The organism is Burkholderia pyrrocinia, assembly GCF_003330765.1.
In the GTDB taxonomy this organism is placed as follows: Bacteria; Pseudomonadota; Gammaproteobacteria; order Burkholderiales; family Burkholderiaceae; genus Burkholderia; species Burkholderia pyrrocinia_B.
On sequence record NZ_CP024902.1, the window covers coordinates 1,246,895 to 1,475,182 of the forward strand.

At 66.7% G+C, this 228,288-nt stretch carries 196 protein-coding genes, 2 tRNA genes, 5 pseudogenes and 1 riboswitch (2 of these 204 only partly in view); of the genes and pseudogenes, 118 read left to right on the forward strand and 85 right to left on the reverse strand.

Features of this window, described 5'->3' with window-relative positions; genetic code table 11:
* Positions 1-472, reverse strand: partial view of an IS256 family transposase gene (locus tag CUJ89_RS06055; RefSeq protein WP_114176554.1) — the 5' portion only. 779 nt of this gene lie to the left of the window's left edge; 472 of the gene's 1,251 nt are visible here — the first part of the coding sequence; it begins with the start codon at positions 470-472; its stop codon lies off the left edge, out of view.
* A gap of 307 nt (positions 473-779) precedes the next feature.
* Between CUJ89_RS06055 and CUJ89_RS06065 the strand changes: the two genes are divergently transcribed.
* The 7 genes from CUJ89_RS06065 to CUJ89_RS06100 all read left to right on the forward strand — a co-directional run bounded on the left by CUJ89_RS06065 (position 780) and on the right by CUJ89_RS06100 (position 9,059).
* Positions 780-2,012 carry an aspartate aminotransferase family protein gene (locus tag CUJ89_RS06065; RefSeq protein ID WP_114176555.1) on the forward strand — a complete coding sequence of 411 codons (1,233 nt, stop codon included), beginning with the start codon at positions 780-782 and terminating at the stop codon, positions 2,010-2,012.
* Between the two features lie 31 nt (positions 2,013-2,043).
* The gene (gene aruF / locus CUJ89_RS06070) at positions 2,044-3,096 is read left to right on the forward strand and encodes an arginine/ornithine succinyltransferase subunit alpha (protein ID WP_114176556.1); all 1,053 of its coding nucleotides are present in this window, start codon (positions 2,044-2,046) and stop codon (positions 3,094-3,096) included.
* Entirely contained in the window at positions 3,093-4,124 is a 1,032-nt protein-coding gene (gene astA, locus CUJ89_RS06075; RefSeq protein WP_114176557.1) for an arginine N-succinyltransferase, read from the forward strand. Before aruF ends, astA begins: the two co-directional genes overlap by 4 nt.
* Positions 4,125-4,131: 7 nt before the next feature.
* Positions 4,132-5,595 (forward strand): succinylglutamate-semialdehyde dehydrogenase, encoded by a 1,464-nt coding sequence (astD, locus tag CUJ89_RS06080; RefSeq protein ID WP_114176558.1) that lies wholly within the window; start codon positions 4,132-4,134, stop codon positions 5,593-5,595.
* A gap of 14 nt (positions 5,596-5,609) precedes the next feature.
* Positions 5,610-6,950: an N-succinylarginine dihydrolase gene (gene astB / locus CUJ89_RS06085; RefSeq protein WP_114176559.1), complete on the forward strand. Its 1,341-nt coding sequence runs from the start codon at positions 5,610-5,612 to the stop codon at positions 6,948-6,950.
* Between the two features lie 7 nt (positions 6,951-6,957).
* A complete protein-coding gene (gene astE, locus CUJ89_RS06090) occupies positions 6,958-7,986 on the forward strand; it encodes a succinylglutamate desuccinylase (protein ID WP_201752295.1) in 1,029 nt (342 codons plus the stop codon).
* 278 nt (positions 7,987-8,264) lie between these two features.
* A complete protein-coding gene (locus CUJ89_RS06100; protein ID WP_114176561.1) occupies positions 8,265-9,059 on the forward strand; it encodes an ABC transporter substrate-binding protein in 795 nt (264 codons plus the stop codon).
* Positions 9,060-9,151: 92 nt separating this feature from the next.
* Here the strand turns inward: CUJ89_RS06100 and CUJ89_RS06105 are convergent, their stop codons facing one another.
* Both CUJ89_RS06105 and cdpA read right to left on the reverse strand, forming a co-directional pair.
* On the reverse strand, positions 9,152-10,654 hold the full coding sequence (locus tag CUJ89_RS06105) for an HDOD domain-containing protein (RefSeq protein WP_114176562.1): 1,503 nt from the start codon (positions 10,652-10,654) through the stop codon (positions 9,152-9,154).
* 27 nt (positions 10,655-10,681) lie between these two features.
* Positions 10,682-12,424, reverse strand: a complete 1,743-nt coding sequence (cdpA, locus tag CUJ89_RS06110; RefSeq protein ID WP_201752297.1) for a cyclic di-GMP phosphodiesterase CdpA — start codon at positions 12,422-12,424, stop codon at positions 10,682-10,684.
* Between the two features lie 278 nt (positions 12,425-12,702).
* Between cdpA and CUJ89_RS06115 the strand changes: the two genes are divergently transcribed.
* Complete coding sequence (locus CUJ89_RS06115; RefSeq protein ID WP_114176564.1) at positions 12,703-13,254, forward strand: peroxiredoxin; 552 nt, start codon at positions 12,703-12,705, stop codon at positions 13,252-13,254.
* A 77-nt stretch (positions 13,255-13,331) separates the two neighbouring features.
* Here CUJ89_RS06115 and CUJ89_RS06120 read toward each other — a convergent pair whose 3' ends face one another.
* On the reverse strand, positions 13,332-13,961 hold the full coding sequence (locus CUJ89_RS06120) for an SDR family oxidoreductase (protein ID WP_114176565.1): 630 nt from the start codon (positions 13,959-13,961) through the stop codon (positions 13,332-13,334).
* Positions 13,962-14,238: 277 nt separating this feature from the next.
* Here CUJ89_RS06120 and CUJ89_RS06125 point away from each other — a divergent pair, with 277 nt between their 5' ends.
* Positions 14,239-15,702, forward strand: coding sequence for an NYN domain-containing protein (locus tag CUJ89_RS06125; RefSeq protein ID WP_114176566.1), 1,464 nt, complete (start codon positions 14,239-14,241; stop codon positions 15,700-15,702).
* A gap of 85 nt (positions 15,703-15,787) precedes the next feature.
* On the opposite strand, the gene CUJ89_RS06130 is transcribed toward CUJ89_RS06125, so the two are convergent.
* Positions 15,788-16,171, reverse strand: coding sequence for a VOC family protein (locus CUJ89_RS06130; protein WP_114176567.1), 384 nt, complete (start codon positions 16,169-16,171; stop codon positions 15,788-15,790).
* A 306-nt stretch (positions 16,172-16,477) separates the two neighbouring features.
* Here CUJ89_RS06130 and CUJ89_RS06135 point away from each other — a divergent pair, with 306 nt between their 5' ends.
* The 4 genes from CUJ89_RS06135 (at position 16,478) to CUJ89_RS06150 (ending at position 21,312) form a co-directional block, all read left to right on the forward strand.
* Entirely contained in the window at positions 16,478-16,918 is a 441-nt protein-coding gene (locus CUJ89_RS06135) for a (2Fe-2S)-binding protein (RefSeq protein WP_114176568.1), read from the forward strand.
* On the forward strand, positions 16,902-19,106 hold the full coding sequence (locus tag CUJ89_RS06140; RefSeq protein WP_114176569.1) for a xanthine dehydrogenase family protein molybdopterin-binding subunit: 2,205 nt from the start codon (positions 16,902-16,904) through the stop codon (positions 19,104-19,106). Before CUJ89_RS06135 ends, CUJ89_RS06140 begins: the two co-directional genes overlap by 17 nt.
* A 120-nt stretch (positions 19,107-19,226) precedes the next feature.
* Positions 19,227-20,318 carry a porin gene (locus CUJ89_RS06145; RefSeq protein WP_114176570.1) on the forward strand — a complete coding sequence of 364 codons (1,092 nt, stop codon included), beginning with the start codon at positions 19,227-19,229 and terminating at the stop codon, positions 20,316-20,318.
* Positions 20,319-20,349: 31 nt separating this feature from the next.
* Entirely contained in the window at positions 20,350-21,312 is a 963-nt protein-coding gene (locus CUJ89_RS06150; protein ID WP_114176571.1) for an AraC family transcriptional regulator, read from the forward strand.
* 163 nt (positions 21,313-21,475) lie between these two features.
* On the opposite strand, the gene CUJ89_RS06155 is transcribed toward CUJ89_RS06150, so the two are convergent.
* From CUJ89_RS06155 to CUJ89_RS06185, 7 genes are all read right to left on the reverse strand, one after another.
* Entirely contained in the window at positions 21,476-24,784 is a 3,309-nt protein-coding gene (locus tag CUJ89_RS06155) for an efflux RND transporter permease subunit (protein WP_114176572.1), read from the reverse strand.
* Positions 24,785-24,787: 3 nt separating this feature from the next.
* Positions 24,788-27,901 (reverse strand): MdtB/MuxB family multidrug efflux RND transporter permease subunit, encoded by a 3,114-nt coding sequence (locus CUJ89_RS06160; protein ID WP_114176573.1) that lies wholly within the window; start codon positions 27,899-27,901, stop codon positions 24,788-24,790.
* 15 nt (positions 27,902-27,916) lie between these two features.
* Positions 27,917-29,275: an MdtA/MuxA family multidrug efflux RND transporter periplasmic adaptor subunit gene (locus CUJ89_RS06165; protein ID WP_114176574.1), complete on the reverse strand. Its 1,359-nt coding sequence runs from the start codon at positions 29,273-29,275 to the stop codon at positions 27,917-27,919.
* A gap of 255 nt (positions 29,276-29,530) precedes the next feature.
* Complete coding sequence (locus tag CUJ89_RS06170; protein ID WP_114176575.1) at positions 29,531-30,355, reverse strand: IclR family transcriptional regulator; 825 nt, start codon at positions 30,353-30,355, stop codon at positions 29,531-29,533.
* Between the two features lie 607 nt (positions 30,356-30,962).
* On the reverse strand, positions 30,963-32,927 hold the full coding sequence (locus CUJ89_RS06175) for a PhoX family protein (protein ID WP_114176576.1): 1,965 nt from the start codon (positions 32,925-32,927) through the stop codon (positions 30,963-30,965).
* A gap of 159 nt (positions 32,928-33,086) precedes the next feature.
* Positions 33,087-34,280 (reverse strand): ammonium transporter, encoded by a 1,194-nt coding sequence (locus CUJ89_RS06180; protein WP_114176577.1) that lies wholly within the window; start codon positions 34,278-34,280, stop codon positions 33,087-33,089.
* A 264-nt stretch (positions 34,281-34,544) separates the two neighbouring features.
* The gene (locus CUJ89_RS06185; RefSeq protein ID WP_114176578.1) at positions 34,545-34,880 is read right to left on the reverse strand and encodes a hypothetical protein; all 336 of its coding nucleotides are present in this window, start codon (positions 34,878-34,880) and stop codon (positions 34,545-34,547) included.
* A 194-nt stretch (positions 34,881-35,074) separates the two neighbouring features.
* Between CUJ89_RS06185 and CUJ89_RS06190 the strand changes: the two genes are divergently transcribed.
* From CUJ89_RS06190 to CUJ89_RS06200, 3 genes are all read left to right on the forward strand, one after another.
* The gene (locus tag CUJ89_RS06190; RefSeq protein ID WP_114176579.1) at positions 35,075-35,503 is read left to right on the forward strand and encodes a hypothetical protein; all 429 of its coding nucleotides are present in this window, start codon (positions 35,075-35,077) and stop codon (positions 35,501-35,503) included.
* A 90-nt stretch (positions 35,504-35,593) separates the two neighbouring features.
* Positions 35,594-36,049, forward strand: a complete 456-nt coding sequence (locus CUJ89_RS06195) for an Rrf2 family transcriptional regulator (protein ID WP_114176580.1) — start codon at positions 35,594-35,596, stop codon at positions 36,047-36,049.
* A 134-nt stretch (positions 36,050-36,183) separates the two neighbouring features.
* The gene (locus CUJ89_RS06200; protein WP_114176581.1) at positions 36,184-36,825 is read left to right on the forward strand and encodes an NAD(P)-dependent oxidoreductase; all 642 of its coding nucleotides are present in this window, start codon (positions 36,184-36,186) and stop codon (positions 36,823-36,825) included.
* Positions 36,826-36,952: 127 nt separating this feature from the next.
* Here the strand turns inward: CUJ89_RS06200 and CUJ89_RS06205 are convergent.
* A pseudogene (locus tag CUJ89_RS06205) lies at positions 36,953-37,147 on the reverse strand (cysteine dioxygenase); the annotation flags it as partial.
* 172 nt (positions 37,148-37,319) lie between these two features.
* Between CUJ89_RS06205 and CUJ89_RS06210 the strand changes: the two are divergent.
* Positions 37,320-37,790 (forward strand): Lrp/AsnC family transcriptional regulator, encoded by a 471-nt coding sequence (locus CUJ89_RS06210; RefSeq protein ID WP_114176583.1) that lies wholly within the window; start codon positions 37,320-37,322, stop codon positions 37,788-37,790.
* Between the two features lie 34 nt (positions 37,791-37,824).
* Here CUJ89_RS06210 and CUJ89_RS06215 read toward each other — a convergent pair whose 3' ends face one another.
* The 3 genes from CUJ89_RS06215 to CUJ89_RS06225 are packed head-to-tail and all read right to left on the reverse strand — an operon-like array spanning position 37,825 to position 41,324.
* Positions 37,825-38,598, reverse strand: coding sequence for an ABC transporter ATP-binding protein (locus tag CUJ89_RS06215; RefSeq protein ID WP_114176584.1), 774 nt, complete (start codon positions 38,596-38,598; stop codon positions 37,825-37,827).
* Between the two features lie 4 nt (positions 38,599-38,602).
* Entirely contained in the window at positions 38,603-40,291 is a 1,689-nt protein-coding gene (locus tag CUJ89_RS06220) for an ABC transporter permease (protein ID WP_114176585.1), read from the reverse strand.
* On the reverse strand, positions 40,281-41,324 hold the full coding sequence (locus CUJ89_RS06225) for a Fe(3+) ABC transporter substrate-binding protein (protein WP_114178504.1): 1,044 nt from the start codon (positions 41,322-41,324) through the stop codon (positions 40,281-40,283). Before CUJ89_RS06225 ends, CUJ89_RS06220 begins: the two co-directional genes overlap by 11 nt.
* A gap of 242 nt (positions 41,325-41,566) precedes the next feature.
* Between CUJ89_RS06225 and CUJ89_RS06230 the strand changes: the two genes are divergently transcribed.
* Entirely contained in the window at positions 41,567-41,728 is a 162-nt protein-coding gene (locus tag CUJ89_RS06230; RefSeq protein WP_009688068.1) for a hypothetical protein, read from the forward strand.
* Between the two features lie 147 nt (positions 41,729-41,875).
* Here the strand turns inward: CUJ89_RS06230 and CUJ89_RS06235 are convergent, their stop codons facing one another.
* Positions 41,876-43,243 carry an amino acid permease gene (locus tag CUJ89_RS06235; protein ID WP_114176586.1) on the reverse strand — a complete coding sequence of 456 codons (1,368 nt, stop codon included), beginning with the start codon at positions 43,241-43,243 and terminating at the stop codon, positions 41,876-41,878.
* Between the two features lie 291 nt (positions 43,244-43,534).
* The gene (locus CUJ89_RS06240) at positions 43,535-45,826 is read right to left on the reverse strand and encodes an FUSC family protein (RefSeq protein WP_114176587.1); all 2,292 of its coding nucleotides are present in this window, start codon (positions 45,824-45,826) and stop codon (positions 43,535-43,537) included.
* Between the two features lie 182 nt (positions 45,827-46,008).
* Here CUJ89_RS06240 and recC point away from each other — a divergent pair, with 182 nt between their 5' ends.
* The 4 genes from recC to arfB are packed head-to-tail and all read left to right on the forward strand — an operon-like array spanning position 46,009 to position 55,728.
* Positions 46,009-49,347: an exodeoxyribonuclease V subunit gamma gene (recC, locus tag CUJ89_RS06245; RefSeq protein ID WP_114176588.1), complete on the forward strand. Its 3,339-nt coding sequence runs from the start codon at positions 46,009-46,011 to the stop codon at positions 49,345-49,347.
* Positions 49,344-53,054, forward strand: coding sequence for an exodeoxyribonuclease V subunit beta (gene recB, locus CUJ89_RS06250; RefSeq protein WP_114176589.1), 3,711 nt, complete (start codon positions 49,344-49,346; stop codon positions 53,052-53,054). Before recC ends, recB begins: the two co-directional genes overlap by 4 nt.
* Positions 53,051-55,327 carry an AAA family ATPase gene (locus CUJ89_RS06255; RefSeq protein ID WP_114176590.1) on the forward strand — a complete coding sequence of 759 codons (2,277 nt, stop codon included), beginning with the start codon at positions 53,051-53,053 and terminating at the stop codon, positions 55,325-55,327. Before recB ends, CUJ89_RS06255 begins: the two co-directional genes overlap by 4 nt.
* Positions 55,324-55,728: an alternative ribosome rescue aminoacyl-tRNA hydrolase ArfB gene (arfB, locus tag CUJ89_RS06260; protein ID WP_114176591.1), complete on the forward strand. Its 405-nt coding sequence runs from the start codon at positions 55,324-55,326 to the stop codon at positions 55,726-55,728. The genes CUJ89_RS06255 and arfB overlap by 4 nt, the downstream gene beginning before the upstream one ends.
* A 66-nt stretch (positions 55,729-55,794) precedes the next feature.
* On the opposite strand, the gene CUJ89_RS06265 is transcribed toward arfB, so the two are convergent.
* The 5 genes from CUJ89_RS06265 to thiC form a co-directional block, all read right to left on the reverse strand.
* A complete protein-coding gene (locus tag CUJ89_RS06265; RefSeq protein ID WP_114176592.1) occupies positions 55,795-57,075 on the reverse strand; it encodes an EAL domain-containing protein in 1,281 nt (426 codons plus the stop codon).
* Positions 57,076-57,439: 364 nt separating this feature from the next.
* On the reverse strand, positions 57,440-58,366 hold the full coding sequence (locus CUJ89_RS06275; RefSeq protein WP_114176593.1) for a DMT family transporter: 927 nt from the start codon (positions 58,364-58,366) through the stop codon (positions 57,440-57,442).
* Positions 58,367-58,506: 140 nt separating this feature from the next.
* On the reverse strand, positions 58,507-58,755 hold the full coding sequence (locus tag CUJ89_RS06280) for a hypothetical protein (RefSeq protein WP_114176594.1): 249 nt from the start codon (positions 58,753-58,755) through the stop codon (positions 58,507-58,509).
* Positions 58,756-58,946: 191 nt separating this feature from the next.
* Entirely contained in the window at positions 58,947-59,159 is a 213-nt protein-coding gene (locus CUJ89_RS06285; protein ID WP_114176595.1) for a glycine zipper 2TM domain-containing protein, read from the reverse strand.
* A gap of 245 nt (positions 59,160-59,404) precedes the next feature.
* Positions 59,405-61,336, reverse strand: a complete 1,932-nt coding sequence (thiC, locus tag CUJ89_RS06290; protein ID WP_114176596.1) for a phosphomethylpyrimidine synthase ThiC — start codon at positions 61,334-61,336, stop codon at positions 59,405-59,407.
* A 125-nt stretch (positions 61,337-61,461) separates the two neighbouring features.
* A riboswitch (TPP riboswitch) is annotated at positions 61,462-61,578 on the reverse strand.
* Positions 61,579-61,849: 271 nt separating this feature from the next.
* Between thiC and CUJ89_RS06295 the strand changes: the two genes are divergently transcribed.
* The 3 genes from CUJ89_RS06295 to CUJ89_RS06305 all read left to right on the forward strand — a co-directional run bounded on the left by CUJ89_RS06295 (position 61,850) and on the right by CUJ89_RS06305 (position 63,655).
* The gene (locus CUJ89_RS06295; protein WP_114176597.1) at positions 61,850-62,113 is read left to right on the forward strand and encodes a pentapeptide MXKDX repeat protein; all 264 of its coding nucleotides are present in this window, start codon (positions 61,850-61,852) and stop codon (positions 62,111-62,113) included.
* Positions 62,114-62,204: 91 nt separating this feature from the next.
* Entirely contained in the window at positions 62,205-62,837 is a 633-nt protein-coding gene (locus CUJ89_RS06300) for a cytochrome b/b6 domain-containing protein (RefSeq protein WP_114176598.1), read from the forward strand.
* 29 nt (positions 62,838-62,866) lie between these two features.
* Positions 62,867-63,655: a molybdopterin-dependent oxidoreductase gene (locus CUJ89_RS06305; RefSeq protein ID WP_114176599.1), complete on the forward strand. Its 789-nt coding sequence runs from the start codon at positions 62,867-62,869 to the stop codon at positions 63,653-63,655.
* Between the two features lie 37 nt (positions 63,656-63,692).
* Here the strand turns inward: CUJ89_RS06305 and CUJ89_RS06310 are convergent, their stop codons facing one another.
* Both CUJ89_RS06310 and CUJ89_RS06315 read right to left on the reverse strand, forming a co-directional pair.
* Positions 63,693-63,974, reverse strand: coding sequence for a helix-turn-helix domain-containing protein (locus tag CUJ89_RS06310; protein WP_114176600.1), 282 nt, complete (start codon positions 63,972-63,974; stop codon positions 63,693-63,695).
* Entirely contained in the window at positions 63,971-64,324 is a 354-nt protein-coding gene (locus tag CUJ89_RS06315) for a type II toxin-antitoxin system RelE/ParE family toxin (protein ID WP_114176601.1), read from the reverse strand. Before CUJ89_RS06315 ends, CUJ89_RS06310 begins: the two co-directional genes overlap by 4 nt.
* A gap of 483 nt (positions 64,325-64,807) precedes the next feature.
* Between CUJ89_RS06315 and CUJ89_RS06325 the strand changes: the two genes are divergently transcribed.
* On the forward strand, positions 64,808-65,980 hold the full coding sequence (locus tag CUJ89_RS06325) for an EamA family transporter (RefSeq protein WP_114178505.1): 1,173 nt from the start codon (positions 64,808-64,810) through the stop codon (positions 65,978-65,980).
* Positions 65,981-66,001: 21 nt separating this feature from the next.
* On the opposite strand, the gene CUJ89_RS06330 is transcribed toward CUJ89_RS06325, so the two are convergent.
* The 8 genes from CUJ89_RS06330 to CUJ89_RS06365 form a co-directional block, all read right to left on the reverse strand.
* Positions 66,002-67,201 (reverse strand): MFS transporter, encoded by a 1,200-nt coding sequence (locus CUJ89_RS06330; RefSeq protein WP_114176602.1) that lies wholly within the window; start codon positions 67,199-67,201, stop codon positions 66,002-66,004.
* 154 nt (positions 67,202-67,355) lie between these two features.
* Positions 67,356-68,180, reverse strand: coding sequence for a phosphodiesterase (locus CUJ89_RS06335; protein ID WP_114176603.1), 825 nt, complete (start codon positions 68,178-68,180; stop codon positions 67,356-67,358).
* A gap of 40 nt (positions 68,181-68,220) precedes the next feature.
* Positions 68,221-69,252 (reverse strand): ABC transporter ATP-binding protein, encoded by a 1,032-nt coding sequence (locus tag CUJ89_RS06340; RefSeq protein WP_114176604.1) that lies wholly within the window; start codon positions 69,250-69,252, stop codon positions 68,221-68,223.
* A 13-nt stretch (positions 69,253-69,265) separates the two neighbouring features.
* Entirely contained in the window at positions 69,266-70,162 is an 897-nt protein-coding gene (locus tag CUJ89_RS06345) for an ABC transporter permease (RefSeq protein WP_114176605.1), read from the reverse strand.
* A gap of 10 nt (positions 70,163-70,172) precedes the next feature.
* Complete coding sequence (locus tag CUJ89_RS06350) at positions 70,173-70,997, reverse strand: ABC transporter permease (protein WP_114176606.1); 825 nt, start codon at positions 70,995-70,997, stop codon at positions 70,173-70,175.
* A gap of 17 nt (positions 70,998-71,014) precedes the next feature.
* Entirely contained in the window at positions 71,015-72,043 is a 1,029-nt protein-coding gene (locus CUJ89_RS06355) for an ABC transporter substrate-binding protein (RefSeq protein WP_114176607.1), read from the reverse strand.
* A 74-nt stretch (positions 72,044-72,117) separates the two neighbouring features.
* Positions 72,118-73,143: a substrate-binding domain-containing protein gene (locus CUJ89_RS06360; protein WP_114176608.1), complete on the reverse strand. Its 1,026-nt coding sequence runs from the start codon at positions 73,141-73,143 to the stop codon at positions 72,118-72,120.
* Positions 73,144-73,548: 405 nt separating this feature from the next.
* A complete protein-coding gene (locus CUJ89_RS06365) occupies positions 73,549-74,664 on the reverse strand; it encodes a hypothetical protein (protein WP_114176609.1) in 1,116 nt (371 codons plus the stop codon).
* Between the two features lie 1,202 nt (positions 74,665-75,866).
* Here CUJ89_RS06365 and CUJ89_RS06380 point away from each other — a divergent pair.
* From CUJ89_RS06380 to CUJ89_RS06400, 5 genes are all read left to right on the forward strand, one after another.
* Positions 75,867-77,099, forward strand: a complete 1,233-nt coding sequence (locus CUJ89_RS06380) for a 3-methyl-2-oxobutanoate dehydrogenase (2-methylpropanoyl-transferring) subunit alpha (protein WP_114176611.1) — start codon at positions 75,867-75,869, stop codon at positions 77,097-77,099.
* A 2-nt stretch (positions 77,100-77,101) separates the two neighbouring features.
* On the forward strand, positions 77,102-78,142 hold the full coding sequence (locus tag CUJ89_RS06385) for an alpha-ketoacid dehydrogenase subunit beta (protein ID WP_114176612.1): 1,041 nt from the start codon (positions 77,102-77,104) through the stop codon (positions 78,140-78,142).
* Position 78,143: 1 nt separating this feature from the next.
* Positions 78,144-79,469, forward strand: coding sequence for a dihydrolipoamide acetyltransferase family protein (locus tag CUJ89_RS06390; protein ID WP_114176613.1), 1,326 nt, complete (start codon positions 78,144-78,146; stop codon positions 79,467-79,469).
* A gap of 5 nt (positions 79,470-79,474) precedes the next feature.
* A complete protein-coding gene (gene lpdA / locus CUJ89_RS06395; protein WP_114176614.1) occupies positions 79,475-80,866 on the forward strand; it encodes a dihydrolipoyl dehydrogenase in 1,392 nt (463 codons plus the stop codon).
* Between the two features lie 330 nt (positions 80,867-81,196).
* Complete coding sequence (locus CUJ89_RS06400; RefSeq protein WP_114176615.1) at positions 81,197-81,826, forward strand: NAD(P)H-binding protein; 630 nt, start codon at positions 81,197-81,199, stop codon at positions 81,824-81,826.
* Between the two features lie 57 nt (positions 81,827-81,883).
* On the opposite strand, the gene CUJ89_RS06405 is transcribed toward CUJ89_RS06400, so the two are convergent.
* Positions 81,884-82,801: a LysR family transcriptional regulator gene (locus CUJ89_RS06405; protein WP_114176616.1), complete on the reverse strand. Its 918-nt coding sequence runs from the start codon at positions 82,799-82,801 to the stop codon at positions 81,884-81,886.
* A 129-nt stretch (positions 82,802-82,930) separates the two neighbouring features.
* Here CUJ89_RS06405 and speB point away from each other — a divergent pair, with 129 nt between their 5' ends.
* From speB to CUJ89_RS06435, 4 genes are all read left to right on the forward strand, one after another.
* Positions 82,931-83,899, forward strand: coding sequence for an agmatinase (gene speB, locus CUJ89_RS06410; RefSeq protein WP_114176617.1), 969 nt, complete (start codon positions 82,931-82,933; stop codon positions 83,897-83,899).
* Positions 83,892-84,356, forward strand: a complete 465-nt coding sequence (locus CUJ89_RS06415) for a GNAT family N-acetyltransferase (RefSeq protein WP_114176618.1) — start codon at positions 83,892-83,894, stop codon at positions 84,354-84,356. Before speB ends, CUJ89_RS06415 begins: the two co-directional genes overlap by 8 nt.
* A 465-nt stretch (positions 84,357-84,821) precedes the next feature.
* Positions 84,822-86,252 carry a purine-cytosine permease family protein gene (locus tag CUJ89_RS06430; RefSeq protein ID WP_114176619.1) on the forward strand — a complete coding sequence of 477 codons (1,431 nt, stop codon included), beginning with the start codon at positions 84,822-84,824 and terminating at the stop codon, positions 86,250-86,252.
* 159 nt (positions 86,253-86,411) lie between these two features.
* Positions 86,412-87,482, forward strand: a complete 1,071-nt coding sequence (locus tag CUJ89_RS06435) for a porin (protein WP_114176620.1) — start codon at positions 86,412-86,414, stop codon at positions 87,480-87,482.
* Between the two features lie 58 nt (positions 87,483-87,540).
* Here the strand turns inward: CUJ89_RS06435 and CUJ89_RS06440 are convergent, their stop codons facing one another.
* Positions 87,541-88,497, reverse strand: coding sequence for a LysR family transcriptional regulator (locus CUJ89_RS06440; RefSeq protein ID WP_114176621.1), 957 nt, complete (start codon positions 88,495-88,497; stop codon positions 87,541-87,543).
* A gap of 192 nt (positions 88,498-88,689) precedes the next feature.
* Here CUJ89_RS06440 and CUJ89_RS06445 point away from each other — a divergent pair, with 192 nt between their 5' ends.
* The 4 genes from CUJ89_RS06445 (at position 88,690) to CUJ89_RS06460 (ending at position 92,743) form a co-directional block, all read left to right on the forward strand.
* Positions 88,690-90,000 (forward strand): MFS transporter, encoded by a 1,311-nt coding sequence (locus CUJ89_RS06445; RefSeq protein WP_114176622.1) that lies wholly within the window; start codon positions 88,690-88,692, stop codon positions 89,998-90,000.
* Between the two features lie 31 nt (positions 90,001-90,031).
* Positions 90,032-91,303, forward strand: coding sequence for a Zn-dependent hydrolase (locus tag CUJ89_RS06450; protein WP_114176623.1), 1,272 nt, complete (start codon positions 90,032-90,034; stop codon positions 91,301-91,303).
* 25 nt (positions 91,304-91,328) lie between these two features.
* The gene (locus CUJ89_RS06455) at positions 91,329-92,351 is read left to right on the forward strand and encodes a histone deacetylase family protein (protein ID WP_114176624.1); all 1,023 of its coding nucleotides are present in this window, start codon (positions 91,329-91,331) and stop codon (positions 92,349-92,351) included.
* A gap of 104 nt (positions 92,352-92,455) precedes the next feature.
* Positions 92,456-92,743 carry a hypothetical protein gene (locus CUJ89_RS06460; protein ID WP_114176625.1) on the forward strand — a complete coding sequence of 96 codons (288 nt, stop codon included), beginning with the start codon at positions 92,456-92,458 and terminating at the stop codon, positions 92,741-92,743.
* A 34-nt stretch (positions 92,744-92,777) separates the two neighbouring features.
* Here CUJ89_RS06460 and CUJ89_RS06465 read toward each other — a convergent pair whose 3' ends face one another.
* The 6 genes from CUJ89_RS06465 to CUJ89_RS06490 all read right to left on the reverse strand — a co-directional run bounded on the left by CUJ89_RS06465 (position 92,778) and on the right by CUJ89_RS06490 (position 100,513).
* Positions 92,778-93,740 carry a spore coat protein U domain-containing protein gene (locus tag CUJ89_RS06465; RefSeq protein WP_114176626.1) on the reverse strand — a complete coding sequence of 321 codons (963 nt, stop codon included), beginning with the start codon at positions 93,738-93,740 and terminating at the stop codon, positions 92,778-92,780.
* Positions 93,737-96,121 (reverse strand): fimbria/pilus outer membrane usher protein, encoded by a 2,385-nt coding sequence (locus tag CUJ89_RS06470; protein WP_114176627.1) that lies wholly within the window; start codon positions 96,119-96,121, stop codon positions 93,737-93,739. Before CUJ89_RS06470 ends, CUJ89_RS06465 begins: the two co-directional genes overlap by 4 nt.
* A 7-nt stretch (positions 96,122-96,128) precedes the next feature.
* A complete protein-coding gene (locus CUJ89_RS06475) occupies positions 96,129-96,848 on the reverse strand; it encodes a molecular chaperone (RefSeq protein WP_114176628.1) in 720 nt (239 codons plus the stop codon).
* 15 nt (positions 96,849-96,863) lie between these two features.
* Entirely contained in the window at positions 96,864-97,349 is a 486-nt protein-coding gene (locus CUJ89_RS06480) for a spore coat U domain-containing protein (RefSeq protein ID WP_415859043.1), read from the reverse strand.
* A gap of 554 nt (positions 97,350-97,903) precedes the next feature.
* On the reverse strand, positions 97,904-99,109 hold the full coding sequence (locus CUJ89_RS06485; RefSeq protein WP_114176630.1) for an MFS transporter: 1,206 nt from the start codon (positions 99,107-99,109) through the stop codon (positions 97,904-97,906).
* A 492-nt stretch (positions 99,110-99,601) separates the two neighbouring features.
* On the reverse strand, positions 99,602-100,513 hold the full coding sequence (locus tag CUJ89_RS06490) for a LysR family transcriptional regulator (RefSeq protein ID WP_114176631.1): 912 nt from the start codon (positions 100,511-100,513) through the stop codon (positions 99,602-99,604).
* 157 nt (positions 100,514-100,670) lie between these two features.
* On the opposite strand from CUJ89_RS06490, the gene CUJ89_RS06495 reads away from it, so the two are divergent.
* Positions 100,671-101,591, forward strand: a complete 921-nt coding sequence (locus CUJ89_RS06495) for a pyridoxal-phosphate dependent enzyme (protein ID WP_114176632.1) — start codon at positions 100,671-100,673, stop codon at positions 101,589-101,591.
* Positions 101,592-101,836: 245 nt separating this feature from the next.
* Here CUJ89_RS06495 and CUJ89_RS06500 read toward each other — a convergent pair whose 3' ends face one another.
* Both CUJ89_RS06500 and CUJ89_RS06505 read right to left on the reverse strand, forming a co-directional pair.
* Positions 101,837-102,916, reverse strand: a complete 1,080-nt coding sequence (locus tag CUJ89_RS06500) for a DUF2242 domain-containing protein (RefSeq protein ID WP_114176633.1) — start codon at positions 102,914-102,916, stop codon at positions 101,837-101,839.
* Between the two features lie 115 nt (positions 102,917-103,031).
* Entirely contained in the window at positions 103,032-103,925 is an 894-nt protein-coding gene (locus tag CUJ89_RS06505) for a LysR family transcriptional regulator (protein WP_114176634.1), read from the reverse strand.
* A gap of 108 nt (positions 103,926-104,033) precedes the next feature.
* On the opposite strand from CUJ89_RS06505, the gene CUJ89_RS06510 reads away from it, so the two are divergent.
* Both CUJ89_RS06510 and CUJ89_RS06515 read left to right on the forward strand, forming a co-directional pair.
* A complete protein-coding gene (locus CUJ89_RS06510; RefSeq protein ID WP_114176635.1) occupies positions 104,034-104,789 on the forward strand; it encodes a TerC family protein in 756 nt (251 codons plus the stop codon).
* A 92-nt stretch (positions 104,790-104,881) separates the two neighbouring features.
* The gene (locus CUJ89_RS06515; RefSeq protein WP_114176636.1) at positions 104,882-105,181 is read left to right on the forward strand and encodes a zf-TFIIB domain-containing protein; all 300 of its coding nucleotides are present in this window, start codon (positions 104,882-104,884) and stop codon (positions 105,179-105,181) included.
* A gap of 119 nt (positions 105,182-105,300) precedes the next feature.
* On the opposite strand, the gene CUJ89_RS06520 is transcribed toward CUJ89_RS06515, so the two are convergent.
* Complete coding sequence (locus CUJ89_RS06520; protein ID WP_114176637.1) at positions 105,301-105,711, reverse strand: Hsp20/alpha crystallin family protein; 411 nt, start codon at positions 105,709-105,711, stop codon at positions 105,301-105,303.
* Between the two features lie 16 nt (positions 105,712-105,727).
* The gene (locus CUJ89_RS06525) at positions 105,728-106,168 is read right to left on the reverse strand and encodes an Hsp20/alpha crystallin family protein (RefSeq protein ID WP_114176638.1); all 441 of its coding nucleotides are present in this window, start codon (positions 106,166-106,168) and stop codon (positions 105,728-105,730) included.
* Positions 106,169-106,412: 244 nt separating this feature from the next.
* On the opposite strand from CUJ89_RS06525, the gene CUJ89_RS06530 reads away from it, so the two are divergent.
* The gene (locus CUJ89_RS06530) at positions 106,413-107,330 is read left to right on the forward strand and encodes a 3-hydroxyacyl-CoA dehydrogenase NAD-binding domain-containing protein (protein WP_114176639.1); all 918 of its coding nucleotides are present in this window, start codon (positions 106,413-106,415) and stop codon (positions 107,328-107,330) included.
* Positions 107,331-107,379: 49 nt separating this feature from the next.
* On the opposite strand, the gene CUJ89_RS06535 is transcribed toward CUJ89_RS06530, so the two are convergent.
* Both CUJ89_RS06535 and CUJ89_RS06540 read right to left on the reverse strand, forming a co-directional pair.
* Positions 107,380-107,658, reverse strand: a complete 279-nt coding sequence (locus CUJ89_RS06535) for a DUF4148 domain-containing protein (RefSeq protein WP_114176640.1) — start codon at positions 107,656-107,658, stop codon at positions 107,380-107,382.
* Between the two features lie 176 nt (positions 107,659-107,834).
* Complete coding sequence (locus CUJ89_RS06540) at positions 107,835-108,683, reverse strand: LysR substrate-binding domain-containing protein (RefSeq protein ID WP_114176641.1); 849 nt, start codon at positions 108,681-108,683, stop codon at positions 107,835-107,837.
* A gap of 321 nt (positions 108,684-109,004) precedes the next feature.
* Here CUJ89_RS06540 and madL point away from each other — a divergent pair, with 321 nt between their 5' ends.
* The 11 genes from madL (at position 109,005) to CUJ89_RS06595 (ending at position 117,882) form a co-directional block, all read left to right on the forward strand.
* The gene (gene madL, locus CUJ89_RS06545) at positions 109,005-109,400 is read left to right on the forward strand and encodes a malonate transporter subunit MadL (protein WP_114176642.1); all 396 of its coding nucleotides are present in this window, start codon (positions 109,005-109,007) and stop codon (positions 109,398-109,400) included.
* Positions 109,401-109,411: 11 nt separating this feature from the next.
* On the forward strand, positions 109,412-110,179 hold the full coding sequence (gene madM / locus CUJ89_RS06550) for a malonate transporter subunit MadM (RefSeq protein WP_114176643.1): 768 nt from the start codon (positions 109,412-109,414) through the stop codon (positions 110,177-110,179).
* A 132-nt stretch (positions 110,180-110,311) separates the two neighbouring features.
* Positions 110,312-111,958, forward strand: coding sequence for a malonate decarboxylase subunit alpha (gene mdcA, locus CUJ89_RS06555; RefSeq protein WP_114176644.1), 1,647 nt, complete (start codon positions 110,312-110,314; stop codon positions 111,956-111,958).
* A 10-nt stretch (positions 111,959-111,968) separates the two neighbouring features.
* Positions 111,969-112,283, forward strand: coding sequence for a malonate decarboxylase acyl carrier protein (gene mdcC / locus CUJ89_RS06560; protein WP_006485317.1), 315 nt, complete (start codon positions 111,969-111,971; stop codon positions 112,281-112,283).
* On the forward strand, positions 112,280-113,203 hold the full coding sequence (locus CUJ89_RS06565) for a biotin-independent malonate decarboxylase subunit beta (RefSeq protein ID WP_114176645.1): 924 nt from the start codon (positions 112,280-112,282) through the stop codon (positions 113,201-113,203). Before mdcC ends, CUJ89_RS06565 begins: the two co-directional genes overlap by 4 nt.
* Before the next feature lie 127 nt (positions 113,204-113,330).
* Entirely contained in the window at positions 113,331-114,038 is a 708-nt protein-coding gene (gene mdcE / locus CUJ89_RS06570; protein WP_114176646.1) for a biotin-independent malonate decarboxylase subunit gamma, read from the forward strand.
* The gene (gene mdcG / locus CUJ89_RS06575; RefSeq protein ID WP_114178507.1) at positions 114,025-114,693 is read left to right on the forward strand and encodes a malonate decarboxylase holo-[acyl-carrier-protein] synthase; all 669 of its coding nucleotides are present in this window, start codon (positions 114,025-114,027) and stop codon (positions 114,691-114,693) included. Before mdcE ends, mdcG begins: the two co-directional genes overlap by 14 nt.
* The gene (gene mdcB / locus CUJ89_RS06580) at positions 114,690-115,556 is read left to right on the forward strand and encodes a triphosphoribosyl-dephospho-CoA synthase MdcB (protein ID WP_114176647.1); all 867 of its coding nucleotides are present in this window, start codon (positions 114,690-114,692) and stop codon (positions 115,554-115,556) included. The genes mdcG and mdcB overlap by 4 nt, the downstream gene beginning before the upstream one ends.
* Positions 115,553-116,485, forward strand: coding sequence for a malonate decarboxylase subunit epsilon (gene mdcH, locus CUJ89_RS06585; protein WP_114176648.1), 933 nt, complete (start codon positions 115,553-115,555; stop codon positions 116,483-116,485). The genes mdcB and mdcH overlap by 4 nt, the downstream gene beginning before the upstream one ends.
* Positions 116,486-116,590: 105 nt before the next feature.
* Positions 116,591-117,112: a phospholipase D-like domain-containing protein gene (locus tag CUJ89_RS06590; protein WP_114176649.1), complete on the forward strand. Its 522-nt coding sequence runs from the start codon at positions 116,591-116,593 to the stop codon at positions 117,110-117,112.
* 125 nt (positions 117,113-117,237) lie between these two features.
* Positions 117,238-117,882 carry a phosphoribosyltransferase gene (locus CUJ89_RS06595; protein ID WP_114176650.1) on the forward strand — a complete coding sequence of 215 codons (645 nt, stop codon included), beginning with the start codon at positions 117,238-117,240 and terminating at the stop codon, positions 117,880-117,882.
* Between the two features lie 7 nt (positions 117,883-117,889).
* Here the strand turns inward: CUJ89_RS06595 and CUJ89_RS06600 are convergent, their stop codons facing one another.
* Positions 117,890-119,107, reverse strand: coding sequence for a polyhydroxyalkanoate depolymerase (locus CUJ89_RS06600; RefSeq protein ID WP_114176651.1), 1,218 nt, complete (start codon positions 119,105-119,107; stop codon positions 117,890-117,892).
* A gap of 180 nt (positions 119,108-119,287) precedes the next feature.
* On the opposite strand from CUJ89_RS06600, the gene CUJ89_RS06605 reads away from it, so the two are divergent.
* Entirely contained in the window at positions 119,288-119,917 is a 630-nt protein-coding gene (locus tag CUJ89_RS06605; protein ID WP_114176652.1) for a glutathione S-transferase family protein, read from the forward strand.
* Between the two features lie 182 nt (positions 119,918-120,099).
* Positions 120,100-120,297 (forward strand): hypothetical protein, encoded by a 198-nt coding sequence (locus CUJ89_RS06610; RefSeq protein ID WP_114178508.1) that lies wholly within the window; start codon positions 120,100-120,102, stop codon positions 120,295-120,297.
* Positions 120,298-120,410: 113 nt separating this feature from the next.
* Here CUJ89_RS06610 and proP read toward each other — a convergent pair whose 3' ends face one another.
* Positions 120,411-121,898 carry a glycine betaine/L-proline transporter ProP gene (gene proP, locus CUJ89_RS06615; protein ID WP_114176653.1) on the reverse strand — a complete coding sequence of 496 codons (1,488 nt, stop codon included), beginning with the start codon at positions 121,896-121,898 and terminating at the stop codon, positions 120,411-120,413.
* Between the two features lie 542 nt (positions 121,899-122,440).
* On the opposite strand from proP, the gene CUJ89_RS06625 reads away from it, so the two are divergent.
* Complete coding sequence (locus tag CUJ89_RS06625) at positions 122,441-122,773, forward strand: YnfA family protein (RefSeq protein ID WP_114176654.1); 333 nt, start codon at positions 122,441-122,443, stop codon at positions 122,771-122,773.
* A gap of 27 nt (positions 122,774-122,800) precedes the next feature.
* On the opposite strand, the gene dnaQ is transcribed toward CUJ89_RS06625, so the two are convergent.
* From dnaQ to CUJ89_RS06640, 3 genes are read right to left on the reverse strand one after another with little or no spacing between them, the layout of a single operon-like run.
* Positions 122,801-123,535 (reverse strand): DNA polymerase III subunit epsilon, encoded by a 735-nt coding sequence (dnaQ, locus tag CUJ89_RS06630; protein WP_114176655.1) that lies wholly within the window; start codon positions 123,533-123,535, stop codon positions 122,801-122,803.
* Between the two features lie 38 nt (positions 123,536-123,573).
* Positions 123,574-124,017 (reverse strand): ribonuclease HI, encoded by a 444-nt coding sequence (gene rnhA / locus CUJ89_RS06635; protein ID WP_114176656.1) that lies wholly within the window; start codon positions 124,015-124,017, stop codon positions 123,574-123,576.
* Positions 124,014-124,826, reverse strand: coding sequence for a class I SAM-dependent methyltransferase (locus tag CUJ89_RS06640; protein ID WP_114176657.1), 813 nt, complete (start codon positions 124,824-124,826; stop codon positions 124,014-124,016). Before CUJ89_RS06640 ends, rnhA begins: the two co-directional genes overlap by 4 nt.
* Positions 124,827-124,844: 18 nt before the next feature.
* On the opposite strand from CUJ89_RS06640, the gene gloB reads away from it, so the two are divergent.
* The 8 genes from gloB to CUJ89_RS06685 all read left to right on the forward strand — a co-directional run bounded on the left by gloB (position 124,845) and on the right by CUJ89_RS06685 (position 135,327).
* Entirely contained in the window at positions 124,845-125,651 is an 807-nt protein-coding gene (gene gloB / locus CUJ89_RS06645) for a hydroxyacylglutathione hydrolase (RefSeq protein ID WP_114176658.1), read from the forward strand.
* A 151-nt stretch (positions 125,652-125,802) separates the two neighbouring features.
* Positions 125,803-127,362: a transglycosylase SLT domain-containing protein gene (locus CUJ89_RS06650; protein WP_114178509.1), complete on the forward strand. Its 1,560-nt coding sequence runs from the start codon at positions 125,803-125,805 to the stop codon at positions 127,360-127,362.
* A 168-nt stretch (positions 127,363-127,530) separates the two neighbouring features.
* Positions 127,531-128,748 (forward strand): MFS transporter, encoded by a 1,218-nt coding sequence (locus tag CUJ89_RS06655; protein ID WP_114176659.1) that lies wholly within the window; start codon positions 127,531-127,533, stop codon positions 128,746-128,748.
* A 365-nt stretch (positions 128,749-129,113) separates the two neighbouring features.
* A complete protein-coding gene (gene carA, locus CUJ89_RS06665) occupies positions 129,114-130,259 on the forward strand; it encodes a glutamine-hydrolyzing carbamoyl-phosphate synthase small subunit (RefSeq protein WP_114176660.1) in 1,146 nt (381 codons plus the stop codon).
* 36 nt (positions 130,260-130,295) lie between these two features.
* Positions 130,296-130,955, forward strand: a complete 660-nt coding sequence (leuE, locus tag CUJ89_RS06670; RefSeq protein WP_114176661.1) for a leucine efflux protein LeuE — start codon at positions 130,296-130,298, stop codon at positions 130,953-130,955.
* A 49-nt stretch (positions 130,956-131,004) separates the two neighbouring features.
* Positions 131,005-134,259: a carbamoyl-phosphate synthase large subunit gene (carB, locus tag CUJ89_RS06675; protein WP_114176662.1), complete on the forward strand. Its 3,255-nt coding sequence runs from the start codon at positions 131,005-131,007 to the stop codon at positions 134,257-134,259.
* A 118-nt stretch (positions 134,260-134,377) separates the two neighbouring features.
* Complete coding sequence (gene greA, locus CUJ89_RS06680; RefSeq protein WP_114176663.1) at positions 134,378-134,854, forward strand: transcription elongation factor GreA; 477 nt, start codon at positions 134,378-134,380, stop codon at positions 134,852-134,854.
* Between the two features lie 14 nt (positions 134,855-134,868).
* Complete coding sequence (locus CUJ89_RS06685) at positions 134,869-135,327, forward strand: DUF4149 domain-containing protein (protein WP_006497614.1); 459 nt, start codon at positions 134,869-134,871, stop codon at positions 135,325-135,327.
* A 48-nt stretch (positions 135,328-135,375) separates the two neighbouring features.
* On the opposite strand, the gene CUJ89_RS06690 is transcribed toward CUJ89_RS06685, so the two are convergent.
* Positions 135,376-135,903 carry a YhbY family RNA-binding protein gene (locus tag CUJ89_RS06690; RefSeq protein WP_114176664.1) on the reverse strand — a complete coding sequence of 176 codons (528 nt, stop codon included), beginning with the start codon at positions 135,901-135,903 and terminating at the stop codon, positions 135,376-135,378.
* A 193-nt stretch (positions 135,904-136,096) separates the two neighbouring features.
* On the opposite strand from CUJ89_RS06690, the gene CUJ89_RS06695 reads away from it, so the two are divergent.
* From CUJ89_RS06695 to phoR, 11 genes are all read left to right on the forward strand, one after another.
* Positions 136,097-136,759 carry an RlmE family RNA methyltransferase gene (locus CUJ89_RS06695; RefSeq protein WP_114176665.1) on the forward strand — a complete coding sequence of 221 codons (663 nt, stop codon included), beginning with the start codon at positions 136,097-136,099 and terminating at the stop codon, positions 136,757-136,759.
* A 166-nt stretch (positions 136,760-136,925) separates the two neighbouring features.
* Complete coding sequence (gene ftsH, locus CUJ89_RS06700; RefSeq protein ID WP_114176666.1) at positions 136,926-138,821, forward strand: ATP-dependent zinc metalloprotease FtsH; 1,896 nt, start codon at positions 136,926-136,928, stop codon at positions 138,819-138,821.
* A 28-nt stretch (positions 138,822-138,849) separates the two neighbouring features.
* Complete coding sequence (gene folP, locus CUJ89_RS06705; RefSeq protein WP_114176667.1) at positions 138,850-139,791, forward strand: dihydropteroate synthase; 942 nt, start codon at positions 138,850-138,852, stop codon at positions 139,789-139,791.
* Positions 139,792-139,818: 27 nt separating this feature from the next.
* Positions 139,819-141,174, forward strand: a complete 1,356-nt coding sequence (gene glmM / locus CUJ89_RS06710) for a phosphoglucosamine mutase (protein ID WP_114176668.1) — start codon at positions 139,819-139,821, stop codon at positions 141,172-141,174.
* 443 nt (positions 141,175-141,617) lie between these two features.
* Positions 141,618-142,652, forward strand: coding sequence for a phosphate ABC transporter substrate-binding protein PstS (gene pstS / locus CUJ89_RS06720; RefSeq protein ID WP_114176669.1), 1,035 nt, complete (start codon positions 141,618-141,620; stop codon positions 142,650-142,652).
* A gap of 94 nt (positions 142,653-142,746) precedes the next feature.
* Positions 142,747-143,733, forward strand: coding sequence for a phosphate ABC transporter permease PstC (pstC, locus tag CUJ89_RS06725; RefSeq protein WP_114176670.1), 987 nt, complete (start codon positions 142,747-142,749; stop codon positions 143,731-143,733).
* Entirely contained in the window at positions 143,730-144,623 is an 894-nt protein-coding gene (gene pstA / locus CUJ89_RS06730; protein WP_114176671.1) for a phosphate ABC transporter permease PstA, read from the forward strand. Before pstC ends, pstA begins: the two co-directional genes overlap by 4 nt.
* A 15-nt stretch (positions 144,624-144,638) precedes the next feature.
* Positions 144,639-145,487: a phosphate ABC transporter ATP-binding protein PstB gene (gene pstB / locus CUJ89_RS06735; protein ID WP_114176672.1), complete on the forward strand. Its 849-nt coding sequence runs from the start codon at positions 144,639-144,641 to the stop codon at positions 145,485-145,487.
* Positions 145,488-145,504: 17 nt separating this feature from the next.
* Positions 145,505-146,209 carry a phosphate signaling complex protein PhoU gene (gene phoU, locus CUJ89_RS06740; protein ID WP_114176673.1) on the forward strand — a complete coding sequence of 235 codons (705 nt, stop codon included), beginning with the start codon at positions 145,505-145,507 and terminating at the stop codon, positions 146,207-146,209.
* Positions 146,210-146,241: 32 nt separating this feature from the next.
* Positions 146,242-146,943 carry a phosphate regulon transcriptional regulator PhoB gene (gene phoB / locus CUJ89_RS06745; protein WP_027787869.1) on the forward strand — a complete coding sequence of 234 codons (702 nt, stop codon included), beginning with the start codon at positions 146,242-146,244 and terminating at the stop codon, positions 146,941-146,943.
* A 57-nt stretch (positions 146,944-147,000) separates the two neighbouring features.
* Positions 147,001-148,320 (forward strand): phosphate regulon sensor histidine kinase PhoR, encoded by a 1,320-nt coding sequence (phoR, locus tag CUJ89_RS06750; RefSeq protein WP_114176674.1) that lies wholly within the window; start codon positions 147,001-147,003, stop codon positions 148,318-148,320.
* Between the two features lie 119 nt (positions 148,321-148,439).
* On the opposite strand, the gene ppk1 is transcribed toward phoR, so the two are convergent.
* Entirely contained in the window at positions 148,440-150,503 is a 2,064-nt protein-coding gene (ppk1, locus tag CUJ89_RS06755) for a polyphosphate kinase 1 (RefSeq protein ID WP_114176675.1), read from the reverse strand.
* Between the two features lie 279 nt (positions 150,504-150,782).
* On the opposite strand from ppk1, the gene ppx reads away from it, so the two are divergent.
* Positions 150,783-152,297, forward strand: a complete 1,515-nt coding sequence (ppx, locus tag CUJ89_RS06760) for an exopolyphosphatase (RefSeq protein WP_114176676.1) — start codon at positions 150,783-150,785, stop codon at positions 152,295-152,297.
* A 74-nt stretch (positions 152,298-152,371) separates the two neighbouring features.
* On the opposite strand, the gene CUJ89_RS06765 is transcribed toward ppx, so the two are convergent.
* Both CUJ89_RS06765 and CUJ89_RS06770 read right to left on the reverse strand, forming a co-directional pair.
* Positions 152,372-152,806, reverse strand: a complete 435-nt coding sequence (locus tag CUJ89_RS06765) for a hypothetical protein (RefSeq protein WP_114178511.1) — start codon at positions 152,804-152,806, stop codon at positions 152,372-152,374.
* Between the two features lie 141 nt (positions 152,807-152,947).
* Positions 152,948-153,024 (reverse strand) — tRNA-Pro (locus tag CUJ89_RS06770).
* A gap of 161 nt (positions 153,025-153,185) precedes the next feature.
* Here CUJ89_RS06770 and sixA point away from each other — a divergent pair.
* Both sixA and CUJ89_RS06780 read left to right on the forward strand, forming a co-directional pair.
* Positions 153,186-153,647, forward strand: a complete 462-nt coding sequence (sixA, locus tag CUJ89_RS06775; protein WP_114176677.1) for a phosphohistidine phosphatase SixA — start codon at positions 153,186-153,188, stop codon at positions 153,645-153,647.
* A 170-nt stretch (positions 153,648-153,817) separates the two neighbouring features.
* Complete coding sequence (locus tag CUJ89_RS06780) at positions 153,818-154,624, forward strand: GNAT family N-acetyltransferase (protein WP_114176678.1); 807 nt, start codon at positions 153,818-153,820, stop codon at positions 154,622-154,624.
* 209 nt (positions 154,625-154,833) lie between these two features.
* Here the strand turns inward: CUJ89_RS06780 and CUJ89_RS38195 are convergent, their stop codons facing one another.
* A complete protein-coding gene (locus CUJ89_RS38195; protein WP_201752277.1) occupies positions 154,834-155,004 on the reverse strand; it encodes a hypothetical protein in 171 nt (56 codons plus the stop codon).
* A gap of 136 nt (positions 155,005-155,140) precedes the next feature.
* Between CUJ89_RS38195 and CUJ89_RS38200 the strand changes: the two genes are divergently transcribed.
* Positions 155,141-155,317 carry a hypothetical protein gene (locus tag CUJ89_RS38200; RefSeq protein WP_201752278.1) on the forward strand — a complete coding sequence of 59 codons (177 nt, stop codon included), beginning with the start codon at positions 155,141-155,143 and terminating at the stop codon, positions 155,315-155,317.
* Positions 155,318-155,334: 17 nt separating this feature from the next.
* Here the strand turns inward: CUJ89_RS38200 and CUJ89_RS06790 are convergent, their stop codons facing one another.
* The 5 genes from CUJ89_RS06790 to CUJ89_RS06810 form a co-directional block, all read right to left on the reverse strand.
* Positions 155,335-156,714 carry an MATE family efflux transporter gene (locus CUJ89_RS06790; protein WP_114176680.1) on the reverse strand — a complete coding sequence of 460 codons (1,380 nt, stop codon included), beginning with the start codon at positions 156,712-156,714 and terminating at the stop codon, positions 155,335-155,337.
* Between the two features lie 10 nt (positions 156,715-156,724).
* Positions 156,725-157,048, reverse strand: coding sequence for a DUF2288 domain-containing protein (locus CUJ89_RS06795; protein ID WP_114176681.1), 324 nt, complete (start codon positions 157,046-157,048; stop codon positions 156,725-156,727).
* Positions 157,049-157,121: 73 nt separating this feature from the next.
* Positions 157,122-158,741 (reverse strand): acyl-CoA synthetase, encoded by a 1,620-nt coding sequence (locus tag CUJ89_RS06800; protein ID WP_114176682.1) that lies wholly within the window; start codon positions 158,739-158,741, stop codon positions 157,122-157,124.
* A gap of 368 nt (positions 158,742-159,109) precedes the next feature.
* Positions 159,110-159,802 (reverse strand): peptidoglycan DD-metalloendopeptidase family protein, encoded by a 693-nt coding sequence (locus CUJ89_RS06805; protein ID WP_114176683.1) that lies wholly within the window; start codon positions 159,800-159,802, stop codon positions 159,110-159,112.
* A gap of 132 nt (positions 159,803-159,934) precedes the next feature.
* Complete coding sequence (locus CUJ89_RS06810) at positions 159,935-160,846, reverse strand: aldose epimerase (protein ID WP_114176684.1); 912 nt, start codon at positions 160,844-160,846, stop codon at positions 159,935-159,937.
* 480 nt (positions 160,847-161,326) lie between these two features.
* Between CUJ89_RS06810 and CUJ89_RS06815 the strand changes: the two genes are divergently transcribed.
* From CUJ89_RS06815 to CUJ89_RS39035, 4 genes are all read left to right on the forward strand, one after another.
* The gene (locus tag CUJ89_RS06815; protein ID WP_006490581.1) at positions 161,327-162,157 is read left to right on the forward strand and encodes an undecaprenyl-diphosphate phosphatase; all 831 of its coding nucleotides are present in this window, start codon (positions 161,327-161,329) and stop codon (positions 162,155-162,157) included.
* A 176-nt stretch (positions 162,158-162,333) separates the two neighbouring features.
* Positions 162,334-162,410 (forward strand) — tRNA-Arg (locus CUJ89_RS06820).
* 341 nt (positions 162,411-162,751) lie between these two features.
* Complete coding sequence (locus CUJ89_RS37620; protein ID WP_152036590.1) at positions 162,752-163,222, forward strand: surface-adhesin E family protein; 471 nt, start codon at positions 162,752-162,754, stop codon at positions 163,220-163,222.
* A 204-nt stretch (positions 163,223-163,426) separates the two neighbouring features.
* A complete protein-coding gene (locus CUJ89_RS39035; RefSeq protein WP_114176685.1) occupies positions 163,427-163,738 on the forward strand; it encodes a S49 family peptidase in 312 nt (103 codons plus the stop codon).
* On the opposite strand, the gene CUJ89_RS06830 is transcribed toward CUJ89_RS39035, so the two are convergent.
* The 10 genes from CUJ89_RS06830 to CUJ89_RS06870 form a co-directional block, all read right to left on the reverse strand.
* Entirely contained in the window at positions 163,735-164,028 is a 294-nt protein-coding gene (locus tag CUJ89_RS06830) for a hypothetical protein (protein WP_114176686.1), read from the reverse strand. The two genes, CUJ89_RS39035 and CUJ89_RS06830, sit on opposite strands and share 4 nt — an antisense overlap.
* Positions 164,029-164,137: 109 nt before the next feature.
* A complete protein-coding gene (locus tag CUJ89_RS06835) occupies positions 164,138-164,416 on the reverse strand; it encodes a superinfection immunity protein (protein WP_236654926.1) in 279 nt (92 codons plus the stop codon).
* 75 nt (positions 164,417-164,491) lie between these two features.
* Positions 164,492-165,067 carry a hypothetical protein gene (locus tag CUJ89_RS06840; protein ID WP_114176687.1) on the reverse strand — a complete coding sequence of 192 codons (576 nt, stop codon included), beginning with the start codon at positions 165,065-165,067 and terminating at the stop codon, positions 164,492-164,494.
* Between the two features lie 475 nt (positions 165,068-165,542).
* Positions 165,543-165,779, reverse strand: coding sequence for a hypothetical protein (locus tag CUJ89_RS06845; protein ID WP_198356924.1), 237 nt, complete (start codon positions 165,777-165,779; stop codon positions 165,543-165,545).
* Complete coding sequence (locus CUJ89_RS37625; protein ID WP_152036591.1) at positions 165,776-166,009, reverse strand: hypothetical protein; 234 nt, start codon at positions 166,007-166,009, stop codon at positions 165,776-165,778. The genes CUJ89_RS06845 and CUJ89_RS37625 overlap by 4 nt, the downstream gene beginning before the upstream one ends.
* Entirely contained in the window at positions 166,006-166,452 is a 447-nt protein-coding gene (locus CUJ89_RS37630; RefSeq protein ID WP_152036592.1) for a hypothetical protein, read from the reverse strand. The genes CUJ89_RS37625 and CUJ89_RS37630 overlap by 4 nt, the downstream gene beginning before the upstream one ends.
* Positions 166,449-168,026, reverse strand: a complete 1,578-nt coding sequence (locus CUJ89_RS06855) for a YfjI family protein (protein WP_114176688.1) — start codon at positions 168,024-168,026, stop codon at positions 166,449-166,451. The genes CUJ89_RS37630 and CUJ89_RS06855 overlap by 4 nt, the downstream gene beginning before the upstream one ends.
* Positions 168,019-168,450 carry a DNA primase gene (locus CUJ89_RS06860; protein WP_114178513.1) on the reverse strand — a complete coding sequence of 144 codons (432 nt, stop codon included), beginning with the start codon at positions 168,448-168,450 and terminating at the stop codon, positions 168,019-168,021. The genes CUJ89_RS06855 and CUJ89_RS06860 overlap by 8 nt, the downstream gene beginning before the upstream one ends.
* Positions 168,440-168,694, reverse strand: a complete 255-nt coding sequence (locus CUJ89_RS06865) for a DNA-binding protein (RefSeq protein ID WP_114176689.1) — start codon at positions 168,692-168,694, stop codon at positions 168,440-168,442. The genes CUJ89_RS06860 and CUJ89_RS06865 overlap by 11 nt, the downstream gene beginning before the upstream one ends.
* Before the next feature lie 310 nt (positions 168,695-169,004).
* A complete protein-coding gene (locus CUJ89_RS06870; RefSeq protein WP_114178514.1) occupies positions 169,005-170,372 on the reverse strand; it encodes a tyrosine-type recombinase/integrase in 1,368 nt (455 codons plus the stop codon).
* 287 nt (positions 170,373-170,659) lie between these two features.
* On the opposite strand from CUJ89_RS06870, the pseudogene CUJ89_RS38470 reads away from it, so the two are divergent.
* The 9 genes and pseudogenes from CUJ89_RS38470 to CUJ89_RS06910 form a co-directional block, all read left to right on the forward strand.
* Positions 170,660-170,833 (forward strand): annotated as a pseudogene (locus tag CUJ89_RS38470) (integrase); the annotation flags it as partial.
* A 55-nt stretch (positions 170,834-170,888) separates the two neighbouring features.
* A complete protein-coding gene (locus CUJ89_RS06880) occupies positions 170,889-171,197 on the forward strand; it encodes a type II toxin-antitoxin system RelE/ParE family toxin (RefSeq protein ID WP_114178515.1) in 309 nt (102 codons plus the stop codon).
* Positions 171,194-171,499, forward strand: a complete 306-nt coding sequence (locus CUJ89_RS06885) for an addiction module antidote protein (protein ID WP_114176690.1) — start codon at positions 171,194-171,196, stop codon at positions 171,497-171,499. Before CUJ89_RS06880 ends, CUJ89_RS06885 begins: the two co-directional genes overlap by 4 nt.
* A gap of 372 nt (positions 171,500-171,871) precedes the next feature.
* Complete coding sequence (locus CUJ89_RS06890; RefSeq protein WP_152036593.1) at positions 171,872-172,870, forward strand: hypothetical protein; 999 nt, start codon at positions 171,872-171,874, stop codon at positions 172,868-172,870.
* A 230-nt stretch (positions 172,871-173,100) separates the two neighbouring features.
* Positions 173,101-173,574 (forward strand): hypothetical protein, encoded by a 474-nt coding sequence (locus CUJ89_RS06895; RefSeq protein WP_152036594.1) that lies wholly within the window; start codon positions 173,101-173,103, stop codon positions 173,572-173,574.
* A 67-nt stretch (positions 173,575-173,641) separates the two neighbouring features.
* A complete protein-coding gene (locus CUJ89_RS06900) occupies positions 173,642-174,247 on the forward strand; it encodes a hypothetical protein (RefSeq protein ID WP_152036595.1) in 606 nt (201 codons plus the stop codon).
* Positions 174,248-174,529: 282 nt separating this feature from the next.
* The gene (locus CUJ89_RS38205) at positions 174,530-174,703 is read left to right on the forward strand and encodes a hypothetical protein (protein ID WP_201752280.1); all 174 of its coding nucleotides are present in this window, start codon (positions 174,530-174,532) and stop codon (positions 174,701-174,703) included.
* Positions 174,696-175,022 carry a hypothetical protein gene (locus CUJ89_RS06905; RefSeq protein WP_152036596.1) on the forward strand — a complete coding sequence of 109 codons (327 nt, stop codon included), beginning with the start codon at positions 174,696-174,698 and terminating at the stop codon, positions 175,020-175,022. Before CUJ89_RS38205 ends, CUJ89_RS06905 begins: the two co-directional genes overlap by 8 nt.
* On the forward strand, positions 175,015-175,218 hold the full coding sequence (locus CUJ89_RS06910; protein ID WP_114176695.1) for a hypothetical protein: 204 nt from the start codon (positions 175,015-175,017) through the stop codon (positions 175,216-175,218). The genes CUJ89_RS06905 and CUJ89_RS06910 overlap by 8 nt, the downstream gene beginning before the upstream one ends.
* Before the next feature lie 89 nt (positions 175,219-175,307).
* Here CUJ89_RS06910 and CUJ89_RS38475 read toward each other — a convergent pair whose 3' ends face one another.
* Positions 175,308-175,793: an AAA family ATPase gene (locus CUJ89_RS38475; protein WP_321970384.1), complete on the reverse strand. Its 486-nt coding sequence runs from the start codon at positions 175,791-175,793 to the stop codon at positions 175,308-175,310.
* Between the two features lie 446 nt (positions 175,794-176,239).
* Positions 176,240-176,749 (reverse strand): annotated as a pseudogene (locus CUJ89_RS06920) (YqaJ viral recombinase family protein); the annotation flags it as partial.
* A gap of 464 nt (positions 176,750-177,213) precedes the next feature.
* Between CUJ89_RS06920 and CUJ89_RS06925 the strand changes: the two are divergent.
* From CUJ89_RS06925 to CUJ89_RS06945, 4 genes and pseudogenes are all read left to right on the forward strand, one after another.
* Positions 177,214-186,237, forward strand: a complete 9,024-nt coding sequence (locus CUJ89_RS06925) for a hemagglutinin repeat-containing protein (RefSeq protein WP_114176697.1) — start codon at positions 177,214-177,216, stop codon at positions 186,235-186,237.
* 5 nt (positions 186,238-186,242) lie between these two features.
* Entirely contained in the window at positions 186,243-186,629 is a 387-nt protein-coding gene (locus CUJ89_RS06930) for a barstar family protein (RefSeq protein ID WP_082729036.1), read from the forward strand.
* A 213-nt stretch (positions 186,630-186,842) separates the two neighbouring features.
* Positions 186,843-188,594, forward strand: coding sequence for a ShlB/FhaC/HecB family hemolysin secretion/activation protein (locus CUJ89_RS06935; protein WP_114176698.1), 1,752 nt, complete (start codon positions 186,843-186,845; stop codon positions 188,592-188,594).
* 1,214 nt (positions 188,595-189,808) lie between these two features.
* Positions 189,809-190,033, forward strand: a pseudogene (locus CUJ89_RS06945) (IS3 family transposase); the annotation flags it as partial.
* Between the two features lie 105 nt (positions 190,034-190,138).
* Here the strand turns inward: CUJ89_RS06945 and CUJ89_RS06950 are convergent.
* Positions 190,139-192,244 (reverse strand): TonB-dependent siderophore receptor, encoded by a 2,106-nt coding sequence (locus CUJ89_RS06950; RefSeq protein ID WP_114176699.1) that lies wholly within the window; start codon positions 192,242-192,244, stop codon positions 190,139-190,141.
* 134 nt (positions 192,245-192,378) lie between these two features.
* Here CUJ89_RS06950 and CUJ89_RS38485 point away from each other — a divergent pair, with 134 nt between their 5' ends.
* A complete protein-coding gene (locus CUJ89_RS38485) occupies positions 192,379-192,663 on the forward strand; it encodes a UxaA family hydrolase (protein WP_236654927.1) in 285 nt (94 codons plus the stop codon).
* Between the two features lie 312 nt (positions 192,664-192,975).
* Here CUJ89_RS38485 and CUJ89_RS39040 read toward each other — a convergent pair.
* The 3 genes and pseudogenes from CUJ89_RS39040 to CUJ89_RS06970 form a co-directional block, all read right to left on the reverse strand.
* Positions 192,976-193,246, reverse strand: a pseudogene (locus tag CUJ89_RS39040) (integrase core domain-containing protein); the annotation flags it as partial.
* A gap of 79 nt (positions 193,247-193,325) precedes the next feature.
* Positions 193,326-195,143: a glutamine--fructose-6-phosphate transaminase (isomerizing) gene (glmS, locus tag CUJ89_RS06965; RefSeq protein ID WP_114176700.1), complete on the reverse strand. Its 1,818-nt coding sequence runs from the start codon at positions 195,141-195,143 to the stop codon at positions 193,326-193,328.
* 49 nt (positions 195,144-195,192) lie between these two features.
* Positions 195,193-196,281 carry a hypothetical protein gene (locus CUJ89_RS06970; RefSeq protein ID WP_114176701.1) on the reverse strand — a complete coding sequence of 363 codons (1,089 nt, stop codon included), beginning with the start codon at positions 196,279-196,281 and terminating at the stop codon, positions 195,193-195,195.
* Between the two features lie 1,326 nt (positions 196,282-197,607).
* On the opposite strand from CUJ89_RS06970, the gene wecB reads away from it, so the two are divergent.
* The 6 genes from wecB (at position 197,608) to CUJ89_RS07000 (ending at position 206,018) form a co-directional block, all read left to right on the forward strand.
* Positions 197,608-198,825 (forward strand): non-hydrolyzing UDP-N-acetylglucosamine 2-epimerase, encoded by a 1,218-nt coding sequence (wecB, locus tag CUJ89_RS06975; protein WP_114176702.1) that lies wholly within the window; start codon positions 197,608-197,610, stop codon positions 198,823-198,825.
* Positions 198,826-199,325: 500 nt separating this feature from the next.
* Positions 199,326-199,787, forward strand: coding sequence for a (2Fe-2S)-binding protein (locus CUJ89_RS06980; protein ID WP_114176703.1), 462 nt, complete (start codon positions 199,326-199,328; stop codon positions 199,785-199,787).
* Complete coding sequence (locus tag CUJ89_RS06985; RefSeq protein ID WP_114176704.1) at positions 199,784-202,108, forward strand: xanthine dehydrogenase family protein molybdopterin-binding subunit; 2,325 nt, start codon at positions 199,784-199,786, stop codon at positions 202,106-202,108. Before CUJ89_RS06980 ends, CUJ89_RS06985 begins: the two co-directional genes overlap by 4 nt.
* Before the next feature lie 70 nt (positions 202,109-202,178).
* Complete coding sequence (locus tag CUJ89_RS06990; protein ID WP_114176705.1) at positions 202,179-202,946, forward strand: class II aldolase/adducin family protein; 768 nt, start codon at positions 202,179-202,181, stop codon at positions 202,944-202,946.
* Positions 202,947-203,055: 109 nt separating this feature from the next.
* Positions 203,056-204,885, forward strand: a complete 1,830-nt coding sequence (locus tag CUJ89_RS06995) for an acyl-CoA dehydrogenase (protein ID WP_114176706.1) — start codon at positions 203,056-203,058, stop codon at positions 204,883-204,885.
* A gap of 152 nt (positions 204,886-205,037) precedes the next feature.
* The gene (locus CUJ89_RS07000; protein ID WP_114176707.1) at positions 205,038-206,018 is read left to right on the forward strand and encodes an NADPH:quinone oxidoreductase family protein; all 981 of its coding nucleotides are present in this window, start codon (positions 205,038-205,040) and stop codon (positions 206,016-206,018) included.
* A gap of 143 nt (positions 206,019-206,161) precedes the next feature.
* On the opposite strand, the gene CUJ89_RS07005 is transcribed toward CUJ89_RS07000, so the two are convergent.
* Positions 206,162-206,698 (reverse strand): PadR family transcriptional regulator, encoded by a 537-nt coding sequence (locus CUJ89_RS07005; RefSeq protein WP_201752282.1) that lies wholly within the window; start codon positions 206,696-206,698, stop codon positions 206,162-206,164.
* A 149-nt stretch (positions 206,699-206,847) separates the two neighbouring features.
* Here CUJ89_RS07005 and CUJ89_RS07010 point away from each other — a divergent pair, with 149 nt between their 5' ends.
* Both CUJ89_RS07010 and CUJ89_RS07015 read left to right on the forward strand, forming a co-directional pair.
* Positions 206,848-208,869 carry an FAD-dependent oxidoreductase gene (locus CUJ89_RS07010; RefSeq protein ID WP_114176709.1) on the forward strand — a complete coding sequence of 674 codons (2,022 nt, stop codon included), beginning with the start codon at positions 206,848-206,850 and terminating at the stop codon, positions 208,867-208,869.
* A 43-nt stretch (positions 208,870-208,912) separates the two neighbouring features.
* Complete coding sequence (locus CUJ89_RS07015; RefSeq protein WP_114176710.1) at positions 208,913-209,353, forward strand: nuclear transport factor 2 family protein; 441 nt, start codon at positions 208,913-208,915, stop codon at positions 209,351-209,353.
* Positions 209,354-209,387: 34 nt separating this feature from the next.
* On the opposite strand, the gene CUJ89_RS07020 is transcribed toward CUJ89_RS07015, so the two are convergent.
* Complete coding sequence (locus CUJ89_RS07020) at positions 209,388-210,821, reverse strand: PLP-dependent aminotransferase family protein (RefSeq protein WP_114176711.1); 1,434 nt, start codon at positions 210,819-210,821, stop codon at positions 209,388-209,390.
* A 167-nt stretch (positions 210,822-210,988) separates the two neighbouring features.
* On the opposite strand from CUJ89_RS07020, the gene CUJ89_RS07025 reads away from it, so the two are divergent.
* The 6 genes from CUJ89_RS07025 (at position 210,989) to CUJ89_RS07050 (ending at position 218,286) form a co-directional block, all read left to right on the forward strand.
* Positions 210,989-212,149 carry a pyridoxal phosphate-dependent aminotransferase gene (locus CUJ89_RS07025; RefSeq protein ID WP_114178518.1) on the forward strand — a complete coding sequence of 387 codons (1,161 nt, stop codon included), beginning with the start codon at positions 210,989-210,991 and terminating at the stop codon, positions 212,147-212,149.
* 57 nt (positions 212,150-212,206) lie between these two features.
* Positions 212,207-212,938: a transporter substrate-binding domain-containing protein gene (locus CUJ89_RS07030; protein ID WP_114176712.1), complete on the forward strand. Its 732-nt coding sequence runs from the start codon at positions 212,207-212,209 to the stop codon at positions 212,936-212,938.
* Positions 212,939-213,372: 434 nt separating this feature from the next.
* The gene (locus tag CUJ89_RS07035; protein WP_114176713.1) at positions 213,373-215,463 is read left to right on the forward strand and encodes a TonB-dependent receptor; all 2,091 of its coding nucleotides are present in this window, start codon (positions 213,373-213,375) and stop codon (positions 215,461-215,463) included.
* Between the two features lie 29 nt (positions 215,464-215,492).
* Positions 215,493-216,260: an ABC transporter ATP-binding protein gene (locus tag CUJ89_RS07040; RefSeq protein WP_114176714.1), complete on the forward strand. Its 768-nt coding sequence runs from the start codon at positions 215,493-215,495 to the stop codon at positions 216,258-216,260.
* Entirely contained in the window at positions 216,257-217,249 is a 993-nt protein-coding gene (locus CUJ89_RS07045; protein ID WP_114176715.1) for an ABC transporter substrate-binding protein, read from the forward strand. The genes CUJ89_RS07040 and CUJ89_RS07045 overlap by 4 nt, the downstream gene beginning before the upstream one ends.
* Positions 217,246-218,286 carry a FecCD family ABC transporter permease gene (locus tag CUJ89_RS07050; RefSeq protein WP_201752283.1) on the forward strand — a complete coding sequence of 347 codons (1,041 nt, stop codon included), beginning with the start codon at positions 217,246-217,248 and terminating at the stop codon, positions 218,284-218,286. Before CUJ89_RS07045 ends, CUJ89_RS07050 begins: the two co-directional genes overlap by 4 nt.
* A gap of 64 nt (positions 218,287-218,350) precedes the next feature.
* Here the strand turns inward: CUJ89_RS07050 and CUJ89_RS07055 are convergent, their stop codons facing one another.
* Positions 218,351-219,727, reverse strand: coding sequence for an ATP-binding protein (locus CUJ89_RS07055; protein WP_236654928.1), 1,377 nt, complete (start codon positions 219,725-219,727; stop codon positions 218,351-218,353).
* On the reverse strand, positions 219,728-220,453 hold the full coding sequence (locus CUJ89_RS07060) for a response regulator (RefSeq protein WP_114176716.1): 726 nt from the start codon (positions 220,451-220,453) through the stop codon (positions 219,728-219,730). It lies immediately after the preceding gene.
* A 113-nt stretch (positions 220,454-220,566) separates the two neighbouring features.
* Between CUJ89_RS07060 and CUJ89_RS07065 the strand changes: the two genes are divergently transcribed.
* From CUJ89_RS07065 to CUJ89_RS07080, 3 genes are all read left to right on the forward strand, one after another.
* Positions 220,567-221,352: an RNA-guided endonuclease TnpB family protein gene (locus CUJ89_RS07065; protein WP_114176717.1), complete on the forward strand. Its 786-nt coding sequence runs from the start codon at positions 220,567-220,569 to the stop codon at positions 221,350-221,352.
* A gap of 308 nt (positions 221,353-221,660) precedes the next feature.
* Positions 221,661-222,407 (forward strand): MipA/OmpV family protein, encoded by a 747-nt coding sequence (locus tag CUJ89_RS07070; RefSeq protein ID WP_114176718.1) that lies wholly within the window; start codon positions 221,661-221,663, stop codon positions 222,405-222,407.
* A gap of 388 nt (positions 222,408-222,795) precedes the next feature.
* Complete coding sequence (locus CUJ89_RS07080) at positions 222,796-223,125, forward strand: hypothetical protein (protein WP_114176719.1); 330 nt, start codon at positions 222,796-222,798, stop codon at positions 223,123-223,125.
* A 27-nt stretch (positions 223,126-223,152) separates the two neighbouring features.
* On the opposite strand, the gene CUJ89_RS07085 is transcribed toward CUJ89_RS07080, so the two are convergent.
* The 3 genes from CUJ89_RS07085 to CUJ89_RS07090 all read right to left on the reverse strand — a co-directional run bounded on the left by CUJ89_RS07085 (position 223,153) and on the right by CUJ89_RS07090 (position 225,926).
* Positions 223,153-224,367, reverse strand: a complete 1,215-nt coding sequence (locus tag CUJ89_RS07085) for a transglycosylase SLT domain-containing protein (protein WP_114176720.1) — start codon at positions 224,365-224,367, stop codon at positions 223,153-223,155.
* A 129-nt stretch (positions 224,368-224,496) separates the two neighbouring features.
* Positions 224,497-224,718, reverse strand: a complete 222-nt coding sequence (locus CUJ89_RS37635) for a hypothetical protein (protein ID WP_152036597.1) — start codon at positions 224,716-224,718, stop codon at positions 224,497-224,499.
* A gap of 47 nt (positions 224,719-224,765) precedes the next feature.
* A complete protein-coding gene (locus CUJ89_RS07090) occupies positions 224,766-225,926 on the reverse strand; it encodes a porin (RefSeq protein WP_114176721.1) in 1,161 nt (386 codons plus the stop codon).
* A gap of 577 nt (positions 225,927-226,503) precedes the next feature.
* On the opposite strand from CUJ89_RS07090, the gene CUJ89_RS07095 reads away from it, so the two are divergent.
* The 3 genes in view from CUJ89_RS07095 to CUJ89_RS07105 are tightly spaced (at most 53 nt apart) and all read left to right on the forward strand, a layout consistent with a single transcriptional unit that may run on beyond the window.
* Entirely contained in the window at positions 226,504-227,013 is a 510-nt protein-coding gene (locus CUJ89_RS07095) for a sigma-70 family RNA polymerase sigma factor (RefSeq protein WP_114176722.1), read from the forward strand.
* A gap of 3 nt (positions 227,014-227,016) precedes the next feature.
* The gene (locus CUJ89_RS07100) at positions 227,017-228,003 is read left to right on the forward strand and encodes a FecR domain-containing protein (protein WP_114176723.1); all 987 of its coding nucleotides are present in this window, start codon (positions 227,017-227,019) and stop codon (positions 228,001-228,003) included.
* A 53-nt stretch (positions 228,004-228,056) separates the two neighbouring features.
* Positions 228,057-228,288, forward strand: the start of a protein-coding gene (locus tag CUJ89_RS07105; RefSeq protein WP_114176724.1) for a TonB-dependent siderophore receptor. The gene runs 2,345 nt beyond the window's last position; 232 of the gene's 2,577 nt are visible here — the first part of the coding sequence; it begins with the start codon at positions 228,057-228,059; its stop codon lies beyond the right edge, outside the window.

Here is a 228,288-nt window from a genome sequence, read left to right on the forward strand (position 1 = left end):
CCATGACTTCGTCGGTGACCGAGCTGATGAAGTCGGGCGAGACCTCCGTACCGTACTGTTCCAGCAGGAAGCCCTGGATCTCGCGTACGGTCATGCCTCGGGCATACATGGCGACGATCTTGTCGTCGAAGCCGGTGAAGCGCCTTTCGTGCTTGGGAATCAGGACGGGTTCGAAGCTGCCGTCGCGGTCACGCGGCACCTCGATGCGGATCGGACCGTCTTCGGTCAGAACCGTCTTGGCGCCTTTGCCGTTGCGCTGATTCGTGGCGTTGGCCGGCTTGGCAGCACCGAGAGGGTAGCCGAGATGATGGTTCATCTCGCCGCCCAGCGCACGCTCGATCAGCGCCTTCTTGAGCGCCAGCGTCGCGGCATTGATGGCTTCAGCCGTCATCGGGCCGTTGCCGAACTGCTCAAGCAGCTCGGCCGGAATCGCCGGCAGCGCCGCCGGCTGGGCTTTCGGTTTGCGAGGCATAAACTCTCCTTGAGAGCATGTTATGCCTTAAACACAAAATTCCTGACAGGCCCTTCTTTTGGTTACTTTTCTTTGGCAAGACAAAGAAAAGTAACCGCCGCCCCGCGCAGGGGCGACGCTAATAGACCGACAACATCACAGGTGCTTCACGACAACAGCAAGCGAACCACCCAAACCCCCCGGGACGGCAAAATAAAGCGCACTATCCGCTTCCGATAGAACCCGTCGCAATTCCGCAAGACGCTTGCGTCGCCCTTACCTAAACTTGATCCTGTTGAACCCTCTTACGAAACCGAAAGGAACGACCATGACGACCTCGACCGTGAACCGCCAGACATTCGACGAAGTGATGGTGCCGGTATTTTCCCCCGCCCCGTTCGTGCCGGATCGCGCAGAGGGCTCCCGCGTGTGGGACACGGCCGGCCGCGAGTACATCGATTTCGCCTGCGGCATCGCCGTGACGTCGCTCGGCCACGGCCACCCGGAACTGCTGAAGGTCCTGGACGAGCAAGGCCGCAAGCTCTGGCACATCGGCAACGGTTACACGAACGAGCCGGTGCTGCGCCTCGCGAAGCGCCTCGAATCGCTGACCTTTGCCGACCGCGCCTTCTTCGCGAACTCAGGCGCGGAAGCGAACGAAGCCGCACTGAAGCTCGCACGCCGCGTCGCGTTCGATCGCCACGGCGCCGATAAAACCGAAATCATCTCGTTCGTGCAGTCGTTCCACGGCCGCACGTTCTTCACGGTCAGCGTCGGCGGCCAGCCGAAGTACTCGGAAGGCTTCGGCCCCGTGCCGGCGGGCATCACGCACCTGCCGTACAACGACATCGAAGCCGCAAAGGCAGCGATCGGCCCGCAAACCTGCGCGGTGATCGTCGAGCCCGTACAGGGCGAAGGCGGCGTGATCCCGGCCGATCCGGCGTTCCTGAAGGCGCTGCGCGAAGCCTGCGATGCCAACAACGCACTGCTGATCTTCGACGAAGTGCAAACGGGCGTCGGCCGCACGGGCCAGTTCTACGCCTACATGGACACGGGCGTCACGCCGGACATCCTGACGACCGCCAAGGCGCTCGGCAACGGCTTCCCGATCGGCGCGATGCTGACGACGAACGAACTGGCGGCGCACTTCAAGGTCGGCGTGCACGGCACGACGTACGGCGGCAACCCGCTCGCGTCGGCGATCGCGGACAAGGTCGTCGAACTGATCGGCGACCCGGCACTGCTCGAAGGCGTGCGCGAACGCAGCGTGCGCCTGAAGGGCGCGCTCGAACGCGTCAACGCGCGCTTCGGCATCTTCAAGGACATCCGCGGCAAGGGCCTGCTCGTCGGCGCCGAACTCACCGCCGCCTTCGACGGCCGCGCGAAGGACTTCGTCAATGCGGCAGCCGAGAACGGCCTGATCATGCTGATCGCCGGCCCGAACGTGCTGCGCTTCGTCCCGTCGCTGGTGATCCCGTTCGACCTGCTCGACGAAGGCGTCAAGCGCTTCGAGAAGGCAGTCGAACAGGTGCTCGCCGCACAGGAAGCCACCGCGCGCTGATCGGCGCACCCCATCGCAGACAGGAACGACGATGCTATTTGTTCGCCCCGGCAAACTCACGGATCTCGATGCGCTCGCGCACATGGCGCGCACCGCGCAGCCGGTCCTGCACTCGCTGCCGCACGACCGCGCGGCGCTCGAAGCGCGCGTGGCGCTCTCCGAGGATTCGTTTCGCGCGGACGTCGACTTCGCCGGCGAGGAGTTCTACCTCTTCGTGCTCGAGGAATCGTCGACGGGCAAGCTGCTCGGCACGGCGAGCATCGTGGCCGCGGCCGGCTACTCGGAACCGTTCTACGCGTTCCGCAACGACGCACTGATCCACGCGTCGCGCGAGCTGCACGTGAACCGCAAGATCCACGCGCTCACGATGTCGCACGAACTGACCGGCAAGAGCCGGCTCGCCGGCTTCTATGTCGATCCGTCGCTGCGCGGCGATGCGGCCGCGCACCTGATCTCGCGCGCACGGATGATGTACATCGCTGCGAACCGCCGCCGCTTCACGCCCGAAGTGTTCACGCTGCTGCTCGGCGTGAGCGACGGCAACGGCGCATCGCCGTTCTGGGAAGCCGTGGGCCGCAAATTCTTCGGCCGCGACTTCACCGACGTCGACATCGCGTCGGGCGGCCGCAGCCGCACCTTCATCGCGGAAGTGATGCCGGCCTATCCGCTCTACGTGCCGCTGTTGCCGGAAGCCGCGCAGCGCGTGCTCGGCGAGCCGAACGAAACGGCACTGCTCGCGTACGACATCCATCTCGAGGAAGGCTTCGAGCCCGACCGCTTCGTCGACATCTTCGATGCGGGCCCGGTGCTGACCGCGCAGGTCGACCGCACCGCGTGCGTGAAGCACGGCGCCGAGCGCATCGTGCGCGAAGCCGCACGCGAGCAGGGCGACGTCGCGTACATGGTGTCGACGGGCAGCGGCGAATCGTTCCGCTGCGTGCTGGCCGACCTGCCGGGCGATACGGCCCATGCGCCGCTGGCCGGCGACGTGCGCGCGGCGCTCGATGTGAAGGATGGCGATATCGTGCGCTGCGTGCCGCTGCACCGCCGCGACGATGAAGATTTGACGGGAGACGCAGCATGATCGTCGTTCGGGTCGTACAAACGGGCGACGTCGACGCGCTCGTGTCGCTCGCGCAGGAAACCGGGCCGGGCCTGACCACGTTCAAGCCCGACCGCGACGCGCTCGCCGCGCGCATCGAGCGCGCGCGCCGCACGCTCGATGGCCAAGCCGCGCCGGGCGAGGCCGGCTACTTCTTCGTGATGGAAGAATCGAAGACGGGCGACATCGCGGGCGTGTGCGGGATCGAGACGCAGGTCGGCCTCGAACAGCCGTTCTACAACTATCGCGTGAGCACGGTGGTGCACGCGAGCCAGGAGCTCGGCGTATGGACGAAAATGTCCGCGCTGAACATCTCGCACGACCTGACGGGCTACGCGGAAGCGTGCTCGCTGTTCCTGAGCCCGCGCTATCGCACGGGTGGCGTCGGCGGCCTGCTGTCACGCTCGCGCTTCATGTTCATCGCGCAGTTCCGCGACCGTTTCCCGGAACGCATCTGCGCGGAACTGCGCGGCCACTTCGACGAAGACGGCACGTCGCCGTTCTGGCGCGCGGTCGGTTCGCACTTCTACCAGATCGATTTCAACGCGGCCGACTACCTCAGCTCGCACGGCCGCAAGGCGTTCCTCGCGGAACTGATGCCGCGCTACCCGGTGTACGTCGACCTGCTGCCGCAGGACGCCCAGGACGCGGTCGGCCTCACGCACCGCGACACGCTGCCGGCCCGCAAGATGCTCGAAGCGGAAGGGCTGCGTTACCAGAATCACGTCGACATCTTCGACGCGGGCCCCGTGCTCGAATGCCACGTCAACGACCTGCGCACGGTGCGCGAGAGCGTCGTCGTGCCGGTCGCGATCGGCGTGCCCGACGTGCGTGAAGGCGCACAGAGGTCGCTCGTGTCGAACACATCGCTTGCCGACTTCCGCGTCGGCGTCGCGCCGGGCGTGGTCGCGAACGGCGCGTTCGTGCTGTCAGCCGACGATGCCGTCGCGCTCGACGTGAAGGCCGGCGATCCGGTTCGCGTGCTGCCGCTCAAAGTCAAACAGGGATAAACGAATCATGACGGAACTCTTCATCGACGGCGCCTGGGTCGCAGGCTCGGGCCCCGTCTTCGCTTCGCGTAACCCGGGCACGGACGAGATCGCCTGGCAGGGCGACAGCGCGTCGGCGGCCGACGTCGACCGTGCGGTCGCGAGCGCGCGCCGCGCGTTCGCCGGCTGGTCGGCGCTCGACTTCGAATCGCGCTGCGCGATCGTCAAGCGCTTCGCGGCACTGCTCAACGAACGCAAGGAAGCGATCGCGACCGCAATCGGCCGCGAGACGGGCAAGCCGCTGTGGGAAGCGCGCACCGAAGTCGCATCGATGGCCGCGAAGGTCGGCATTTCGATCCAGGCATACCAGGAGCGCACGGGCGAGAAGCGCCTGGACATGGCCGACGGCGTCGCGGTGCTGCGTCATCGCCCGCACGGCGTCGTCGCGGTGTTCGGTCCGTACAACTTCCCCGGCCACTTGCCGAACGGTCACATCGTGCCCGCGCTGATCGCCGGCAATGCGGTCGTGTTCAAGCCGTCGGAGCTCGCACCGGGCGTCGCGCGCGCGACAGTCGAAGTGTGGAAAGACGCGGGGCTGCCGCCCGGCGTATTGAATCTCGTGCAGGGCGAGAAGGACACGGGCATCGCGCTCGCGAACCATCGGCAGATCGACGGGCTGTTCTTCACGGGCAGCTCGGATACCGGCACGCTGCTGCACCGGCAGTTCGGCGGCCGTCCGGAAATCGTGCTCGCGCTCGAGATGGGCGGCAACAACCCGCTCGTGATCGGCGAAGTCGAGGACCTCGACGCGGCCGTGCATCACACGATCCAGTCGGCGTTCCTGTCGGCCGGCCAGCGCTGCACGTGCGCGCGCCGCATCTTCGTGCCGCAGGGCGCGTTCGGCGACCGCTTCCTCGCGCGCTTCGCCGACGTCACGTCGAAGATCACGGCCGACGTGTTCGACGCCGATCCGCAACCGTTCATGGGCGCGGTGATCTCGGCACGCGCGGCCGCGAAGCTCGTCGACGCGCAGTCGCGGCTGATCGAGCAAGGCGCGAAGCCGATCGTCGCGATGACGCAGCGCGATCCGCGCCTCGGTTTCGTGAACGCGGCGATCGTCGACGTGACGGGCGTGGCCAACCTGCCCGATGAAGAACATTTCGGCCCGCTCGCGCAGATTGTCCGCTACGCGACGTTCGACGAAGCGATCGAACGCGCGAACGACACGGCATTCGGCCTGTCCGCCGGCCTGCTCGCCGACGACGCGCACGCATGGGAGCACTTCCGCCGCACGATCCGCGCCGGGATCGTCAACTGGAACCGGCCGACCAACGGCGCATCGTCGGCCGCGCCGTTCGGCGGCACCGGCCGCTCGGGCAACCATCGCCCGAGCGCGTATTACGCAGCCGACTATTGCGCGTATCCGATGGCGTCGGTGGAAAGCACGCAACTGACCTTGCCCGCGAGCCTGTCGCCGGGCCTGCATTTCTGATCGAGGGAGCGACGATGAACGCACAAGAAGCCAATTTCGACGGGCTCGTCGGCCCGACCCACAACTACGCCGGGCTGTCGTTCGGCAACGTGGCGTCGCTCAACAACGAGAAGTCGGCCGCGAATCCGAAGGCCGCCGCGAAGCAGGGGCTGCGCAAGATGAAGCAGCTCGCGGATCTCGGTTTCGCGCAGGGCGTGCTGCCGCCGCAGGAGCGGCCGTCGCTGCGCCTGCTGCGGGAGCTCGGCTTCTCCGGCAAGGACGCGGACGTGATCGCGAAGGCCGCGAAGCAGGCGCCCGAACTGCTCGCCGCGGCGAGTTCGGCATCGGCGATGTGGACCGCGAACGCGGCCACCGTCAGCCCGTCGGCCGACACGAGCGACGGCCGCGTGCACTTCACGCCGGCGAACCTGTGCAGCAAGCTGCATCGCGCGATCGAGCACGAAGCGACGCGCCGCACGCTGTCGACGCTGTTCGCCGATCCCGCACATTTCGCGGTGCACGACGCGCTGACAGGCACGCCGGCGCTCGGCGACGAAGGCGCGGCGAACCATACGCGCTTCTGCGCCGAATACGGCAAGCCGGGCATCGAGTTCTTCGTGTACGGCCGCGCGGAATACCGCCGCGGCCCCGAGCCGAAGCGCTTCCCGGCGCGCCAGACCTTCGAGGCGAGCCGCGCGGTCGCGCATCGCCACGGGCTCGCCGAAGAAGCGACGGTCTACGCGCAGCAGGATCCGGACGTGATCGACGCCGGTGTGTTCCACAACGACGTGATCTCGGTCGGCAACCGCGACACGCTGTTCACGCACGAGCGCGCGTTCGTCAACAGGCAGGCGATCTACGACACGTTGACCGCCGCGCTCGACGCACGCGGCGCACGCCTGAACGTGATCGAGGTGCCCGACGCGGCCGTGAGCGTGAACGACGCGGTGACGTCGTATCTGTTCAACAGCCAGCTGCTGTCGCGCGCGGACGGCTCGCAGGTGCTCGTGGTGCCGCAGGAATGCCGCGAGAACGCGAACGTCGCGGCCTATCTCGACCGTCTCGCGGCCGGCAACGGCCCGATTCACGACGTGCTCGTGTTCGACCTGCGCGAAAGCATGAAGAACGGCGGCGGCCCCGCCTGCCTGCGCTTGCGGGTGGTGCTGAACGAAGCGGAGCGCGCGGCCGTCACGTCGAACGTGTGGATCAACGACACGCTGTTCGCGTCGCTCGACGCATGGATCGACAAGCACTATCGCGATCGCCTTGCACCGGACGACCTCGCCGATCCGGTGCTGCTCGACGAATCGCGCACGGCGCTGGACGAGCTCACGCAGATCCTGCGCGTCGGTTCGCTGTATGACTTCCAGCGCTGACGCACCGATGGCCGCCGCCGCGTCGCTCGACGACTTTCTCGCGTTCACGCTGGCCGGCGGCGCGCCGGCCGTGACGGACGGCGCCTGCGCGGGAGGTGCAGTGCGCTGGCAATGGCTCGGCGACGGGCTGCTCGCGCTCGAACCGGCCGCGGCGGCCGACACGGCGCGGGCGAGCGTGCTCGTATCGGCCGGCGTACACGGCGACGAGACGGCGCCGATCGAGCTGCTGTCGATGCTCGTGCGCGATCTCGCGTCGGGCGCGCTGCCGCTCGCGTGCCGGCTGCTCGTCGTGCTCGGCAACGTGCCGGCGATGCGTGCCGGCGAGCGTTATCTCGACGACGACCTGAACCGCCTGTTCAGCGGCCGTCACGCGCAGGTGCCCGCGAGCCGCGAAGCGCCGCGCGCCGCGCAGCTCGAAGCGGCCGCTGCCGCGTTCTTTGCGGCTGCGCCGGCGGGCAGTGCGCGCTGGCACATCGACATGCACACGGCGATCCGTGCATCGGTGTTCGAGCAGTTCGCGCTGCTGCCGCATACGGGCACGCCGCCGACGCGCACGATGGTCGAATGGCTCGGCGACGCGCGCATCGCGGCCGTGCTGCTGCATACCGCGAAGGGCAACACGTATTCGCATTTCACGGCCGAGCACTGCGGCGCGCTGGCATGCACGCTGGAACTCGGGAAGGTGCGGCCGTTCGGCCAGAACGACCTGACGCGCTTCGCGCCGGCCGACCGCGCGGTGCGCAAGCTCGTGTCGGGTGCCTCGCGCGATGCCGATGCCACGCTGCCGCGCGTATTCACGGTGATCGACCAGATCACGAAGCAGAGCGACGCGCTCGAATTGTTCGTCGCGGCCGACGTCGCGAACTTCACCGCGTTTGCGCGCGGCACGGTGCTCGCGCAGGACGGCGACTACCGCTACACGGTGACGCACGACGAAGAACGGATCGTGTTTCCGAACCCGGCCGTGAAGCCGGGCCTGCGCGCGGGCCTGCTGGTCGTCGACACGACGCGCGAGACGATCGCGGCGCTCGTCTGACCCCTCGGCGCGGCCGCGGCGCAGTGCGGCCGGCCTTGCGTATTTGCGACATCGTCTTGCAAGTTCGGCGGCCGGCCCGGCTGGCGTCGTGAGCGCACCGCAGCATCGCGCGCCGACGGCCGCTTTGCCGTACCGGGCCGCGCGGATTGGTACAATCGCGGCCTTGCGGCTGTTGCGCCGCATCAAGGCGCGGCAGCGGCATTGGCGTGGTTATCTGGCCCTGCAATGATGCATGCGCCCGTAGTTCCGGAACATTCGAGTATCGAGGAGAGCACCTGATGAAGTTGGATTGGCGTAAAGTGGCCGCGCATGCGGTGGTGGCGGCATCGGCCGTGGCGGCAGGCAGCGCGTTTGCCGCGGATCTGAAAGAGATCCGGTTCGGCGTCGAGGCCTCGTACGCACCGTTCGAATACAAGACGCCCGACGGCAAGCTGACCGGCTTCGACATCGATATCGGCAACGCGGTGTGCGCGAAGCTGAAGACCAAGTGCGTGTGGGTCGAGAACGACTTCGACGGCCTGATCCCCGCGCTGCAGGCGCGCAAGTTCGACGCGATCAACTCGGACATGACGATCACCGACCAGCGCAAGCACGCGATCGCGTTTACCGATCCGATCTACACGATTCCGAACCAGCTGATCGCGAAGCAGGGCAGCGGCCTGCTGCCGACCCCGCAAGCGCTGAAGGGCAAGCGCGTCGGCGTGCTGCAGGGCACGATCCAGGAAGCGTACGCGAAGAAGAAGTGGGCGCCGGCAGGCGTCGAAGTCGTGCCGTACCAGACGCAGGATCTGGCCTATGCCGACCTGAAGTCGAGCCGTCTCGACGCGACGTTCCAGGATTCGGAAGCCGGTTCGAAGGGCTTCCTGACGAAGCCGCAGGGCCAGGGCTTCGCGTTCGCGGGCGGCACGGTCAGCGACACCGAGATCCTCGGCTCGGGCGTCGGCTTCGGCCTGCGCAAGAACGACGCGGCGCTGAAGACCGCGCTCGATCAGGCGCTGAAGGAACTGAAGGCCGACGGCACGATCGACAACCTCGCGAAGAAGTACTTCAGCGTGCCCGTGACGCTCAAGTAAGCGTTTCGTTCGATCGCACGATGCAGCCGGCCGCTTATGCGGCCGGTTTGCTTTGGGCGGCTGGAAACGGCGTGGTGTGGCCGTCGGCCGCGCTAGGCGGGGAAGAACCGGCCCAGTTCGCGCGCGAGCTCGTTGAGCACGCCCATCTCCTGCTGCGTGATCTTGCGCGCGGGTTGCGCGCCAGCCCAGTCGCCGTATAGCAGCGCGACGGTGGTCGCGCCGACGCGCACGGGCAGCAGCACGAACGCGCGCGTGTCGTCGAACGCGTCGAGATACCACGCGGGCAGGCGCTTGAGCATCTTCGGTTCCTGCGCCTGCTCGATGAAGATGCCGACCGAGTTCGAGATCGCGAGGTGAAACACGTCCGGCTCGAAGCGCTCGTCGAAGCGCAGCCGGTAGAGCGCTTCATCGACGCCGGGGCCGAAGCCGAGGCGCGCGGCGAACATGCCGTCGTCGTGACGCACGAACATCACGGTGCGCGTAAACGCAAGGCCGGCAAGCAGGCTTTCCGACGCGAGCGCGAGCACCGGCGTCAGCACGTGCTCGGACGGTAGCGCGCGCAGGTCCGCGAGGCCGGCTTCGAGGCATGCCTCGGGCTCGGCCTGCGCGCGTGCGATCGCATCGGCGTTCGCGCGCAGCTCGACGATCTCGCGCATCACGGTGTCGCTCGCTTCCTCGCGTGCGAGCCGATCGGCGATCTCGACGAGCGCGTCGGCCTCCATGTCGAGTTCCGCGCCGTAGTGCTGCGCGAGCGCCGCGATGCGCGTGTCGCGCTGCAGGCTCGCGGGCATCACGAGCGCGCTCGCGACGTCGGTCGAGCAGCGACTCACCGCGCGCAGCCAGCGGATGCGGTCGGCCGGGCCGTCATCGGTCGCATGGCCCGCGTTGGGTTCGTCGTCGTAGTCGTCGTCGAACGCGTCGGCGCGGGCCGCGTGGTCGTCGTTGGCTATCCCCGCGCGGATCACGTCGGGCAGCCGCCAGCGTGCGGCCGCCTCGAGCCCGATCTCGTCGAAGCCGACGCCGAGCACGTCGGCGCACGCAGCCGATTCGTCGCCGTTCAGCTCGGCCGCGCGGCGGCGGATCCGGTCCCATTCGCTGTCGAGATAGCAGACCACGAGCAGCTTGCCGACCTGGCGCATCAGCGTGCAGACGACGGCTTCCTCGCCCGCGCGCAGTTCGACGTGCTCGGTGAGCTTGCGCGCGACGCAGCCGGACAGCAGCGCACGGTTCAGTTCGAGCTTCGCGTCGATGCGTCGCGGCGTGCTGTGGTGGAAATGGTCGACGAGCTTCAGCCCGACGACCAGATGGCCGACGGCGTCCATGCCGAGCACCATCAGTGCGCGGGTGACGGTCGTGATGTTGCCGCCGAATGCCATGTACATCGCGGAGTTCGCGAGCCGCAGCACTTTCTGCGTGAGCGCGAAGTCCGACAGCACGACGCGCACGAGTGCGGTGAAGTCGAGGTCGTCGTTCTTCATCGCGGCCATCGTCGCGCGCAGCGATTCCGACAGCAGCGGGAAATCGCCCCGTTCGTTCATCCGGGCCCACAGCTTGTCGAGCAGTGCGGTGCGGGGCAGGTGTTCGGTGATTGACATACGGATCTGTCCGGTTCGCCGCGCGCGTCAGGCGGCGGCGTGCAGGTGCAGCTGCTGCGCCTCGAAGCGCCGTGCGAGTTCCTCGGACGGCAGCGCCTGGCAGACGAGCCAGCCCTGGATATGATTGCAGCCCATCTCCGTCAGCAGCGCGCGCTGTGCCTCGGTCTCGACGCCTTCGGCGACGAGCTCGAGATCGAGCGTTTGCGCGAGGCCGACCACGGCCGACACGATCGCGCGGTCATTGCGCGAGGTCAGCAGGTTCTCGACGAAACTGCGGTCGATCTTCAGCTTCGCGAGCGGGAAGCGCTGCAGATACGCGAGGCTCGAATAGCCGGTGCCGAAATCGTCGATCGCGAAGCGGATGCCGAGATCGGTCAGCTCCTCGAGCAGCCCCTTCGCATGCGCGGGATCGTGCATCAGCAGGCTTTCGGTGATTTCGAGCACGATGCGGCGCGGGTCGATGCCCGTCAGCGCGATCGCCTCGCGCACGCTCTGCGTGAAGCGCGGGTCGCGGAACTGCTGCGGCGACACGTTGACCGCCACGTACTGCAGCGCGAGCCTCTGGCGATCCCACGCGACGAGCTGCATGCACGCGGCCTTGAGCACCCAGTTGCCGAGATAGTTGATCAGGCCGATCGATTCGGCGAGCGGAATGAAGGTCGCCGGCGGCACGAGGCCGTGCACCGGATGGCGCCAGCGGATCAGCGCCTCGACGCCGACCACCGCGCCCGATTGGCTGCGCGTGATCGGCTGGAAATGGAGCGAAAACTCGCCGTTGCGCACGCCGTCGTACAGGTCGGCTTCGAGCTTCAGCCGCTCGGCGTCGGCCGGATCGTCGACGGGCGCATGGAACGCGAGCGCGTTGCCGCCCGATGCCTTCGCCTGCGCGAGCGCGTGGTCGGCGCGGCGCAGCAGCGGGCTGTGGTGCTGCGCGCGATGGGGCAGCGCACGTTCGTCCGGGTAGAGCGCGATGCCGATGCTCGCGGACAGGTGCACGGTCTGCCCCTGGTACACATAGGGCTCGCGCACCGCGGCCTGCAGCCGGCGCGCGAGCGCATCGGCGGCGGCGCTCGCCCGCGTGCGGTCCGACGCGCCGAGCACGACCGCGAACTTGTCGCTCGCGACGCGCGCGAGCCGTTCGTTCGGCGTGACGAGCGCCTTCAGCCGCTGCGCGGTCTCGCGCAGCAGCGTGTCGCCCGCGTCGTAGCCGAGCGCGCGGTTGATCCGCTGGTAGTCGTCGAGGTCGAGCAGCAGCAGCGCCGCGCAGGTGCCGTCCTCGTCGGCGGCCTGCTGCGCGCGCATCAGCGCGGGCACGAGCGCGGACAGGTTGTCGAGCCCCGTCATCGGATCGTGGTGCATTTCGTACGTCAGGCGCGCCTCGAGCGCGCGCCACGACGACACGTCGAACGCCGCGATCGCGAAGCCGTCGACCCCGTGGTGGCGGCTCTTGAACGCGCGGACCTCGACGTCCAGCGGGTAGGTGAGCGACTTGACGATGCACATCGTCGCCTTCTCGACCTGGCCGGACCGCGCGGCGCGCGCAAGCAGGCCTTCGAGCGCCGAGGTATCCTGTTCGGCGATCAGGTCGCGCAGCGTCAGCGTGTGCAGGTAGTCGCGGTGGTAGCCGATGAAGCGCAGGCTCGCGTCGGACACGTACAGAAAGCGCAGCTCGTGGTCGACATGGGCGAGGAAATCCACCGTGCCGACCGTCTGTTCCAGCCAGTTGCGCACGGAGTCGTCGCGGCGCGGCGCGCCGGCGCGCGCGGGCATCAGCGCGCCGCCCGACCAGGCGAAGCGGCGCAGCGTATGCAAGGCACTGCGCCAGGAGCCCTTGCGTGACGTCTGTTTCCTGTTGGCTTCCATGTTTCTCGCTGACGTGAAGGGCTGGAACCGGTTGTCCGGAAGGAATAACGGCAGACTGTGCGGAATCTTTAACGGGCCGGCCGCGGATGGCGCTGCCGCTGACCCGGATCGTACGCGGGGCGTTCGACAGGCGAACGCCGACGTGGCCTACATCGAGGCTGACTTTATAAGAAATGAGGACGCAGATGAAGCGAAAACTGTTGCTGGGCGCCGCCGTGGCGGCGCTGGTGGCCGGCCATGCGCTGATGGCGCAGGCGGAGCTGAAGCCGGGCGCCGCGGCGCCCGACTTTACGACGCAGGCGTCGCTGGGCGGCAAGACTTACACGTACTCGCTCGCGGACGCGCTGAAGCAGGGGCCGGTGGTGCTGTATTTCTACCCGGCTGCGTTCACGAAGGGCTGCACGATCGAGGCGCACGCGTTCGCCGATGCGGTCGACCGTTACAAGGCTTACGGCGCGACGGTGATCGGCGTGTCGGCAGACAATATCGACACGCTGACGAAATTCTCGGTGAGCGAGTGCCGGAGCAAGTTCCCGGTCGCGGCCGATCCGGACGCGAAGATCATCCGTGAATACGACGCGAAGCTGCCGGCGCTCGACCGCGCGAACCGCGTGTCCTACGTGATTTCGCCGGAAGGGAAGATTCTCTACGAATACACGAGCATGTCGCCCGATAAGCACGTCGAGAACACGCTCGCCGCCGTGAAGGCGTGGGCCGACGCGCATCCGAAGCAGTAAACGGGCGCCCGACGCGTCAAAGCGGCCCGTCGTGCGGGCCGCGGGCACAGGACAACGCGCCGCCGCGCGGCGGGCCGCTACGCGCGCAACGCCTGTTCGATCGGCACGCTGCCGCCGACGAAGCCGACGATCTTGCGTGTGATGCCGAGCTTGATCGCCTCGATCGCGGCCCATGCGACATCCTGGCGCGACACGGGCGGCGCGGGGTCGAGCCACGCGTCGGTCAGCGCGATCTTGCCGACGCCCGGATCGTCCGTGAGCGGGCCGGGGCGCAGGATTACGTAGTCGACACCCGACGCGATCACGCGCTCGTCGCCTTCGCGCTTCATCTGCGAATAGTGGCGCAGCGCGTCCGGGCTGTGCTCGGGCCGGTACGCGGACAGCGAACTGATCACCACGAGCTTCTGCGCGTTGTAGGCAAGCGCATATTCGGCCGCGCGCGCGACCGCGTCGCGGTCGACCTGTTCCTCTTCGGCTGCGCCATCCGTTTCGGCCGAGCCGGCCGCGTAGATCACATTCGTGATGCCCTGGAATGCGTGCGAGAAATCGTTCGTCAGATCGGCCTCGACGACCCGTGCGCCCGCCAGCGCATAGCCGTGCCGGCGCACGAGCGCCGTGACCTCGAACTCCGGCTGCTTGAGCAGCAGATCCGCGCAGGCCTGGCCCGTGCGGCCGGTCGCGCCAATCAGCAGTACCTTCGTCGTCATGACACCGCTCCTTGCTCGATGCGTCGTCCTTCCAGATAGGGACGGACGACCGATACTCAAGTGTAATGTCGATTTGGCCCGGCGGCGGGTGTGTAATAAGGGGCATACCGGCGCGGGCGTACCGGCGAGGGTACGCGATCTCCGGCGGTGCGGCGGGCCTTCAGGCCGTCATTCAATCACACGGATTCGGGAATGACGCGCCGACCGGCTATCATGTGCGCGATGCTTTTTTCGCCGCTACGCCATACAACGCGTCGGCCAACCGGTTGGAGTACACATGGCATTACCCCTGGACAACGTCAGCATGGCCGTGTTCTGCGACTTCGAGAACGTCGCGCTCGGCGTGCGCGACGCGAAGTACGAGAAATTCGACATCCAGCCCGTGCTGGAGCGGTTGCTGCTGAAGGGCAGCATCGTCGTGAAGAAGGCCTATTGCGACTGGGATCGCTACAAGGGCTTCAAGGCGTCGATGCACGAGGCGAGCTTCGAGCTGATCGAGATTCCGCACGTGCGCCAGTCGGGCAAGAATTCGGCCGACATCCGGCTCGTCGTGGACGCGCTCGACCTGTGCTACACGAAGTCGCACGTCGATACGTTCGTGATCATCAGCGGCGACTCGGATTTTTCACCGCTCGTGTCGAAGTTGCGCGAGAACGCGAAGAAGGTGATCGGCGTCGGCGTGAAGAAATCGACGTCGGACCTGCTGGTCGCGAACTGCGACGAATTCATTTTCTACGACGATCTCGTGCGCGAGCAGCAGCGTGCGCTGGCGAAGCGCGAACAGCAGCGCACGGGCACCAGCGCCGCGAAGCGGCCGGACGAACCGTCGCGCAAGCACGAGATGGACGCGCGCAAGGCCGAGGCGATCGCGCTGGCGGTCGAGACATTCGACGCGCTCGCGTCGGAGCGGGACGACGTCGGCAAGATCTGGGCGTCGGTGCTCAAGAGCGCGATCAAGCGCCGCAAGCCGGATTTCAACGAGTCGTACTACGGGTTCCGCGCGTTCGGCAACCTGCTCGACGAGGCGCAGGCGCGCGGCCTGCTCGAAGTGGGGCGCGACGACAAGTCGGGTGCGTTCGTGTCGCGGGCACGCCAGCAGGCGGCCGCGGAGCACGTCGCGACGGCCGGTGACGGCGGCGCCGCGCACCACGGCACGCGCGCGGCGGAGCCGGCGCAGGCCGGGCGCGAGCCGCGCCGCCGCCGCGGGCAGCGGGCGGAAGCGGTCGTGCACGAAAGCGTGCAGGTCGAAGCGGAAGAGGCGGCCGTTGCCGAACTCGCCGACGCAGCGGCGGTCGTGCCGGCTGAAACGACCGAAGCGGCCGACGCGCACGGCGACGCGAAGGATGGCCGCAAGCGGGCCCGCAAGAGCGCGGCGAAGAAGACCGGCGCGAAGAAGGGCGCCGCCGCGAAGAGCGCCGGCCGTCACGCGGCCGCGAATCCGGACGACACCGCGCATGGCGCGGCGAAGCACGGTGGCGACAAGCATGCGCACGGCAAGCATGCCGACGACACGCATCGCGATGCGGAGCAGGGCGACGAGCGGCACGCCGCGGTGAAGCACGCCGAGCCGCCGACGGCCGGCGATTTTGGCGGCGAGGTTGCTGCCGCGCAGCCGTCGCATGACGCCGTGCCGGCCGAAGCGGCTGTCGAAGCACCGGCCGACGCCAAGCCGAAGAAGCCGGCCCGCAAGGCGGCGCCGCGTGCGCGGCGCCCGCGCAAGACGGCGGCGGCCACCGAGTGACGGCAGCCGGCCGGGTGTCGTCCGAAACAGGTCGGCACCCGCGCTGCGCAATACCGGCCGGCGCAACGCCGGCCTGCCTGCCCGGCTAGCCGTTCAGCACATACGGCCGCGTCATCACTTCGAGGAAGTGGCCGTCCGGATCGTCGAAATACACGCCGCGGCCGCCGTTGTGGCGATAGATGTCATCGGGTTGCCGCTTTGCCGGATCGGCCCAGTGCGGCAGCCCGCGCTCGCGAATGCGCGCGTACACGCGATCGAAACCGGCTTCGTCGGTCAGGAACGCGTAATGCTGCGCCGTGATCTCCCCCGCCTTTTCGTAAAAATCGAGCGATACGCCGTTGTCGAGCGGAACGACCAGCATCGCGCCGAACGGCGTCGGCGGCGGCAGTTCCAGAAGTTCGGTGAGGAAGCGGCTCGATGCGCGCTTGTCGCGGCACCAGACGATCGTGTGGTTGAGCTGGACGTTCATGGCGTGTCCCCGTGAAGGGCACCGCAGTGGGCATGGACTCACGATAGCCGATTGCCGCCGGTGTTCAAGACGGGATCGTTCGCCGCACTGCCGCCACCGCGCCTGCCATTCCCCTGCACCGCGGACACGCCCTTGCCGGCAAGGCACCCGCGGCGAATCGTCAGCGGAAACGATCTGGACGATCGGTGCCTTTTTCGGGAACAAAGGTCATTGGCGTGGCTTTTTGCGCCGCGAAGAATCTCCCTCAATCCATCGCCGCCATCCGCCGGGTGGCGAACAGGCGATGCGGAACATGGGAGACCGACAATGCGCTTCACGCTGAATGGGCAGCCGTTCGATTTCGACGGCGATCCCGATACGCCGCTTCTGTGGGTTATTCGCGACGCCGCGAAACTGACCGGCACCAAATACGGCTGCGGGATCGGCGCATGTGGCGCCTGCACCGTGCACCTCGACGGAGACGCAACGCGTGCGTGCGTGCTGCCGGCCGCGAGCGTCGCGGGCCGGTCGATCACGACGATCGAGGGGCTGTCGCACGACCGCTCGCATCCGGTGCAGCGTGCGTGGATCGAAAAAGACGTACCGCAGTGCGGCTACTGCCAGTCGGGCATGGTGATGGCGGCCGCCGCGCTGCTCGCGCAGCACCGCAAGCCGACCGACGCGCAGATCGACCAGGCCGTCACGAACCTGTGCCGCTGCGCGACCTATCAACGCATTCGCGAGGCGATCCATGTCGCGGCGGGCTGACGCGGTGCGGGCCGAACGCGTGCCGAATGCGTCGCGGCGGGTGTTCCTGAAGGGTGGCGCCGCGCTGGCGGGCAGCCTGCTGCTGCCGCTGGCGATCAGCGACGTCGTGCAGGCGGCCGGCGACGGCGCGCGCTTTCGCGAGATCAACGACTGGGTGCGCGTCGACACCGACGGCCGGACGATCATCGGCCTGTCGCAGGCGGAGGTCGGGCAGGGCGTGTACACCGGGCTGCCGCAGGTGCTGGCCGACGAGATGGACGCGGACTGGCGCAGCGTGACGGTCGAGTTCGTCACCGGGCGCGACGCGTACCGGATCCACGCGGCGAACGAGCCGCCGCAGCAGTTCGTCGGCGCGTCGATGTCGGCAACGATGTTCTACACCCGGCTGCGGATCGCCGGCGCGCAGGCGCGCGCGGCGTTCCTGAAGGCGGGCGCCGCGCGGCTCGGCGTGCGGGTGACGCAATGCATGACGCGCGACGGCCACGTGATTCACCCGCAGAGCGGCCGCTCGCTGCCGTACGGCGCACTCGTCGACGATGCGGCGAAGTTGCCGCCCGAACCGAATCCCCGTCTGAAGCCCGCATCCGCGCATACGCTGATCGGCCAGTCGCTGCACAAGCTCGACGTGCCGGCGAAGGTCGACGGCAGCGCGATCTACGGCATCGACGTGCAGGTACCCGACATGCTGATCGGCGCACTGACGATGGCGCCGACACTGAACGGCAAGCCCGCGGCCGTGAAGAACCGCGACGCGGTGCGCGCGATGCCGGGCGTTGTCGACATCGTGCTCGCGAAGGACGCGGTGATCGTCGTCGCGCAGAGCTACTGGCAAGCGAAGAAGGCATGCGACGCGGCCGACATCGCATGGGACGCAGGCCCGACGGCGGCATTCGACAGCGCGACGATCCTCGCGCAGCGCAAAGGTGCGCTGCAGGCGGCGCACGCGGTCGTCGCGACGACGATCGGCGAGCCCGAGCGCCGTCTCGCCGAGGCCGGCACGGTCGTCGAAGCCGACTACCACACGCCGTACATCGTCCACGCGACGATGGAGCCGGTGAACGCGACCGTGCACGTGCGGGCGAGCGACATCGAGGTGTGGGGGCCGATCCAGGGGCAGGACAAGGTGCGCTGGACGCTGTCGTCGCTGTTCGGCGTGCCGGCGGACCGGGTCGTCGTCAACACGACGTTTCTCGGCGGCAGCTTCGGCCGCAAGTACGTGCCCGACTTCGTCGTGCATGCGGCGGTCGCGTCGAAGGCGGTCGGGCGGCCCGTGAAGGTGATCCGCTCGCGCGAGGACGACATCCGGCACGGCTTCTACCGGCCGTGCGCGTCCGCACGCCTGCGTGCCGCGCTCGGCGGCGACGGGCTGCCGGTCGCGCTGCATGCGCGCGTCGCCGGGCATTCGCTATACGCGGCGATCAAGCGCGACATGTACGAGAAGGCCGGCGGCTGGGACGAGACGATGCTCGACGGTCTCTACGACCTTTGCTACGACGTGCCGAACCTGCTCGTCGATTCGGTCACGGTGATGCAGCCGATTCCGGTCAGCTTCATGCGCAGTGTCGGGAGTACGTCGAGCGTGTTCTTCCTCGAAAGCTTCGTGAACGAACTCGCGCACACGGCGCGGGCTGATCCGGTGCGATACCGGCGCGCGCTGCTGAGGCACGACCCGCTCGCGCTGCGCGTGCTCGATGCGACGGCCGCGCACGCGAACTGGTTCGGCCGCGCGCCGGCGGGCATCTCGCGCGGCGTCGCGTATTCGCTGTACACGGGGCGCGGCGGTGCGTTTGCCACGCACGTCGCGACCGTCGCGGACGTGCGCGTGACGGGCGGCAAGGTGAAGCTCGAGCGGATCGTATGCGGGATCGACTGCGGTCGCGCGATCAATCCGTTGCTGATCCGCGAGATGGTCGAAGGCGGGATCGGCTTCGCGCTGACCAATACGTTCCGGAGCGAGATCACGTTCGCGAACGGTGCGGTCGTGCAGGGCAATTTTGCCGACTACCCGCTGTTGGGCCTGGCCGACATGCCGAAGGTCGAGGTCGTGATCGTCGATAGCGACCGCGAACCGCAAGGCTGCGGCGAAGTTGCGCTGCCGCCCGTCGCGCCGGCAGTCGCCGACGCGATCTGGCGCGCGACGGGCGAGCGCCCGCGTTCGATGCCGTTCACTGTGCCGCTCGCATCCTGAGGACACCCGGATGCTCGCCGACTGGATCCTGGTCGGCGCAAACCGGGCAGCACGGCTGCCCGACGCAGCGGGCAGCCGATCAATATCAAGCATAACTACACGACAGGTCTGGAGAGTCCCATGAAACAGTTCCGCACGGCCGCAACGGCCGTTTCGCTCGCGGCAGCCGCCGTCGCATCGCCGCACGCACACGCGCAGAGCAGCGTGACGCTGTACGGCATCGTCGACACCGGCGTTCAGTACTACAACCACGCGGCAGGCGGCGGATCGGTCGCCGGCATGCCGGCGCTGACGGGCGAGGTGCCGTCGCGCTTCGGTCTGCGCGGCGTCGAGGATCTCGGCGGTGGCTACCGTGCGTTCTTCGTGCTCGAGAGCGGTTTCGCGATGAATTCCGGCGCGCTGAACTACGGGGGCCGGATGTTCGGCCGCCAGGCGAACGCAGGCATCGATTCGCCGTATGGGGCCGTCACGCTCGGGCGCCAGATGAACATGTCGATGCTCGTGCTGCTCAACGCGGACGTGATCGGTCCGTCGATCCACTCGATGGCGAGCTTCGACAGCTATCTGCCGAACGCGCGCAGCGACAGCGCGGTCGGCTATCTCGGCCGCTTCGGCGGGGTGACGGTCGGCGGCACTTACAGCACGGGCCGCGACGGCGCGGGCCCGGCCGGCCCGTCGGCGACGAATTGCGCGGGCAACGTGCCGGGCGATCCCGTCGCGTGTCGGCAATACACGATGATGGTTGCGTACGACGCGCCGCAGTTCGGCGCGGCCGCCTCCTACGACGTCATGCACGGCGGCACGGGTGCGTCGGCGCCGCTGTCGAGTCCCGGGTACACGGACACGCGCACGATCGTCGACGCGTACGTGAAATTCGGCGCCGCCAAGCTCGGTGCGGGCTGGATCCGCCGCAATACGGCAGCCGCGGTCCACAGCCAGTCCGACATCTTCTTTGCCGGCGGCACGTACGCCGCGACGCCAGCGTTATCATTCGACGCACAGGCGCTGCGTTACCTGCTGCGCGGCCGCTACGATTCGAACCTGTTCGTGGCGCGCGCGAACTACCTGCTGTCCAAGCGCACGATGGTGTACACGTCGGTCGGCTACATGACGAACAGCGCGCTCGGCACGTCGGCAGTCGCTGCCGGCGGCACCGTCGGCGCGGGGCAGAACCAGGTCGGCGTGATGGCCGGCATCCAGCAGCGCTTCTGACGCGGCGGCGCGAACCCCGGAGACACCGACGATGGCGACCGATCTTCTCAGCGACGTCCTGACGGATCTGCGGGCCGACGCGGTCGTCACGGGGCGCTTCACGTTGAGCGCGCCGTGGGCGATCCGCAAGCCGGCTGTCGCGGGCGCGCCGTTTCGCACGTGCGCGGGCAGCCCGTTCTTCCTGTCGGTCGACGGCGCGGCGCCCGTGCACATCGAACCGGGCGACTTCGTGCTGCTGCCGCATGGCGACGAGCACGTGATGGCCTCGTCGCTTGACGAGCCGCCCGTGCCATTCGATGTGCTGATGGCCGACAAGGGCATCAGCCCGCGCTTCGATACGCCGCTCGAATTCGTCGCGGGCGGCGGCGGTGCGACGAGCGAGCTTTACACCGGCATCGTCGTCTATCGCGACATCGTGCGCAGCCCGCTGTTCTCCGTGCTGCCGCCGCTGATCCACGTGCGCGCGAACGATACGGCCGTCGCGCCATGGCTCGCGAGCACGCTGCAGAGCTTCATCGAGGAATCGATGGCGTGCCAGCCTGGCTGGGCGGTCGCCGCGACGCGTCTCGCGGACGTGCTGTTCGTGCAGTTGCTGCGCGCGCATCTGCAATCGTCGGCGAATCACACGGGCTGGCTGCGCGGCCTGACCGACCCGCAGATCGGTCGGGTGATGGCACTGATGCATCGCGACCCGCGCCGCGACTGGCACCTGGCGAGCCTCGCCGCGGAGGCCGGCATGTCGCGCTCGCGTTTTTGCGCGCGTTTCGCCGAACTGGTCGGCGAAACGCCGATTGTCCACCTGACCGCCTACCGGATGTATCTCGCCAGCGGCGACCTTGCGCAGGGCAAGCGCCGGCTGATCGAGATCGCCGAGCGGGTCGGCTATACGTCCGAGAAGGCGTTCGCGCGTGCGTTCCACCGCTGGTCGGGCATGGCCCCGCGCCGCTATGCGCGCAATGCGCAGGATCTGTACGACCTCGCGAAACATGGATGACGGTGCGGCGCGCTGGCCGGGCCTGCCGACAAGGTCTGATCGTGCGTGCGCCGATGCGCGCCGCTGGCGCGTGCCGTGGTTTCGCCGTGGCGTCAGCCGGCAAGCGGGGCAGGGTAGCCCACCCCGTTCGCCCCGCGCCGGTCCGGCGGTCGACGCCGCACCATCACTCCCCGGCGACGGCCGGCCCGCCGGAATTCCCGCGGCGGTTGCGCCGCTTCTCGGCCCAGACGCGCAGCCGGTCCATGTACAGGTACACGACCGGCGTCGTATAGAGCGTCAGCACTTGCGACACGATCAGGCCGCCGGCGATCGCGATCCCGAGCGGCGCGCGCAGCTCGGCGCCGTCACCGTTGCCGAACGCGAGCGGCAGCGCGCCGAGCAGCGCCGCCATCGTCGTCATCATGATCGGGCGGAAGCGCAGCAGGCACGCCTCGTGGATCGCGTCGAACGACGACTTGTGGTTGTTGCGCGTCTGGTCGATCGCGAAGTCGACCATCATGATCGCGTTCTTCTTCACGATGCCGATCAGCAGGATCACGCCGATCAGCGCGATGATGCTGAACTCGGTCTTGAACAGCAGCAGCGCGAGCAGCGCGCCGACGCCGGCCGACGGCAGCGTCGACAGGATCGTGATCGGGTGGATGTAGCTCTCGTACAGGATCCCGAGCACGATATAGACGGCCAGCAGCGCGGTGAGGATCAGGATCGGCTGGTCGTTCAGCGATTGCTGGAACGCCTGCGCGGTGCCCTGGAAGCTGCCGACGATCGTCGGCGGGACGCCGATCTGCGCCATCGTCTGGTAGATCACCTGCGTCGCCTGCGACAGCGACACGCCAGGCGGCAGGTTGAACGAGATCGTCGTCGCGACGAACAGCCCCTGGTGGTTGACCGATAGCGGCGTCGTGCTCGGCCCGAACGTTGCGATTGCAGACAACGGGATCATCGTCGACTTCGACGTCGACACCGACGCGCCCGACGATGCGCTCGACTTGCCGCTGGCCGCGATCGCGTTGAGCGCCTGGTTGCGCGCGGAATCGGACGCGATTGCCGCGGCGCTCTGCGTGGCCGTGCCGGCACTCGACGTGCCGGCCGACGTCGCGACGTAGGTGCCGGCGGCCGCGTTGGTGGTCTGCGCGCCGTTCGCGCTGCCGCCCGACGTGCTGACCCACACCTGGCTCAGTATCTCGGGGCTTTGCCAGTATTTCGGCGCGACTTCCATCACGACGTGGTACTGGTTCAGCGGGTTGTAGATCGTCGAGACCTGGCGCTGGCCGAACGCGTCGTACAGCGTGTTGTCGATCTGCGCGGGCTTGATGCCGAACCGCGCGGCCGTCGCGCGGTCGATCGTCACCATCGCCTCCATGCCGCCTTGCTGCTGGTCGGAGTTCACGTCGGTCAGCTCGGGGCGCTTCTGCAGCGCCTCGGTCAGGATCGGCCCCCACTTGTACAGGTCGGCGCTCGAATCGCCGAGCAGCGTGAACTGGTACTGCGCGTTGCTCTGCCGACCGCCCACGCGAATGTCCTGCGCGGCCTGCAGGAACGTGGTCGCGCCTGCCACGTCCGCCAGCCGCGGGCGCAGCTGCTGGATCACCTGGTCGGCCGACAGCTTGCGTTCGGTGCGGTCCTTCAGCGTGACGAACATGAAGCCGGAGTTGGTCTGCGTGCCGCCGGTGAAGCCCGCGACGCTCTTCACGTTGGGGTTGGCCTGCACGATCCGCATCATCTCGGAGAACTTCAGCTTCATCGCCTGGAACGACGTGGACTGGTCGGCCCGAATGCCGCCGATCATCAGTCCGGTGTCTTGCTGCGGGAAGAAGCCCTTCGGCACGACGATGTACAGGTAGACGTTCAGCCCGATCGTGGCGAACAGGGTCAGCAGGATCAGCAGCGGCCGGCGCAGCGCCCACGACAGCGAGCGCTCGTAGCCGCGCTGCATGCGCGTGAAGCAGCGCTCGAGGAAGCGCCCGAAGCGGCCTTCGCTTTGCGGTTCGTGCGACTCGGGCAGCAGGCGCGCGCACATCATCGGCGTGACGGTGAGCGACACCGCGAGCGACACGGCGATCGCGAGCGACAGCGTCAGCGCGAATTCGCGGAACAGGCGCCCGACGATGCCGCCCATCAGCAGGATCGGCAGGAACACCGCGACGAGCGAGAGGCTCATCGACAGCACCGTGAAGCCGACCTCGCGCGCGCCGTCGAACGCGGCCTGCATGCGCGATTTGCCGTTCTCGATGTGCCGCGAGATGTTCTCGAGCACGACGATCGCATCGTCGACGACGAAGCCGGTCGCGACGATCAGCGCCATCAGCGACAGGTTGTCGATCGAGAAGCCGAGCAGGTACATCGCGCCGAACGTGCCGATGATCGAGATCGGCACCGCGACGCTCGGGATCAGCGTCGCGCGCCAGTTGCGCAGGAACAGGAACACGACCATCACGACGAGGCTGACCGCGATCAGCAGCGTGCGCTCGGTATCCTTCAGCGACGCGCGGATCGTCGTCGAGCGGTCGAGCACGGGCGTGACCGTGATGTCGGCCGGCAGCGACGCGGTGAGTTGCGGCAGCGCCGTGCGCACGCGGTCGATCGTCTCGATGATGTTCGCGCCGGGCGAGCGGTAGAGGATCACGAGCACCGCGCGCTTGCCGTTCGACAGGCCGAGGTTGCGCAGGTCTTCGACGCCGTCGACGACGTCGGACAGGTCGGACAGCCGTACGGCCGCGCCGTTGCGGTACGCAACGACGAGATCGCGGTATTGCGACGCCTGCGATGCCTGGTCGTTCGTATAGAGCTGGTAGTGCTGCGGGCCGAATTCGATCGCGCCCTTCGGCGCGTTGGCGTTCGCGGACGCGAGTGCGGCGCGCACGTCCTCGAGGCCGATCCCGTAGTGGAACAGCGCCTGCGGTTCGAGCTCGACGCGCACGGCCGGGTTCGCGGAGCCGCTGACCGTCACCTGGCCGATCCCGTCGATCTGCGACAGCGACTGCTGCAGCACCGTCGACGCGGAGTCGTACAGCTTCGCGGGCGACGAGGTCTCCGACGTCAGCGACACGATCATGATCGGCGAGTCGGCCGGGTTGACCTTTTTGTAGGTCGGGTTGCTCTTCAGCGACGCGGGCAGGTCGGCGCGCGCCGCGTTGATCGCCGCCTGCACGTCGCGCGCAGCGCCGTCGATGTCGCGGTTCAGGCCGAACTGCAGGATGATCCGCGCATTGCCGACCGTGCTCGTCGACGTCATCTCGGAGACGTCCGCGATCGAGCCGAGGTGCCGCTCGAGCGGGCTCGTCACGCTGGTCGCGACGGTCTCCGGGCTTGCGCCCGGCAGCGACGCCTGCACCGAGATGGTCGGGAAGTCGACTTGCGGCAGCGGCGACACCGGCAGCTTGATGAACGCGAACAGGCCCGCGAGCGCGACGCCGAGCGCGAGCAGCGTCGTCGCGACGGGGCGGGTGATGAAGGGGCGCGACAGGTTCATGGATTACGCATCCGTGCGCGTGCCGGCATCGGGGCCGCGGCGTTCGAACCAGCCGCGCACGCGGCGCGCGAGCGAGTCGAAGCCGAGGTAGATCACGGGCGTCGTGAACAGCGTCAGCACCTGCGACACGATCAGGCCGCCGGCGATCGCGATCCCGAGCGGCTGGCGCAGCTCGGAGCCCGCGCCGGAGCCGACGATCAGCGGCACCGCGGCGAGCAGCGCGGCCAGCGTCGTCATCAGGATCGGCCGGAAGCGCAGCAGGCACGCCTGGTAGATCGCCTCGCGCGGCGGCTTGCCTTCGACGCGTTCGGCCTCGAGCGCGAAGTCGATCATCATGATCGCGTTCTTCTTCACGATGCCGATCAGCAGCACGATGCCGATGATCCCGATGATGTCGAGGTCGTGCCCGGTGATCATCAGCGCGAGCAGTGCGCCGACGCCGGCCGACGGCAGCGTCGACAGGATCGTGATCGGGTGGATGTAGCTCTCGTACAGCACGCCGAGCACGATGTACATCGTGATGACCGCCGCGAGGATCAGGAACAGCTGGTTCGACAGCGATGCCTGGAACGCGAGCGCCGCGCCCTGGAAGCGCGTCTGGAACGACGCGGGCAGGCCGATGTCCTTCTCGGCGGCCTCGATCGCCTTGACGGCCTCGCCGAGCGACGCGCCGGGCGCGAGGTTGAACGAGATCGTCGTCGACGGGAACTGCGACAGGTGCGCGACCAGCAGCGGCGACGGCCGCTCGTGGAACGACGCGATCGACGACAGCGGCACCTGGCCGCCGCCGGCCGACGGCAGGTAGATGTCGTTCAGCGATAGCGCGTAGTGCTGCTCCTTCGGCTCGGACTCGAGAATCACACGGTACTGGTTCGACTGCGTGAAGATGGTCGACACGATGCGCTGGCCGAACGCGTCGTACAGCGCGTTGTCGACGGTCGCCGGCGTGATGCCGAAGCGCGCGGCGCTCGCGCGGTCGATCTCGATGTAGACGGACTGGCCGCCGTTCTGCAGGTCGGTCGCGACGTCGGCGAGCGACGGCTCCTGCTGCAGCCGCGCGACGAGCTTCGGCACCCAGGTCGTGAACTCGCCGGGATTCGGGCTCGTCAGCATGAACTGGTACTGCGTCGGGCTGACGGTCGAGTCGATCGTCAGATCCTGCACCGACTGCATGAACAGCGAGATGCCCGTGATGTTCGCGACGCGGTGCTGCAGGTCGCGGATGATCTCGCTCGCGGTTTCCTTGCGGTCGTCGCGCGCCTTCAGGTTGATCAGCATCCGGCCGCTGTTCAGCGTGATGTTGCTGCCGTCGACGCCGATGAACGACGTGAGGCTCTCGACGTTCGGATCCTTCAGGATCTCGGCCGCGAGCGCCTGCTGGCGCTCGGCCATCGCGCCGTACGAGATCGACTGCGGCGCCTGCGTGATCGCCTGGATCACGCCCGTGTCCTGCGCGGGGAAGAAGCCCTTCGGCACGTACACGTACAGCAGGCCCGTCAGAAAGAGCGTGAGCAGCGCGACGACGAGCGTCGAGCGCTGGCGGTTCAGCACCCATTCGAGCGCGACCGCGTAGCGCGCGATCACCCAGTCGATCGCCCGGTGCACGCGCGCCTCGAAGCGGTGGCTCTCGGGCGGCGGCGAATGGCGCAGCAGCTTCGCGCACATCATCGGCACGAGCGTGAGCGACACGATCGCGGAGATCACGATCGTCACCGCGAGCGTGATCGCGAATTCATGGAACAGGCGCCCGACCACATCGCCCATGAACAGCAGCGGAATCAGCACCGCGATCAGCGATACCGTCAGCGAGATGATCGTGAAACCGATCTGCCGCGAGCCTTTCAGCGCGGCCTCGAGCGGCGCCTCACCTTCCTCGACGTAGCGCGCGATGTTCTCGATCATCACGATCGCGTCGTCGACGACGAAGCCGGTCGCGATGGTGAGCGCCATCAGCGACAGGTTGTTCAGCGAGAAGCCGGCCATGTACATCACCGCGAGCGTGCCGATCAGCGACAGCGGCACCGACAGGCTCGGGATGATCGTCGCGTAGATGTTCGCGAGGAACAGGTACATCACCAGCACGACGAGCCCGACCGAGAGCAGCAGCTCGAACTGCACGTCGCGCACGGCGGCGCGGATCATCGTCGTGCGGTCGGTGACGATCTGCACGTCGAGCGCGGCCGGCAGCGTTTCCTGGAGCTTCGGCAACTGCGCCTTGATCGCGTCCACCGTCTGGATCACGTTCGCGCCGGGCTGGCGCTGCACGTTCAGGATGATCGCGGGCTCCGAATTCACCCACGCGCCGAGCTTGGTGTTCTCCGAGCCGGCGACGACCGTCGCGACGTCGGTCAGCATCACCGGGCGGCCGCCCTTGTACGCGACGACGGCGCTGTTGTACTGGTCGGCGCTCGTGAGCTGGTCGTTCGCGTTGATCGTGTACGCGCGCGTCGGGCCGTCGAAGTTGCCCTTCGGCGTGTTCACGTTCAGGTTCGAGATCGTCGTGCGCAGGTCGTCGAGGTTCATCCCGTACTGCGCGAGCGCGGTCGGGTTGGCCTGGATGCGTACGGCCGGGCGGTTGCCGCCCGACAGGCTGACGAGGCCGACGCCCGCGATCTGCGAGATCTTCATCGCGAGGCGCGTGTCGGCCAGGTCCTGCACCTGCGTGAGCGGCAGCGTCTTCGACTTGACGGCGAGCGTCAGCACCGGCGCGTCGGCCGGGTTGACCTTCGCGTAGATCGGCGGGGCAGGGAGGTCGGACGGCAGCAGGTTGCCGGCCGCGTTGATCGCGGCCTGCACTTCCTGTTCGGCGATGTCGAGCGGCAGGTCGAGCGAGAACTGCAGCGTGATCACCGACGCGCCGGCCGAGCTTTGCGACGACATCTGGTTCAGCGACGGCATCTGCCCGAACTGCCGTTCGAGCGGTGCGGTGACCGACGAGGTCATCACCTCCGGGCTCGCGCCCGGGTAGAAGGTCTGGACCTGGATCGTCGGATAGTCGACTTCGGGCAGCGCGGCGAGCGGCAGGAAGCGCAGCGCGACGAGACCGGCCAGCATGATCGCCGCCATCAGGAGGGCGGTACCGACCGGCCGGAGAATGAAGAGGCGGGATGGGTTCATCGAGCGGCCCGCGCGTTATTGGGCCGCTGCTTGCGACGCGCCGTGCTGGTGCCCGCCGCGATGGCCGGCGGTGCCCGATGCACCCGACGCGGCGCCGGCGCCGTGCGCGCCCGATGCGCCTTTCGGCTTGTCGGCCGGAATCGAGATCTTCGCGCCTTCGCGCAGGCGGTCGGAGCCGTCGGTCACCACGCGCTCGCCGAGCGCAATGCCGCTGACGATGCTCGTGCGTTCGCCGTCGACCGGGCCGGGCGTGACCTTGCGTACCGTCACCGTGTTGTCGGGTTTCACGACGTAGACGAACTGGCCGATCGAGCCCGTCAGCACGGCGGAGGTCGGCACGATCGTCGCATTGCGCATCACGTCGACGAGCAGCCGCGTGTTGACGAACTGATTCGGGAACAGCAGGCCGTCCTTGTTATCGAAGCTCGCGCGCAGCTTGACCGTGCCCGTGCTCGTGTCGATCTGGTTGTCGAGCGTCGCGAGCGAGCCCGTCTCGAGCGGCACCGTGTTGTTGCGGTTGTACGCGGTGACCGACAGCTTCTGGCCCGCGTTCACCTGCTTGAGGATCTGCGACAGGTTGTCTTCCGACGTCGTGAAGATCACGCTCATCGGCTGCAACTGCGTGATCACGACGATGCCGTTGGTATCGCCCGGCGTCACGTAGTTGCCGGGGTCGACCTGGCGCAGGCCGACGCGGCCCGATACCGGCGCCGTGATGCGCGCATACGTGAGGTTCAGCTTCGCGGAATCGATCGCGGCCTGGTCGGTCTTCACCGCCCCTTCGTATTGCTTGACGAGCGACGCCTGCGTATCGACGGTTTGCGACGCGATCGAGTCCTGCGACAGCAGCGTCTGGTAGCGCTTCAGGTCGAGGCGGGCCGTCGCGAGCAACGCCGAGTCGCGCGCGTGCGTGCCTTCTGCGTTCTCGAGCGACACCTGGTACGGGCGCGGGTCGATCTGCGCGAGCACGTCGCCTTTCTTGACGATCTGGCCTTCCTGGAACGAGACCGACTGCAGGTAGCCCGACAGTTGCGTCTTGACCGTCACGTTCGCGAGCGGTGTCACGGTGCCGAGCGCAGACAGCACGATCGGCATTTCGCCCTGCGTCGCGGCCGCGACCTGCACGGGCTGCGGAACGTTCGCCATCGCGGCGGGGCCGCCGCGGCCGCGATGGCCGCCGGTGCCGCCGCTGGCACCACCGACGGCGCTTGCGCCGGTCGCAGCGCTGCCTGCCGCCGGCGTGCGGTTCCACGGGTGCCACCACAGCAGGCCGCCAATGACGACGACCGCGAGCGTCCCGACCAGCAGCGTGCGACGCGGGCGCCGTGCGGCAGGGTCCTTCGAAGGGGGCGTGGGCTTTTGTTGGTTGTCCATCGTGTTTTGTCTGGAAGGCGGCGCGGCGGGCCGTTAAACAACGGGCTGCGGGGCTGCGCGTGGGCATGCGTGTCGGGCCGGCCGGGCCGGCTCGGCCCGGCGGCCTCCCGACACGCGCGGGAAAAGAGCGGTGCGCACCGCGAATGCGGCGCGACGATGGGCATGATCCTACGTCCCGTCCCCGTTACAGTCCAGTGCTCTATCTTTCAACGAGTTACGGTCGTTACAGAACGCGGCAGGACGATGACGGAACGATTACATGCTGACGCGCCGGGCCGGTGCGCCGCCGATCTCGCGGGTGATTTTCGCGATGCATTCGTGCAGCGCGGGCACGACGTGTTCCTGCAGCCATTCGGGCGGGCACTGGTGCGACGCGCCGCCGCAATTCACCGAATAGCGCTGGCCCGACGGGCCGACGAAACCGGCCGCGACCGCATTCAGGCCCTCGCGCCATTCGCCGATCGCGATCGCGTGGCCTTCGCGCATCGCGTCATCCAGCGCGGGGTTCAGGCGCGCGGACACATGCGGCCAGTCGTCGCCCGCCGTGGTGCGCAGCGATTCGAGCAGCAGGCGGCGCTCGTCGTCCTCGAGTGCGGCGAGATAGGCGCGGCCGACGGCCGTGCGCGCGATATCCATCCGCGAGCCGATTTCGAGGCGCGTCACCAGCACGGCCGAGCGTGGCCGGATCACGTCGATCGCGACCATGTCGAGCCGGTCGCGCACCGCGAGGTGCACGGACAGCGACGTGCGTTCGGCCAGCTCGATCATGAATGGCCGCGAACGCGCGCGGATGTCGAAGTTGCGCAGGAAGCCGTGGCTCAGTTCGAGCACCGATGCGGTGAGCACGAAACGCTCGCTGTCGGGCAACTGGAACAGGAAGCCGGCGCTGACGAGCGTCGCGGTGATGCGCGAGACGGTCGGCTTCGGGATGCCGGTCAATTCGGTCAGCTCGCGGTTGCTGACAGGCGCGTCGGCAGCTGCGATGCGGCGCAGCACAGCGAGGCCGCGGGCGAGCGCGGTGATCTCGTCGGGCGATGATTCGCGTTCCCGCGGCACGGGAGGAGTTACAGTGGTCGACACGAAGGATTCTCTCTATTTCCGAAACTCGATTTCAGTTTTGTTGGTATTGTAGGACTATTGTCAAAAGATGCATGTTCCGCGGGAGAACCGGTCATTCGATGAGATTTTGCGGGTTCACCCTTGGTTTATTAGGAAAACCCTCAAATGAGCGTTGCCAGAAAGTGCATGGGCCGGTGCAAATACCGCTTGACTTGTCGGGCGGAAACGGAAAGAATGTCTCACGTTTTCGAAACATCGTTTCAGGAGTTTAACCGGCAACGATGTTTCGCGCAGTCTCTCAGGTTCTAGCACGGCCCTCGGAATGGCTAGAACTTTTTTAGCGCCACGGTCTCCGTGGCGCTTTTTTTTTTGCCCGCCTTTTGCCCGTCCGCCCGGACGTGTCAGTCCCGTATTATCACCCGACCGTTGAAAACGCCCGTCCGACCCTCGGCGGAGTATGCATCGCGCGCGATACGCGAGATTCGTACGCGCAAAAAAAGGCGCGACGCCCGCACTGGGCATCGCGCATAAACCGGCGTGGAGCGCCGACGAATGAACGGTGATGAAGACAGGGGCGCCCGGCTAGGGACGCCCGGCCAGGGGCGCGAGCCCCCCTCGCGTGACCCGGTCAGGCCTTCGCGAGCTTGATGCTGGTCTGCTCGGCCGTCAGGTAGCCGACGCTTGCGCCGAAGCGGTCCTTGAAGTTCGCGCGCACGAGCGGATCGAGCGTCGGCTTGACCTTGTCGTGCAGCGGCGATTCCCAGTCGCCCGCATGCTGGAAGTTGCTCATGATGTACGTCCAGCCGTTGATCTCGTCGACCGCGTGCAGGCCCGTCGATTCGGCGCCGGCCGGGCACGACAGCACGCGCACGAGCGACTTCGTGTCGACGTTGTAGGCCCACAGGAAGTTGTTCACGTGCATGCCCGAGTCCTCGCCGATGAACAGCGTGCGCAGCTTCTCGGAGAACTTCAGGTTGTCGGGGTTCGCGATCTTGTCCGGGTTCGCGAGGTTGCCGAGCCCGTCGGCCGCGGCGAGATCCTCGCCGACGAGCGCGGCCGGCGCACCCATGTCGACCGGCACCCATTCGCTGTCGATCGCGCCGCCCGTCGTGTCGCGCTGGCTGCCCTTCAGGTTCAGCGCGTAGACGGCGCCCGCGGCGATCTTCTTGTCGACCGCGACGTCGCGCGACACCGCGTTGCCCTTGACCATCGACGTCTCGATCCGCGACATCGCCGTGTAGACGATCTTGTCCTTCGCGTTCACGGTCGTGCCTTCGAGCTTCGTGAAGCCCATGCTGCCGCCGAGCAGCGCCGCGTAGCGGTGCGTCTCGAGGAACGCGGCCGCTTTTTCCATCCCCGGCTTCACGCGCATCCAGTTGAACTTGCCGCCGAAGTGGATCTTCGCGTAGCTCGCATCGTTCGGGTCGGTGGTCGTCAGGTCCATGATGTCCGACGCCTTCAGCGTGTTCGCGAGCGCTTCGATCTCGCTGCTCGTCGCGTGGCCGATCCTGATCCACGTGAGCGTCGCGGTGCCCGCACCGGCCGACGACGTCTGGGCCCACTTCGCGACGTACAGCGTGCCGGCCGACAGGTCGGCTGCCTTGTCGGCGACGAACATGAACAGGCCGCCGTTGGTTGCGTCGTCACCCATCATCACGGTGCGCTGGTCCGGCATCACCTGGATCAGCTCGTGCGAGATGCGGCCGAGGCAGTAGTGCTTCTTCACGGTGCCGGTGCCGTCCGCGTTCACGGTGATCTCGGGCAGGTGGCCGTAGTGGTAGGGGTTCGCCTTCGTCTCGTCGCCGAACGTGTTCTTGCTGAACGCCTTGAACTGCGCGTCGGTCGCGACCTTCGTCGCGTCCGGCTCGTACTCCTCGCTCGACAGGTGCGTGCCCCACGGCGACAGGCTCGCGCCACAGGTGATCCACAGACCGTGTGCCTTCGACGTATCGACGTTGTGGTACTTGACGACCTTCAACGCGCCGTTGGCCGGATCCTGGTCGAGCGTGAGCACCGCGATCGGCGACGGCAGCTGGCCGTACTGCGATGCGCTGGCCTGGTCGCGCGTCGTGTATTCGAACTGCACGACCGCGAACACCGTGTTGCCCTTCACGCCGGGCACGTTCGCGTTCTTCAGCGTGAGCAGCGAGCTGCCGTCCGGGCAGTCGGAATAGAACTGGCGTTCCTTGCCGGCTACCGAACGGTCGATGATCGGCTGGTTGTTGATGTCGTAGTAGCCGCCCGCGAGCGTCGTGCCGCCCTTGCCGTCCGGCACCATGTCGCCCGTCACGAAGAACGGCCGGTACGCCAGCTTGAAGTTGCGCGCCGAGCCGTCCGAGAACGACACCGACAGCGTCGAGCCAACCGTCGTCGTGGCCATCGCGGCCGCATTGTCGAGCGTGGGCGCGGCCATCGCCGAGAACGTCGCCGACGTATACGCGGCGGCAACCGGGGCCGGCGTCGATGCCGGACTGTCGTCGCCGCCGCAACCCGTCAGCAGGGCCGGCAGCGCGAGGCCGGAAAGGGGAAGCATCGGCGCACCGGCGAGGAACTTCAGGGCCTGACGACGGGAAGCATTGGGCAACGCGGGCATGTGGAGTCCAGTTTCAGTTGTTGGAAGAATGGCCTTCGCGAAGCAGGCGGTCGGCAAGCTTCACGAAGGCAAATTGAAAACTGAACGGAAGTGTAAGGACGCCAGATGAAAGTTTTTTGAATCGAAAACGTAATGTCAGGTCGGATGTCCGTCAGGTGCTCAATCGCGTTCGGGCGTCGCCGAGATGCGATGGATCGACAGGTCGGCGCCGTCGAATTCGGCTTCGCGGTCGAGGCGCAACCCGACGGTCGCTTTCAGCGCGCCGTAGACGAGCGTGCCGCCAGCGGTGGCGATCGCGATGCCGCCGAGCGTGCCGACGAGCTGCGACATGAACGACACGCCACCGAGACCGCCCAGCGCGGGCAAGCCGAATACGCCGGCCGCGAGGCCGCCGAGCGCGCCGCACATCCCGTGCAGCGGCCACACGCCGAGCACGTCGTCGATGCGCCACCTGTTCTGCACACAGGTGAACATCGCGACGAACAGCGCGCCGGCCGCCGCGCCCGTGACGAGCGCGCCGATCGGGTGCATCACGTCGGAGCCCGCGCACACCGCGACGAGGCCTGCGAGCGGCCCGTTGTACGTGAAGCCCGGGTCGTTGCGGCCCGCCATCCACGCGGCGAGCGTGCCGCCGACCATCGCCATCAGCGAGTTCACGGCGACCAGGCCGCTGATCTTGTCGAGCGTCTGCGCGCTCATCACGTTGAAGCCGAACCAGCCGACCGCGAGCACCCACGCGCCGAGCGCGAGGAACGGGATGTTCGACGGCGGGTGCGCGGCGATCCGGCCGTCCTTCGCATAGCGACCGTGGCGCGCGCCGAGCAGCAGCACGGCCGGCAGCGCGACCCAGCCGCCGAACGCATGCACGACGACCGAGCCCGCGAAATCGTGGAACGGCGCACCGAACGCGTGCGTGAGCCACGCCTGCACGCCGAAGCGTTCGTTCCACGCGATCCCTTCGAAGAACGGATAGATGAAGCCGACGATGATCAGCGTCGCGACGAGCTGCGGGTTGAACTTCGCGCGCTCGGCGATGCCGCCGGACACGATCGCCGGGATCGCCGCCGCGAAGGTCAGCAGGAAGAAGAAACGCACGAGCGCGTAGCCGTTGTGCTGCGACAGCGTGCCGATGTCGTCGAAGAACTCGACGCCGTACGCGATCGTGTAGCCGATGAAGAAATACGCGAGCGTCGACACCGAGAAGTCGACCAGGATCTTCACCAGCGCGTTGACCTGGTTCTTCTTGCGGACCGTGCCGAGTTCGAGAAATGCGAAGCCCGCGTGCATCGCGAGCACCATGACGGCGCCGATCAACAGGAACAGTGTGTCGACGCCAGATTTCAGACCAACCATGCCGTGGCTTCCTTGCGCAAAAAACGGGCAAGGAACGCAAATATCGAGCCAACGTGGTGAACGATTGCGTGAAATTGGTGCTCAGGCACCGCGCGGTGCGGCATTCCGGTGAATCGTGCACGGTATGGGGGCGCCGTCGGCAGGGGGCGGCGGTCGTATTGGATGCACGCGCGTGGTGCGGTGCGTGCGGAACTGGTGCGTACGACGGGCGGTGCGGTGCGATGTGGTGCGCAATGGTGCGTCTCCACGCACCGAACCGGCGCGTCAGTGCCGCGCGAACAGCGCGCGCGGCCGGCGCAGCCGCAGCGCGCACGCCGACCAGTACGCGGCGACGGTCGCCAGCCCGAGCGCGGCGAACGCGAGCGCCGCGAAGCCCGCGAGCGACTGGCCGTCGCCGTCGGGGCCGAGGATGCCTTGCGCGACGATCAGCGCAGCCGTCCAGAAGCCGATCACGGCCTGCGTGAGCAGGCGCGCGGACGCGACGCGGCGCGTGCGTCCGGCCTCGGCCAGGCGGCGCGCCGATGGCCGGCGCAGGCACAGGAACAGGGTGGCGGCGAGCAGTGCGGCCAGGGTGATGAACCAGTCGACGAGGAAAGCCATGAGGAAAAAAGGGACACGTACGAAACGGATTGAAGCGTGCTCACTTTAGTGGTGTGGCGCCTGCGATTGAATCAGACGAATCCGAAATTGAAAGGCATTTTTAATGACGGGTGGTTATTGGGCCTGTTCCACAGGCGGTATCATCGACGTCGGTCCAACCACGAGGCCGTGCGACGCACGGCCGGAGATTGCTGATGAACATGAAGACATCGCGGGCGCGTCGCGTGCCCGGGTCCGTGCTGGCGGCTGTGGCCGTCGGTGCGCTGCTGTTGCTCGCCGGCTGCGAGAAGTCCGGCGCGCCGGCCACGCAACCCGATACGGCCGCGAGCGCGGCCGCCGATGCCGCGAACAATGCGGCCAAGGCGCTCGACCAGGTGGCGAGCACCGTCAACCAGCAGCTCAACGCCGCGAAGGCCGGCATCGCGTCTGCGGCGTCGGCCGTGCCGCCGCTGTCCGCAAGCGGCCTCGCATCTGCCGCGCAGGCGCAGTTCGACGCGGCGGCTTCCGCGGTCGTCGCGCATGCGGCTTCCGAGGCGGGCGCGAAGATCGCGGAAGCCGGCAAGAAGCTGCAGCAGTGGAGCCAGCAGAACGCGTCGGGCGCCAAGCCAGCCAGCGGAGAATGACGCGGGCTTGCACGATCCTCAAAATGTAAGTATTATGGTTACACATGTCGCCGGCCGCGGTCCGGGCCGGCGTCGCCGAGTGAGTGAGGAATGAATACCAGCAGCCGGTTCGCGTTTGCCGTTCACGTGCTCGCCTTGCTGTCGATGCAGGAAGGCGTGCCGCTGTCGTCCGACATCATCGCGGGCAGCGTGAACACGAATCCGGCATTGATCCGCCGGTTGCTGTCGATGCTGGCGGCCGCGGGGCTGACCACGTCGCAACTCGGCGCGGGCGGCGGTGCGCTGCTGGCGCGCGAGCCCGGCGAGATCACGCTGCTCGACGTGTATCGCGCGGTCGACGATGCGCAACTGTTCGCGCTGCACCGCGAGGCGCCGAATCCCGCGTGTCTCGTCGGGCGGCACATCCAGGGCGTGCTGACCGACTACATCGGCGATGCGCAGCGCGCGATGGAGGCATCGCTCGCCACGCGCACGCTGGTCGACGTAACGGCCGACATGCTGGACCTGGAGCAGCGCACGCAACACGCAGGGCGCGCCGGCGGGTGACCGGCGGCAGGCAGGGCAGGAAGCCGGGCGGCGCGCAGGTGCGCGCGATCGGCGCAACGGAGCGTTCACTCCGTTTTTTTTCGGTCTTATATGTAATTAAATAAGTTACATATTTTTCTTTCTGGAGAATCGATATGACGCAACGAACCTTGAATATCGCGCTGTTCGGCGCCACCGGCATGATCGGCTCGCGCATCGCCGCGGAAGCCGCGCGACGCGGCCATCGCGTGACCGCGCTGTCGCGCAATCCCGGCGCGGCCGGCGAGGGCATCACCGCGAAGGCGGCCGACCTGTTCGACGCGGCCAGCATCGCGGCCGCGCTGCCGGGTCATGACGTCGTCGCGAGCGCGTACGGTCCGAAGCAGGAAGATGCGGCGAAGGTCGTCGCAGTCGCGAAGGCGCTGGTCGCCGGCACGCGTCAGGCGGGCCTGAAGCGGCTCGTCGTGGTGGGCGGCGCCGGTTCGCTCGAAGTCGCGCCCGGCAAGCAGCTCGTCGACAGCGAAGGCTTCCCGGACGCGTACAAGGCGGTCGCGCTCGCGCACCGCGACGCGCTCGACTACCTGAAGACGGTCGGCGACCTCGACTGGACGTTCTTCGCGCCGGCCGCGGTGATCGCACCGGGCGAGCGGACGGGCACGTTCCGCACGGGTGTCGGCAAGCTGATCGCGGACGCGCAAGGCAACAGCAAGATCTCGGCGGAAGACTACGCGGTCGCGTTCGTCGACGCGCTCGAGCAAGACAGCTTCGTGCACGAGATCGCGACGGTCGCGTATTGAGCGCAGTGCCCGACGGCGCGAGCCGCGACGGGCAGGGCTTCAGGCGATTCCACCTTGACGGGCGGAGTCGCCTTTTTCGTTTGGCCGGTCGCTGCCGACGGAACCCGCCGCGGGCGTCGCCCGTCGTTCAGGCCGACGCGGGCGCCGCGACGCGAACGAGATCGTTGATGTGCGTCGCGATCTGCTCGCCAGCCACGCCGTAGACGTGCAGCGAGATCGCGGGCGCCGCGCCTGGCTCGCCGTCGTGGCCGAGCCGATGGATACCGTGCGGGCCGGCTCGCACGAACGACACGGCACCGGTGTCGCGCGGATGGCGGCGCGACACCGGTCGCGTGGCCGGCGACGGGATCCTGGTCGTACAGCGTTTCGGTGAGCGTGCCGTCGCCTGTGCCTGATTGGTATTTATACCGGTCGACGCGGAGAAGCGGTTTTCATATTGTTCCCCGTCGTGCAGGATGCATAGAATAAATTTCTATCTACGAGGGACTGGGGAAATGGACGCCATCGATCGCAAGCTGCTGGAGCTGTTGCAGGCGGATGCCACGTTGCCGATCGCGGAGCTGGCACAGCGCGTGAACCTGTCGCAAACGCCGTGCTGGAAGCGCGTGCAGCGGCTCAAGGAAACCGGCGCGATTCGCGCGCAGGTCGCGCTGTGCGATCCGCGCAAGCTCGGGGTCGGCACGACCGTGTTCGTCGCGATCCGCACGAACCAGCACACCGAAGAATGGGCGCAGCGTTTCACGCAGGCCGTGCGCGACATGCCGGAAGTGGTCGAGGTCTACCGGATGAGCGGCGAGACCGATTACCTGCTGCGTGTCGTGGTGGCCGGCATCGACGATTACGACCGTGTCTACAAGCAACTGATTCGCACGGTGCCGCTGTTCGACGTCAGCTCGTCGTTCGCGATGGAGCAGATCAAGTACTCGACCGCGCTGCCCGTGCGCGATCTTTCCGTGCCGGCTTGACGCGGCACGGAAAGATCGCGCCGGCAGCACGGGTTCAGCGGCCGCGCGCCAGTGCGCGTGCGCGTTCGTCGGCCAGCGCGTCGCGGCGCACGAAATCCGCGACGAACGGGCTGGCCGGATGATGGTGCAGCGCGTACGGCGTGTCCCATTGCGCGAGTTGGCCGTCCTTCATCACGCCGATCCGGTCGGCAATCGCGAACGCTTCGGCCTGGTTGTGCGTGACGAGGATCGCGGTGTGGCCCGTGCGTTTCAGGATGTCGCGCAGCTCGAACGCGAGCCGCTCGCGCGTATCGACGTCGAGATTCGAGAACGGTTCGTCGAGCAGCAGCAGTTCCGGCGACGGCGCGAGCGCGCGCGCGAGTGCGACACGCTGCTGCTGGCCGCCCGACAGTTCGTGCGGATAGGCGCCGCCGGAATCGGCGAGGCCGACGAGTTCGAGCATCTCCGCGACGCGCGTGCGCCGTTCGGCCTTCGGCATGCGCCGCAGGCCGAACGCGACATTGTCGGCCGTGCTCAGGTGCGGGAACAGCGCATAGTCCTGGAACATCATGCCGATGCGCCGCCGCTCGGGCGGCACGTCGAGCGACGGTGCCGCGACCGGCGTGCCGTCCAGCACGATGCGCCCCATGCGCACGGGTTCGAAGCCGGCGATCGCGCGCAGCACGGTGGTTTTTCCGCAGCCCGACGCGCCGAGCAGGCAGCCGATGTCGCCGCGCGGCAGCGCGAGGCTCAGCCCGTCGACCACCGTGCGGCGGCCTTGCGGCGTGTCGTAGGCGACGCAGAGGTCATCGAGTTCGAGCAGGTTCACGGTGTCAGGCTCCGATCTTGTGGCGGGTGCGGGCGAGCAGGATCACGGGCACGAGCCCGGCCAGCACGATCGCGAGCGCGGCGACCGCGCCTTCCTCGTAGGTGCCGCGCGCGGCTTCCGCATACAGCCAGGTCGCGAGCGTGTCGAAGTTCAGCGGACGCAGCAGCAGCGTCGCCGGCAATTCCTTCATCGCGTCGACGAACACCAGCAGCGCGCTGGTCGTGAGCGCGGGCCGCAGCAGCGGCAGGTGCACGCGGCGCAGCGTCCCGCCGGCCGTTTCGCCGAGCGAGCGCGCCGCCTGTTCGAGCGACGGCGGAATGCGCGCGAGGCCGGCCTCGATGCTGCCGGCCGGGATCGCGAGAAAGCGCACGGTATAGGCGATCACGAGCGCGGCCGCCGAACCCATCAGCAGCAAGCCGTCACGGCCTAGCGCCGCGCCGAACAGCCGGTCGGCCGCCGCGAACGGGATCAGCAGGCCGATCGCGAGCACGGTGCCCGGCACCGCATAACCGAGGCTCGCGATCCGTGCACACACGCGGGCAGGGCCCGCGCGGGCGCTGTCGCGTTGCGCGCGCGCGGCCCATGCGACGACGAGCCCGCACGCGAGCGTCGCGACGGTGGCGGCGGTGGCGATCGTCAGCGTGTTCGCGAGCCCCGTCATCAGCTGGGCGGACACGCCGCCGACGAGATGCAGCCGCTTGCCGGTCTCGACCGCGAGGTACGCGGCCGGCGCGCCGAAGCCGAGCAGCACGGGCAGCCAGCCGAGCACGGCGGCGCTCGACGCGGCGGCACCGGTCAGGCGGCGCGGCGCGATCGGCCGCATGCGCCGGCCATGCGCGTAGCGCTGGCGGCGGCGCCCGTAGCGTTCGAGCACGATCATGCCGACGACGATCGCGAGCATCGCGAGCGCGATCTGTGCGGCGCCGGCGAGATCGGAACGCGTGATCCACGTCGTATAGACGGACACGGTCAGCGTTTGCACGCCGAGGAATTCCGACGCACCGATGTCGTTCAGCGTTTCGAGCAGCGCGAGGCTCACGCCGACGGCGATCGCGGGCCGCGCGAGCGGTACGACGACGCGCCAGAACGTCGCGACGCGTCCCGCGCCGAGCGTGCGCGCGGCTTCGAGCAGGCTCGCGGACTGCGTGACGAACATCGCGCGCGTGCTCAGGTACACATACGGATACAGCACGAAGCCGAGCACGAAGATCGCGCCGGGCAGCGAGCGCAGGTCGGGCAGGCGGAACTGGCGCGGGCTGTCGAAGCCGAGCAGCCAGCGGATCGCGCCCTGGACGGGGCCGATCGGGTGCAGCAGGTCGAGATACGCGAACGCGACGATGTAGGTGGGGACCGCGAGCGGCAGCAGCAGCGCCCACGTTAGCATCCTGCGGCCGGGAAAATCGTACGCGGTGACGAGCCACGCGCAGCCCGTGCCGACGACCGACACGATCGCGCCGACGCCCGCGAGCAGCAGCAGCGTATTGACGAGCGCCTGCGGCAGCACGAATTCGGCGAGATGGCGCCAGTGCGCGAGATCGGCGCCAACCGCGGCGGCCACGAGTACCGCGAGCGGCGCCGCGACCGCCGCGGCGATCGCCAGCGCCGCGATCAGCCACAGGCTGCCCGCGCGCGGCCGCAGGCGCGGCCGACATGGCTGGCGGCGCGCGCCGGCGAACGATGCGTCAGTTGTCAAAACCGACCTTGTCGACGAGCTGGCTCGCCTGCTTGCGATGCTTCGCGATGTCCGTCATCGGCAGCGGATCGACCTTCAGCGCGCCGAAGCTTGCGATCACCGGGTCGAGCTTCACGTTCGCGCGCACCGGGTATTCGTAGTTCGCCTGCGCATACAGCGCCTGCGCTTCCGGCGACACGAGGTATTCGAGCAGTTTCACCGCGTTGGCCTTGTGCGGCGCGTGCTTCGCAACCGTCGCGCCGCTGATGTTCACGTGTGTGCCGCCGCTCTTCGCATTCGCGAACGTCGGCCGCACGACCTTGATCGCGTCGCCCCACTTGCGCGCATCGCTGCCCGGCTCCGCGTTCTTCATGTGACCCACGTAGTATGCGTTCGCGAGGCCGACGTCGCAGATGCCGCCGAGGATGTCGCGCGCGACGTCGCGGTCGCCGCCCGTCGCCTTGCGCGCGAGGTTCGCCTTCACGCCGCGCAGCCATTTCTCGGTCGCGGCTTCGCCGTCGTGCGCGATCATCGCCGCGACGAGCGCGGTGTTGTACGGATGCTGTCCCGAGCGGATGCAGACCTTGCCTTTCCATTTCGGATCGGCGAGATCTTCGTAGCGGAACGTGTCGACCTTCAGGTCCTTTTCGACGTACAGCACGCGGTCGCGCAGCGACAGCGCGTACCAGTCGCCGTTCGCGCCTCGCAGGTTCGCGGGAATCGCGTCGTCGAGCGCCTTCGAGCGCACCGGCTGCGTGACGCCGCCATCGACGAGATCGAGCAGGTTGCCGACGTCGACCGTCATCAGCACGTCGGCCGGCGACTGCGCGCCTTCCGCCTTCACGCGCTCGAGCAGGCCGTCCTTCACGAACACCGTGTTGACCTTGACGCCGCTCTGCTTCGTGAACGCGTCGATGAGCGGCTGGATCAGCTTCGGCTCGCGGGTGGTGTACAGGCTCACTTCCTCGGCCGCATGGGCAAGCGGCGCGAATGCGGCCGCGGCAAGGACGAGGGCGCCGGTGAGCGGCAGCAGGCGGGTGCGCGGATTCGACATGAAGACTCCGGTGGGGCAGGTGGGCGAGGGGGTGTTCCGGGGCGCGCCTGCCCCCCGAGCGATCCGGAACATTACAAAACGAAAGACTTCGGATTCTAGATCGAAATGGGAACGATTATCAAATGAAAGCTTGCGGCAAGCGACCGGGAAGGCGGGGAAGGGGATCGGAAACGGGGCGTCGCAGCGGGGGCGCAAGCGCGTAGAATGCCCGCTTCGATGAATTTGACGGAGACGCACCGACCATGAACGATCAGCGCAAGAAGAATCCTGTCCGCAACGTGAGCATCCTGATCGTCGTGGCCGTGCTGCTCGTGATCGGGACGATCCTGTACAACGCGATTTCGCAGAAGCGCGCGTACGACGAGGCCCATCCGGCCGAGGCCGCGAGCGCGGCATCGCACTGACGTGCCGGTGCGCGGCCCGGTCGGGCCGCGCACGTCGTGCATGCGGAGGGCGGGAGCCCGCGGCTTCCGGCGCGGCAGGCGCCGCGCAGAGCCGGGAAAGAAGCGGGCGCCGAAGCCGGCGCGCCGCGTAGGCAGGTCAGTCGTGCGTCAACGTGACGCAGGTGCGAACTTCGGGCGGATCCGTGCGTAGAACACGACCGCGAGCAGCGCGAGCCAGGCCGCGCCGACATACAGCGCGACGCGCGTATCGTCGAACCAGCCGAGCATCACGATCACGAAACCCATGAACGCGATCGTCAGTGCCGGCGCGACCGGCCACAGCGGCACCTTGAACTTCAGCGCCGCGACTTCGGCGCTCGACAGGCGGCGGCGCATCGCGACCTGCGACAGCAGGATCATCAGCCATACCCACACGGTCGCGAACGTCGCGATTGCGGCGACCACCAGGAACACGTCCTTCGGCATCAGGTAGTTGAGCACCACGCCGACCAGCAGCGCGCCCGCCATCACGAGCACGGTGACCCACGGCACGCCGTGCCGCGACGTCGTCATCAGCACGCGCGGCGCCTGGCCTTGTCGCGCCATCCCGAACATCATCCGGCCCGCGCCGAAGATGTCGCTGTTGATCGCCGAGATCGCCGCGCTGATCACCACCAGGTTGAGGATCGTCGCGGCCGACTTCACGCCGAGCGCCGAGAAGATCTGCACGAACGGGCTGCCGTCGCCGCCGACACCCGTCCACGGGCTGATCGACATCAGCACGACCATCGTCAGCACGTAGAACAGCAGGATGCGCGCGGGCACCGCATTGATCGCGCGCGGAATCACCCGCTCCGGGTCCTTCGCCTCGCCGGCGCTCATCCCGATCACCTCGATCCCGCCGTACGCGAAGATCACGACCGACAGCGACGCGATCAGCCCGCCGATGCCGTTCGGCAGGAAGCCGCCGTGGTTCCACAGGTTCGCGAACGTCGGCACGTCGGCCGAATGGCCGAAGTGCATGCCGGTCACCAGAATTGCAACGCCGCCGCCGATCATCGCGACGATCGCGCCGACCTTGATGATCGACAGCCAGAACTCGAGCTCGCCGAACACCTTCACGTGGCACAGGTTCAGCCCGCAGATGATCGCGACGACCCCGAGCACCCAGATCCATTGCGGGACATCCGGAAACCAGAAGCCCATGTAGATGCCGAACGCGGTGATGTCGGCGATCGCGACGATCACCATTTCGAGCGTGTAGGTCCAGCCAGTGACGAATCCCGCGAACGGGCCGAGGTTCTCGGTCGCGTAGTGGCCGAACGAGCCGGCGACGGGTTCGCGCACGGCCATCTCGCCGAGCGCGCGCATCACCATGTAGACGGCCATGCCGCCGAGGATGTACGCCAGGATCACGGCCGGGCCCGCGAGCTGGATCGCGGACGCCGAACCGTAGAACAGGCCCGTGCCGATCGCCGAACCCAGCGCGAGAAAGCGGATGTGCCGCGCGCTCAGGTGGCGCTGCAAGTTTTTCATCGAGTCTCCGATATCGTTATGCGACGGACCGGGCGAGCGGGACCGGTCCGATTGGCTCAAGTTGTATATACAACTTAAATGTGAACGAATGATAACAAGCCGGGACGGGTGACCGGAATCGGGTATTCCCTGACTGGCGCGACGGGTGAAATAGGGGGTGGGGCGGTCGCGCGACGTGCGGGCGGGCCGCGCGGAGCGAGTGGGTCATGCTTCGGGAGATCGCTGAATCGGGGCGCGCCGGTGGCCGGTCCGCAGCGTGCGCGGGCCGGCCACCGGCGGGGAAAATCGGGGTCAGCCGGGCAGGCGAATCACGCTTGCGTCCTTGCGGATCAGCAGCGACGACGCGAGCATCTGCTTGCACTGGTGCGCGAGCACCTTCAGGTCATGCGTGAGCTCGGCGCCCACCGCATCGGATTTTTCCGCGGACACGACCATCGCGTCGAGGTCGCGCGTGATTTGCTTCGACGCGTCGAGCTGATCGGCGGGCGGCGGCTCGCCGGCCTCGGCCTTCTCGAGATTGTCGAGCACGGCGGCGAGCCCGCGCTGCAGCGCGTCGTCGTGGACGAGGGCGCCGTCGGCCGCGCACGCGCTGCGGATCAGCGGCGCGGCGGCCGTGATCTGCGCGCCGAGCACGTGCGTCTGCACGAGCAGGTCGTTCAGCTCGGGCACGAAGCGCTGGTGCGCCTTCGGCTCGATCATCATCCGCTGGAACGCCTGCCCGAGGTTCGCGAACGCGATGTTCACGTCCTTGCGCGCGAGCCGGTAGCGGTAGTCGTCGTCGAGGCTGGCGGCAGGCGTCTCGATCGCGGCGGCTACGCCCGCGACGACGGCCGCGCCGTCAGCAACTGGCACGGGTGGCGGCGACATGCCGCGCCCGGCGCGCCATACGGCCTCGAAATACTTGCGGCTCGCCGTGAGCATGTCGGCGACCTGCTTGCCCATCAGCCGGTATTCCCAGTACGGGAACAGCCGGCTCGCGGCGATCGCGATCATGCAGCCGACCACGGTGTCGATCGCGCGCTCGCCGATGATCCGCATGCTGCCCGGCGCGAGCAGGTGGAACATCAGCAGCACGTACGACGACGTGAACACGACGCTCGCTGCATAGTTGAACAGCAGCAGGCTGTAGCTCATCACCATCGACCCGAACATGATCGCGATCAGCAGGTGCGGCTCCTTCACCGTATAGATCAGTGCGATGCTGGCCGCGCAGCCGATCAGCGTGCCGATGATCCGCTGCGCGTTGCGCTGCTTGGTCAGCGAGTAGCCGGGCTTCAGGATGATGATGGTCGTCATCACGATCCAGTACGCGTTCGTGAGCGGCAGCAACCGGCCGAGCCAGAAGCCGATCGCCACCGCGATCGTCACGCGCAGCGCATGGCGGAAGCTCGGCGAGCGCATGTTCAGGTTCGAGAAGATCAGCAGCGGCGACATCCGGCGGCGCTGCAGGAAGCGCGTGAGCGCCTTGTCGATCTTCAGTTCGGTTTGCTGCGGGTCGGCGCGGCCGGACAGGTTGCGCCGCATCCGGTCGATCAGGCGCGTGGCGCTCCAGATCCGCCTGAAGGTGGCCAGCACGGCCGCGTATGCTTCCGCGTTGGTGGCCGCGAAGTTCTTCTTGCGCATCAGCTCGATCTCGTACTCGATCGCGCGCAGTTCGGCCTTGACGCTGACGTGCGAATGCGGCGCGCGGTTCTCGAGCACCGCGAGGCCGATCTCCTCGAGATCGGCGGCCGCCTTGCGGATCAGGTCGCGGTAGAAAATGATGAGATCCGAGCCGCCGAACGTGTTGCGCACCAGCGGGTAATCGGTGTGCGCGCCGACGAACAGCTCGTGCAGGTCGACGCTGTTGATGAACAGGTTGTACATCGTCGTGCGGCCGGGATCGAGCTTGCCGCGCCGCAGCTTCGGCAGGTTGCGCAGCACGATGTCGCGCGCGGTTTCCTGCGTCTCGACCGCGGTGATCTGCTTCGCGACGAGATTGCGGTAGCACTCGTCGAGATCGGCGTCGAGATCGTAGAACTGCGCGCGCGCGAGCAGGTAGTCGGCGCACGCGAACAGGCTCTCGGCAAGCGCTTGCTGCTCGATCCGGCGCGCCTGCCATTGCGACACGAGCGTGGCCCAGTACGTATACCAGAGGCCGCCCGCGAGAATCCAGCCGGCGTTGATGAACGCCTGCAGCGGCGTGAATTTCTCCTCGAGCGTCATCACCATCATGAACAGCGTCGCGAAGCTGATCTGCGGCCAGCGGTTGCCGTAGACGACGATCAGCGACAGCACGAACGTGAGCGGCACGATCGTGAGCCACAGCGCGAAGATGTTCGGTGTCGCGAGGCCGGTCGCGAGCGCGGCCAGAAAGCCGATCACGCTGCACGCGAGCATTTCGTTGTGCTTGTACTTGAGCGGGCCCGGCATGTCGACGACGCATGCGCCGAGCGCGCCCGTCGAGATCGTGAAGCCGAGCTCCCGGTTGTGAAACACGATCAGGCACAGCACGGCCGGCAGCGAGACGCCGACCGCGATCCGCAGGCCGCCGAAAAAGTACTGGCTGTAGAAAAACTTTCTGATTTCGACCGAATAGCGCATCGATGGGCTGAATGGCAGACGAAGAGGCCCGGGGGCGGCGTATTGACTGGCGACGAGTCTATCGTATTTCGCTCTCCGCAAAACCTGGCTTTCCGGACGATGCTCGCGGCGGCGGTCCATTTGCTATCCTTGGTGATCCTGTTCGCCCGGCCCGGCCGGCGCGAGGTTCCGACACCTGCTTCATGCTCCATCTCTTCTATTCGAATCGTCACGAAACGCTGGCCGACGCGCTGCTCGAGGATCTGGCCGCGTTCCCTGCCCGCAACGGCCCGTGGGCGCCGCAACAGGTCATCGTGCCGAGCGCGGCGCTGCGCCGCCGTCTCGAGCTCGACATCGCTGCGCGCAACGGCGTGTGTGCGAACGTCGAGTTCACGTATCTCGCGCAATGGCTGTGGGCGCAGATCGGCCGCGTGCTGACGGTGCCCGCGCGTTCGCCGTTCGCACCCGATCGCCTCGTGTGGCGCTGCTACCGGCTGTTCGCGCAGGCGGCCGACGGCGCGCCGTGGCTCGCGTCGCCGCGGCTTGCCGCGTATCTGTCCGCGTCCGACGACGCGATGCGCTACGAGCTCGCGCACCGCGTCGCGGCCGTGCTCGATCATTACCTGACCTATCGCCCCGAATGGCTGGCCGCATGGCAGGCTGGCGAGTCCGTGCTCGCGGGCGACGGCGCGCCGCGCGGAATCAGCGACGCCGCGCGCGACGACGAGCGCTGGCAGGCCGCGCTGTGGCGCGCGCTGCTCGCCGAACTGAGCGACAGCGGCACGCCGCCCGCGCACCGTTTCCTGATCGAGGCGCGCCATCTCGATCCTGAGGCGGTCGTGCGCGCAGACTGGCCGGAATCGGTCAGCGTGTTCGCGCTGCCGACGATGCCGCCGCTGCACATCGCGCTGTTGCGCGAGCTGTCGCGCTGGATCGACGTGCGCGTCTATGCGCTGAACCCGTGCCGCGAATTCTGGTTCGATATCGTGACCGCCGCGCATGCCGAGGCGCTCGACGCGGCCGGGCGGCTCGACTACCAGGAAGTCGGCCATCCGCTGCTCGCCGAATGGGGCAGGCAGACGCAGGCGCAACTTCACATGCTGCACGAACTGACTGAAAGCGCCGCATCGGGCGATGCGTCGCGTTTCGTCGAGAATCCCGCGCCGACCTGGCTCGCGCGCGTGCAGAACGCGATCCTCGAACTGCAGCCGGAGGCCGAAGCCTGCGACCCGCCGGCCGAGCGCGGGATCGAGGTGCACGTGTGCCACAGCCTCGCGCGCCAGCTCGAGGTGCTGCACGACCGGCTGCTCGCGTGGTTCGACGCCGACGCGAGCCTGCAGCCGTCCGACGTGCTCGTCGCGGTGGCCGACCTCGCGGCGGCCGGGCCGCTGATCGACGCCGTGTTCGGCACGGCCGGCGCCGGCGGCGCGCGCGTGCCTTACCGGATCACTGGCCTGCCGCCGTCGCAGGCGAACCCGGTCGCGCGCGTGCTGCTCGACTGGCTCGCGCTGCCGGAGCGGCAGGTCGGCGCGCCGGAGCTGGTCGAATGGCTGCGCGTCGACGCGGTGGCTGCGCGCTACGGCATCGATGCGGCCGCGCTCGAGACGGTGCAGACCTGGCTCGCGGCCGCCGGCGCGCGGCGCGGGCTGTCGCCGCTCGCGAGCGGCGACGCGGCCGTGCCTGCGCTGCGCCATACGTTCTCCGATGCGCTCGCGCGGCTCTTTCTCGGCTATGCGATGCCGGAAGGCGCGGCACCGGTCGGCGCGTGGCTGCCGATCGAGGCGGCCACGGGCAGCGAGGCCGAACTGCTCGGCCGGCTCGCGCGCTTTACCGACGATCTCGACGGTTTCGCGCGGCGGCTGGCCGAATCGCACACGCCGCGTGGCTGGAGCGAGCTGTTCGCCGACACGCTCGCGCGTTTCTTCGATTCGGGCGCCGCGTATGCGGACGCGCTCGCGGGCGTGCGCGATGCGCTCGACGCGATGCTGGCCGCGATGACGGAGGGCGCGCCCGACGAAGCGTTGCCGGCGGCCGTCGTCCGCGCGGGGCTGGCCGCGGCGCTCGACGATCCGGCGCGCGGCGGGGTGCCGTGGGGCGGTGTCACGTTCTCGTCGCTGACGAGCCTGCGCGGCCTGCCGTACCGTGTCGTCTGCCTGCTCGGGATGGATGACGGCGTGCTGCCGAGCCTCGCACGCGCGGACGAATTCGACCTGATGGCCGTGTTGCCGAAGCTCGGCGACCGGCAGCGCCGCGACGACGAGCGCAACCTGTTTCTCGACCTGCTGCTCGCCGCACGCGACCGATTGCTGATTGCCTACACGGGCCGCAGCATTCGCGACAACGCGCCGTTGCCGCCCGCGGCACTCGTCGACGAACTGCTCGATCATCTCGCACTCGTCACGGCCGGCCTCGACGCTGCGCCGGACGCCGTCGATGCCGCGCGGCGCGCGTTCATCGTCGAGCATCCGCTGCAACCGTTCGCGGCCGCGTATTTCCGGCCCGGCAGCGAACTCGTTTCCTATGACGCCGAGCGCGCGACGCTCGCGTCGCTGCTGGCCGCCGATGCGTCGCGCGACGGGCCGCGCGAGCTGCCGTTCTTCGCGCAGCCGCTGCCGGCCGAGCCGGTCGAACCCGTCGCGTTCAGCGAATTCGAACGATTCTGGCGGCATCCCGCGCGGGCGTTGTTGCGCGCGCGGCTTGGCATCGTGCTCGCCGACGCGCAGGCCGAACTGCTCGACACGGAGCCGTTCGCGCTCGACTTCGCCGGCAGCGACGCGCTCGCCGGGCGTGTGCTGCCGCTGCTGATCGAATCGGGCGACGGGGCCGTGCATGATCATGCGCTGCGCATCGCGGACGCGAGCCCCGAACTGCCGGGCGGCGCAACGGGCGCCGTGTGGCGCGACCAGGCGCTCGGCTCGATGACGCAGCTTGCGTCGAACGTGCGCCGCGCGCTGGCCGACGGCATGGAGCGGCGGCCGTTCTCGCTCGTCGTCGTGCCGGCCTGGCCCGACACGGAGCAGGCGCTGTTCGGCGCCGACGACGCCATGCTGTCGGCCGACGCGGTGAGCGCGCCGCTCGAACTGCACGGCACGCTGAACCGGCTGACGCCGGCCGGGCAGATCATCTACCGCTATGCGCGGGCGAGTGCGCGCGACTACCTGTCCGCGTGGCTCGCGCATCTCGTCTACTGCGCGGTCGAGCCGGGCGGCCCGCGCCGCACGCTGTGGTTCGGCAGCGGCGGCGCGTTCGAGCTGACGCCCGTCGCCGCGCCGCTCGAGCGGCTCGCGCCGCTTGCCGCGCTGTTTCGCGCAGGGCGGCGCATGCCGCTGCGGTTTTTCCCGCGCAGCGCATGGGCGAGGGTGTCCGACGGCGAGGCCAAGGCCGCGAGCGTCTGGATCAACGAACGCGTCGTGAGCGAAGCCGACGATCCTGCCATCGCGATCGCATGGCGCGGCGCGCATGCGTCGCTCGACGAGCCGTTCGGCACGCTCGCGCGGCTCGTGTTCGAGCCGCTCGTCGAACATCTGAAGGAGGTCGCATGAGCGCCGTGTCGCAGCCGCAGCCGGCGCTCGAACTCGACGTGTTCGCGTGCCCGCTCGATGGCGTCAACCAGATCGAGGCGTCGGCCGGCACCGGCAAGACCTGGAACATCTGCGCGCTGTATGTGCGCCTGCTGCTCGAAAAGGATCTCGGCGCGGACGAAATCCTCGTCGTGACCTTCACGAAGGCGGCGACGGCCGAACTGCACGAGCGGATTCGCGGCCGGCTCGCGCAGCTCGCGCATGCGCTCGACACGGGCGACGACGGCGGCGATCCGTTCATTGCTCGCCTGCTCGACACGACGCTTGGCGAAGACGGCGCGCTCGATCCCGAAACGGCCGCGAAGCGGATCCGGCGCGCGCTGCGCGCATTCGACCAGGCCGCGATCCATACGATCCACGCGTTCTGCCAGCGCGCGTTGCAGGAAGCGCCGTTTGCGGCCGCGATGCCGTTCGCGTTCGACATGGAGGCCGACGACGCGTCGCTGCGCTTCGAGCTCGCGGCGGACTTCTGGCGCACGCGCGTCGAACCGGCGGCCGCGCGCTGGCCGGGTTTCGCGATCTGGCTCGTCGAATCGGGCGCCGGCCCGGCCGCGCTCGATGCGCAGCTCGCGCGCCGGCTGAAGAAGCCGCTCGCCGCGCTGCGCTGGGACGGCGTGACCGAGCCGGACGAATCGGCCGAGGCCGCCGCGGCCGAATGCTTCGCCGAGGCGGCGCGGATGTGGGCAGCCGAGCGCGATGCGATCGATGCGTTGCTGCGCACCGCGCAGCCCGCGCTCAACCAGCGCTCGCACAAGCCCGACGCGGTCGCCGATGCGCTCGACGCGTGGGCCGCGCATTTCGCGCAGGGCGATGCGACGGCTGCACTGCCGAAGGCCGCACTGAAGCTCACGCGCACCGCGCTGGCGAAGGCGACGAAAAAAGGCGGCGCGACCCCCGAACACGCGTTCTTCGACGTGGCCGATGCGCTCGAAGCGGCCGTGGCGGCGGCCGAGGCCACGCAGCGCGCGCGCTGGCTCGCGCTGATCGCCGAATGGCTCGACATGGCGCCGGGCGAGCTGGCCGAGCGCAAGCGCACGCGGCGCGTCGTCTCGTTCGACGATCTGCTCACGAACCTGTACCGCGCGCTGCATGCGCACCCGTGGCTCGCGGAGACGCTGCGCGCGCGCTATCCGGCCGCGCTGATCGACGAGTTCCAGGATACCGATCCGCTGCAGTTCGCGATCTTCGACCGGATCTTCGCGCCGCGCGGCCCGCTGTTTCTCGTCGGCGATCCGAAGCAGGCGATCTACAGCTTCCGCGCGGCCGATCTGCATACCTATCTTGCCGCACGTGCGCGGGCGAGCGCGTGCTACACGCTCGCGGTCAACCAGCGCTCGACGCCCGCGATCGTCGATGCGTGCAACCGCTTCTTCATGTCGAACCCGCACGCATTCGTGCTCGACGGACTCGACTATTACGCGGTACGAGCCGGCACGCGCGTGCGCGCGCCGTTCGTCGACGAAACCGATCCGGGCCCGGCCGGCGACTTCCGGGTCTGGGCGTTGCCGGGCGGCGAAGGCACGCTGCTCAAGCGCGATGCCCAGGCCCAGGCTGCACAGGCTTGCGCGGCCGAGATCGCGCGGCTGATGCGCGGTGCGCGCGAAGGGCGCGTGCGGCTGGGCGGCACGCCGCTGTCGCCGGGCGACATCGCGGTGCTCGTGCAGACGCACCGGCAGGGCAGCCTCGTGAAGCGTGTGCTCGCGACATGGGGCATCGGCAGCGTCGAACTGGCGCAGGCATCGGTGTTCTCGACCGGCGACGCCGAGCAGCTCGAACGCGTGCTGGCGGCGATCGATGCGCCGGGAGACCTGCGGCGTCTGCGCGCGGCGCTCGCGTCCGACTGGTTCGGCCTCGATGCCGGTGCGCTGTGGCGGATGGAGCAGGGCGACGGCGATGCGCAACGCGAAGCGTCGGCGGCCGACAGTATCGATGCGATGAGCTGGGTCGAGCGCTTCTCGCGGTATCGGCTGTTGTGGCGCGAACGCGGTTTCGCGGTGATGTGGCGCACGTTTACGCGTGAGCTGCGGATTGCCGAGCGGTTGATGGCCGGTGCGGACGGCGAGCGCCGCGTGACCGACATCAACCATCTGGCCGAACTGACGCAGGCCCGCGCATCCGCGCAGCCGGGCATCGCACCGACGCTGCGCTGGCTCGCCGCGCAACGGCTCGACGGTGGCGGCGAGGAAGCGCAACTGCGGCTCGAGTCCGATCGCAACCTCGTGCAGATCGTGACCGTGCACAAGTCGAAAGGCCTTGAATACGCGATCGTGTTCTGCCCGTTCCTGAACGACGGCGGATTGCGCGAGCCGCCCGCGTCCGCGCTGCCCGATGCGCGCGAGTATCACGACGACGCGGGCGACGCGGTGCTGCATTACGGGTGCGACGACGAGGCGGCCGCGCACGCGGCGCGGCAGGCGATGCGCGAGCAGGCCGCGGAACGCGCGCGGCTCGTCTACGTGGCGCTCACGCGCGCGGTCTATCGCTGCTACGTCGTCGCCGGGCCGTACCTGTCGTCGCGCTCGACGCGCGAAGCGCGGCGCAGCGTGCTCAACTGGCTCGTCGCGGGCGCCGGCCAGTCGTTCGATGCGTGGCTCGACGAGCCGCCCGATGAAGCCGCGCTCGATGCGGCGTGGCGCGCGCTCGCCGGCGGCCCCGTAAGCGTCGCGCCGCTGCCGGTGCCTGCGCGCCGCGAGCGTCTCGCGGCCGGGCACGACGCATCGGAGGTACTCGCGGCGCGCCATGCGACACGCGTGCTGCGCGATGCGTGGCGGATGGCGAGCTTCAGTTCGCTGACCGCGTCGATGGCGCGCGAGGAGGCGGGCGTCGCGGCCGTGCCCGACGACGAGCTGCGGCCCGATCACGATGCGCTTGCCGCGGCAGCGCCGGACGGCGAGTCGATACTGGCCGATACGGTTGCGCCCGAACCGCCGGACGACGACATCCTCGTATTTCCGCGCGGCGCGGCGGCCGGCGAGTGCCTGCACCGCCTGTTCGAACTCAGCCGGTTCACCGAGCCCGAGTCGTGGCACAAGGCCGCGCTCGGCGCGCTGCACGATCGGCCGGTCGAGGCTGCGCCCGAACTTGCTACCCGGCTGCCGGCGATGATGGCGCGGCTGGTCGACGATGTCGTGCGCACCGAGCTCGTGCCGGGCATGCGGCTCGCCGATCTCGATCCCGCGAAGCGGCTCGACGAAATGGGTTTCCTGTTCCCGGCGCCGTCGCTCGACCTGATGGCGCTGCGCCGGCTGCTGGTCGCGCACGGCTATCCGGACGTTGCACTGGAGGCGGGCATGCTCGCCGGTTTCATCAAGGGTTTCATCGACATGATCGTCGAACACGACGGCCGCTTCTGGATCGTCGACTGGAAGTCGAACCATCTCGGCACGACGCCGGACGCCTACGGCCCGCGCGCGCTCGACGTCGCGATGGCCGATCACGCGTATCACCTGCAGGCGCTGCTCTACACGGTCGCGCTGCATCGCTACCTGCGCGGGCGGCTGCCCGACTACGACTACGACACGCACATCGCGGGCTACCTGTACCTGTTCGTACGCGGCGTGCGGCCCGACTGGCGCAGCGGCGGCGAGCCGGCCGGCGTGCATGCGCGGCGGCCGGCGCGCACGCTCGTCGACGTGCTCGACCGGATGATGGAAGGGGGCCGCGCATGAACGCGCCAGACGACACGCTCGAATTTACCGGCGGCCTCGTCGCGCGCCTGCCCGAGCCCGCCGATTTCGGCATCGCGCTCGCGGAAGGCTTCGCGCGTCGCATCGGCGACCTCGCGCGGCGCGCCGGTGCGCCGTCCGTGTCCGCGCGCTGGGCGGCACGCGCCGCGTTCGCGACGAGCCGCGCGACCGCGGGCGGCCACGTGTGCGTCGCGCTTGGCGCGCTCGCACAGCGCTACGAAGCGCCGCTCGACGAGGTACGCGCGGCGCTCGCCGCGAGCGGCGTGGTCGCGTTCGGCACGCTCGCGCGCGGCGACGAGCGGCCGCTGATCGTCGACCGGCACGACCACCTGTACCTGTCGCGCTATTTCGATTACGAGCGGCGGCTGGCCGATGCGCTCGTTGCGCAGGCCGGTGCTGCCGCGCCGGACGAAGGCCTGTCGCCCGACCGGTTGCGCGACAGCCTCGCGCGTTACTTCGGACCGGCGACCGGCGAAGTCGACTGGCAGCGCGTCGCGGCGATCGTCGCGCTGACAGGCCGCGTGACGATCGTCAGCGGCGGCCCCGGCACGGGCAAGACGACGACGGTCGTCGGCGTGCTGGCCTGTTTGCTCGACGCGCACCCGGGGCTGCGCATTGCGCTGGCCGCACCGACCGGCAAAGCCGCGCAGCGGATGCAGGAAGCGCTGCATGCACGGGCCGGCGACCTGCCGCCCGCACTCGCGGCGCGCCTGCCCGACACGTCGTACACGCTGCATCGGCTGCTGGGCGGCGGCGGGGCGGCCGGCTTCCGGCATCATCGCGACAATCCGCTGCCGTACGACCTGATCGTCGTCGACGAGGCGTCGATGATCGACGTCGCGCTCGCCGCACATCTGCTCGACGCACTCGCGCCGGGTGCACGGCTCGTGCTGCTCGGCGACAAGGATCAACTGGCCGCGGTCGAGGCGGGCGCCGTGTTCGCGGAGCTGAGCGCACGGCCGGCGTTTACCGCCGCGGCGCGCACGCACATCGCGCGGGCGCTCGGCATCGACGAGGCAGCGTTCGTCGCGGCGTTGCCGGTGCCGGACGCCGTCGCGACGGCGACGGTTCCTGCTGCGAATCCGGTTCCCGCGGCGGCTCCGGCGTCGCCATCTGCCGCCGCGTCACGCAAACCGGTGTCAAGGCCGCGAGCCGATGCGCGACAGGCATCGCTCTTCGACGACGAACCGCAGGACGACGCGGTGTCCTCGGCCGACGTCGTGTTGCCGCCAGCCGGTCCGGCGCTGACCGATACCGTTGATGCAGGTAAAGCGAGCGCCGGCCCTGCGTGGATCGAGGTCGACGAACTCGCGTGGCTCGACGCCGTCGAGCTGCCGCCGTTCGATGCAGGCGACGCGGCGCTCGCGTCGACATTGCCCGGCGAAACCGCCGCCCCGTTCGCAACGCCGGCCCCGGCGCCGCTCGCAGATTGCGTCGTATGGCTCGAACGCAATTACCGCTTTGGTCTCGATTCGCCGATCGGGCAGCTGTCGCTCGCGATCCGCCGCGGCGACGTGCAGGCCGCGCTCGACGCGTTGCCCGCGGACGACGCGGCCGCCGCGTCGTTCCACGACGATGCGGGCGAGTCGCTTGCGTCGTCGACGGTCGAGCGGCTCGCGCGGCAGTTCGGTGCTTACCTCGACGCATTGCGCGACGCGCTGGCCGCGCCGGTGCCCGATCCGCTGCCGCTGTTCGACGCGCTCAACCGGTTCCGGATCCTGTGTGCGACCCGCAGCGGCTTGCGCGGCGCGGAGCACGTCAATGCGCTCGTGGCTGCGCGTGTACGGCACGCAGCGGGCGTGCCGCTCGCGGTCGGCGCGCACTGGTTCACCGGACGACCGATCATGGTGACGCGCAACGACTATGCGTTCGGATTGTTCAACGGCGATATCGGCATTGCGTTACCCGACGCACACGGCGTGCTGCGCGTGTGGTTCAGGCGCGCGGACGGCACCGCGCGCGCCGTGTCGCCGGCGGCGCTGCCGCCGCACGAAACGGCATTCGCGCTGACGGTCCACAAATCGCAGGGCTCGGAATTCGACGAAGCCGCGCTCGTGCTGCCGGCATCGTTCGGCCGTGTGCTCACGCGCGAACTCGTCTATACGGCCGTCACGCGTGCACGCACGCGTGTGCAGGTGATCGGGCCGCGGCGCGTGCTGGCGCAGGCGGTCGCGACGCGCACGCAGCGCGATTCGGGGCTCGCCGCACGCGTCGACGAGGCGCTCGCACGGCGCCGCACGGAGCCTTCGCGATGATGATCCGCTATACGCTCGATCCGGCCGAAGTCGAATGGACGGCCGTGCGCGCGCAGGGCGCGGGCGGGCAGAACGTGAACAAGGTGTCGAGCGCGATTCACCTGCGCTTCGATATCCGTGCGTCGTCGCTGCCGCCTGTCATCAAGGAGCGGCTCCTCGCCCTGTCCGACCAGCGCATCACGCGCGACGGCATCGTCGTGATCAAGTCGCAGGAATATCGCACCCAGGAGAAGAACCGCGAGGCCGCGCTGGCGCGACTCGATACGTTGATCGGCAGCGTCGCGTTCACGCCGCGCGCGCGGGTCGCGACGCGGCCGACGCGTGCGTCGAAGGAACGGCGGCTCGAGCACAAGTCGCGCCGCAGCGCGGTGAAGTCGGGAAGAGGGAGGGTGGACGACTGACGAGCGGATGGCCGGAGGGTCGGACATCCGGCGGGCATGGCAGGCGAACGTCCGCCGCCGCGCCGGTTAGCGCATCACGGTCCCCGCGCTGTCGAGCACGAAGTCGACGCAGAACACCACGAGCCGGCTCTGCGCGCGGATCGCGACGGCGGCCGTATAGCAGTCGCGGCCTTCCGTCAGCGAGAAGTGCGGGCCCATCAGCGCGACGCGTCCGGGCGCGGCGATCGCGCGCTGGAAGTACGGGCGCCGCGACCAGTTGCTGTGGGTTTCCGGGAAGAGCGGCGCGAGGCGGGTGGCGCCCGCCTGGCCGTCGTCGGGGCGTGCGCCGATCGACGGCAGAAACTGCTCGCCGATCTCGTCGGTGACGAACACGCGGCGCGCGGCCGGCACCGCGAACACGCGTTGCGCGGCGTCCTGCAGGTTGCCGCTCGCGGAAAATGCGGCCGCGCCGGTGAGCACGAGCCGCTCGATCGCGTCGAAGCCCGGCTGCTCGGCGGCGACGGGCGTGTGCCGGCGGGCGATGAAGCGCTGCCACGCGGCGTCGAGCATCGCGGGCGCTGCCGCGCTCGCGTGCGCGATCGACGTATCGGGCTGGCCGAACTGGAAGCCCTGTACGAAATCGATGTCGGCTTCCATCAGCACCTGCAGCGCGTCGTCGCTTTCGACGCCCTCGGCAAGCACCATCGCGCCGGCCTGGTGCAGCATCGACACGAGGTGATGCATGATGCGGCGATCGTCGGTCGACCCGGTCGAGCGCTCGACGAGCGAGCGATCGAGCTTGACGATGTCGGGCCGTGCGCGCCACACGCGGTCGAAGTTCGAGAATCCCGTGCCGAAATCGTCGATCGCGATCAGGAAGTCGCGATGCTGGATCATGTCGATCGTGCGGGCGAGCGCGGCTTCGTCGCGCGACGGCTGTTCGACGACTTCCAGCACGATGCGGTTCGGCGGCAGCGCGAAATGCCGGCACAGCGCCTCGACGAACTCGCGCTGCACGAGGCCCGAATCGAGCACACGTGGCGTCACGTTCAGGAACAGCCAGCCGTCGCCGATACCTTGGGTGACGAAGTTGGCCGTGTGCAGGCAGCGCGCGAGCCGGTCGAGCAGCAGCGCGTCGGCGTCGCCGCGCGTCTTGTCGAAGAGGGCAGTGGGCGAGACCAGCGTGCCGTTCGCGTCGACGACGCGCAGCAGCGCCTCATAACCGACGACGCGCTTGTGTGTGATCGACAGCACGGGCTGGAACACGCTGCGCAGCGTCGTGGTGCGATAGGTGGCGAACCAGCCGCTGGGCGTCGGCGTAAGGCGTTCGAGCAGGGAGTCGAGCGACAGGTCGCGGGCGGGCTTCATGTCAGCGGTGCCCGGAGGCGAACGGCGGGGCGGTAGCGTGCCGCCACACTGAAGCAGCCGCACGCGCAGGCGGACGCGAAAGAACGTGAGGCATCGTGACCGCCTTCTGCGGGTAAGTGTTCGGAGTGTAACGGGAATACGGCGGCACGCGTATCAGGGAAACTCCAGACGCACCGGGTACGCGATGCGGCCACGGCCGTGCGTCGCGGCCGCATCGCGTGCGGCGGTGGTGCGGAAATCCCGGCGGCCGGCACAGCCGCGTGCGAGCATCGCCGTCAGACGAATGCCGGCGCGCCGGTGAACACGCGGTGCCCGGCCGTCGGCGATCACCGCACGACGGCCGGCGGCGCGTGCGTCCGGCGCCTCAGGTCGCTTCGCCGCTGCGCGTCCGGAGACCGGGAATCCGCTTGATCACGCCGGTCGCGAGCGCGGTGCCGACGAGCACGATCGCGCAGCCTTCGATCATCACGGCCGACACGTGTTCGCCGAGGAACAGCGCGCCCCACAGCAGGCCGAACACGGGGATCACGAACGTCACGGTAATCGCACGGGCAGGGCCGATATGCGCGATCAGGTAGAAGAAGATGAAATACGCGATGCCCGTGCATGCGATGCCGAGGGCGAGCACCGAGCCCCACGCGTGCGCGCTGACCGGTGCGGCCGGCCAGGTGGCGATCGCGAACGGCAGCAGCAGGACGGTCGAGCCGATCATGCTGCCGGCCGCGTTGACGAGCGGATCGACGCCGCTGAGCTTGCGCTTCGTGTAATTGGCCGCGATGCCGTACAGCAGCGTCGCGCCGAGCGCCGCGGCGGCGGCGAGCGCGGTCGCGCTGGCGCCCGTGTCGCCGTGCGCATTCGCGATCTGGTTCCATACCAGCGTGAGCACGCCGGCAAAACCGATCACGAGGCCGAGCGCGCGCGGCAGCGACAGCTTGTCCTTCAGCCACAGATAGGCCACGAGCGCGCCCCAGAGCGGCGTCGTCGCGTTGATTACCGACGTCACGCCGGCCGACAGCGTCAGTTCGGCGAACGCGAACAGGCAGAACGGCACGCCCGAGTTCAGCGCGCCGACGACGAACAACGGCCACGCATGACGGCGCAGCCGGGCGCCGAGATCGGCGGGTTTGAAGCGCGTCAGCGCGAAGCCCGTGAGAAACAGCGCGCCGATGCCCACGCGCAGCGCCATCAGCGGCGCGACGCCGAAATCGACGACGCCGATCCGGATAAACAGGAACGACGCGCCCCACAGGGCGGCGAGCACGGTCAGCAGAATGGCGTTCTTGGGCGACATCGATCGTGAGGGCGGGGGACGGGATGCGGTGCATCTTACACCGCGTTACCGCGCCGTCGTTTCACGATTCGATGAAACGACAAGAAACGGGAGTTTCGCCGGTTGCAGGCGCCGGACGGCTGGCTGTCGGCGTTGCCCGATCAGTGATGGCGCCGGCCGCCGCGTCCGCCGAAGCCGAAATTGAGCGATAGCGCCGGTCCCCAATAGCCGCCCCACGCTGGCGCATAGGCAGGCGCCGGATAGTAGTAGACGGGGCCCGGATCGGCGTACACGGGTGCAGGCTGCACCGGTGCCGCCGTGTAATAGCCGCCAGGATAGTAGCCGTACGGGTAGTAGCAGCCGGCGAGCGTCGTGCAGGCGAGCGCTGCGGCGACGAGGGTCCTGTTCATGATGTGTCTCCGGCGGAGCCGGCAATCGGCAGATGCTTAAGCTTAGGTCGCGCGCCGATGACACTGTGTGCAAAACGGTAACGGATCATTTCCGGGCCGATGCCGCGCGCATCGCGGCGCCGCATGCGAAAACGGCGCTTCCGCACCGCGGAAACGCCGTCTGGCCGACTGTCGCGGCGTGCCTGGCCGGCTTACTTGCCGACCTGGTTGCCGATGATGCCGCCGGCCGCCGCGCCGCCCAGCGTCGACAGCGCACTGCCGCCGATCGCCGCGCCGGCGACGCCGCCGACACCCGCGCCGATGGCCGTGTCGCGCTGGCGCCTCGTCATCGAATCGCAGGCCGACAGGCTGGTAACCGTCGCGACGAGGAGAGCACATACCCCAATACGCCGAATCGAATTCATGATCGTAGTCCTTGTGGTAGTGAACGGAGGACGCGCGACCGGCTGGCGGCCACGCATGCCCCCAATCTACGCGCCGCCCCGCGACGCTGCTGTAAGGACTTGTTAAGGCGCGCGCGGTTTCGTAATCAATTGTTTCCCGTGTGCCGGCAGGCACGCGACCTGCGCAAAAAAGCCCGCTCGAAAGCGGGCTTCGTGCATCGCGATGCGTTTCCGGTTGCGTTTCCGGTGCGGATCGCCGCGTGCGCTTATTGACGGTGATAGATCTCGGCGCCGGTCTTGACGAACTCGACCGCCTTGACTTCCATCCCCTTTTTCAGCGCTTCGGTTTCCGACACGCCCTGCTGCGCCGCGAATTCGCGCACGTCCTGCGTGATCTTCATCGAGCAGAAGTGCGGGCCGCACATCGAGCAGAAGTGCGCGACCTTCGCCGAATCCTTCGGCAGCGTCTCGTCGTGGAATTCGCGCGCCTTGTCCGGATCGAGACCGATGTTGAACTGGTCTTCCCAGCGGAACTCGAAGCGCGCCTTCGACAACGCGTTGTCGCGCACCTGCGCGCCCGGATGACCCTTGGCGAGATCGGCGGCGTGCGCGGCGAGCTTGTACGTGATGATGCCTTCCTTCACGTCGTCCTTGTTCGGCAGGCCGAGGTGTTCCTTCGGCGTCACGTAGCACAGCATCGCGGTGCCGAACCAGCCGATCATCGCGGCGCCGATGCCCGACGTGATGTGGTCGTAGCCCGGCGCGATGTCGGTCGTCAGCGGCCCGAGCGTGTAGAACGGCGCTTCCTTGCACCAGTCGAGCTGGAGATCCATGTTCTCCTTGATCAACTGCATCGGCACGTGGCCGGGGCCTTCGATCATCACCTGCACGTCGTGCTTCCACGCGATCTGCGTGAGCTCGCCGAGCGTCTTCAGCTCGCCGAGCTGCGCTTCGTCGTTCGCGTCGTAGATCGAGCCGGGACGCAGGCCGTCGCCGAGCGAGAAGCTCACGTCGTACGCCTTCATGATCTCGCAGATGTCTTCGAAGTGCTCGTACAGGAAGCTTTCCTTGTGATGCGCGAGGCACCACTTCGCCATGATCGAGCCGCCGCGCGACACGATGCCGGTCATCCGGTTCGCGGTGAGCGGCACGTACTGCAGGCGCACGCCCGCGTGGATCGTGAAGTAGTCGACGCCTTGCTCGGCCTGCTCGATCAGCGTGTCGCGGAAGATTTCCCAGGTCAGGTCCTCGGCCTTGCCGTTGACCTTTTCCAGCGCCTGGTAGATCGGCACCGTGCCGATCGGCACCGGGCTGTTGCGGATGATCCACTCGCGCGTTTCATGGATGTGCTTGCCGGTCGACAGGTCCATCACCGTGTCGCCGCCCCAGCGGATCGCCCACGTCATCTTGTCGACTTCCTCGCCGATCGACGACGTGACGGCCGAGTTGCCGATGTTCGCGTTGATCTTCACGAGGAAGTTGCGGCCGATGATCATCGGCTCGGATTCCGGGTGGTTGATGTTCGCGGGGATGATCGCGCGGCCGCGCGCGATTTCGTCGCGCACGAATTCCGGCGTGATTTCCGTCGGTGCGCTCGCGCCGAACGCCGCTGCGCCGAATGCCTGGCCCGGGTGCTGGCGGCCCATCATCGCGGCAAGCTTCGCGCCGTTCGGGCCGCTCGACTTCAGGCTCTCGAGGTACTCGGCGCGGCGCTGGTTCTCGCGGATCGCGATGTATTCCATTTCCGGCGTGATGATGCCCTGGCGCGCGTAGTGCATCTGCGTGACGTTCTTGCCGGCCTGCGCGCGGCGCGGGTTGCGGTGCAGGCCCGGGAAGCGCAGCTCGGCCGTGGCGGGATCGGCCGCGCGTTCGAGGCCGTACTGGCTCGACAGGCCCGGCAGCCCCTCGGTGTCGCCACGTGCTTCGATCCAGCGCTGGCGCAGCGCGGGCAGGCCCGCGCGGATGTCGATCTTCGCTTCCGGATCGGTGTAGGGGCCCGACGTGTCGTACACGTAGATCGGCGGATTCTTTTCGCCGCCGAAGCCGGTCGGCGTGTCGGCCTGCGTGATTTCGCGCATCGGCACGCGGATGTCGGGCTGCGAGCCGGTTACATAAACCTTTCGCGAATTGGGCAGCGGCGCGACAGCGGCGGCGTCGACGTGAGCGTCGGCGGACAGAAACTTCGGGTTGGCGTTCATGCAATCTCCTGTGTCGGCCCGAGTTGGCGCTTGAGTGCTTACTCGGGTCCCATGCAAAGCAAAGTGGGGTGCTAGCTAAGCAGGAGACGAGATTCGTGAGGCGGCGGGTTTCGTCAGAGGGATGGCGGCGAAATCCGTACGCTTCCCTGCGCTGGCATTATCCAGATCAGGTTCAAAGGGTATTTCTCACCCGCAATGCCGGTTGATTGACCGAACGCATTGCAGGACCCCCGCGTTAGCAAGGGCACACGATACACCGGCTTCGCGGCGGTTTCAACCGGGGACAGAGGGGCCGCCCGGTGCGACCGCAGCATGGCGCGCGGCGTGGCGGCCCGCCGGCAGGGCCGCGCGCGCCGCCGACGCACGGCCCGGCGGCCCGGCCGGCAGCGGCGGCGCGGTGCAGCAATGCGCGTCTTCGCGCGACCTAAAATTAATTTTGCCGCGGCTGTCATTTCCCGCGACGTGCTCCGTCTATTCGGCTCCTCACACCCATGTATTGATTGGAGAGATGTCATGAAAAAAGTACTGATCGCAGCCTGTGTCGCCGGTTTCGCCATGGTTGCAACGGGCGCATATGCGCAGAACGACGCGATGTCGAAGGAAGGTTCGTCGATGTCGAAGGACGCGATGGGCCACGACGCGATGGCCAAGGAAGGCGCGATGAAGAAGGACGGCATGAAGAAGCACGCGATGAAGAAAGATGCGATGAAGAAGGACGGGATGTCGCACGACTCGATGGGCAAGCCGTCGGACGACAAGATGGCCCCGTCGAACTGACGGGGCGGGCGGGGCGCGGCCGACGCGTGCGTCGCGCGGCCGGTCGCTCGCCTGCATCGTGCTCCGTCGCCTCATTCCGGGAGTTTTCATCATGCAAACCGTTCCCGCCACCGGTCGCGCGGCTGCCACGCCGCCCGCGCGTCCGATCCATCCGCTGTGGGTGCGCGCGAGCCACTGGCTCAATGCGCTCGCGGCGGTCCTGATGGCGCTGTCCGGCTGGCGCATCTACGATGCGTCGCCGATCTATCCGCCGTTCGTGTTTCCGCACGGCATCACGATCGGCGGCTGGCTCGGCGGCGCGTTGCAATGGCATTTCGCGGCGATGTGGCTGCTCGTCGGCAACGGGCTGTTCTACCTGACGATGTCGATCGCGACGGGGCGCTTCGCACGCAAGATGCTGCCGGTCACGCCGGCGTCCGTGTGGCGCGACGTGCGCGCCACGCTGGGCGGGCGGCTGTCGCACGCCGACCTGAGCGTCTACAACGCGGTGCAGCGTGCCGCGTACCTGGTCGCGATCGTCGATCTCGTCGTGCTGGTGCTGTCGGGGCTCACGATCTGGAAGTCCGTGCAATTCCCGCTGCTGCGCGAACTGTTGGGTGGCTACGACAACGCGCGCGTCGTGCATTTCTGGGCGATGTGGCTGCTCGTCGCATTCTTTGTCGTACACGTCGCGATGGCGCTGCTGGTGCCGCGCTCGCTGCTCGCGATGCTGCGCGGCCGCTGACCCGCAAGCCGCGGGCTAAGGAAATCATCATGTCGGAATCCGAAACCACGCGTGGCCAGCCGCGCTGGACGCTCGACCGGAAGTCGCTCGAACTCGACGTGCGCCGCGAACTCGAGATGCCGTCGCGGCGGCTCTTCAACCGGCGCATCCTGACGCTGGGCGGCCTGACGATGCTGACCGGCTGCACGCTGAAGGACGACGCGTCGGTCGACACGTTCCTCGAGAAAGTGTCGCGCATGAACGATCGCGTGCAGGCCTGGCTGTTCAGCGGCGAACGGCTGGCGCCGACCTACACCGAAGCCGACATCACGCGGCCGTTCCCGTTCAACGCGTTCTACGGGATCGACGACGTGCCGCACGTCGATGCGTCGACGTACCGGCTCGTGCTGTCCGGCCGCGTGACGGGCAAGCGCGTGTGGACGCTCGACGAGCTGTATGCGCTGCCGCACGCGGAGCAGATTACGCGGCATATCTGCGTGGAAGGGTGGAGCGCGATCGGCCGCTGGGGCGGCACGCCGTTCGGCGCGTTCCTGGCGCGCGCGGGCGCCGATACGCGGGCGAAATACGTCGGCTTCAAGTGCGCGGACGACTATTACGAAAGCATCGACATGCCGACCGCGCTGCATCCGCAGACGCTGCTCGCGTTCGATTACGACGGCCGCCGGCTGCCGCCGGAATTCGGCTTCCCGATGAAACTGCGGATGCCGACCAAGCTCGGCTACAAGAACCCGAAGCACATCATGGAAATCTTCGTGACCGATACGTACCCGGGCGGCTACTGGGTCGATCAGGGGTACAACTGGTTCGGCGGCTCGTGACCGGCGGGCGTGCTCGCGCGGCGCGATGCGTCATGCGTCATGCGGATTCCCGCACCTGAAGCTCGACGTGCAGGCCGGCTGCCGCTGCCATGTTGACGAGCGCGTCGAGTGCGAACAGGTTGATCTTGCCGCGCATCAGGTCGGACACGCGAGGCTGCGTGACACCCAGCAGTTTCGCGGCCTGCGCCTGGCTGAGTTCAAGCTGCGCGAGACGCTGCTTGAGCGCGATCATCAGTTCGGACCGCAGCTTCATGTTCTCGGCCTCGGCCGGCTGATCTTCGATTGCGTCCCAGATGCTCGTGTAACGTTTATTGGTCATCGTTTCAACTCCATCATCAGGGCGCGATAACGCCGGGCGGCCAGTTCGATATCGGTCTTGTTCGTGCGCGTCGATTGCTTCCGGAAGCAGTGAAGCACGTAGGCGGCGTCGGCGAAGGTCGCGACGTAGACGATCCGGAATGCGCCGCTCGCATCGCGCAGGCGAATTTCCCGCACGCCGATACCGACGGTGCGCATCGGCTTCCAGTCGTCGGGCGCCAGGCCGCGTTGCACCTGGTCGATCTGGTGGCCGGCTTCGCGTCGCACGGCAGGCGGGAAATCGCGAAGCGCGTCGAGCGCGCTGCCGATGAAAACGACCGGCTTCGGCGGGAGAATGGCAAGATTATACAAAATTTTATATGGGTGTGCAGGCGTGGTTTGAACGGAGCGTGCGGCGCGCAGCGGGCGCGTCGCCCCGTCACGATAAGCGCGAAACAGCGGCGGCCGCGCATGACTGGCCGTTTGGCCGATGGCTCGCTCGCGACCAGCCGAATACGGCACGGGCGGCGATGTCGCGCCCCATTTCCAGGCTCCCATCTCACCCGGTCGCCGCCCGAAAATGTCGCGCCGAAACGTCAGTCCTTATCCTTTCAGACAGGTCTGGCGATGCTTTCGAATCCTTGATGCCATAATGCCGAGCGTGTGCAGCCGAAGTGGTTGCGCGCGTTTTTTTTGTCCCTCTGCCGCCGCTTGCCGGTTCTCTTTCGTCGCCGTTCGCACTGTCATGTCGTTCCGCACGTTCGCTCTGCCTTCCCGGTCCCGCCAGGGCTGTTTGCCGGCATTGCCGGCGTCTTTCAGCGGAGCACGCGGCGTGACGTGCGGGCGGGTTGCACGATGACACCGCTCGACCGTCTCCTCGATTTCTTCGCCCGCTTTTCGTTTCGGATCCGCCTGCCGCAAAGCCGCGGCGGCCGTGTCGCGCTGGCGCTCGTATTCATCTATTTCGTCTGGGGTTCGACCTACAGCGGCCTGCATTTCGCGCTGCAGTCGTTCCCGCCTCTGCTGCTGTCCGGGTTGCGCAACCTGCTCGGCGGGATCGGCCTGTTCATCTTCGCGCTGCGGCGCAAGCCCGAATGGCCGACGCTGCTGGAAATCCGCAACTCGGCGATCGTCGGCACGATGCTCGTCGCGCTGTCGTCCGGCACGATCGCGCTCGGGATGCGCACGGTCAGCAGCGGCTCGGCCGCGGTGATGGTTGCCACGGTGCCGCTGTTCGCGACCGTGATCGCGGCGGTCGCCGGGCGGCCGGTGACGAAGGGCGAGTGGGCAGCCGTCGCGCTCGGGATGGTCGGCATCGTCGTGCTGAATTCGGGCGGCGCGGCAGCCGCGAACTCGGCGCTCGGCACGATCTGCGTGCTGGCCGGTGCGCTGTTCTGGGCGGGCGGCGCGCATCTCGCGACGCGGCTCAAGCTGCCGTCCGACCTGTTTTTGTCCACGTCGCTGCAGATCGGCCTCGGCGGGCTGATGTCGACGCTCGCTGCCTGGCTGCTCGGCGAACGCATCGAGCACCTGGCCGTCGGGCCCGTGTTCGCGTTCGTGTACCTGATGGTGTTCTGCACGATGGCTGCGTACGTCGCGTACGGCTACCTGATCCGCCACACGAGCCCGATCATCGCGAGCAGCTGCATGTACGTGAACCCGATTGTCGCGGTCGCGCTCGGTGCGCTGCTGCTTGGCGAACCGGTGACGATGGCGACCGTGGTCGCGACCGTCGCGATCCTCGGCAGCGTCGGTCTGTCGTTCCTGTTCGATCCGGCGCGCCGGCCCGCGGCGCGCGCGGCGGCTGTCGGTTCGGCGGCCGTGGCGGCCGCGTCGGTGGCGGACGCTTCATCCGCACCCGAGCAGATCGCGCTGCCGGATGCGGCGCCCATCCTGACGCCTTCCGCCGTCCCGCTTGCCGTGCCGACGCCGGCTGCCGTCGTGGATCCCGCTGCCGTGATGGACCCGGCGCAGGCGTTCGCGCCGCCGCCTGCCGACGAACCGGCCGCGCCCCGCGCCGACGCGTGAGCCCGCCGTGGCCGGTCGCGCTCAGCCGCGCCGGCCGCCGCGGTGGTGGAGCCAGCCCGCGAGCGCGGTGAACAGCAGTCCGGCCGCGCACATGCCGGTCCAGCCGAACGCGCGCCATGCGGCGACGCCGGCCGACGAGCCGAGCGCGCCGCCGATGAAATAGCACACCATGTACACCGTGTTTACGCGGCTGCGCGCCTCGGGCTTCAGCGCATAGATGCGCGACTGGTTCGAGATCTGCGCGGCCTGCACGCCGACGTCCAGCACGATCACGCCGATCACGAGGCCGACGAGGCTCGAGCCCGACAGCGCAAAGATCACGAACGACAGCGCGAGCAGCGCGATCGCGAGCGAGATGATCGCGCGCGGGCCGCGCTTGTCCGCGAAGCGGCCCGCGTAGGGCGCCGCGAGCGCACCTGCCGCACCGACGATGCCGAACAGGCCGGCCGCCTGCGGGCCGAGATGGAACGGCGCGCCGGCGAGCAGCAGCGTGAGCACGGGCCAGAACGCGCTGAACGCCGCGAACAGCGCGGCGCCCGTCAGCGACGCTTCGCGCAGCCCGCGCAGTTCGACCGCCAGATGCCACATCGAGCCGAGCAGCTTGCCGTACGGCAGCGTCGACGTCGGCGAGCTGCGCGGCAGCCGCAAGACGATCACGGCAGCAAGCGCGACGAGCGCCGCGACCGACGCGCCGAACACCGCGCGCCAGCCGAAATACTCGGCGACGAAGCCGGCGGCCGTGCGGGCGAGCAGGATGCCGAGCAGCAGGCCGCTCATCACGGTGCCGACCGCATGCCCGCGTTCGGCCGGCGGCGCGATCTCGGCGGCGAACGGCACGGCCTGTTGCGCGATGGTCGCGAGCACGCCGATCGCGAGGCTCGCGACGGCGAGCACGACCAGCGACGGCGCGGTGGCCGCCACGATCAGCGCGACCGACAGGCCGGCGATCTGCATCAGGATCAGCCCGCGGCGGTCGAAGCGGTCGCCGAGCGGCGCGAGCAGGAACATGCCGGCCGCATAGCCGAGCTGCGTCGCGGTCGGCACCGCGCCGATCCACGACGCGCCGTCGGGAAAGGCCGAGCGGAAGCTGTCGAGCAGCGGCTGGTTGTAGTAGATGTTCGCGACCGACACGCCCGCGATCGTCGCGAGCAGCAACAGCAGGCTGCGCGAGTAGTGGGGCGAGGCGGCGTCGGTCGGACGGTCGGTGGAGGCGGTGGACATGGCTGCGCGGACGGAGTTGGGCGGCGCGGCGCGCGACGCATGCGTCGGGTGTGCAGGCGGGCCGGGCGCCGATCGAGGCTGCCGATCATACCGGAGCAACGCGAATCCTGCCGGGCGGGCCGCCGCCGCCCGTCACAGTGCGATCTTCACGCTGTCAGTCGACCAGCTCGCCCGTCGGTTCATAGAACGGATATGGCCCGGGGCCTTCGTCCACGTACACGTGATGCGACGTCATCCCGGTATCCGGCGCATAACGATGCACCGCGAACGCCGGCGGTTCGAGCCGGAACGCGGACGGCGCATCGACCTGCAGGTCGAAGGCGACCTGGTGCGCGGGCGCCGGCACGGCCGATGCCAGCGTGCCGCCGAAACGCGTGAACATCGTGCGGTGCACGTGGCCGCACAGCACGCGCTCGACGTTCGGATAACCGCGCAGCAGCGCGTCGAGTTTCGCGGCGGCGGCGGGCGCGAGGCGCAGTGCGTCCATGTGGCCGATCCCCGACGCGAACGGCGGGTGATGCAGCGCGACGATTACCGGCCGGTCGCGCGCGGCGTCGAGCTGCGCGGCGAGCCAGGCGAGCCGTGCGTCGCACAGGTCGCCGTGGCTCGCGCCGGGCACCTGCGAATCGAGCGCGAGCACGCGCACCGGGCCGAGGTCGAGCGCGTACTGCACGAATTCGCCGTCCTGCAGTTCGGCGCGATCGGCGAACGCGCGGCGCAGCCCGGCGCGGTCGTCGTGATTGCCGACCATCAGGTAGTACGGAATCTCGAGCGGCGCGAGCAGGTCGCGCAGATGGCCGTATTCGTCATCGTGACCGAAGTCGGTCAGGTCGCCGGTGACGAGCACGGCATCGGGGCGCGGCACGAGCGCGTTCAGCTTCGCGATGCAGCGCGCGAGCGCGGCCGCCGTGTCGACGCGCCGGTACGCGAGCTGCCCCGGACGCTTGATGTGGAGATCGCTGATTTGAGCAAGCAGCATTGTCGTTCCTCGGAATCGTCTGGTTATTGTGCGTGATGCATCAAGCGCCGAGCGCGATCAGGCCTTCCGGTGCGATCGTCATGCCGACCGCCGTGCCGCGCGCGAGCGCGATGCGGCCCGGCACGTCGATCACGAGCGCGTCGGGCGCCGCGTGCTCGATCGTGAGCCGCGTGCGCTCGCCGAGGAACGCGCATGCGCCGACCGTGCCGCGCAGCGGCGCATGCGCGGGATCGGCGAGTTGCGCATCCTCGGGACGGAAGAACCACTCGTCGGCAGCATGCGGCGTGACGATCGCGCCGCCCGTCGTCACGAGCGTGCCATCCCGCCATTGTCCCGCAAGCCGGTTCAGCGTGCCGATGAACTGCGCGACCGTGCGGTTGGCCGGGTGGTAATAAATGTCGCGCGGCGTGCCGATCTGTTCGATGCGGCCGGCACCCATCACGACGATCCGGTCGCCGAGCTCCATCGCTTCGGCCTGGTCGTGCGTCACGTAGACCGTCGTCACGCCGAGCTCGCGCAGCAGCGCATTCATCTCGCGGCGCAGCACGTCGCGCAGCTTCGCGTCGAGCGCGGTCAGCGGCTCGTCGAGCAGCAGCACGCGCGGGCGCACCGCGAGCGCGCGGGCGAGCGCGACGCGCTGGCGCTGGCCGCCCGACAGTTGATCGACCGGTTTGTCCGCATGCGCGTCGAGCCGCATCATCGCGAGCAGCTCGTCGACGCGTTCGCGCAGCGCGCGCGGCTCGGTCTTGCGGATCTTCAGCCCGTAGCCGACGTTGCCGCGCACCGTCAGGTTCGGGAACAGCGCATAGTTCTGGAACACCATGCCGACCTGCCGGCGCTCGATCGGCAGCCGGGTCACGTCGTCGTTGCCGAACGCGATCGTGCCGCCGGCGTCCGGCGTGTCGAGGCCCGCGATCAGACGCAGCGTCGTCGTCTTGCCGCAGCCCGACGGCCCGAGCAGCACGAGCGTTTCGCCCGCGCCGATCGACAGGTCGAGCGGTTCGAGCACGCGCGTGCCGCGGAACGTCTTCGCGCAGCCGGTCAGGGTGATGGGAGTGGAATCGAGTTTCATGTGAGCGAAAGGGTCAGCGCGGGCGACGCTTGAGCGCGCGCGTGCCGGACGGATCGACGCCGAGCCACTGCATCGCGACGAGGAGCGGCAGCGTCATCAGCAGGAACAGGATCGTGTACGCGCTGCCGACTTCGAGGCGCAGCGACGCATACGTATCGGCGAGCCCGACGGGCAGCGTCTTGGTGTCGGGCGTATGCAGCATCCACGTGAGGTTGAATTCGCCGATCGACAGCGTGAGCACCGCGAGCGCGCCCGCGACGATGCCGGGGCGCAGGTTCGGCAGCACGATCGTGACGAAGCGCGTGACGAACGACGCGCCGAGGCTCGCCGCGCCTTCCTCGAGCGTGCGCAGATCGGCGCCGGCCGCGACGGCCGCGACCGCGCGCACCATGAACGGCAGCGTGAACACCACGTGGCCGACGACGATGAACCACAGGCTCATCCGGAACGCGGTGAAGCCGCCGTAGACGACCAGCAGCGCGAGCGCCGACGCGAGGCCCGGCAGCGCGACCGGCAGCACGAGCGCTTCCTCGATCGCGCGTGCGACGCGGCTCTTGCTGCGCGCGAGCGCATAGCCGGCCGGCACGCCGACGACGAGCACGATCGCGAGCGTTGCGAACGCGACATAGAGCGACAGCGCGACCGAGCCGTGATACTGCTGCCATACTTGTTCGAGCCAGCGCAGCGTGAGGCCGCTCGACAGGCCGCGGAAATAGTTGACGGTCAGGCCCGCGAGCACCGACATCACGACGGGCACGATCAGGAACGCGCACAGCAGCAGCGTGACGCCCCATTGCAGCGCGGCGATCGCGCGCGCGCCCGTGACGCGCGGCGCGCGCCGGGCGACGCCGTTCGCCTGCACGGGCGCGGGCGCGGGCGACGGCGCGGAAGAGCCGGAAAGCGATTGCATGAAGGAATCCTCAGGCCGCGGCGGCGGCGGTGTGGCCCGTGAACCGGCGCGCGAGCGCGAGCACGGCCCAGGTGACGATGCCGAGCACGATCGACAGGCCGGCCGCGGTCGCGATGTTCGCGTTCAGCGTGAACTCGGTATAGATCGTCATCGGCAGCACGTTCAGGTCGGTGGCTAGCGTGAACGCGGTGCCGAATGCGCCCATCGCGGTCGCGAAGCAGATCGCGCCGGCCGCGATCAGGCCCGGCGCGAGCGCGGGCAGCACGATGTCGAGAAAGATGCGCCACGGCGATGCGCCGAGCGAGCGTGCGGCTTCCTCGAGCGACGCGTCGAGCTTCGACGCGGCCGCGATCACGGTCACTATCACGCGCGGAATCGAGAAGTACAGGTAGCCGACGAACAGGCCCGCGACCGAATACGCGAACACCCACCTGTCGCCCGTGAGCTTCGCGGACAGCATGCCGATCAGCCCCTGGCGACCGGCGAGCATGATCACCATGAAGCCGACGACCACGCCCGGGAACGCGAGCGGGAACGTGAGCAGCGCGAGCAGCACGCGCTTGCCCGCGAATTCGCGGCGCGCGAGCAGCAGGCCGGAGATCGTCGACAGCGCGAGCGTCGCGAGCGTGACGCCCGCGGACAGCGCGACGGTCTCGCCGAGGCTCTTCATGTAGCGCGCATTGCCGAGCAGCGATGCGTACCGCGAGAAGAACGCGCCGTCGGCGGACACCTGCACGAGCGCCGCCATCGGCAGCAGCCAGAACGCAGCGAACACCGCGAGCGCCGGCGCGACGAGCGCGACGCGCCAGCGCAGCGGGAAAGTCAGGTCGAGCATCGGTTGCGTCCTGCCGCTTACTGCATCACCTGCAGATACTGCTGGCCGAACGCCTGCTGGCCGGCCGCCATCTTGCCGAAGTCGACCGGCTTGGCACGCGCATATTCGCTCGCCGGCAGGAACTTTGCGGCGATGTCCGCGCCGAGCGCCTGCGCGCGCACCGGGCGCAGGTATGCGTTGGCCCACAGCTTCTGGCCTTCGTCGGACAGCACGAAGTCGAGCACCTTTTTGCCGTTCGCGTCGTGCGGCGCGCCCTTCACGAGGCTCATCACGTACGGCACCGCGATCGTGCCTTCCTTCGGAATCACGAACTCGACGTTCGCGTTGTCCTTGTATTTCGCGCGATACGCGTCGAAGTCGTAGTCGAGCAGGATCGGAATCTCGCCGGACAGCACGCGTGCATACGCGGTCTGCTTCGGCACGATCGGCGCGTTCGCCTTCAACTTACGGAACCAGTCGAGCGCCGGCTTGAAGTTGTCGAGGCTGCCGCCGAGCGCCTGGTTGACGGCCACCGCGCCCGCATAGCCGACGAATGCGCTCGACGGATCGAGATAGCCGACCATGCCCTTGTATTCAGGCTTCAGCAGATCGGCCCACGAGCGCGGCACCGGCTTGCCGTCGAGCGCGTCCTTGTTCACGAAGAAGCCGAGCGTGCCCGAGTGGATCGCGAACCAGTAGCCTTGCGGGTCCTTCAGGTTCGCGGGGATGTCGTTCCAGTGCGCGGGCTTGTACGGCGCGATCACGCCCTTGTCCTTCGCCTGGAACGCCGACGACACGCCGAGGTAGACGACATCGGCGACCGGGCTCTTCTGCTCGGCGATCAGCTGCGCGATCGCCTGGCCCGAATTCTTGTTGTCGAACGGCACGCGAATGCCGGTCTTCTGCTTGATCGCGGCGATTTGCGCGGCCCAGTCGGCCCATTCGGGCGGGCAGTTGTAGCAGATCGCCGATTCGTCGGCGTGTGCGGCGGGTGCGCCGGCGATGAGCACGGCGCAGGCGACGGGCGCTGCAAGCGCGCGCAGCAGCGAGGTCAGGCGAAAGGACACGGTGGGTCTCCGGGCGAGTGTGGGGCGCAGGTGTGGTGGGGTTGTCGGCGTGCGGGGTGGCGCGGCCCGCGCGTTCAGGCCTTGCGCAATTGCAGGTCGGTGGCCGGCGCCGCGACCGTCGCGCCGTCGCGCACCGCATGCGGCAGGATCAGCGACGTGCGTTCGATCGTCGCGCCGCCGATGCATTCGACCAGACGCTGCCAAGCGTGACGGCCGATGTCGCGGTTCGGCGTTGCGACGCTCGCGAGCGGCGGCGCGAGCAATTCGCCGATCGCGATCCCGTCGAAGCCGAGCACCGACAGGTCGTCCGGGATCGAGAAGCCGGCGCGGCGCAGGCCGCGCATCACGACCATCGCCAGCAGGTCGTTGCTGCAGAAGAGGGCGGTCGGACGCGTCGCGTTCGCGGTCAGGTGTGCGAGCACCGCGTCGGGCAGCTCGGGCGCGTTGAAGTCGACTTCGACGGGCGGCAGCGTCGCGACGCCGCTTTCCTCGAGTGCCTGCGCATAGCCGAGATGGCGCTGGCGCGCGCGATCCGACGCGGCGAGCGAACCGGCCACCATCAGCACGCGGCGGTGACCGCGCGCGGTCAGCAGCCGCACGCCGTCATAGGCGGCGCGGCGGTTGTCGACCGACACCGACGGGCGGCGCTGCGTGTCGTTGTGCATCAGCACGTAATGCGGGCCGTCGCGGTCGAGCATGTCGAGCAGCGGGTGCGTGTCCGCGTCGGCGACCGTGAGGATCAGCCCTTCGACGCGCTGCTCGCGCAGCGTTTCGATGGCGTGACGCTCGCGCGCCGCGTCGTACTCGGTCGTCATCAGGATCAGCTTGAAGCCGGCCGCGGTCGCGAGTTCGTCGATGCCTTGCAGGCAGTCGGCGAACACGGGGTTCGACAGGGTCGGCAGGACGACGCCGACGAGCCGCGTGCGCTCACCGCGCAGTTGCCGGCCGAGCGGACTCGGGCGGAACTGCAGCGTGTCGATCGCGGTGCGGATCGCCTCGAGCGTGGCGGGACTGACGGTATGCGGCGCGTTGATCGCGCGCGAGACGGTGGCGATCGAGAAGCCCGCGAGGGCAGCGACATCCTTGATGGTCTGGGACATGTGGCAACGCCATGTAAACGTTTTCGACGAGGAAATTATCGAAAACGTTTGTGACTGCGCGATGACTTGCGTGACGCTTGTTTCGCAAAAAGTACGACACAAACGTCAGACGGTTAGGTCCGCCGGACGACGCGGGCTCGATTGTATCGGGGATGTTGCGGCGCGGGACGAAATCGGCGGCGGTGTCGTATCGGCGTCGATTACGAAGGATGAATCCGTGCGGCGGGGGCCGGGGTCGATTGTATCGGTGAAGGCGGGGGCGGTGCCGGTTTCCGTCGCCGGGCGCGCGGCGGCTCGATCAGGCGCGGCCGCGCCGGGCGACGGGGGGAGGAGAGGCGCCCGCGCGCCGGGTTGCGCCGCATGCCTGCGGCGATGACGGTTCGCGGCGCCGCAGGCGGTCTGACGTTACAGCGCGACGAACAGCACGCCGTGCGGGTCCTGAAGCGCGGACGCGTTGCCGACGCTCGTCACGACCGGCGTCAGGTGGCCGGACTTGGTATCCAGCTTCATCACCTGACCCTGGCCGGCGCTGTAGGCGTCGCCTTGCGCGAACGGTGCGTCGACGCGGTAGGTCGTGTTGCTGGCGTCGGTGAACAGCATGAAGGTCTTGCCTTGCGGTCCCGCCGCCGGCACCCAGCGCGTATCGTCGACCGGATAGACCGGGCCGTCCTTGTCGCTGAAGAGCGTGAGCGTCAGCACACTGACGGACTGGCTCGCGCCCGGATTGTGGATGAACACCAGCTTGCCGTCGGCCTGACTGTCGAGCACGAGATCGCCGGCGGAATCGATCGCCTCGGAATCGGGGTCCGTCAGGCTCAACGTCACCAACTGGCTGAAGGTCGGATTCGGCGACCCGCCGACCGACGGTGTCAGATCGGTGGCCTGCGCGTTGCCGGCGAGCACCGGCGCAACGTCGAACGTCGTGCCGTTCGCGTTCAGCGTGAGTTGTCCGAGCGTCGGTGCGGCGGTGCCGGGCGTCGCCGGATTCGATGCGCTCACGTAGACGTTCCCGTTGAGCAGTTGCATGTCGTCGAAGCCGCCGCCGTGTGCGGTCGGATTGACCGTCGCTGCGTAGGTCTTTTGCGTACCGGCTTTCAGGTCGATGATCGTCAGCTCGGGATTGCCGTCCTCGTTGGCCATCGCCCACAGCGTGTTGGTGTCGGCGCGGGCCATCAGGCCGTCGACGTGGCCCGGCACCGTATACGTTTTGAGTACGTTGCCGCTCAGGTCGTATTGCACGACGTCGTTGGTCAGGCCCGGCACCGAGCCGTCCTTCACGTCGCCGGCCTTCTGATAGCCGATGAAGACCGTGTTGTTGAACTGGACGATCGAATCGGGTTTGTCCGTGGACGTCGGCGCTTTCGCGAACACCGACAACGCATAGCCGGACGCAGTCGCCGTGTTCGGCACGGCGGCCGTATTGGTCGGCGCGACGCCGGGCGTGGAGGTTGCGTCGTCGCCGCCACAAGCGGCCAGGAAGACTGAAGCGGATGCGGCGATTAACAGGGGCTTTCTAAACATTATGTTTTCCTGACTAAATGATTCGTGTGAGATCGCTGGAATGCTTTTGTTACCGTCGGTTACTGAGTCGCGGGTCAGGCTATGCCGCCCATATGTCGCTTCGGTGACAACCTTTGCACACTCGCGTCGATTGTCCGGAAGGGGCGGCGGTGCTGGCACATCCTGGCTTAAGGACGGCTTAAGGAGATGGGCCGGATCGAGTCGATTTGCAAGAATCGGATGAAATCCACGCGATTGGGCGAGCTGAACGAGCACATCGACATCAAGTGAAATGGAATATTTTCGTTCTACGATTGAAAGCGTGGATGATGGAAGGCGATGTCGATTCGACGAGGGTGCAGGGGGACTTCACGCGTTTGCGATTCGACCGCGGCTGCGGCCTGGCAGGAAGCCCGGGCGGCAGGGCGGCGATTGGCGGAGCCGACAGGGTCAAATGCGGAGGATCTGGCGAGCAGTGGTAGAATCCCGTCCGCCCTCTTGCCGGGGTGATGAAATTGGTAAACATAGCGGACTTAAACGATTGAGTGCCCGGCCGGAAACGGTCGGTGCAGAACCCTTCAAATTCGGTGAAACCCCTGATGTGCGCATCGAGGCAACGCCGAGCCAAGCCTTGCGGCACCCGCGAGGAAGGTGTAGAGACTAGACGGGGGGCGCCTAAGGCGCACGGGCAGCGGTCATGCCCGCGCGCGACGGCGAAGGCATAGTCCAGCGCACGAACGGCATCGCCCAGACGATGCCGGCTTTGAAAGAAGCAGTGTGACGAAAATCCGCCGCCTTAATTGGCTTGCCGGTTCAAGTCCGGTCCCCGGCACCACATGATCGTCTGAAGGTCAGAGGCACAGAGACCCCGCAAAAATCCGAGATTTTGCGGGGTTTTTTGTTTTATATCCTCAGACGCAACCCGGCTGCACTTGTCCGGCCCTCTCTCGTCCGGCCCGCACGCTCGCCGATGCCGGCAACACGTCTTCGCACCCCCCCGGCACCGTCTCACCGCGGCCCGCACGCACGCCGCCGGGCCGTGCATGACATGTCATGGCAAATATGCTCACCGCGATCGAGCGAGTTAGTCATCGACGGCCGGCCCGGGATTGCATAGATTCTTAAGGTTGGCGTGCTTATCCGCGCGCCAGCCCGCGCGCAGGCCGGCAACCGGCCGCGCGTTCCTATCAGCGTGAGACACAATCGAGCGTGGAGACGACACGATGAGCCTGTCAGAGCCATTGCGTCTGCATGTGCCGGAGCCCACCGGGCGTCCGGGCTGCAAGACGGACTTTTCCTATCTGCATCTATCGCCGGCCGGCGCGGTCCGCCGCCCGCCGATCGACGTTGCCGCGGCGGACACTGCCAATCTCGCCCGCAGCCTCGTGCGCGTGCTCGACGACCACGGGCAAGCCGTCGGCCCGTGGGCGCCGGACCTCGACGATGCGCGGCTGATCGCCGGGTTGCGCGCGATGCTCAAGACCCGCATTTTCGACGCGCGCATGATGATCGCGCAGCGCCAGAAGAAAATCTCGTTCTACATGCTGAGCCTCGGCGAAGAGGCGATCGGCAGCGCGCATGCGATGGCGCTGCGCGACGGCGACATGTGCTTCCCGACCTACCGGCAGCAGAGCATCCTGATCGCGCGCGACGTGCCGCTCGACCGGATGATCTGCCAGCTGATGTCGAACGAAGGCGACCCGCTGAAAGGCCGCCAGCTCCCCGTGATGTACTCGGACCGCGACGCGGGCTTTTTCTCCATTTCCGGCAATCTCGCAACACAGTTCATCCAGGCGGTCGGCTGGGCGATGGCGTCGGCGATCAAGGGCGACACGAAGATCGCGTCCGCGTGGATCGGCGACGGCGCGACGGCCGAAGCCGACTTCCACACCGCGCTCACGTTCGCGCACGTGTACCGCGCGCCGGTCGTGCTGAACGTCGTCAACAACCAGTGGGCGATCTCGACGTTCCAGGCGATCGCGGGCGGCGAAGGCACGACGTTCGCGGGGCGCGGCGTCGGCTGCGGGATCGCGTCGCTGCGCGTCGACGGCAACGACTTCCTCGCGATCTACGCGGCGTCGAGCTGGGCGGCCGAACGCGCGCGCCGCAATCTCGGCCCGACGCTGATCGAGTGGGTGACCTACCGCGCGGGCGCGCATTCGACGTCGGACGATCCGACGAAATACCGGCCGAGCGACGACTGGGCCCATTTCCCGCTTGGCGATCCGATCGCCCGCTTCAAGCAGCACCTGATCGCGAAAGGCATCTGGTCGGACAGCGCGCACGACGCGCTCACGGCCGAGCTCGAGGCGGAAGTGATCGCCGCGCAGAAGGAGGCGGAGAAATACGGGACGCTGGCCGACGACCGGATTCCGTCGCCGGCCTCGATGTTCGACGACGTGTACAAGGAGCTGCCCGCGCACCTGCGCCGTCAGCGCCAGGAACTGGGAGCATGATCATGGCGCAACACGAGACAGGCACGGCGGCGCAGCCGATGACGATGATCCAGGCGCTGCGCTCCGCGATGGACGTGATGCTCGGGCGCGACAGCGACGTGGTCGTGTTCGGGCAGGACGTCGGCTACTTCGGCGGCGTGTTCCGCTGCACCGAAGGACTGCAGAACAAATACGGCAAGTCGCGCGTGTTCGATGCGCCGATCTCCGAAGGCGGGATCGTCGGCGTGGCGGTGGGGATGGGCGCATACGGGCTGCGCCCCGTGTGCGAGATCCAGTTCGCCGACTATTTCTACCCGGCATCCGACCAGATCGTGTCGGAAGGCGCACGGCTGCGCTATCGCTCGGCCGGCCAGTTCACAGCACCGATGACGATCCGGATGCCGTGCGGCGGCGGGATCTACGGCGGCCAGACGCACAGCCAGAGCCCGGAGGCGATGTTCACGCAGGTGTGCGGATTGCGCACGGTGATGCCGTCGAATCCGTACGACGCGAAAGGGCTGTTGATCGCATCGATCGAGAACGACGATCCGGTGATCTTCCTCGAGCCGAAGCGGTTGTACAACGGGCCGTTCGACGGCCATCACGAACGGCCGGTCACGTCGTGGCTCAAGCATCCGGGGAGCGCGGTGCCCGAAGGCTATTACACGGTGCCGCTCGATACGGCCGCCGTGGTGCGGCCCGGCAACGACGTGACGGTGCTGACGTACGGCACCACGGTGCATGTGTCGCTCGCCGCGGCCGAGGAGACGGGCATCGACGCGGAGGTGATCGACCTGCGCACGCTGTGGCCGCTCGACCTCGACACGATCGTCGCGTCGGTGCGCAAGACCGGGCGCTGCGTCGTGGTGCACGAGGCGACGCGTACCTGCGGCTATGGCGCGGAACTGGTGTCGCTGGTCCAGGAACATTGCTTCTACCACCTGGAAGCGCCGGTCGAGCGCACGACGGGCTGGGACACGCCGTATCCGCATGCGCAGGAATGGGCATACTTTCCGGGCCCGGCCCGGGTCGGCGAAGCGTTGCGACGCGTGATGGAGGCGTGAGATGGGGATTCATGTCATCAAGATGCCGGATATCGGCGAAGGGATCGCCGAGGTCGAACTGGTGGCCTGGCATGTGGAAGTCGGACAGACGATCGCGGAAGACCAGCCGCTCGCCGACGTGATGACCGACAAGGCGGCGGTCGAGATTCCGTCGCCCGTGGCGGGCAAGGTGCTTGAACTCGGCGGCCGGATCGGCGAGATGATGGCGGTCGGCAGCGAGCTGATTCGCCTCGAGGTCGAAGGCAACGGCAACCTGAAGGCGGGTGCGCCAGCGCGCGAAGCGAAGGCGGGTGCTGCGCCGGTGGCGGCGGCAGCGGCGACGCCGGTGGCCGACGTGCCGGTGGCATCGTCCGCACCGTCTGCGGTGCCGCGTCCCGCAGCGGGCCGCGCACCCGCGGAGCCGCGCCGTGCCGGGCATGCGGCACAGCCGCGCGCCGCGCTCGCGCCGGGCGAGCGGCCGCTCGCGTCGCCGGCCGTGCGCCAGCGCGCGTGGGACATGGGCATCGAGCTGCGCTACGTGCGCGGTACGGGCGAAGCAGGGCGGATCCTGCATGATGATCTCGATGCGTATGCGCGCACGGGCGGCGGTGCGGCGCGCACGTCGCAGGCGCACGGCTACGACGAACGCAACGACGAAACCGACGTGCCGGTGATCGGCTTGCGGCGCGCGATCGCGCGCAAGATGCAGGAAGCGAAGCGCCGCATTCCGCACTTCAGTTACGTCGAGGAAATCGACGTCACCGAGCTCGAATCGTTGCGCGCGGAACTGAATCGACGCTACGGCGACACGCGCGGCCGGCTCACGCCGCTGCCGTTGCTGATCCGCGCGATGGTGATTGCGTTACGCGACTTCCCGCAGATCAACGCGCGCTTCGACGACGAAGCGGGCGTCGTCACGCGCTACGGTGCGGTGCACATGGGCGTCGCGACGCAGACGGACGGCGGCCTCACGGTGCCCGTGCTGCGTCATGCCGAAGCGCGCGACGTGTGGTCGATCTCCGATGAAATCGCGCGGCTCGCCGACGCGGTGCGCGCGAACCGCGCGCAGCGCGACGAGCTCAGCGGGTCGACGATCACGATCTCGAGCCTCGGCGCGCTCGGCGGCATCGTGTCGACGCCGGTCATCAATCATCCCGAGGTCGGCATCGTCGGCGTGAACCGGATCGTCGAGCGGCCGATGATTCGCGACGGCGCGGTCGTCGCGCGCAAGATGATGAACCTGTCGTCGTCGTTCGACCATCGCGTCGTCGACGGCGCGGACGCGGCCGAATTCATCCAGGCCGTGCGCGCGGTGCTCGAACGCCCGGCGATGCTGTTCGTGGAGTGAGCGCAATGAAAAACGAACACACCACGCTGCTCGTGATCGGCGGCGGCCCGGGCGGCTACGTCGCCGCGATTCGCGCGGGCCAGCTCGGCATTCCGACCGTGCTCGTCGAGCGCGACCGGCTCGGCGGCACGTGCCTGAACATCGGCTGCATTCCGTCGAAGGCGCTGATCCACGTGGCCGACGCATTCGAACAGGCCTGCGGCCAGGCCGGCGAAGGGGCGCTCGGGATTCGCGTGCGCACGCCCGAGATCGACATCGCGCAAAGCGTCGCGTGGAAGGACGGCATCGTCGACCGGCTGACGCGCGGCGTCGGCGCGCTGCTGAAGAAGAACGGCGTGCGCGTGCTGCACGGCGACGCGCGCGTGATCGACGGGAAGACCGTCGACGTCGTCGCCGGCGGCCACGCGGTGCGGATCGGTTGCGAGCACCTGTTGCTCGCGACCGGTTCCGAACCGGTCGAACTGCCGTCGATGCCGTTCGGCGGGCACGTCGTGTCGTCGACCGAGGCGCTGTCGCCCGCGACCTTGCCGAAGCGGCTGGTCGTGGTCGGGGCCGGGTATATCGGGCTCGAACTCGGGATCGTCTATCGCAAGCTCGGTGTCGACGTCAGCATCGTCGAAGCGGCGGAGCGCGTGTTGCCTGCGTACGATGCCGAACTCGCGAGGCCGGTCGCCGATTCGCTCGCGCGGCTCGGCGTACGGCTGTGGCTCGGCCGCAAGGTGCTCGGGCTTGCGGAGCACGGCGCGGTGCGCGTGCAGGCGGCCGACGGCGCCGAGCAGACGCTGCCGGCCGATCGCGTGCTGGTCGCGGTCGGCCGCCGGCCTCGCGTCGACGGCTTCGGGCTCGAATCGCTGCTGCTCGATCGCAACGGCAGCGCGCTGCGGATCGACGACGAATGCCGGACGTCGATGCACAACGTATGGGCGATCGGCGACGTCGCCGGCGAGCCGATGCTCGCGCATCGCGCAATGGCGCAAGGCGAGATGGTGGCCGAGCTGATCGCCGGCCGGCGCCGCAAGTTCATGCCCGCGTCGATTCCGGCCGTGTGCTTCACCGATCCCGAGATCGTGACGGCCGGCTGGTCGCCGGACGACGCGCACGCGGCCGGCGTCGATTGCGTGAGCGCATCGTTTCCGTTTGCGGCGAACGGGCGCGCGATGACGCTGCAGGCCACCGAAGGCTTCGTGCGCGTCGTCGCGCGGCGCGACACGCACCTGATCGTCGGCTGGCAGGCCGTCGGGCGCGGCGTGTCGGAACTGGCCGCGGCGTTCTCGCAGTCAATGGAGATGGGCGCGCGGCTGGAAGACATCGGCGGCACGATCCACGCGCATCCGACGCTGGGTGAGGCGCTGCAGGAGGCCGCGCTGCGCGCGCTCGGGCACGCGTTGCATGTTTGATGTGTGCTCGCTAAACGGAAGCGCCGATGCGCAACGTGCGTATCGGCGCTTCCGTTCTTATCGAATAGACATCTAATTAATTTGAATTTGTGTAGATTAAGTACGATAAAAATAGAGAAATCTCGTGTGAACGTGCGACGAATTGATGCATGGGATGCGCCGAGGCCGGCAGCGTGCTCCGTCAAATTCGACATATGGAATGCGTGCAGCCTGTAATTTTTCGAGATGCAGGGAGGTTGTCGACGCCGCGTCGACCGACCATCATGTCGAAAGCCGGAAACCGGGCCGCTCACGGCCCGCCAACGCAGGCTTCACACGGAAGAACCCGACATGAAACTGCTGCTCGTCGGCGCGACCGGACTCGTCGGGCGCCACGTCCTCGAAGTCGCGCTCGCCGATTCGCGGGTCGATCGCGTGGTCGTCCTCGCGCGCCGGCCGTTGTCGCCGCATCCGAAGATGCGCGCGCTGGAGGTCGACTTCGATCATCTGCCCGACGAGGCCGACTGGTGGCAGGCCGATGCCGTGATCTGCACGCTCGGCACCACCATGCGGGCCGCCGGCTCGAAGGCGGCCTTCCGACGCATCGATCACGACTATCCGCTTGCGGTCGCACGGCTCGCGCACCGGCACGGCACGCCGACCTACGTGCTGAATTCCGCACTCGGCGCGGATCCGGCGTCGCCAATCTTCTACAACTGCGTCAAGGGCGAGGTCGAGCAGGCGCTCGCCGGCGTCGGGTTCGCGTCGCTCACGTGCGTGCGGCCGGGCCTGATCGGCGGCAGCCGCGACGAATTCAGGTTCGGCGAGCGGCTGCTGGTGTCCGCGTTGAACCTCGCCAAACCCGTGTTGCCGGCGAAGTGGCGCGTGAATCCCGCGCCGCGGATTGCCCGCGCGCTGCTCGACGCCGCGATCGACGCGCGGCCGGGCGTGCAGGTCGTCGCATCGGACCGGCTCGTCTGAGCCGGAACGGGCGGCACGGGGGGCGACCGGTCGGCGCCGCCGCGCGGCACGCGCCGGCTATTGGCCCGCGAAACCGTCAAGCCCGCCGAACTGTTCGGCGAGCGATGCCGTGAACGCATCGAGCGCTTCACTGCCGTCGCAGTTCCTCGGCGTCGCGAGCTGGAATTCGACCGTATGGCCCAGCTTGCTCGCGAGCAGCCTGCGCATCTTCCCCGCGGCGACCCACGGCGCCGCGACGTGGTCGGGCAGGAAGCCGACATGCGCGCCGGACAGGATGAAGATCACGTCGGCATCGACGTTTTCGGAGAACGCGGTCGGCTGCGCGTTGCGCAGCGCCGCCCCCGACGTGTTCGTCTTGTAGAGCCGCGCGACATTGCTCGTGCGCGCGATGTCGTTGACCGACACGGTTTTTTTCGCAAACAGCGGATGCCGGGCGCCGCAGTGCAGCGACTGGTGTTCGACGAACAGCGGCGCGTAGTGCAGGCCGGCCTGGTGGCCCGAAAAGTAGCCGATCGCAAGCTGCAGTTCGCCTTTCAGCAGCCTGCGCTCCAGTTCGTCGGGCGGCACCGCGACCATCTCGATCAGTACCTCCGGCGCACGTTCGCGAAAGCGGCCGACGGCCGCCGCGATCGATTCGACGATGTCCGGCGCGAGCCGCTCGGACAGGCCGATGCGCAGCTCGCCGAGCAAGGTGCCCGACACGTGCTGCGTATCGCGCGTGAACACGTCCATCGCCTGCAGGAGCGGCCGCGTCGACTGCAGCACGCGTTCGCCCTTCGGCGTCAGCCGGAACCCGCTCTTGCCGCGATCGCACAGCCGGAACCCGAGACGCGTTTCGAGCTTGGCCATCTGCGTGCTGATCGTCGAAGGCGCCATCCCGAGCGTGCCCTGCGCGGCGCTGAAGCCGCCGCTTTCGACGATCGTCAGAAAAAGCCGCAGCAATTGCAAATCCATGTCTCTCAGTCGGGTCAGCATGGCGATACATCGCGTTTCGTGAAGTCGGCTTATGTTAGTTCATATTTTTCGTCGGATGCCATGACGGCAGAATCGGGTACGAGGTCGCCGGCCGCGCGACCGTGTCCCCCTTCAGACAGGAATCCGACGATGAGCCAGAACGATTTCGCGTTCACGCGCGACAGCCTCTACGGCACGCAGGCCGAACCGACATTCGCGGGCGCGACGAGCTTCATGCGCCGGCGTTTCAGCCGCGATCTCGATGGCGTCGACCTCGCGATCACCGGCGTGCCGTTCGACTCCGCCGCATCGCACCGGCCCGGCACGCGCTTCGGCCCGCGCGGGTTGCGGATCGCATCGACGGGCATCGCGTGGGAGCGCCCGTGGCCGTGGTCATTCGATCCGTTCGACGTGCTGGCGGCGGTCGACTACGGCGATTGCGCGTTCGATCTGGGGCAACCGGAATCGGTGCCGGGCGCGATCGAGCGGCATGCCGATGCGATCCTCGCGCGCGGCTGCGCGATGCTGACGCTCGGCGGCGATCACTTCATCACGTATCCGCTGCTGAAGGCGCATGCGAAGGTGCACGGGCCGCTGTCGCTCGTGCATTTCGACGCGCATACCGACACGTGGCCCGACCGCGACGTCAAGCGCATCGATCACGGGACGATGTTCTATCACGCGGCGCGGGAAGGGTGGGTCGTGCCCGGGCGGTCGGCCCAGATCGGCATCCGGACGACCAACGACGAGCCGATGGGATTCGACATCCAGGATGCGCGCCGCGTGCATGCGTCGACGCCCGCCGCGGTCGCCGCGCGCATTCGCGAGCGCGTCGGCGATCATCCCGTGTACCTGACGTTCGATATCGACTGTCTCGATCCGGCGTTCGCGCCGGGCACCGGGACGCCGGTCGCGGGCGGGCTGTCGAGCCATCAGGCGTTCGAGATCCTGCGTCACCTGGAAGGCATCAACCTGGTCGGCATGGATGTGGTCGAAGTGTCGCCGCCGTATGATCATGCGGAAATCACGTCGCTGGCCGGTGCGACGATCGCGCTGGAACTGATCTGCCTGTTCGCATCGCGCCGGCGGCAGAAAGAGGAAGACTCGATGGATGAATGAAATCACCTGGCGCAAGGCCGTTCCCGACGACGCGGCCGCGTGCCTCGCACTGCGCGGAAAAACGCGCGAGAACGCGTTCACCGAAGCGCAGTTGCGCGACCTCGGCATCACCGTCGAAAGCTGGGGCGACGGTATCCGGTGCGGCCTGTTCTCGGGCCATGTCTGCTGCGCGAACGAGCGCATGGTCGGCTACTGCTTCGGCGACACCGGTTCGGGCGAGATCGTCGTGCTCGCGATCCTGCCCGAGCACGAGAGGGCAGGGATCGGCAAGCGGCTGCTGCGGCAGGTGATCGACGATTTCGCGGCGAACGGCTTCACGACGCTTTTTCTCGGCTGCTCGGCCGATCCCGCGTCGCGCTCGCATGGTTTCTATCGGCATCTCGGCTGGACGTCGACAGGGAAACTGGATGATGCCGGCGATGAAATCCTGACGTTGCAGGTCGGGCCGCGCGCATGACGGCATGCGTCGGCCGGATCCCGGCGGCGCATCGCGGGTTCGTCAAACTGATTCGTCATGCAAAGCAATGGCAGGGCTGAGATACGCGCGCCGCATGCTGAACCTGCTCCCCGCCGGCGACCTGACGGCCCCGCCCGATCAGGCATCGCCCGCGAGCGCCTGACCTTTCATTTTTCCGACGCAAAGCTTGCGAAAAAACCGGTCGGACGCGTCCCGATCGTTCAGACAATTTCAAAATCGATCGATACCGGGTAATCCCCGATATCTCGCAAGTTGTATATACAAGATCATCCGCTGGCAATGTGGCCGCACGTCGTGCCGCTTGCGCGCCAGCGTGCAGACCGTGCGTGCGTGGCGCATGCCGGCGATCCACGGCGCCCCGCACCCGAAGAGCCGAAAGGGCGGCTCGCAGATTCCTGTCTTTCTTAAACCATTTGCGATCCTGAGTATTTTGGAGATTTCCCCGTGTCAACGAATCCCAGTGGCAAAGCCGGCGGCCTGATCGAGGTACGCTCGATCGACTTCATTCCCGACGCCGAGCGCCACGGCGGCTTGCTGAGCCAGTTCACGCTGTGGCTGTCGGCCAACATGCAGATCACGGCCATCGTCACGGGCGCGCTCGCCGTCGTGCTCGGCGGCGACGTGTTCTGGTCGCTGGTCGCGCTGCTGCTCGGCCAGCTCGTCGGCGGCGCGGTGATGGCGCTGCATGGCGCGCAAGGGCCGCAGCTCGGGCTGCCGCAGATGATCTCGAGCCGCGTGCAGTTCGGCGTCTACGGCGCGATGATCCCGATCGTGCTCGTGTGCCTGATGTACATCGGCTTTTCCGCAAGCGGCTCGGTGCTGGCCGGGCAGGCCGTCGCGCAACTGCTGCACGTCGACGACGCGGCCGGCATCCTGCTGTTCGCGGCCGTGATCGTCGTGCTGACCGTGTTCGGCTATCGCGCGATCCACTTCGTCGGCCGGATCGCGAGCGTGGTCGGCATCGTCGCGTTCGTCTACATGTTCACGCAACTGTTCGCGAACCACGACGTCGGCGCGCTGCTCGCGAACAAGCATTTCTCGCTCGCGAGCTTCCTGCTGTCGATGTCGCTGTCCGCGTCGTGGCAGATCGCGTTCGGCCCGTACGTCGCCGACTATTCGCGCTACCTGCCGCGCTCGACGTCGTCGGTCGCGACGTTTCTCGCGGTCGGCCTGGGCTCGGTGATCGGCGCGCAGGCGGCGATGGTGTTCGGCGTGTTCGCGGCCGCGCTGGCCGGCAGCCAGTTCGCGCACCATGAAGTGTCGTATATCGTCGGCCTCGGCTCGACGGGCGCCGTGGCCGCGCTGCTGTACTTCAGCATCTCGTTCGGCAAGGTGACGGTGACGGCGCTCAACGCGTACGGCAGCTTCATGTCGATGGCGACGATCGTCAGCGGCTTTCGCGGCAAGGGCGCCGTGTCGTCGAAGAGCCGCATCGTCTACATCTTCGGGATGATCTGCGTGTCGACGCTGATCGCGCTCGCGGGCCGCCATTCGTTCCTGAAGGAATTCACCGCGTTCATCCTGTTCCTGCTCGCGTTCTTCACGCCGTGGAGCGCGATCAACCTGGTCGACTACTACTGCTTCACGCGCTCGCGCTACGACGTGCCGGCGCTGTCCGATCCGGACGGCCGCTACGGCCGCTGGAACGCGATGGCGATCACGATCTACGTGGTCGGCATCCTCGTGCAGTTGCCGTTCATGTCGACGCACCTCTATACGGGGCCGCTCGTCGATGCGCTCGGCGGCACCGACATCTCGTGGATCCTCGGCCTGGTCGTGCCGGCCGTGCTGTATTACATCGGCGCGCGCACGTCGCGGCGCAGCATCCCCGAACGGCTGATCCTGCCGCTCGAACGCGGCGAAGTTCACCACTGACGACGCGCATCGCGCATCGGGCCGGCCGAGTGTCGGCCTGAGCGTCGCGTCGAGCCTGACGCTGCCTGAGCCGGGCTCCCCCACATTTCCTTGTACGCGATGCCGGTGCGGCGCGATTGCTGCATCCGGCATCGCTTTGTTCTCCATCCATTGAATAGTATGACTAAACAAATGAAAACCCGTGACAGCGATTCACGGGCGCGACCGGTGCATGCCGGTCTTCGCATGACGGTGGCGGCCGCGTGCCTCGTCGGGTCGGGGGCCGCGCTCGCGCAGGACGGCGTCACGCTGTACGGCGTGATCGACGAATTCGCGCAGTACGTGAATACGGGCAACGGCTATACGGCGGCGATCGGCTCGGGCGGCCAGTGGGGCAGCCGGTTCGGGCTGAAGGGCGGCGAGGATATCGGCGGCGGGCAGAAGATCGAGTTCGCGCTGGAAAACGGCTTCAACCCGAACGACGGTTCGCTGGCGAGCTCGGGCAGCCTGTTCAACCGGCAGGCGTGGGTCGGCATCGCGGGGCAGTGGGGCAAGGTGCGCGCGGGCCGCCAGAATTCGCCGCTGTTCAACGACCAGGGCGGGCAGGATGCGTTCGGCGGCGTCACGCAGGCGTCCGGCATGGACAACCTGACCGTGTTCGCGTTCCGCACGAGCAATACGCTGTCGTACCAGAGCCCGGAGATCGCGGGCTTCCAGGGCGGGCTGTACTTCGGGTTCGGCGATGCGGGCGGCGTGCGCTCGGCCGGGTCGAGCCAGCAGTTCGACCTGGCCTACGAACACGGGCCGTTCGCGGCGTTCGTCGCGGGCCAGTGGCTGAAGAACGCGACGGCGACCACGACCGATCGCACGATCATGGCCGGCGCATCGTACGCGATCGGCAAGGCGACCGTATACGGCGGGTTCTCCGCAGTGAAGTGGGCCGACTTCGGCATCGATTCGCGCGTGTACGGGTTGTCGGTCAAATACCAGCTCAACCCGGCGAACACCATCGCGCTCGGTTACGCGTACCTGCACGACCAGTCGTCGCAAGGCAACAATGCGGACCAGCTCGGGCTGATGTACGAGTACGACCTGTCGAAGCGCACGAGCTTCTACGGCGCGCTGTCGTACCTGCGCAACCGCAACCAGGCCGGCTACACGCTCGCGGGTGCGGCGAACCCAGGCCTGCCGCTCGCGTATCCGGGCGCGAATGCGCGCGGCGTGCAGCTCGGCATCGTGCATCGCTTCTGACGATCACGGCGCGCCGGGCCGTGTGCGCCCGGCGCTTGCTTCGGGCGCGTTCGCGCCGTTACTTCCCCAGCCGCTCCGCGAGCGAATAGCGCTGCATGCAGCGCTCCATCGCGTCGAGAAACGCGTGCTCGGCCGCGTTCATCTTGCGGTCGCGATGCCACAGCAGGAACACGTCGACGTCGACGAGCCCGTCGTCGGGCGGCAGCCGCCACAGCCGCTGCTGCGCGATGTCGTCGCGCACGATGTGCTCGGGCAGGCAGCCGATTCCGTAGCCCGCGAAAATCAGCCGCCGCACTTCCTCGAGGCTCGGCGACGACGCGACGATGCGCCCCGTGAAGCCCTTCTGGTCGCGGAACACGGTGAGCGGCGACAGGCTGTCGCCGATCTGGTCGCTCGTGAACGACACGAAATTCTCGGCGAGCAGATCGTCCATCCGCAGTTGCGTCTGCCCGAACAGCCGGTGATGGCGGCCGCAGTAGATCGCGTAGCGCTGGCGCAGGAAGCAGCGCATCTCCAGCTTGTCGTGCGGCGTGCGGCACAGGCCGAGCCCGGCCGTGGCCGTCTTCTGCAGCAGCGAAGAAAGAATGTCCGACGAGCGCATTACCTCGATCTGCAGGTCGATGCGCGGATACGCGCGATGGAAGTCCGCGAGGAACTCGTCGTAGACGGGCGACTCGATGCGGCTCACCGTGAGCAGCCGGATCGACCCGGTCAGGTCGGCCGTGCTGTCGTCGATTTCCGTTTCGAGACGCGAGATGCCGCCGTAGATGTCGCTCGCGATCCGGTACACGGCTTCGCCGGCCGGCGTCGGCGCGAAGTGCGCGCCGCGCCGCTCGATCAGCCGGCGCTCGAGTGTGTCCTCGAGCCGCCGCAACGCCTGGCTCACGGCCGGCTGCGTCACGTGCAGCCGCGCTGCCGCGCGGCTCACGCTGCGCTCCTGCATGATCACCAGGTAGGTGCGCAACAGGTTCCAGTCGAGACGGTCGTTCAGGAACGGGGCGAGGTCGGGGCGCATCGGGTCTCCGGGCGAGGCGTCGGGATAGACATTAGTTGAATTTATACAGCGAATAATAACTTGAAATTTGACTAATGATTTGCGGTCGCCGATAAAGGAGGGGTGCCGCAGCGTGCGGCGCGAGGCCGCGACAGACGGCCGTCATCACGATATTGCGCGTCGCCTGCCATGCGGCGCGCGTCAGGAGCCCGCATGACCCAGTCCCTTCCTTCCGCCCGCCAACCTGCCCGCGCCGCGACGGCCGCGTTCATCGGCACGATGATCGAGTGGTACGACTTCTACATCTACGCGACCGCCGCTGCGCTCGTGTTCGGCGAGCTCTATTTCCCGTCGCACGACCCCTTCGTCAGCACGATGGCGTCGTTCGCGACGTTCGCGGTCGGCTTCTTCGCGCGCCCGCTCGGCGGTGTCATCTTCGGCCATCTCGGCGACCGCATCGGCCGCAAGAAGGCGCTAATGACGACGCTGATGATGATGGGCGTCGCGACCGTCTGCGTCGGGCTGCTGCCCGACTATTCGACGGTCGGCATGCTCGCGCCGGCGCTGCTCGTCGCGCTGCGCGTCGTGCAGGGGATCGCGGTCGGCGGTGAATGGGGCGGCGCGGTGCTGATGGCGGGCGAGCACGCGCCGCAGGGGCGCCGCACGTTCTTCGCGTCGTTCGCGCAGCTCGGCAGCCCGGCCGGGCTGATCCTGTCGCTGATCGCGTTCCGCGCGGTCACGTCGATGGACAAGGCCGACTTCCTCGCGTGGGGCTGGCGCCTGCCGTTTCTCGCGAGTTCGGTGCTGCTCGTGGTCGGCATCCTGATCCGGCTCGGCGTGAACGAGTCGCCGGAATTCGCGCGCGTGAAGGCGGCGAACCGCACCGTGAAACTGCCGGTCGCCGAAGTGTTCCGCTTCGCGTCGGGGCTCGTGCTGCTCTGCATCGGCGCGAACACGATCGGCATCGCGGGCGTCTATTTCACGAACACGTTCATGATCGCGTACACCACGCAATACGTCGGCGTGTCGCGGTCGTTGATTCTCGACAGCCTGTTCGCGGTTGCGATCATCCAGTTCATCGCGCAGCCGATCGCCGCGTGGGTCGCCGAGCGGATCGGCGGCGCGCGCTTCCTGAAGCTGGCGGCGCTGCTCGCGATGCTGTCTCCGTATCCGATGTTCATGCTCGTGCAGGGCGGCACGTCCGCGTCGCTCGTCGCGGGCATCGCGCTCGCGGTCGTCTGCATGGCCGGCTTCTATTCGGTGATCGCGGGCTTCGTGAGCGAGGTGTTTCCCGCGCACGTGCGCTATTCGGCGATCTCGCTCGCTTATCAAATCTGCGGCGCGCTCGCGGGCGGCCTGACACCGCTCGTCGGCACGTGGCTCGCGCATCGCTTCGTGGGCCAGTGGTGGCCGCTCGCGGTGTTCTATACGTGTCTCGCCGGCATTTCGCTGCTCTGCATCGTCGCGCTCGACGCGCGCCGGGCGGCGCAGCCGGCCGCTGCCGAAGCGCTCGGCTCGCACTGAATCTAAACGAACGAATTCATCCGGAGTGCAAATGAAAGATCTGTTGGAAATCGACGGTGCCCGTTTGTGGCAGAGCCTGGCGGACATGGCGCGCGTCGGCGCGACGCCGCGCGGCGGCGTGCGGCGCCTCGCGCTCACCGACGAGGACCGGCGCGGGCGCGACCTGTTCGCGCAGTGGTGCCGCGACGCGGGGATGACGGTGAGCGTCGACGCAGCCGGCAACCTGTTTGCGCGACGCGACGGCGCCGATGCGCAGGCCGCGCCGGTGCTGATCGGCAGCCACCTCGACACGCAGCCCGAAGGCGGCCGCTTCGACGGCGTCTACGGCGTGCTTGCCGCGCTCGAGCTCGTGCGCACGCTGAACGACGCGGGCATCGTGACCGGCAAGCCGCTGGAGATCGTGTCCTGGACCAACGAGGAGGGCGCGCGCTTTGCACCGGCGATGCTCGGTTCGGCCGTGTTCACGGGCGCGTTGCCGCTCGACGAGGCGCTCGCGAAGCAGGACGCCGACGGCGTCACGCTCGGCGCGGCGCTCGACGCATGCGGTTATCGCGGCACGCGCGCGACGGGCGGCGCGGTCGATGCGTATTTCGAGGCGCATATCGAACAGGGGCCGGTGCTCGAGGCGAACGGCACGACGATCGGCATCGTCACGGGCGGGCAGGCGATCCGCTGGCTCGATGTGACGGTGACGGGCGTGGCCGCGCACGCGGGCACGACGCCGATGCCGTATCGCAAGGACGCATATTTCGCGAGCGCGCAGATGGCGCTCGAACTCGAGCGGATCGTCGTCGGTTATGCGCCGCGCGGGCTCGCGACGATCGGGCAGGCCGGCATCCGCAACGCGTCGCGCAACACCATTGGCGGCGACGTGACGTTCACGGTCGACCTGCGTCATCACGACGATGCCGAAGTCGATGCGATGGAGCGCGACTTGCGCGATGCGTGCGCACGCGTGGCCGCCGCACGTGGCGTGCAGGTCGCGATCGACACCTGCTGGCGCAGCCCGGCGACGCCGTTCGATCGCGATTGTGTCGAACTGGTCGAGCAGGCGGCGGCCGCGTTCGGCTACACGAACGAGCGGATCGTCAGCGGCGCCGGCCACGATGCGATCCTGCTCGCGCGCCGCTTTCCGACCGCGATGGTGTTCATCCCGTGCGTCGACGGTCTGTCGCACAACGAAGCCGAGGATGCGCTGCCCGACGACGTGACGCGCGGCACGAACGTGCTGCTCCATGCGGTGCTCGCGCGCGCAGGCGTCGCGGCGAGCGTCGAGGCGGCGGCCGCCGCGCAACGTGCCTGACGCGGCGAACTGACCAGGACCCACGATGAAAACCTATTTCCATCCCGAACAACTGCTGCACCATCCGCGCAGCTACCTGTCGCGCGGCCAGATGCGTGAACCGCAGGAAGTGCCCGAGCGTGCGGCGCGGCTCGTCGCGGCCGTCCGGGCGCTCGACTTCGACGTGCGCGAGCCGGCCGACCGCGGCACCGCGCCGATCGTGGCCGTGCACGACATGAACTACCTGCGCTTTCTCGAGGACGCGCACCGCGACTGGAAGCAGATGCCTGACGACTGGGGCGACGAAGTGATGTCGAACGTGTTCGTGCGCGACCCGAACCCGCTGCGCGGCGTGCTCGCGAAAGCCGCGCGCTACCTCGCCGACGGCAGTTGCCCGGTCGGCGCGAACACGTGGCGCGCCGCGTACTGGTCCGCGCAGGGCGCGCTCGCGGCCGCGGCCGACGTCAACGACGGCGCCCGCGAGGCCTATGCGCTGTGCCGGCCGCCCGGCCATCATGCGCGCCGCGACGCAGCCGGCGGCTTCTGCTACCTGAACAATGCGGCGATCGCCGCGCAGTCGCTGCTCGGCCGTCATCGCCGGGTCGCGATCCTCGACACCGACATGCATCACGGGCAGGGCGTGCAGGAGATCTTCTACGGCCGCGACGACGTGCTGTACGTGTCGATCCACGGCGATCCGACCAACTTCTACCCGGTCGTCGCGGGCTACGAAGAAGAGACGGGCACGGGGGCAGGCGACGGCTTCAACCTCAACCTGCCGATGCCGCACGGCTCGTCGGAGTCGGCGTTCTTCGCGCGGCTCGACGACGCGCTGCGCGCGCTCGCGCGGTTCCAGCCCGACGCGCTGGTGCTCGCGCTCGGCTTCGATATCTACAAGGACGATCCGCAATCGCAGGTCGCCGTCACCACCGACGGATTCGGGCGGCTCGGCGGCGCGATCGGCGCGCTCGGGTTGCCGACGGTGATTGTGCAGGAGGGCGGTTATCACCTCGAAAGCCTCGACGCGAACGCGCGTGCGTTCTTCGGCGGATTCGCCGCCGTGCGCTGACTGACGCAGCGGGGTCGGATCGCGTGCGGGCGGGTTCAAGTTTTTCGTGCACACGCCGATAATTCGCGCATACGCTGGATGGATGCACGAAGGAGGGCCGCACGATGACAGCCGGCCGAATCAAACGCGGAGCGATCGCACTCGCGGCGCTGGGCGCATGGTCGCTCGTGTGCCGCGCCGATCCGTCGATTCCGTTGCGAGTCAGTCTCACCATCCCGGAAACCTGCACGATCGGCCCCGGCGCGCCGCAGGCCGCCGATGCCGACATGCCGAGCGTCAGTTGCACGCACGGCACGCCGTTCGTGCTGAGCCACGCGCCGCAGCCCGGCGTGCGATCGGCGCCGCGCAACGTCGGTGCGGGCGCGCCGCCCGCATGGACCGTGACGTTCTGAACGGCGTGCGCGGCCCGTTGTCCCGCCATCCCCGCTAGAAGCTGATCGTCGCGGTGATCGTGTCGCTGTAGTTGCCGGGCGCGGGCGTCGTCTGCGCCGGCACTGCGCCGTACACGGTCACGACCTGCGACGTGCCCGTGCCGACGCCCGTGACCGTTGAACTGCCGCCCGTGCCGTCGCCCCACGCGATCGAGCGTGCGGCGTCCGTGTAGAGCCCGTAGCCGATCGTACCGCCGCCGCCGCTGCGCTGCATCCGGCGTGCCGTCACGCTGCCGGCGCTGCCGCCGTTCAGCGCGATCTTCCACGCGTCGCCGTTCGTGCACTGCGCGGTGATCGAGCCGGTTGCCGCGAGCGCGCCCGACAGGACGCTCGCGGTGCCGAAGCTGACGTTGGTCGCGCTGATGTTGCAGTTGTTGACGACGTTCGCGGTCGCCGTGAACGGGAAGGTGCCGCTCGGCGACGCCAGCGACGCGCAGGTCGGCGCACCGAACAGGTAGAACCCCGTGTTGACCGACGTCGTGTTGCCGCCGAACTGCTGCGAGTAGGTCGTGGTGCCGTTGCCGGTCGTCGGCACGGTCGGCTGGTTCGCGGTGATCTGCCCGTACACCGTGACCGTTGCGGTCGCGCTCGTGCCGAGCGCGGGTTTGACGAGCGTCACCGACGCCGGCGTCGTACCGGAATACACGGAGCCCCACGCGACCGAATGCGCGGCATCGAGATAGAGGTCGTAATGCATCGTGCTGCTGCCGTTGACGAGGCTGCGCGGGCTCGTGCCGCCGAGATTCAGGCACACGAGCACGTTCGGCGTCAGCGTGATGGCCGACCACGTGCAGGTGACGCTGACGGTGCCGGTCGCCGCGACCGACGCGCGCGAGATCGGGCTGACCGAGCCGAAGCTCACCGTCGACGCGGTGGCCGTGCACGACTCGGCCTGCGCGTGGCGCGGCACACCGCACCACGCGGCGAACGCGACGAGGAGCAGCAGCGCGAGCCTCATGGCGCCGCCCGGCAGGTGAGCGGGCCGACGGTCGGCAGCGTGCCGTTGCCCGGCGCCGTGAACGCGAATTCCGCGACGCAGCGTTGCGTGTCGTAGTCGATCACGAGATGGTTGTCCTCCTTCAGTCCGTCGATAAACGTCAGCCCGTCGTAACCGACGATCGTGTCCGCGCCGCTCTCGGCGTGATGCACGCGCGCGCCGGCCGGCAGCGGGTGGCCGGCGGCGTCGCGCAGGATCACCGACGCCGCGCGATAGCGCGACACGCCGAAATGCGCGACGACGCCCGATTGCGCCTGCGGCACGACCGTCATCGACGTGCGGGCGATTCGCGCATCGGCGGGCAGCTTCATCGAATCGATCGCGACCTGGTTGTTCTGGTACGCATTCAGGTCGGGCACGAGCAGATGCCCCGCGCGATCGGTCGTGCCGATCACGCGGTTCTCGTGCAGCACCGGGATGCCCGCGACGCCGTCGGTCGACACGAGCGCGAAGCCGTCGTCGATGCGGCGCGACAACTGCAGGCTGCGGTCCATGAACACGAGCGCGCCGCTCACGTCGAGCGACGCGCCGGTCTGGCGGTCGATGTTCTGTGCGGACGCGATGACTTCGCCCGCATGGCCGAGATAGCGCAACTGCGCCTGCCGATAGGGCACCGCGCCCGTGCCGCCCGTCTGCACGCCCCAGCCCCAGCCGCCGTCGTAGTCGGGCGGGCGGCTCGCGTCGACGGTGTAGTTCGACTGCCCGCGCTGGCGGCCGACGGTCGCGTTGATCGACGTGTTGCGGCCGAGCCCGATGTTCAGCGACACGAACGCGCCGTTCGCTCCCCGCTGCGCGAAATCGCGGTAGGCGCTCACGCTCAGCGACGCGAGATCGCCGAAGCTCAGCGTGTACGACACCGTGCCGATCCGCGCGCTCGGGCCTTGCGGCAGCCGGAAACCGATATAGCTGAGCGACAGCGTCTGGCGGTGCATGAACGGCAGCGCGAGGGTCGCCTGGTCGGTCGCCGACGGCACCGGCGCGCCGTCGCGCGATGCGAGGTCGCCGTAGCGGCCGAATGCGCGGATCGTCTGTGCGTTGATCGAGAAGCGCGGGTCGATCAACTGGTAGCCGACGCTCACCTGCGTGCCCGGATAGCGGCCGACGCTGCCCGCGACCGCGCCGCTCACGACACCCGCGTAGCCGAGACGCATCAGCGCGCCTGCGCCGGCGTTAAGCACGCCGCCGGTCGCTTCCGCATGCCCCTCGACGGTCAGCGTGTCGCTGACGCCGCGCCGCATCGAGCCGCTGACGGCCGGCCGCGCGTCGTAGTCGAACGACTGCAGCCCGTAGTTGCGGCGCAGGAAGCCGGCTTCGAACGAATAGCTCGACAGTCCGGCCGACAGCATGCGCGTATCGACGTAGAGCGGCACGGACGTCGCGACGGTGCGCCCGAGCGCGTCGCGCGTGATGACGGTCGCCTGGCCGGCGCCCGTGATGCCCGGCACGTCGTGGATGATGAACGGGCCGCTCGGCACGTTGCCGGTGTACTGGCGCACGTTGTTGATGTACAGGTCGACCGCCGACGGCACGGCGGCGGAGCCCGCGAGCGACGGGATCGGGAACGTCACGAGATCGGGCCGCAGCGCGAAGTTGCTGCGCCACTGGAAGCCGCCGAGACGTACCGAGCGCGTCCACGTGAGCGATCCCGAGATCGCATCGCCGATCTGCGTCGTGCTCGGCCGTGCCGGGTCCGAGCGGCTCCATGACGTATCGAAGCGCGTGTAGCGCCGCTGGCCGTTGTAGAAGGACGCGGTGCCGGTGGTGTTGAACACGCCGTTCGGGTCGAAGTAGCGCACGTCGGTGTAGAGCGAGAGCTGCCGTTCGCCGATCGTCTGCGCGTACGCCTCGTAGTTGATCGCGATCCCGCGCGACGCGGTGGCCGCCTGCGTGGCCGGCAACGCGCGGCTGTCGACCGCATACGGGCGGCGCAGGGTGTCGGTCATCTGCAGGTCGACGCTCTGGCGTGCCGCGTCGTAGCGGTAGCGCAGGCCGGGAATCGTGTCGAGGTCGACCGTCGCCGCGTCGGCGATGCCGAGCCGGTCGGTCGCGACGCCGATCGTGCGCAGGTCGGCGCCGCTCGCCGACAGATGGCCGTCGCGCTCGCGGAAGTGCGCGAACAGCGTCGTGCTTTCGCCGTTGACGCTGACTTCGAGGATCACGTCGTGCGCGTTGTCGGTCATCACGAGCGCCGAGGGTTCGTCCGCGTGCGCACAGCCGAGCGCGAGCAGGCCGCCGGCCACGACGGCCGCGAGCGCGGCGCGCGGCGAGCGTCGCGGCGCCCTGCGTGCGTTGGCCGGGAACGTGCCGGCGCGTGGCGAAGGGGAAGGGGCCGGGCGGCGCACCGGCGGTCTAGCCCGGCGGCTCCACCGCGACGACCGCGCTGGCCGGCTGCGAATTGACGGCTGCCCGCACCGTGATCTTGCCGCCGAGCGTGACGCCGGCCGGCAGCGGCACGCTCCACTGGCCCGTGCGGCCCGCGAGCGCGTAGCCGAGCAGACCGTGCGTGAGCGGGTACGCGTGGCCGTCGCCGGTCACGAGCTCGACCGACGCCAGTTGCGCGCGGCGCGCGCCGCCGTTGCGCACACGCAGTACCCAGCCGCCGTTGCTGCGCAGCAGCGCCCAGTCGAGCTGCGGCGTGCCGTTGGTCGCGGGCTCGACGAATACCGGAATCGAATAGCGCAGCCGGATCGCCACGCCGTTGGTCGGTGCCTCGCCGGGTTGCGGCAGCTCGTCGATCAGCAGCCGGTAGCTCTGCTCGATACCGGATGGCGTGCGCGACGCACGCACGACGCGGATCAGCTGCTCGGACTGCGTACCGACCTCGATCAGCGGCGGGCTCGCGACGAGATCCTGCGTGGGCGTCAGCGTATCCTGGCCGTCGGCCTGGTCCCAGCGGAACACGCGCACCTGCCCGTACACGGGCCGCTCGCCCGGATTGCGCAGCGTGATGCCGGTTGCCGTGTCGTCGGTGCCGAATTCGATCGTGACGGGGGAAATCTGCAGCGACGCGGCGTGCGCGGCGCCGGCCGCGCACAGCAGCGCGGCGAGCGTTCGACGTAATGCGGTCATGCGAAGCGATGCCGGTCAGAAGTAGACGGTTGCGGTGACAGTCGTCTGATAGGTGTCGGGCTTCGGCGTCGCTTGTGCGGGCACCTGGCCGTAGACGGTCAGCGCCTGTGCGGCGCCCGAGCCGGTGCCGGCCACCGTGTTCGTGCCTTGCGTGTTGCCCCAGATCGTCGTGCGTCCGGCGTCCTGGTAGAGCTGGAAGCCGACGGTCGTCGTCGTGTTGCCGGTCGACGTGCCGGCCATCAGGCGGCTCGCGACGCTCGAACCCGTGACCGAGCCGGCGTCAAGGCCGACGTTGTACGGCGTCGTGTTGGTACAGGTGACGTTGACGGTCGTCTGCTGGTTGATGGCGGTGGCCAGCACCCCGTTGGTGCCGAAGGCCAGCGGGTTCGCGGCGATCGTGCAGTTCGGCTGCAGCGTCAGCGTGACGTTGAAGGTTGCGGTCGCGGTGCCATTCGAATAGGTGGCCGCGTCGGCGGCGGGTGCCGAAAGGCCGATTGACAGCGCAAGCGACAATGTCGTGGAAGCTAAGGCGACTCTCACACTGATCCCTCATCGAACGGTTTTTCATTGGATTTATGCCGTGCGTCGCATGCCACGGCACGGTAAATGCTGACCTGAATCGGCGAGTCTTTCAATCTTAATGCGGTGCTGTTTCATTTTGTTACAGTCGAATTGACCATTGAATGATTCGAATCGGAAAACGTTGCGTTTTTTCGATTTGATTATCTCCGTGCCGAGCGGAATATTTTCCTGCGAGGCGGAAATTGCTACATGGCCCGTCCCGGGTGCGACACGATTTTTCCGACTGGTGCGGCACGTTGAATTGGCCGATATGAAATGGGAAATTAATAAACGTTGAGGAATGGAAGATATCGGCGATGAATCATTCGAATGGATTGAATCGATCCGGTCATTCGGCGATTCGATTTCGATTTGAGTGGCGAAGGAGGATATTCCGGATTTTTCCCGATTGATCAGCCGCTATCCGGATGGACGACTGAAACGAAAACGGCCGCATTGCGCGGCCGTGGGCGTACGTACTGTATGGGTCGCGCTTACGAATTCGCGATGGCCGGTGCGCGGCGGCGCTGCGCGATCTGCAGCACGACGAGCGCGAGTCCGGCCGCGGCGATCAGCCCGCCGACGAGCGGCACCGCCGCGTAGCCGAAGCCGGCCGAGATCGCTGCGCCGCCGGCTGCCGCGCCGACCGCGTTGCCGAGGTTGAACGCGCCGATGTTGACGGCCGACGCGAGGCCCGGCGCTTCGTGCGCCGCACGCATCACGCGCATCTGCAGCGGCGGCACGACCGCGAACGTCGCGATACCCCAGACGAGCAGCGTGACGGCCGCGCCGGCATGTGTGCTGGCGAGCAGCGGGAACGCCGCCATCGTCGCGATCAGCAGCAGCAGGAAACCGACCAGCGTGCCGTCGAGCGAGCGGTCGGCCAGGCGGCCGCCCGCGATGTTGCCGATCGAGAAGCCGACACCGATCAGCACGAGCATCGCGGTCACGAAGCCGGGCGTCGCGCCGGTCAGGTGTTCGAGCGTCGGCGCGACATACGTGTAGAGCGTGAACATCGCACCGGCGCCGAGCACCGTCGTCCCGAGCGCGCCGAGCACGACGGGGCGCGTCAGTACCGAGAGTTCGGCGCGCAGGTCGGGCATCTTGCCGGCTTCGCCCTTCGGCAGCGCGGCGAACAGGCCGGCGATCGCGATCAGGCCGAGGCCCGCGGTCGCCACGAACGACATGCGCCAGCCGATGATCTGGCCGAGCCAGGTCGCGGCCGGCACGCCGCCGACGTTCGCGATCGTCAGGCCCATGAACATCGTCGCGATCGCGCTGGCCTGCTTGTCACGCGGCACGAGGCTGGCCGCGACCACCGAGCCGAGCCCGAAGAACGCGCCGTGGTTGAGGCTGGTCACGAGGCGGGCGAGCAGCAGCGTCGTGTAGCCCGGCGCGACGGCCGACAGCAGGTTACCGATCGTGAAGATCGACATCAGCGCGATCAGCGCCGAGCGGCGCGACCAGCGCGTGAGTAGCAGCGTCATCAACGGCGCGCCGACCATCACGCCGATCGCATAGGCGCTGATCAGCATGCCGGCTTGCGGAATCGACACGTGCACGCCGTCGGCGATCACGGGCAGCAGGCCCATCGGCGAGAACTCGGTCGTGCCGATGCCGAACGCACCGGCGGCGAGCGCCAGCAGCGGCAGCGCGGCGCTGCCGCCCGGGCGGGAAGGAGAAGAAGTCGTGGTGGTCACGCGATGGGCTCCTGTAATCGAGGGTCAACAGCACCGGGCCGTTGAGGACAGGGCGAAGTGTGCCTGCGTTACTTTTGCGGAAAAAGCCGCATGCGGACGAAATTATCTTGATTGCATGTCAACAATGCGGGGCGTCTGCAGCGCGCGCGAGGCCCGCGGGCGGTGCTTCGGCGGGGCGGGCGAACGACGGTGCCTTCCGTGAAAGATTTTTGTAATATGAAAGGCGCGGTTTCCAACCGGGAGATCGCGATCCGGTGGCGGTTTGCGGCGGATTGACGATCGTCCCGCGCGGTGATGCGGGAGGCGGCCGGCAGCGGTGCGCGGGCAAAAAAAACCCGGCCACAGGGGGACCGTGACCGGGGCGGAAACGCATCCTCTCTTTGGCACGAGGGTTGGATGCGCGCGAAGTATATTTCGGCGCATGCCAATTCGAATGGGCGTTAAACGGCCGTTTTGGGTGTCAATTTAAAAATGCCGGTGCACGGCGCGCGGTCAGTCCGGCTCGCCGGCCACATCGCGCACGGCCGCGAGGAACCGCGCGACGACGGGCGACGGCACCGCTGCCGCGCCGTCGAACACGAACTCGATGTCGAAGCGGCTCGCGAGCTCGTCGAGTGCGACGAGCCGAACCGTGCGCGGGCAGGTGGGCGACGCGCTTTCCGGCACGAATGCACAGCCCATCCCGGCTGCGACGAGGCCGATCAGTGTCGGGATGTCGCTGCCGACCTGCGTGATGCGCGGCGTGAAGCCGGCCTGCTGGCACTGCGCCATCAGGAACCGGTGGTGCGCGGCGGAGCGCTGCGCGTCGAACCAGACGAACGGCTCGTTCGCGATGTCGGCCAGCGTGCGCGGCGCGTTGAAGCGGCCGCCCGGCGGCGCGGGCATCGCGAGTACGAAGCGGTCGCTCAGCAGCCGCACGCCCGACAGGTGCGGCGCCTCGTCGCGACGCCACGCCATGATCCCGCCGTCGAGCTGGCCGCGCACCAGCGCGCTCGCCTGTTCGGCGGACAGCATCGGCGCGATCGACAGTTTCACGTCCGGACACGCGTCGCGAAACGCCTTGAGGACGTTCGCGACGACGGGCAGCGGCAGGCAGTTCGGCAGCGCGCCGAGCCGCAGTTCGCCGAGCTGCCCGGCCGCGCTGCGCAATGCGCGCTCGCGGCTGTCCTGCAGCGTCGCGAGCAGGCCGGTCGCATCCTGCAGGAAGCTCGCGCCGGCCGCCGTGAGCGTGACGCCGGTGGCGCGCCGGATCAGCAGCGGCGTGCCGATCGCGTCCTCGAGTTCGCGGATCTGCCGCGACAGCGCGGGCTGGACGATGCCGGCGGCGCGGGCGCCCGCCATCACGCTGCCGGCTTGCGCGACGGCCACGAAGTAGCGCAGGTGACGTAGCTCGATCTGGCGCATGCGGGGTCCGCTCCGGTTCGTTGATATGCCTGTGAAGCATAGCAAACGCCATTCGATGGTATTGGAAAGCATGGCGGGCATGTCGTACGATGGCCGTCATTGCCGCACTCGCTCGCGAGTCGCGTGCGTTCCCTCCGTTCCCATCGCGTCCCGTCCCATGCCGCTTCATATCCCGACCCCTTATATCCGCTCGCAAATCGCGTCCCGCCGGCTCGGCAGGACCATCCGGCTGAAGCTCGATGCGCTGCAGCCGTCGGGCTCGTTCAAGCTGCGCGGCATCGGCGCTGTCTGCGAAGCGCGGCACGCGGCCGGCGCGCGGCGCTTCGTGTCGTCGTCGGGCGGCAACGCGGGCATCGCGGTTGCGTATTGCGGCCGCGAACTCGGCGTGCCGGTGCTCGTCGTCGTGCCGGAAAGCGCATCGGCCCGCGCGCGCGAGCTGATCCGCGTCGAGGGCGCGGAGCTCGTCGTGCACGGCGCGAGTTGGGCCGAGGCGAACGCGTTCGCGCAGTCGGCCCTCGGCGAGCGCGACGCGTTCGTGCATCCGTTCGACGACCGCGTGCTGTGGCAGGGCCACGCGACGATGATCGACGAGATGGCGGCGGCCGGTCCGAAGCCCGATGCGGTCGTGCTGGCGGTCGGCGGCGGCGGGTTGCTGTGCGGCGTGCTCGAAGGGCTGGCGCGCAACGGCTGGCACGACGTGCCGGTGGTCGCGGCCGAAACGGAAGGCGCCGACTGCTATGCGCGCTCGGTCGCGCAGGGGCACCCGGTCGAATTGCCGGCGATCGCGAGCATTGCGACGTCGCTCGGCGCAAAGCGGCCGTGCGACGCGGCGGTCGAATGGGCGACGCGGCACGAGATCCATCCCGTCGTCGTGTCCGATGCCGACGCGGTGGCCGCGTCGCTGCGATTCCTCGACGAACACCGGATCGTCGTCGAGCCCGCGTGCGGCGCCGCGCTGGCCGCGCTCGAGCGGCCGGTGCCCGTGCTTGCGTCGGCGTCGGACATTGCCGTGATCGTCTGCGGCGGCGTGACGACCACCGTCGAGCATCTGCATACGCTGCGCGCGACGTTGCGGTAGGCGGGGAAGGCGGCGCGCAGGTCTGTCGGATGAGGGCCGGATGGCCGTCGATTTCGGCGAACGCGGGCATCGGCCGCGCGTGGCGTGCCGCGAAGCGTCAATGTCGCTTTCCCGGTAATGCAATGACGGCCACGCACCCGGCAGGCAGCCGGCGGCGCGGAATGGTCTTCGGAGTTTGAAGGGGAGGGGGGCGTATCGTCGCGCTGCGCCGGATGCGGGCCGGGCGCGACGATACGGGCGGCCGGTCAGTTCGCGGCCGGTGCGCTCGCGCCTGACGGCGCGGACGATGCGACGGGGTTGGCGGCGGCGGGCGCGGACGTTTTGTCCACCGGCGCAGGCGAGGCGTTCGAGGGCGCGGATGCCGATGCGGGTGCGGATGTCGCAGGCGCAGGCGCAGGCACGGCCGATGCCGGCGCCGAAACGGCGGGCGTCGATGCTGCGGCGGCCGGCGACGCCGCCGTGCTGGAAGCGGGTGCAGGCGCGGAAACCGACGCGGGAGCCGATGCCGGTGAGAGCGCTGAACCGGAGACTGACGCGGGTGCCGAAGCCGGCGCGGCAGCGCGCATCGCAGCCGGCACGACAACGGCCGACGCCGCAGCCGGCACGGCGTTCGCGCCCGACTCGGGCCCGACGCCCGGCACCGAAAGCGGCACCGGCGCCGCGGGCGGTGTCGGCACGACCGGCGTCGTCATCTTCAACGGTTCGCCCTGCGGCGTCGGCGCGGGTTCGGGCAGCGGCGCGACGGCTTCCTTCTCGGCGGCCTTCACGGTGGCGCGGTCGCGGCGGGCCGGGTCGATCTTCAGGAAATGGTCGACGAGATTGAAGAAGCGCTCATAGAACACGCCGGCGGGAATCGTCTCGCTCGCGGTCTTGACGAGCGCATCGTCGCTCGAGCCGATCGGCAGCGACAGCGAGCCGAACACGCTGAGGCCGACGCTGGCCGACGTATTCGACTTCTTCAGCGTGTAGCGGTCCTGCACCGCGTTCACGTACGCGATGCTCGACGAGCCGTCCGCGTCAGCGTCCGCGCACACGACGTGAAACTCGATCACGACGTGCATGTCGTTGTTCGGCTGGAAATTCTTGCTGCCGTCGACCGCGTCGTTGCGCGACGACGACACCACATAGCCCTGGCTCAGGAGCGCGCGCCGCGCGGCCTCGCAGGCTGCGTCGGATTTCGAATGGAACGTATGCGCATACGGGCTGCTCGTTGCGTCGAACTGTTCCTGCTGGTAGATCGGCTTTGGCGGCGACGAGCACGCCGCCAGCACGGTCGCGGCCGCGAGCGCGCACGAAACGGAAAACAGGCGAAATCGGTTGTGCATGGCGTCTTTCAGAAGGCTAGGCGAGATGCCGCGCAATGGCGGTGCCTGGGGGATGCGCGGGCAAATCTCGTATGGCCGGGGCGCTATTATAGTTTCGTTTGATGTCGCGCTCGCTTCAGGCAGCCGACGCAGCGCGTGCCGCGGCCAGCAATTGCGACGTCAGCGGATGATGTTCGCCGCGCCGCGAGCGGATCGCGTGAATCTCCTCGGTCACGTCGCCGGCGCGCCCGAGCCGCCTGAGGCCGCGCAGCAGCGACGCATCGTTCGCGCCGAGTTCGCTCAGCGGAAACACGCCGAGGCCGCGTGCCGCGAACACGGCCATCAGTGCGCTGTCCTCGAATTCCCCGGCCACGCGCGGCACGATCCGTGCGCCTTCCAGCCACAGGTCGAGGCGCGCGCGCAGCGCCGAATGCGCGGTCGGCAGCAGCACGGGCAGGTCGGCCAGGCACTGCGGAAAGCGTTGCCGCGCGGCCGGCGTGACGAGCGCCGCGGGCCCGTACCAGTCGACCGGCGACGCGACGAGCCGCTCGCTCGTCACGCGCAGGTTCGACCCCGACGGCGCGCCCTGGCCGGCCAGCACGAGATCGAGATGATGCAGCGCGAGTTCCGCGAGCAGCGCATCGTGCTCGCCCTCGTGGCACAGCAGTCGCAGCGTCGGCGTGTCGAGCACCGGTGCGAGGAGCGCGTGTGCGGCGAGCTTGGAGATGCCGTCCGCGAGGCCGACCGCGAGCCGCACGGTCGGCTGGCTGGCCGCCGCGCGCACTTCGTCGGGAATCAGCCGCCCGATCTCGAAGATGACCTCCGCGCGCGCAAACGCGGCCTGGCCGGCGTCGGTCATCGCGACGCCGCGCCCGGCCGGGCGCAGCAATTGGTGCCCGAGCGATTTCTCGAGTTCGCGCACCTGCGCGCTGATCGTCTGCACGGCCATGTCGAGCCGCCCGGCCGCGCGCGCAAAGCCGCCTTCCTTCACGACGACCCAGAAATAGTACAGATGTCGGAAATTCAGCATTGGATCGAAACTTCGAAAAAACCGAACCTAAAATCAGATTCTCTCTGATTTTTTCGAAGTTCGGGGCCGATTATCATCGGGCTTTCCACTTTCGTATCGGCCCATTTCATGGACTACCTGCTGACGCTTGCCGCCGACCCCGCCGTCTGGGCCGCGCTCCTCACGCTCGTCGTGATGGAAGTCGTGCTCGGCATCGACAACCTGATCTTCATCTCGATCCTCAGCAACAAGCTGCCCGAAGCGCAGCGTGCCCGCACGCAGCGCCTCGGCATCGCGCTTGCGCTGGTGATGCGCCTTGCGCTGCTCGGCAGCGTCGCGTGGATCGCGAGCCTGACCGAACCCGTGTTCACGATCTTCGACCATGCGTTCTCGTGGCGCGACATGATCCTGCTGTCGGGCGGCCTGTTCCTCGTGTGGAAGGCGACCACCGAGATCCATCATCACCTGTCGCACGACGGCGATGGCGCGGGCGGTTCCGGCGGCGCGGCCGGCCTGACGATATGGGCCGCGATCGGCCAGATCGTGATGCTCGACATCGTGTTCTCGATCGACAGCATCGTGACCGCGATCGGCATGACCGAGCACATCCCGATCATGTTCGTCGCGGTGATCGTCGCCGTGGCCGTGATGCTGTTCGCCGCGCAGCCGCTGGCACGCTTCATCGACCGCAACCCGACCATCGTGATGCTCGCGCTGTCGTTCCTCGTCGTGATCGGCATGACGCTGATCGCGGAAGGTTTCGGTTCGCACGTGCCGAAGGGTTACATCTATGCGGCGATGGCGTTCTCGGCGTTCGTCGAGGGCATGAACATGCTGGCGCGGCGCGCGAAGGCGAAGCGCGCGGCACGGGTGGAAGGCCACTGAGCCACCGCGTGTGACGCCGATCGCCTCGGCGGCCGGCGTCACACGCCTTCATACGGAATTCTTAAGAAATGCGCACGGAAAGGAGAAACTCGATGAAATGTCCTGTCTGCAAGACGCCCGACCTGCTGATGGCCGAGCGCCAGTCGATCGAGATCGATTACTGTCCGACGTGCCGCGGTGTGTGGCTCGATCGCGGCGAACTCGACAAGCTGATCGCACGCGAGACCGGCGACGCGCCGGCACGCCGCGACGAGCCGCCTGCGCCGCGCGACGTGCACGCACCGCGCGACCGTGACAACTGGGGGCGCGACGGCCGCTCGCACGACGACCGTCACCGGCACGACGGCCAGCGTCGCCGCAAATCGGTATTCGACTTGTTCGATTTCGATTGAATCCGGATACGGCGCGCCTGCACACGCGCCGCCCGTTGCAAAGAAGCCCCGCCCGGCATCGCGCCCGGGTGGGGCTTTTTCATGCCTCATGCGCGTCGCGTTACGACACGCGCCAACGCTTACGCATTGCCGGCCGTCACGTCGATGCGGCGTGGGCGCGTTTCCTCGCGGCGCGGAATCGTCAGCGTCAGCACGCCGTCACGCAGGTTTGCATCGATCCGGGACGTATCGAGATCGGGGCTCAGCACGAACGTGCGCGCATAGCGCGGCGCGCGAATGTCGGCGTGCCGCACGCGCAGGTCGGCCGGCGTGTCGATACGCGTGTCGGCTTCGATCGTCAGCGTGTTGTCGTGCACCTTCACGTCGAGGTTCTCGCGCGGCACGCCGGGCAGGTCGGCCCGCAGCGTGACGCCGAGCGTGTTCTCGACGATGTCCACGGCCGGCGTGATGGCGGGCCGGCGCGCGGCTTCGGCGGCGGTAGCGTGAACGGTGCTCGTCTGGCGCTCGGCCAGGGTCGGGTTCGTATTCATGTCGGTATCCTGAAGATTACTGAACGGTGATGGCACGTGGCTTCGATGCTTCGCGACGGCCGACGCGAATCAGCAGGCAGCCGTTTTCGTAGCGGGCGCTGACCTGGTCGGGATCCGCGTCCCGTGGCAGCTCGACGACGCGGCGGAACGTGCCGTGAAAGCGCTCCTGTGCATAGGTGCGCACGTCGTCGCCTTCGCCGCGTGGCGCCGGTTTGCGCTCGCCGCTGATGGTCAGCAGGTCCTTGTCGATCGACACGTCGAAGTCGGCCGCGGCCATGCCGGGCGCGAACGCGACGATCTCGATTGCATCGTCGGTGGCGCCGACGTTGAGCGCCGGAAATGTGCCCGGCCGCACCGCGCGGATGCCGGACGGGCGCTCGCCGAACAGGTTCGCCACCTGCCGCTGCACGCGGGCGAATTCGTCGAACAGGTCGTGGCCGTTATGGATAGCGCTCATGATGGTCCTCCGGAACAGGAAATGCGGGAGACGCGACGGCGCGACGCCTGCGGCGGGCGCGACGGGTGACTCCACGGGGTCGAAACGGGGGCAGTGCGTTGCATGGAGCACTGCCTGGCAACGCGTAATTAGTGGCTGCCGCAGCGCATTTCAAGAGGGAACCCGCAACCTGCGTCAACGCGTGTCCGCGCGATTCGATGCGACAATCGCCGCGATACCTGCAGACCAACGACACGGGACAATCATGGACATTCAACGCATCGCGATCGTCGGCGCCGGCGTGATCGGCGCGAGCTGGGCGGCTTTCTACCTGGCGAAGGGCTTCGACGTCGTCGCGACCGATCCGGCGCCGCAAGCCGACGCGCGGCTGCGCGACACGCTGGCCGCGTTTCTCGGCGACCGGGCCGCCGAACTTTCCGCGCGGCTGTCGTTCGACGCCGATCTCGTGCGTGCGCTCGACGGCGTCGATTTCGTGCAGGAAAACGGCCCGGAGCGGCTCGACCTGAAGCGTGCGTTATACCGGCAGATGGACGACGTGCTGCCCGCGCACGTGCCGATCGCGTCGAGCTCGTCGGGCCTGAAGATGTCCGACATCCAGACCGCGTGCGCGAAGCATCCGGAACGTTGCCTGATCGCGCATCCGTTCAACCCGCCGCACCTGATTCCGCTCGTCGAACTGGTTGGCGGCGATGCGACCGGCAAGGACGTGATCGCGCGCGTGAAGGACTTTTACGACGCACTCGGCAAGCAGACGATCGTCCTCAACAAGGAGATGACCGGCCACGTCGCGAACCGGCTGGCGGCCGCGCTGTTCCGCGAGGTGTATCACCTCGTCGGCGAAGGCGTCGTGAGCGTTGCCGATGCGGACAAGGCCGTCGCATGGGGCCCCGGCCTGCGCTGGGGACTGATGGGGCAGTGCCTGACCTATCACCTCGGTGGCGGCGCGGGCGGGATCGCGCACTTTCTCGAACACCTGTCGGGGCCGATTACGAGCTGGTGGGACGACCTCGGCACGCCTTCGTTCGATCCGGACGTCGATCGCAAGCTGAACGACGAATTGCGCGCGATCCAGGGCGAACATTCGATGCAGGAACTGGCGGCCGAGCGCGACCGGCTGCTCGTCGAGCTGATCGACGCGCGCCGCCGCAGCTTTCTGCCCTGACCGCGTCGCAGCGTCGCGGATGGACCGCGGTCGATCGGGCCACGCTCGGCTACTGCTGCGCTGCTGTTTGCGGTGCCTGCGGCGTCTGCGCGAGCCATGCGGGGCTCGCGGCCTGCACCAGTTCGCGGTTGCGCGTGCGCGTCGCGGCATTCGGCGGGTAGTTGCCGTCGTTCGTCGGCAGTTCGCCGTCGAGATAGGCCTGCTTGAGCTGGTCGACGACTTCCGCGCGGGTCAGCCCCTGCGCGGGCGCCGCGGTGTCGGTCTGGGCAAAGGCGGGGGACAGCAGGGCGGCTGCGGCGGTCGCGACGGCGAATCGCAAGACGTTCATGGTGGGCTCCGATCAAGGGGACGGGACACCGGATGCGCGCGGCAACCTGCCGTGCGTACCGATGGGCCCCATTGTCGCGAGCGGGTGCTGCGCGGACGATGACGCATTCCGGGCAAAACTGTCAGTTGCGGGCGCGACCGCGCCTGCGTGCGTCGCGCCTGGTGTGCCCGGTGCGGCTACAACTCCGCCGCCGCCGTGATCAGCGTGGCTTCGAGCGCGAGCGTCGAGCGCGACGCGGCCGCCGGCCGGTCGATCACGTATTCGAGTTCGCCGAGTTCGGGCAGCCCTGCGTCGAGCCGCGCGAGCCCGGCCGGGATCACGTAGCCGGCGAACGCGCTGACGCCGAGCCCCGCGCTCGCGGCCGCGCGCAACACCGCGATGCTGCTGCTCACGACCGCGATCCGGTACGGCCGTCCGACGGCCTCGAGCGATTCGAGCACGCGGCGGCGCGACACGCTCGGCTCCGGATGCATCGCGAGCGGCAGCACGGCCTCGTGGCCGGTGATCCGCGAATCGGGGCCGGTGCACCAGTACAGCGGCTCGCTGCGGATCACGCGGCCGCGCCGGCTGCCCGCGATGCGCTTCGCAAACACGAGATCGTGCCGTCCTTCGTCGAGCGCGTCGAACAGGTCGCCCGACAGCCCGGTCGAGATCGCGAGCTCGACGTCCGGATTGCGCTGCACGAAGCTCGCGAGCGCGGCCGTCAGGTGCGCCGACGCGAAATCCTCCGACATCGCGAGCCGCACCTTGCCCGACAGCGGCGGCCCGCACACCGACGTGACGGCTTCGTCCATCAGTTCGAGGATGCGCACCGCGTAGCGGAACAGCGCGTCGCCGTGCTGCGACAGGTGCACGTTGCGCGTGTCGCGCTCGAAGAGCGGCCGGTCGAGCAGCTCTTCGAGGCGGCGGATGTGCTGGCTGACGGTCGACTGCGACAGGCTCACGCGCTCGGACGCGGCGGTGAAGCTGCCGGACTGGGCGACGGCGACGAAGCTGCGCAGCAGCTCGGGCGGTAACGGACGCATTGCTAAATCCACTGAATCGGTTTCGACAACTTCATAAATGGCCGGATTTTGCGGCGCTAGTATCGGATCACGCCCCGGTGCGGCCCGCGCAACGGGACGAACCGGACGCGTAGCCCGCGTCGTGCCGGCGGCTGCATCGGTCAGTCTACGGCGTCCGGCCCGAAACCGCATCATCCCATCGACCGCCCGAGAACGCGCCCGTACGACGGGCCGCCGGGCCGCGGCGCACCGCCGCAGGAGACAGTCCGCGCACGGGATCGGCGTGCCGGCCGGCCTCCCGCACGCGTCAGGCGCCCGTCACGAAGAGACTGGAGACGACTCATGATCATCTACGGAACCGCGCTGCTGGCGTTCTGCCATCTGGCCGGACTGTTCCTCGGCGACCTGCTGGGCACCGCGATCGGCGTGAAGACCAATGTCGGCGGCGTCGGCATCGCGATGCTGCTGCTGATCTGCCTGCGCCTGTGGCTGCACCGGCGCGGCTGGCTGCCGAAGGAGACCGAGGCCGGCGTCGGTTTCTGGGGCGCGATGTACATCCCGGTGGTCGTCGCGATGGCCGCGAACCAGAACGTCGTGGCCGCGCTGAAGGGCGGCCCCGTCGCGCTGCTGGCCGCCGTCGGTGCGGTCGCGATCTGCGCATGCTGCATCGCGGTACTGGTGCGCACGGGGCGCGACGACACGGCCTTCGCGGGCGTGCCGCAATTCGACCAACAGTGACGGAGGCCGCCATGCTGCAGATGCTCGAAAAAGTCGTCGCCCACAACGGGCTCGTCGCGTCGTTCGCGCTGGTCGGCCTGATCATGGGGCTGTCGTCGATCGCGTCGCGCAAGCTCACGTTCGGCCGCGTGCACGGCTCCGCGATCGCGATCGTGATCGGTCTTGCGCTCGCGTATGTCGGCGGCGCGTTCACCGGCGGCGAGAAGGGGATCGCCGACGTGCCGCTGTTCGCGGGCGTCGGCCTGATGGGTGGCGCGATGCTGCGCGATTTCGCGATCGTCGCGACCGCGTTCGAAGTGCAGCCGACCGAAGCGCGCAAGGCCGGGCTCGTCGGCGTCGTGTCGCTGCTGCTCGGCACGGTGCTGCCGTTCATCGTCGGCGCGTGCATCGCGCGCGCGTTCGGCTACACCGACGCGGTCAGCATGACGACCATCGGCGCGGGCGCCGTCACCTACATCGTCGGGCCCGTCACGGGCGCGGCGATCGGTGCGAGCTCCGACGTGATCGCGCTGAGCATCGCGACGGGGCTCGTGAAGGCGATCATCGTGATGGTCGGCACGCCGGTCGCGGCCAACTTCATGGGCCTGAAGACGCCGCGTTCGGCGATGATCTTCGGTGGCCTCGCGGGCACCGTCAGCGGCGTCAGCGCGGGGCTGGCCGCGACCGACCGCCGGCTCGTCCCGTACGGCGCGCTGGTCGCGACCTTCCATACGGGCGTCGGCTGCCTGCTCGGCCCGTCGCTGCTGTTCTTCGCGACGCGCGCGCTGGTCGGCGCATAGGCTCGCGCGATGTGGCCCGCGCGCGGGCCGCATCCATCGCGGCGACCTCTGAGTCGCATTGGTCAACATCATCAATCGGCGGCGGCGCCAGGCTTAGAATGCCGCTGAACCATCGAAGCGGGAGAACTGTTCATGACGGGATGGAATCACGCGCGGCAGGCGCGCGATGCACGCCTCGCGGCCGGCGCGGCTTACGCGCAAGGCAAGCGGGTCGACGCGCGCGACACCGTGGCGTTGCTCGAAGCGGTACTGCGGCCCGGCGACCGCGTCTGCCTCGAAGGCGACAACCAGAAGCAGGCCGACCTGCTCGCGACGGCGCTCGCCGACGTCGACAGCGCGAAGGTGCACGACCTGCACATGGTGCAGTCGGGCGTCGTGCTGCCCGAGCATCTCGACGTGTTCGAGCGCGGGATCGCGAAGCGTCTCGATTTCGCGTATTCGGGCCCGCAGTCGCAGCGGATCGCGAAGCTGCTGTTCGGCGGCAAGATCGCGCTCGGCGCGGTACACACCTATCTCGAGCTGTTCGCGCGCTACTTCATCGACCTCACGCCGCATGTCGCGCTGATCGCCGCGGTCAGCGCCGATCGCGACGGCAACCTGTACACGGGCCCGAACACCGAGGACACGCCGACCGTCGTCGAGGCCACCGCGTTCAAGGACGGCATCGTGATCGCGCAGGTCGACCGCATCGTCGACAAGGTGCCGCGCGTCGACATCCCCGGCGACCGCGTGCATTTCGTCGTCGAGGCCGGCCGGCCGTTCTACGTCGAGCCGCTGTTCACGCGCGATCCGGCCGCGATTACCGAAACGCAGATCCTCACCGCGATGCTCGCGCTGAAGGGCATCTACCAACCGTACGGGATCAAGCGCCTGAACCACGGGATCGGCTTCAACACCGCGGCGATCGAACTGCTGCTGCCGACCTACGGCGAGAAGCTCGGGCTGAAGGGCAAGGTCTGCACGCACTGGGCGCTCAATCCGCACCCGACGCTGATCCCCGCGATCGAGTCGGGCTGGGTCGAACAGATCCACTGCTTCGGCTCCGAGGTAGGGATGGACGACTATATCCGCGCGCGTTCGGATGTGTGGTTCACCGGTTCCGACGGTTCGCTGCGCTCGAACCGCGCGTTTTGCCAGACTGCTGGCCTGTACGCGTGCGACATGTTCATTGGCTCGACGTTGCAGATCGACCTGTCCGGCCATTCGTCGACGGTCACCGCCGAGCGGATCGCCGGCTTTGGCGGTGCGCCGAACATGGGCAGCGATGCGCGCGGCCGGCGCCATCCGAGCGAGCCGTGGCTGAAGGCCGGCGCGGAAGCCGACCCCGACACGCCGGCGGCGCTGCGGCGCGGCCGCAAGCTCGTCGTGCAGATCGGCGAGACCTTCGGCGACAAGAACGTGCCGATGTTCGTCGAGCAGCTCGACGCGCTGAAGCTCGCCGACAAGCTGCAGCTCGACCTCGCGCCGATCATGGTCTACGGCGACGACGTCACGCATATCGTCACCGAGGAAGGGATCGCGAACCTGCTGATGTGCCGCGACAAGGACGAGCGCGAACACGCGATTCGCGGCGTCGCCGGCTATACGGACGTCGGCCGCGGCCGCGACCGGAAGATGGTCGAGCGGTTGCGCGAGCGCGGCGTGATCCGCCGCCCGGAGGATCTCGGCATCGATCCGCTCGACGCCGACCGCCGCTGGCTCGCCGCGCGCTCGATCAAGGATCTCGTGCACTGGTCGGGCGGGCTCTATGCGCCGCCGGCCCGGTTCCGCAACTGGTGAGGAAGAGGGCATGGAACAGTTGAACTATCGCTTCACCGCGCGCGAGCGCGCGAAGGGCGAGCAGGCCGCGGCGCTCGTCGGCGTGGTCGCGTCCGGCAATCTCGAAGTGCTCGTCGAGCGCGTGCTGCCGGGCAACGAATGCGAGATCGACATCCGCACCGCGGCCGTCGGCTTCGGCGCGGTATGGCAGGCCGTCGTGTCGGATTTCGTCGAGCGGCGCACGCCGGGCGGCCTGAAGCTGTCGATCAACGACGGTGGCGCGCGGCCCGACATGGTGTCGCTGCGGCTCGCGCAGGCCGTGCGCGCGATCGAGGGAGACGCATGATGACCGACGTGATCCACGACGCACCCGCGTTCGTCGCAAACGGCGCGAGCTGGTACGAAGCGTCGGCGCGACAGCGCATCGACGGGCTGCTCGATGCGGGCAGCTTCAGTGAATTCCTCGGGCCGGCCGAGCGCGTGACGAGCCCGCACCTGTCGCTGTTCGACCTGCCGCAGCAGTTCGACGACGGGATGGTGGTCGGCCACGGCCGGCTCGACGGCAAGCCGGTATTCGTCGCCGCGCAGGAAGGCCGCTTCATGGGCGGCGCGTTCGGCGAAGTGCACGGCGCGAAGCTCACGGGGCTGCTGCGTGCCGCGCGGGAAGTCGGCAAACCGGTGCTGATCCTGTTCGATACGGGCGGCGTGCGGCTGCAGGAAGCGAACGCGGGCGAGCTCGCGATCGCCGAGATCATGCGGGCGCTCGTCGAAGCGCGTGCGGCCGGCGTGCCGGTGATCGGGCTGATCGGCGGGCGCGCAGGCTGCTATGGCGGCGGCGGGTTGCTCGCCGCGTGCTGTTCTGCACTCGCGGTGTCGGAGCAGGGGCGCATCAGCGTGTCGGGCCCCGAAGTGATCGAGACCAATCGCGGCGTCGAGGAATTCGACGCGAAGGATCGCGCGCTGATCTGGCGCACGATGGGCGGCAAGCACCGGCGGCTGATCGGCGGTGCGGACCGCTATGTTGCCGATACGCCGGACGCGTTCCGTGCGGCGGCGCTTGAACTGATCGGCCGCGCGCCGACGTTCGATGCGGCGATGCTGCGTGTCGAGCAGGCGCGTCTTGAAGCGCGCGTCGAACGGTTCGGCGCGTGCAAGGACGCGCTCGACGTGTGGCGCACGCTCGGTGCGAGCGCGCCGGAAGCGATTCCCGGGATGCCCGACGACGCGTTCTCGACGCTTGCCGACCAGTTACAGGAGCAGAAATGAAACAGCCCCCACGCTCACTTGCTTTGCATGGGACCGGAGTACGCGCTAAAGCGCTACTCCGGATCGACACGTTCGCTGCCCCCAAGGGGGCGGCTGCCTTCCTTGGGGCGGCCCGGCGGGAGGCAGCATGACGCTCGATGAAGTCCTGAACTCGCTGTTTCCCCAAGGCCATGCGATCGCGCGCACCGGCGGCCTGCTGACGGGCCACGCGGAACTGGCCGGCACGCGCGTCGACGTGATCGGCGTCGCCGACCGTTTGCCGTTCGGCATCGACGAGGCGTTGATGCTCGCGTCGCACGTGCTCGACACGATCGCGCGCGGCGGCGCCACGCCGATCCTCGTGCTCGTCGACAGCGACAGCCAGCGGATGAGCAAGCGCGACGAACTGCTCGGCCTGAACGAAGGGCTGTCGCATCTCGCGAAGTGCCTGATGCATGCGGATCTTGCCGGGCACCGGACGATCGGCGTGCTGTACGGCCACACGGCCGCCGGCGCGTTCATCGCGACCGCGCTCGCGACGCGCACGCTGCTCGCGGTGCCGGGCGCCGAGCCGGAGGTGATGGACCTGCCGTCGATGTCGCGCGTGACGAAGCTGCCGATCGACGTGCTGAAGGAGATGTCGCGCTCGACGCCGGTGTTCGCGCCGGGGCTCGACAACCTCGTGAAGATGGGCGCCGTCGACGCCGTGCTCGATCCGGCCCGTGCGCTCGACGCGCAGGTCGGCGAATGGCTCGGCAAGCCGGCCGACCGTGTCGACCGGCGCGCCGCGCGCGGCCGGCCGGTCGCGACCGACGTCGCACGGCGCGTCGAGGCACTTGCGCGTGCCGCACGCTGAGATGCCGCTGCGCCGCCACACGCTCGTCACGCTGACGGCGGCGGGGTGGGGTGCGGCATTCGCGCGCGATCCCGCGCTCGCGGCCGATCCGCTCGTGCACGCATGGGCCGCGCGCGGCTGGCCGCTCATCGTGCGCCGCGCGTCGCCCGACGAGGCCGATGCCGGCCGCGTGCCGCTCGGCCTGCCGCTGCCGCCTGCCGCGGGCAAACGGCGCATCGCGCTGAACATCGCCGCCGATGCGCTCGCGACGGTCGGCCCGCTGCCCGCGCTGGCCGACGTGCTCGGCGCCGCGCCCGATGCATGGCACGCGCCGTTGCGCGAGCTCGATGCGCTCGGCGCGCGCTGCGGCGTGCAGGGCCGCGTGTTCGGCAGCCTCGCGTGGCAGGCGCTGACGGGCGAGCCATACCTGAGTGTGTCGTCCGATCTCGACATCGTGTTTCCGCTGCCGGATGCCGTGTCGATCGCGCTGCTGCTCGACGGCCTCGCGGCGATCGACGCGCGCGCGCCGATACGCATCGACGGCGAACTGCTGCGCGACGACGGCGCGGGCGTCAACTGGCGCGAACTGCATGCGCGGCTGCCTGAAGTCGCGGTCAAGACCGCGATCGCCGTCGAACTGATGCCTGCCGACGCCTTCACCGGAGGCGCGCGATGAGCGCATGGGCTGCCTGCCGCGTACCGGCGCTGTCCGATGCCGAGCGCATCGCCGGGCTGGCCGAGCGCTGCCTCGTGCTCGAGATCGAGACCTATCCGAAGCCGGGGCTCGTCAGCCATGTCGACACCGGCAGCCATTCGGACATGGATGCCGCGACGTTCGCGCGCAGCGCCGCCGTGCTGCGGCCCTACTTCGAGGAACTGGCCGACGCGGGCGCGCGTGACGCGGACATGGCCGTGCTGCGCAAGATCGGCCTGCGTGCCGAGCACGCGATGCTCGCCGCGACCGGCGGCGTCAATACGCATCGCGGCGCGATCTTCGGGCTCGGGCTGCTGTGCGCAGCCGCGGGCCGGCGCGCGATGCAGGGGGCCGTGCCGGGCGGGATGACGCTCGGCGCGTTCGTCTCCCGCCGCTGGGGCGCCGATATCCTCGGCGGCCCGCGTTTGCCGGACAGCCATGGCGAGCGCGCGAGCCGCCGCTACGGCGTCGGCGGCGCGCGCCGCGAGGCGGCCGACGGCTTCACGACCGTGTACGCGGTCGGGTTGCCCGCGCTGCGCCGCGCGAAGCGCGACCTGCCGGACGACCCGGAAGCCGCGCGCGTCGATGCGTGCTTCGCGCTGATCGCCGCGCTCGACGACACGAATCTGCTGCACCGGGGCGGGCAGGCCGGCCTCGATTTCGCGCGCGCGACCGCCCGCGCGTTCGTGGCACGCGGCGGCGTGCGCGCGCGCGACTGGCGGCTGCGCGCGGCGGCCGCACATCGTGCGTTCGTTGCGCGCAGGTTGAGCCCGGGCGGCGCGGCCGACCTGCTCGCGATGAGCGTATTCGTCGATGCGCTCGAAGCCGACGGAGATGCGCGATGACGCTGGCCATCCTCTGTTCGGGACAAGGCGCGCAGCGCGCCGACATGTTCGACCTGACAGGGTCGGCGCCGCAGGCCGACGCATTGTTCGCGCACGCCGGCCGGCTCCTCGGCGACGATCCGCGCGCATGGGTCCGGCAGGCAGGTCCGGACGCGCTGCGCGACAACCGTGCCGCGCAGATCCTCTGCACGGTCCAGGCGCTCGCGGCCGCCGCGCTGCTCGATGCGGCATGGCCGCGCCGGCGCTGCGTCGCGGGCTACAGCGTTGGCGAGGTCGCATCGTGGAGCGTCGCGGGGATGATCGATCCGCATGACGCGCTCGACCTGGCCGACGCACGCGCGCGCGCGATGGACGCCGCGAGCGGCGGCGACGAGCGGATGGTGTTCGTGCGCGGCCTGACGCGCGCGCAGCTTGCGCAGTTGTGCGACGGCCGCGATGCGGCGATCGCGATCGCGAACCCCGGCGACGCGTTCGTGGTCGCGGGGCGGCAGGCCGACGTCGATGCGGTGGCCGCCGACGCGGCGCGCGATGGCGCGCTGCGCGTCGCGCCCGTGTGCGTGCGGATCGCGTCGCACACGCGCCGGCTCGCAGCGGCCGTGCCGGTGTTTCGCGCGTCGCTCGCCGCGACGGGCGTGCGGCGGCCGCTGCCCGGCGCGCGGCTGTTTTCGGGTATCGACGGCGCGTCGGTGCTCGACGTCGACGCGGGCCTCGACAAGCTCGCGCGGCAGATCGCGGAGCCGGTCGAGTGGGCGGCCTGTCTCGCCGCCTGCGTGGAGGCCGGCGCGACCGCATTTCTCGAGCTCGGCCCCGGGCGCGCGCTGGCCGAGATGGCGGGCGGCGCGTATCCCGCGCTGCCGGCGCGCAGCCTCGCCGATTTCCGTTCCGTCGACGGTGTGACGAGCTGGCTCGCGCGCGTCGCGGCAGGCTGATCGACGGCCGGCCCCCCCCTCGCCGGGCGCCCATTCCGCACTGTGTGTTGCGCCGGCGCAGCAGCGTCGCAGCGGGTGCTTGCCACGCGAATTGGCGTCGCTACAATGGCGCCCGCCATGAGACCTGCCGCCTTCCTCCTCGCCGCGCTCGGCTGCGCGGCGAGCGCCCACGCCAGCCCGATTCCGTCCGACGCCGCATCGGTCGGCACGTACTTTTCGTATGACAATGCGGCGGCCGACGCGACCGTCGACCTGATCGAACAGGCGCAGCACCGCGTGCTGCTGGCCGGCTATGCGCACGTGCCGCCGGCTGTCGCGAGCGCGCTGCGCGCGGCCCGCGCGCGTGGGGTCGAGGTCCGTGTCGTGCTCGTGCGCTCGCCGCGCGCGGGCAAGTACAGCGGCGCAGGCTATCTGAAATCCGCGGGCATCGACGTGGCGATCGATTCGCGGCATGGCGATCCCGCGCCGCGCTTCGTGATCGTCGACGACAGCGTCGCGCTGACGACACTGTCCGACGGCGCGGCCGCACATGCGGAAACGGTGGACGTGTTCCAGCGCGCGCCCGAGCTCGCGCAATCCTACGCACAGTCGTTCTGGCGGCTGTACCGGCAGGCCAGGGGCCTCTGACCCCATCGTTCGGCGTCGCGCACGCCGGTATGACCCTGCTTGCATCGGCGCCGCCGATGAACCATGCTCGTTGACAGGCGCCGACGCGGGTTTCGCGCATCCGGCGCAAGGGCAGGGAGCCGATCGTGACCGAGTGTTTTGCCGATCGCGCCGATGCGGGTCGCCAGCTGGCCGACGCGTTGCGCAACTATGCGGAGCGTAGCGATGTCGTCGTGCTCGCGTTGCCGCGCGGCGGCGTGCCCGTCGCGTATCCGGTCGCCTGCGCGCTGCGCGCGCCGCTCGACGTACTGGTCGTGCGCAAGCTCGGCGTGCCGTACGATCCCGAGCTCGCGATGGGCGCGATCGCAACCGGCGGCGCGATTCATCTGCAGCGTGCCGTGATCCGCTCGATGGACGTGTCCGACGCGCAGCTCGCCGACGTGATCGCGCGCGAGACGGCCGAGCTGCATCGCCGCGAAGCGCTGTATCGCGGCTCTGCGCCGCCGCTGCCGGTCGAGGGACGCATCGTGATCGTCGTCGACGACGGCGTCGCGACCGGCGCGTCGATGCGCGTCGCGCTCCAGGCGTTGCGCGAGCGTCATCCCGAGCGTGTCGTGGCGGCAGCGCCGGTCGCGCCGGCGGGCGCGCGGCATGCGTTCGACGACCTGGCCGACGCGTTCGTCACGGTGTCGCAGCCACTGTCGTTCTTCGGGCTCAGCCAGTTCTACGCGCGCTTCGAGCAGACGAGCGACGACGAGGTGCGCGCGTTGCTCGACGCGGCCCGTACCTGACGCGGCATCACGTCCGCCTGATGCGGCGCGGGCGCGAGCGGCCGGCCTCGGCCAGCGCGAAGACGCGCTGCAGCGCCGGATGGACGTTGCCGCGCCAGCGCGCACCTGTAAACAGCCCGTAGTGATCGCAATCGTCGATGTCGACGCGGTGGCGCTCGCCGGCCGAGAGGCCGCTGCACATGTCGAGCGCCGCATGCGTCTGGCCGGCGCCCGTGACCGCGTCGCATGCGCCTTCGACGGTCAGCAGCGCGACGCCGCGCAGCGTGGCCGGCTCGACGCGCCGGCCGCCCACGTCCCACGTGCCGTTCGCTAGACTCATGCGCTGGAACACGATGTCGACCGTGTCGAGGAAATATTCGGCCGGCATGTCGAGCAGCGCCGTGTATTCGAGCAGCGCCCGCCGCGCACCGGCGAGCCCGGCCATGTCGAAGCGCGACGCGGCCAGCGCGTAAGACTCGATCAGCGACAGGAAGCGCTGCGGGTACATGAGCGCAATCTCGCCCTGCTGGAGATAGGTCGGGAACACCTGGCGGCCGTGCCCCGCGAAGCCGGGCGGCACGATGTCGATCAGGTGGCGGCGGTGCCAGCCGAGCGAATGGGCGGCTGCGGCGGTGCCGAGTGCGCTCGGATTCAGGCGCGCGTCGAGCGGGCCGCCGATCAGCGTGACGCTCGCGGGCGGCGCGAGGCCTCGCTTGGCGCGCAGCGCGAGCGCGCCGAGCGCAGGCACGGTCGCCTGGCACACGGCGACGACGTGCAGCGGCCGATCGTCGTGCGCGAGCCCATCGACGAAGCCGTCGAGCGTCGCGACATACTCGTCGAGGCCGAAGCGTCCCGACGCGAGCGGCACGTCGCGCGCATTGCGCCAGTCGGTCACGCAGACGTCGCCGTCGGCGAGCAGCGTCTCGACGGTTTCCCGCATCATCACGGCCGCGTGCCCGGCGAGCGGCGCGCACAGCAGCACCGTGCGCCGCGCATCGGCGCGCGTGAACCGCCGCAGGTCGCAGAACGGCGTGCGCGCGGCGACCCGCTCGCCGACGGCGGGCCGCCCGATGTCGAAGCGCGGCGGCCCAACCTGCGGCCCGAGCAACGGCTCGAACAGGTCGTCGTAGCACGACGATGCGGCGTGCGGCAGCGTTGCCGCGGGCCATGCTTCGAACGCGTGCCGCGTTGCCGCGCGCCAGGCGCGCATCCATTCCCGCTGCTGCTCGACGAGGGCATACCACATGGCGAACCTTGGGGCGGAAGGGGCGTGAACCTGCATTATGGTCACTGTGGCCGGGCAGCGGGAGCCCGGTGCGCTGCCGGCTGATGCGGATCAAGCGCCCTAGCGCCCTGGCACGCTAGGCGACGCCGCGCGACGCTGCTACAGTCGTCGGTCCCATTTCCCTTAAGCGGAGCGTTTGCGATGAAGCTGATCGGCATGCTGGATTCCCCGTTCGTGCGCCGTGTCGCCATTTCGGCGAAGCTGCTCGACCTTCCGTTCGAACACGAGTCGATCTCGGTGTTCCGTCATTTCGAGCAGTTCAGGGCGGTCAACCCGGTCGTCAAGGCGCCGACGCTCGTGACCGACGACGGCGCGACGCTGATCGATTCGTCGCTGATCGTCGACTATCTCGATCACCGGGTCGCGCCCGAGCGGCGCCTGTTGCCCGACGCCGCCGATGCGCGGCTGCGCACGCTCGTGCCGGTCGGTTTCGCGCTGGCGGCTGCCGAGAAGACCGTGCAGGTGGTCTACGAGCAGGCGCTGCGTCCGGCCGACAAGCAGCACGCGCCGTGGATCGAGCGCGTGCTGAGCCAGCTCGAGGGCGCGTACGGCGAACTGGAGCCGCTCGTCGCGGCCGCGAATGGCTGGTTCGGCGGCGCGCGCCTGCTGCAGTCGGACGTGACGGTCGCGGTGGCGTGGCGCTTCACGCAGTTCATGGCGGCCGATTATCCGGTGCTCGCGCGGATCGATCCGGCCCGCTATCCGGCGCTCGCCGCGCATTCGGCGCGCGCGGAAGCGCTGCCGGCGTTCGTCGACACGCCGCTCGTCTAGGCCCGGCGGCGGGGTGGCAGGCTGCCCCGCGCCGTTGCCCGCCGCCCGCTCGGCCCCGCCGGGCAAGCCGTGGCCGATTGTTCTCGGCGGCTGACAAGTGACTTCGCATTCGCGCTGTTTATCCGGAAGCGGCCGGTCCCTAGAATCCACTCCATCGAATCACGCATTGCCAGATGGAGCCGATGATGAAAGCCCTGATCGAATCGAGCCTGTACCACCCGTCCGTGTTGTTGCCGCTTGCCGCGCTGACGCAGTTGATGGTCGAGCGCGATTTCAATCTCGGCCAGGTCGGGCTGATCGTCGCCGCACGCGGCGCGCAGGCGGCCGTGTCGCGTTCGCGCGCGCTGATCTTCTGCCGTCACGGCGAAGCGCACGCGTGAAGGCGTCCGCGTCGAACGGATGAACCAAAAAAAGCCCGGCCGGCGCAAGCCGGTCGGGCGGATCGGGTTCGATCAGGCCCCGGCTTCGGCCGGGGCTTTTTCATGGGCGACGCTCAGGCGCGTGCGGTCGACACGGCGACGTACATCTCCGAGTCGTCGTCCTCGCGCAGCTGGCGCACGAGCTGGTGCGCTTCGCGGCGCGTCGCGACGGCCGGCGGCGAGCCTTTGAGCGGCTGGCGCGCGGTTTCGGCGAGCGCGACGACCGACACGATGCCGATCACGGCGGCGCCCATCATGTAGTACGCGGGCATCATCAGGTTGTGTGTCACGTCGACGAGCCACGCGGTCACGAGCGGCGTCGTGCCGCCGAACAGCGACACCGACACGTTGAAGCCGATCGCGAGCGCGCCATAGCGGATCTCGGTCGGGAACAGCGCCGGCAGCGCCGACGGCATCACGCCGGTGAAGCACGACAGCAGCACGCCGAGGATCAGCAGGCCGCCGAACACCGACGCCGTGGTGCCCGCATGGATCAGCATCATCGACGGGATCGACAGTGCGAGCAGGCCGACACAGCCGGCGAGCATCACGGGCTTGCGGCCGACCTTGTCGGACAGGCGGCCCGCGGCGAGCGTCAGCGGCATCATCAGCACCATCACGATCAGCACCAGCACGAGGCTGTGCGATTCGTCGAAGTGCAGCGTCGACGACATGAAGCTCGGCAGGTACGACAGCACCATGTAGTCGGTCACGTTGAAGATCAGCACGAGGCCGACGCACAGCAGCAGCGCACGCCAGTTGCGCATCAGCGTTTCGCGGAAGCGCGCCTTCGGCACGGCCTTGTCCTGCGCTTCGCGCTCTTCGGCCTGGCGCTTGAACGCGGGCGTTTCCTCGAGCTTCATCCGGATGTAGAGACCGATCAGGCCGAGCGGGCCGGCGATCAGGAACGGCACGCGCCAGCCCCACGACAGCAGCGCTTCGTGCGACAGCGACGCGGTGAGCAGCGCGACGACGCCCGCACCCATCACGTAACCGATCAGCGTGCCGAATTCGAGGAAGCTGCCCATGAAGCCGCGGCGCTTGTCGGTCGAGAATTCGGCGATGAAGGTAGCTGCGCCGCCGTATTCGCCGCCGGTCGAGAAACCCTGCACGAGACGCGCGACGAGCAGCAGCACGGGCGCCATGATGCCGATCGACGTGTAGCTGGGGATCAGGCCGATCGCGAACGTGCCGGCGGCCATCATGATCATCGTGGCGGCGAGCACGCGCTGGCGGCCGATGCGGTCGCCGAGCGGGCCGAACACCATGCCGCCGAGCGGGCGCACGAGGAACGCGGCCGCGAACGTGCCGAAGGTCGCGAGCAGCTGCGCGGACGGGCTGCTGGACGGGAAGAACACCTTGCCGAGCGTGACGGCGATGTAGCTGTACACGCCGAAGTCGAACCATTCCATCGCATTGCCGATGGCCATCGCGCTGACGGCGCGCTTGAGCAGGCTCTGGTCGACGACGGTAATGTCGTCCGCGCGGAGCGGGGCTTCGCCGGACGACGAAGCAGGGGAATAAGCAGCGGTCGGGCTGACGTGTGTTGCGGTCAAGGTCATGCACTCCTTTGACTGCGCCGGAACGGGCGGGCCGTCCGACACGGTTTGCCGGCAAGCGCGGTGTCGTGCGCGGCGCGTCGGGGCAGGCCATTAAGCACTTACTGCGCAAGGCGCTGCAAGAGGCTGCAAGGGGCTGCTTCGACGCGGGCCCGATGGGCCGACGCGACAGTGCGCTCATGAAGGATGGGCCGCGTGATGCTGGCGGCAGATGCCGGTGCGGACCGATAGTCCGGCGTTCCGGCAAGCGCCCCTGAGGGGCAACGAAACGAGAAAAGCGGGCCTGTCGGGCGGGCTTTCCTGTGGGTGCAATTTCGGTCGAAGGGCCGGCCCGCAATGGGCGGGCGGACTTCTCTCGAAATCGAATAGACAGAGATTGAATGTTGAAACAGGCGACATGATAGCACGATGACGGATGATCGTGCAAATTGCCGGGAGGCGCCCGGCTGGCGGGGCGTCCGGCGGGGCCTGCTCGGGTATGATCGGCGGCGCGCGGCGGGGCCGTGCAGCTCCCGGTAACGGGGGCCGAATTCGCGAGGAACCGGATGACCGAACTGATGAGGGTCGCGGCGCTGTTTGCCGCCACCGCGCTGGCCGAAATCGTCGGCTGTTACCTGCCGTGGCTCGTGCTGAAGGCCGGGCGCCCGGCCTGGCTGCTGGTGCCGGCCGCGCTGTCGCTCGCGTTGTTCGCGTGGCTGCTGACGCTGCATCCGAGCGCGGCGGGGCGCACCTATGCCGCGTACGGCGGCGTATATATCGCGGTTGCGCTGATCTGGCTGCGGATGGTCGACGGCGTCGCGCTGACCCGCTGGGACGTGGCGGGCGCGGCGCTCGCGCTCGGCGGGATGGCGGTCATCGCGCTGCAGCCGCGCGCGTGAGCGCGGTTGCAGCGCGTGCCGCGTGCGTCAGGCCGTTTCCGCGGCGCCCGCGTCGGCCGACTGGCGCCACACGCATGCGCCCTTGACCGATTTGTCGAGTTCGTCGAGCTGCGTCTGGTGCGCGGCGAGTTCGTCGTCGCTCGCGGCCACCACGGGCAGGTCGAGCGCGGCGAGCGACACGCGCTGGCCGTTCGCCGCGCCGCCGTGGGCGCCCGCGTCGTCGAGCATGTCGATCACGAGGCTGTCCTGGCCGCGCGTCATCGCGAGATACACCTCGGCGAGCAGCTCCGAGTCGAGCAGTGCGCCGTGCAGCGTGCGGTGCGCATTGCTGATGCCGAAGCGGTCGCACAGCGCGTCGAGCGAGTTGCGCTTGCCCGGGAACATCTGCTTGGCCTGCACGAGCGTGTCGATCACGCCGCCGCACTGTTCGGTGAACGGCGGCAGGCCGAGCCGCGCGAATTCGGCGTCGAGAAAGCCAAGGTCGAACGGCGCGTTGTGGATAATCAGCTCGGCGTCCTTCACGAAGTCGCGGATCTGGTCGGCGACTTCCGCGAATTTCGGCTTGTCGCTGAGGAATTCGGTCGTGAGGCCGTGCACCGCCAGCGCGCCCGGATCGCTGTCGCGCTCGGGGTTCACGTAGAAGTGCAGGTTGTTGCCGGTGAGCCGGCGGTTCAGCAGCTCGACGCAGCCGATTTCGATGAGGCGGTCGCCCGTGCGGGCGTTCAGGCCGGTGGTTTCGGTATCGAGAATGATCTGGCGCATGTCGGGAAAAACGAAGGAAACAGGGGGGTGGCCGGCGTTCAGGCCGTGAGCGATTCGACGCCGCGATTCGCGAGCGCGTCCGCGCGCTCGTTTTCGGGATGGCCCGCGTGGCCCTTGACCCAGCGCCACTCGACCTCGTGCTGCGCGACGAGCGCGTCGAGCCGCTTCCAGAGATCGGCGTTCTTCACGGGCGTCTTTGCCGCGGTGATCCAGCCTTTCTTCTTCCAGCCGTGGATCCACTCGCTGATGCCTTTCTGCACGTATTGCGAGTCGGTATGCACGATCACCTGGCACGGCCGCTTCAGCGCTTCGAGCGCGGCGATCACGCCCATCAGCTCCATGCGGTTGTTGGTCGTGTTGGGCTCGCCGCCGAACAGCTCCTTTTCCTGGTCGCCGTAGCGCATCAGTGCGCCCCAGCCGCCGGGGCCGGGGTTGCCCTTGCAGGCGCCGTCGGTATAGATGTCGATGGTATCGGTTGTCATGAATGTTCTTGGTGGGTAGTCGGGGAGGCCGCCGGCGTCAGGCCCGGCGCGAGCACGGGCTTCTTCATCTTGATCCGGCCGACGAGGCGCATGCCGCTCACGCGCTTGATGGCCGTCACCATGTAGACGGCGCCGAAGATCGGCCACCAGCGGTCGCCCGCGGCTTCCATGAAGCCATAGCGGGCCAGCCACTTGTCGGTGACGAGCGGCGGCCGGTAGCAGCCGAAACGGCCGCGTTCGAGGTCGAAGCCGAGCAGCTTGATCCAGTCCTTGAGCCGGATGAACGCGATCTGGTCGCGCGTGGCCGGCACGAACGGGCGGTTTGCCATGCGCCCGAACGATTGCCGCATGCCCCACAGGCTGAGCGAATTGAAGCCGGTGATCACGAGCTGGCCTTCCGGCATCAGCACGCGCTCGGCCTCGCGCAGCAGGCGGTGCGGGTCGGACGTGAATTCGAGCGTGTGCGGCATCACGATCAGGTCGACGCTCTGCGACTCGAACGGCAGGTCGAGCAGGTCGCACCAGGTCGTGCTGCGATTGTCGGGCGCGTGCTCCGGCGCGCGCGCTTCGCGCGCCCACGGATACTGGTACGGCGCGCTCGCGCCGCTCGCCGGATCGAGCACGAGGCCGCGATACGGCATGCGGTTCTCGCGCAGCGCGTCGAGCTGCGGCAGGCCGAGCTGCAGCGCGTGGAATCCGAACACATCGGACACGATCCGGTCGAGCTGCGCCTGCTCCCAGTCCAGCACGTAGCGGCCGGGAGGCGAGTCGGTCCAGGCGGGCCAGTCTATAATTTGTCGATCAGACATAACGATGATTGCGCGCCCATGAACGAGCTGGAATACGTGCCGGTGCCGGCATTCGAAGACAACTATATCTGGCTCGTCTCGGACGGCCGCGATGCGATCGCCGTCGATCCGGGTGAAGCCGCCCCCGTGCGCCGGGTTCTTGCCGAACGAGGCTGGCGGTTGACCGCTATTTTACTCACGCACCACCACGCCGACCACGTCGGCGGTGTCGAGGCGCTGCGCGCTAGCCAACCGGCCGATGTTCCGCTCACCGTTTACGGCCCCGCGGCCGAGGCAATCGGCGTGGTCACGCGGCCGCTCGCGGGCGGCGATCGCGTGACGCTCGACGCGCCGGCCGTCGCGTTCGACGTGCTCGACGTGCCGGGTCATACGCGCGGCCATATCGCCTATTTCCAGGCGGCCGGGCAAGGTGCCGCGACGCCGCACGTGTTCTGCGGCGACACGCTGTTCTCGTGCGGCTGCGGTCGCCTGTTCGAAGGCACGCCCGCGCAGATGCTCGCGTCGCTCGACGCGCTCGCGGCCCTGCCGGGCGACACGCGTGTGCATTGCGCACACGAATACACGCTGTCGAACATCCGCTTCGCGCTCGCGTGCGAGCCCGGCAATGCGGCGCTCGCCGCGTGGCGCGACGACGCGCAGGCGCTGCGTGCGCGCGGCGTGCCGACGCTGCCGACGACGATCGCGCACGAGCGCGCGGTGAACCCGTTCATGCGCGCGGACAGCGACGCGATCCGTGCGACGCTCGAGGCCGAGCTTCACGAAACGGTGCCCGATCGTCTGGCGGCGTTTACGTTGATGCGCGAGTGGAAAAACCGGTTCCGATGATGATTTTCGGAGGACTCCAAAGCTCAAGCGGTGTCTGTAAAAATTGCTCCAAATGTAGGATTTCGCTGAGTTTTCGGTGTTTTTATTGACGTGAAGCACGCACTTCCGTAGTATCGCCTGCAATTTGCAGCCGTCGGAAGCCGAGATTTTCATGCGACTTATATTGAGTGCGATGGTGGTGCTGCTACTCGCCGCTTGTGCGAGCCAGCCCCCTGTTGCCAACAACGCCGCCGATTCGCAGGCGACGTCCAACTACCTTCGTAAATCAGCCACCGCCAAAGAAACTGTCGACGTCGACAAGCAATCCGTCGGCGACCTGACCAGTGCAGACTCCGATCTTTGGGGGCGCATCCGTCGCGGTTTCCAGATGCCCGACCTGCAGAGCGACCTCGTCGACATGCAGACGACCTGGTACACGCAGCGTCCCGATTACGTGCAGCGCATGACCGAGCGCTCGCAGAAGTATCTGTATCACATCGTCGAGGAGCTCGAGGCGCGCCACATGCCGACCGAGCTCGCGCTGCTGCCGTTCATCGAGTCCGCGTACAACCCGCAGGCGCTGTCGGTCGCGAAGGCGGCCGGCATGTGGCAGTTCATGCCCGGCACGGGCCGCACGTACAACCTGAAGCGCAACATGTGGCAGGACGAGCGCCGCGACGTGCTCGCGTCGACGAGCGCCGCGCTCGACTACCTGTCGCGCCTGCATGACATGTTCGGCGACTGGTACCTTGCGCTGGCCGCGTACAACTGGGGCGAGGGCAACGTGCAGCGCGCGATCGCGCGCAACCAGGCGGCCGGTCTGCCGACCGACTACCAGAGCCTGCGGATGCCGAACGAGACCCGCAACTATGTGCCGAAGCTGCAGGCGGTGAAGAACATCATCGCGAGCCCGCAGCAGTATGGCCTGACGTTGCCGGACATCCCGAACCACCCGTATTTCGTGACGGTCACGACATCGCGCGACATGGACGTGGCGGTCGCCGCGAAGCTCGCGAACCTGTCGCTCGACGAGTTCCGCTCGCTGAACCCGTCGTTCTCGAAGCCGGTGATCCTCGGCGCGACCGAGCCGCAGATCCTGCTGCCGTTCGACAACGCGTCGGCGTTCGAGAAGAACCTGAAGGCATACAACGGCCAGCTGTCGTCGTGGACCACCTATACGGTCAGCGAGCGTGCGCGGCCGGCCGCGATCGCCGAGAAGATCGGCGTGGATGCCGATACGCTGATGTCGATCAACAAGATTCCGGCCGGCATGCGCCTGAAGCCGGGCTCGACGATCGTCGTGCCGCGCGGCGATGACGACGACGAGGACATCAGTGCCGACGTCGCCGAAAACGGCGCGCTCGCGATGGAACCCGACGTGCCCGACACGCGCAAGATGCTGATCCGCGTGCGCCGCAAGCAGTCGATGGCGGCAATCGCCGGCCGCTACGGCGTGTCGGTCGGCCAGCTCAAGGCGTGGAACCGTACGCACCGCGATCTCGTGATGCCGGGCCAGGCGCTCGTGCTGCACGTGCCGGTCGGTCGTTCGGTGCCGGCCGAGCCGGGTCCGGAGCGGATCGCGACATCGGGTGGCGGCGCGCACATCGAACGCGCGAGCCTGTCGGTGGGTGGCAAGTCCCACGGCGCGAAGCGCGGCGCCGCCAAGCCGGCGGCCAAATCGGCGAAGGCTGCACCCGCCAAGGCCGCTGCGCACAAGAGCAAGAAGAAGTAACGCGGTTCGAAGCGCATCGTGCGGCCGGTCCGGGCCGTGCGATTGCGCTATCATCCGACGAAATGCGAAGAAACGCCGTCACCGAGGTGACGGCGTTTTCGTTTGTGCGCGGCGCGAGGGCGCTGCTTCGAGGGTCTTCAAAGCGTCTTCATATAACAAGGGGAAGCGATGTCGTCGGTGCAGGTGAGGGTGCTCGCGCTGTTTTCGATCGGGTATTTCGTGTCGTACGTGTTTCGCGGCGTCAATCTGGGCTTCGCGCCGTTCGTCACGCATGAGCTCGGGCTGTCGGCCGCCGATCTCGGCCTGCTCACCAGTCTCTATTTCCTGGGCTTCGCGGGTGCGCAGATCCCGGCCGGCGTGATGCTCGACCACTTTGGCCCGCGCCGCGTGACGGCCGGCATGCTGCTGTTCGCGGCGGCCGGTGCGGCCGTGTTCGGCGCCGCGCACGGCATCGGCACGATGATGGTCGGCCGGCTGCTGATCGGCGTTGGCGTGTCGGTGTGTCTCGGTGCGGCGTTCAAGGCGCTCGCGCAGCATTTCCCGGTCGGCCGGCTGCCGCTCGTCAACGGCCTCGTGATGGCAGTCGGCGGCCTCGGCGGCGTCATGGTCGGTTCGCCGCTGACCTGGCTGCTCGGCTGGACGAGCTGGCGCGCGATCTGTTTCGGCCTCGCGGTGCTGACGGTGATCGTCGCGGCCTCGATCGGCGTCGGCGCACCCGAAGCGAAGCAGGTACGCCACCAGGGCGGGCTCGTCAGCCAGTTCAAGGGCACGTGGCACATCCTCAGCAGTCGCGCGTTCTGGAAGATCTCGTCGTTCTCCGTCGTCACGCAGGGCGTGTTCTACGCGATGCAGTCGCTGTGGGTCGGGCCATACCTGCGCGATGTCGCGGGGTTCGATGCGCCGCATGCCGCGCGCCTCGTGTCGGTGCTCGGCTTCGCGATGATGGCCGGCTGCGTCGGCTTCGGCGCCGCGGCGCGCGTGCTCGAGCGGCGCGGCGTGTCCGTCTATGCGTTCTGCGGCGTCGGCATGGCGCTGTTCGTCGCGACGCAGGCCGCGATCGTCGCGCGCGTGCCGTTGCCGCCGGCCGTGCTGTGGGCCGCATACGGGATGTTCGGCGGCGTCGGCATCCTGACCTACGCGGTGATGGCCGGGCATTTTCCCGCCCACCTGATCGGCCGCGCGAACACGACGCTCACGCTCGTGATCTTCCTGCTGATCTTTGCGTTCCAGATCGGCGTCGGCGCGGTGCTGTCGCACTGGCCCGCGGTCGACGGCCGTTATCCGGCCGCCGCGCACCTCACCGCATGGGGCGTGCTGCTCGCGCTGCAGCTCGCGAGCGCGGTCTGGTACGTATGGCCCGCGCGCGGTGCTGGCCAAGCGCACTGATCCGGCGGTACGCTGGCAGGTAGGGCGGCCGCGGAAACGGGGCCGCAGCACGTTGCGCTGCGCCGCCGAGCACGGCGCACGCATGATCAGACGGCCATATCCGTTGAAGATAGGGCCATTTTCAGGCTATAATTTGAAAGTTTGTGCTGATCAACCTCGCACCCTAGCGCCTACCTCATTCATCCCGTTCATCCGCCGCACGCCGCCTGCCGGGCGATGCCGCGAAGCCTCGTGCGCCACGCGCCGGGTTCGCGTCTCGACAACGCAGGCCGCGTCCAGCTAGCGACTACGCGCGCCCACGCAGCGCGACGCTCGCGCGGCAGGGTAAACAGGTCGGCAACAGGGTGTTCCCCAAGGAGCCTCCCGTGTTGCCGTCTTTTTCTCCCGCCTTGCTTGCACTCGCCGACGGCACGGTCTTTCGTGGTTATTCGATCGGGGCCGAAGGGCACACGATCGGCGAAGTCGTGTTCAATACCGCGATCACCGGCTATCAGGAAATCCTGACTGACCCGAGCTACGCGCGCCAGATCGTTACGCTCACCTACCCGCATATCGGCAACGTCGGCGTCAACGCCGAAGATGTCGAAGCCACGAAAGTCCATGCCGCCGGCCTGATCATCCGTGATCTGCCCACGCTCGCATCGAATTTCCGCATGGACCGCACGCTCGGCGATTACCTGCGCGACGAAGGCGTCGTCGCGATCTCCGGCATCGATACCCGCAAGCTGACCCGCATCCTGCGCGACAAGGGCGCGCAGAGCGGCTGCATCCTGGCCGGTTCGGATGACGAGGCGAAGGCGATCGAGCTCGCGCGCTCGTTCCAGGGCCTCGCGGGCATGGATCTCGCGAAGGTCGTGTCGACCACCAAGCCGTTCGAGTGGAAGCAGACCGAATGGCGCCTCGAAGGCGGCTACGGCATGCAGGAAGCGCCGAAGTACCGCGTCGTCGCCTACGATTTCGGTGTCAAGTACAACATCCTGCGCATGCTCGCGGAGCGCGGCTGCCACGTGACCGTGCTGCCCGCACAGGCGAGCGCGGCCGATGCGCTCGCGCTGAATCCGGACGGCATCTTCCTGTCGAACGGCCCCGGCGATCCGGAACCGTGCGATTACGCGATCGCGGCCACGAAGGCATTCATCGAGCGCGGCGTGCCGACCTTCGGTATTTGCCTCGGCCACCAGATCATGGGCCTCGCGGTCGGCGCGAAAACGCTGAAGATGAAGACGGGTCACCACGGCGCGAACCACCCGGTGAAGGATCTCGGCAACGGCCGTGTCGTGATCACGTCGCAGAACCACGGCTTCGCGGTCGACGCGGATTCGCTGCCGGCCAACGCGCGCGTGACGCACGTGTCGCTGTTCGACGGCACGCTGCAGGGCTTCGAGCTTACCGACAAGCCGGCCTTCTGCTTCCAGGGCCACCCGGAAGCTTCGCCGGGCCCGCACGACATCGGCTATCTGTTCGACCGTTTCACCGCGCTGATGGACGCGGCGAAGCAGCGCAACGCTTAACCTACTGACGCAACCGAAGGACGGGAGATTCGCATCATGTTCGGCCACGCACTCGGCATCACGGATATCTGGACCTATGTGTTCGGCGTGATCTTCATCATCCTGCTGCCGGGGCCGAACTCGATGTACGTGCTGTCGCTCGCGGCGCAGCGCGGCGTGAAGGCCGGCTATCGCGCGGCCTGCGGCGTGTTCCTCGGCGATACGGTGCTGATGGTGCTGTCCGCCGCGGGCGTCGCGTCGCTGCTGAAGACGAATCCGCTGCTGTTCTCGGTCGTCAAGTACGGCGGCGCTGCGTATCTGCTCTACATCGGCACCGGCATGCTGCGCAGCGCGTGGCAAAAGCTGCGCGCGCCGGCCAATACGCCGGCCGACGCGCCGCGCGCGGTCGACGGCGAGCGGCCGTTCCGCAAGGCGCTGATCGTGAGCCTGCTGAACCCGAAGGCGATCCTGTTCTTCATCTCGTTCTTCATCCAGTTCGTCGACCCGGCATTCCCGCATCCCGCGCTGCCGTTCTTCGTGCTCGGGGCGATCGCGCAAGGCGCGAGCTTCCTGTACCTGAGCACGCTGATCTTCGCGGGTGCGCGGCTCGCCGAGCACTTCCGCCGCCGCCGCAAGCTTGCGGCAGGCGCGGCGAGCAGCGTGGGCGGCCTGTTCATCGGTTTCTCGGTGAAGCTCGCGCTCGCCACCATGAGTTGAGCGCAGCCGGCCGACCCACGACAACGATTACTTATTGAATTCACAAGCCATGCCAAAACGCACAGACATCAAAAGCATCCTCATCATCGGCGCCGGCCCGATCATCATCGGCCAGGCGTGCGAGTTCGACTATTCGGGCGCGCAGGCTTGCAAGGCGTTGCGTGAGGAGGGCTACAAGGTCGTTCTCGTCAACAGCAACCCGGCGACGATCATGACCGACCCGAACACGGCCGATGTGACCTACATCGAGCCGATCACGTGGGAAGTCGTCGCGCGCATCATCGAGAAGGAACGCCCGGACGCGATCCTGCCGACGATGGGTGGCCAGACCGCGCTGAACTGCGCGCTCGACCTGCACCACCACGGCGTGCTCGAGAAGTTCGGCGTCGAACTGATCGGCGCATCGCCGGAAGCGATCGACAAGGCGGAGGACCGCCAGAAGTTCAAGGACGCGATGACCAAGATCGGTCTCGGTTCCGCGAAGTCGGGCATCGCGCACTCGATGGAAGAAGCGACCAAGGTGCACGCCGAGATCATGGCGATCACCGGCGGCAGCGGCTACCCGATCGTAATCCGTCCGTCGTTCACGCTCGGCGGCTCGGGCGGCGGCATCGCGTACAACCGCGAAGAGTTCGAGGAGATCTGCAAGCGCGGTCTCGACCTGTCGCCCACGCGCGAACTGCTGATCGAGGAATCGCTGCTCGGCTGGAAGGAATACGAGATGGAAGTCGTGCGCGACCGCGCCGACAACTGCATCATCGTGTGCTCGATCGAGAACCTCGACCCGATGGGCGTGCACACCGGCGATTCGATCACGGTCGCGCCGGCACAGACGCTCACCGACAAGGAATACCAGATCCTGCGCAACGCATCGCTCGCGGTGCTGCGCGAGATCGGCGTCGATACCGGCGGCTCGAACGTGCAGTTCTCGATCAACCCGAAGGACGGCCGCATGGTCGTCATCGAGATGAACCCGCGCGTGTCGCGTTCGTCGGCGCTCGCATCGAAGGCGACCGGCTTCCCGATCGCGAAGGTCGCCGCGAAGCTGGCGGTCGGCTACACGCTCGACGAGCTGAAGAACGAAATCACCGGCGGCCAGACGCCGGCATCGTTCGAGCCGACGATCGACTACGTCGTCACGAAGATCCCGCGCTTCGCGTTCGAGAAGTTTCGTGAAGCCGATTCGCGCCTGACGACGCAGATGAAGTCGGTCGGCGAAGTGATGGCGATCGGCCGCACGTTCCAGGAATCGTTCCAGAAGGCGCTGCGCGGCCTCGAAGTCGGCGTCGACGGTCTCGACGAGAAGTCGACCAATCGCGACGAGATCGCGATCGAGATCCACGAGCCGGGCCCGGACCGCATCTGGTATGTCGGCGACGCATTCCGCATCGGCATGACGGCCGAGGAAATCTTCGCGGAAACCGCGATCGACCCGTGGTTCCTCGAGCAGATCGAGCAGATCATCCTGAAGGAAAAGGCGCTCGCTGGCCGCACGCTCGCGTCGATCACGTTCGACGAGCTGCGCTACCTGAAGCAGAGCGGTTTCTCCGACCGCCGCCTTGCGAAGCTGCTCGGCGCGACGCAGGAAGACGTGCGCAAGCGTCGCGTCGAACTGAACGTGCGCCCGGTCTACAAGCGTGTCGACACCTGCGCGGCCGAGTTCGCGACGAAGACGGCGTACATGTACTCGACCTACGAGGAAGAGTGCGAGGCGCAGCCGACCACGAACAAGAAGATCATGGTGCTGGGCGGTGGCCCGAACCGGATCGGCCAGGGCATCGAGTTCGACTACTGCTGCGTGCACGCGGCGCTCGCGATGCGCGAGGACGGCTACGAAACGATCATGGTCAACTGCAACCCGGAAACGGTGTCGACCGACTATGACACGTCCGACCGCCTGTACTTCGAGCCGCTGACGCTCGAAGACGTGCTCGAGATCGTCGACAAGGAAAAGCCGGTCGGCGTGATCGTCCAGTACGGCGGCCAGACGCCGCTGAAGCTCGCACTCGACCTCGAGGCGCACGGCGTGCCGATCGTCGGCACGTCGCCGGACATGATCGACGCGGCCGAAGACCGCGAACGCTTCCAGAAGCTGCTGCAGGACCTCGGCCTGCGCCAGCCGCCGAACCGCACCGCGCGCGCCGAAGACGAAGCGCTCAAGCTCGCCGAGGAAATCGGCTACCCGCTGGTCGTGCGCCCGTCGTACGTGCTGGGCGGCCGCGCGATGGAAATCGTCCACGAGCCGCGCGACCTCGAACGCTACATGCGCGAGGCCGTGAAGGTGTCGAACGATTCGCCGGTGCTGCTCGACCGCTTCCTGAACGATGCGATCGAGTGCGACGTCGACTGCATCTGCGACGGCGAAGCCGTGTTCATCGGCGGCGTGATGGAGCACATCGAGCAGGCGGGCGTCCACTCGGGCGACTCGGCATGCTCGCTGCCGCCGTACTCGCTGTCGAAGGAAACCGTTGCCGAACTGAAGCGCCAGACGGGCGCGATGGCGAAGGCGCTGAACGTGGTCGGCCTGATGAACGTGCAGTTCGCGATCCAGCAGGTGCCGCAGGCGGACGGCTCGAAGGAAGACATCATCTACGTGCTCGAAGTGAACCCGCGCGCATCGCGCACGGTGCCGTACGTGTCGAAGGCGACCAGCCTGCCGCTCGCGAAGATCGCGGCGCGTGCGATGGTCGGCCAGAAGCTCGCGCAGCAGGGCGTGACGAAGGAAGTCGTGCCGCCGTACTTCAGCGTGAAGGAAGCCGTGTTCCCGTTCGTGAAATTCCCGACCGTCGATCCGGTCCTCGGGCCTGAAATGCGTTCGACCGGCGAAGTGATGGGGGTCGGCCAGACGTTCGGCGAAGCGCTGTTCAAGTCGCAGCTCGCGGCCGGTTCGCGCCTGCCGGAGTCGGGCACGGTGCTGCTGACCGTGATGGACGCCGACAAGCCGAAGGCGGTCGAAGTCGCGCGCATGCTGCACGACCTCGGCTACCCGATCGTCGCGACGAAGGGCACGGCTGCCGCGATCGAAGCGGCCGGCGTGCCGGTGAAGGTCGTGAACAAGGTGAAGGACGGCCGTCCGCACATCGTCGACATGATCAAGAACGGCGAGATCGCACTCGTGTTCACGACGGTCGACGAGACGCGCCAGGCGATCGCCGATTCGCGTTCGATCCGCATGAGCGCGCAGGCGCACAAGGTCACGTACTACACGACGATGTCGGGCGCGCGCGCGGCCGTCGAAGGCTTGCGCTACCTGAAGGATCTGGAAGTCTATGATTTACAAGGTCTTCACGCTCGCCTAAACTAAGCAGTCAGTTACCTGTCGAAGCAACACGTGCCGCGATTAGGCGGTGTTTCCAGTTCACCGGAAACGCGCTTAATCGCGGTGATTTTTTTTAAAGACGATTTTAGCGATTGAGCCGTTTATGAGCACCATTCCGTTGACAAAGCGTGGCGCAGAGCAACTGCGCGATGAATTGCAGCGCCTCAAGTCCGTCGAGCGGCCGGCCGTGATCAACGCGATCGCGGAGGCCCGCGCACAGGGTGATCTGTCCGAAAACGCCGAATACGACGCAGCGAAGGAAAAGCAGGGCTTCATCGAGGGTCGCATCGCGGACCTCGAATCGAAGCTGTCCGCCGCGCAAATCATCGATCCCACGGTGCTCGACGCCGATGGCCGCGTGGTGTTTGCCGCGACGGTCGAACTCGAGGATCTCGAATCGGGCGACACCGTCAAGTACCAGATCGTCGGCGACGACGAAGCCGATATCGATCACGGCCTGATTTCGGTCAGCTCGCCGATCGCGCGCGCGCTGATCGGCAAGACCGAAGGCGACGTCGCGGCCGTGCAGGCCCCGAGCGGCGTGCGCGAATACGAAATCATCTCGGTCAGCTACGTCTGAAGCGGGGCGACGTGATGCCGCATCGCGTGTTCCGTCTGCTGTCGGCCGTGTGGGTCGGCAGCCTGCTGACGATCGGGTATGCGGTCGCGCCCGTGCTGTTCAAGACGCTGGAGCGGATGACGGCCGGTTCGGTCGCCGCCCAGTTGTTCCGTATCGAGGCGATCCTCGGTGTCGTGTGCGGCGTGCTGCTGCTCGCGTTGTCGAACCAGCAGGTGCGGCGCGGCAGCAGCGAATATCGTCGCGTGCGCTGGATCGTCGCCGCGATGGTCGTGTGCGTGCTGGTCGGGTATTTCGCGCTGCAGCCGTTCATGAACGCGCTGCGGGTGGCCGCGATGGACGCGGGCACCGATATCGCGAACTCGCCGTATGCGAGTCGCTTCGGGATGCTGCACGGCGTCTCGAGCGTGTTCTATCTCGTCGAGAGCGTGCTGGGGCTGATGCTGATCTGGCGTCTGCCGGCGCGCGACGCCTGAGCGCCGCGCGGGCAGGGCGGCACGGGATGCCCCGTGCCGCGCACGCGATTACTTGTCCTGGAACGGCCGCTTGGTGCTTGCCTGGCGCTTTTTCGCGCGCTTCACGTTGCCGCCCGCCGTCACGCGCTCGTTGCCGCGCACGACGACCTTCGTCGGCTTCGGGCGACGCACGGGGCTCGCGTTCGGCGACACCTTGACGACCTTGACGGTGCGCGGTGCGCGGCCTTTATGGTCGTCGGCGGCTTCGGCCGCGCTCGGCAGCGTGCCGGCACGACGGCCGCGGGCCGGGGCCGCGGCGGGGGCTTCGGGCTTCCAGATCACCAGCAGCTTGCCGATGTGCTGGATCGGCGCTGCGCTCAGGCGGTCGCAGATCTCGTCGTAGACGGCGACGCGTTCGTCGCGTTCGTCGCCGAACACGCGGATCTTGATCAGCTGGTGCGCGGCGAGGTGCACCTTGATCTCCTTCAGCACTGCGTCGGTCAGCCCTTCGGCGCCGATCAGCACGACGGGCTTGAGCGCATGGGCCTGGGAGCGCAGCGCGGAGCGCTCGGCGGGAGAAAGCGAAAGGGCGGGCATGGAAATGTCGAAATCTTAATAAGGGCGCGCTGCCTGAAAAGCGATCGCGGAAAGTTACCGCGTCAGACGCGCGCCGAAACCACGTAAAATCGCGGCTTAGGCCTGAAAAGGGGCCGCAGCCGCGCGAAGAAGACGCGTATTATCCGCTAAAAGCGCGGCTTCACGAAGCAAATAGCAGCAATCTCTCTCTCGAATGGCAAAAAACCGCTTTAACCAGAACTGGCTGCATGACCACATCAACGACCCGTACGTCAAAATGGCGCAGCGGGAGGGCTATCGCGCGCGTGCCGCGTACAAACTGAAGGAAATCGACGAGCAGGACAAGCTGGTGCGTCCGGGCCAGGTCATCGTCGATCTCGGTGCGACGCCGGGCAGCTGGAGCCAGTATGCCCGCAACAAGCTCGCGCAGGGCAAGAAGCGCGACACCGAGCGCGAAGGCGGCATCGACGGCACGATCATTGCGCTCGACCTGCTGCCGATGGAGCCGATCGCCGACGTCCACTTCATCCAGGGCGACTTCCGCGAGGACGAAGTCCTCCTCCAACTCGAGGAACTGCTCGAAGGTCGTTCGGTGGACCTTGTTATTTCGGACATGGCCCCCAACCTCTCCGGCGTGGCCTCGGCGGACGCGGCGCGCATCGAGCATCTCTGCGATCTGGCGCTCGAATTCGCGCAGAACCATCTGAAGCCGGACGGTGCGCTGCTCGTGAAGTGCTTTCACGGCAGCGGTTACAGCCAGATCGTCGAGAAATTCAAACAGCAGTTTAAGACCGTCGCGCCGCGCAAACCCAAGGCGTCCCGCGACAAATCGTCCGAAACGTTCATTTTGGGTCGGCATCTGAAGCATCCGCGCTGATGCGCAGCGGGATGCCGCAAACGGGCTCCGGCCCTTGCCAGACAAGCGAAGCGCTATCGCCGCGGTTGTCAATGCTTATGGCGAGGGTGGTCGGACTGGATTAGAATGACCGAGGGGCGCCGCAAGGAAAATGTAGGCGCTCGTCTACGAGTGAAGGAGTGGTGCTTTGAACAACAATATGTTTTCGAAGGCAGCGGTGTGGCTGGTAATCGCACTGGTGCTGTTTACGGTGTTCAAGCAGTTCGACAAGCCCCGCGTGCAGGAAGGCGTGTCCTATTCGCAGTTCATGGACGACGCCAAGAGCGGCAAGGTCAAGAACGTTATCGTTCAGGGGCGCAACCTCACCGTCACTCCGGCTGATGGCCAGAAATACCAGATCGTGTCGCCCGGCGACATCTGGATGGTCGGCGATCTGATGAAGTACGGCGTGCAAGTCAGCGGCAAGGCCGACGACGAGCCGAACGCGCTGATGTCCGCGCTGTACTACCTCGGGCCGACGATCCTGATCATCGTGTTCTGGTTCTACATGATGAGGCAGATGCAGGGGGGCGGCAAAGGCGGCGCCTTCTCGTTCGGCAAATCGCGCGCGCGGCTGATCGACGAGAACAACAACGCGGTGAACTTCTCCGACGTCGCGGGCTGCGACGAAGCAAAGGAAGAAGTGTCCGAGCTCGTCGACTTCCTGCGCGATCCACAGAAATTCCAGAAGCTGGGCGGTCGCATTCCGCGCGGCGTGCTGCTGGTCGGCCCGCCGGGTACCGGCAAGACGCTGCTGGCCCGCGCGATCGCGGGTGAAGCGAAGGTACCGTTCTTCAGCATCTCGGGTTCGGACTTCGTCGAAATGTTCGTTGGCGTCGGCGCGGCTCGTGTGCGCGACATGTTCGAGCAGGCGAAGAAGCACGCGCCGTGCATCGTGTTCATCGACGAAATCGACGCGGTCGGCCGTCATCGCGGCGCCGGCATGGGCGGCGGCAACGACGAGCGCGAGCAGACGCTGAACCAGATGCTCGTGGAGATGGACGGCTTCGAGGCGAATTCGGGCGTGATCGTGATCGCCGCGACCAACCGTTCCGACGTGCTCGACAAGGCGCTGCTGCGCCCGGGCCGTTTCGACCGCCAGGTCTATGTCGGCCTGCCGGACATCCGCGGCCGCGAGCAGATCATGCGCGTGCACCTGCGCAAGGTACCGATCTCGAACGACGTCGATGCTGCAGTCATCGCGCGCGGCACGCCGGGCTTCTCGGGCGCCGATCTCGCGAACCTCGTGAACGAGGCCGCGCTGTTCGCCGCACGCCGTGGCAAGCGCATCGTCGAAATGCAGGATTTCGAGGACGCGAAGGACAAGATCTTCATGGGTCCGGAGCGCAAGTCGGCCGTGATCCGCGAGGAAGCGAAGCGTGCGACCGCTTACCACGAGTCGGGCCACGCGGTGGTTGCGAAGCTGCTGCCGAAGGCCGACCCCGTGCACAAGGTCACGATTATCCCGCGCGGCCGTGCGCTGGGTGTCACGTGGCAGTTGCCGGAGCATGACAACGAGACATACTCGAAGGACTACCTGCTGGACCGCCTCGCGATCCTGTTTGGTGGGCGGGTGGCGGAAGAGCTGTTCATGAATCTCGTCAGCACCGGCGCATCGGACGACTTCAACAAGGCGACCCAGACGGCGCGTGCGATGGTGGCCCGTTTCGGCATGACCGATGCGCTCGGGCCGATGGTCTACGTCGACGACGAGAACGAAGCGTCGCCGTTTGGCCGCGGCTTCACCCGCACGATCTCGGAAGCGACGCAGCAGAAGGTCGATTCGGAAATCCGCCGCGTGCTGGACGATCAGTACAACCTCGCGCGACGCCTGCTCGAAGAGAACCGCGACAAGGTCGAAGCGATGACGGCCGCACTGATGGAGTGGGAGACGATCGACGCCGATCAGATCAACGACATCATGGAAGGCCGTCCGCCGCGCTCGCCGAAGAGTTCGCCGGCTGTCGGTGGCGATTCGTCGGGCGGCGGCAGCAGCGCCGAGGTCAAGCCCGCCAACGCACCGGCGCCTGCTTCGCCGGCATAATCTCCGTTTTGGTACGGTTCACGGGCTGGTGTGGCTTCACACCGGCCCGTTTTGCATTCATCCACGCCAGTCGCTCGTGTCCGATATCGCTGTTTCCCACGCCATTCCCGCGCCGCTCCAGTGCGGCCGCTTCACGCTGACGTTCGAACGCCCGCTCGTGATGGGCATCCTCAACGCAACGCCCGATTCGTTCTCCGACGGCGGCCGCTTCCTCGCGCGCGACGATGCGCTGCGCCAGGCCGAGCGGATGATTGCCGAAGGCGCCGACCTCCTCGATATCGGCGGCGAATCGACGCGCCCCGGCGCGCCGCCCGTGCCGCCCGACGAGGAACTCGCGCGCGTGATCCCGCTCGTCGAGGCACTGCGGCCGCTGAACGTGCCGCTGTCGATCGACACCTACAAGCCGGCCGTGATGCGCGCGGCGCTGGCCGCCGGCGCGGACCTGATCAACGACATCTGGGGGTTCCGCCAGCCGGGCGCGATCGATGCGGTGCGCGAGGGCAACAGCGGGCTGTGCGCGATGCACATGCTTGGCGAGCCGCAGACGATGCAGGTCGGCGAACCCGACTACGGCGACGTCGTGACCGAGGTGCGCGATTTTCTCGCCGCGCGCGCACAGGCGCTGCGCGACGCGGGCATTGCGGCGGAGCGGATCTGCGTCGATCCCGGTTTCGGGTTCGGCAAGGCGGTCGTCGACGATAATTATGCGCTGCTGGCCGCGTTGCCGGACACGGCGCCCGCGCGGCCCGACGGGCGCGCTTATCCGATACTCGCAGGCATGTCGCGCAAGTCGATGCTCGGCGCGGTGATCGGCGGCAAGCCGCCGATGGAGCGCGTCGCGGCGAGCGTGGCGGCCGCACTGTGCGCGGTCGGGCGCGGCGCCGCAATCGTGCGCGTGCACGACGTCGCGGCGACGGTCGATGCGCTGAAAATATGGAATGCCGTGCGCGAAGCCGCGCGGCAACGATAAGTCAGAAGACGAAGGAGGAAGGGCCCCATGGGACGTCGATATTTCGGCACGGACGGCATTCGCGGCACGGTGGGCGAAGCGCCCATTACGCCGGATTTCGTATTGCGCCTCGGCTATGCGGCCGGCAAGGTACTGGCCGGCTCGGCCGATGTCACGGCAGGCTCGCGTCCGACCGTGCTGATCGGCAAGGACACGCGCGTGTCGGGCTACATGCTCGAGGCCGCGCTCGAGGCCGGGTTCTCGGCGGCCGGCGTCGACGTGATGCTGGCCGGCCCGATGCCGACGCCGGGCGTCGCGTATCTGACGCGCGCGCTGCGCCTGTCGGCCGGCGTCGTGATCAGCGCGTCGCACAACCCGTATCACGACAACGGGATCAAGTTTTTCTCCGCTGACGGCAACAAGCTGCCCGACGACACCGAAGCCGCGATCGAGGCGTGGCTCGACAAGCCGCTCGAATGCGCGTCGTCCGACGGCCTCGGCAAGGCGCGCCGCCTCGACGACGCGGCCGGCCGCTACATCGAATTCTGCAAGAGCACGTTCCCGGCCGCGTTCGACCTGCGCGGGCTGAAGCTCGTGATCGATTGCGCGCACGGTGCCGCGTACCAGATCGCGCCGCACGTGTTCCACGAGCTCGGCGCGGACGTGATCCCGATCGGCGTTGCGCCGAACGGCTTCAACATCAACGACGGCGTCGGCGCGACCGCGCCGGACGCGTTGGTGCGCGCGGTGCGTGCGAACCACGCCGATCTCGGCATTGCGCTCGACGGCGATGCTGACCGCCTGCAGGTCGTCGACGCGAGCGGGCGCCTGTATAACGGCGACGAGTTGCTCTACGTGCTCGTGAAGGACCGGATCACGACCGACGGCAAGGTCGAAGGCGCGGTCGGCACGCTGATGACGAACCTCGCCGTCGAAGTCGCGCTGCAGCGCGAGGGCGTGAAGTTCGTCCGTGCGGCGGTCGGCGATCGCTACGTGCTCGAACAGTTGCGCGAGCGCGGCTGGCAGCTCGGCGCGGAAGGCTCGGGCCATATCCTGTCGCTTGACCGGCACTCGACCGGCGACGGCATCGTGTCGGCGCTGCTCGTGCTGGCCGCGCTGAAGCGCAGCGGCCAAACGCTCGCGCAGATGCTCGATGGCGTCACGCTGTTTCCGCAGAAGCTGATCAACGTGCGGATGAAGCCGGGCGCCGACTGGAAGGGCAGCACGTCGATTCGCGCCGCGATCGACGCCGCCGAAGCCGCGCTCGCCGGCAGCGGCCGCGTGCTGATCCGCGCGTCGGGCACGGAGCCGGTGCTGCGCGTGATGGTCGAAGCGCAGCAGGCGGCCGATGCGGTCCGCCATGCGGAGACGATCGCCGACGCGGTGCGCGCGGCGACGACCTGACGCGCGGTATCGGCGCGGGGCGGTCCGGCCGCCCGCGCGCCGGCTCTCCGGTGAACCGGCATGCGGCGCCTTCGGGGCGCCGCAATTACGTCAGACGCAAAGGTTTGCGATACCTATAGAGGGGTGCCTCGACAAGCGCATTCCCCGATCGGAGAAATCGTCCGACCCCTGATATCGGACCCGCCGCGGGCAGGGCTTCCCGTGCCGCCGACGCTGCGCTACGATCCGCCCGCGCCCCTGCAAAACGGGTGTTCGCCCCGTCCTTTCCAGGCCGGCAATTCTTGCCGCCATTGCCGTTCCGGCGCCCCCCGCGCCGTGCCTGCTACTCCCTTTCAACCAGTCATGTTACTGTCACGCCAGTTTCATTGATTGTCACATTACCGTCATGAGGAGCCCCTAACCTTCGCGGTGCCGTAGTCATCCGCTCACACACTGGAGGTCTCATGAAATTGATGCAAACCGCGATTGCCGGCTTGGCTGGCGCGCTTTTCGCTGTTGCCGCGCAAGCTGCCGACATCACGGGCGCAGGCAGCACGTTCGCGATGCCGATCTATACGAAATGGGCTGCCGACTACCAGCAGTCCGGCGGCGCGAAGGTCAACTACCAAGGTATCGGTTCGTCGGGCGGCCTGAAGCAGATCAACGCGAAGACGGTCGATTTTGCCGGTTCGGACGCTCCGCTGAAGGATGACGAGCTCGCGAAGGAAGGCCTGTTCCAGTTCCCGACGGTGGTGGGCGGCGTGGTGCCGGTCGTCAACGTGCCGGGCGTGAAGGCAGGCGAGCTGACGCTGTCGGGCCCGGTGCTCGGCGACATCTACCTCGGCAAGATCAAGAAGTGGAACGACCCGGCGATCGCCGCGCTGAACCCGAAGGTCAAGCTGCCGGATACGGACATCGCGGTGGTTCGCCGCGCAGACGGTTCGGGCACGAGCTTCATCTGGACGAACTACCTGTCGAAGGTCAACGACGAGTGGAAGTCGAAGATCGGCGAAGGCACCACGGTCAACTGGCCGACGGGTACGGGCGGCAAGGGCAACGACGGCGTCGCAGCCTTCGTGCAGCGCCTGCCGGGCGCGGTCGGCTACGTCGAGTGGGCGTACGCGAAGAAGAACAACATGGTCTACACCGCGCTGAAGAACTCGACGGGCACGGTGGTCGAGCCGAAGACGGAAACGTTCAAGGCCGCTGCTGCCGGCGCGAACTGGTCGAAGTCGTTCTACCAGATCCTGACGAACCAGCCGGGCAAGGAAGCATGGCCGGTCGTCGGCGCGACGTTCGTGCTGCTGCACGCGAAGCAGGACAAGCCGGAGCAGGGCGCGGAAACGCTGAAGTTCTTCAGCTGGGCGTTCAAGAACGGCGAGAAGGCAGCCGACAGCCTTGACTACATCTCGCTGCCGCCGGCGGTCGAGACGGAAATCCGCAAGCAGTGGAAGGCGAAGGTGACGGACGCATCGGGCAAGTCGGTCGCCGCGGAGTAAGCATTGCAGCGGTTCGCTGCCCGGCCGCGCCGGTCGGGCAGTGTGTGCGGTAAAACCGGGCGTCATGGCGCCCGGCAATCAAAAGCAGGCACCCATGTCTGATATTTCATACACGTCCTCCCGATCGCCCGACAGTGCGCAGCTGCGTGCGCCGAGCCGCTTCGGGGACGTTCTGTTCGGCGGCCTCGCACGGCTCGCCGCGATCGTGACCCTGCTGCTGCTGGGCGGGATCATCGTTTCCCTGATCATTGCGTCGCTGCCGACCATCCAGAAGTTCGGCCTCGGCTTCCTGTGGCAATCCGAGTGGGATCCCAACTCGGACATCTACGGCGCACTCGTGCCGATCTACGGCACGATCGTGACGTCGGTCATTGCGCTCGTCATCGCGGTGCCCGTCAGTTTCGGCATCGCACTGTTCCTCACCGAGTTGTCGCCCGTGTGGCTGCGCCGCCCGCTCGGCATCGCGATCGAGCTGCTCGCCGCGATTCCGTCGATCGTGTACGGCATGTGGGGGCTGCTGGTGTTCGCGCCGATCTTCGCCGAATACTTCCAGAAGCCGCTCGGCCGCCTGTTCAAGGACATGTGGGTGCTCGGTCCGCTGACGGCCGGCCCGCCGATCGGCATCGGCATCCTCGCGGCCGGCGTGATCCTCGCGATCATGATCATCCCGTACATCGCGTCGGTGATGCGCGACGTGTTCGAGGTCACGCCCGTGCTGCTGAAGGAATCGGCATACGGGATCGGCTGCAGGACCTGGGAAGTGATGTGGAAGGTCGTGCTGCCCTATACGAAGACCGGCGTGATCGGCGGCGTGATGCTCGGCCTCGGCCGCGCGCTCGGCGAGACGATGGCCGTGACCTTCGTGATCGGCAATACGAACCTGCTCGACAGCGTGTCGCTGTTCGCGCCGGGCAACAGCATCACGTCGGCGCTCGCGAACGAATTCGCGGAAGCGCAACCGGGCCTGCATACGTCCGCACTGATGGAACTGGGCCTGATCCTGTTCGTGATCACGTTCATCGTGCTGTCCATCTCCAAGCTGCTGCTGCTTCGTCTCGAGAAGGGAGAGGGCAAGAAATGAGCGAGCCCATCATGAATTTCCCGGGGCCGACCGGCGCCGCGCTCGACGCGATGCGCAGCCGCCTGCAGCGCAGGCGCAAGGCCGTCAACGCGATCGCGCTTGCCGCATCGCTCGGCGCCATGGCATTCGGCCTGCTGTGGCTCGTATGGATCCTGTACACGACGCTGCACCTCGGTATCGGCGGCCTGTCGCTGCAGCTGTTCAGCGAATCGACGCCGCCGCCGAACACGGCAGGCGGCGGTCTCGCGAACGCGATCGTCGGCAGCCTGCTGCTGTGCGGTTTCGGCACGCTGATCGGCACGCCGATCGGCATCCTCGCGGGCGTCTATCTTGCCGAATACGGCCAGAAGAACCTGCTCGCCGGCACGATCCGCTTCATCAACGACATCCTGCTGTCCGCGCCGTCGATCGTCGTCGGCCTGTTCGTGTACGCGATCGTCGTCGCGAAATCGGGACGCTTCTCGGGCTGGGCCGGCGTGATCGCGCTCGCGCTGCTGCAGATTCCGATCGTGATCCGCACGACCGAGAACATGCTGAATCTCGTGCCGATCGCGCTGCGTGAAGCCGCGGTCGCGCTCGGTACGCCGAAGTGGCGGATGGTGCTGAAGATCACGCTGCGCGCCTCGCTCGGCGGGATCACGACCGGCGTGCTGCTCGCGATCGCGCGGATTGCCGGCGAAACGGCGCCGCTGCTGTTCACGGCGCTGTCGAACCAGTTCTTCTCGTGGGACCTGAGCCAGCCGATGGCGAACCTGCCCGTCACGATCTACAAGTTTGCGATGAGCCCGTTCGCGGAATGGCAGTCGCTCGCATGGGCGGGCGTGTTCCTGATTACGCTCGGGGTGCTCGGACTCAATATCCTGGCGCGCTCGATCTTCTCGAAAAAGTAACGGCGGAGCAATCCGATGAATATGGCAGAAAGCCACCTGAATCCCGTCGAGCGCACCGCAGCGCCCGCCGGCACGCAAGACGCGGCGCACGGCCGCCCGCTCGCGCCGCTGAACGCGAAGATCGAGGTCAACAACCTCAACTTCTTCTACAACAAGTTCCATGCGTTGAAGAACGTCAACCTGCGCATTCCCGAAGGGAAGGTGACGGCGTTCATCGGCCCGTCGGGCTGCGGCAAGTCGACGCTGCTGCGCACGTTCAACAAGATGTTCGCGCTCTATCCGGAGCAGCGCGCCGAAGGCGAAATCCTGATGGACGGCGAGAACCTGCTGACGACGAAGCGCGACATCTCGCTGCTGCGCGCGCGTATCGGCATGGTGTTCCAGAAGCCGACCCCGTTCCCGATGTCGATCTACGACAACATCGCATTCGGCGTGAAGATGTTCGAAAAGCTCACGCGCTCGGAAATGGACGACCGCGTCGAATGGGCGCTCACGAAGGCCGCGCTGTGGAACGAAGTGAAGGACAAGCTGGGCCAGAGCGGCTACGGCCTCTCGGGCGGCCAGCAGCAGCGTCTGTGTATCGCGCGCGGCATCGCGATCCGTCCGGAAGTGCTGCTGCTCGACGAACCGTGCTCGGCGCTCGACCCGATCTCGACGGGCCGCATCGAAGAACTGATCGCGGAGCTGAAGAGCGACTACACGGTCGTGATCGTCACGCACAACATGCAGCAGGCCGCACGCTGCTCGGATTTCACGGCCTATATGTACCTGGGCGAGCTGATCGAGTTCGGCGAAACCGAAAAGATCTTCATCAAGCCGGTGCGCAAGGAAACGGAAGACTACATCACCGGCCGTTTCGGCTGATGACGGAGAACACAGCCATGTCGGATAAACATCTGTCGAGCCAGTTCGACGCGGACCTGAACGCCGTGTCGTCGAAAGTGCTGGAAATGGGCGGGCTCGTCGAGTCGCAGATCGTCGGCGCGATGTTCGCGCTGAACGAATTCGATCGCGATGCGGCCGAGAAGGTGATCGCGACCGAGGAGGTCCTGAACGCGATGGAAGTCGACATCGACCAGGAATGCGGCAACATCATCGCACGGCGGCAGCCTGCCGCACGCGACCTGCGTCTTTTGATGTCGATTTCGAAAACGATTACGAACCTCGAGCGCGCAGGCGACGAAGCCGAGAAGATCGCGAAGCGCGTGCGTCGCCTCGTCGACGAGCCGGCCGCGCGCACGGTCAACATCGCCGAGATCAAGGTGTCGGGCGAGATGGCCGTGACGATCCTGCGCCGCGCGCTCGACGCGTTTGCGCGCCTCGATACGGTGGCCGCCGCGCAGATCGTCAAGGACGACAAGGAAATCGACCTGGAATTCCGCGCGTTCGTGCGCAAGCTCGTGTCGTACATGCAGGAAGATCCGCGCACGATCTCGGTGGGCCTCGAATACCTGTTCATCGCGAAGGCGATCGAACGGATCGGCGACCACGCGAAGAACATCGCCGAATTCATCATCTACATCGTGAAGGGCACGGACGTACGGCATCAGCCGCGCGACACGCTCGACCGCGAAGCCAACAGTTAACACGACCCAGCACAGGAAAAAAAGAGGTGCCGATGCCCAGCAACATTCTCGTCGTTGAAGATGAGCCCGCGATTTCCGAACTGATCTCGGTGAATCTCCAGCACGCCGGTCACTGCCCGATCCGTGCGTACAACGCCGAACAGGCGCAGAACCTGATCAGCGACGTGCTGCCCGATCTCGTGCTGCTCGACTGGATGCTGCCGGGCAAGTCCGGCATCGCGTTCGCGCGCGACCTGCGCAACAACGAACGCACCAAGCACATCCCGATCATCATGCTGACCGCGCGCGGCGACGAGCAGGACAAGGTGCTCGGCCTCGAGATCGGCGCGGACGACTACGTGACGAAGCCGTTCTCGCCGAAGGAACTCATGGCGCGCATCAAGGCCGTCCTGCGCCGTCGCGCGCCGCAGCTGACCGAGGACGTCGTGTCGATCAACGGGCTGCGCCTCGACCCTGCCACGCATCGCGTCGCCGCGCATGCGGAAGGCAGCGAGATCAAGCTCGATCTCGGCCCGACCGAGTTCCGCCTGCTGCATTTCTTCATGACCCATCCGGAGCGCGTGCACAGCCGCACGCAACTGCTCGACCAGGTGTGGGGCGACCACGTGTTCGTCGAGGAGCGCACCGTCGACGTGCACATCAAACGATTGCGCGCCGCCTTGAAACCGGCCGGCTGCGATGCGATGATCGAGACCGTGCGCGGCAGCGGCTACCGGCTCGCCAAGCACGCGTAACGTATCCGGACATGCCGTGTGCCACGGCGTGCCGTTCATTCTCTCGGGCGCTGAATCATGAACATCATCTGGGCGCGCTTTTTGGTGTCGCTCGTGCTGCTCGTGCTGATCGGCGTATTGGTCGGCGTCTTCGCCGGCCCGATCGCGGGCCTCGTGTTCGTGGTCGTGATGCTGGTCGTGCAGGGCTTTTTCAGCACCTTCCATACGCAGCGTCTGTGGCGGCTGCTCGATGCGCCGGTCTACGGTGAAGTGCCGAGCGCGCCGGGCATCTGGGGCGAGATCTACTACCGTCTGCACAAGCTCGCGAAACAGTGGCATGCACAGGTGCGGCAGGTCGAACAGCAGCATTCGCGCTTCATCCAGGCGATCCAGGCATCGCCGAACGGCGTCGCGATGCTCGACGACCACGACCAGATCGAGTGGTGCAACGAGATCGCCGAGGTCCATTTCGGCCTCGATGCGAAGCGCGACCTGCGCCAGCACATCACCAACCTGGTGCGCCATCCCGATTTCGTCCGCTACCTGAATGCGCAGCATTACGACGAGACGCTCGTGATGCGCGGCATGGGCGACTCGCGGCAGAACGTGCTGGCCGTGCAGGTGTTTCCGTACGGCGAGAACCGCAAGCTGCTGCTCACGCAGGACATCACCGAGCTCGAGCGTACCGACGCGATGCGGCGCGACTTCGTCGCGAACGTGTCGCACGAGTTGAAGACGCCGCTCACGGTGCTGTCGGGCTTCCTCGAGACGATGCGCGAGCTGCCGCTGAACGAGGAAGACCGCGCACGCTATCTCGACATGATGGAGCAGCAGGCGTCGCGGATGCGGCACATCGTCACCGACCTGCTGGTGCTCGCGAAGCTGGAAGGCGAGAGCAAGCCGCCTGCCGATCGCGCGATCGACATGCGCGCCGTGTTCGATCATCTGAAAGAGGACGCGCAGACGCTGTCGAACGGGCATCACGACATCGCGTTCTCGATCGACGAGGCGCTTGGCGTCACGGGCGCGCAGACGGAGCTGTTCAGCGCGTTCGCGAATCTCGTCACGAACGCGATCCGCTATACGCCGGACGGCGGCAAGATCGTCGTGTCGTGGCGGCGCGAGGGCGCACAGGGCGTGTTTTCCGTCACGGACAGCGGCTTCGGCATTCCGGCCGCCGACCTGCCGCGGCTTACCGAGCGCTTCTACCGCGTCGACCGCAGCCGCTCGCGCGATACGGGCGGCACGGGGCTCGGGCTCGCGATCGTCAAGCACGTGCTGCAGCGGCACGACGCGCACCTGTACGTGCAGAGCGAGGAAGGGCGCGGCAGCACGTTCACCGCGCGGTTCCCGGGCTCGCGCATCATCGCGATCCGGCCGGCCGCGTACGAGGCATGATCGCGTAACGGCAGCGCCCGTTCGGTGGGCGGCGGCACGTGAGGTCCAATAAAAAACGCAGCCCGCGGGCTGCGTTTTTTATTGGCCGGATGGCGCGCGATTGGCGTCGCGCCGCCGGCTTACGAGCAGAACTTCGCGAGCAGCCCGAGTTGCGCGTTGCGGATCGTCTTGCCGGCGCGGCGCCGGCGGTAGTGTCCGTCGCTGTGCATCTGCCAGGCCGACTGGTTGTCGCCGAGGCACACCGACAGGCCTTCGGCGATCACGCGCCGCTTGAGCTTGCGCTCGCGGATCGGGAACGCGACTTCGACGCGGCGGAACAGGTTGCGGTCCATCAAGTCGGCGCTCGACAGATAGACATCCTCGGCGCCGCCTGCGTGGAAATAGTAGATCCGGTGATGCTCGAGGAAGCGCCCGACGATCGAGCGCACCGTGATGTTTTCCGACAGCCCCGGCACACCGGGCTTCAGCGCGCAGACGCCGCGCACGATCAGGTCGACCTTGACGCCGGCCTGCGACGCTTCGTACAGCGCAGCGATGACCGACGGCTCCAGCAGCGCGTTCATTTTCGCGACGACACGCGCGCGCTTGCCGGCATGCGCATTGTCGATCTCCGCGCGGATCGACTCGATGATGCGCGGATGCAGCGTGAACGGCGACTGCCACAGCTCGTGCAGCGTGAGTTCGCCGCCGATCCCGGTCAGTTGCTGGAACACGTGATGGACGTCCTCGCAGATCTTCTGGTCGGCCGTCATCAGCCCGAAATCGGTGTAGAGGCGCGCCGTGCGCGGATGGTAGTTGCCGGTGCCGAGGTGCACGTAGCGACGCAGCGACGCCTTGCCGGCCTGCACGACGCGACGCACGATCAGCATCATCTTCGCGTGGCACTTGTGACCGACCACGCCGTACACGACGTGTGCGCCGACGGCTTCGAGCTGCGACGCCCAGTTGATGTTGGTTTCCTCGTCGAAGCGCGCGAGCAGCTCGACGACGACGGTCACTTCCTTGCCGTTGCGCGCGGCTTCCATCAGCGCGTCCATCAGCGGCGAATCGGTGCCGGTGCGGTAGATCGTCTGCTTGATTGCGACGACGCTCGGGTCTTTCGCCGCCTGCTGCAGCAGTTCGAGCACGGGCTGGAAGCTCTCGTACGGATGGTGCAGCAGGATGTCGCCGTCGTCGATCGCATCGAACATCGTCGGCGCGTTCGCGATCGCGGACGGGGTCGATGCGGTGAACGGCGCGAACTTCAGGTCGGGGCGGTCGACGAGATCGGGAATCTGCATCAGGCGCACGAGGTTCACGGACCCGGCCACGCGATAGCAGTCCTTCTCGCCGAGTTCGCTTTCCTCGAGCAGGCGCCGCACGATGTGCGGCGGCGTGTCGGCCGACACCTCGAGGCGAACCGCATTGCCGAGGTGGCGCGCGGGCAGTTCGCCCTGCAGCGCGACGCGCAGGTTCGTGATTTCGTCTTCGTCGACGAACAGCTCGCTGTTGCGCGTGATGCGGAACTGGTTGCAGCTCTTCACGACGAGTTGCGGGAAGAGTTCGCCGACAAAGCGCTGCATGAACGAGCTCAGCAGCACGAAGCCGTGCTCGAAGCCCGACAGCGCGTGCGGCATGCGCACGACGCGCGGCAGCGCGCGCGGCGCCTGTACGATGCCCATCACGGCCTGGCGGCCGAACGCGTCGCGGCCTTCGAGCTCGACGACGAAGTTCAGGCTCTTGTTCAGCACGCGCGGGAACGGGTGGGCCGGATCGAGGCCGATCGGCGTCAGCACGGGCAGCAGCTCGTCGAGGAAGTAGCGCCGTGCCCATTCGAGCTGCTCGTCGTTCCACGTGTCGGTCGCGTGGAAATAGATGCCTTCCTGTTCGAGCGCGGGCAGCACGGTTTCGTGCAGCATCGTGTACTGTCGATGGACGAGCCGCTGCGCGCGTTCGACGACGAGAGCGTAAGCATGCTGTAACGACATGCCGTCGGGCGTCAGTGCGCCGGGGTTGTCGCGGATCTGCTCCTGAAGGCCGGCCATCCGGACTTCGAAGAATTCGTCGAGATTGCTGCTGGTGATGCAGATGAAGCGAAGGCGCTCGAGCAACGGAACTTGCGGATCGGCCGCCTGGGCCAGCACGCGCTCGTTGAAACCGAGGATGCCGAGTTCACGATTGAGAAGCGGGTAACGGACGGACATCGGCAGAGTAGGGGGTGATTCAGGCGATGATTCGAAAGGACGCTCGGAAACTCTCACGGTACGATGACGTGCGAATGACAATACTGTATTTATATCGGGAAATTCTACGCTGCAACCGTTTCGTCTCATAAATGTTTCGGCTATATACAATCGAGCAGTGTGCATGCCCGTGAAGCGTGGCAATGGCAAGCGTTCCACGCTTAAAATGTCGCCTTTGATTGATCGCCCCGTGTTGCCGTACCGGCAGTCGCGGGTGAACGCGCACGGAGCCCCATTCTGATGGTTACAACCCCCCACTTGCTGGCTGCCGTGGATCTCGGCTCGAACAGCTTCCGGCTGATCGTCGGTCGCGTCGAGGAAACGCCGGCGGGCAGCCAGATCTATCCCGTCGATGCGCTGCGCGAGCCTGTCCGGCTGGCCGCCGGCCTGTCGAGCGACAAGATGCTCGATCGCGCGTCGCAGGAGCGTGGCTGGGAGGCGCTCAAGCGGTTCGGCGAGCGCCTGCGCGATTTTCATCCCGATCACGTGCGCGCGGTGGCGACCAACACGCTGCGCGTCGCGAAGAACGCGGGCGAATTTCTCGGTGAGGCCGAAGCGGCGCTCGGTTTCCCGATCGAAGTGATCGCGGGCCGCGAAGAAGCACGGCTGATCTATGCGGGCGCCGCGCACTCGGTGCCGGCGAGCGCCGGCAAGCGGCTCGTCGTCGACATCGGCGGCGGCTCGACCGAATTCATCATCGGCTCGCACTACACGCCGATCGTGATGGAGAGTCTCTACATCGGCTGCGTGAGCCACAGCCGCACCTTCTTCCCGGCCGGCAACGTCGACGAATACACGATGCGGCAGGCCGAACTCGCGGCCAAGCGCGAGATCCAGATCATTTCGAGCGAATACAAGAAGGCCGGGTGGGACCAGGCGATCGGTTCGTCCGGCACCGCACGTGCGCTCGCGGAACTCGTCGAGGCGAACGGTTTCAACGATCCGGGCGTTACGCACGGCATTTCGCGCGGCGGCCTCGAGCGTCTGAAGCGCGCGCTGATCAAGTCGGAGAACGTCAACCGGCTGAAGCTGGTCGCGCTGAAGCCCGATCGCGTGCCCGTGCTCGCGGGCGGCCTCGCGATCATGCTCGCGGTGTTCGAGGAACTCGGTGTCGACTACGTCGATACGACCGACGGCGCGCTGCGCCTCGGCGTGCTGTACGACCTGCTCGGCCGGACGCAGCACGAGGACATGCGCGCGGTGACCGTCGAGGGCTTCACGCGCCGCTACGGCGTCGATCGTGCGCAGGCCGAGCGGATCGGCGCGCTTGCGGCGCGCTTCTACGACGAACTCGAGGAAGCCGACGACGAGGCGCGCGAGGAAGGGCGGATGTTCCTCGGCTGGGCGGCCGCATTGCACGAGATCGGCCTGTCGATCTCGCACAGCGCGTATCACAAGCATTCGGCCTATATCGCGAGCAATGCGGACATGCCGGGTTTTTCGCGCACGGACCAGGCGCGGCTCGCCGCGCTCGTGCTCGGTCACGCGGGCAAGCTCGGCAAGCTGTCGCAGGCGCGCGAGGTCGAGTGGCCGCTGCTGTTCTGCCTTCGGCTCGCGGCGCTGCTGTGCCGGCGTCGGACCGATGCGGGGCTGCCCGACATTTCCGTTTCGCAGATGAAGAAGGGCGGATATGAAGTGCGCCTGCCGGGCGCGTGGGTCGAGCAGAACCCGTTGACCGACTACAGCCTCAGCCAGGAGGCTGCCGAGTGGGAGAAGGTCGGCATTCCGTATCGCGTGGTGTACACCGGCGCGTAATCGCGCGGCGCATGCGGCGGCGGGCGATGCGGCGTGCGCTGCAGGCACGCCGCACGAGCGCCTTTGCAGGCCGTTCAGTCCGACGAGCAGACGATCGCGGTCAGGAACGGGAACGCCTGCTTGACGGTCGCGTCGCTGCCGGCCTTGCGCACGGCTTCCTCCACCGCGCTCTTCGTGCCGCGCACCACGACGCCGTAGGCCCAGTCGCCGATCGGCGTGCCGTCGCCCGGACGGAAGATCGGATCGTTCGCCTGGTAACCGAGCACGACATAGACGCCGAAACCGTATGCCGTCAGCGAGCGGCTCGTGCGGAAGGCGTTGACCGAGTTCGATTCGACGTGCATCGGCTCCGACTGGATGTCGCCGGCGGCGAGCAGCGGCGCGACGAACCGGTGGCCGTTCGAGTGGCAGTCGAGCGCGTCGTCGAGCGCCTTGGCCGATGCAGTGCCGGAGGTCGCGAGCGCGAGCAGCGACGCGCAGAGGGTGGTCTTGAGAATGTTGTTTTTCATGCGCGGATGCGGGTTGTTCACGCGCATTATCGCGTGTTCCCGGAAGTGCCGCGCGCGGGTTGCGGGCAGCAGGCTGGCCGCGTTCAAGGATCCAGAAACGGAAAAGGGGCTACGGTGTTCACCGTAACCCCTTGATTCCTTTGGTCGGAGCGATAGGATTCGAACCTACGACCCTCTGATCCCAAATCAGATGCGCTACCAGGCTGCGCTACGCTCCGACGAGCCAAAGATTCTATCGTTGAATGACTGATTGAGTCAATCGCGATATGCGGGTAAATGCCGCGGCGGTGAACCGGCCACGATTTGCGACAATTCGCACGGTAATCGGCAGGCCCGGACGCATGTGCGCGGGGCCGCTCGCCGAAGCAAGGAGACAATCATGATGAACCTGATCCTGTGGCGTCATGCCGAAGCCGAAGACTACGCAACGAGCGATCTCGCGCGCCAGTTGACCGCCCGTGGCCGCAAGGACGCGCAGGCGATGGCCAAATGGCTGCGTAGCCGGCTCGAGACGAACGCCGTGATCCTCGCGAGCCCGGCGGCCCGCACCGTGCAGACCGTCGAGGCGCTGACCGACCAGTACCGGACCGTCGACGCGCTCGCGCCGGGCGGCAGCGTCGACGACGTGCTGGCGGCGGCCGGCTGGCCGGAAGGCATCGCGCCGACGGTCGTGATCGTCGGGCACCAGCCGACGCTCGGCAGCGTCGCCGCGCAGTTGATCGTCGGCAGCGACGACAGCTGGAGCGTCAAGAAGGGGGGAATCGTGTGGCTCGCGAGCCGCACGCGTAACGGCGGCCGGCAGGCCGTACTGCGGGCGGTATTGACGCCCGAACTGGTGTGAAGCCGGCCTGACGGGGCTTAAAGGGATTCATCATACGGTTTCGCAGGCTTTCTGCTAAAGTCAATTCGGCGACACGTCATTGAAAGGACACGGTCGTGCCACATAACGGTCACGGCCGATTACTACATTGGCGGGCATGTCGTCCTATTCCTTACGATCAGGAAAGCCTAATGCGAGAACTGCCGACGCCTACGCTCCCTTTTGCCTCGCTGCCCCTCGACACGTCGCGGCGTCACCTGCCGCGCGCTGCTGAAACCGTTACATCGGAGTATCGCCTGCGCGCCGCGTGGGCACGTACCGAAGACGAATTGCGCGAAGCCCAGCGCCTGCGTTACAGCGTGTTCGCCGAAGAGATGGGCGCGCAGGTCAGCGGCCCCTCCGGTCTCGACGTCGATCCGTTCGATGCGTACTGCGACCACCTGCTGGTTCGCGATCTCGATACGCTGAAGGTCGTCGGCACGTATCGCGTGCTGCCGCCGCACCAGGCGGCGCGTGTCGGCCGCCTGTACGCCGAAGGCGAATTCGACCTGTCGCGCCTCACGCACCTGCGCGGCAAGATGGTCGAGGTCGGCCGCTCGTGCGTGCACAGCGACTACCGCAACGGCGCCGTCATCATGGCGCTGTGGGGTGGCCTTGGCGCGTACATGATGCAGAACGGCTACGAGACGATGCTCGGCTGCGCAAGCGTGTCGATGGCCGACGGCGGCCACTATGCAGCGAACCTGTACCAGTCGCTGTCGGCAGGCTCGCTGACGGCGCCCGAGTATCGCGCGTTCCCGCACACGGCACTGCCGGTCGACGAACTGCAGACGGGCACCGTCGTGGCGCCGCCGCCGCTGATCAAGGGTTACCTGCGTCTCGGCGCGAAGATCTGCGGTGCGCCGGCCTGGGATCCCGACTTCAATTGTGCGGATTTCCTGACACTGTTCCGCCTGTCCGATATCAACGCGCGCTACGCCCGCCACTTCCTGGGCTGAGCCGTCTGAACCGCGTCGCGCCCGTCCGGGGCGCGCGCAAGCGAACGCCGTCGCGCGGCAACTGCCATGCGACGGCGTTTGTACATTCGATCAACGTGTGTGTATCCGGCCCTGTTAATTTCGGCGATGTGCAGATTCTGCCGTGCCACGGGATGGCACGTTCGCGAATGGCCCGGGTTCGACGCGGGCCGGACTGCAGGGCGGCCGGCTTAGTGCTTGCGCCGCCAGTCGAGCAGGTGGTGTTCCGCCATCCAGTGGTGGATCATCCCCTCGCCGTCATGGCTGCGCTTGTATTCGCGCGACTCGAAGAACGAGAGGGCGACAAGCACCATCAGACCGATGAACAGGCCGATCAGGCCCGCAATTTCCTCAGACGACATGGCAGCCTCCTTTCCACGGTACAGCGCCATGCGTACATAGTAGGACATGCGCGGCGCGACCCTGAAACGGGATTTCCGCTAGACTCGGCGCGGTCCCGGCGTGCGATGGGCGCGCCGATTTCCGGAGCCATACCCGATGATCCGTTTCATGCTGGCCGTGCTGGCCGCATCCCTCCTCGCCGGCTGCACCAGCGATCCCCGTCAGGCCCGCCGCGGCCACCCGCCGGAGGATCCGGCCGACTATCACGGCGTGCCGACCGACATGACGCCGCCGTCGATGCTCGACGCGCCGCCGCCGAAGCCCACGCAGTAACGGTTGGTCTGGCCTCGTCAGGCGCGGGCCGCGGGTGCTGTGTGCGCGTCGGCGCCAATGCGCCGCAACAGCCCCGGCAGGTAGCGCGCGAGCGTCGCGCCGCGTGCGGCCATGAACAGCAGCAGCGCGAACCAGAGCCCGTGATTGCCGAACATGCCGACAGCGGCGAGCGTGGCCACGATGAAGATCGAGAACGACACGACCATCGCGCGCATCAACGATTGCGTTTGCGTGGCGCCGATGAATACGCCGTCGAGCAGGAAGCCCCAGACCGACACGATCGGCGAAATCGCGGCCCATGGCAGGTAGCGCAGCGCGACTGCGCGGATCTCGGCCTGGTCGGTCAGGCGCGCGATGATCCAGCCGCCGGCGGCCCAGTAAACGAGCGAGAACAGCAGCGCGCCGAGTGCTGACCAGAACAGCGTGACGCGTACGGCCTGCCGGAATGCGCCGCGGTCGCGCGCACCGGCGGCCGCGCCGACGAGCGCCTCGGCCGCATGCGCGAAGCCGTCGAGGCCGTACGCCATGAAGGTCTGGAAATTCAGCAGCAGCGCGTTCGCCGCGAGCGTCGCGTCGCCCTGTTTCGCACCGAGGTGCGCGAACCAGCCGAATGCGCCGAGCAGGCACAGCGTGCGCAGGAAGATGTCGCGATTGAGCACGATCAGCCGCTTGAGCGCCACGCGGTCGGCCAGCGCACGCACCGCGATCGGCGCAAGGCCGCGCGGCCGCAGCCGCCACAGCATCCACGCGCCGAGCGCGAATCCGCACGCGTCCGCGGTGGCGGTCGCGGCACCGATGCCGGCGATGCCCCAGCCGAAGCCATACACGTAGAGCAGTACGGCACCGATGTTCACCGCATTGATGAACACCTGCGCGACGAGTGCAAGCCGGACGCGTTGCATGCCGAGCAGGTAGCCGAGCACGACGTAGTTCGCGAGCGCGAACGGCGCGCTCCAGATTCGCGCGTGGCTGTACGCGAGCGCGGTCGCGCGGACGGCATCGCTGCCGCCGAGCGCGGTCAGCGCGAACGACAGCAGCGGCACCTGCAGCGCAAGCACCGCGGCGCCGAGCGCGAACGCGACGATCAGCGCGCGCAGCAGGTTCAGGCGGATGCCGGCGGCGTCGCCGGCGCCGTGCGCCTGCGCGACGAGGCCGGTCGTCCCCATCCGCAGGAAGCCGAAGCCCCAGAACACGAAATTGAAGAACAGCCCGCCGAGCGCGACGCCGCCGAGATACTGCGTGCCGTCGAGGTGGCCGGCGACGGCCGTGTCGACGGCGCCGAGGATCGGCTGGGTCAGGTTCGCCAGGACGATCGGGAAGGCGAGCGCGAGGACGCGCCGGTGCGTGACGGTGGCCGAGCCGGTGCCGGCCCCGTGCGGTAACGCGGATTCGGACATGGCGGACGCGTCAGGCGCGTTCCTGCACACAGACCCACGGCGAGACGACGACCGCCCACAGCTCCGGGTTGCGCGCCGCGTAGTCGGCGGCGGTCTCGGCCGGCATGCGCGCGACGAGGCCGGCCGACAGCCAGCGCGCGACCTGCTCGGCTTCGTCGCCGGCGATCGCTTCCGCGACGCTGACGAGATCGAGGTCGCGCGCGACGGACAGCAGCTTGCCCTGCGCGAAGAAGCGCTCGAGATCGCACCAGTCGATCTTGGCGGTCTCGCCGAGGAGTTGGGTGTAGAGCGGGCTGTGCGACGCGCCCGCGGCGGAGTGGTGTTCAGAGGACATCGGTTTCTTGGAATGACTGCGTGGCGCCACTATAAACCATCCGGCCGGGCGGGCGGCGAGGGTGGCGGGCGGCTTACGCGTCGCGCAGCGCGCGGCGCACGATCTTGCCGGTCGCGGTCATCGGCAGGCTGTCGACGAACGCGATCGCGCGCGGATACTCGTGCGCGGCGAGCCGCGTGCGCACGTGCGCCTGCAGCGCGCGGACGAGCGAATCGTCGCCGGCGTGGCCGGGATTCAGCACGACGAACGCCTTGACGATCTCGGTACGCGTCGCGTCGGGCACGCCGACGACGGCCGCCATTCGCACCGCAGGATGCGTGAGCAGGCAGTCCTCGATCGGGCCCGGGCCGATCCGGTAGCCGGCGCTCGTGATCACGTCGTCGTCGCGGCCGACGAAGCGCACGAAGCCGTCGGCGTCGATCGTGCCCGTATCGCCGGTGAGCAGGTAGTCGCCCGCGAACTTGTCGCGCGTCGCGCCGGGATTGCGCCAGTATTCGATGAACATCACCGGGTCGGGGCGGCGCACCGCGATGCGTCCTTCGACGCCGGGTGGCAGCGGCGTGCCCGCCGCATCGACGATCGCGACCGCATGACCGGGCACCGCCTTGCCGATCGCGCCCGGCTGCGCATCGAACAGCGCCGCGCACGACGACAGCACCATGTTGCACTCGGTTTGCCCGTAGAACTCGTTGATCGTTACGCCGAGCGCGTCGCGTCCCCAGGCCGTCAACTCGGTGCCGAGCGATTCCCCGCCGCTCGCGACCGATTTCAGCGACAGCGCGTAGCGTTCGCGCGGTGCCGGGACGGCACGCATCAGCTTCAGCGCGGTGGGCGGCAGGAATGCGTGGGTGACGCCGTGCCGTGCCATCAACGCGAACGCCGCATCTCCGTCGAACTTCTCGAAGCGGCGGGCGAGCACGGGCACGCCGTGATGCCATGACGGCAGCAGCACATCCAGCAGGCCGCCGATCCATGCCCAGTCGGCGGGCGTCCAGAACAGGCGCGCGTCGCGCGGGAAGCACTGCTGCGACATCTCGACGCCGGGCAGGTGGCCCAGCAGCACGCGATGGGCGTGCAGCGCGCCTTTTGGCTTGCCCGTCGTGCCGGACGTATAGATGATCACCGCCGGATCGTCGGCAGCCGTATCGGCCGGCACGAAGTCCGGTGTTTCGGCGGCGAGCGCCGCGTCGTAGCGCAGCACACCCGGTGCGTCGGGCGCATCGTCGCCGATGCAGTAGACGGTATGCAGTGCCGGCAGTTGCGCGCGCAGCGGCGCGATTTTCGCGTAGCCGGCCGCGTCGGTGACGAGCACGGCCGCCTCGCTGTTCGCGAGCCGGTATTCGAGCGCATCGACGCCGAACAGCGTGAAGAGCGGCACCGCGATCGCGCCGAGCTTGTACGCGGCGAGGTGCGCAATGGCTGTTTCGGGGCCCTGCGCGAGAAAGATGCCGATCCGGTCGCCGCGTCGCAGGCCGGCGCGCGCAAAGCTGTTCGCGAGCCGGTTAGAGGCATTCTTCAGGTCGTCGAACGTGATGCGGAACACGTCGCCTTGCGCCGTTTCGTGGATCAGCGCGAGGCGCCCGCTGCCGTCCGCCCATTTGTCGCAGACATCCACGCCGATGTTGTAGCGCGCCGGAATGTCCCATGTGAAGCGGGAGAGCAGGTCGTCATAGCGGTCGGCGGCGGGCAGCATCGCGTGTCTCCTGGGTGTCGGGCGGGGCGTCGGGCGAACGGATTACATCAGGGTTTCACGCAGACGCATCCACAATGGTGCTTGCTGATAGGGAATGTTCGGACTCGTCCAATCGCGACGGTTCAGTGCACGATTCCACAATGACGCATAAGATCACGACAAAACAGTGATGTGACCATGGATTTGCTTCTGATAGCTGCGGGGTTCAGCCTGATCGGAATCGGTGTGCTGGTGGCGTTCGCTCGTCACGTCGATCCGTTGTCCGGCCGTTTCACCGGACGTCTGCGCAAGCGCTGACTCAACTTTTCCCGATTTTCGCTGCGACGGCACGCGATGCGCGCCGGCATCGCGTGTCGACTGTCGGGCGCTTAGCGCGCCGGCAGGTAGCGTGACGGATCGATCGACCGGCCGCCGTAGCGCAACTCGAAATGCAGTGCGACGCGCTCGCTGTCGCTGTTGCCCATCTCGGCGATCGACTGCCCCTGCGTGACCGACTGGCCTTCCTTTACCAGCAGCGCGCGGTTGTGTGCGTAGGCGGTCAGGTAGTCGGCGTTGTGCTTGAGGATGATCAGGTTGCCGTAGCCGCGCAGCCCATTGCCGGCATAGACCACGACACCCGGCGCCGCTGCGACCACCGGCGTGCCCGGCGAGTTCGCGATGTCGATGCCCTTCGATTTCGAGCCGTCGAACGTGCGGACCACATTGCCGGCTGCCGGCCAGATCAGCGCAATGCTCGTGGCCGGCTTGACGGCCGATTCGACCGGCGCGGGGCGGGCGCGGCCCGCGCTGCCGGTGCCGGTGGTCGACGGCGTCGATGCGGTTGTCGTGCCGGGCGGCGGCGCGACGCGCAGCACCTGGCCGACTTCGATGGCATCGGGGTTCGTCATCTGGTTCCAGCGCACGACGTTCTGTACCGACGTGCGGTTGTCGCGCGCGATCTTGTAGAGCGTGTCGCCACGCTCGACGCGATAGAACCCGGGGCCGACGGGCGCGGAGCCGCACGCGACGAGCAGGGCGGCGCAGGCGGCTGCGAAGAGTCGCTTCGTTGTTGTTCCGAACATTGAACCTCGCAAAACCCTGCCGCTGATGACGCGGCAGGCAACACAAAAGGTCCGATTTTAACGGGTTCGACCCGCACACCGCAGTTTGGGCCGTTGCCGGGGCTGTCGCGCGCCGGTTCGGCGCGCTGCGTATCAGCCGGCGAGCGGGAGGACGCGAATCCGCAGCGTGGCCGTTTCGGTCGCGCCCGGCGCGAGCATGCGCAGCCCGAGACCGTTGTGGATCGCATCCGGCAGGCCGAGCCAAGGCTCGACGCAGTAGAAGTCGGAATCCGGTTTTTCGGTCCAGGTCGTGACCGCGTACCACGGGATCGAGCCCGGCACGTCCAGCGCGATCTCGATCGTGCGGCGGCGGCCCGGCATCACGATGCGCACCGGCGTGGACCGCTCGCCGTCGAGGCAGTGGAAGCGGTCGAGGATGTCCGGATTGTCGAGGTGGTAACGGGCTTCGCCCGGCTCGGGCGTGCTGATCGAACCGTCCGCGCGCTGCGCGCAGCGGCGCGTGGGCGGCAGCTCGAGCGTGGTTTCGGCGCGTTCGCCGTGCGGCAACGCGAAATAGAAGTGGTGGCCGGCGTAGTAGGGCAGCGGTGTGGCGCCGCGATTGGTCGTCGTGAGCGCGACTTCGAGCGTGTGCGCGTCGGCCAGCCGGTAGGTCGTTTCGAACCGGAAATCGAACGGGTAGCTCGCGTGCAGCGCGTCGTTTGCGTCGAGCGTCATCGACAAGGCGGCGCCGTCGGCCGACGGTTGCGCGGCGAACGGCAGGTCGCGCGCGAAGCCGTGCATCGGCAGGTCGCGGACCACGCCGGCGGCGTCGCGCCAGCGGCCGAGTTCGCCGTCGACGCGGTGGCGGCCGAGGAACGGGAACAGCAGCGGATTGCCGCCGCGCACGCGCGCGAGGTTGCTCCAGTCGGCCGTTTCCGGCCAGAAGATGACCGGTTCGCCGTCGACGTGCCATGACAGCAGGCGGCCGCCGAATTGCGGGGCGACCCGGACGAGCGACGGGCCGGCGTGAAGTTCGTGAATGTCGTGTTGCTGGAAGATCGGCATGGCGAATCGGGTTGGGCGGGTGGACGGGACACGGCGCGCTCCATTATCGGGCCGCCGCCGGTCGGGGAAAACCCTTCTCGGGAAATTGCGAGTTTTTAAGACTGTCAACGGTCTGGATAATGCCTCTAAACCGGTGAGGTTGCCGGGTCATGACACTTCGTGGAGGGGGCCATGGATCTGGCAATGGCAATGGGACTCGCACTGTTCGGCATGTTCACCGGCAGCACGGTATTATTTTTCTATCAGCTCGGCCGCTGACGGCAATTTCTGCCGAAGTCGAAAAGCCCGCCATGCAAATGGTGGGCTTTTTGCTTTCTGGGCGCTTACAAATTGCAAGCGTTTGTGTGCATTGCCGCAATATCCGGCCAAATGCCTTGGCGCAGTAATCCTGGCTCGGCATAATCGGGGCGCGTTTTTTTCGGACGCGCATCGCGTCGTCCGCCTTTCTTCCCGCTTCATCTTCACTAAAAGGACCGACGCGTGAGTCTCTGGTTTCTGGTATTCCTGAGCGTCCTGCAGGGCGTCACCGAACTCTTCCCCGTCAGCAGCCTTGGCCATACGCTGCTCGTGCCGGCGCTGTTCGGCATGCACATCGACAAGCACGCGCCGCAACTGCTGCCGTTCCTCGTGGCGCTCCACCTCGGCACCGCGCTGGCGCTGCTGTGGTACTTCCGCGCGCGCTGGATCGCGCTGATCGGCGGCTTCTTCGCGCAGCTCGGCGGCCGCAAGAACGACGACGGGCACCTGATGTGGGCGCTCATCATCGGTACGATCCCTACCGGCATCGTCGGGCTGCTGCTCGAGAAGCGCATCGAACGCGTGTTTCACGACCTGCGGATCGTCGCGATCGCGCTGATCGTGAACGGCGTGCTGCTGTGGCTCGGCGATCGCATCCAGCGCAGCCGTGCGCATCAGCCGCCCGAGAAGATGACGTTCAAGCAGGCGTTCTTCGTGGGCCTCGCGCAGATCGGCGCGCTGATTCCGGGCTTTTCGCGCAGCGGGCTGACGATGATCGCCGGCAATGCCGCCGGGCTGACGGCGGAGAAGGCGGCGGAATTCTCGTTCCTGCTCGGCACGCCGATCATCTTCGCGGCGGGCGTGCTCGAACTGCCGAAGCTGTTCCATGCGCGCGACCAGCTCGCCGATGCGTTGCTCGGCGGGGTGCTGACGGCGATCGCCGCGTATCTGAGCGTGCGGTTCCTGATGCGCTATTTCGAAGGGCGCGGCCGGCTCGCGTCGTTCGGCGTGTATTGCGTGATCGCCGGCGTGTTCTGTCTCGGCTGGTTCATGCTGCATCCGCAGCCGGTTTGACGCTGCGAGGGCCGGTCTCGCGTGATGTGACGCGATGATCGGGTATAATTTCGGGCTCGGTTCCATGCCGGGCCCGTTTTGTTTCGGGGTTTTGAGTTTGGTGGTTGCTGTTTGCAGTTGCTGCTACTCACCCGTGCCAAATACGGTCCGCGTCAGGCCGTGTCTTTTCTCCTCGACCGCCCTTAGCTCAGTTGGATAGAGCAACGGCCTTCTAAGCCGTAGGTCACACGTTCGAATCGTGTAGGGCGGGCCAGTCAGATCAAGCTTCTGCGGTTGCCTTCCTCGACGCGCCGCTGTGTACTGAAGTTCCATGTAACCGCTATGTAACCTGATTTCATCAATTCGGGGCGAGAACCATGGCGCACGCAAGTCTTGGAATGCACGCGCCGCGCTCGGTGGATTCCAGGACCGCGTCTCGATACAGAATCTAGCGACGTCGCCGCGATCCAGATACGACGAGATTCCGCCAAGTTGACGGTGGCTTTGTGTATCGTAGTGTGTACCATAAACATTGGGTGCCAAATCAATCGGGCGCAGGATTTGCCGGCGGCCTCCGGGCATGCTGCGCGGAAATGGCAGACTTCGGGGTAAAACATGAAGATCAGACAACTTCGGGGCGCAGCTGCCTGCATATCTCTCGCCGCGGCCTGCAACACGTTTGCGGCAAACTGGGTCGAGATCGGCCGATCTTCGGATGGAACTGCAACCGTCCTACTTGACGTCACGAGCGTGGCATTCTCTGGTGGCCATGCAAAAGCATGGTTTCTACAGGACAACATGTACTCACTGGATGTGCCCGGCACATACGTCAACACGAGATATGTGTCCGATAAGGCGCTAGTGCTGTTTAACTGCGATCAGCGAACGTCTGCTGCAACGCAAACCGTCTACTACGACGATCATCGCGGGAATGGCAAAGTCGTTTGGTCATGGTCGACGCCTCCAGCTACAGCAGCCTATTCAGATATCGTTCCAGACACCATTGGAGAGGCTATGCTCGAAAGCGTCTGTGCATTCCGACATAAGACAAAACCCGCACGAAAGTCGCTGGGGCCATCGATGTGATCGGGTCTTGTATCAGCTGAACACTCAGCCGGCGCGTATGTCAAATCCCAACGAATTCCGTGGCGCTTATCGGGAACCTCGGAACGCGCTAATTGCGCGACTCAAAGCGCAATATCCGGGCCTTACGGACGCGGAACTGGAAGCGTTCGGGCTGTAGCAGGCAACGGGCGCGCGGTCGGACGATCATGCCCACATCTGAGGCGCATGCGATGCGTGCCGTGGCGCGCTGCCGGTCGCCGCGCTGCGATCGTGCGGCCCGGGGCGACGTACTGGCTCGCGACCGCGGCCTCTGAGCTTTTCATCACACCGGACTACGAAGCCGGGTCGATTGGCATGTTCGTCGCGCATCAGGACTGCTCGAACGCACTCAAAAATGAGGGCGTCAAGACGACGCTGATAAGCGTGCGCGCAATTTTGAGCAGACGCTCAAGATGCGCCCGAACCCGAGCGGCCGAGCGTCTACCCCGTCGATTCGCGGGTCTGCGGCGCGCCTGGGAGGGGCCAGAAGGGGCTTAATGGGTCATGAAGCCGGTGCCGCGCCGAGGCGGCTCGATCTTGCCGCTCGTGCCCAGCATCGCCCGGACCATCGAGCGCGCGCGCTCGTCGTCGCGCTCGCGCTGGAGCGCGGCATGATCGACTGAGCAACGCGCGGTACGATCCGCCCGGCGCACCGCCCACCATATGTACAGCAGGCCTGGCACGAGCCAGCACAGGCACAGTATGAGCGCGACCAGCACCGACAGGGGTTCGTAGGTGTGCGGTGTCTGTTTTTCGCAGACCGGGCAGAACTGCATGCGCGTTTTCATGTTTCCCCTCCATTCGCCCCGCCTCGCGGTGACGCCACTGAAAATCAAGTCGATTCGAGCAGATCTTTAGCAATGGGGCTCATTCAAATATCTCCGTGATCGTGCGTGCTCATGACTGACTCCCCTTGGTGACAGCGGTCAGTGACCAAACAAAGGCGGCGATCCAGCCAAGCACCGACCAGCCGAGCAGCACATTCAATCCCGTGATTGCGACACGGTTATGGTGGCGGCGCTTGAATGCGATCAGCGAAGGAATGAAGTACAGCGCGAGGATCACGACAGCGAATGCCCATGGGCGCATCGCGTCCTGAGCTTGCTGCGCGCGCGCATAGTCGGCGGCATCAGATTGGCTGACGGCGATCGTGGTTTGTTGCGTGTTCGTGTTCATTTGATTCTCCCGTGTGTGTGAGGGGGCGGCGCGTGCCGCCGGTGCCGCAGTACTCACCGCGACTTCTCGCAGCACTCAGGGGACCGTGCAGTTGACTCGCGGGCCGGATGTGATGGTCGAACACGAGGGCATGATGGTGAAGTTTCGCGCTTGGGTTGGACCGGCAACGGGGTTTGCCGCGGCAGTGGCGATGGGGGTCGGTGCCTGAGACGACGCTGGGATCATTGAAGGTGCGCCGCTCGCCGTCGCAGGAGCCGCGCTCATTTTCGCCGCGCCCATGCTGACGGTAATCATCGTCGGGTAGTCGAAGCCGGCCCCCGTACCCATATCGATCGCCGTGCCGAGGATGCCTCCGAACAGAAGATTGCCGGCGACCATGCCGCGAGCTGATGAAGCCACGGTGGAGATACCCGACTCGCGCCCTTCCTTGTCACACTTGATGTTCAGGTCCCCCATCGATCGATGCAGAGAAACTGAACCAGGCGTCGTGACGAACCACGTACCCTTGTCGTTCGTAAGCTTGCAACTCGCGCTGGTCACCGCCTCCGTCGAGCTTCGCGTCTCGACCGACACCACCTGCGTCGAGCCGTCGATGATCGAGGCACAACCGCTCAGGGACAACAGCCCCGTCACTACCCATATCGTTTTCATCGTCTTCCCCGATTCGTATTGCGCGCCGCGTATCAGCCGTTGGTCGCCGCCGACGCGCTTGTTGTTTATTCCCCGATTTCCATCTCGCGCAAAGGGCGCGTGAGTCGAGCATGCATCAGATATGCCACCTCCCCCTGACGCACAGCCGGGATTGGTTTGGGGAATGGGGAAACGATGTCGGGCGGGGCACCCATACCGTGTTGATTCAGTTTTGAAACAAGACCCACCTCGTGTCTACCAGACGTGCAAACCCTCAATTGTGTGAGGACGTGCTTGTACTGAATGCGCACAAGAAAGATTCTTTCGCGCCACCGCTTCATCGCGAGACATCATCAGTTCGCGTATTTCGTACCAGATTCGACTTGTCGAACGGCTAGCGCCATCAAGTAGGACCGTGGCTCACTCGAAGACGTCCCGACCGCACTTCCGGTTGCAAAATTGAAACGGGGTTCACATGGCGGCCACGCGCACCAATTCACAACACATTGGTTTGCCGTTCCAAGGAACTGATGCGCTGTTCGAGATCGCACATTTCGAACATCTTCGCGATCTGCGACAGCGCGAAGACGAAGCGCGCGCCGTCCTGGCTGTCGATCCGGTTCGTCCGCATGTCGCGGTAGACTTTCGCCATTTCCCGGCGCACAGCGTCGAGGTTGTGCAAGTTGACGCGGGGGGCAGGCAAAACGACGAGTTCAGTCGTCGTCTCGCTCACCGGGTAGGCGTTTGTGAATTTTCGCCGCATAGCACCTCCCTTTTTTCACGGTCGCGACGGCCGTTATCCGGCAACCAGACGACGTAAGACAGGTCGCGTTCTCGCGCAACCGCGTCGAAGTCCGGCGGGTTGCTAGGATCGTAGATCAGCACGCAGTAGGTAACGTTCGTCTCGACGGACTGAACAGCGAGCGCCTCCTCAAGTCGCTCGATGCGAGTCTTGATTGTCATGGCATCCCCCCGGTACCCGAGCGTGGTATTGCCGGCGGTGGTTGCTGCTGAACGTCCTGCGCGGCGCGGCTGCGCACGACGTTCAGCCTGTCGCGAAACCACGTGAGATCGTCGCGCACGGTCGAGAGCGAAGGCTGGTGCTCGACCAGGTAGAAGATGTAGGCGCGGTACTCTGCTGACCATCTGTCGATCGCAGCCAACTCCGCGACCAGCATGCGCAGTTCGCACCGCCACTCCGCTAGCATCTCCAGCGTGATGCACGGCCCCCAAGGGCAAAACGATGCTCCGCTCTCTTCGTCACGAGGCCAGCCGACGCCGGCGTCGCGACTAGAACGAGCATCAGTCGAGGCAGTGCCAGAAGTGCCATGAACCCCTTCTGGCACCTCTGGCACCGAAGCGTGTACACCCCTTTTCAGTTTCAGGCGTTCGAGATACGGATTCATGGTTGCGCATCCGGGTGCATTTCGAACACCGTTTTAGTGCGCCCGTCTGTTGCTACGGTGACGCCGCGAACCCAGCCATACTCGCCGAGCACGCTAAGCGCGTTGCCAACATCTTCCGGTGTTTGCAACATCGACCAATGGTGACGATAAATGTCGCGTGCTGTGAATCGGTCAGCCACCTCACCATGACGTATTCGCTTGAGCAGCGCCTTTGCACTGTCAAGGTCATCACCGGTTCCCAGGGCATAAGCACGTTCGGCATGCGATCGAAGGTAATGTGCCCAGGCTAGTGCACGCAGCATCGCGGAATCACTTATAGCCCCCTTGCCGTCGTTCGCAAGATGACAAAGCAGCGCCAGACTGGGCACAAGCTTCCGGTACTTCGCGAGATGGGATTCGACAGCCGGGTGCAGGTGTCCGCTGCGCAGATCGCTCTCGTAAGCAATTCGCCATTCGAGAAAGTGCTCGGCCGCCGCCTCGTCGAGTCGAAGGAAAGGCGGCTGTCGGAAATCTGGTTGATTGTCGTGTCCGGTGACGATTTCGGCTCCCCAGTCGCCCAGCGGATCGGCAGCATCAAGCCTCGCGAATAACGCAAAGGCTTTTCGCTGCGCGTCACTGTCGGGAATTCGATCGACATTGCACCACTCGCCTGCGACATCTGGATACACCAACAGGCCGAAGCGTTGAATCAATCCATCGTCGGCAGCGCCACCTTGCGTCGCGGCACGGATGTATCCCGCAATTCGGCCCGGTTGCGTCGAGCCGAGCACGGACAGGCAAACAGCCTCCGCGCGCAGGTTACGGCCACGGCCGATTCGGTCAGCCACATATGGTTGGTTGCCGTTCCACCCGGTCAGATAGAAGCCGCGTGAACCTTCCTGTCCGTCCCGTTCAAGAGATTGCAACAGGGACGCCAGCTCGTCACGATACGCACCGATGCCTTTCGGATTCTCACGACAGATTTCGAGTAGCGCTTCACACGTCGTATCGTTGACCAGATAGCGCCGCATGCCCGGCGCTTCGGGCTCCAGGATCGATTCAAAATTGACACTCGCCGCCGGATTCTCCGCAAGCTGTCTTGCGATGCTCTTTTTCTGCGCGTCGAGCCGCATCGCATGAATCTGCGCGGCTGCATCATATTCGGCCTTCTCTGCGACGTAGCGGCGCGAAGCAACATCTTCCAAGCAATGTAGCGGTGCGAGTGCGGCCGACATTGCGGGACTCTTGAGGACACCCGGCCGACCAATCAAGCAGGCCCATTGGTTACCATATTCGGTCCAGTCGTCACGACGCTTCGGGCGAACGCCGACACGCCGTCCGATCACAATACCGAGCGCCGCCATAACCGTAACGCCAACAAAATCAGGCGGGCATTGAATGCGCTCGACCACATCACACACCCACGGGCGCAGCGTCTCAGGCACAAGCTCGAAATCGAAGGGTTCGACCGGCAACAACGCATTCGGCAGGGGCTCGGGATGATCCGGCCACGGCGCACAACTGGCGGACTCTTTACTGACCACGGCGAGTTCGTCCAAGAAAGATTGCCCTCGCACGACTGCGGCATCATTCATGGGGCACTCCTGCTGCGTCAAGCGCCGCGTTAATGCGCTTCACGGCCAGAACAAGCCTCGCGCGGTCTTCAACAGCAAACGGGTAACCATCAAGCAGCGCTACGCCAGCGGTCGCCACGACGAGCGCCTCGAATCGGATACACGCCAATACGTCCATGGCCGGAAACGGATGCCGTTCGGGTTTCAGGCCGACTGGTCCGCCGATCGGCGCGGGAAACAAATCGGACACCGTCAGCCCGACTGCATCCATCACCGCGCCGATGTCGCAGCCCGCGAAGCAGTGCACCAGCAGACGACCGTCATCAAGTTCTCGCACTGCGAGTGACGGCCCGTGATCATTATGGGCGGGGCAGCGCGCTTGCCAGCGATGCGGGCCGCTATGCCTCACGGACGCGAGGCGCGAGAGGAGAAGATCAACGCTCATCGTCGGCACCTTTATCCGTCGTTTTTGCATCCGCCTTACGAACACCGCTCAGCAGCATTGCAGAGTCCGAGGCATGCCAAAGCAGCCTGCCGCTCGGATGTTTAATGGGTCGGGCACCATGGTAATGACCATAAAGACAGTAGTTCTTGCGGACTGTCTGAGGAGCGCACTTCTGTGCGGCAGCAAACTCCTCCGTGGTCAGGAGATCACGTGATCCCGTATCAAGATGTTGCGCAATTGCCATTTCGCATCGCCTTCCCCAAAAATCCTGGGAATTGATTTGTCATGGCTATTTTTATATATCAGTTTATTTTTTATGTAATTCGGATGGGTCGCAGATTGCGGCTGGATAGCGCGAAGCCTTACCCATTAAGGTGTGCAGTTGAATTGGGTAAATTAAATCGCCTGACTGGCACGTTGATTCAGTGTGTTTTAATGTAAACCAATGCAAAATAAGATGTGTTTTAGACTCCAATTGCTTAATAATATTTTGTTATGGTGTCGGTCGGAAAGCCGGGTGGAGCGTTATATGAATCTCGAAGAATCCGCTTCGCCTACCGCACGGCCCGCAAACCCTCCACCATCTCCGGTGCAGGGAATTTGACGCAAGCCTGTTCGAGCATCCATGCTTCGATCTTGTCATGCCACATGCGCAGCAGGTCGAGCGGACGGCGGCGATAATGCTTTTCCGCGATGGCGCTCGGTTTGTGTCCCATTATTTGAGCAACCACGCCAACAGGAACCTCGCACCATTCGGACAGCGTGCCGAACGAACGGCGCAGGCCGTGGAGGCTCACATGGGGCAATCCGGCCACGGCCAGCGCCTTGTTATGCGCCGTACGTGGCTCTGCTAGCTTGCCGTCGGCGGCGCGCTGGCTTGAGAACACCCACCCCGACGGTTTCCATTCCTTACCTTCTGACTTCATTTGGGCGAGTGTCCGCACATTCGGCGGCGTGTCGTTCCGCCGCTTTAGTTCGAGCAGCAGAGATGCAAGATAGGGCGTGAGCGGGATAATACGGCCCGTTTCTGTCTCCACCTTGTCGGCTACGTGAAGGCTACGCCACTGAAAATCCACATCATCCCATCGGAGCGAGGCCATTTCTTCGCGGCGCGCGCCGGTCAGGAGCAGGGCTTGCAAGTAGGCGCTGATAATCGGGTTGCCGATCTTGCCCACCGCAGCAAACCAAGCCGGTAGCTGCTCGCGTTGCAAGCAGTCGTCTTTCGCGTTTACGCGCGGAATGGCGGCGCGAACGGAGCGGGCGGTATATGCGTTCGATGCAATCAGGCCGGCGTATATTGGCTTGTCGTCGCACCATCGGATGAATGCGCGCAGCTTGCGATAACTTTGCTCGGCGTTCGTCGGGCGCGTTTCGGCCTCGGCTTCCAGCCATTCGGTTATTCGCTGCGCCGTCAGGTGCGATAGCTTCAACTGCATGAGCGCGGCTAGCGGCCCCGCGACCGTCATGCCTTTCCCACGCTTCTTCGGATCGCCGCCAGCATGAGCCAGCTTCTCATGGTCGGAGTAGTGGCGGTTGCTCCACTTGCCGCGATTCGCTTCTAGGTACTCGACCCATGCCTCGCGCACGGTCACATCCTGGCGGTGCGCCTCTATTCGGCGTTGCTCTGCGGCGACGCGCTGCTCAGCGGCTTCCTCGCGGGGGTCCTTACCACTATCGGTCAGGCGTTTCAGGCGGCGCGCTTCGTCCCGTGCGTCATCGATGCTCCAATCCTTCGGTGCGCCTATCGTGACGCGAATAGTCGCGCCGTTGAGCTTGCCTTGCCAAATGTAAGTGCGCGCACCTGCCGTCGTCGCGCGCAGCCCAAGGCCAGTTGCTCCGGAATCCCAGATGAACGCCTGAGATTTTCCGGTGGGGCAGGAATGCCCGTTGACCCGCGCCGCCGTGAAATTGACCTTCGCCATCACGCGCCCCCATGTAGCCCGTGTAACCACCATGTAACCAAATTCTAGGCAAATTAATCAATCTCGGTCAACCTTGCTGAGGGAGGGGATTCACTGCGAAGCATTATCTGGTAAGGGTTTTGGACGATTGTTGGAAAATCGGTCAACGCCGGTAAATGCCAACTTGCTCGGCCTTCTAAGCCGTAGGTCACACGTTCGAATCGTGTAGGGCGGGCCAGTCTGAGCACTTCCAGACGTTCCCGGGTTACGCCGGGGTTACGTGCGTAGTCTCACGTGACCATCCTTACGAGCACAACTTCAACCGGGACTGGATCGAGCGACAGCTTTCGCATAGTGAGCGCGACGAAGTTCGGGCGGCCTACAACCACGCCGAGTATCTGCCCGAGCGCAGGAAGATGATGCAGTGGTGGGGCGACTATCTGGGTAGCGCGACAGACTCGCAAGACAAGGCATCCCATTGATCCGGATAGAGAAAATCTATTGGCCACTATGTATCCGGAAGGATACATTTTGATCATGAACACGATCAACCAGACCGAAGAGTTCTCAGACTGGCTCCGCGATCTGAAGGATCGTGTAGCAAAGGGTTCGATCCTTTCCCGGATCAGGCGCGCCCAGCTCGGGAATTTTGGTTCCCACAAGGACCTTGGCGATGGCGTTTCAGAGATGAAAATTGATGTTGGTCCTGGCTACCGAGTGTATTACGGAAGGCAGGGTGGCACCGTCTACCTGTTGATTTGTGGTGGAGACAAATCGAGCCAGGATGCAGACATCAAGCATGCCAAGGATATTTGGGAGCAATTCAACAAGGAGCAGCAGCCATGACCACTGCAGAGAAGGTGAAGATTTCGCCCTTCGATGCATCAGACTATCTGGACAGCGAAGAGGCGATTGCGTCATATATCAACGCAGCAATTGAGGCCGACAATCAGGATCTTCTGCTACTTGCAATTGCGGATGTTGCAAAAGCGCGAGGTATCGCGAAGGTTGCTGCTGAAGCAGGCCTTGGTAGAGAGAGTCTATACAAGACTCTCAGACCTGGCGCGAACCCGAAATTCGAGACAGTCAACAAACTGATGCATGCTCTCGGCGTCAAATTTGCCGCAGTACCCGACAAGAAGAAGTGATTACCATCGACGATGGCAATTACTGAATCCGCCTTTGGAGAATGACGAGAAGAAACTCGCAGTTGCTCTCGTTACATCGATGTTCGCCACCGTCGCGCTCGCACAAGCGTCGACTCCAGCGGCGGCACCAACGAAGACAAGCGCCAAGGCGAAGAAGCACAAAGCTCATAGCGGCAAGCCACCCTCGACAAATCGCCGCTTAATGGGAGTAACAAACTGCAGTGAGTGCGACCAGGTCATGATGAAGCCCCGCCCCGAGCGGGGCTTTTCACATCATGTGAAAAACGCGCGATGATGGCGGCGTTGCGTGACCCGGGACACCTCTCTATCCTTGTCCTCAACTCAAACTGGCCATCGCGGCAAGGACCCATCATGACGGAAAGAAAGTTCGCAATGTGGTTGATGTTCCTGCTGCTCTCGACGTTGGGTATAAACGCGCATGCGGATCAGTCGGGGTTGTTGATTCAGAAGGGGCCAAACAATCGGTACAACTACGTTCCTAGCGTGATCATGCTCGCGGACGGGACGCAGAAGATGTGGTGGTGTGGTGGCGGAGCGTCGAGCGACGTTATTCTTTACCGCTCTATCAATGCGAATACGCAGCAGATCATTACCGATACGACTCAGGTTCTTGTGGAAGGTGTGAGCGGATCGTGGGATTCTGCATTTGTGTGCGACCCATCGGTGATCATGGGTGATTTTATTTATCCCGATGGTAGTGGGATGCATTACTCGTACTTGATGTACTACACCGGGACTGATAATTCAACCAATGGAGGAATTGATAACGGCGTTGGGGTTGCGTATTCGAATGATGGGATCAATTGGCGAAAGTGGCCATTCCCGATATTGCGTACGTCATCGACAGAATATGGAATCGGAGAGCAGTCTGCAATAAGCGCGGATGGGAAGTCTGCGGTCTGGTTGTTTGTTCTGCAGAAGCTCGACTCGTCACCTCAGCACTACCACTTGTACTACTCGACGGATGGGGTGCACCTTCAATACAAACTCCAGGTTTCGGAAGCCGGTGTGATTGGCGATTTCATCACTGAAGCGGACTTCGCTTTCGACTACAATGGCGGAAATGTTTATATGGTCACAAATCGTATAAACGATGAGGCGACAATGGATGTTTATCAGATGCCATGGACAAGCCTCAGTAATGGAAGCTGGCAGCACTTCGCGTCGCTTGGAGCGAACGGAAGCTATAAGCCTACCCCGACGAGCTATAAATACAATGGAGGGGCCGGATTCTTGAGGAACGAATTTGGAAATAACTCGACGTGGCTTCCGATGATTGAGGTGTTTTTCGGTGCCGGGTTGGTTATTGATCAAACGGACATGTGGTGGTGGCAAACGACGGGGAACTGAGCGGCCGGCAACGGATGACCAGGCTCAGCGATCTCAATCGACCGTCGAACCGGGCCAACACTGCGGATGCTGATCGTGCGAACGGTGAGGCGAGCACGTGCGACGCTGCAGTTCTATCCGGCCGATGCGATGGCAGCTGAGCCTTCCCCACGTTCCGCTGAGAACGAGGGGACGAAATGGTTTGGTCACATGCAACGATCACCGGCGACCAAATTGGAGACCACAAGATAATGAGCCGTCTTTCAGACATTGAACTCGCCGGCGCCAAGAAAATGGCGCACAAAGCTATCGCTCTCAGCGAAGCTGCGATGCAATTTCGCGCTGCATTGGCAGCGACTGCGACGGATTCGAATGCCGCGTCTACGCTCGGCCTGTTTGTGCGGAACTCGGAAACGAATGTCGTGCTCAACTTCGCCCTGACGACACCGCATGGATCAGTAGAGGTCGTTTTTGATCAGGCTCTCAAGGGTGGTGAACTGGTTGGCCGCTTCAGATTCTTCTTGATCGAAACCGGGCCGACGCGTGAGCAACGTGCCACCGAGATCTGGACAATTCTGTTTACGGAAAACGGGAACGCCACATGGGACCCACCTGACGCATTCGCGTGGAACTTCATGGCCGACGCCCTTGCCACTGAAGCGTACATGGGGATGGCTGTGCTGACTCTGTTGGCGAAGCTGCAGAAAAACGTTCCAGCATATTGAAGAAGCGCAATTCGAGACCCCTCGCGATGAGGGGCTCGTCAAACGATAAGCTTCGCAAACGGGGATAATGATGTCACTTCAAATGGAAATGGAGAAAGATCCGATGGAAAGGATCCTCCAGAAATTTCGCATGCAGATTCGGCTCGCATGTAGGCAACTGAAGCGTTCTTCATTTCAGCAAGAACCTGCTTATGTCGCTGCCCTCATGGGTAAGTTGGCGGGGATGGCGATTCACGAGGACAGCTCGTGGCTCACAACTTCAGTGGTTAATGATCGCGGGCCCGGTTCGGCGGAATCAAAATATGGCGCTGATTTTGCGATCATCCTTGAGGATGCGTCTGGTTTTGGCAAGGCTATTCTCGGTCAGGCGAAGGGCATGAGCATCGCCTCTCTGTCGCCATCGAGCAAGTCTGATTTCGATAAGCAATGCAGAAGGATGGCGAAGAAAACCAGGCACTTTGTTGGATTGGAAGCCCCTGTTTTGCCGGATACGATGCCCATAGTGCTGAAGGGTAATTGGGGGCCGCCGGTGTCTGTGCAAGCGCCACAGCCTCTGGACGATTACTTAGTGGAAGTCTTCATAGCATGCAGACACGGTGACACGCGTCGGGATTTTGTCTCAGCTGTGAAGAAAAGCGATTTACTGCAGCTTCGCCTCCTGAAGGCTCGGTAAGTCTTGACGTCTGCTAATTGCAGACCTATGCTTTGACTGCCGCTGAGACAACAGCGGCCGGGCCTGGAAACCCGAACGAACACAGGCGGACAGACCGCCGCTGCCAGGCGGTATTTTTTCGTCCGTAGTATCATCGCACGCTCAGTTTTATGGGTGGGCCATGGTGGGGAGGCGCTCGCGCCTGCCGGTTCCTGTGTTCCGGTTTTCCAGCCCTGCCATGTGCCTGCCCACCCCGTCTGGAAACGGGATGGCAGGCTCTTGAAAAACACAGGAGTCCGAATTATGGCCGCCAAGGTATCCGCTCGCCCCGAGCAAATGCAGTCCTCCCTCGAAATCATACGCAACGCATTGCGCGCCGCCGCACTCGCGCCGTCCGACCGTGACGCACTCGACGCGGTCGGCGACGCGCTTCGCCACCTGGCCGACCTCGCTCGCGCGGAGGTGCGCCATGTCTAAGCTTCAATACAGTGAAGCGGCTACCGCCGTCGTCCTGACCCATCCGGGATTCGATCGGCCGCCCGTCATCAATCCTCGTCGGCGCGGCGAAAACGTGTATCCGTTGTGGACGCCGGACGTGCTCGATGTCGCTCGCCGGATGCGTGACATGCGTGAGTTCGACGCCGTGGTGTGTTGCGCTTACGTATGGTGCGTGAGTCTCGAGCAAGCGCGCGAGCAGATTGCAGCCCGTGTTGCTTTCGCTTGCCTCAGCGGCCGACAGATCGATTTCCACGATGCTGCGCTTTGCCTCGCCGATAGGGAGACGCGCCATGTCTAAGCTACCGTCGTTCATCGAATCGCCCTGCGGCGGCACCGTGACGGTGACCACCGTGCACGAGAACACCGACATGCGCGAGTTTGCGGCGCGGCGCGCGCAGCAACTCGAAGAACTGATCAAGCTGGCAGAGGACTGCGGCGACGAATACCGCCCGCTGGTCACGATGCTGGTCGGGGAGGTTGGACGCGCGAAGTAGCAGCGCTGCTTCGCGCCGTTACTGGCGAAGAGGTGCAGCGTGCCTGAGCAAACCGCCGGCGTGGGTGGTGGGGCGCATCGCGGGGCGAATCACGCCAGCGCCGATGCTGTTAAGTGTGTCGCATCGCGGCGCTTTCTGGGCGAGCATGGGGCGAAGAATGCATGAAGTGTGTACAGCGTCTTGAATTCGTGAGACCAACGTTGTAATGAATTACCAATGTTTCTGACGCCATACAGGCTAAATAAATCAGGTGCGCATGGGACGAGAAACGCATCAACCGTGCTTAGGGCTACCTTGTTTAACGGACCTAGGCTGGGCGAGGTATCTACAATGCAATACTGATAATTATTTTGCTTTGCATAGGCCAAGATTAGTCGGCGCATTTCCCCGAGAGTCCGCAGTGCTAACGGCTGGCCAATAAACGTATCACTCCATCTTCTTGAAATCATCTCCTCGTACATGTGCAGGGTAAGTCTCCCCGGAATGAGGTCAGGATTCTGAGCGAGGGGCACCGGGGGCGGGAGCGAATCTAATTCGGCAGTTCCTTCCTCAGTGGGTTTGAGAAGGAAGTGCATTGTGCGTGGTTCGGTGCATAGACTTTGGAATTGTGCAGGCGGAACGATTTTTCGCGTGTCTGCGAAGCCCGGCTCATCAATGTAAGGATTCTCGGCGTCCCATATCGCCTGAATCTTATCAACGGGTATTCCGTATTTGGTCCGAATTTCTGCCCGGACTTACGCCGCTCGCTCGCGCCTGCGCTCCCCCATGCACGGGTGTGCGCTTTCTCTAGCGGAGGCCGGTCAGCGGGCGGTGGTTGCGCAGTTCATTCTGTCGCTGGTGGTCGGTCTTCGTCCGCCACTCTGCCCTTAGCCCGTAGCAGCTTCAGCACCGACTCGCGGTCATCGTAGAAGTCTTCGAGAATGCGTTGGGCATATTGTCGGGCGGCGGCAACGTCGTCTGCGCTCACGGGTTCCCACTCCTCGTGTAGCACGTCGTAACCAAGCACGCGAATTTCATCCTCAGTATCGGATTCCACGAAGCGCCAGAAGCGTTCCTCCAGTTCGATGAGCCGCCCGATCAATGCATCGTCGCGTTCGATTCGATGGACCTCAAGTGCTTGTCCGCAAAGCAGCACAGCGACGTGTGCCGCTGTCTTGCCGGTGACTGCGAGCTGATGTTGAACCTGAATCTGCACGTACTCGGGCGCACCTTCTCGCCAGAGCCGCGCGCCGAACTCGCCCGCTGTCTTGCATTCGAGAATCTGAACGTCGGGCACGCCGACAATTTCCCGATCGATGTTGGCGAGCATCCACGGGATCGTCGGATGGCGCAGTACTGCGTTGACCTTGCGAACCTTGTTGCCGGTCTGCCGGGTGTACGACGCGGCTACGATGGGTTCCAACAGCACCCCCCAATATATCGGCGACGTCATATCGTTCGGATCGGGACTGGGAAGACCTTCCGCGCGTCCGGTTTGCCGGCGTGTCGGCCGGTCCATGATGGCGAGCCAATAGAAGCCCACCGCGAACATTGCGACGAGCGCGAGGCCCAGCCCGATCAGCACAAAAGGTAGGGGGATCAGAGATCACGGAAACTCCTGAGCGAAGTGCGCCGGTGCGGCAATGCATCGACGGAGCGGCCGTAGCTGGCCGTGCTCAGGAAGGCGATATGTGGTTGAAAGAAATTTGATTACGGCTCATGCACCGATTCGACCTCGCAATTCTGTCAGGAATTTTTGAGATGATGGGTGAGGTAATATTCGCGCGGATTGCCGTAGCCAATACCGTCGATATTTGTGACTAACCGAATACGCTGTTTAGTCTGCGAGGTCGGGATTGCCGGTCGGCGTGCTCGTCGCTAATACGAGTGCGGAGAGGTCCCCAGTTCGTCGCTTCTCGGCAACGCTTGACACTTGTTGACGCTGTTCTATTAGATTCCGTGGGATGTTCGAGGCCCGTGAGAGCGGATCGGACGAATCGCGAGTAGACCAAGATCATGAATAAAAACCATTATCGGCTGGTATTCAGCCGCGTACGCGGTATGTTGGTTGCGGTGGAAGAAACCGCCAGTGCATCAGGCAACGCAGGGCGGGGCGAAATCGGTTTCGCCGTTCGTTCGCCGCACGTATTCGCAAGCTTCACGCTTCGTCATGTGGCACTCGCCGTACTGGTTGCGGCCGGCGTGATGCCGATATGGGCCAATGCCCAGGTTGTTGCGGGCGGCGCGCACGCCCCGTCCGTGATCCAGACACAGAACGGACTTCAACAGGTGAACATCAACCGCCCCGGCTCGTCGGGCGTGTCGATGAACACGTACAACCAGTTCGACGTACCTAAGCCCGGGATTATTCTCAATAACTCGCCGATTAACGTCCAGACTCAACTGGGCGGCATTATCGGTGGCAATCCCAATTTCCAGGCGGGCGATGCGGCACGTCTGATTGTCAACCAGGTCAACAGCAACAACCCCAGCTTTATTCGCGGCAAAGTCGAGATTGGAGGTGCAGCCGCGCAACTCGTGATCGCAAATCAGGCTGGCTTGGTTGTCGATGGTGGCGGCTTCATCAATACGAGCAGAGCCACGTTGACAACCGGCAATCCGAACTTTGCGCCTGATGGGTCGCTCGCGGGTTTCAATGTCAACCAGGGCCTGATCTCCGTGGTTGGCGCGGGGCTCGATACGGCCAATGTCGATCAGGTGGATTTGTTGGCACGCGCCGTACAGATCAACGCCAAGGCTTACGCGAAGACTCTGAACGTGGTCGCTGGATCGAACCAGGTTGACTACAACACGCTGAGCGCCACGCGGATCGCAGGCAACGGCGCCGCGCCCGCCATCGCGATCGACGTCAGCCAACTTGGGGGTATGTACGCGAATAGGGTGTTTCTCGTTAGTTCCGAGAATGGAGTCGGTGTTGCGAACGCGGGCGACATTGCCGCTCAAGCGGGCGACCTGACGCTGCAAGCGAACGGTCGCCTCGTGCTGTCGGGCCAGACCAATGCGGTCGGCAATATGTCGCTGTCGGCCTCGGGCGGTATCCAGAACAGCGGCGTCACGTATGGCAAACAGTCGGTCACGGTCAACACGGGCGCAGACCTGACCAACAGCGGCGCATTGACCGCCCAGCAGAACCTGACCGCCAACGTCGGCAGTCTCAACTCGACGGGCACCCTTGGCGCAGGCATCAACGCCGACAGCACGGTCGGCACAAGCGGCGACCTTAGCGTCACGGGCAACGGCCATTTGACCGCGACGGGGACCAACAGCGCTGCCGGTAACGCGACCTTCACCGGCAGCGGCGTCGATCTGTCGAACAGCGCGACAGCCGCCAACGGCAACCTCGCGCTGAGCGCGACGGCGGGCGATGTGAATCTGACCGGCTCGACCGCCAGCGCCAAGGGCACAGTGAACGCGCAGGCGAGCGGCACGGTCATCAACGACCGGGGCGATCTGTCCAGTGGCGCGGGCATGACGCTTGGCGGCGGCAACCTGTCGAACCAGAGCGGCCGCGCCAATTCGCAAGGCCCGCTGTCGGTGCAGATGGCCGGCACCGTGTCGAACCAAAACGGCATGCTGAGTTCCCAAAGCACGGCCGACGTTCGCGGGAGTGCGATCCAGAACAATGCCGGGCTGATTCAGAGCGCAGGCAAGCAAACGATTGCTGGCGCATCGGTCGACAATAGCGCGGGCCGGTTGATTTCCCTGAACACAGACGGCCTGTCGGTGACGGCAACCGGTGCGATCACGAACGCAGCCGGCACGAACGTGAGCGGCGACCCGGGCGGCCTCATCGGCGGCAAGGGCGACGTCACCGTACAGGGGAGCACGGTCACGAACAGCGGTTCGGTATCGGCCGACGCGAACCTGAACGTGATTGGCCAGAGCGTCGACAACGGCAACGGCACGCTGCACGCCGGACAGACCACCACCGTCGACGCCGGCAATCATTTTGCGAATGCCAGCGGCCGGGTTGAGGGCCAAAGCGCCGTGTTGAACGGCGCGACGCTGGACAACTCCCAAGGCACGGTCAATGCGGCGACGGTCTCGCTGAACGGTTCGACACTGCTGAACCACGGCGGTACGGTCACGCAGACCGGCACCGGCCCGATGACGGTCGCGATCACCGACACGCTGGACAACTCGAACAACGGTCTGATCCAGACGCGCAGCACGGACTTGTCGCTCACGCCTGCTGCGCTGATCAACGACAACGGCGGTACGATCACGCACGTCGGCACGGGCACGTTGACGGTTGGTAACGCTTCAGGCTCCGTCAGCAACAAAGCGGGCTCCATCGCCAGCAACGGTCGAACCGTCCTGCAAGGAAAGACGATCGATAACTCGGCCGGTTCGGCGTCCGGACAAACGGGCCTGAGCGTCAATGCGGCCGACTCGATCACGAACATGGGCGGCAAGCTCACGTCGAACGCGAATGTCGATGCGACCGCAGGCGGCGCACTCGTTAACGACGGCGGCGAACTTGGTTCAAAGACGGCAGCTACAACGATTCATAGCGCCTCGCTGTCGAACCTCGACGGCAAGATCGTCTCCCCCTCTTTGACAGCAACCGTCGCTGGCTTGATCGACAACAGCCAGAACGGCGACATCGAGGGCAATCAACTTTCGTTGACAGCTGCAAATCTGAAAAACCAGGGCGGCCACATTTCGCAATGGCAGAACGGGCCGACCACGCTCGCCATTTCCGGCACGCTCGACAATTCGAATGGCGGCGTCATTCAAACCAACAGCACGGCCCTGACGCTCGCGCCGGCCGCGCTGGACAACTCGAAAGGCACCATCACGCACGGTGGCACCGGCACGCTGACGCTCGCACCGGGCAATGGCGCGGGGACCTTGCAAAATATCGGCGGCACGATCGGTACCAACGGCCAGGCCGTTGTGAAAGCCGGTAGTCTGGACAATAGTAGCGGGGTCATCGCCGCCAAACTGGGTTTGTCGGCCATGATCGCCGGAGCGATGAACAACGCTCAGGGCCTGATGCGCTCGAACGCGGCGCTGTCGATCATCAGCAACGGGACACTGTCGAACCAGCAAGGGCACATCGAGGCGGGCACGGCCGGCGACACGAGCACGCTGTCGATTCAGGCCGCGTCGATCGATAACACCGATGGCGCGGTGCACGACTTCGGCACGGGCAAGATGACCGTGCAAGGCGGCAGCCAGATCGTGAACAGCCACGCGGGCGGTGTCGACGGCATGGGGCAGATGACCGGCCAGGGCGACGTGACGATCGCTGCGACCTCGATCTCGAACACGCAGGGCGGCCAGTTGATGGGCGCGAACCTCCGCGTTCAGGGCAATAGCCTCGACAACTCAGGAGGGCAGGTCGGTAACGTCGCGAATGCCACGGGCGACGTGAACGTTGCGATGTCGGGCGCGGTGACGAATACCAACGGATCGATCACCTCGACGCGCGACCTGTCGGTAGCGGCTTCCACGCTGCTCGGCGGAGGCACGTACAGTGCTGCGCGCGACGCGGCGATTAATCTGCAAGGCGACTTCACGACGACGCCGCAAACGCAGTTCAACATTGGGCGCGACCTGACTTTTACGTTGCCGGGCACGTTCGCCAACAGCGCGAACCTGCAATCGGTCCACAACCTGACGGTCAACGCCGGCAACATCGTCAATACGGGCGCGATGACGGCCGGCAGCGTGCTCAGTACGCATTCGGGCGACCTGACGAACTATGGCGCGATGGTCGGCGGCAGCGTCGCCATCCAGGCAAGCGGAACGGTGTCGAACCTCGGCCCTGTCGCGCTAATCGGTGCATCGGACACGTCGGGCCTGCTCGAAATTCTTGCGCACGACATCGAGAACCGCGACGACACGACGCTGGGCGATTCGATGCCGACCACGACGATCTTCGGGCTCGGCAAAGTGGTTTTGGCGGGCGGCAAGGACGCGAACGGCAACTATACGAACGCGGCGTTGATCAACAATTCATCGGCGGCGATCCAATCGGGCGGTTCGATGGAACTGCATGCTGACAAGATCACGAACACGCGGCGCGTGATGCAGACCTCGGGGGATACGAGCCAGGTCGACCCGGCATTGCTGCAACAGCTCGGCATCAGCATGTCGGGGTGCGCCGCCTACTACGTCGCGGCCTGTAGCGGTCAGGACGTGCACTGGATCAACCTGTTCCACGATCCGAATTACCCCGATTACGATCCCGCGCCCATCATCGCCGCGCTCAAATTGCAGCCGGGCGGTGTATTCACCGTTCCACCGAACGGCGGCCAATGGAACAGCGGTTATCAGTACACGACCTACGAGGGCAAGGCGGTCGCCAATACCGTGACGAAACTGAGCCCAGGCGCGCAGATCGCGTCGGGCGGCGACCTGGACGCGTCGACGGTCAAGACATTCCAGAACTACTGGAGCAGCGTGACGGCAGTCGGCAACATCAAGCAACCCGTGAGTCTCGATATGGACGGCTGGGGCGCGACGGGCCAGCAAGCGCCGGGCGTGACGGTCACGTATTCCGGCTACTACCACTACAACAACTACGACAACTCGGAACACAACTGGACCTTGCCGTTCGGCGACAAGCCGTTCGTTGGCGGACCGGGCGGCTATACGCAGGCGGCTCCTGCCGACGTGAGGAAGTACGGTCTGCCCGACTATCGCTCGACCTGGGGCGCGAACGGCACGATCTCGGGCAACGGCATGAGCGTGAACAACACGGCGGCCAACGCGACCATCCCGTCGCTCGGCCTGCTGCCAGGGCAAGCGGTGCCGGGGCTGACGATCGGGACGGTGAGCGGTAACGCGAGCGGCACACAATCGGGAGCCGCCGCGATCAAGGGAGGTACGCCCACCTGGATTGATCCGGTGATCGCGAGCGCGACCGCTGTGAACGTGTTGAACAACCTGACGATTCCGCAAGGCGGCCTGTACCGGCCGAATCCTGCCCCGAACCCGACGTATCTCATCGAGACGAACCCCGCGTTCACTCGAATGAACAATTTCCTGTCGAGCGATTATTACCTGAACCAGATCGGCGTGAATCCGCTGACCACCGAAAAGCGCCTCGGTGACGGGTTCTACGAGCAGCAGCTCGTGCGTAACCAGGTCACGCAACTGACAGGCAAGGCAGTATTGGGGCCGTATACGGACCTACAGGGCATGTATCAGTCGCTGATGCTCGCGGGCGCTGAATTGTCGAAGTCGCTGAACCTGCCGCTCGGCATGAGCCTGTCGGCGCAGCAGGTGGCTGCGCTCACGAGCAACGTGATCATCATGCAGACCGAGACAGTTGGCGGTCAGCAAGTGCTCGTGCCGGTCGTATATTTGGCGAAGGCCGATCAGCAGAACGCGAACGGGCCGCTGATCACGGCCGGCAATATCGATTTAAAGAACACGCAGGTCTTCACGAACAGCGGAACCGTGAAGGCGGACACGACACTCGCCCTTCAGGGCAAGCAGATCGACAACGCGTTCGGTGCGCTGCAAAGCGGTGGGCTGATGTCGCTCGACACGACGGGCAACGTGGATCTCACGTCGGCCAATGTGAAGGCCGGCAGCCTTGACCTGAATGCAGGCAACAAGCTGATTCTGGATACCGCGACGCAGACGACGCACCAGGTCAGCCGCGATGGCGCGACGAGCGACAAGACGACGCTCGGCCCCGCTGCGAACCTGAACGTGGCCGGCGACGCGTCGATCAAGACCGGCGGCGACTTCCAGCAGAACGCGGGCAACCTGAATGTCGGCGGGAACCTGAACGCCAATATCGGCGGCAACTGGACGCTTGGCGCGCAGCAGACCGGCGAGCACAAGGTCGTGCAGCGCGCGAACGGCGTGTCGGATACGGACCTCAACAGCGCGACCGGCAGCACGGTGAACGTCGGCGGCAAGTCGGCCATCGGTGTGGGCGGTGACTTGACGGCGCAAGGTGCGCAGCTCGACTTCGGCCAGGGCGGCACGATCGCGGCCAAGGGTAACGTGACCTTCGGTGCGGCGAGCGTCACGTCGACGATCAACGCCAACAGCTCGGGCGACCAAGGGAATCGCAGCTATGCGGAAACCCGGCATGGGTCGGACCAGGCGCTGACCGGCACGACCGTCAAGGGCGGCGATACGCTCAATGTGGTGTCGAACAAGGACATCAACGTCATCGGCAGCACGATCGATCTGAACAAGGGCGATGCGAACCTGCTGGCGGCCGGCGATGTGAATGTCGGGGTGGCTACCGAAACGCATGTGTACAACTCGCGCGAGACGCATAGCCGTAGTGGCGTTGTGAGCGGCACGAAGATCGCCAGTTCGCAAGATGCAACCTCGACGATCGCGAACGGTAGCCTTATCTCAGCGGAGGGCGTGTCGATCGGCAGCGGCAAGGACATCAACATTCAGGGCAGCACGGTCGTCGGCACGCACGATGTGGCGCTGAACGCGGCGCACGACGTGAACGTGACGACTTCGCAGAACACCAGTCAGTCATCGACCACTTATCAGGAACAGCACTCGGGCCTGATGTCGGGCGGCGGCCTGTCGTTCTCGGTCGGCAACAGCAAGCTCGCGCAGCAGAATCAGGCGTCGAGTGTCACGAACAACGCGAGTACGGTCGGCTCGGTCGACGGTAATCTGACCGTCAACGCGGGCAACACGCTGCACGTGAAGGGCAGCGATCTGGTGGCAGGAAAGGATGTCACCGGAACGGCGGCGAACATCGTCGTCGATTCGGCAACCGATACTTCGCACCAGGCGCAGCAGCAGCAGACGAGCAAGAGCGGGCTGACAGTGGGCTTGTCGGGCTCCGTGGGCGATGCGATCAACAATGCGATCAGCGACGCGCAGGCTGCACGCGAATCGGCGAAGGACGACAACGGTCGCGCTTCGGCGCTGCATAGCATCGCGGCGGCCGGTGACGTGGCATTCGGCGGTATGGGCGCCGCAAAGCTGCTGGACGGCGCGAAGGGACCACAGGCCCCGAGCATCGGTGTGCAGGTCAGCGTCGGTTCGAGCCATAGTTCGATGCAGTCGTCGGAAGACCAGACGATTCAGCGGGGCTCCAGCATCAATGCGGGCGGCAATGCGAAGCTGATCGCGACGGGCAACGGCACGCCGAAGGACGGCAACATCACGATCGCGGGCTCGAACGTGAACGCGGCCAACGTGGCGCTGATCGCGAACAACCAGGTCAATCTCGTCAACACGACCGATACCGACAAGACGCAGAGTTCGAACTCGTCGTCTGGGTCGAGCGTCGGCGTGTCGATCGGCACGAACGGTGTCGGCGTGTCCGCGTCGATGCAGCGCGCGCACGGCGACGGGAATTCGGATGCGGCGATCCAGAACAACACGCACATCAACGCGGGCCAGACCGCGACCATCGTCAGCGGCGGCGACACGAACGTGATCGGCGCGAACGTGAACGCGAACAAGTTCGTGGCCGACGTGGGCGGCAACCTGAACGTGGCGAGCGTTCAGGATACGACCGTGAGCGCTGCGCATCAGTCGAGCGCGGGCGGCGGCGTCACGATCAGTCAGGCTGGAGGCGTTGGCGGGAGTTTCAGTGCACAGAACGGCCACGCGGACGGCAACTATGCGGGCGTGAAGGAGCAGGCTGGCATCCAGGCCGGTGCGGGCGGATTCGACGTGACCGTGAAGGGCAACACCGATCTAAAGGGCGCGTATATCGCCAGCACGGCCGATGCGTCGAAGAATAGCCTGACGACCGGCACGTTGACGACCAGCGACATCGAGAACCACTCGCACTACAGCGCGAACAGCGCGGGCTTCAGCGCGGGGGCGTCGGTCGGATCGAGCGGCAAGTCGGTCGGTCCGTCGTCGGTGTCGGGCGCGGGCGGCGTCACGCCGATGGTGTTCCAGAACGACAGCGGCGATCAGAGCGCGACGACAAAGAGCGCGGTGAGCGCCGGCACGATCAACATCACGAAGCCGGGCGAGCAGACGCAGGACGTTGCGAACCTGAACCGCGACACGGCGAATTTGAACGGAACCGTTTCGAAGACGCCGGATGTTCAGAAAACGCTGTCGCAGCAGGCCGATACGATGAATGCGGCGCAGGCGGCCGGTCAGACGATTTCGCAGGGGATCGGCCTGTACGCTGACGGCAAACGCAAGGATGCGATCGATGCGGCCAAGGCCGCCTACGAGCGCGGCGACCTCGTTGCGATGCAGTCGTACATTGACCAAGCGAAGAGCTGGGATGAGGGCGGCGCGTCGCGCGCGGGCTTGCAAGCAGCCGGCGGTGCGCTGATCGGCGGGCTCGGCGGCGGCAGCGCGCTCACGGCGATCGGCGGCGCAGCGGGAGCCGGCACGTCGTCACTGCTGGCCGGACAGGCAGAGAAGATCAGCAAATCGGTGGGCGATACGACCGGCTCGTCGCTGGTCGGCAACATCGCTGCGAACGTCGTGGCAACGGTCGGTGGCGCACTGGTCGGCGGCAGCGCAGGAGCCGCCGCCGCATCGAACGTCGAGCTTTACAATGCCAACGAAGACAAGAACCGAGGCGAGGATCAGAAGGAAATCGCGGAGCTTAAGAAGGCGCTGGATAAAGAGCGCGCGATGATCGGTCAAGTCAATCTGACGCAACGCCAAGAGGACGGACTGACAACTGTGCCGGCCACGGCCGTGGCGGGTGTGTTGAGCGGCGGCAAGGCCACGGGAGGCGCAGGGAAATCATCGGGGAAGGCCACAAACAGCACCTCCGGCTCCGCACCCATGATCAATGGCGTTACGGTAACCGACCGGGTTACCGGAAACGTCTATCAAGGCACCGTTGATCTTCAGCCGACGCTAGATCGAATCGCGTCTGGCGTGAAGTATCCTTCACGTAACGACAGCACCACGTTCAGCAATAACGAAGGGCTTTTGCCGCGGCAGCCAGCAGGCTACTACACGGAATACGTTGTTCCGACACCTGGGGTGAACGGTGTCGGTCCGCAGCGGATCGTGACCGGGCAAAATGGCGAGGTGTATTACACGCCCGACCACTATAAGACGTTCATTCCCGTAAAAAGGTAACCGCGATGACAATTGTCAACCCGTTTCGTTACGAGGCACAACCAAATGGTTATCGCCCGAAAGACGCATTCGTTGCCATGCTTCCCTCGACAATCGGAACGAAGAGTGGCTTGCTTGAGGCGCTCGCGTCCTTGCTCGCATTTCCGGCATATTTCGGCTTCAACTGGGATGCGTTGTTTGACTGCTTCCGTGACTTCAGTTGGCTAAACGAACACGACATCGTGTTGATCCATCCAGAGCTCCCGATGTTGCAGCAGTCAGAGCTCAAGATATATCTGCGTTTGCTGCGCGACTCAGCTCTCGATTGGCGTCCAGACGAAGCACATCGCTTCGAGGTCGTATTTGCCGAGTCGGACAAGGAGACCGTAGAACGCTTGCTGCGTGAGGGATAGCCGGCTACCAGCATCTTCGATGGATTGAATCCGAGCACATGGGGCTTGATGGAGATGAGCCTCATACAAAACGGATTGCAAAAAAGCTGATGAGTTTGTTGATGTAGGACTTCTGGCTATGCCGGTCTTACCGCTTCCACCGCATCTTGGGTCCGCTCGGGCATTTGTCAAATACATTCCTAACCAAAAGTGACCAATCTTAAAAGGGAAATTATGAGGCGGTTAGCATTTGGGTCACTTTTCGTCTTCATTTCGTTCGCTGCACGGGCCCAACTGGCCCCCACTCCGAACGACCAGGCCGCCGCCGCCCGCGCGAACGCGGAGCAGAATCAGCAGGTGCAACAGCGCCGTGACGCCCAGCAGCGCGACGCCACTGTGCAAGCGCCGGGCGTGCGTTCGGACTTACCACGCCCGGAAGCCTATCCGGTATTGCCGACTGAAACGCCGTGCTTTCGAATCGATCGTTTCGCGCTCGACGTGCCCGACTCGTTACCGGCCGCGTCAAAGGCGCAAGGCGCGTCAGCCCTGCCGATGGATCGCTTCGCCTTTGCGCGTGACTGGCTTGCGCACTACGCCGGCCAATGCGTCGGTAAGCAAGGCGTCGACCTGATCGTTAAAGGCGTGTCGCAGGCCATCCTCGCACGCGGCTACATCACGACCCGCGTACTCGTGCCCGAGCAGGATTTGTCCACCGGCACACTGAAGCTTGCTCTGATTCCGGGCGTGATCCGCCACGTGCGTTTCAACGACGAGAAGTTGCGCGGAACGTGGAAGACCGCTTTCCCGACTCGCGACGGCGACGTGTTGAACCTGCGCGACATCGAACAAGGGCTTGAGCAGATGAAGCGCGTCTCAAGCCAGGACGTGTCGATGCGGATCGCACCGGGTGACATGCCGGGCGAGAGCGATGTCGTGCTAGACGTGAAGCGCGGAAAGCCGTGGACCGTTGTCGCGTCGATCGACAATTCCGGCACGCGCGCGACCGGCAGACTGCAAGGCAACGTATCGCTTGGCGTCGACAACCCACTGGGCCTGAACGACATCTTCAACGTCGGCTTCAACCAGGACTTGGAATTTGGCGACAAGCGTTTCGGTTCGCACGGCTGGAACGCGTTCTACTCGGTTCCTTGGGGATACTGGACCGGCACCCTATCAGCCTATACCAGCACGTACTTTCAACCGCTCGCGGCCGTGAACCAGACGTTCGTTGCCAGCGGCAACATGAAGACTGTCGACTTTAGGCTCAATCGTGTGCTGACACGCAGCCGGAGCGATGTATTCGGTGCCCAGGTTCGCCTGACGCGCCGCTTCGGCGATAGCTACATCGAAGGCACGACGATACCGTCGTCGCACCAGAACGCAACCTTCCTCGAGTTCGGCCTGAACGACCGGCACTATTTCGGCTCGGCGCAGTTCGACGGCTCGCTTGCCTATCGTCAAGGGCTCGGTTGGCTCGGCTCGACCGACAGCATGTTCGCGGCGGACGGCGGCCAGACTTACCGATTCAAGATGATCGTGCTCGATGCGAATCTGTCGACACCGTTCGTAATCGGTACGCAGCCGTTCAAATACGTGACGACCTTTCATGGCCAGTACACCGGCAATACGGTTTCGTACCTCGATAGCATCACGATCGGTAGCCGTTATACGGTGCGGGGATTCGATGGCGAAACTCTGCTGGCGGCGTCACGCGGTTTCTACTGGCGCAATGAATTGCAAGTACCGATCGCGCAGACCGGGCTATCGGCCTATGCCGGTCTCGACTACGGTCGGGTCTGGGGGCCGGAGCCGGTTGCCTTGGTTGGCACGCAGCTCGCCGGCGCAGTGATTGGTGTCAAGGGTAGTGTCGCAACGCGGTTCGGCGGATATGGCTACGACCTATTTGCCGGCACACCTGTCTACAAGCCGTCGGGTTTTCCGACGGCACGTGTGACGCTCGGTTTTCAGGTGACTGCTCAGTTCTAAAGACAATGAGCCAAGACACTTCTCCGACACGTACACGTCGCAAGCCCGATGTTGCATATGCCCGTCTGGTCGAGATTGCCACCGAACGGGGGCTTACGCTTCTGACGCTCAAATGGCGCGGGCTGAAGTCCTACTATGAATTCCGCTGCGAATCGGGCCATGACTTCACTCGCATAGGCACTGTCGCGATGCGAGGCACGATAACTTGCCTCCAGTGCGAGCAAGTGCGCGTGCAGGGCCGCTTTCAGGAGTTGCTGAGTGAACGCGGTCTTGTTTGTCATGAGGGATCCTATCTCGGTCAAACGGCGCGGCAACACTTCACCTGTCGTTCTGGACACGAATGGACTACTGAGGCTCGCAAGATTCTAGACGGTCATGGGTGTCCACGATGCGCAAAAGTTGAGTTGGCTGCTTGTCTCCTACATTCCGATGGCTTGAAACGCCTCCATGAGGCAGCGACGGAGCGCGGCGGTCGCTGTCTGACTGACACGTATATTGGTATCTCTGCCCATTACGAATGGGAGTGTGCCGAGGGCCATCGATGGACAGCCGTGGCTCACAGAATCGTCGACGGTGGATGGCGCCCGCACTGTGCACGAATCAGACACGGAGAACAGCAACGTGATCCGAACGGTTTCCAGCGATTGCAGGCCGCAGCGGCGTTACGCGGCGGACAGCTTCTCTCGACGGCGTATCACCTGACAAACTCGAAGTACCGATTCCGATGCGCACGTGGACATGAATGGACGACGTGGGGGCATTTAGTGCTTGGCGGGGCATGGTGTTGGCATTGCGCCAATCTCGCGAAGCGCCGAACGATAGAGGACATGCAGGCGGTTGCTGCGGAGCGCGGTGGTCGATGTCTGAGTACCGAATATCACGGCAATCGAGTCAAATTGACATGGCAGTGCGCACACGGGCATGTGTGGGACTCAATGCCCAACACGGTGGTCAATCGCGGCGCATGGTGCCCGAACTGTTTTCGGTTGCGAATCACGCGCGATCCGATGTTGCGCCGACGCTATGATCACGAGGGGAAGTGATTTGACCGTTGGAATCGTGGCGCGCGGCGACTACGACGAGTCTAGGCCAGACAACAGAAGAATGGGTGAGTGGGAAAGGGGGCGATCCGACGAGGCGGCCGACCTAGTTCCCGAGTATCCCCAAAGCCCACTACGAGCGGGCTTTGTTGGGATACTGCTGAGCTCGAACCAGCCCAGTATGCGAGTCACGAGTTCCAGCGCAAACTGGCCGCCTACGGCATGCGTTGCTCGATGAGCCGCAAGGGAAATTGTTGGGGCAACGCCCCGACGGAAAGCTTCTTCAACAGCTTGAAGAACGAACGGGTTCACGCCAAGCGCTACCGGACGCATCAGGACGCGAAGGCTGACCTGTCCGAATACATCGAAGCGTTTTACAACCGCCGTCACGTTTCACTTCGATAACGGCATCGAGCGCCGCGAACGGCGACGGACGAGCGGCTTCGAGTTGAGTGAGACCGGCTGCTCTCACTGACAAACACTTTCGACTGCGACCGATTCGACCTAGAACGAGTAGGCGAGCGATGCGAACAGGCTGCGCGGCGCGCCCGGCGTGACCCACTGGCTGTTGTACGAGCTGACATAGGTCGTGCGATTGAACAGGTTGTTCAGTACGACCGACGCGCGCAGGTGCTTGTTGACTTGCACGTAGCTGTTGATCTGCACGGTCGCATAGGCGGGTAGCTCGAAACCGTCCTGCGTGTTCGCCGTATTGCCGGCCCGGCGCCCGACATAGATCACGCCTGTGCCGACGCCCGCCTTGTCCGCGAACGGCAGCGCGGTTTCGTACATGAGCAGCGCGCTGCCGCTCAGCCGCGGAATATCGACGAGGCGCGCGCCGGGTGTGAGCACGGCATCGCGTGTGACCTCGGCATCGACATACGCGAAGTTGACGATGCCGCGCAAGCCGTGGCCCAGGTCGCCGTTCCATTCGAATTCGACGCCGCGGCTGCGCACCTCGCCGGCCGCGCGCGAGAAGCCCGCATTCGCCGGATCGGCGGTCAATACGTTGCGCTTGTTGACGTAGAACGCCGCGACGGTCGCGAGCCAGCGAGCCCCGGCCCATTTCGCGCCGGCTTCGTAGCCATGCCCCTTCTCCGGGTCGAATGCACGACCGTCAGCATCGGCGCCGTTGTTCGGCCGGAACGAGTACGCGGTGTTCGCATACAGCGACAGCGCGGGGCTCATTTCGTACACGACACCGATGCGCGGGCTCAACGCAGTCTGCAGCTGACTGCTCGTCACGCCTTTCAGGCGGTTCTCGACCGACTGATGGAAGCGATCCCAGCGCAGCCCGGCGAGGATTTTCCAGTGAGATCCGAACGCCAGCGTGTCCTGCGCGTAGGCGCCTTGTCCGTCGTCGCGCTCGAGCAGGTTGGTCGCGGTGCGTAACGTCGGCGTCGGCTGGCCGTAGACGGGATCGAAGATGTCGATTGAATAAGGCGCGGCGGCGCTCGGCGTCGAGCGCGCGACGAACTGATCGTAGTTGAAGCGATACGCATCGACGCCCATCACGAGCGTGTGGCCGATGGCGCCGGTGCGGAACTTGCCGGTCGTTTCGATGCGGCCTTGCAAGTCGTTCGAGTGAAACGCGACTTGTCGGTAGCGGCGCCACAGCGTGCGACCGTCCGGCTGCAGCGCGAACGCTTCGGACGAGCGACCGGACAGGTCGGTGTCGCGCTGCGCGAAGCCGGCGTTGATCGACCAGTTCCCATCGATGCGGTGCTCGAGCGTGAACTGGTGGCCCGTGTTGCGCACGTCGAAGTCGCCGTCGCGCGGCTCGCCGAGGAAGCGCGATGCGGGAATCGCGCCGAGTTGCCCGTTGACCGCTACCACGCCGCGATCGAGCGGCGCGCGCTGGCGCGCGCTTTCGAACTCGTAATGGAGCGTCGTGTCCGCGCCGATGTCCCACGTGAACGACGGTGCGAACAGGTAGCGTTTGCTCGACACCGTATCGCGGAAGCTGCCGTTGTTCTCGTTCATCGCGACGAAGCGGTATGCCAGCGATTTCGTGACGGGTCCGGTCGAATCGAGCGTCTCGCGCAACGCGCCGTAGCTGCCGGCCGACACGTCGACGGTGTTCGAGCGCGCGAACTGCGGCTGCTTCGTGGTGTAGCTGATGAGGCCGCCCGGATCGCCGCGGCCGTATAGCGCGGACGCAGGCCCCTTGAGCACCTCCATGCGTTCGAGGTTAGCGGTGTCGCGCGGGACGCTGATCCCGCGGTTCCACGAGAAGCCGTTGACGAGGTAGTCGGTGCCGGACGTATTTCCGTCGCCGGCAAATCCGCGCACCGCGTAGTTGTCCCACAGCCCGCCGAAGTTGTTCTGGCGTGCGACGCCCGCGATCCAGTCGTACAGATCCTCGCCGCGCGTCGCGGCGACGGTCTGGGCCAGTTTCGCGTCGACGCTGCTGACCGCGAACGGAATCTCCATCACGTCCGTCTCGGTGCGCGTCGCGCTCGTCGATTCGGGCGCGCGAAACGGCGCGGTCGTGCGCTGCCCGGAGACCTCGATGGCGGGCAGCGGCACTTCCTGCGCATCGGCGGCGCTCAGACCGGCCGTGCCGACGACGATGGCCATCGGTGCGGCCGCCCAGTTTTTCCTGCCCATACCCGTCCTTTGATGTGGTTCGCGTTCGGGCATGGCGGACGGCTTCGCGCCGGCATCTGTGTCCCAAACAGTACATTCGTGCAGAAATTTAATGCAAATGAGATGCATTTGCAATCGTAAGATCATGCTTTTGTGTGCGACGCGAAGCGGCCGGTAACGGGGCGGCCGCCGTCGATCTGCCGGTGCGCAACGGCGATACCGACGATCAGATCGCGACGACGACCGACCTGTTCGAGCGGATGCGATTGGCCATGGATTTCGAGAGCGGCGGGATCGTCACCGGTTCGCTCGCAGTCGGCGAAGCGGGAGCGCTGCGGTTCCGGCTGATGCTCGACGTCGCATCCGGACGAAAATCCCGAAGCGAGGAGTGCATCGGCGAACGCGAGTTCGTGCTGTCGCTGTGCGGCGAGATCATGTGACGCGGCGGAACGACCTATTGCAATGCGCCGCCAGTAACATTTTCCCTGTAGCCGGGCAGGACTACGATGTTTTCTTGGACTGTGAGCGTCGTACGTGTCGGACAGCAATTCGCAGAATCGACAAAGATGGCTTAGATGAACCTGTTAGCGCAACATCGGCAAGGAAGTGCTCGGCCATGTGAAGGCGAGTCGGGATAGCTGGCCGGTTCTGAAACATACAAGGGTATTAGTCGCGCATGACGAGCGACGGGCGGCGATCCCTAAACACCGCTATCTGACGGAGCGTGCGCCGGGTATGCCGGCCTCCCTTTCTCAGACCACGGAGCGGTGAAAACCTGAATCCTGGGCTGGCCAGGCTCGATGGACCTTGGTAGGAAGTGATGGCGATGCGCTATTGGGGGCGGCGCTCGTTGTTGAACTGTCGCCAGCGTTCGATGAGCACCTTGGCTCCGGCACGGGTACGGAACTATTCGCGGTTCAGCAGTTCGTCACGCAACTTGCCGTCGAAGCTCTCGACGAATCCATTTTGCGACGAACTGCCGGGCGCGACGAAGGTCGGGCCGATTGCTGCATCTCGAAGCCACACGTTCGAATCGCGCAGGGCGGGCCAGTCTGAACCTTCCAGAACCTTCCGGTGTTACAACCGGGGTTACCCAACCTCATCACTCAACCGTCACCGATTTCGCCAGGTTCCTCGGCTTGTCGATATCCGCCCCACGCAAACACGCCGCGTGATACGCGAGCAGCTGCAACGGCACGACGTGCAGGATCGGCGACAGCAGCCCGTAGTAATCCGGCATCCGCAGCACCGACACGCCTTCGCTGTTGTCGATCCGCGTATCGGCATCGGCAAACACGTAAAGCTGCCCGCCGCGCGCCCGCACTTCCTGCATGTTCGACTTGAGCTTTTCGAGCAGCGCGTCGTTTGGCGCGATCGTCGCGACAGGCATCGTGTGGGTCACGAGCGCCAGCGGCCCGTGCTTCAGCTCGCCCGCGGGATACGCTTCCGCATGGATATACGAAATCTCCTTCAGCTTCAGCGCACCCTCGAGCGCGATCGGGTAGTGCAGCCCGCGCCCGAGAAACAGCGCATTCTCGTGCTGCGCGAATTCCGCCGCCCAGCGCTCGATCTGCGGCTCGAGTCCGAGCACTTCGTCGAGCGCGCCGGGCAGTCGCCGCAATTGCATCGTGTAGCGCGCGAGCTGCGCGTCGTCGACGTAGCCGCGCAGCCGCCCGAGCGTGACGGCGAGAATGAACAGCGCGACGAGCTGGGTCGTGAACGCCTTGGTCGACGCGACGCCGATTTCCGGGCCGGCGCGCGTCAGGAAGCGCAGGCCGGTCTGACGCATCATCGCGCTGGTCGGCACGTTGCAGATCGCCAGTGTGTCGATGTGGCCGAGCGCCTGCGCGTATTTGAGCGCGGCGAGCGTGTCGGCGGTCTCGCCGGATTGCGACACGCTCACCACCAGCGTGTTCGGCAGCGCGAGCGCGTCGCTGTAACGGTATTCGCTCGCGATCTCGACCTGCGCGGGCACGCGCGCGATCGTTTCGAGCCAGCGGCGGGCGGTCAGCCCGGAATAATGACTCGTGCCGCACGCGAGAATCAGCACGTTGTCGATCTGCTCGAACGCCCGCGCGGCGTCCGGGCCGAATACCGACGGATCGAACAGCCCCGCATCGGGGATGGTCGCGGCCACGGCCTGCGGTTGCTCGAAAATCTCCTTCTGCATGAAATGCCGGTACGGCCCGAGTTCGACCACGGCCTGCGCGGAGGAAACGGTTTGTATCGTGCGCTCGACCGGTGCGCCGGTGCGATCGAGGACCCTCGCGCCATTCGGCGTCAACTCGACGATGTCGCCTTCCTCGAGAAAGATGAAGCGGTCGGTGATGCCGGCGAGCGCGAGCGCGTCGGACGCGAGAAAGCATTCGCCGTCCTTCAGGCCGACGACGAGCGGCGAGCCGGCCCGCGCGCCGATCAGCCGCTGCGGCTCGTGCTTGCTGAACACCGCGATCGCGTAGGCGCCGTGAAGCTGCGACGTCGCATCGCGCACGGCGGCGAGCAGGTCGCCGCGATACATGCTGTGGATCAGGTGAGCAACGACCTCGGTGTCGGTCTGTCCGTCGAATTCGTAGTGCTCGTCTGAAAGTTGCTTGCGCAACGTTTCGTGATTCTCGATGATGCCGTTGTGAACGAGTGCGATTTCATCGCGCGAGAAGATCGGATGCGCGTTGCAGGTCGCCGGCGCGCCGTGCGTCGCCCAGCGCGTGTGCGCGATGCCGGTACTGCCGGTCAGGCCGGCGCTGCGCACGTGCGCGTCGAGATCGGCGACGCGCGATACGCTGCGCTCGCGGCGCGCCTGGCCGTCGACGACCGTCGCCACCCCGCATGAATCGTAGCCGCGATATTCGAGGCGCCGCAAACCTTCAATCAGAATCGGAACGATGTCCCGTTGCGCGACCGCGCCGACGATGCCACACATGACCCGTCTCCTTCCCTGTGATTTATCCCGGACCACGCACACGCTTGCGTCAGCGCGACGCGGTCTCCGTTGTCGCCGCCGTCGTGAATCCGCACTGAGCGGGCACGACAGGGGCGGTCATCCGGCTTTCGAATGCCAGATAAAGCGACTCCTCCAGTACGTTCCAGTGTGCGCCGTGCCGGTAGGGGCCCGATCGCGCATGCCAGCACGCGACCGTGCTCCAGTCATTCATCTTGAATGCGACCAGCGCGATCAAACTCCATGGATAATCGGTGCCGGCGAGCTGTGGCCAGGTCTTGCCGTATTTCTGCATCCACTGCGCATAAATCCTCTCGTTCGATTGTTCGGGAACCTGAATGCCGGACAGGAGCGGGAAGATCTGCGCGACTTTCGCCGGATAAAAGCTCGTATCGCTGATTCGCTGCGTGCTGGCGCGAAAGCCGGATTGCGCGCCGCGCCAGAACACCTTCAGGATCGCCGACGCGAGCTGGTCGGCGCGCTGGCTCCACGGGCCCGCGTGCGTGTAGTCGGCATGCTGGACGTAGTGGGCCGCGAGCGCCTGGAACGCGCTGTGTACCTCGACGTTGTCCATCAGCAGCGCGACGTGCAGCGTCGACGAGATCTGATAGACGCCGGAGGGTTTGTCGAGCAGCGTGTCCAGATGCGTGCCTGCGCGGTTGAGGCTGAGTTCCCACGCGGCAGGCATGCCGTCGGGTGGTGCGAAGCGGGCGAGCAGCTCGATCCAGGTCGCCATCATCGCGTCGTCGGCATCGGCTTCGGCACATGCGCTGTACTGGCCATTCTTCACGCAGTAGCGATCGAAGCCGCCATCCTGATGCTGGCGAGGCAACAACCATGCGATCCACGCGAGTGCCGCCTGACGGGCGTCGAGTTGTGCGTCGGCGGCGGCGAGCAGTGCCTTCGCCGCGAAATAAGGATCGATGCCGGCGCCGTTCAGGCGCACGGTGATCGCGCCGTCGGGGCGTTGGTACATCCCGTTGAGCTGGAGCTCGGCCGCGCTCGCGTGCAGCGCGAAGCCGCACGCGACGACGCAGCAGGCAACGCGCCACGACCGGCACAGCCGGGTGGCGGCCGCCACGCATGCGCGTGCGGTCGGGAAAAGCGCGGGCCGATTCATGATCGGGGGCTCCTGCGCAATCGTCGCCGGGCGCGGCGTTGGCCGCGTCGCGCGCCGGCGAGCGTGTCGACATTGGGGCTCAGTTCACCTTGGCGATGGTGAACATGAGGCTTGTGCCGTGATTCGCGCTCACGAGCCGGTTCTTCGCATGAGAGCCCGAAGGCGGCCGGTGGATCGCGCGGATGTCAACGGGAAGCGGCGGCACGTTCGTCGCGCGGGGCGGTTGTCTTTCGCCCCGGGCGGACGCATCGTGTCGCCTCCCGGCTTCGTTGCTTTGGCGTCCCCGTCTGTCTGCTGTCGTGCACGTACATCGGGACGCACCTGTCTGGCATTAAGCAAGGCATGAGCCATCGGCCGCGATGCCCTGCGCAGCAAGGGGCGGGGTGCCGGCCGCGGGTGCGGCTCGCGCGGCGGCGGCGTGTTTTGATTCATCGACGAATCAGCTTGTGCGCATGCGGCGCGATTGCGCGCGGTCGGGTTCACGGCCCGCACGCGTCACGCGGCGGGCGATTTGTCTGCCTAACCTGCGCCGCCTTGCCGGGTGTGGCTTGGCGTGGTTGGGCGTCACGCGCCGTTCGTTGCGAGTGCATCGGCCGGGAAGGCGTGGCGGAGCCCGCTGCTGCATTCAGCGGATGGGCCGAACTCCGATGTAACGACCCCGTTCGGGATCTGCGTTACACATTCGCAACATTTCCCGCCCGTCGATTCGTGTGACGCGAACGATGCTGCGTGTCGGGGAAATCCTCCGTTCGTGACCGTGGCCGGACGGTCGATTGCATGCTGCGCACTGCACAGACAAAAGTGGCGAATCGAAGCGACGCAAAGCGTTTCGAAAGAAGCATGAGGTCCGATGCGAAACGGGCGCTCGACACGCGCTCTACACGAATTTGCCATTCATCGGACGACGTCGCCGATGGATCGCACGACCGCCCGGATGTTTATCCGTGTCGCGCTCGCTCGGCGATGCGACGCTCGTAGCAGTTGTGAAACATTCCATTGCGCGCGGCATGTGCGCCGCATGCGCGGCGCGAACCGGGCCCGGCCGCAGGAAGGCTGGTTTGAATATTGCTCTAGTGGGGAGTGACGCGACGAACAGACGTGACGCTCGACACAGCGGGGAATGACCCATGACGTGAATGATCAACTGCAACGGGATGCCGGTAGTACGACGATTCGCGTGGCGGAGACCTCGCGGACAGGACGGCGCGCTCGCCCCGCGACACCGCCACGTGCAGATCGCGTGCGAGTACGGGAAGCGCCGCCTGAATACAGGCTTCGCGCCACGAGCAGGGTCATACGGCGCGAAGTGGCTAAACGAGGATAACGATGAAAAAGATCTTGCTAGTGTTCGGGACTCGGCCGGAGGCCATCAAGATGGCGCCGCTGGTGCGTGCGCTGAAGGCGCAACCGGATGTCGACGCCAGGGTATGCGTGACCGCTCAGCACCGTGAAATGCTCGATCAGGTGCTGACGTTGTTCGACATCAAGCCCGACTACGATCTCAACCTGATGCGGCAAAGTCAGACGCTGACCGACGTGACGACCGGCATTCTTCAGGCGATCGGCACGGTCTTCGACGAATTGCATCCGGACGTCGTGTTGGTGCATGGCGATACGACGACCACGCTTGCGGTCAGTCTTGCAGCGTTCTACCGCTATTTGCCGGTCGGGCACGTGGAGGCCGGTTTGCGCAGCGGCGACATCTGGTCGCCGTGGCCGGAGGAGTTGAATCGCCGCGTGACCGACGCGGTGTCGTCATGGCATTTTGCGCCGACCGGGCAGGCACGCGACAACCTGCTCAGCGAGGGCGTGCCGGGCGGGGCGGTCGTGCTGACTGGCAATACCGTGATCGATGCGCTGCACGAGGTCAAACGCATGCTGGACCACACCGCCGCGCTGACGGAGAAGGTCTCCGCACATTTTCCGTTTCTCGAACCGTCGCGTCGCGTCGTGCTGATCACCGGCCATCGCCGTGAGAGTTTCGGCGAGCCGTTCCAGCATTTCTGCGAGGCGCTGTGCACGCTCGCGAACCGCTATCGCGACGCGCAGTTCGTCTATCCGCTGCACATGAATCCGAACGTGCGGGAGCCGGCTCGTGCACGGCTCGGCGGCGTGCCGAACATTTACCTGATCGAGCCGCAGGAATATCTTTCGTTCGTATTCCTGATGTCGCGCGCGCATTTCATCATCACCGATTCGGGCGGCATTCAGGAAGAAGGGCCGGCGCTGGGCAAGCCGGTGCTGGTCACGCGCGAGACGACCGAGCGCCCCGAAGCGATTCAGGCCGGCACCGCGCGGCTCGTCGGCACGGATCCGGAGCGCATCGTGAGCGAGGCATCGCGGCTGTTCGACAGCGACAGCGCCTACGAGGAAATGTCGCGTGCGAGCAATCCGTATGGCGACGGTCATGCGAGCGAGCGAATCGTTCACGCACTGATGCGTACGCCGGGGGCGACCACGAAGACGACGAGTTTTTCGATGGGTGCCGCGGAGCTCCCGGTTAACGCGCTCACGCTGGGGTTGCAGGCGTTGAGATCGCCGTGAACGTGATGACGCGGTAAATTCAGAACCGTTGGTGCAGTCGTGAAAATGTCCGGCCCGGCCGGACATTTGCATTTGTGCAGCCTCGCCGTTCAGTCAGGCGGACGCCCGGCCGGGCAGCCAACGATGCGTGTCGCGACCGCATCGGTGCGTCGCGCCGTCCCGCAGCGGGTCACGCGACCGTGCACGCCGATGTCGGTGAACTGCCTGCCCCGATTGCCTAAAGCTCCCGAATCGTCGCGATCGGACGGAAAATCGGAAATGGTTCGATAATGCGATCGGCGATCCATGCGGACGAGCAAAAACTGGCCGGGATGTCGTTGAAAGGTTGCGCAGGCAACCGGCCGACAGCATCGTTTGCAGCATCTGCCCGATCGTGTCTGCAGGCGACACGGTCCACGAAACGGCGCCACGCTTGCCTGGTTGTTCGGAATGTGCGCCGCGCCGTTCGAATCCCCACTCGATGCCCGTCCGACGCGGGCGTCGCAACCAGGAGGTGAACGATGATCACGCTGACCGTCAACGGTAGCGAACAGCACTTCGACGGCAATCCCGGCATGCCGTTGCTCTGGTATCTGCGCGATGTCCTCGGCCACACCGGCACCAAGTTCGGCTGCGGCATGGCGCTGTGCGGCGCGTGCACCGTGCATCTCGACGGCGTCGCGATCCGGTCGTGCATCACGCCCGTCGCGGCTGCTTCCGGCAAACGCGTGACGTCGATCGAGGGACTGTCGACGGACCTGACCCATCCGCTGCAGCAGGCCTGGCAGGAGCTGAACGTCGCGCAATGCGGCTACTGCCAGTCCGGGCAGATCATGCAGGCCGCGTCGCTGCTGAAGACGAATCCCCATCCGACCGACGCCGACATCGACAATGCGATGTCCGGCAACATCTGCCGCTGCGGCACCTATACGCGCATTCGCGCGGCGATCCGGCTGGCCGTGCGCCGCGGAGGTGCCGCATGAGCTTGCCCGAACTCTCCGTTCTCAACGAAAGCCGTCGCGCGCTGCTGCTCGGCTTCGCCTCCGGCGGGCTGCTGCTCGCGTTCGGCGTGCCGTCGCTCGCGCGCGCGGCCGCGCCGGTGCAGCCGCCCGTCAGCGCGAATCCGCAGTATGGCGGCGCGGGGATGCCCCACGGGTTGCGCGACGATCCGCATCTGTTCGTTGCGATCGCACCGGACGGCGCCGTCACCGTGACCTGCATCCGCTCCGAGATGGGGCAGGGCGTGCGCACGAGCGTCGCGCTCGTGGTGGCCGACGAACTGGGCGCGGACTGGGCGCGCGTGAAGGTCGCGCAGGCTGTCGGCGACGAGCCGCGCTACGGCAACCAGAATACCGATGGCTCGCGCAGCCTGCGCCAGAGCTTCGCCGCGCTGCGCCGTGCGGGCGCGGCCGCGCGCACGATGCTCGAGCAGGCCGCTGCAACGGCATGGGGTGTCGACGCGCGCCAGGTCAAGGTGACGGTGCACGAGATCGTCGACACGAAGAGCGGCCGCAGGCTCGGCTTCGGCGAGCTTGCCGCGAAAGCGGCCGCGTTGCCGGTGCCGGATCCCGCCACCGTGGTGCTGAAAGCGCCGGCCGAATTCCGCTATATCGGCAAGGGCGAAACGGCCTTGATCGATGGCCGCGACATCGTCGGCGGCCGTGCGCACTACGGGATCGACACGCGGCTCGACGGCATGCTGTATGCGGTCGTCGCGCGACCGCCGGCCTACGGCGACACGGTGGCGTCGTTCGACGCATCGGCCGCCGAGAAGCTGCCGGGTGTCGTCAAGGTCGTGCAGCTCGCGTCGACGCCGCTGCCGTCCGGCTTCCAGCCGCTCGGCGGCGTGGCCGTCGTCGCGCGCGACACGTGGACGGCGATCCAGGCGCGCGCGCAGTTGAAGGTCGACTGGAAGCACGGGCCCAACGCGAACTACGATTCGGCCGCCTATCGCAAGACGCTTGAAGCGGCCGCCGCGCAGCCGGGCGACGTGATCCGCAACGACGGCGACGCGGCCGGCGCGCTCGCCGGCGCCGCGAAACGCGTACGCGCGACGTACTACATCCCGCATCTCGCGCACGCGACGATGGAGCCGCCCGCGGCCGTCGCGCGTGTGGCCGACGGCCGCTGCGAAGTGTGGACCTGCACGCAGGCGCCGCAGACCACGCGCGACGAGATCGCGAAAGCGCTCGGACTGCCGACGGAGCACGTGACGGTCAACGTGACGCTGCTCGGCGGCGGTTTCGGCCGCAAGTCGAAACCGGACTACGTGGTGGAGGCGGCGCTGCTGTCGAAGGCGGTCGGCGCGCCCGTCAAGCTGACGTTCACGCGCGAGGACGACATCGCGCACGACTATTTCCATGCCGTGTCGCTCGAAGCCTTCGATGGCGGGATCGATGCGTCGGGGAAAGTGGTGGCGTGGCAGCATCGCACGGTCGCGCCGTCGATCCAGTCGACCTTCAGGGCAGGCGTCGTGCACGAGCAGCCGGGCGAGCTCGCGCAAGGGATCGCGGACCTGCCGTTCGCGATTCCGAACGTGCGGATCGAGAATCCGGCCGCGCAAGCGCACACGCGGATCGGCTGGTTCCGTTCGGTCTACAACATCCCGCACGCGTTCGGGATTCAGAGCTTCGTGTCGGAGCTGGCGCACGCGGCCGGCCGCGACCCGAAGGATTTCCTGCTCGAGCTGATCGGGCCCGCACGGCGTTTCGAGCCGCACATCACGGTGAAGAACGTGAACTACGGCGAGGATCCCGCGCTGTATCCGGTCGATACCGGGCGGCTGCGGCGCGTGGTCGAGACGGTCGCGCGCGAAGCCGGCTGGGGGCGCAGGCTGCCGAAGGGGCACGGGCTCGGGATCGCCGCGCATCGCAGCTTCGTGTCGTACACGGCGGCGGTGTGCGAGGTGCAGGTCGGTGCGGATGGCAAGATCTCGGTGCCGCGTGTCGACATCGCGATCGACTGCGGGCCGCAGGTCAACCCGGAGCGCGTGCGCTCGCAACTCGAGGGCGCGGTGGTGATGGGGCTCGGCATTGCGCTGCACGGCGAGATCACGTTCAAGGACGGCCATCCGGAACAGAGCAACTTCAACGGTTTCCAGGTGCTGAGAATGAACGAGGCGCCACGCGAAATCCGCGTGCATCTGGTCGCGCCGGACGACTTTGCGACGCCGCTGGGCGGCGTGGGCGAGCCGGGCCTGCCGCCCGTTGCGCCGGCGCTGACCAACGCGATCTTCGCGGCGACCGGCACGCGCATCCGCAGCCTGCCGGTCGCCGATCAGCTCGCGAAGCCGCACGCGGGTTGACGCACGACCCCAGAGCCGGGCCGCATTGTGCGGCCCGGTACGCATCAATCCCTGAGCAAGGAGTGTCGACGTGGCCTCATCCGATGTCAGCCTGAAGCAGACGGTTTTCCCCGCCGAATGGGATGCGCGAGTCAACCTGGCGGCTGCCTATCGCCTCACCGCGCTGTTCGGCTGGGACGATCTCGTGTTCACCCATATCTCCGCGCGTGTGCCCGGCCCGGAACACCATTTCCTGATCAACCCGTATGGAATGATGTTCGACGAGATCACGGCCTCGTCGCTGGTCAAGGTGGATCTCGACGGACGCAAGGTGTCCGATTCGCCGTACGAGATCAATCCGGCCGGCTTCACCATTCACAGCGCGGTGCATGCGGCCCGCGACGACGCGCTGTGCGTGATGCATACGCATTCGATCAACGGCGTTGCCGTGTCGGCGCAGGAAGCGGGCTTGCTGCCGCTGTCGCAGCAGTCGCTCGGCGTGCTGGCGTCGCTCGGTTATCACGACTACGAGGGCATCGCGCTCAACGAGGGCGAGAAATCGCGCCTCGTGCGCGACCTGGGCGCCAACACGAACCTGATGCTGCGCAACCACGGGCTGTTGACCGTCGGCGCCACGCCGGCCGATGCGTTCGTCGCGATGTACTTCTTCGAAGCGGCCTGCATGATCCAGGTCCGCGCACAGGCCGGCGGCTCGGCGCTGTTGCCGATTGCGCCACCGATTCTCGACGGCATCAGGCAGCAGATCGCCGCGGTGACGAGAGGGATGGGCGCCGGGGCGCTCGTCTGGCCCGGATTGCTGCGCCGGCTCGATCGACGCAATCCCGGGTACGCGGAGTAGCGCGTCGGTCGTTGTTGTTTGCGAACGACCGTGCTAAATTCCTGCCAGCCCTTGCAATCGCGGAACCCTTCATTCGGCTGACAAAGTCGGCACCCCGGGAGGCAGCACGATGAGCCTGTTGATGTCGCGACGCGATCTCGCGTTCCTGTTGTACGACTGGCTCGATGCCGAAGCGCTCGTCGCGCTGCCGCGCTACGCGGAGCACAGTCGCGAGACCTTCGATGCGGTGCTCGACACCAGCGAGCGGATCGCCGAGGACCTGTTCGCGCCGCATGCGGCGCGCGGCGACCGGGAAGAGCCGCATTTCGACGGTGAGCGCGTGACGCTGATCCCGGAAGTCGGACCGGCCGTGCGCGCCTTTGCGGATGCCGGGCTGATTGCCGCGGGCCATGACGAAGCGCTCGGTGGCATGCGGTTGCCGAAGCTGGTCGAAGCCGCGTCGTTCCTGTTCTTCCAGGCCGCGAACATCGCGACCGCCGCGTATCCGTTCCTGACCGTCGCCAACGCGAACCTGCTCGTCGCGCACGGCAGCCCCGCGCAGATCGACGCGTTCGCGCGCCCGGAACTGGAAGGGCGCTTCCTCGGCACGATGTGCCTGTCCGAACCGCAAGCCGGTTCGTCGCTGTCCGACATGACGACGCGTGCGGATTTCGAAGGCGACTCGCCGCTCGGCCCGCGCTACCGGCTGACCGGCAACAAGATGTGGATTTCCGGCGGCGAACATGAGCTGGCGGAGAACATCGTCCACCTCGTGCTCGCCAAGATTCCCGACGAACACGGCCGGCTGCTGCCCGGCACGCGCGGCATCTCGCTGTTCATCGTGCCCAAGTACCTGCCGGGAACCGATGGCGGCGCCCGCGGCGCGCACAACGACGTGACACTCGCCGGGCTGAACCACAAGATGGGCTATCGCGGCACGACCAACTGCCTGCTGAATTTCGGCGAAGGCACGCGCTATCGTCCGGAAGGGCGTGCGGGTGCGATCGGCTATCTGGTCGGCAAGCCGAATCACGGCCTCGCATTCATGTTCCACATGATGAACGAGGCGCGCATCGGTGTCGGCGCGGGCGCGGTGGCGCTCGGCTACACGGGCTACCTGCACGCGCTCGACTACGCGCGCAACCGGCCGCAGGGGCGTGCACTCGGGCCGGCCGGCAAGGATGCCGCGGCGCCGCAGGTGCCGATCGTCGCGCATCCGGACGTGCGGCGGATGCTGCTCGCGCAGAAGGCCTATGTCGAAGGCGGTCTCGCGCTGATCCTGTACTGCGCGAAGCTGGTCGACGAAGGGCGTGCGCACGACGACGCCGAGGTGCGCGCCAATGCCGCGCGCCTGCTCGACATCCTGACGCCGATCGCGAAAAGCTGGCCGTCGCAATGGTGTCTCGCCGCGAACGACCTCGCGATCCAGGTGCACGGCGGCTACGGCTACACGCGCGATTACGCGGTCGAGCGGCTCTATCGCGACAATCGCCTCAATCCGATTCACGAAGGCACGCACGGGATCCAGGCGCTCGACTTGCTGGGTCGCAAGGTTGCACAGGACGACGGCGCATTGCTGCGCGCGCTCGACGTGCGGATCGGCACGACCGTCGAACGCGCGCGGACGCTGGATGCCGGGATGCGCGAGCAGGCCGATGCGCTGGCGCAGCGCTGGGTGCGGCTGTGCGACGTCACGCAGCAGTTGGGCGCGATCGGCGATCCGCAGGCGCGGCTCGCGAACGCGAGCGTCTATCTGGAAGCGTTCGGCCATCTCGTCGTCGCATGGCTGTGGCTCGACGTGACGCTCGCCGCGCACGGGCACGGCGGCGATTTCCACGACGGCAAGCGTGCGGCGGCCCGTTACTTTTTCAACTGGGAATTACCGAAGGTGGATGCGCAGCTCGATCTGCTGTCGAGCGTCGACACGACGACGCTCGACATGCGCGACGCGTGGTTCTGAACGTTGTCGCGCTGACATTCATTCTGGAATGCTGATGATGTTGCGGATGCCGATCGTGCCGGCCGCCGCATACTCGTCGTGAACCGGCCGTGCGGGTGTGCCCCGCAGGCTGACCCGATGCCCGGCCACGCCGCGCAAGGAGAGAGAAGCACATGAAAGCCCTGTTGTGTACCGCATTCGGCCCGATCGACCGCTTGCGCATCGAGGACGTGGCGATTCCCGAACCGGCGGCCGGTCAGGTCCGGATTCAGGTGAAGGCGGCGTCGCTCAATTTCCCCGACGCGTTGATCGTCCAGGGCTTGTATCAGGTGAAGCCGGCGCTGCCGTTCTCGCCGGGCGCCGAGTTTGCCGGCGTGATCGATGCGGTCGGCGAAGGCGTCACCACCTGGCGGCCCGGCGATTCCGTGGTCGCGTTCACCGGGCACGGCGGGTTCGCGGAACAGTGCGTGGCCGACGTGCACCAGATTGCCGCGCTGCCGCCGGGCATGACGTTCGAGCAGGGCGCGGCGCTCGTGCTGGCCTACGGTACGTCGCTGCACGCATTGCAGCAGCGCGCGCGCCTGCAACAAGGCGAGACGCTGCTCGTGCTGGGCGCGGCGGGCGGCGTCGGGCTCGCCGCGATCGAGATCGCGAAGGCGCTCGGCGCGCGCGTGATCGCGGCGGCGTCGAGTGCGGACAAGCTGGCGCTGTGCCGTGAAGCGGGCGCCGACGAGACGATCGACTATGCGACCGAAGACCTGCGTCGCCGCGTGGACGAACTGACCGGCGGCCGCGGCGCCGACGTCGTCTACGATCCGGTGGGCGGCGCATACAGCGAGGCCGCTTTGCGCGCGACCGCCTGGCACGGCCGCTTCCTCGTGGTCGGCTTCGCGGCCGGCGAGATCCCGAAGATCGCGCTGAACCTGGCGCTGCTCAAGGAGCGCGACATTCTCGGCGTGTTCTGGGGCGACGCAGTGCGCCGCGACCCGGCGCAGCATGTGGCGAACATGCGTCTGCTCGCCGAATGGTTCGCGGCCGGCAAGGTGCGGCCCGCGATCACCGAGCGCGTGTCGCTGACCGGTGCGGCCGACGCGATCGCGCGGATGGCGAGCCGGCAGGTGAAGGGCAAGGTGGTGATCCTGCTGGGCGCGTGATCGGGGCCCGGTGATCGGCGGCGCGATGCACACCCCGCACCCCGTGCCGGCACGCGCCATCGCGATGCTGTTGCCACCGTGCCGACGGCCGCTACCCGATTCGCCGCCTGGACGCTGCGACGCGGGATTCGGCGCAGCGCGGATCAGTCCTTCGGCAGGCGCAGGATGTCGAGCGCATCCTGCGAAAACTCGACCCAGAACCGCTCGTTCGCGATACCGGCCTGCAATACCAGGTGCTGAAGGCGCTTCGTGCGCGAATCGGCGCCTTCCGAAAAATCGCGCGCCTCGATCTGTAGATACAGGTCGAGCTTCTCCTGGTGAAGCGCGATACGTCGCCTGATTTCGTCCTCGAGCCCGGCCGGACCGAGCGCGGCTTCCGCACGCAGTCGCACCAGCAGCGCTTCGCGCAGCGGCATCGGGTCGTCCTGTTCGGCGATCCAGCGCCGCAGTTCCTTCTTGCCGGCCGGCAGGATCCGGTACGCGCGCTTGCGGCCGCGCCCCGATTCGGCGGGCAGCGATTCGATCCAGCCCGTTTCCTCGAGACGCCCCAGTTCGCGATAGATCTGCTGATGCGTCGCCTGCCAGAAATAACCGATCGAGCGATCGAAACGGTCGGCGAGTTCGGAGCCCGAACCGGGGCGTTCGGCGAGAGCGGTGAGAAGCGCGTGAGGCAGGGACATGTCGGATCGGAGGAGGCCGCGGAATGAACCGCATCTTGCCATATCGGGGCCACAGTACAAGCGGGTAGCCTTGTTTGTGCAACATGTTGCGCAAACGAAGGCGGCGAGCTAGTATCTCTGCAACTTGTTGCATTAACCGGAGCCGACCGATGACCCGCTATCCGCATTTGACGACCCCGCTCGAACTCGGCTTCACATCGCTCAGGAACCGCGTGCTGATGGGGTCGATGCACGTCGGCCTCGAGGAAGCGCCGAACGGCTTCGAGCGGATGGCGGCGTTCTATGCGGAGCGCGCAAGAGGCGAGGCCGGCCTGATCGTCACGGGCGGATTCGCGCCGAACGAGCGTGGCCGTCCGGCGCCGGGCGGCGCGATGCTGACGACCGAAGCGGATGCCGAGCGTCATCGCGTCGTGACGCGCGCGGTGCATGCGGAGGGCGGCAAGATCGCGCTGCAGATCCTGCATTTCGGGCGCTATGCGTATCACCCGGCGCTCGTCGCGCCCAGCGTGCTGAAGGCGCCGATCAACCCGTTTACGCCGCATGCGTTGAGCCGCGACGAAGTCGACGAGACGATCGCCGATTTCGTGCGATGCGCGGCGCTCGCGCAGCATGCGGGCTACGACGGCGTCGAGATCATGGGTTCCGAGGGCTACCTGATCAACGAATTCATTGCCGCCCGCACGAATCATCGCGACGACGCATGGGGCGGCGCTTACGAGAACCGCATCCGCTTCGCGGTCGAGATCGTGCGGCGCGTGCGTGAGCGGGTCGGCGCGCATTTCATTGTCATTTACCGGCTGTCGATGCTCGATCTCGTCGAAGGCGGCTCGACGCTCGACGAAGTGATCCGCCTCGCACAGGCGATCGAGGCGGCTGGCGCGACGATCCTCAATACCGGCATCGGCTGGCACGAGGCGCGCATTCCGACCATCGCGACCAAGGTGCCGCGTGCCGCATACGCATGGGTGACACGGCAACTGATGGGCAAGGTCGGCATTCCGCTCGTCGCGACCAACCGGATCAATACGCCGGAAGTCGCCGAGCAACTGCTCGCCGACGGCAGTTGCGACATGGTGTCGATGGCGCGGCCATTCCTTGCCGATGCCGAGTTCGTCCACAAGGCGCGGGAAGGGCGCGCGGACGAAATCAACACGTGCATCGGCTGCAATCAGGCGTGTCTCGACCATACGTTCAGCGGCAGGATCACGTCCTGTCTCGTGAATCCGCGTGCGTGCCACGAAACCGAACTCGTGATCCGCCCCGCGCAGCAGCGCAAGCGGATCGCGGTGGTCGGCGCCGGACCGGCGGGCCTCGGCTTTGCGGTCACGGCGGCCGAACGCGGTCACGCGGTGACGCTGTACGAAGCCGGTGCCGAGATCGGCGGCCAGTTCAATCTCGCGAAGAAGGTGCCGGGCAAGGAAGAGTTCAACGAAACGCTGCGCTACTTCCGCCGGCAGATCGAACTGCGCGGCGTGGCGCTTCACGTCAATACGCGCGCGACCGCCGAGATGCTGCTGCAGGGCGAGTTCGACGAAGTGGTGATCGCGACGGGCATCGTGCCGCGCATGCCGCCGATCGACGGCGTCGGGCATGCGAAGACGCTCGGCTATCTCGACGTACTGCGCGACGATCAGGCCGTGGGCCGCAGCGTCGCGATCGTCGGCGCCGGCGGAATCGGCTTCGATGTCGCGGAATTCCTCGTCCATCGCGGCGACGGCAAGCGTGTCGACGCGGACCGGTTCTTTGCCGAATGGGGTGTCGATCGATCGTATGCGAATGCCGGTGGCCTGGGCCGTGCGCGGCCCGAACCGACGGCGCGGCAGGTGCATCTGCTGCAGCGCAAGGCGTCGAAGGTCGGCGACGGGCTCGGCAAGACCACCGGATGGATTCATCGCACGGCGCTGAAGGCGCGCGGCGTCGGGATGTCGTCGGCGGTGACCTACCGGCGCATCGACGACGACGGATTCCACGTGACGATCGACGGCGTCGACCAGACGCTGCAGGTGGACAACGTGGTGATCTGCGCCGGGCAGGAACCGTCGCGCGAGCTGGCGGCGCAACTACAGGCCGCCGGATGCAAGGTTCACCTGATCGGCGGCGCGCACGAAGCCGCCGAGCTCGATGCAAAGCGCGCGATTCACCAGGGCACGACGCTGGCGGCCACCCTTTGACACCGATTCGTTTCTTTTCCGCCCGACGATACAGGAGACTTCGATGACGCAATCACCGCTGCAGGTTCATCCCGCTGTCGCGAAATCGCTCGACACATGGCATGCGCTGATCGAACGCAAGGATCTGGGCGCGCTGGAATCGATCGTCCATCCGGACGCCGTGTTCCGTTCGCCGATGGCGTTCAAGCCGTACGGGCCGGCGCCCGCGCTGTTGATGGCGCTGCGCACGGTGATCACGATCCTCGGGAATTTCACCTATCACCGCCAGTTCGTCGCCGACGACGGCAAGAACGTGGTGCTGGAGTTCAGCGCGAGCGTCGGCGACAAGGCGCTGAAGGGGATCGACATGATCCGCTTCGACGACGACGGGCGGATCGTCGAATTCGAGGTCATGATCCGTCCGTTCAATGCGCTGCAGGCGCTCGGCGCGGAAATGGGCGCGCGGCTCGGGCAGCAGCTGCCGGCGTTCAAGGTCGGCGGCTGAGCCGGGCGGCTGCCGGGCGACAACCGCTGCCCGATCAGCGCGCGAGTTGCGCCTGCGCGAGCCGGCCAAGGCGCCGGATGCCGTCCTCGATGTGTTCGTTCCACACGTGTCCCGCGCTCAGGCGCAGGCAATGGCGAAAGCGCCGGCTCGCGGAAAAGACGTCGCCCGGTGCGAAGCAGATGCCCTGTTCGAGCGCGGCGTCGAACAGCGCGCGCGAATCGAATCGCTTCGGCAGCTCGAGCCAGAGCACGAAGCCGCCGGCCGGCCGGCTCACTTTCGTGTCGGCCGGAAAGCTCGCCTCGATCGTACGCGTCATCCGCGCCAGGTTCTCCTCGAACAGCCGCCGGATACGGCGCAAATGCGCATCGTATGCGCCGCTCGCGAGGAAATCGGCCAGCGCGACCTGAAGCAGCGTGGGGCCGCACAGGCTGAGCGCGAGCTTGCGTTCCATCACCTGTTGCGTACGGGCGCCCGCCGCGATCCAGCCGATCCGGTAGCCGGGCGCAAGGCTCTTCGAGAACGAACTGCAGTAGAGCGTATTGGCGCCGCCGTCGAGTGCGATGAACGGCTTCGGCCGCTCGCGCGCGAAGTGGATGTCGCCGTAGACGTCGTCTTCGATCAGCGGCACGCGATGCCGCGCGAGCACCGCGAGCAGCGCGCGCTTGTCGCCTTCGGTCATCGTCGAGCCGAGCGGATTGCCGAAGCTCGACGACAGCACGCAGGCCGCGATCGGTTCCGATTCGAGCCGTTGTGCGAGCATGCCGACGTCGACACCCCGCAGCGGGTCGGTCGGCAATTCCAGCGCCTTCAACCCCAGTGCCTCCAGCGTGTGAAGCAGACCGAAGTAAGTTGGCGACTCGACCGCAATCGTATCGCCGTGCTTCGCGACGGTATTCAATGCAAGCGTCAGCGCTTCGGTGCAGCCGTTCGTGACGAGGATGTCGTCGGCGGACAGCGGATGCCCGAAGCGCATGGCTCGCCTTGCGATTTCCCGGCGCAATGCCGGCTCGCCGTAAGGCGCGCAGTAGACGTTGTAGCGCATGCCATGCTGACGCGCCGCGCGAGCGAGTGCGAGGTCGAGCCGTTTCGATTGCAGCAGCCCCGTATCGGGCACCGCGCAGCCGAGCGGCACGAGTGCCGAATTGGCGGCGTGTTCGAGCAACGCGGCGACGGCGCCGCTGATCGACACCGTCGACGCTTTCGCGCGTGAGCGCGAGGCCGACGGCAACGCGAGCGTCCCGCCGCTTGCAGGCGCGACGTAAAAACCGGACTGCGGCCGCGAGACGAGCACGCCGCGATCTTCGAGCAGACGGTAGGCCTGCAGCGCGGTAGAGACGCTGATGCGCTGCTGCTCGCTCACGGCGCGCACGGACGGCAGTCGCGAGCCGGGTGAGAGCGTGCCGTTCTCGATCATGTCGACGATGAGATCGGCCAGTTGCCTGTAACGGTACGGCGTATGCGTTTCCATGGGGCGCCTGCGGCAGGGGAGTGACCGATTATCGATCGTGCCCCCGCGTCTCGCCAAGCAGAATTGTGTTGGTTCAATCTTCAGAAAATTGTGGCTGTTATGGTTTTCGTGCGAACGCTACGATGGCGGTGTTCCTGTCGGTTGACCAGCAAATGAGGGGCAAGCGCATGCAAGCAGCACAGACGCAATCCGGCGAGTGGCGCGGACGATTTCCGTACAACGAAATCATCTCGTTGCTCGACGTGAACCGGACCTTCAACCTGGCGGAGAGCACGTCGCAAGACCTGACGGTCGGCGAGCTGCTGGATCTGGCCGGCCTCGAGACGGTCCGCAACCTGAAGCTCGGCTACAGCCAGTCGGCCGGCACGGCCGTGCTGCGCGACGCGATTGCTGAAACCTGCAACGTGCCGGCCGCGCAGATCGTGACGACGCAAGGCACCGCGCTCGGGCTGTTTCTGCTGGCCTACGAACTATGCCGGCCTGGCGACGAGGCCGTGCTCGCGACGCCGTGCTTTCCGCCGAGTCGCGATTGTCTTGTCGGCGCAGGTGCGACGGTTCGTGAGGTGCGGCTGTCGTTCGAGAACGGCTATCGGCTGGACCTCGCGCAGTTCGAAGCCAGCCTGTCGCCGAAAACCCGGCTGGTCAGCATTGCCTCTCCACAGAATCCCGGCGGCGTGCAGGCGTTGCGTACCGAGATCGATGCGTTGCTCGCGTTGATGGCGCGGCGGTGCCCGGACGCGATACTGTTCATCGACGAGACCTATCGCGAAGCGAACTATGGCGATGCCGCCGTGGCTGCCAGTTTCGCGGGTGTCGATGCACGCATTGTCACGGGCTCGTCGGTGTCGAAGGCGCTGGGTGCGCCCGGTCTGCGGACCGGGTGGCTTACCGTGGCCGACGCAGGGCTTCGGGCGCGCCTGCTTGTGGCCAAGCTGAACACTGTGATCTCGGGTTCGGTGCTCGACGAGACGCTTGCCGCAACCGTATTGCGCCACCGCGAGCGCGTGCTCGCGCCCCGACGCCGGCTGCTTGCGGGCGCGCTCGACGACGTGTCGGGCTGGTGCGAAGGCGAGCGCAAGCGGGTCGAGTGGGTGCGGCCGGATGCCGGCGCGCTGTGCTGCGTGCGGCTGCGCGCGGATGCATTCGACGAGCAGGCCGTGTCGCGCTTCTGGCAGGTGTTGCCCGATCACGATGTGCAACTGGCGTCGGGCACCTGGTTTGGCGAAAGCAGCCGCGTGTTCAGGCTGGGTTTCGGCTATCTTCCGCTGGAACGCCTGCCGCCGGCGTTGTCGGCGCTGTCGCAGGCGATGGATGCGGCTGTTGCATGAACCGGGCGTGCGGCGGGGCGGGCCCGCCGGACCTCATTGAACATCAGGAGCGACACGATGAAAGCAAGGATTGCGTACCTCGAGGAACCCCCGTTCTACTGGACGGCCGACGACGGTTCGGTGACCGGCGCGGATATCGAGCTGGCCGAGGTCGTGCTGCGCGCGATCGGCGTGACGGAGATCGAATATCACCCGACCTCGTTCGATGCATTGCTGCCGGGCGTGCAGGCCGGGCGCTGGGACATGAACGTGCCGATCTTCGTGACGGCCGAACGCGCGCAACACGTGGCGTTCAGCGTCCCGGTGTGGGCGATCGGCGACGGATTCGTGCTGCGGGCCGGCAATCCGAAGGCGCTGACGAGCTACGCGGCCGTCGCGGCGCGCGGCGATGCGAGGCTGGGGTGCGTGACCGCCCAGGTGCAGATCGAATCGGCCCGGTCGGCAGGCGTGCGCGACAGCCAGATCGTCCTGTTCAAGGACCAATCCGAAGCAGTCGCCGCGTTGCTTGGTGGGCAGATCGATGCGTTTGCGGGCACGTCGATCGGAAGCCGCGCGACCGCCGATACGGACGAGCGGCTGGAGGCCATCGCGCACGAGCGTGGCGCGGGCGCGGCCGCCCCCGTCGGCGGGTTCTCGTTCAGCAAGGCCAACGATGCGCTCTTGCAGGCCGTTAACGCGAAGTTGCGCGAGTATCTCGGCTCGGCCGAGCATCGCGAGCGGATGGCGAAGTACGGCTTTACGCGGGCGGAGATCGACGGTGTGGTCGAGGGCGGCGGCGCGAAGTCGTAGCGTCGCTGGCGGCATCGCCGCGTCCGCATCGTGTCTTCCAAGGCGGCATGCGCATCGCGCGTCACCTGCTCGTCTTTCGGAGCGACCGGATCGCCGATAGGTGTGCTGGAGTACTGAACGATTTCTCCGGGAGTGTCACGTCGACGAATATTCATGGGCATCCTCCGGATGCATCGGGCGCACCGGGCCATGAAACCTGACAAAACGCTGACGAATTAGATTGATATAACGTATCATCCGATGTTTGCGTCGCTGGCCGGCTGCCGGGCTGGCCAGGGCTACACGCGACGAATCCACACGACGACAGATACGAAGTGACGAAGACGACACACATGCCGGCACGCGGTGCGCGGCGGCACGCCGGCTCGCGCCGGAACGACGGGGGCCGGCGCGGGCGGGCCGCGCACGGTTGTGCAACCTTGCTGGGCTGCGCGATGGCGACGTCCGGCGCGCTCGCCTCGGAAGCGGCCGTGCCCGCGGCGGACGACCGGCATGCGCTGCCGTCGATCCACATCACTGCACGATCGGCCGCGGCCGATCCGCTGACGCAGCCGCTCGAAACGGGCTCGCGGCTCGGGCTGGCGAGCCTCGACACGCCCGCGAGCGTCGAGACGGTCACGGCCGCGCAGATCGACGCGCGCGGCGACCGCACGGTGCTCGACGCGGTGACTCGAACGGCGGGCTTCGCGAGCGCGATCGCGCCCGGCACCGGCGGCACGGCGCTCAGCGTGCGCGGCTTCAGCGGGCAGGAGTCGGTGATGACGCTGCTCGACGGCTTGCGGCTGTTTCCGGCGGCCGGCACGATCACCTTTCCGTTCGATACGTGGTCGGTCGACCGCATCGACGTGCTGCGCGGCCCCGCGTCGGTGTTGTACGGCGAAGGCGCGATCGGCGGCGTCGTGAACGTCGTGCCGAAGCGGCCGCGGCGCACGCGCGAAACGACGCTGCAGTTTGGCATCGGTCCCGACGGCGCGAAGCGCGTCGGGTTCGATACGACGGGCGCGCTCGGCCCGCGGCTGTCGTACCGCTTCCATGCGAGCGACGCGCGCGCGAACGGTCTTGCCGAACGCGCCGACACGCATACGACCGCCTTCGGCGGCGCACTGAAATTCGACGCGAGCCCGCGCTTCACGCTGACGCTCGATTACGACTACGGCCGCCAGATGCCGGCGACCTATTACGGCGTGCCGGCACCGCACGGCGTGCTCGATGCGACGCTGCGCAAGCTCAACTACAACGTCGGCGATGCGACGATCGCGTACTACGACCAGTGGACGCGTTTGTCCGCTACGTACCGGCCCGCAGCCGGCGTGACGGTCGACAACCAGCTCTACTACCTGACGTCGAACCGTCACTGGCGCAACGCCGAGTCGTATGTGCTCGATTCCGCGACAGGGCGCGTCGCGCGCAGCGACTATCTCGACATCGGCCACCACCAGCGGCAGGTCGGCGACCGGCTGAGCGCGCGGGTCGACGGCACGCTGTTCGGCCGCGCGAACCGCTTCGTCGTCGGCACGGAATTCAACCGGATCACGTTCACGGGCACCAACAATGCACCGTACGGCGGCGAATCGACGGTCGACGCGCACGGCTTCGATCCCGGTGTGTTCGCGAGCCCGGACCCGACGGTTCCGCAGTTCAGCACCCGCGCGAACCAGATCGCGGTATTCGCCGAGAACCGTCTCGAAGTGCTGCCGCGGCTCGCGTGGGTGAGTGGCCTGCGATACGACCACATCGCGTTCAACCGCGAGCAGGCCGCGACCGGTGCGGGCTTCGACAAGCGTTTCGCGAACGTTGGCTGGCGCACGGGCTTCGTCTTCGAAGTCGCGCCGACGCTCAGCGCGTATGCGCAGTACACGACAGGCGCGGAAGGCCTCGGCTCGCTCGTGACGCTGTCCGCGTCGCAGGCGAACTACCGGCTCGCGACCGGCGAGCAGTGGGAAGCCGGGCTCAAGCAGATGCTGTTCGACGGCCGCGCGTACTGGACGTTCGCCGTGTACGACATCACGAAGCGCAACCTGCTCGGCACCGATCCGTTCAATCCCGCGCTGCGCCAGCAGGTCGGCCGGCAGTCGTCGCGCGGCATCGAGCTGACGGGTGGCGCGCGGCTGCCGCTCGGCTGGACGATCGATGCGAACGTCGCGCTGCTGCGCGCGCGCTACGACGCGTTCAACCAGACGGCCGGCGGCGCGACAGTGTCGCGCGCGGGCAATGTACCGTCCAACGTGCCGCAGCAGACGGCGAACCTGTGGCTCGGCTGGGCGTTTGCCGAGCGCTGGCAGGCGAATGCGGGTGTGCGCTACGTCGGCGCGACATACGGCGATGACGCGAACCGCCTGCAGGTGCCGTCGTACACGGTGTTCGATGCGTCGCTGCGCTGGCAGCCGACGTCGCGCACCGAGCTGGCGTTGTATCTGCGAAATCTCGCGAACCGCACGTATGCGGTGACGACGTCGAACGGCGGCGAGCAATGGCTGTTGGGCCCGTCGCGCTCGGCGGAGCTCGTCGCGACGATGCGCTTCTAGTGCGGCGCGACGAGCCTCCCGTGGCGCACATGCTAGACATCGAACGCGTGAGCTGGTCTCCCGGCGGCGCGATCGCCGTGCTCGATTCGGTGACGCTGACGGTGGCCGTTGGCGAATTCGTCGGCTTGGTCGGCCCGAACGGCAGCGGCAAGACGAGCCTGCTGCGCTGCGTGTTCCGTTATGCGCGTCCCGATGCGGGCCGCGTCGCGCTCGATGCGCAGGACGTGTGGCGCATGCGGCCGCGTGCGGTCGCGCAGCGCATCGCGGTGCTGCAGCAGGAGACGCCGGACGATTTCGGGTTGACGGTCGACGAACTGGTCGGCATGGGCCGCACGCCGCACCAGCGGCCGTTCGATGCGGAGTCGGCCGACGATCGCCGGATCGTCGAATCAGCGCTGCACGACGTTGGCCTCGGCGAGCGCCGCGCGCAACGCTTCGCGTCGCTGTCGGGCGGCGAGAAGCAGCGCGCGCTGCTGGCCCGCGCGCTCGCGCAGCAGCCCGAACTGCTGCTGCTCGACGAACCGACCAATCATCTCGACCTGCGCCATCAGCTCGAACTGCTCGCGCACGTGCGACGCCTCGGCATCGCGACGCTCGCGACGTTTCATGACCTCAATCTCGCGGCCGCGTATTGCGACCGGCTCCACGTGCTCGCGCACGGCCGGGTCGTCGCGTCCGGCGCGCCGGCCGACGTGCTGACCGAAGCGCTGCTGCGCGACGTGTTCGGCGTCGCCGCGCTCGTCGATCGCCATCCCGTCACGGGCCGGCCGCGCATCACGCCGCTTCATCCGGAATGATCGCCATGCCGTTTCCTGTCTTGTCCTTCGTATCCCGCCGGTTCGTCGCCGCAGCGGTGCTCGGCTGCGCTGCCGTTCACGCGGGCGCCTATCCTGTCACCGTACGCAGCTGCGATCGCGACGTGACGTTCGAGCGCGCGCCGACGCGTGCTGTGAGCAACGACGTGAACCTGACCGAGATGATGCTCGCGCTCGACCTGAAGGACCGGCTCGTCGGTTATACGGGCATCGGCGGCTGGAAGACCGGCACCGCGCGCGTGCGCGACGCGTTGCGCGGCGTGCCCGAACTGGCGAGCCAGTATCCGTCGCTCGAGGTACTGGTCGCCGCGCGCGCCGACTTCTATCTCGCGGGCTGGAACTACGGGATGCATGTCGGCGGCCCGGTGACGCCCGCGACGCTCGCGCCGTTCGGCATCCGTACCTATGAGCTGACGGAATCGTGCTCGCACGTGATGAAGCAGTCGCCCGCGTCGTTCGACGACGTGTTCCGCGACCTGAACAATCTCGGCCGGATCTTCGGCGTCGATGCGCGAGCCGCGCAGGTCGTCGCCGCGATGCGCGCGCGTCTCGCGGCGGTGTCGCGCGCGATCGGGCGCCCGGCGCCGCTGCGCGTGTTCGTCTACGACAGCGGCACCGACAAGCCGATGACGGCAGGCGGGCTCGCAATGCCGAGCGCATTGCTGGCGGCGGCGGGCGCGCGCAACGTGATGGACGACGTGCCGCGAAGCTGGACGCAGGTGAGCTGGGAGAGCGTGGTCGCGCGCGATCCGCAGGCGATCGTGATCGTCGACTATTCGGCCGTGACGGCCGCGCAGAAGCAGCAGTTCCTGCTGAGCCAGCCGGCGCTCGCGCGCGTGGCTGCGATCCGAGACCGGCGCTTCGTCGTGATTCCGTACGATGCGGCGACGCCGGGCCCCGAGAACGTCGCGGCCGTCGAGACGCTCGCTCGCGCGCTGTATCCGGCCTCGTTCGCCGGGCCGGTGCGATGAGCGGGCGCGTGCGTGGTGCGCGGCTCGGCATGCGCGTGGTGCTGCCTGCGCTGGCCGTGCTGCTGATCGTGTCGATCGTCGTGTCGGCCGCGTTCGGCCCGGCGCCGATCGCGATGCCGGCCGCGGTGCGGATCGTCGCCACGCACATCGTGTCGGCGTTCAGCGATGCCGGCGCACCCGCAGCGGGCGCGGGCGACGACAGCATCGTGTGGCTGATCCGGATGCCGCGCGCGCTGCTGGCCGCGACGGTCGGCGCGACGCTGGCGGCGGTCGGCGTCGCGTTGCAGGCGGCGACCGCGAACCGGCTCGCCGATCCGCACCTGCTTGGCGTGAGCGCGGGCGCGATGCTCGGCGCCGTCGCGGTCACGGTGGTGGCCGGCGCGGCGTTCGGCCCGTTCACGCTGTCGGCCGCTGCATTCGCGGGTGCGCTTGCGGCAACCGCGTGCGTCGTCGCACTCGCTTACCGGCGCGGCCGGCTCGAATCGGACCGGCTGTTGCTCGCGGGCGTGTCGGTGTCGTTCATGATGGCCGCGTTCGGCAACCTGCTGCTGTATCTCGGCGACCAGCGCGCCGCGTCGTCGGTGCTGTTCTGGATGCTCGGCGGCGTCGGGCTCGCGCGCTGGGATCTGCTGCCGGTGCCGGCCGTGTGCGCGGCGCTCGCCGGCAGCGCACTGTACGCGCGTCGGCGCGAACTGAATGCGCTGATGTCGGGCGATGTCGCCGCGGCCACGCTCGGCGTGCCGAGCGCACGGATGCGGCGCGAGGTGTTCGTCGTCGCGTCGTTCGCGACGGGCGCGATGGTCGCGGTGAGCGGCGCGATCGGCTTCGTCGGGCTCGTGACGCCGCATCTGTGCCGTCGCGTCGTCGGCGCCGAGCACGGCAGGCTGCTGCCGGTCGCCGCGCTGACAGGCGCGATCCTGCTCGTGTGGGCCGACGTCGCCGCCCGCACGCTCGCGGCGCCGGAGGATTTGCCGATCGGCATCGTGACCGCGCTGTTCGGCAGCCTGTTCTTCGTCACGCTGCTGCGCCGCCGCTGAGCGGCGCGCACGCGCCGGCGGCAGGCGGCCAGGCGAGGGCGGGGCGGCGGCCTCGCCGCGCGCTTCATCGCGGTGGCGTGGCGGTGTTCAGGCTGTCGCCGATCGCGCCGGCGGGCGCGACGGTTCCTGCCGCGTCGAAGAGACTGTCCGACAGCGTCCGCGCGGGCAGCGTGATCACGAAGCGTGCGCCGCCGAGCGGCGAATCCTCGAGCCGCACGTCGCCGCCGTGCACCTGCGCGACGCGCCGCACGATCGCGAGCCCGAGCCCGAAGCCGCCGGTCTGCCGGTCGCGGCTGGAGTCGAGCCGCTGGAACGGTTCGAATACACGGGCGCGCTCGGCGGCCGGAATGCCGGGGCCGTCGTCGTCGACGCTCAGCACGAGCGCGCCGGACCGGTCGCTGGCGGCGGCCAGCAGCACCGTGCGCGACGCATAGCGCGCGCCGTTGCGGATCAGGTTCAGCAATGCGCGGGCGACGAGCTTCGGATCGCACACGTGGGTCGCGGGCGCACCGAGCGTCGACACGTCGAGCGAGATCCCGCGATCGGCGATGTCGTCCGCGACGTTGCCGGCGACGCTGTCGATCAGCGCATCGACGACGACTTCCATCGGCGCGAGCTCGCTCGCACCCTGTTCGAGCCGGCCGATCGTCAGCAGCTCGGTGACGAGCTCGTCGAGTTCGCGTACGTCGCGCCGCAGTGCATCGCGGCGGTCGCGCATCCGTTCCGTTTCGTCGGGCTCGGCGAGCAGCGCGAGCCCGAATTCAAGCCGTGCGAGCGGCGTCTTCAGTTCATGCGAGATGCCGTGCATCATTTCGCGCTGCTGCTTGATCGATGCCTCGATGCGCCCGGCCATGTCGTTGAACTGCTGCGACAGCTCGTAGATGTTCGACTTGCCCGACAGCTTCACGCGCGTCGACAGCGAGCCGGCGCCGAACGTACGGGCGGCCTCCTGCAGCCTGCGCAGGTCGCGCCAGTGATAGTGAATCCACAGCACCACCGCGAACAGCGTGCCGAGCGCGAGCAGCAGGTACGCATAGATCTTGATGTCGAGATCGGACGCCTCGGCCGGCCGTGCGTGCAGCACCGAACCGTCGGCGAGCGGCATGTAGTAATCCTTGCCGTTGTAGCTGATCGCGATCCTGCCAGCATCGAGATCGCGCAGCGGCGCGCCGCTCAATTGCGCGCGGGCGTCGGCCATCGACAGGAAACCGAACCCTTCGTGGCCGTGTTTCGCGAGCTCGCGCAGCGCGAGCAGGCGCTGCCCGCCCGGATGGCGTTCGAGGTAGTCGTTGAGCACGAACGAATAGGTCGTTAGCGAGTCGCGCTGCGCCTGCGCGCCGCGCTCGTAGAAGATCCGGTCGAACGACAGCTGGATGAACATGATCGACGCGGCGACGAACAGGATCACGACGAGGTACAGCCTGATCAATGGGCGCAGCATTTATTCGTCCCACGCGGAAGGGCTGAACAGGTAGCCGCGGCCCCAGATCGTCTTGATCTTGTGCGGCTCCGACGAAGCATCCTCGAAGCGGCGGCGCAGCTTCGAGATGCCGGAATCGACCGAGCGGTCGAGCCCGTCGAACTCGATCCCGCGCAACTGCTTCAGGATGTCGTCGCGGCTCAGCACGGTGCCGGCCGCGCGAGCGAGGATCAGCAGCAGGTTGAATTCGGCGGTCTTCAGGTCGACCGGATCGCCGCGCCACGTGACGGTGCGGTTCGGCGGCGAGATCGCCAGCTCGCCGAACACGAGCGCTTCGGGTGCGGCAACAGGCGCTTCCGCGGCGGCCGGCTGCGCGCGTCGCAACAGCGCGCGAGCGCGCGCGACGAGCACGCGCGGCTCGATCGGCTTCGTCACGTAGTCGTCGGCGCCCGTCTCGAGGCCGGCGACCTGGTCGTAGACATCCGCGCGGGCGGTCAGGATCAGCACGGGGACGTTGGTGAACGCGCGAATGCGTCGGCAGACTTCCATGCCGTCGAGATTCGGCAGCATCAGGTCGAGTATCACGAGGGCCGGCTGGTGCTCGCGCACCGCCGCGACGGCGAGGTCGCCGCGCCGCACGACCGTTACCGCGAATTCATATCCGTCGAGGTATTCGCGGACGAGCTGCGCGAGGCGGTCGTCGTCCTCGATCAGCAGCACACGGTATTTGAGCGGGTCTTCGTTCATCGCGGTCTCCGAGAAACTCCGGCCTTCAGGCCGGGGAGGACAGGAGACGGTTTTGACGTTGCTGCCGTGCTCCTGTTGACGGCCACGTATGTGCCGATGGCAGGGTGCGACGCATGGATGTCAAACGCGCCTACCGATTCCGGTTCTATCCGACGCCCGAGCAGGCTGTGATGCTTGCCCGGACGTTTGGTTGTGCGCGCTTCGCTTATAACCATATGCTTCGCCGACGCACGGATGCGTGGCATCAGCGGCAGGAACGCATGGGGTATCACGAGACCTCCGCGGCGTTGACGGTGCTCAAGAAGGCTGATGAGTACACGTGGCTGAACGAAGTCAGTTCGGTGCCGGTGCAGCAGGCGCTATGCCATTTGCAGACCGCGTTCACCAATTTCTTTGCGAAGCGGGCGAAGTACCCGACCTTCCGCAGCAAGCACGACAAGCAATCTGCCGAATACACTACGAGCGCTTTCAAGTGGGACGGCGTGACCCTCAAGTCGGCAGATGCTCGCAGGGATTTCCTGCACAAACTGTCGACCCGGTTGATCAACGAAAACCAAGTGATCGCCATCGAAAGCCTGTCCGTCAGCCACATGCAGAAAAGCCGCCGCCGCGCGAAGTCGATCAGCGATGCAAGCTGGTCAGAGTTCACCCGACAACTTGAGTACAAAGCGCAGTGGTATGGGCGCACGCTGATCGGCATCGACCGCTGGTATCCCTCCAGCAAACGATGCAGTGACTGCGGGCATACCGTTGCCAGGATGCCGTTGAAGGTCCGTGCATGGACCTGCCCGGAATGCGGGGCAATCCATGACCGCGATATCAACGCTGCGTGCAATGTGTTGGCCGCCGGGCTGGCGGTGTCAGCCCATGGAGAAAGCGTAAGTCCCATGTCTCGTTGAGATGATGTCGGGTTGCATTCTGCGAAGTGGGAATCCGCTTCCTTTAGGGAGAGGAGCAGTCAAGGTCTCTTCAAAATGCACGCGCCATCTCACCCCGGGCAGGCCGGTGTGCGGCGCGGCACGCGAATTCTATCCGGCGCGCCGGAGGCAGGGGGAGCGCTACGACAATCTCGAACAATCGAACACAATTGAGCACAGATTCCCCGCAGATTCAGGACAGTCTCGGCGCAGGGCGGCACCTAGACTGCGGGCTCCGTCACCCTTATCTCAATATTGTGCGCCCAACACTCCGCCGCTATCGCTATTGCATGCCGCTCGCCGGCCTGACCCTCGCCGCCGCCGCCCACGCGGAAAACCAGTATTCGCTGTCGCTCGGCGGCGGTTTCGCGCCGCGCTACCAGGGCAGCAACCAGTATCGCGGCGTGGTCGCGCCGTCGGTTTCCGCCAGGTTCGGCAACGGCTTCTTCATCGACGGCTCGCAGGGCGCCGGCTACCGGCTGGACCTGCCGCACGGCGTGTTCGTGTCGGCGGCCGTGAGCTACGACGCGGGCCGCGCGGACGAGAACCGCTTCGACCTGCCGGGCTCCGACTACCTGAAGGGCATGGGCCGGATTCCGGGCTCGGTGCTGGTCGGCGTGCGCGCGGGCGTGACGCTCTTCAATGCCGCCGAACTGAGCGTGACGATCGACACACCCGTGACGCATACGTCGCGCGGCGTGTCGGGGCACATGGATCTCGCGGTGCCCGTGTTCAAGACCGCGCAGCACGAGATCGTCGTGACGGGCACCGTGCACGCGGGCTCGGGACGCTATACGCAGACGTTCTACGGCGTGACCGACGCACAGTCGATGACGAGCCGGTTCCGGCCGTATTCGACGAGCGGCGGGATCGACAGCGCGTCGATGGCGGTCGCGTGGAACTGGAATCTGTCGCGGCACTGGTCGGTGCTCGCGACCGGCGGCGTGACGCGGCTGCTCGGCCGCTACGGCGACAGCCCGATCGTCCAGTCGCGCAGCAACTATTTCGGCATTGCGGGCGTGACCTACAAGTTCTGAACGGGTGGCCGATGGCGATGCGGAAAGCCGTGTTGTCGTGGCGTGGATGGGCCGGTGCGATCGATTCGCACGCACCGTGCGATGTGTCGGCGTTGCGCCGTAACGGCTGACCGCGTGGGGTAACATGCAGGCGGCTTCGGCTTCGGCTTCGGCTTCGGCTTCGGCTTCGGCTTCGGCTTCGGCTTCGGCTTCGGCGTTGGCGTCGGCGTCAGGCCGAACCCGCCATTCCGGTGCGCCGAATCGGCGCGGCCGGGGCGCGCGAGGCCGCGGTTCGCTGGCCGGCATCCGTCAGGAAACGGCCGGCGACGCGCGGAACCGATCATGCATTCAACGCCCGGTCCGCCAGGAACGTCGCACATGTTCTGCCGGCCGCTAAAGGGAGAAACCGATGAAGAAGACGATCGCGATAATGACGGCGCTGGTTGCGGGCGCAACGTTTGCGGGATGTGCGGACATGAACACGAAAATCACGAGCGCAGGCAGCACGCCGGCGAATGGCGGGCAGGCGGGTGCGTCGCCGACGTGCAAGGCGGACGCGGGGCATGACGATGCGCTGGTTGGCAAGACCGAGGCCGATGCGGCGGCGCAACTGGACGGCTGCCTGTGGCGTGTGCTCGAGCGCGACGGCAAGGCGTTGCCCGGCACGATGGATTACCGTCAGGAACGCCGCAATCTCGGCATTCGCGACGGGAAGGTGATCTGGGTGCGGCGCGGGTGAGGGGGGGCGGCGTGAAGCGCCTGCGCGTTACTTCGAGATGTACCACAGCGCATCCGTGCTGACGCGCGCAGGCCGAGCGGCCGGCGCCTGAGCCGGTGCGGCGGGCGGTGTGTTCGACGTGACGGCCGTCGGCAGCGTGGCCGGGATATTCGATGTCGATGGCGATGTCGCCGCCGATCCCGACGTCGACGGCGTGTTCAGATACCAGAGCGCATCGGTCGACGCCGTGCGCTTGGTCGCCGGATTCGCAGCCGGATTCGCTGCCGCATCGGCGGACTTCTTCGAATTCGAAGCAGCGGCCGCCGCCGCATCCGGCCGCTGCGCTGCCGTACCGGTCTGCGCGGTCATGCCGGCGCCCCCGGCCGTGCCACGCTGCGCGCGCGCCTCGAACGGCCCGAGCTGGAAGATTAACGTTTGCGCGGGACGCGTCAGTACGGCATACGGGAACTGCAGTTCCCACGACATCAGCACGCGCCCGGCCGACGTCTCGGTGAAGATCGCCGGCAGGTGCTTCATGTCGCTGAACTGCACGTAGATTCGCGCACCGTCGTCGAATACCTGGGTCGGCTTGGCCTGGTCCGCGCCCGTAACCGTCCATCCGAAGTTGTACGTGCCGGCAGGGCCGGCAGGGCCGCCCTGCGACGGCGGCGGTGCGGCAGGTGCCATCGTGCGCGGGCGCGTGACCTGCGGCGCTGCGACGCTCAGGCTCGCGAACGGGTTGTACGCCTGTTGCTGTTGCGGCGGCGTAAAGGAGGGCGGAAGAATGGGCATGGGAGTATCCGGCGAATCCGGCATGGTCCGGATTGCATCATAGACCTTGCGCGCATACGCGAGGCGCTTGTCGGGCGAGGCGGAGTTGTACGCGCCGATCGCGTTCCAGTTGGGGCCGAGCTGGCGGATGTTCTGCGACAGGATCCACGCGCCGACATACGCGTTCGTGCACGGATCGAACAGGCTCTGCTGCGTGATGCCTTCGCGCGCGAGCGTCGGCAGCCACGTGCTGTTGATCTGCATCAGGCCGATGTCGACCGTGCCGTTCGTATTGGTGTTGACGGCGTTCGGATTCATCCCCGATTCGACCTGCGCGATGCCGCGCATCAGGCTGACGCTCACGTGCTGGAACGTGGCCGCGTCGTCGAGGCAATCGGCCCGCGCGACGCCATGCAGCACGCACGACATTGCAATCGTCGAGGCGATTTTCAGCGTTTCGCGGCTGATCGAACGGGTTGTCTGACGCGGCATGGCAGGATGGGGCGGAATCCGGCCGCCCGGTGCAAGGAAATTACGCAGACGCGAAGTGTGCCATAGCGAGCAGACAAATGGCTCGCGTCAAACTTTCCTTTGCATTTGCCCATGCGTTCGCCACGCTTTTTATTGGCCCTGATATTCGGGCGCGACGCGATGTAATCGGTAAAGATGGCCGCCTTCCGGGCACCTGCCGCCACAGACGACGATCGGAATGCTGACGTATCGCGTCAGTTGAGCCGGGAACGCGGCAATGAATGAGCGCGGAATAAAAATCGCGTGCCCGGGCGGGAACGAGCGACGAAGAAGTGATAAAAAGCCGACGGCGGCCGAAGCCGTCAGGCCCATGAGCGCCGATTCGACCGGCCGCGCGGCGCGCAGCCGGCCGTTTCGCATCAGAAGCGGTGACGCAGGCCGAGGTTGACCATCGTCTGCGAGCTCGTGCCCGCATAGCCGTACGAACCGATCGACGCCTGCGCGGCCATCGAGCCGCCCTTGCCGTCGCCGGTCTGGCCGCTCGCGTGCTGGTACGCGGCGGTCAGGTAAACGTCGGTGCGCTTCGACAGGCTGTAGTCCGCGCCGGCCGATACCTGGTGATAGGTTGCCGACGTGTCGCCGCCCGAGCGCGTGTAGCTGTAGCCGACGCCGACCAGCAGCGCGTTCGTCGCCTGGTAGTTCACGAAGCCTTGCCCCGTGTTGTAGTGCTCGTTCGAGCCGAATACCGAGCTCGCGTCGCGACGGTATTGCGCGTTGCTGTAGCCGAGACCGAACGTGAACGGGCCGGCGACGTACTGGCCTGCGATGCGCGCGATGCCGATCGAATGCGCGCTCGCATAGCTGTTGTTGATCGGGCCGTCGAACGTGCCGTCCGACGAACTGGTCCAGCCGCTGCGCAGGCCGTTCGATGCGGGGCTGTTGGTCGCGTGGAAGTAGCCGCCCGCGACGCTGAACGGCCCGTTGTTGTACGACACGGCGGCCGAATACGACTGCGCGGCGCCGGTGCTGCCGGCGATGCCGCCGAACGAGTACATCGCCGCGAACTGCAGGCCCGCATAGACGGCCGACGTGTACTTCACCGCGTTGTCGACGCGGAAGCTGTTGTCGTAGTTGTCGACGTCGCCCGGCGTCGCGAACACGCTGCCGAGAGTGTTGTCGGCGGTGATGCCCTGCACGAGGTCGACGAGCGGATCGTACTGGCGGCCGAACGTGAGCGTGCCGTATCGGTCGCTCGTCAGGCCGACGAATGCCTGCCGGCCGAACAGGCGGCCGCCCTGGCCCTGCCGGCCGTTGCTCGGGTCGAAGCCGTTCTCGAGCTGGAACAGCGCCTTCAGCCCGCCGCCGAGATCCTCGGTGCCTTTCACGCCCCAGCGGCTGCCGGCCAGGTTGCCCGCGCTGCTGTTGCCGAGCATCCACGCGTTGTCCTTGCCCTGCGCATGGTTCACGTAGGTGATCGACGTGTCGATCACGCCATACAGCGTGACGCTCGACTGCGCATGCGCGACGGGTATCGCCGCGAATGACGCGATGGAAATCAGCGAGAGGGTCGTGCGTTTCATTTCAGCTCCTTGCGCATTGGCTCGTGTTCGTGATCCGGAATGGGCAGGAGACTACAGATTCGAGATAAAACGGCAAAAATGAAATTCTCTTTTGTGACCTGAAGCAGACAGATAAGTCCTTCGGCATTCGCTGTCGAGGGATTGGAATTATTGAGAATCGCGTATCAATTGGTTGTCATTTCGAGATTTCGCCATTGCGTTTTGCATATCCCGTGATAATTTCGCGCGATTTTCAAAGGGATTGCCGTGGTCGGGATATTGTTATTTGATTCGTCAATTAATTATTTAATGAATTGAGTCGACCGGGCTGTAATGGATGTGTTATTGGCGCATCGCTTGCGTCCGACGTCGACATCGCGGCTTCGCCATCCATTTCTGTCTCATTGCCGCTGCGTGCGCGGAACACCGCGCGTGTGCCACGTCTGCGTGGCCGGCATCGGTGCGCCGTCGGCCGAAGCACGGAGCGATGCGGTAGCAGCAGGCGCGCACCGAAACCTCCGGCCGCTCGTCTGTTTTGTATATAATAATCATTCTCATTTACAAAATTGCCGACACCTGCGCACCCCGGAACCCGGCCATGTCCGCTGACAAGCTGCTTCTTCATCGAGAAATCGACGCCCTCTATGCCGGCCACCACGCGTGGCTGCGCGGCTGGCTGAGCCGGAAGCTCGGTTGCGCGCACCGCGCGGCCGATCTGGCGCACGACACGTTCATGCGCCTGCTCGCGCGCGACGAGCCGATCGGCGCCGACGAGCCGCGCGCGTTCCTGACGACGGTCGCGCAGCGCGTGCTGAGCAACCACTGGCGGCGCGAGCAGATCGAGCGCGCGTATCTCGATGTGCTTGCGCAGCGCCCCGAGGCGTATGCGCCGTCGCCGGAGGAGCGGGCCATCGTGCTCGAGACGCTGCTCGAAATCGACCGGCTGCTCGACGGCCTGCCGCTCGCGGCGAAGCGTGCGTTCCTGCTCGCGCAACTCGACGGACTCACGCAGGCCGAGATCGCGCGCGAACTCGGCGTATCGCTCGCGACGGTGAAGCGCTATCTCGTGAAAGCCGGCACGCAGTGCTTTTTCGCGATGGCGGCCTGACCGATGGCCGCCCCGGGAGCGCTGGCGGTGCCGCCGCACGTTGCGCGTCGCGCGGTCGAATGGTGGGTCGACCGGCAGGCCGGCCGCACGGACGACGCGTTCGCCGCTGCGCTCGCGCGCTGGCGCGCGGAGGATCCGTCGCACGACGCGGCGTGGCGTCATATCGAAGCGATGCAGGGCCGGTTCGGCCGGCTGGCGGCCGGGCTCGATACGCAGGCCGCGCACGCGGCGCTGCTGCCGCCGCGTGCGGGCCGCCGTCGCGCAGGCGTGAAGGCGCTGGCCGTGCTGCTGTTCGCGGGCGGCGCCGCGTGGATGGCCGAGCCCGCGCGGCGCGCGGCGATCTGGCCGGCCGACCTGCGAACGGCGGTCGGCGAGCGGCGTACGGTGACGCTCGCGGATCGCACGGTCGTCGTGCTCGATACCGACACGGCGCTCGACGTGCGCTTCGACGGCACGGCGCGCCGCCTGCGCCTGCTGCGCGGCACGATCATGGTGACGAGCGGCCACAACGATCGCGTGCCCGCGCGGCCGCTCGTCGTCGCGACCGCGCAAGGCGAGCTGCGGCCGCTCGGCACGCGCTTCGCGGTGCGGCAGCACGACGGTGCGACGCGCGTCGAGGTGTTCGCCGGCGCCGTGCGCGTGCAGCCGGTCGATGCGGCAACCGATGCCCGGGTGATCGCGGCGGGAGAGGGCGCGGATTTCACGCGCGAAGCGATCGGTGCGCCGGTGCCGCTCGATGCGTATGCGTCCGCGTGGACGGGCGGCATGCTCGTCGCGTCGCGCATGCGGCTGGCCGACCTCGTCGCCGAACTCGACCGCTATCGCCGCGGCAGCCTGCGCTGCGCGGCGGCCGTGGCCGACCTGCGCGTGTCGGGCACCTATCCGCTCGACGATCCCGCGCGCGTGCTCGACACGCTGAAGGCGACGTTGCCGATCGACGTCGACTACGTGACGCGCTACTGGGCGACGGTCGTGCCGGCCCGTTCGTGAGCATTTCGAAAAAATTTCCGCCGACCTGAGCTGTTTCTCGATGTTCGCGTGACATGGGTAATGAAAGCAGCACTGGCCCATCGTCCACCGACTCCCCGATCATGGTTTCCATCCGTCTCACGTATCGGCGCCGTCCGGCGCCTGCCCGTCATCTGCCGCGCGCGTCGCGTCCGGCCGCGCCCGCCGCGCCGGGCCGCTTCGCGCGCCGGCTGGCCGGCGCCATCATGCTGTCGGCGCTGCTGCCGCTGCCCGCGCTTGCCGACACCGACGCCGATGCGGCGCCTG

What these genes read in the sequence shown, in the direction of transcription:
- CUJ89_RS06065 (WP_114176555.1), top strand. Translation starts at nt 780, where the DNA reads ATGACGACCTCGACCGTGAACCGCCAGACATTCGACGAAGTGATGGTG.
- aruF (WP_114176556.1), top strand. Translation starts at nt 2,044, where the DNA reads ATGCTATTTGTTCGCCCCGGCAAACTCACGGATCTCGATGCGCTCGCG.
- astA (WP_114176557.1), top strand. Translation starts at nt 3,093, where the DNA reads ATGATCGTCGTTCGGGTCGTACAAACGGGCGACGTCGACGCGCTCGTG.
- astD (WP_114176558.1), top strand. Translation starts at nt 4,132, where the DNA reads ATGACGGAACTCTTCATCGACGGCGCCTGGGTCGCAGGCTCGGGCCCC.
- astB (WP_114176559.1), top strand. Translation starts at nt 5,610, where the DNA reads ATGAACGCACAAGAAGCCAATTTCGACGGGCTCGTCGGCCCGACCCAC.
- astE (WP_201752295.1), top strand. Translation starts at nt 6,958, where the DNA reads ATGGCCGCCGCCGCGTCGCTCGACGACTTTCTCGCGTTCACGCTGGCC.
- CUJ89_RS06100 (WP_114176561.1), top strand. Translation starts at nt 8,265, where the DNA reads ATGAAGTTGGATTGGCGTAAAGTGGCCGCGCATGCGGTGGTGGCGGCA.
- CUJ89_RS06105 (WP_114176562.1), bottom strand. Translation starts at nt 10,654, where the DNA reads ATGTCAATCACCGAACACCTGCCCCGCACCGCACTGCTCGACAAGCTG.
- cdpA (WP_201752297.1), bottom strand. Translation starts at nt 12,424, where the DNA reads ATGCCCGCGCGCGCCGGCGCGCCGCGCCGCGACGACTCCGTGCGCAAC.
- CUJ89_RS06115 (WP_114176564.1), top strand. Translation starts at nt 12,703, where the DNA reads ATGAAGCGAAAACTGTTGCTGGGCGCCGCCGTGGCGGCGCTGGTGGCC.
- CUJ89_RS06120 (WP_114176565.1), bottom strand. Translation starts at nt 13,961, where the DNA reads ATGACGACGAAGGTACTGCTGATTGGCGCGACCGGCCGCACGGGCCAG.
- CUJ89_RS06125 (WP_114176566.1), top strand. Translation starts at nt 14,239, where the DNA reads ATGGCATTACCCCTGGACAACGTCAGCATGGCCGTGTTCTGCGACTTC.
- CUJ89_RS06130 (WP_114176567.1), bottom strand. Translation starts at nt 16,171, where the DNA reads ATGAACGTCCAGCTCAACCACACGATCGTCTGGTGCCGCGACAAGCGC.
- CUJ89_RS06135 (WP_114176568.1), top strand. Translation starts at nt 16,478, where the DNA reads ATGCGCTTCACGCTGAATGGGCAGCCGTTCGATTTCGACGGCGATCCC.
- CUJ89_RS06140 (WP_114176569.1), top strand. Translation starts at nt 16,902, where the DNA reads ATGTCGCGGCGGGCTGACGCGGTGCGGGCCGAACGCGTGCCGAATGCG.
- CUJ89_RS06145 (WP_114176570.1), top strand. Translation starts at nt 19,227, where the DNA reads ATGAAACAGTTCCGCACGGCCGCAACGGCCGTTTCGCTCGCGGCAGCC.
- CUJ89_RS06150 (WP_114176571.1), top strand. Translation starts at nt 20,350, where the DNA reads ATGGCGACCGATCTTCTCAGCGACGTCCTGACGGATCTGCGGGCCGAC.
- CUJ89_RS06155 (WP_114176572.1), bottom strand. Translation starts at nt 24,784, where the DNA reads ATGAACCTGTCGCGCCCCTTCATCACCCGCCCCGTCGCGACGACGCTG.
- CUJ89_RS06160 (WP_114176573.1), bottom strand. Translation starts at nt 27,901, where the DNA reads ATGAACCCATCCCGCCTCTTCATTCTCCGGCCGGTCGGTACCGCCCTC.
- CUJ89_RS06165 (WP_114176574.1), bottom strand. Translation starts at nt 29,275, where the DNA reads ATGGACAACCAACAAAAGCCCACGCCCCCTTCGAAGGACCCTGCCGCA.
- CUJ89_RS06175 (WP_114176576.1), bottom strand. Translation starts at nt 32,927, where the DNA reads ATGCCCGCGTTGCCCAATGCTTCCCGTCGTCAGGCCCTGAAGTTCCTC.
- CUJ89_RS06180 (WP_114176577.1), bottom strand. Translation starts at nt 34,280, where the DNA reads ATGGTTGGTCTGAAATCTGGCGTCGACACACTGTTCCTGTTGATCGGC.
- CUJ89_RS06185 (WP_114176578.1), bottom strand. Translation starts at nt 34,880, where the DNA reads ATGGCTTTCCTCGTCGACTGGTTCATCACCCTGGCCGCACTGCTCGCC.
- CUJ89_RS06190 (WP_114176579.1), top strand. Translation starts at nt 35,075, where the DNA reads ATGAACATGAAGACATCGCGGGCGCGTCGCGTGCCCGGGTCCGTGCTG.
- CUJ89_RS06195 (WP_114176580.1), top strand. Translation starts at nt 35,594, where the DNA reads ATGAATACCAGCAGCCGGTTCGCGTTTGCCGTTCACGTGCTCGCCTTG.
- CUJ89_RS06200 (WP_114176581.1), top strand. Translation starts at nt 36,184, where the DNA reads ATGACGCAACGAACCTTGAATATCGCGCTGTTCGGCGCCACCGGCATG.
- CUJ89_RS06210 (WP_114176583.1), top strand. Translation starts at nt 37,320, where the DNA reads ATGGACGCCATCGATCGCAAGCTGCTGGAGCTGTTGCAGGCGGATGCC.
- CUJ89_RS06225 (WP_114178504.1), bottom strand. Translation starts at nt 41,324, where the DNA reads ATGTCGAATCCGCGCACCCGCCTGCTGCCGCTCACCGGCGCCCTCGTC.
- CUJ89_RS06230 (WP_009688068.1), top strand. Translation starts at nt 41,567, where the DNA reads ATGAACGATCAGCGCAAGAAGAATCCTGTCCGCAACGTGAGCATCCTG.
- CUJ89_RS06235 (WP_114176586.1), bottom strand. Translation starts at nt 43,243, where the DNA reads ATGAAAAACTTGCAGCGCCACCTGAGCGCGCGGCACATCCGCTTTCTC.
- CUJ89_RS06240 (WP_114176587.1), bottom strand. Translation starts at nt 45,826, where the DNA reads ATGCGCTATTCGGTCGAAATCAGAAAGTTTTTCTACAGCCAGTACTTT.
- recC (WP_114176588.1), top strand. Translation starts at nt 46,009, where the DNA reads ATGCTCCATCTCTTCTATTCGAATCGTCACGAAACGCTGGCCGACGCG.
- recB (WP_114176589.1), top strand. Translation starts at nt 49,344, where the DNA reads ATGAGCGCCGTGTCGCAGCCGCAGCCGGCGCTCGAACTCGACGTGTTC.
- CUJ89_RS06255 (WP_114176590.1), top strand. Translation starts at nt 53,051, where the DNA reads ATGAACGCGCCAGACGACACGCTCGAATTTACCGGCGGCCTCGTCGCG.
- arfB (WP_114176591.1), top strand. Translation starts at nt 55,324, where the DNA reads ATGATGATCCGCTATACGCTCGATCCGGCCGAAGTCGAATGGACGGCC.
- CUJ89_RS06265 (WP_114176592.1), bottom strand. Translation starts at nt 57,075, where the DNA reads ATGAAGCCCGCCCGCGACCTGTCGCTCGACTCCCTGCTCGAACGCCTT.
- CUJ89_RS06275 (WP_114176593.1), bottom strand. Translation starts at nt 58,366, where the DNA reads ATGTCGCCCAAGAACGCCATTCTGCTGACCGTGCTCGCCGCCCTGTGG.
- CUJ89_RS06280 (WP_114176594.1), bottom strand. Translation starts at nt 58,755, where the DNA reads ATGAACAGGACCCTCGTCGCCGCAGCGCTCGCCTGCACGACGCTCGCC.
- CUJ89_RS06285 (WP_114176595.1), bottom strand. Translation starts at nt 59,159, where the DNA reads ATGAATTCGATTCGGCGTATTGGGGTATGTGCTCTCCTCGTCGCGACG.
- thiC (WP_114176596.1), bottom strand. Translation starts at nt 61,336, where the DNA reads ATGAACGCCAACCCGAAGTTTCTGTCCGCCGACGCTCACGTCGACGCC.
- CUJ89_RS06295 (WP_114176597.1), top strand. Translation starts at nt 61,850, where the DNA reads ATGAAAAAAGTACTGATCGCAGCCTGTGTCGCCGGTTTCGCCATGGTT.
- CUJ89_RS06300 (WP_114176598.1), top strand. Translation starts at nt 62,205, where the DNA reads ATGCAAACCGTTCCCGCCACCGGTCGCGCGGCTGCCACGCCGCCCGCG.
- CUJ89_RS06305 (WP_114176599.1), top strand. Translation starts at nt 62,867, where the DNA reads ATGTCGGAATCCGAAACCACGCGTGGCCAGCCGCGCTGGACGCTCGAC.
- CUJ89_RS06310 (WP_114176600.1), bottom strand. Translation starts at nt 63,974, where the DNA reads ATGACCAATAAACGTTACACGAGCATCTGGGACGCAATCGAAGATCAG.
- CUJ89_RS06325 (WP_114178505.1), top strand. Translation starts at nt 64,808, where the DNA reads ATGACACCGCTCGACCGTCTCCTCGATTTCTTCGCCCGCTTTTCGTTT.
- CUJ89_RS06330 (WP_114176602.1), bottom strand. Translation starts at nt 67,201, where the DNA reads ATGTCCACCGCCTCCACCGACCGTCCGACCGACGCCGCCTCGCCCCAC.
- CUJ89_RS06335 (WP_114176603.1), bottom strand. Translation starts at nt 68,180, where the DNA reads ATGCTGCTTGCTCAAATCAGCGATCTCCACATCAAGCGTCCGGGGCAG.
- CUJ89_RS06340 (WP_114176604.1), bottom strand. Translation starts at nt 69,252, where the DNA reads ATGAAACTCGATTCCACTCCCATCACCCTGACCGGCTGCGCGAAGACG.
- CUJ89_RS06345 (WP_114176605.1), bottom strand. Translation starts at nt 70,162, where the DNA reads ATGCAATCGCTTTCCGGCTCTTCCGCGCCGTCGCCCGCGCCCGCGCCC.
- CUJ89_RS06350 (WP_114176606.1), bottom strand. Translation starts at nt 70,997, where the DNA reads ATGCTCGACCTGACTTTCCCGCTGCGCTGGCGCGTCGCGCTCGTCGCG.
- CUJ89_RS06360 (WP_114176608.1), bottom strand. Translation starts at nt 73,143, where the DNA reads ATGTCCCAGACCATCAAGGATGTCGCTGCCCTCGCGGGCTTCTCGATC.
- CUJ89_RS06365 (WP_114176609.1), bottom strand. Translation starts at nt 74,664, where the DNA reads ATGTTTAGAAAGCCCCTGTTAATCGCCGCATCCGCTTCAGTCTTCCTG.
- CUJ89_RS06380 (WP_114176611.1), top strand. Translation starts at nt 75,867, where the DNA reads ATGAGCCTGTCAGAGCCATTGCGTCTGCATGTGCCGGAGCCCACCGGG.
- CUJ89_RS06385 (WP_114176612.1), top strand. Translation starts at nt 77,102, where the DNA reads ATGGCGCAACACGAGACAGGCACGGCGGCGCAGCCGATGACGATGATC.
- CUJ89_RS06390 (WP_114176613.1), top strand. Translation starts at nt 78,144, where the DNA reads ATGGGGATTCATGTCATCAAGATGCCGGATATCGGCGAAGGGATCGCC.
- lpdA (WP_114176614.1), top strand. Translation starts at nt 79,475, where the DNA reads ATGAAAAACGAACACACCACGCTGCTCGTGATCGGCGGCGGCCCGGGC.
- CUJ89_RS06400 (WP_114176615.1), top strand. Translation starts at nt 81,197, where the DNA reads ATGAAACTGCTGCTCGTCGGCGCGACCGGACTCGTCGGGCGCCACGTC.
- CUJ89_RS06405 (WP_114176616.1), bottom strand. Translation starts at nt 82,801, where the DNA reads ATGCTGACCCGACTGAGAGACATGGATTTGCAATTGCTGCGGCTTTTT.
- speB (WP_114176617.1), top strand. Translation starts at nt 82,931, where the DNA reads ATGAGCCAGAACGATTTCGCGTTCACGCGCGACAGCCTCTACGGCACG.
- CUJ89_RS06415 (WP_114176618.1), top strand. Translation starts at nt 83,892, where the DNA reads ATGAATGAAATCACCTGGCGCAAGGCCGTTCCCGACGACGCGGCCGCG.
- CUJ89_RS06435 (WP_114176620.1), top strand. Translation starts at nt 86,412, where the DNA reads ATGACTAAACAAATGAAAACCCGTGACAGCGATTCACGGGCGCGACCG.
- CUJ89_RS06440 (WP_114176621.1), bottom strand. Translation starts at nt 88,497, where the DNA reads ATGCGCCCCGACCTCGCCCCGTTCCTGAACGACCGTCTCGACTGGAAC.
- CUJ89_RS06445 (WP_114176622.1), top strand. Translation starts at nt 88,690, where the DNA reads ATGACCCAGTCCCTTCCTTCCGCCCGCCAACCTGCCCGCGCCGCGACG.
- CUJ89_RS06450 (WP_114176623.1), top strand. Translation starts at nt 90,032, where the DNA reads ATGAAAGATCTGTTGGAAATCGACGGTGCCCGTTTGTGGCAGAGCCTG.
- CUJ89_RS06455 (WP_114176624.1), top strand. Translation starts at nt 91,329, where the DNA reads ATGAAAACCTATTTCCATCCCGAACAACTGCTGCACCATCCGCGCAGC.
- CUJ89_RS06460 (WP_114176625.1), top strand. Translation starts at nt 92,456, where the DNA reads ATGACAGCCGGCCGAATCAAACGCGGAGCGATCGCACTCGCGGCGCTG.
- CUJ89_RS06465 (WP_114176626.1), bottom strand. Translation starts at nt 93,740, where the DNA reads ATGAGGCTCGCGCTGCTGCTCCTCGTCGCGTTCGCCGCGTGGTGCGGT.
- CUJ89_RS06475 (WP_114176628.1), bottom strand. Translation starts at nt 96,848, where the DNA reads ATGACCGCATTACGTCGAACGCTCGCCGCGCTGCTGTGCGCGGCCGGC.
- CUJ89_RS06490 (WP_114176631.1), bottom strand. Translation starts at nt 100,513, where the DNA reads ATGCGCCAGATCGAGCTACGTCACCTGCGCTACTTCGTGGCCGTCGCG.
- CUJ89_RS06495 (WP_114176632.1), top strand. Translation starts at nt 100,671, where the DNA reads ATGCCGCTTCATATCCCGACCCCTTATATCCGCTCGCAAATCGCGTCC.
- CUJ89_RS06500 (WP_114176633.1), bottom strand. Translation starts at nt 102,916, where the DNA reads ATGCACAACCGATTTCGCCTGTTTTCCGTTTCGTGCGCGCTCGCGGCC.
- CUJ89_RS06505 (WP_114176634.1), bottom strand. Translation starts at nt 103,925, where the DNA reads ATGCTGAATTTCCGACATCTGTACTATTTCTGGGTCGTCGTGAAGGAA.
- CUJ89_RS06510 (WP_114176635.1), top strand. Translation starts at nt 104,034, where the DNA reads ATGGACTACCTGCTGACGCTTGCCGCCGACCCCGCCGTCTGGGCCGCG.
- CUJ89_RS06515 (WP_114176636.1), top strand. Translation starts at nt 104,882, where the DNA reads ATGAAATGTCCTGTCTGCAAGACGCCCGACCTGCTGATGGCCGAGCGC.
- CUJ89_RS06520 (WP_114176637.1), bottom strand. Translation starts at nt 105,711, where the DNA reads ATGAATACGAACCCGACCCTGGCCGAGCGCCAGACGAGCACCGTTCAC.
- CUJ89_RS06525 (WP_114176638.1), bottom strand. Translation starts at nt 106,168, where the DNA reads ATGAGCGCTATCCATAACGGCCACGACCTGTTCGACGAATTCGCCCGC.
- CUJ89_RS06530 (WP_114176639.1), top strand. Translation starts at nt 106,413, where the DNA reads ATGGACATTCAACGCATCGCGATCGTCGGCGCCGGCGTGATCGGCGCG.
- CUJ89_RS06535 (WP_114176640.1), bottom strand. Translation starts at nt 107,658, where the DNA reads ATGAACGTCTTGCGATTCGCCGTCGCGACCGCCGCAGCCGCCCTGCTG.
- CUJ89_RS06540 (WP_114176641.1), bottom strand. Translation starts at nt 108,683, where the DNA reads ATGCGTCCGTTACCGCCCGAGCTGCTGCGCAGCTTCGTCGCCGTCGCC.
- madL (WP_114176642.1), top strand. Translation starts at nt 109,005, where the DNA reads ATGATCATCTACGGAACCGCGCTGCTGGCGTTCTGCCATCTGGCCGGA.
- madM (WP_114176643.1), top strand. Translation starts at nt 109,412, where the DNA reads ATGCTGCAGATGCTCGAAAAAGTCGTCGCCCACAACGGGCTCGTCGCG.
- mdcA (WP_114176644.1), top strand. Translation starts at nt 110,312, where the DNA reads ATGACGGGATGGAATCACGCGCGGCAGGCGCGCGATGCACGCCTCGCG.
- mdcC (WP_006485317.1), top strand. Translation starts at nt 111,969, where the DNA reads ATGGAACAGTTGAACTATCGCTTCACCGCGCGCGAGCGCGCGAAGGGC.
- CUJ89_RS06565 (WP_114176645.1), top strand. Translation starts at nt 112,280, where the DNA reads ATGATGACCGACGTGATCCACGACGCACCCGCGTTCGTCGCAAACGGC.
- mdcE (WP_114176646.1), top strand. Translation starts at nt 113,331, where the DNA reads ATGACGCTCGATGAAGTCCTGAACTCGCTGTTTCCCCAAGGCCATGCG.
- mdcB (WP_114176647.1), top strand. Translation starts at nt 114,690, where the DNA reads ATGAGCGCATGGGCTGCCTGCCGCGTACCGGCGCTGTCCGATGCCGAG.
- mdcH (WP_114176648.1), top strand. Translation starts at nt 115,553, where the DNA reads ATGACGCTGGCCATCCTCTGTTCGGGACAAGGCGCGCAGCGCGCCGAC.
- CUJ89_RS06590 (WP_114176649.1), top strand. Translation starts at nt 116,591, where the DNA reads ATGGCGCCCGCCATGAGACCTGCCGCCTTCCTCCTCGCCGCGCTCGGC.
- CUJ89_RS06600 (WP_114176651.1), bottom strand. Translation starts at nt 119,107, where the DNA reads ATGTGGTATGCCCTCGTCGAGCAGCAGCGGGAATGGATGCGCGCCTGG.
- CUJ89_RS06605 (WP_114176652.1), top strand. Translation starts at nt 119,288, where the DNA reads ATGAAGCTGATCGGCATGCTGGATTCCCCGTTCGTGCGCCGTGTCGCC.
- CUJ89_RS06610 (WP_114178508.1), top strand. Translation starts at nt 120,100, where the DNA reads ATGATGAAAGCCCTGATCGAATCGAGCCTGTACCACCCGTCCGTGTTG.
- proP (WP_114176653.1), bottom strand. Translation starts at nt 121,898, where the DNA reads ATGACCTTGACCGCAACACACGTCAGCCCGACCGCTGCTTATTCCCCT.
- CUJ89_RS06625 (WP_114176654.1), top strand. Translation starts at nt 122,441, where the DNA reads ATGACCGAACTGATGAGGGTCGCGGCGCTGTTTGCCGCCACCGCGCTG.
- dnaQ (WP_114176655.1), bottom strand. Translation starts at nt 123,535, where the DNA reads ATGCGCCAGATCATTCTCGATACCGAAACCACCGGCCTGAACGCCCGC.
- rnhA (WP_114176656.1), bottom strand. Translation starts at nt 124,017, where the DNA reads ATGACAACCGATACCATCGACATCTATACCGACGGCGCCTGCAAGGGC.
- CUJ89_RS06640 (WP_114176657.1), bottom strand. Translation starts at nt 124,826, where the DNA reads ATGTCTGATCGACAAATTATAGACTGGCCCGCCTGGACCGACTCGCCT.
- gloB (WP_114176658.1), top strand. Translation starts at nt 124,845, where the DNA reads ATGAACGAGCTGGAATACGTGCCGGTGCCGGCATTCGAAGACAACTAT.
- CUJ89_RS06650 (WP_114178509.1), top strand. Translation starts at nt 125,803, where the DNA reads ATGCGACTTATATTGAGTGCGATGGTGGTGCTGCTACTCGCCGCTTGT.
- CUJ89_RS06655 (WP_114176659.1), top strand. Translation starts at nt 127,531, where the DNA reads ATGTCGTCGGTGCAGGTGAGGGTGCTCGCGCTGTTTTCGATCGGGTAT.
- leuE (WP_114176661.1), top strand. Translation starts at nt 130,296, where the DNA reads ATGTTCGGCCACGCACTCGGCATCACGGATATCTGGACCTATGTGTTC.
- carB (WP_114176662.1), top strand. Translation starts at nt 131,005, where the DNA reads ATGCCAAAACGCACAGACATCAAAAGCATCCTCATCATCGGCGCCGGC.
- greA (WP_114176663.1), top strand. Translation starts at nt 134,378, where the DNA reads ATGAGCACCATTCCGTTGACAAAGCGTGGCGCAGAGCAACTGCGCGAT.
- CUJ89_RS06685 (WP_006497614.1), top strand. Translation starts at nt 134,869, where the DNA reads ATGCCGCATCGCGTGTTCCGTCTGCTGTCGGCCGTGTGGGTCGGCAGC.
- CUJ89_RS06690 (WP_114176664.1), bottom strand. Translation starts at nt 135,903, where the DNA reads ATGCCCGCCCTTTCGCTTTCTCCCGCCGAGCGCTCCGCGCTGCGCTCC.
- CUJ89_RS06695 (WP_114176665.1), top strand. Translation starts at nt 136,097, where the DNA reads ATGGCAAAAAACCGCTTTAACCAGAACTGGCTGCATGACCACATCAAC.
- glmM (WP_114176668.1), top strand. Translation starts at nt 139,819, where the DNA reads ATGGGACGTCGATATTTCGGCACGGACGGCATTCGCGGCACGGTGGGC.
- pstS (WP_114176669.1), top strand. Translation starts at nt 141,618, where the DNA reads ATGAAATTGATGCAAACCGCGATTGCCGGCTTGGCTGGCGCGCTTTTC.
- pstC (WP_114176670.1), top strand. Translation starts at nt 142,747, where the DNA reads ATGTCTGATATTTCATACACGTCCTCCCGATCGCCCGACAGTGCGCAG.
- pstA (WP_114176671.1), top strand. Translation starts at nt 143,730, where the DNA reads ATGAGCGAGCCCATCATGAATTTCCCGGGGCCGACCGGCGCCGCGCTC.
- pstB (WP_114176672.1), top strand. Translation starts at nt 144,639, where the DNA reads ATGAATATGGCAGAAAGCCACCTGAATCCCGTCGAGCGCACCGCAGCG.
- phoU (WP_114176673.1), top strand. Translation starts at nt 145,505, where the DNA reads ATGTCGGATAAACATCTGTCGAGCCAGTTCGACGCGGACCTGAACGCC.
- phoB (WP_027787869.1), top strand. Translation starts at nt 146,242, where the DNA reads ATGCCCAGCAACATTCTCGTCGTTGAAGATGAGCCCGCGATTTCCGAA.
- phoR (WP_114176674.1), top strand. Translation starts at nt 147,001, where the DNA reads ATGAACATCATCTGGGCGCGCTTTTTGGTGTCGCTCGTGCTGCTCGTG.
- ppk1 (WP_114176675.1), bottom strand. Translation starts at nt 150,503, where the DNA reads ATGTCCGTCCGTTACCCGCTTCTCAATCGTGAACTCGGCATCCTCGGT.
- ppx (WP_114176676.1), top strand. Translation starts at nt 150,783, where the DNA reads ATGGTTACAACCCCCCACTTGCTGGCTGCCGTGGATCTCGGCTCGAAC.
- CUJ89_RS06765 (WP_114178511.1), bottom strand. Translation starts at nt 152,806, where the DNA reads ATGAAAAACAACATTCTCAAGACCACCCTCTGCGCGTCGCTGCTCGCG.
- sixA (WP_114176677.1), top strand. Translation starts at nt 153,186, where the DNA reads ATGATGAACCTGATCCTGTGGCGTCATGCCGAAGCCGAAGACTACGCA.
- CUJ89_RS06780 (WP_114176678.1), top strand. Translation starts at nt 153,818, where the DNA reads ATGCGAGAACTGCCGACGCCTACGCTCCCTTTTGCCTCGCTGCCCCTC.
- CUJ89_RS38195 (WP_201752277.1), bottom strand. Translation starts at nt 155,004, where the DNA reads ATGTCGTCTGAGGAAATTGCGGGCCTGATCGGCCTGTTCATCGGTCTG.
- CUJ89_RS38200 (WP_201752278.1), top strand. Translation starts at nt 155,141, where the DNA reads ATGATCCGTTTCATGCTGGCCGTGCTGGCCGCATCCCTCCTCGCCGGC.
- CUJ89_RS06790 (WP_114176680.1), bottom strand. Translation starts at nt 156,714, where the DNA reads ATGTCCGAATCCGCGTTACCGCACGGGGCCGGCACCGGCTCGGCCACC.
- CUJ89_RS06795 (WP_114176681.1), bottom strand. Translation starts at nt 157,048, where the DNA reads ATGTCCTCTGAACACCACTCCGCCGCGGGCGCGTCGCACAGCCCGCTC.
- CUJ89_RS06800 (WP_114176682.1), bottom strand. Translation starts at nt 158,741, where the DNA reads ATGCTGCCCGCCGCCGACCGCTATGACGACCTGCTCTCCCGCTTCACA.
- CUJ89_RS06805 (WP_114176683.1), bottom strand. Translation starts at nt 159,802, where the DNA reads ATGTTCGGAACAACAACGAAGCGACTCTTCGCAGCCGCCTGCGCCGCC.
- CUJ89_RS06810 (WP_114176684.1), bottom strand. Translation starts at nt 160,846, where the DNA reads ATGCCGATCTTCCAGCAACACGACATTCACGAACTTCACGCCGGCCCG.
- CUJ89_RS37620 (WP_152036590.1), top strand. Translation starts at nt 162,752, where the DNA reads ATGAAGATCAGACAACTTCGGGGCGCAGCTGCCTGCATATCTCTCGCC.
- CUJ89_RS39035 (WP_114176685.1), top strand. Translation starts at nt 163,427, where the DNA reads ATGCGATGCGTGCCGTGGCGCGCTGCCGGTCGCCGCGCTGCGATCGTG.
- CUJ89_RS06830 (WP_114176686.1), bottom strand. Translation starts at nt 164,028, where the DNA reads ATGAAAACGCGCATGCAGTTCTGCCCGGTCTGCGAAAAACAGACACCG.
- CUJ89_RS06835 (WP_236654926.1), bottom strand. Translation starts at nt 164,416, where the DNA reads ATGAACACGAACACGCAACAAACCACGATCGCCGTCAGCCAATCTGAT.
- CUJ89_RS06840 (WP_114176687.1), bottom strand. Translation starts at nt 165,067, where the DNA reads ATGAAAACGATATGGGTAGTGACGGGGCTGTTGTCCCTGAGCGGTTGT.
- CUJ89_RS37625 (WP_152036591.1), bottom strand. Translation starts at nt 166,009, where the DNA reads ATGACAATCAAGACTCGCATCGAGCGACTTGAGGAGGCGCTCGCTGTT.
- CUJ89_RS37630 (WP_152036592.1), bottom strand. Translation starts at nt 166,452, where the DNA reads ATGAATCCGTATCTCGAACGCCTGAAACTGAAAAGGGGTGTACACGCT.
- CUJ89_RS06855 (WP_114176688.1), bottom strand. Translation starts at nt 168,026, where the DNA reads ATGAATGATGCCGCAGTCGTGCGAGGGCAATCTTTCTTGGACGAACTC.
- CUJ89_RS06860 (WP_114178513.1), bottom strand. Translation starts at nt 168,450, where the DNA reads ATGAGCGTTGATCTTCTCCTCTCGCGCCTCGCGTCCGTGAGGCATAGC.
- CUJ89_RS06865 (WP_114176689.1), bottom strand. Translation starts at nt 168,694, where the DNA reads ATGGCAATTGCGCAACATCTTGATACGGGATCACGTGATCTCCTGACC.
- CUJ89_RS06870 (WP_114178514.1), bottom strand. Translation starts at nt 170,372, where the DNA reads ATGGCGAAGGTCAATTTCACGGCGGCGCGGGTCAACGGGCATTCCTGC.
- CUJ89_RS06880 (WP_114178515.1), top strand. Translation starts at nt 170,889, where the DNA reads ATGAACACGATCAACCAGACCGAAGAGTTCTCAGACTGGCTCCGCGAT.
- CUJ89_RS06885 (WP_114176690.1), top strand. Translation starts at nt 171,194, where the DNA reads ATGACCACTGCAGAGAAGGTGAAGATTTCGCCCTTCGATGCATCAGAC.
- CUJ89_RS06890 (WP_152036593.1), top strand. Translation starts at nt 171,872, where the DNA reads ATGACGGAAAGAAAGTTCGCAATGTGGTTGATGTTCCTGCTGCTCTCG.
- CUJ89_RS06895 (WP_152036594.1), top strand. Translation starts at nt 173,101, where the DNA reads ATGAGCCGTCTTTCAGACATTGAACTCGCCGGCGCCAAGAAAATGGCG.
- CUJ89_RS06900 (WP_152036595.1), top strand. Translation starts at nt 173,642, where the DNA reads ATGATGTCACTTCAAATGGAAATGGAGAAAGATCCGATGGAAAGGATC.
- CUJ89_RS38205 (WP_201752280.1), top strand. Translation starts at nt 174,530, where the DNA reads ATGGCCGCCAAGGTATCCGCTCGCCCCGAGCAAATGCAGTCCTCCCTC.
- CUJ89_RS06905 (WP_152036596.1), top strand. Translation starts at nt 174,696, where the DNA reads ATGTCTAAGCTTCAATACAGTGAAGCGGCTACCGCCGTCGTCCTGACC.
- CUJ89_RS06910 (WP_114176695.1), top strand. Translation starts at nt 175,015, where the DNA reads ATGTCTAAGCTACCGTCGTTCATCGAATCGCCCTGCGGCGGCACCGTG.
- CUJ89_RS38475 (WP_321970384.1), bottom strand. Translation starts at nt 175,793, where the DNA reads ATGCACTTCCTTCTCAAACCCACTGAGGAAGGAACTGCCGAATTAGAT.
- CUJ89_RS06925 (WP_114176697.1), top strand. Translation starts at nt 177,214, where the DNA reads ATGAATAAAAACCATTATCGGCTGGTATTCAGCCGCGTACGCGGTATG.
- CUJ89_RS06930 (WP_082729036.1), top strand. Translation starts at nt 186,243, where the DNA reads ATGACAATTGTCAACCCGTTTCGTTACGAGGCACAACCAAATGGTTAT.
- CUJ89_RS06935 (WP_114176698.1), top strand. Translation starts at nt 186,843, where the DNA reads ATGAGGCGGTTAGCATTTGGGTCACTTTTCGTCTTCATTTCGTTCGCT.
- CUJ89_RS06950 (WP_114176699.1), bottom strand. Translation starts at nt 192,244, where the DNA reads ATGGGCAGGAAAAACTGGGCGGCCGCACCGATGGCCATCGTCGTCGGC.
- glmS (WP_114176700.1), bottom strand. Translation starts at nt 195,143, where the DNA reads ATGTGTGGCATCGTCGGCGCGGTCGCGCAACGGGACATCGTTCCGATT.
- CUJ89_RS06970 (WP_114176701.1), bottom strand. Translation starts at nt 196,281, where the DNA reads ATGAATCGGCCCGCGCTTTTCCCGACCGCACGCGCATGCGTGGCGGCC.
- wecB (WP_114176702.1), top strand. Translation starts at nt 197,608, where the DNA reads ATGAAAAAGATCTTGCTAGTGTTCGGGACTCGGCCGGAGGCCATCAAG.
- CUJ89_RS06980 (WP_114176703.1), top strand. Translation starts at nt 199,326, where the DNA reads ATGATCACGCTGACCGTCAACGGTAGCGAACAGCACTTCGACGGCAAT.
- CUJ89_RS06985 (WP_114176704.1), top strand. Translation starts at nt 199,784, where the DNA reads ATGAGCTTGCCCGAACTCTCCGTTCTCAACGAAAGCCGTCGCGCGCTG.
- CUJ89_RS06995 (WP_114176706.1), top strand. Translation starts at nt 203,056, where the DNA reads ATGAGCCTGTTGATGTCGCGACGCGATCTCGCGTTCCTGTTGTACGAC.
- CUJ89_RS07000 (WP_114176707.1), top strand. Translation starts at nt 205,038, where the DNA reads ATGAAAGCCCTGTTGTGTACCGCATTCGGCCCGATCGACCGCTTGCGC.
- CUJ89_RS07005 (WP_201752282.1), bottom strand. Translation starts at nt 206,698, where the DNA reads ATGTCCCTGCCTCACGCGCTTCTCACCGCTCTCGCCGAACGCCCCGGT.
- CUJ89_RS07010 (WP_114176709.1), top strand. Translation starts at nt 206,848, where the DNA reads ATGACCCGCTATCCGCATTTGACGACCCCGCTCGAACTCGGCTTCACA.
- CUJ89_RS07015 (WP_114176710.1), top strand. Translation starts at nt 208,913, where the DNA reads ATGACGCAATCACCGCTGCAGGTTCATCCCGCTGTCGCGAAATCGCTC.
- CUJ89_RS07020 (WP_114176711.1), bottom strand. Translation starts at nt 210,821, where the DNA reads ATGGAAACGCATACGCCGTACCGTTACAGGCAACTGGCCGATCTCATC.
- CUJ89_RS07025 (WP_114178518.1), top strand. Translation starts at nt 210,989, where the DNA reads ATGCAAGCAGCACAGACGCAATCCGGCGAGTGGCGCGGACGATTTCCG.
- CUJ89_RS07030 (WP_114176712.1), top strand. Translation starts at nt 212,207, where the DNA reads ATGAAAGCAAGGATTGCGTACCTCGAGGAACCCCCGTTCTACTGGACG.
- CUJ89_RS07035 (WP_114176713.1), top strand. Translation starts at nt 213,373, where the DNA reads ATGGCGACGTCCGGCGCGCTCGCCTCGGAAGCGGCCGTGCCCGCGGCG.
- CUJ89_RS07040 (WP_114176714.1), top strand. Translation starts at nt 215,493, where the DNA reads ATGCTAGACATCGAACGCGTGAGCTGGTCTCCCGGCGGCGCGATCGCC.
- CUJ89_RS07045 (WP_114176715.1), top strand. Translation starts at nt 216,257, where the DNA reads ATGATCGCCATGCCGTTTCCTGTCTTGTCCTTCGTATCCCGCCGGTTC.
- CUJ89_RS07050 (WP_201752283.1), top strand. Translation starts at nt 217,246, where the DNA reads ATGAGCGGGCGCGTGCGTGGTGCGCGGCTCGGCATGCGCGTGGTGCTG.
- CUJ89_RS07055 (WP_236654928.1), bottom strand. Translation starts at nt 219,727, where the DNA reads ATGCTGCGCCCATTGATCAGGCTGTACCTCGTCGTGATCCTGTTCGTC.
- CUJ89_RS07060 (WP_114176716.1), bottom strand. Translation starts at nt 220,453, where the DNA reads ATGAACGAAGACCCGCTCAAATACCGTGTGCTGCTGATCGAGGACGAC.
- CUJ89_RS07065 (WP_114176717.1), top strand. Translation starts at nt 220,567, where the DNA reads ATGGATGTCAAACGCGCCTACCGATTCCGGTTCTATCCGACGCCCGAG.
- CUJ89_RS07070 (WP_114176718.1), top strand. Translation starts at nt 221,661, where the DNA reads ATGCCGCTCGCCGGCCTGACCCTCGCCGCCGCCGCCCACGCGGAAAAC.
- CUJ89_RS07080 (WP_114176719.1), top strand. Translation starts at nt 222,796, where the DNA reads ATGAAGAAGACGATCGCGATAATGACGGCGCTGGTTGCGGGCGCAACG.
- CUJ89_RS07085 (WP_114176720.1), bottom strand. Translation starts at nt 224,367, where the DNA reads ATGCCGCGTCAGACAACCCGTTCGATCAGCCGCGAAACGCTGAAAATC.
- CUJ89_RS37635 (WP_152036597.1), bottom strand. Translation starts at nt 224,718, where the DNA reads ATGGGCCTGACGGCTTCGGCCGCCGTCGGCTTTTTATCACTTCTTCGT.
- CUJ89_RS07090 (WP_114176721.1), bottom strand. Translation starts at nt 225,926, where the DNA reads ATGAAACGCACGACCCTCTCGCTGATTTCCATCGCGTCATTCGCGGCG.
- CUJ89_RS07095 (WP_114176722.1), top strand. Translation starts at nt 226,504, where the DNA reads ATGTCCGCTGACAAGCTGCTTCTTCATCGAGAAATCGACGCCCTCTAT.
- CUJ89_RS07100 (WP_114176723.1), top strand. Translation starts at nt 227,017, where the DNA reads ATGGCCGCCCCGGGAGCGCTGGCGGTGCCGCCGCACGTTGCGCGTCGC.